This window comes from Dietzia psychralcaliphila (assembly GCF_003096095.1).
Classification (GTDB): domain Bacteria; phylum Actinomycetota; class Actinomycetes; order Mycobacteriales; family Mycobacteriaceae; genus Dietzia; species Dietzia psychralcaliphila.
Map to the genome: position 1 here is coordinate 3551598 of NZ_CP015453.1, position 225317 is coordinate 3776914.

The 225317-nt window shown below is 70.2% G+C and carries 215 protein-coding genes and 1 pseudogene (2 of these 216 cut by a window edge); 104 read left to right on the forward strand and 112 right to left on the reverse strand.

Annotation, left to right across the window (positions count from 1 at the left end):
- Window positions 1–616, forward strand: the 3' portion of a protein-coding gene (locus A6048_RS16440) for a pirin family protein (RefSeq protein WP_107746906.1). The gene continues 212 nt to the left of window position 1, outside the view; only the last 616 of its 828 coding nucleotides appear in the window; its start codon lies off the left edge, out of view; it ends in the stop codon at window positions 614–616.
- Window positions 617–753: 137 nt separating this feature from the next.
- Here the strand turns inward: A6048_RS16440 and A6048_RS16445 are convergent, their stop codons facing one another.
- The 4 genes from A6048_RS16445 to A6048_RS16460 form a co-directional block, all read right to left on the reverse strand.
- On the reverse strand, window positions 754–2469 hold the full coding sequence (locus tag A6048_RS16445) for a BCCT family transporter (protein WP_107746907.1): 1716 nt from the start codon (window positions 2467–2469) through the stop codon (window positions 754–756).
- Between the two features lie 59 nt (window positions 2470–2528).
- A complete protein-coding gene (locus A6048_RS16450; protein ID WP_107746908.1) occupies window positions 2529–3101 on the reverse strand; it encodes a CAP domain-containing protein in 573 nt (190 codons plus the stop codon).
- An 86-nt stretch (window positions 3102–3187) separates the two neighbouring features.
- Window positions 3188–4135, reverse strand: coding sequence for a diacylglycerol kinase (locus A6048_RS16455; protein ID WP_107746909.1), 948 nt, complete (start codon window positions 4133–4135; stop codon window positions 3188–3190).
- On the reverse strand, window positions 4132–5802 hold the full coding sequence (locus A6048_RS16460) for an FAD-binding oxidoreductase (RefSeq protein ID WP_107747242.1): 1671 nt from the start codon (window positions 5800–5802) through the stop codon (window positions 4132–4134). The genes A6048_RS16455 and A6048_RS16460 overlap by 4 nt, the downstream gene beginning before the upstream one ends.
- Window positions 5803–5953: 151 nt before the next feature.
- Between A6048_RS16460 and A6048_RS16465 the strand changes: the two genes are divergently transcribed.
- Window positions 5954–6610, forward strand: a complete 657-nt coding sequence (locus A6048_RS16465; RefSeq protein WP_107746910.1) for a TetR/AcrR family transcriptional regulator — start codon at window positions 5954–5956, stop codon at window positions 6608–6610.
- Window positions 6607–8313: a glycerol-3-phosphate dehydrogenase/oxidase gene (locus tag A6048_RS16470; protein ID WP_107746911.1), complete on the forward strand. Its 1707-nt coding sequence runs from the start codon at window positions 6607–6609 to the stop codon at window positions 8311–8313. The genes A6048_RS16465 and A6048_RS16470 overlap by 4 nt, the downstream gene beginning before the upstream one ends.
- A gap of 52 nt (window positions 8314–8365) precedes the next feature.
- On the opposite strand, the gene A6048_RS16475 is transcribed toward A6048_RS16470, so the two are convergent.
- Window positions 8366–9142: an acetoacetate decarboxylase family protein gene (locus tag A6048_RS16475; protein WP_107746912.1), complete on the reverse strand. Its 777-nt coding sequence runs from the start codon at window positions 9140–9142 to the stop codon at window positions 8366–8368.
- A 146-nt stretch (window positions 9143–9288) separates the two neighbouring features.
- Between A6048_RS16475 and A6048_RS16480 the strand changes: the two genes are divergently transcribed.
- Complete coding sequence (locus A6048_RS16480; RefSeq protein WP_108835180.1) at window positions 9289–9474, forward strand: hypothetical protein; 186 nt, start codon at window positions 9289–9291, stop codon at window positions 9472–9474.
- A gap of 64 nt (window positions 9475–9538) precedes the next feature.
- Here A6048_RS16480 and aspA read toward each other — a convergent pair whose 3' ends face one another.
- Entirely contained in the window at window positions 9539–10999 is a 1461-nt protein-coding gene (gene aspA, locus A6048_RS16485) for an aspartate ammonia-lyase (protein ID WP_107746914.1), read from the reverse strand.
- Between the two features lie 117 nt (window positions 11000–11116).
- On the opposite strand from aspA, the gene A6048_RS16490 reads away from it, so the two are divergent.
- Genes A6048_RS16490 through A6048_RS16500 form a run of 3 tightly spaced genes read left to right on the forward strand, consistent with a single transcriptional unit; the run spans window position 11117 to window position 13084 of the window.
- Window positions 11117–11905 carry a phosphatase PAP2 family protein gene (locus A6048_RS16490; protein ID WP_107746915.1) on the forward strand — a complete coding sequence of 263 codons (789 nt, stop codon included), beginning with the start codon at window positions 11117–11119 and terminating at the stop codon, window positions 11903–11905.
- Complete coding sequence (locus A6048_RS16495; RefSeq protein WP_107746916.1) at window positions 11902–12420, forward strand: O-acetyl-ADP-ribose deacetylase; 519 nt, start codon at window positions 11902–11904, stop codon at window positions 12418–12420. Before A6048_RS16490 ends, A6048_RS16495 begins: the two co-directional genes overlap by 4 nt.
- Before the next feature lie 37 nt (window positions 12421–12457).
- The gene (locus A6048_RS16500; RefSeq protein WP_244911023.1) at window positions 12458–13084 is read left to right on the forward strand and encodes a hypothetical protein; all 627 of its coding nucleotides are present in this window, start codon (window positions 12458–12460) and stop codon (window positions 13082–13084) included.
- A gap of 10 nt (window positions 13085–13094) precedes the next feature.
- Here the strand turns inward: A6048_RS16500 and htpG are convergent, their stop codons facing one another.
- Window positions 13095–15098, reverse strand: a complete 2004-nt coding sequence (gene htpG / locus A6048_RS16505) for a molecular chaperone HtpG (RefSeq protein ID WP_107746917.1) — start codon at window positions 15096–15098, stop codon at window positions 13095–13097.
- Window positions 15099–15230: 132 nt separating this feature from the next.
- Here htpG and A6048_RS16510 point away from each other — a divergent pair, with 132 nt between their 5' ends.
- The 3 genes from A6048_RS16510 to A6048_RS16520 all read left to right on the forward strand — a co-directional run bounded on the left by A6048_RS16510 (window position 15231) and on the right by A6048_RS16520 (window position 17203).
- Window positions 15231–15797, forward strand: coding sequence for a maleylpyruvate isomerase N-terminal domain-containing protein (locus tag A6048_RS16510; protein WP_107746918.1), 567 nt, complete (start codon window positions 15231–15233; stop codon window positions 15795–15797).
- 140 nt (window positions 15798–15937) lie between these two features.
- Window positions 15938–16366 (forward strand): VOC family protein, encoded by a 429-nt coding sequence (locus A6048_RS16515; protein ID WP_107746919.1) that lies wholly within the window; start codon window positions 15938–15940, stop codon window positions 16364–16366.
- Window positions 16367–16426: 60 nt separating this feature from the next.
- Window positions 16427–17203: an SDR family NAD(P)-dependent oxidoreductase gene (locus A6048_RS16520; RefSeq protein WP_107746920.1), complete on the forward strand. Its 777-nt coding sequence runs from the start codon at window positions 16427–16429 to the stop codon at window positions 17201–17203.
- Window positions 17204–17349: 146 nt separating this feature from the next.
- Here the strand turns inward: A6048_RS16520 and A6048_RS16525 are convergent, their stop codons facing one another.
- The 4 genes from A6048_RS16525 to A6048_RS16540 all read right to left on the reverse strand — a co-directional run bounded on the left by A6048_RS16525 (window position 17350) and on the right by A6048_RS16540 (window position 20602).
- Window positions 17350–18180, reverse strand: coding sequence for an amino acid ABC transporter permease (locus A6048_RS16525; RefSeq protein ID WP_107746921.1), 831 nt, complete (start codon window positions 18178–18180; stop codon window positions 17350–17352).
- Window positions 18177–18839, reverse strand: a complete 663-nt coding sequence (locus tag A6048_RS16530; protein WP_107746922.1) for an amino acid ABC transporter permease — start codon at window positions 18837–18839, stop codon at window positions 18177–18179. Before A6048_RS16530 ends, A6048_RS16525 begins: the two co-directional genes overlap by 4 nt.
- Before the next feature lie 110 nt (window positions 18840–18949).
- Entirely contained in the window at window positions 18950–19765 is an 816-nt protein-coding gene (locus A6048_RS16535; protein WP_107746923.1) for a glutamate ABC transporter substrate-binding protein, read from the reverse strand.
- A gap of 102 nt (window positions 19766–19867) precedes the next feature.
- Window positions 19868–20602, reverse strand: coding sequence for an amino acid ABC transporter ATP-binding protein (locus tag A6048_RS16540; RefSeq protein ID WP_107746924.1), 735 nt, complete (start codon window positions 20600–20602; stop codon window positions 19868–19870).
- Between the two features lie 95 nt (window positions 20603–20697).
- On the opposite strand from A6048_RS16540, the gene A6048_RS16545 reads away from it, so the two are divergent.
- Window positions 20698–21936, forward strand: a complete 1239-nt coding sequence (locus A6048_RS16545; protein WP_107746925.1) for a fatty acid desaturase family protein — start codon at window positions 20698–20700, stop codon at window positions 21934–21936.
- Window positions 21937–21938: 2 nt separating this feature from the next.
- On the forward strand, window positions 21939–22421 hold the full coding sequence (locus A6048_RS16550; protein ID WP_107746926.1) for a hypothetical protein: 483 nt from the start codon (window positions 21939–21941) through the stop codon (window positions 22419–22421).
- Between the two features lie 33 nt (window positions 22422–22454).
- Here the strand turns inward: A6048_RS16550 and A6048_RS16555 are convergent, their stop codons facing one another.
- The 3 genes from A6048_RS16555 to A6048_RS16565 form a co-directional block, all read right to left on the reverse strand.
- Entirely contained in the window at window positions 22455–22733 is a 279-nt protein-coding gene (locus tag A6048_RS16555) for a WhiB family transcriptional regulator (protein WP_107746927.1), read from the reverse strand.
- 213 nt (window positions 22734–22946) lie between these two features.
- A complete protein-coding gene (locus A6048_RS16560; protein WP_107746928.1) occupies window positions 22947–23939 on the reverse strand; it encodes a glycosyltransferase in 993 nt (330 codons plus the stop codon).
- A gap of 48 nt (window positions 23940–23987) precedes the next feature.
- Complete coding sequence (locus A6048_RS16565) at window positions 23988–24548, reverse strand: type 1 glutamine amidotransferase domain-containing protein (RefSeq protein WP_107746929.1); 561 nt, start codon at window positions 24546–24548, stop codon at window positions 23988–23990.
- Between the two features lie 97 nt (window positions 24549–24645).
- Between A6048_RS16565 and A6048_RS16570 the strand changes: the two genes are divergently transcribed.
- On the forward strand, window positions 24646–25374 hold the full coding sequence (locus tag A6048_RS16570) for an LmeA family phospholipid-binding protein (RefSeq protein WP_107746930.1): 729 nt from the start codon (window positions 24646–24648) through the stop codon (window positions 25372–25374).
- A 10-nt stretch (window positions 25375–25384) separates the two neighbouring features.
- Here the strand turns inward: A6048_RS16570 and A6048_RS16575 are convergent, their stop codons facing one another.
- On the reverse strand, window positions 25385–27028 hold the full coding sequence (locus tag A6048_RS16575; protein ID WP_107746931.1) for an adenylate/guanylate cyclase domain-containing protein: 1644 nt from the start codon (window positions 27026–27028) through the stop codon (window positions 25385–25387).
- Between the two features lie 231 nt (window positions 27029–27259).
- Between A6048_RS16575 and A6048_RS16580 the strand changes: the two genes are divergently transcribed.
- Window positions 27260–28816, forward strand: coding sequence for a DEAD/DEAH box helicase (locus tag A6048_RS16580; RefSeq protein ID WP_107746932.1), 1557 nt, complete (start codon window positions 27260–27262; stop codon window positions 28814–28816).
- A gap of 33 nt (window positions 28817–28849) precedes the next feature.
- Here A6048_RS16580 and A6048_RS16585 read toward each other — a convergent pair whose 3' ends face one another.
- The 3 genes from A6048_RS16585 to A6048_RS16595 all read right to left on the reverse strand — a co-directional run bounded on the left by A6048_RS16585 (window position 28850) and on the right by A6048_RS16595 (window position 31993).
- Window positions 28850–29668, reverse strand: coding sequence for a thioesterase family protein (locus tag A6048_RS16585; RefSeq protein WP_107746933.1), 819 nt, complete (start codon window positions 29666–29668; stop codon window positions 28850–28852).
- Window positions 29669–29690: 22 nt separating this feature from the next.
- The gene (locus A6048_RS16590; protein WP_107746934.1) at window positions 29691–30899 is read right to left on the reverse strand and encodes a fatty acid desaturase family protein; all 1209 of its coding nucleotides are present in this window, start codon (window positions 30897–30899) and stop codon (window positions 29691–29693) included.
- Window positions 30900–30991: 92 nt separating this feature from the next.
- On the reverse strand, window positions 30992–31993 hold the full coding sequence (locus A6048_RS16595) for an LLM class flavin-dependent oxidoreductase (RefSeq protein WP_107746935.1): 1002 nt from the start codon (window positions 31991–31993) through the stop codon (window positions 30992–30994).
- A 70-nt stretch (window positions 31994–32063) separates the two neighbouring features.
- Here A6048_RS16595 and thiM point away from each other — a divergent pair, with 70 nt between their 5' ends.
- Both thiM and A6048_RS16605 read left to right on the forward strand, forming a co-directional pair.
- Window positions 32064–32924: a hydroxyethylthiazole kinase gene (gene thiM, locus A6048_RS16600; protein ID WP_107746936.1), complete on the forward strand. Its 861-nt coding sequence runs from the start codon at window positions 32064–32066 to the stop codon at window positions 32922–32924.
- Window positions 32921–33667 carry a thiamine phosphate synthase gene (locus tag A6048_RS16605; protein ID WP_107746937.1) on the forward strand — a complete coding sequence of 249 codons (747 nt, stop codon included), beginning with the start codon at window positions 32921–32923 and terminating at the stop codon, window positions 33665–33667. Before thiM ends, A6048_RS16605 begins: the two co-directional genes overlap by 4 nt.
- A 26-nt stretch (window positions 33668–33693) precedes the next feature.
- Here the strand turns inward: A6048_RS16605 and A6048_RS16610 are convergent, their stop codons facing one another.
- Window positions 33694–34269: a hypothetical protein gene (locus A6048_RS16610; RefSeq protein WP_146166342.1), complete on the reverse strand. Its 576-nt coding sequence runs from the start codon at window positions 34267–34269 to the stop codon at window positions 33694–33696.
- 30 nt (window positions 34270–34299) lie between these two features.
- Here A6048_RS16610 and A6048_RS16615 point away from each other — a divergent pair, with 30 nt between their 5' ends.
- Entirely contained in the window at window positions 34300–34650 is a 351-nt protein-coding gene (locus A6048_RS16615; RefSeq protein WP_107746939.1) for a VOC family protein, read from the forward strand.
- Between the two features lie 74 nt (window positions 34651–34724).
- On the opposite strand, the gene A6048_RS16620 is transcribed toward A6048_RS16615, so the two are convergent.
- Both A6048_RS16620 and A6048_RS16625 read right to left on the reverse strand, forming a co-directional pair.
- Entirely contained in the window at window positions 34725–35654 is a 930-nt protein-coding gene (locus A6048_RS16620; RefSeq protein ID WP_244911024.1) for a sigma-70 family RNA polymerase sigma factor, read from the reverse strand.
- Between the two features lie 11 nt (window positions 35655–35665).
- Window positions 35666–36166 carry a carboxymuconolactone decarboxylase family protein gene (locus A6048_RS16625; RefSeq protein ID WP_235027471.1) on the reverse strand — a complete coding sequence of 167 codons (501 nt, stop codon included), beginning with the start codon at window positions 36164–36166 and terminating at the stop codon, window positions 35666–35668.
- A 108-nt stretch (window positions 36167–36274) separates the two neighbouring features.
- Between A6048_RS16625 and A6048_RS16630 the strand changes: the two genes are divergently transcribed.
- Entirely contained in the window at window positions 36275–36868 is a 594-nt protein-coding gene (locus tag A6048_RS16630; RefSeq protein ID WP_107746941.1) for a DUF1707 SHOCT-like domain-containing protein, read from the forward strand.
- Window positions 36869–36941: 73 nt separating this feature from the next.
- Here A6048_RS16630 and A6048_RS16635 read toward each other — a convergent pair whose 3' ends face one another.
- Complete coding sequence (locus tag A6048_RS16635; protein ID WP_107746942.1) at window positions 36942–38327, reverse strand: MFS transporter; 1386 nt, start codon at window positions 38325–38327, stop codon at window positions 36942–36944.
- Window positions 38328–38661: 334 nt separating this feature from the next.
- Here A6048_RS16635 and A6048_RS16640 point away from each other — a divergent pair, with 334 nt between their 5' ends.
- The gene (locus tag A6048_RS16640) at window positions 38662–40476 is read left to right on the forward strand and encodes an N-acyl-D-amino-acid deacylase family protein (protein ID WP_235027472.1); all 1815 of its coding nucleotides are present in this window, start codon (window positions 38662–38664) and stop codon (window positions 40474–40476) included.
- Between the two features lie 17 nt (window positions 40477–40493).
- Window positions 40494–41309, forward strand: a complete 816-nt coding sequence (locus A6048_RS16645) for a patatin-like phospholipase family protein (RefSeq protein ID WP_244911025.1) — start codon at window positions 40494–40496, stop codon at window positions 41307–41309.
- Window positions 41310–41340: 31 nt separating this feature from the next.
- Here A6048_RS16645 and A6048_RS16650 read toward each other — a convergent pair whose 3' ends face one another.
- Complete coding sequence (locus A6048_RS16650; protein WP_107746944.1) at window positions 41341–42819, reverse strand: MBL fold metallo-hydrolase; 1479 nt, start codon at window positions 42817–42819, stop codon at window positions 41341–41343.
- Between the two features lie 194 nt (window positions 42820–43013).
- Between A6048_RS16650 and A6048_RS16660 the strand changes: the two genes are divergently transcribed.
- Together A6048_RS16660 and A6048_RS16665 are read left to right on the forward strand one after the other, a co-directional pair.
- Window positions 43014–43421, forward strand: a complete 408-nt coding sequence (locus A6048_RS16660; RefSeq protein ID WP_107747245.1) for a PPOX class F420-dependent oxidoreductase — start codon at window positions 43014–43016, stop codon at window positions 43419–43421.
- Between the two features lie 151 nt (window positions 43422–43572).
- Window positions 43573–44148 carry a peroxidase-related enzyme gene (locus tag A6048_RS16665; protein ID WP_107746945.1) on the forward strand — a complete coding sequence of 192 codons (576 nt, stop codon included), beginning with the start codon at window positions 43573–43575 and terminating at the stop codon, window positions 44146–44148.
- A gap of 20 nt (window positions 44149–44168) precedes the next feature.
- On the opposite strand, the gene A6048_RS16670 is transcribed toward A6048_RS16665, so the two are convergent.
- From A6048_RS16670 to A6048_RS16685, 4 genes are all read right to left on the reverse strand, one after another.
- Window positions 44169–44909: a glucose 1-dehydrogenase gene (locus A6048_RS16670; protein ID WP_107746946.1), complete on the reverse strand. Its 741-nt coding sequence runs from the start codon at window positions 44907–44909 to the stop codon at window positions 44169–44171.
- 51 nt (window positions 44910–44960) lie between these two features.
- Window positions 44961–46037, reverse strand: a complete 1077-nt coding sequence (locus A6048_RS16675) for an NAD(P)H-dependent amine dehydrogenase family protein (protein WP_107746947.1) — start codon at window positions 46035–46037, stop codon at window positions 44961–44963.
- A 186-nt stretch (window positions 46038–46223) separates the two neighbouring features.
- The gene (locus A6048_RS16680) at window positions 46224–46949 is read right to left on the reverse strand and encodes a superoxide dismutase family protein (RefSeq protein ID WP_107746948.1); all 726 of its coding nucleotides are present in this window, start codon (window positions 46947–46949) and stop codon (window positions 46224–46226) included.
- A 167-nt stretch (window positions 46950–47116) separates the two neighbouring features.
- A complete protein-coding gene (locus tag A6048_RS16685) occupies window positions 47117–48073 on the reverse strand; it encodes a GlxA family transcriptional regulator (RefSeq protein WP_107746949.1) in 957 nt (318 codons plus the stop codon).
- Window positions 48074–48199: 126 nt separating this feature from the next.
- Between A6048_RS16685 and A6048_RS16690 the strand changes: the two genes are divergently transcribed.
- Window positions 48200–48829: an isochorismatase family protein gene (locus A6048_RS16690; protein WP_107746950.1), complete on the forward strand. Its 630-nt coding sequence runs from the start codon at window positions 48200–48202 to the stop codon at window positions 48827–48829.
- A 151-nt stretch (window positions 48830–48980) separates the two neighbouring features.
- Here the strand turns inward: A6048_RS16690 and A6048_RS16695 are convergent, their stop codons facing one another.
- The 4 genes from A6048_RS16695 to A6048_RS16710 all read right to left on the reverse strand — a co-directional run bounded on the left by A6048_RS16695 (window position 48981) and on the right by A6048_RS16710 (window position 52759).
- Window positions 48981–51443 carry a heavy metal translocating P-type ATPase gene (locus A6048_RS16695; protein ID WP_107746951.1) on the reverse strand — a complete coding sequence of 821 codons (2463 nt, stop codon included), beginning with the start codon at window positions 51441–51443 and terminating at the stop codon, window positions 48981–48983.
- Entirely contained in the window at window positions 51440–51670 is a 231-nt protein-coding gene (locus A6048_RS16700; protein ID WP_107746952.1) for a heavy-metal-associated domain-containing protein, read from the reverse strand. The genes A6048_RS16695 and A6048_RS16700 overlap by 4 nt, the downstream gene beginning before the upstream one ends.
- 82 nt (window positions 51671–51752) lie before the next feature.
- On the reverse strand, window positions 51753–52040 hold the full coding sequence (locus A6048_RS16705; protein WP_107746953.1) for a metal-sensitive transcriptional regulator: 288 nt from the start codon (window positions 52038–52040) through the stop codon (window positions 51753–51755).
- A gap of 95 nt (window positions 52041–52135) precedes the next feature.
- The gene (locus tag A6048_RS16710; RefSeq protein ID WP_107746954.1) at window positions 52136–52759 is read right to left on the reverse strand and encodes a helix-turn-helix transcriptional regulator; all 624 of its coding nucleotides are present in this window, start codon (window positions 52757–52759) and stop codon (window positions 52136–52138) included.
- Window positions 52760–52908: 149 nt separating this feature from the next.
- Here A6048_RS16710 and A6048_RS16715 point away from each other — a divergent pair, with 149 nt between their 5' ends.
- A complete protein-coding gene (locus A6048_RS16715) occupies window positions 52909–53184 on the forward strand; it encodes a WhiB family transcriptional regulator (RefSeq protein ID WP_107746955.1) in 276 nt (91 codons plus the stop codon).
- A gap of 16 nt (window positions 53185–53200) precedes the next feature.
- Here A6048_RS16715 and A6048_RS16720 read toward each other — a convergent pair whose 3' ends face one another.
- On the reverse strand, window positions 53201–53902 hold the full coding sequence (locus tag A6048_RS16720) for an O-methyltransferase (protein ID WP_107746956.1): 702 nt from the start codon (window positions 53900–53902) through the stop codon (window positions 53201–53203).
- Window positions 53903–54025: 123 nt separating this feature from the next.
- On the opposite strand from A6048_RS16720, the gene A6048_RS16725 reads away from it, so the two are divergent.
- From A6048_RS16725 to A6048_RS16740, 4 genes are all read left to right on the forward strand, one after another.
- Entirely contained in the window at window positions 54026–55351 is a 1326-nt protein-coding gene (locus A6048_RS16725) for a lipase family protein (protein WP_107746957.1), read from the forward strand.
- A 73-nt stretch (window positions 55352–55424) separates the two neighbouring features.
- Window positions 55425–55859 (forward strand): MarR family winged helix-turn-helix transcriptional regulator, encoded by a 435-nt coding sequence (locus A6048_RS16730; protein WP_235027550.1) that lies wholly within the window; start codon window positions 55425–55427, stop codon window positions 55857–55859.
- Window positions 55856–57277, forward strand: coding sequence for an MFS transporter (locus tag A6048_RS16735; protein ID WP_107746958.1), 1422 nt, complete (start codon window positions 55856–55858; stop codon window positions 57275–57277). Before A6048_RS16730 ends, A6048_RS16735 begins: the two co-directional genes overlap by 4 nt.
- A gap of 20 nt (window positions 57278–57297) precedes the next feature.
- Window positions 57298–57990 (forward strand): lysoplasmalogenase family protein, encoded by a 693-nt coding sequence (locus A6048_RS16740; RefSeq protein ID WP_159110345.1) that lies wholly within the window; start codon window positions 57298–57300, stop codon window positions 57988–57990.
- Between the two features lie 93 nt (window positions 57991–58083).
- Here the strand turns inward: A6048_RS16740 and A6048_RS16745 are convergent, their stop codons facing one another.
- Window positions 58084–59469 (reverse strand): alpha/beta hydrolase domain-containing protein, encoded by a 1386-nt coding sequence (locus tag A6048_RS16745; protein ID WP_235027549.1) that lies wholly within the window; start codon window positions 59467–59469, stop codon window positions 58084–58086.
- 59 nt (window positions 59470–59528) lie between these two features.
- Between A6048_RS16745 and A6048_RS16750 the strand changes: the two genes are divergently transcribed.
- Window positions 59529–60416 carry an alpha/beta fold hydrolase gene (locus tag A6048_RS16750; protein WP_200837387.1) on the forward strand — a complete coding sequence of 296 codons (888 nt, stop codon included), beginning with the start codon at window positions 59529–59531 and terminating at the stop codon, window positions 60414–60416.
- Window positions 60417–60860: 444 nt separating this feature from the next.
- A complete protein-coding gene (locus A6048_RS18340; RefSeq protein WP_146166343.1) occupies window positions 60861–61064 on the forward strand; it encodes a hypothetical protein in 204 nt (67 codons plus the stop codon).
- A gap of 180 nt (window positions 61065–61244) precedes the next feature.
- Here the strand turns inward: A6048_RS18340 and A6048_RS16760 are convergent, their stop codons facing one another.
- Window positions 61245–61622, reverse strand: a complete 378-nt coding sequence (locus tag A6048_RS16760; protein ID WP_235027548.1) for an LppP/LprE family lipoprotein — start codon at window positions 61620–61622, stop codon at window positions 61245–61247.
- A gap of 279 nt (window positions 61623–61901) precedes the next feature.
- Here A6048_RS16760 and A6048_RS16765 point away from each other — a divergent pair, with 279 nt between their 5' ends.
- The 3 genes from A6048_RS16765 to A6048_RS16775 all read left to right on the forward strand — a co-directional run bounded on the left by A6048_RS16765 (window position 61902) and on the right by A6048_RS16775 (window position 65935).
- Entirely contained in the window at window positions 61902–62726 is an 825-nt protein-coding gene (locus A6048_RS16765; RefSeq protein ID WP_107746962.1) for an acyl-CoA thioesterase, read from the forward strand.
- A 45-nt stretch (window positions 62727–62771) separates the two neighbouring features.
- Entirely contained in the window at window positions 62772–64403 is a 1632-nt protein-coding gene (locus A6048_RS16770) for an acyl-CoA dehydrogenase family protein (protein WP_107746963.1), read from the forward strand.
- Between the two features lie 161 nt (window positions 64404–64564).
- Window positions 64565–65935: a cytochrome P450 gene (locus A6048_RS16775; RefSeq protein ID WP_107746964.1), complete on the forward strand. Its 1371-nt coding sequence runs from the start codon at window positions 64565–64567 to the stop codon at window positions 65933–65935.
- A gap of 185 nt (window positions 65936–66120) precedes the next feature.
- Here the strand turns inward: A6048_RS16775 and A6048_RS16780 are convergent, their stop codons facing one another.
- A complete protein-coding gene (locus tag A6048_RS16780; protein ID WP_107746965.1) occupies window positions 66121–67755 on the reverse strand; it encodes a long-chain fatty acid--CoA ligase in 1635 nt (544 codons plus the stop codon).
- A 51-nt stretch (window positions 67756–67806) separates the two neighbouring features.
- Entirely contained in the window at window positions 67807–68223 is a 417-nt protein-coding gene (locus A6048_RS16785) for a carboxymuconolactone decarboxylase family protein (protein ID WP_107746966.1), read from the reverse strand.
- Window positions 68224–68520: 297 nt separating this feature from the next.
- Here A6048_RS16785 and A6048_RS16790 point away from each other — a divergent pair, with 297 nt between their 5' ends.
- The 4 genes from A6048_RS16790 to A6048_RS16805 are packed head-to-tail and all read left to right on the forward strand — an operon-like array spanning window position 68521 to window position 72155.
- The gene (locus A6048_RS16790) at window positions 68521–69462 is read left to right on the forward strand and encodes an ABC transporter substrate-binding protein (protein ID WP_235027546.1); all 942 of its coding nucleotides are present in this window, start codon (window positions 68521–68523) and stop codon (window positions 69460–69462) included.
- Window positions 69459–70487 carry a FecCD family ABC transporter permease gene (locus A6048_RS16795; protein WP_107746967.1) on the forward strand — a complete coding sequence of 343 codons (1029 nt, stop codon included), beginning with the start codon at window positions 69459–69461 and terminating at the stop codon, window positions 70485–70487. The genes A6048_RS16790 and A6048_RS16795 overlap by 4 nt, the downstream gene beginning before the upstream one ends.
- Window positions 70484–71290: an ABC transporter ATP-binding protein gene (locus A6048_RS16800; RefSeq protein ID WP_107746968.1), complete on the forward strand. Its 807-nt coding sequence runs from the start codon at window positions 70484–70486 to the stop codon at window positions 71288–71290. Before A6048_RS16795 ends, A6048_RS16800 begins: the two co-directional genes overlap by 4 nt.
- Window positions 71291–71309: 19 nt before the next feature.
- Window positions 71310–72155 (forward strand): MBL fold metallo-hydrolase, encoded by an 846-nt coding sequence (locus tag A6048_RS16805; protein WP_107746969.1) that lies wholly within the window; start codon window positions 71310–71312, stop codon window positions 72153–72155.
- Here A6048_RS16805 and A6048_RS16810 read toward each other — a convergent pair.
- Window positions 72152–72787: a TetR/AcrR family transcriptional regulator gene (locus tag A6048_RS16810; RefSeq protein WP_107746970.1), complete on the reverse strand. Its 636-nt coding sequence runs from the start codon at window positions 72785–72787 to the stop codon at window positions 72152–72154. The two genes, A6048_RS16805 and A6048_RS16810, sit on opposite strands and share 4 nt — an antisense overlap.
- Complete coding sequence (locus tag A6048_RS16815; protein ID WP_107746971.1) at window positions 72780–75344, reverse strand: MMPL family transporter; 2565 nt, start codon at window positions 75342–75344, stop codon at window positions 72780–72782. Before A6048_RS16815 ends, A6048_RS16810 begins: the two co-directional genes overlap by 8 nt.
- Before the next feature lie 234 nt (window positions 75345–75578).
- On the opposite strand from A6048_RS16815, the gene A6048_RS16820 reads away from it, so the two are divergent.
- The 11 genes from A6048_RS16820 to A6048_RS16870 all read left to right on the forward strand — a co-directional run bounded on the left by A6048_RS16820 (window position 75579) and on the right by A6048_RS16870 (window position 87027).
- Window positions 75579–76973: a rhodanese-like domain-containing protein gene (locus A6048_RS16820; protein ID WP_107746972.1), complete on the forward strand. Its 1395-nt coding sequence runs from the start codon at window positions 75579–75581 to the stop codon at window positions 76971–76973.
- Window positions 76974–77127: 154 nt separating this feature from the next.
- The gene (locus A6048_RS16825) at window positions 77128–77724 is read left to right on the forward strand and encodes a rhodanese-like domain-containing protein (protein ID WP_107746973.1); all 597 of its coding nucleotides are present in this window, start codon (window positions 77128–77130) and stop codon (window positions 77722–77724) included.
- Window positions 77725–77772: 48 nt separating this feature from the next.
- The gene (locus A6048_RS16830) at window positions 77773–78654 is read left to right on the forward strand and encodes a sulfite exporter TauE/SafE family protein (protein WP_107746974.1); all 882 of its coding nucleotides are present in this window, start codon (window positions 77773–77775) and stop codon (window positions 78652–78654) included.
- A gap of 225 nt (window positions 78655–78879) precedes the next feature.
- Window positions 78880–79425 (forward strand): DUF421 domain-containing protein, encoded by a 546-nt coding sequence (locus A6048_RS16835; protein ID WP_107746975.1) that lies wholly within the window; start codon window positions 78880–78882, stop codon window positions 79423–79425.
- 78 nt (window positions 79426–79503) lie between these two features.
- Window positions 79504–80391, forward strand: coding sequence for a hypothetical protein (locus A6048_RS16840; protein ID WP_107746976.1), 888 nt, complete (start codon window positions 79504–79506; stop codon window positions 80389–80391).
- Complete coding sequence (locus A6048_RS16845) at window positions 80384–82159, forward strand: GMC family oxidoreductase N-terminal domain-containing protein (protein WP_107746977.1); 1776 nt, start codon at window positions 80384–80386, stop codon at window positions 82157–82159. The genes A6048_RS16840 and A6048_RS16845 overlap by 8 nt, the downstream gene beginning before the upstream one ends.
- A 158-nt stretch (window positions 82160–82317) precedes the next feature.
- Window positions 82318–83304 (forward strand): linear amide C-N hydrolase, encoded by a 987-nt coding sequence (locus A6048_RS16850; RefSeq protein ID WP_107746978.1) that lies wholly within the window; start codon window positions 82318–82320, stop codon window positions 83302–83304.
- A gap of 138 nt (window positions 83305–83442) precedes the next feature.
- Window positions 83443–84174 (forward strand): siderophore-interacting protein, encoded by a 732-nt coding sequence (locus A6048_RS16855; protein WP_235027551.1) that lies wholly within the window; start codon window positions 83443–83445, stop codon window positions 84172–84174.
- 104 nt (window positions 84175–84278) lie between these two features.
- Window positions 84279–85262, forward strand: a complete 984-nt coding sequence (locus tag A6048_RS16860) for an ABC transporter substrate-binding protein (RefSeq protein ID WP_107746980.1) — start codon at window positions 84279–84281, stop codon at window positions 85260–85262.
- On the forward strand, window positions 85259–86233 hold the full coding sequence (locus A6048_RS16865; RefSeq protein ID WP_107746981.1) for an ABC transporter permease: 975 nt from the start codon (window positions 85259–85261) through the stop codon (window positions 86231–86233). Before A6048_RS16860 ends, A6048_RS16865 begins: the two co-directional genes overlap by 4 nt.
- Window positions 86234–86235: 2 nt before the next feature.
- Window positions 86236–87027 carry an ABC transporter ATP-binding protein gene (locus A6048_RS16870; protein ID WP_107746982.1) on the forward strand — a complete coding sequence of 264 codons (792 nt, stop codon included), beginning with the start codon at window positions 86236–86238 and terminating at the stop codon, window positions 87025–87027.
- Between the two features lie 106 nt (window positions 87028–87133).
- On the opposite strand, the gene A6048_RS16875 is transcribed toward A6048_RS16870, so the two are convergent.
- From A6048_RS16875 to A6048_RS16900, 6 genes are all read right to left on the reverse strand, one after another.
- Window positions 87134–88018, reverse strand: a complete 885-nt coding sequence (locus A6048_RS16875) for a glycosyltransferase family 2 protein (protein ID WP_107746983.1) — start codon at window positions 88016–88018, stop codon at window positions 87134–87136.
- The gene (locus A6048_RS16880) at window positions 88015–89076 is read right to left on the reverse strand and encodes a glycosyltransferase (protein ID WP_107746984.1); all 1062 of its coding nucleotides are present in this window, start codon (window positions 89074–89076) and stop codon (window positions 88015–88017) included. Before A6048_RS16880 ends, A6048_RS16875 begins: the two co-directional genes overlap by 4 nt.
- Window positions 89073–90173, reverse strand: a complete 1101-nt coding sequence (locus tag A6048_RS16885) for a glycosyltransferase (protein ID WP_107746985.1) — start codon at window positions 90171–90173, stop codon at window positions 89073–89075. Before A6048_RS16885 ends, A6048_RS16880 begins: the two co-directional genes overlap by 4 nt.
- Window positions 90174–90393: 220 nt before the next feature.
- Window positions 90394–91716, reverse strand: a complete 1323-nt coding sequence (locus A6048_RS16890) for a glycosyltransferase (RefSeq protein ID WP_244911026.1) — start codon at window positions 91714–91716, stop codon at window positions 90394–90396.
- A gap of 25 nt (window positions 91717–91741) precedes the next feature.
- A complete protein-coding gene (locus tag A6048_RS16895; RefSeq protein ID WP_107746986.1) occupies window positions 91742–92761 on the reverse strand; it encodes a glycosyltransferase family protein in 1020 nt (339 codons plus the stop codon).
- Complete coding sequence (locus tag A6048_RS16900) at window positions 92758–93624, reverse strand: WcbI family polysaccharide biosynthesis putative acetyltransferase (RefSeq protein ID WP_107746987.1); 867 nt, start codon at window positions 93622–93624, stop codon at window positions 92758–92760. The genes A6048_RS16895 and A6048_RS16900 overlap by 4 nt, the downstream gene beginning before the upstream one ends.
- Window positions 93625–93757: 133 nt before the next feature.
- Between A6048_RS16900 and A6048_RS16905 the strand changes: the two genes are divergently transcribed.
- Entirely contained in the window at window positions 93758–94945 is a 1188-nt protein-coding gene (locus A6048_RS16905; protein ID WP_235027415.1) for a glycosyltransferase, read from the forward strand.
- Between the two features lie 200 nt (window positions 94946–95145).
- Here the strand turns inward: A6048_RS16905 and A6048_RS16910 are convergent, their stop codons facing one another.
- A complete protein-coding gene (locus tag A6048_RS16910) occupies window positions 95146–95820 on the reverse strand; it encodes a DNA alkylation repair protein (RefSeq protein ID WP_107746988.1) in 675 nt (224 codons plus the stop codon).
- A gap of 51 nt (window positions 95821–95871) precedes the next feature.
- Between A6048_RS16910 and A6048_RS16915 the strand changes: the two genes are divergently transcribed.
- The 4 genes from A6048_RS16915 to A6048_RS16930 are packed head-to-tail and all read left to right on the forward strand — an operon-like array spanning window position 95872 to window position 99006.
- Complete coding sequence (locus tag A6048_RS16915; RefSeq protein WP_107746989.1) at window positions 95872–96306, forward strand: pyrimidine dimer DNA glycosylase/endonuclease V; 435 nt, start codon at window positions 95872–95874, stop codon at window positions 96304–96306.
- Window positions 96307–96309: 3 nt separating this feature from the next.
- A complete protein-coding gene (locus tag A6048_RS16920) occupies window positions 96310–97602 on the forward strand; it encodes an alpha/beta hydrolase (RefSeq protein ID WP_107746990.1) in 1293 nt (430 codons plus the stop codon).
- Window positions 97586–98035: a nitroreductase family deazaflavin-dependent oxidoreductase gene (locus A6048_RS16925; RefSeq protein WP_107746991.1), complete on the forward strand. Its 450-nt coding sequence runs from the start codon at window positions 97586–97588 to the stop codon at window positions 98033–98035. The genes A6048_RS16920 and A6048_RS16925 overlap by 17 nt, the downstream gene beginning before the upstream one ends.
- A gap of 44 nt (window positions 98036–98079) precedes the next feature.
- On the forward strand, window positions 98080–99006 hold the full coding sequence (locus A6048_RS16930; RefSeq protein WP_107746992.1) for a patatin-like phospholipase family protein: 927 nt from the start codon (window positions 98080–98082) through the stop codon (window positions 99004–99006).
- 69 nt (window positions 99007–99075) lie between these two features.
- On the opposite strand, the gene A6048_RS16935 is transcribed toward A6048_RS16930, so the two are convergent.
- Window positions 99076–100332 (reverse strand): glutaminase, encoded by a 1257-nt coding sequence (locus tag A6048_RS16935; protein ID WP_107746993.1) that lies wholly within the window; start codon window positions 100330–100332, stop codon window positions 99076–99078.
- Window positions 100333–100507: 175 nt separating this feature from the next.
- Between A6048_RS16935 and A6048_RS16940 the strand changes: the two genes are divergently transcribed.
- Complete coding sequence (locus A6048_RS16940; protein WP_162845676.1) at window positions 100508–101110, forward strand: fasciclin domain-containing protein; 603 nt, start codon at window positions 100508–100510, stop codon at window positions 101108–101110.
- Window positions 101111–101281: 171 nt separating this feature from the next.
- On the opposite strand, the gene A6048_RS16945 is transcribed toward A6048_RS16940, so the two are convergent.
- Together A6048_RS16945 and A6048_RS16950 are read right to left on the reverse strand one after the other, a co-directional pair.
- Window positions 101282–102742 (reverse strand): FAD-dependent oxidoreductase, encoded by a 1461-nt coding sequence (locus A6048_RS16945; RefSeq protein WP_107746994.1) that lies wholly within the window; start codon window positions 102740–102742, stop codon window positions 101282–101284.
- Window positions 102743–102839: 97 nt separating this feature from the next.
- Window positions 102840–104333, reverse strand: a complete 1494-nt coding sequence (locus A6048_RS16950) for an aminotransferase-like domain-containing protein (RefSeq protein WP_107746995.1) — start codon at window positions 104331–104333, stop codon at window positions 102840–102842.
- A gap of 95 nt (window positions 104334–104428) precedes the next feature.
- On the opposite strand from A6048_RS16950, the gene A6048_RS16955 reads away from it, so the two are divergent.
- Complete coding sequence (locus A6048_RS16955) at window positions 104429–105700, forward strand: pyridoxal phosphate-dependent aminotransferase (protein ID WP_107747253.1); 1272 nt, start codon at window positions 104429–104431, stop codon at window positions 105698–105700.
- A gap of 64 nt (window positions 105701–105764) precedes the next feature.
- Here the strand turns inward: A6048_RS16955 and A6048_RS16960 are convergent, their stop codons facing one another.
- From A6048_RS16960 to A6048_RS16975, 4 genes are all read right to left on the reverse strand, one after another.
- The gene (locus tag A6048_RS16960; RefSeq protein WP_107746996.1) at window positions 105765–106931 is read right to left on the reverse strand and encodes an alpha/beta hydrolase; all 1167 of its coding nucleotides are present in this window, start codon (window positions 106929–106931) and stop codon (window positions 105765–105767) included.
- An 89-nt stretch (window positions 106932–107020) separates the two neighbouring features.
- Window positions 107021–107518 carry a glutathione peroxidase gene (locus tag A6048_RS16965; protein ID WP_107746997.1) on the reverse strand — a complete coding sequence of 166 codons (498 nt, stop codon included), beginning with the start codon at window positions 107516–107518 and terminating at the stop codon, window positions 107021–107023.
- A 91-nt stretch (window positions 107519–107609) separates the two neighbouring features.
- Window positions 107610–109010 carry an MFS transporter gene (locus A6048_RS16970; protein ID WP_107746998.1) on the reverse strand — a complete coding sequence of 467 codons (1401 nt, stop codon included), beginning with the start codon at window positions 109008–109010 and terminating at the stop codon, window positions 107610–107612.
- Window positions 109011–109239: 229 nt separating this feature from the next.
- The gene (locus tag A6048_RS16975) at window positions 109240–109581 is read right to left on the reverse strand and encodes a transglycosylase family protein (RefSeq protein WP_200837360.1); all 342 of its coding nucleotides are present in this window, start codon (window positions 109579–109581) and stop codon (window positions 109240–109242) included.
- A 308-nt stretch (window positions 109582–109889) separates the two neighbouring features.
- Between A6048_RS16975 and A6048_RS16980 the strand changes: the two genes are divergently transcribed.
- Window positions 109890–110768: an alpha/beta fold hydrolase gene (locus A6048_RS16980; protein WP_107746999.1), complete on the forward strand. Its 879-nt coding sequence runs from the start codon at window positions 109890–109892 to the stop codon at window positions 110766–110768.
- A 6-nt stretch (window positions 110769–110774) separates the two neighbouring features.
- Here the strand turns inward: A6048_RS16980 and A6048_RS16985 are convergent, their stop codons facing one another.
- Entirely contained in the window at window positions 110775–111239 is a 465-nt protein-coding gene (locus A6048_RS16985; protein ID WP_017837266.1) for an SRPBCC domain-containing protein, read from the reverse strand.
- A gap of 96 nt (window positions 111240–111335) precedes the next feature.
- On the opposite strand from A6048_RS16985, the gene A6048_RS16990 reads away from it, so the two are divergent.
- Window positions 111336–112202, forward strand: a complete 867-nt coding sequence (locus tag A6048_RS16990) for a TspO/MBR family protein (RefSeq protein ID WP_107747000.1) — start codon at window positions 111336–111338, stop codon at window positions 112200–112202.
- Here the strand turns inward: A6048_RS16990 and A6048_RS16995 are convergent.
- Both A6048_RS16995 and A6048_RS17000 read right to left on the reverse strand, forming a co-directional pair.
- Window positions 112172–112981, reverse strand: a complete 810-nt coding sequence (locus A6048_RS16995; protein ID WP_146166345.1) for a hypothetical protein — start codon at window positions 112979–112981, stop codon at window positions 112172–112174. The genes A6048_RS16990 and A6048_RS16995 overlap by 31 nt on opposite strands.
- A 156-nt stretch (window positions 112982–113137) precedes the next feature.
- Window positions 113138–113701 carry a TetR/AcrR family transcriptional regulator gene (locus A6048_RS17000; RefSeq protein ID WP_107747002.1) on the reverse strand — a complete coding sequence of 188 codons (564 nt, stop codon included), beginning with the start codon at window positions 113699–113701 and terminating at the stop codon, window positions 113138–113140.
- Window positions 113702–113785: 84 nt separating this feature from the next.
- On the opposite strand from A6048_RS17000, the gene A6048_RS17005 reads away from it, so the two are divergent.
- On the forward strand, window positions 113786–114760 hold the full coding sequence (locus A6048_RS17005) for a DMT family transporter (protein WP_159110276.1): 975 nt from the start codon (window positions 113786–113788) through the stop codon (window positions 114758–114760).
- A 42-nt stretch (window positions 114761–114802) separates the two neighbouring features.
- Here the strand turns inward: A6048_RS17005 and A6048_RS17010 are convergent, their stop codons facing one another.
- Together A6048_RS17010 and A6048_RS17015 are read right to left on the reverse strand one after the other, a co-directional pair.
- Window positions 114803–116320, reverse strand: a complete 1518-nt coding sequence (locus A6048_RS17010) for a protein adenylyltransferase SelO (protein WP_107747004.1) — start codon at window positions 116318–116320, stop codon at window positions 114803–114805.
- A 4-nt stretch (window positions 116321–116324) separates the two neighbouring features.
- Window positions 116325–117089 carry a potassium channel family protein gene (locus tag A6048_RS17015; RefSeq protein ID WP_372450549.1) on the reverse strand — a complete coding sequence of 255 codons (765 nt, stop codon included), beginning with the start codon at window positions 117087–117089 and terminating at the stop codon, window positions 116325–116327.
- A gap of 196 nt (window positions 117090–117285) precedes the next feature.
- On the opposite strand from A6048_RS17015, the gene A6048_RS17020 reads away from it, so the two are divergent.
- The 5 genes from A6048_RS17020 (at window position 117286) to A6048_RS17040 (ending at window position 120840) form a co-directional block, all read left to right on the forward strand.
- A complete protein-coding gene (locus A6048_RS17020; protein WP_107747005.1) occupies window positions 117286–118761 on the forward strand; it encodes a sodium/glutamate symporter in 1476 nt (491 codons plus the stop codon).
- A 101-nt stretch (window positions 118762–118862) separates the two neighbouring features.
- Window positions 118863–119369, forward strand: a complete 507-nt coding sequence (locus tag A6048_RS17025) for a DUF2243 domain-containing protein (protein WP_107747006.1) — start codon at window positions 118863–118865, stop codon at window positions 119367–119369.
- A 5-nt stretch (window positions 119370–119374) separates the two neighbouring features.
- Window positions 119375–120259 carry a cytochrome c oxidase assembly protein gene (locus A6048_RS17030; RefSeq protein ID WP_244911027.1) on the forward strand — a complete coding sequence of 295 codons (885 nt, stop codon included), beginning with the start codon at window positions 119375–119377 and terminating at the stop codon, window positions 120257–120259.
- A 78-nt stretch (window positions 120260–120337) separates the two neighbouring features.
- The gene (locus tag A6048_RS17035) at window positions 120338–120553 is read left to right on the forward strand and encodes a hypothetical protein (protein WP_107747007.1); all 216 of its coding nucleotides are present in this window, start codon (window positions 120338–120340) and stop codon (window positions 120551–120553) included.
- Window positions 120550–120840 (forward strand): hypothetical protein, encoded by a 291-nt coding sequence (locus A6048_RS17040; RefSeq protein WP_107747008.1) that lies wholly within the window; start codon window positions 120550–120552, stop codon window positions 120838–120840. Before A6048_RS17035 ends, A6048_RS17040 begins: the two co-directional genes overlap by 4 nt.
- On the opposite strand, the gene A6048_RS18345 is transcribed toward A6048_RS17040, so the two are convergent.
- Both A6048_RS18345 and A6048_RS17050 read right to left on the reverse strand, forming a co-directional pair.
- A complete protein-coding gene (locus A6048_RS18345) occupies window positions 120787–121032 on the reverse strand; it encodes a hypothetical protein (protein WP_146166346.1) in 246 nt (81 codons plus the stop codon). The genes A6048_RS17040 and A6048_RS18345 overlap by 54 nt on opposite strands.
- 495 nt (window positions 121033–121527) lie before the next feature.
- Complete coding sequence (locus A6048_RS17050; RefSeq protein ID WP_159110277.1) at window positions 121528–124020, reverse strand: helix-turn-helix transcriptional regulator; 2493 nt, start codon at window positions 124018–124020, stop codon at window positions 121528–121530.
- Window positions 124021–124379: 359 nt separating this feature from the next.
- Here A6048_RS17050 and A6048_RS17055 point away from each other — a divergent pair, with 359 nt between their 5' ends.
- Entirely contained in the window at window positions 124380–126623 is a 2244-nt protein-coding gene (locus A6048_RS17055) for a bifunctional lysylphosphatidylglycerol flippase/synthetase MprF (RefSeq protein WP_107747011.1), read from the forward strand.
- Between the two features lie 40 nt (window positions 126624–126663).
- On the opposite strand, the gene A6048_RS17060 is transcribed toward A6048_RS17055, so the two are convergent.
- A complete protein-coding gene (locus tag A6048_RS17060; RefSeq protein WP_107747012.1) occupies window positions 126664–128442 on the reverse strand; it encodes a phosphoenolpyruvate--protein phosphotransferase in 1779 nt (592 codons plus the stop codon).
- A 142-nt stretch (window positions 128443–128584) separates the two neighbouring features.
- Between A6048_RS17060 and A6048_RS17065 the strand changes: the two genes are divergently transcribed.
- The 9 genes from A6048_RS17065 (at window position 128585) to A6048_RS17105 (ending at window position 138173) form a co-directional block, all read left to right on the forward strand.
- On the forward strand, window positions 128585–129364 hold the full coding sequence (locus A6048_RS17065; protein ID WP_107747013.1) for a DeoR/GlpR family DNA-binding transcription regulator: 780 nt from the start codon (window positions 128585–128587) through the stop codon (window positions 129362–129364).
- The gene (locus tag A6048_RS17070) at window positions 129361–130320 is read left to right on the forward strand and encodes a 1-phosphofructokinase family hexose kinase (protein WP_107747014.1); all 960 of its coding nucleotides are present in this window, start codon (window positions 129361–129363) and stop codon (window positions 130318–130320) included. The genes A6048_RS17065 and A6048_RS17070 overlap by 4 nt, the downstream gene beginning before the upstream one ends.
- Window positions 130321–130436: 116 nt before the next feature.
- Window positions 130437–132575, forward strand: a complete 2139-nt coding sequence (locus tag A6048_RS17075; protein WP_107747015.1) for a PTS fructose transporter subunit IIABC — start codon at window positions 130437–130439, stop codon at window positions 132573–132575.
- Between the two features lie 55 nt (window positions 132576–132630).
- Window positions 132631–132888, forward strand: coding sequence for an HPr family phosphocarrier protein (locus A6048_RS17080; RefSeq protein WP_107747016.1), 258 nt, complete (start codon window positions 132631–132633; stop codon window positions 132886–132888).
- Window positions 132885–133787 carry an NAD(P)H-binding protein gene (locus A6048_RS17085; protein ID WP_107747017.1) on the forward strand — a complete coding sequence of 301 codons (903 nt, stop codon included), beginning with the start codon at window positions 132885–132887 and terminating at the stop codon, window positions 133785–133787. Before A6048_RS17080 ends, A6048_RS17085 begins: the two co-directional genes overlap by 4 nt.
- A gap of 91 nt (window positions 133788–133878) precedes the next feature.
- Complete coding sequence (locus tag A6048_RS17090) at window positions 133879–134544, forward strand: TetR/AcrR family transcriptional regulator (RefSeq protein WP_235027652.1); 666 nt, start codon at window positions 133879–133881, stop codon at window positions 134542–134544.
- Between the two features lie 161 nt (window positions 134545–134705).
- Window positions 134706–135740 (forward strand): AurF N-oxygenase family protein, encoded by a 1035-nt coding sequence (locus A6048_RS17095; protein WP_107747019.1) that lies wholly within the window; start codon window positions 134706–134708, stop codon window positions 135738–135740.
- The gene (locus tag A6048_RS17100) at window positions 135740–137257 is read left to right on the forward strand and encodes an FAD-dependent oxidoreductase (RefSeq protein WP_107747020.1); all 1518 of its coding nucleotides are present in this window, start codon (window positions 135740–135742) and stop codon (window positions 137255–137257) included. The genes A6048_RS17095 and A6048_RS17100 overlap by 1 nt, the downstream gene beginning before the upstream one ends.
- 262 nt (window positions 137258–137519) lie before the next feature.
- Window positions 137520–138173 carry a class I SAM-dependent methyltransferase gene (locus tag A6048_RS17105; protein WP_107747021.1) on the forward strand — a complete coding sequence of 218 codons (654 nt, stop codon included), beginning with the start codon at window positions 137520–137522 and terminating at the stop codon, window positions 138171–138173.
- A gap of 19 nt (window positions 138174–138192) precedes the next feature.
- Here the strand turns inward: A6048_RS17105 and eutC are convergent, their stop codons facing one another.
- From eutC to A6048_RS17125, 4 genes are all read right to left on the reverse strand, one after another.
- Window positions 138193–138957 carry an ethanolamine ammonia-lyase subunit EutC gene (gene eutC, locus A6048_RS17110; RefSeq protein WP_107747022.1) on the reverse strand — a complete coding sequence of 255 codons (765 nt, stop codon included), beginning with the start codon at window positions 138955–138957 and terminating at the stop codon, window positions 138193–138195.
- Window positions 138954–140366 (reverse strand): ethanolamine ammonia-lyase subunit EutB, encoded by a 1413-nt coding sequence (locus A6048_RS17115; RefSeq protein WP_107747023.1) that lies wholly within the window; start codon window positions 140364–140366, stop codon window positions 138954–138956. Before A6048_RS17115 ends, eutC begins: the two co-directional genes overlap by 4 nt.
- The gene (gene eat, locus A6048_RS17120) at window positions 140363–141802 is read right to left on the reverse strand and encodes an ethanolamine permease (protein WP_107747024.1); all 1440 of its coding nucleotides are present in this window, start codon (window positions 141800–141802) and stop codon (window positions 140363–140365) included. Before eat ends, A6048_RS17115 begins: the two co-directional genes overlap by 4 nt.
- Before the next feature lie 174 nt (window positions 141803–141976).
- The gene (locus A6048_RS17125) at window positions 141977–142504 is read right to left on the reverse strand and encodes a bifunctional adenosylcobinamide kinase/adenosylcobinamide-phosphate guanylyltransferase (protein ID WP_107747025.1); all 528 of its coding nucleotides are present in this window, start codon (window positions 142502–142504) and stop codon (window positions 141977–141979) included.
- 149 nt (window positions 142505–142653) lie between these two features.
- Between A6048_RS17125 and A6048_RS17130 the strand changes: the two genes are divergently transcribed.
- Window positions 142654–143856 (forward strand): oxidoreductase, encoded by a 1203-nt coding sequence (locus A6048_RS17130; protein WP_107747026.1) that lies wholly within the window; start codon window positions 142654–142656, stop codon window positions 143854–143856.
- A gap of 118 nt (window positions 143857–143974) precedes the next feature.
- Here the strand turns inward: A6048_RS17130 and A6048_RS17135 are convergent, their stop codons facing one another.
- Window positions 143975–144652 (reverse strand): TetR/AcrR family transcriptional regulator, encoded by a 678-nt coding sequence (locus A6048_RS17135; RefSeq protein ID WP_107747027.1) that lies wholly within the window; start codon window positions 144650–144652, stop codon window positions 143975–143977.
- Window positions 144653–144730: 78 nt separating this feature from the next.
- On the opposite strand from A6048_RS17135, the gene A6048_RS17140 reads away from it, so the two are divergent.
- From A6048_RS17140 to A6048_RS17165, 6 genes are all read left to right on the forward strand, one after another.
- Complete coding sequence (locus A6048_RS17140) at window positions 144731–145339, forward strand: GNAT family N-acetyltransferase (protein ID WP_107747028.1); 609 nt, start codon at window positions 144731–144733, stop codon at window positions 145337–145339.
- Window positions 145332–145892: a GNAT family N-acetyltransferase gene (locus A6048_RS17145; RefSeq protein ID WP_107747029.1), complete on the forward strand. Its 561-nt coding sequence runs from the start codon at window positions 145332–145334 to the stop codon at window positions 145890–145892. Before A6048_RS17140 ends, A6048_RS17145 begins: the two co-directional genes overlap by 8 nt.
- Before the next feature lie 97 nt (window positions 145893–145989).
- On the forward strand, window positions 145990–146652 hold the full coding sequence (locus A6048_RS17150) for a hypothetical protein (protein WP_108835181.1): 663 nt from the start codon (window positions 145990–145992) through the stop codon (window positions 146650–146652).
- 138 nt (window positions 146653–146790) lie between these two features.
- Window positions 146791–148392 carry a PepSY-associated TM helix domain-containing protein gene (locus A6048_RS17155; RefSeq protein WP_211310053.1) on the forward strand — a complete coding sequence of 534 codons (1602 nt, stop codon included), beginning with the start codon at window positions 146791–146793 and terminating at the stop codon, window positions 148390–148392.
- 35 nt (window positions 148393–148427) lie between these two features.
- Window positions 148428–149804 (forward strand): TrkH family potassium uptake protein, encoded by a 1377-nt coding sequence (locus tag A6048_RS17160; RefSeq protein WP_107747031.1) that lies wholly within the window; start codon window positions 148428–148430, stop codon window positions 149802–149804.
- Complete coding sequence (locus A6048_RS17165) at window positions 149797–150477, forward strand: potassium channel family protein (RefSeq protein WP_200837336.1); 681 nt, start codon at window positions 149797–149799, stop codon at window positions 150475–150477. The genes A6048_RS17160 and A6048_RS17165 overlap by 8 nt, the downstream gene beginning before the upstream one ends.
- On the opposite strand, the gene A6048_RS17170 is transcribed toward A6048_RS17165, so the two are convergent.
- Entirely contained in the window at window positions 150413–151861 is a 1449-nt protein-coding gene (locus A6048_RS17170) for an APC family permease (protein ID WP_107747033.1), read from the reverse strand. The two genes, A6048_RS17165 and A6048_RS17170, sit on opposite strands and share 65 nt — an antisense overlap.
- 187 nt (window positions 151862–152048) lie before the next feature.
- Here A6048_RS17170 and A6048_RS17175 point away from each other — a divergent pair, with 187 nt between their 5' ends.
- The 3 genes from A6048_RS17175 (at window position 152049) to A6048_RS17185 (ending at window position 154479) form a co-directional block, all read left to right on the forward strand.
- Entirely contained in the window at window positions 152049–152546 is a 498-nt protein-coding gene (locus tag A6048_RS17175) for a beta-class carbonic anhydrase (RefSeq protein ID WP_107747034.1), read from the forward strand.
- 172 nt (window positions 152547–152718) lie between these two features.
- The gene (locus A6048_RS17180) at window positions 152719–153531 is read left to right on the forward strand and encodes an adenylate/guanylate cyclase domain-containing protein (protein WP_107747035.1); all 813 of its coding nucleotides are present in this window, start codon (window positions 152719–152721) and stop codon (window positions 153529–153531) included.
- A gap of 159 nt (window positions 153532–153690) precedes the next feature.
- Entirely contained in the window at window positions 153691–154479 is a 789-nt protein-coding gene (locus A6048_RS17185) for an SDR family NAD(P)-dependent oxidoreductase (protein ID WP_107747036.1), read from the forward strand.
- On the opposite strand, the gene A6048_RS17190 is transcribed toward A6048_RS17185, so the two are convergent.
- Window positions 154445–155083: a TetR-like C-terminal domain-containing protein gene (locus tag A6048_RS17190; protein WP_107747037.1), complete on the reverse strand. Its 639-nt coding sequence runs from the start codon at window positions 155081–155083 to the stop codon at window positions 154445–154447. The two genes, A6048_RS17185 and A6048_RS17190, sit on opposite strands and share 35 nt — an antisense overlap.
- A 51-nt stretch (window positions 155084–155134) precedes the next feature.
- On the opposite strand from A6048_RS17190, the gene A6048_RS17195 reads away from it, so the two are divergent.
- From A6048_RS17195 to A6048_RS17215, 5 genes are all read left to right on the forward strand, one after another.
- A complete protein-coding gene (locus A6048_RS17195) occupies window positions 155135–156250 on the forward strand; it encodes an Rv3169 family protein (protein WP_107747038.1) in 1116 nt (371 codons plus the stop codon).
- Between the two features lie 88 nt (window positions 156251–156338).
- Entirely contained in the window at window positions 156339–157337 is a 999-nt protein-coding gene (locus A6048_RS17200; RefSeq protein WP_107747039.1) for a TIGR03617 family F420-dependent LLM class oxidoreductase, read from the forward strand.
- Complete coding sequence (locus A6048_RS17205; RefSeq protein ID WP_107747040.1) at window positions 157334–159883, forward strand: PEP/pyruvate-binding domain-containing protein; 2550 nt, start codon at window positions 157334–157336, stop codon at window positions 159881–159883. The genes A6048_RS17200 and A6048_RS17205 overlap by 4 nt, the downstream gene beginning before the upstream one ends.
- A 321-nt stretch (window positions 159884–160204) precedes the next feature.
- Window positions 160205–161047, forward strand: coding sequence for a mycofactocin-coupled SDR family oxidoreductase (locus tag A6048_RS17210; RefSeq protein ID WP_107747041.1), 843 nt, complete (start codon window positions 160205–160207; stop codon window positions 161045–161047).
- Between the two features lie 404 nt (window positions 161048–161451).
- The gene (locus A6048_RS17215; protein WP_107747042.1) at window positions 161452–162033 is read left to right on the forward strand and encodes an HdeD family acid-resistance protein; all 582 of its coding nucleotides are present in this window, start codon (window positions 161452–161454) and stop codon (window positions 162031–162033) included.
- Window positions 162034–162102: 69 nt separating this feature from the next.
- Here the strand turns inward: A6048_RS17215 and A6048_RS17220 are convergent, their stop codons facing one another.
- From A6048_RS17220 to A6048_RS17230, 3 genes are all read right to left on the reverse strand, one after another.
- Window positions 162103–162513, reverse strand: coding sequence for a hypothetical protein (locus tag A6048_RS17220; RefSeq protein WP_107747043.1), 411 nt, complete (start codon window positions 162511–162513; stop codon window positions 162103–162105).
- Between the two features lie 25 nt (window positions 162514–162538).
- Entirely contained in the window at window positions 162539–163906 is a 1368-nt protein-coding gene (locus tag A6048_RS17225) for an MFS transporter (protein ID WP_107747258.1), read from the reverse strand.
- Between the two features lie 127 nt (window positions 163907–164033).
- Complete coding sequence (locus tag A6048_RS17230) at window positions 164034–164594, reverse strand: CPBP family intramembrane glutamic endopeptidase (RefSeq protein ID WP_107747044.1); 561 nt, start codon at window positions 164592–164594, stop codon at window positions 164034–164036.
- A gap of 151 nt (window positions 164595–164745) precedes the next feature.
- Here A6048_RS17230 and A6048_RS18885 point away from each other — a divergent pair, with 151 nt between their 5' ends.
- Both A6048_RS18885 and A6048_RS18890 read left to right on the forward strand, forming a co-directional pair.
- A complete protein-coding gene (locus A6048_RS18885) occupies window positions 164746–165825 on the forward strand; it encodes a glycoside hydrolase family 3 N-terminal domain-containing protein (RefSeq protein ID WP_425320801.1) in 1080 nt (359 codons plus the stop codon).
- The gene (locus A6048_RS18890; RefSeq protein ID WP_425320802.1) at window positions 165765–167066 is read left to right on the forward strand and encodes a glycoside hydrolase family 3 C-terminal domain-containing protein; all 1302 of its coding nucleotides are present in this window, start codon (window positions 165765–165767) and stop codon (window positions 167064–167066) included. Before A6048_RS18885 ends, A6048_RS18890 begins: the two co-directional genes overlap by 61 nt.
- Before the next feature lies 1 nt (window position 167067).
- Here A6048_RS18890 and A6048_RS17240 read toward each other — a convergent pair whose 3' ends face one another.
- From A6048_RS17240 to A6048_RS17270, 7 genes are all read right to left on the reverse strand, one after another.
- The gene (locus A6048_RS17240; protein WP_107747045.1) at window positions 167068–167649 is read right to left on the reverse strand and encodes a dihydrofolate reductase family protein; all 582 of its coding nucleotides are present in this window, start codon (window positions 167647–167649) and stop codon (window positions 167068–167070) included.
- A gap of 108 nt (window positions 167650–167757) precedes the next feature.
- Window positions 167758–168330 (reverse strand): GNAT family N-acetyltransferase, encoded by a 573-nt coding sequence (locus A6048_RS17245; RefSeq protein WP_107747259.1) that lies wholly within the window; start codon window positions 168328–168330, stop codon window positions 167758–167760.
- Between the two features lie 165 nt (window positions 168331–168495).
- Window positions 168496–169272 (reverse strand): 23S ribosomal RNA methyltransferase Erm, encoded by a 777-nt coding sequence (erm, locus tag A6048_RS17250; RefSeq protein WP_107747046.1) that lies wholly within the window; start codon window positions 169270–169272, stop codon window positions 168496–168498.
- 184 nt (window positions 169273–169456) lie between these two features.
- The gene (locus tag A6048_RS17255) at window positions 169457–170014 is read right to left on the reverse strand and encodes a TetR/AcrR family transcriptional regulator (protein ID WP_159110354.1); all 558 of its coding nucleotides are present in this window, start codon (window positions 170012–170014) and stop codon (window positions 169457–169459) included.
- Between the two features lie 20 nt (window positions 170015–170034).
- A complete protein-coding gene (locus A6048_RS17260) occupies window positions 170035–171387 on the reverse strand; it encodes a lipase family protein (RefSeq protein WP_107747048.1) in 1353 nt (450 codons plus the stop codon).
- Complete coding sequence (locus A6048_RS17265; RefSeq protein ID WP_107747049.1) at window positions 171388–172998, reverse strand: GMC oxidoreductase; 1611 nt, start codon at window positions 172996–172998, stop codon at window positions 171388–171390.
- 147 nt (window positions 172999–173145) lie between these two features.
- Complete coding sequence (locus A6048_RS17270; protein ID WP_107747050.1) at window positions 173146–173703, reverse strand: TetR/AcrR family transcriptional regulator; 558 nt, start codon at window positions 173701–173703, stop codon at window positions 173146–173148.
- Window positions 173704–173857: 154 nt separating this feature from the next.
- Between A6048_RS17270 and A6048_RS17275 the strand changes: the two genes are divergently transcribed.
- Window positions 173858–174793: a hypothetical protein gene (locus A6048_RS17275; protein ID WP_244911028.1), complete on the forward strand. Its 936-nt coding sequence runs from the start codon at window positions 173858–173860 to the stop codon at window positions 174791–174793.
- Between the two features lie 88 nt (window positions 174794–174881).
- Here the strand turns inward: A6048_RS17275 and A6048_RS17280 are convergent, their stop codons facing one another.
- Window positions 174882–175796: a dihydrodipicolinate synthase family protein gene (locus A6048_RS17280; RefSeq protein ID WP_107747052.1), complete on the reverse strand. Its 915-nt coding sequence runs from the start codon at window positions 175794–175796 to the stop codon at window positions 174882–174884.
- A gap of 139 nt (window positions 175797–175935) precedes the next feature.
- Here A6048_RS17280 and A6048_RS17285 point away from each other — a divergent pair, with 139 nt between their 5' ends.
- Window positions 175936–177474: an MFS transporter gene (locus A6048_RS17285; protein ID WP_216695787.1), complete on the forward strand. Its 1539-nt coding sequence runs from the start codon at window positions 175936–175938 to the stop codon at window positions 177472–177474.
- Window positions 177475–177510: 36 nt separating this feature from the next.
- The gene (locus A6048_RS17290) at window positions 177511–178038 is read left to right on the forward strand and encodes a TetR/AcrR family transcriptional regulator (RefSeq protein ID WP_107747053.1); all 528 of its coding nucleotides are present in this window, start codon (window positions 177511–177513) and stop codon (window positions 178036–178038) included.
- On the opposite strand, the gene A6048_RS17295 is transcribed toward A6048_RS17290, so the two are convergent.
- Entirely contained in the window at window positions 178035–178427 is a 393-nt protein-coding gene (locus A6048_RS17295) for a winged helix-turn-helix transcriptional regulator (RefSeq protein WP_107747054.1), read from the reverse strand. The genes A6048_RS17290 and A6048_RS17295 overlap by 4 nt on opposite strands.
- A 124-nt stretch (window positions 178428–178551) precedes the next feature.
- On the opposite strand from A6048_RS17295, the gene A6048_RS17300 reads away from it, so the two are divergent.
- On the forward strand, window positions 178552–179406 hold the full coding sequence (locus A6048_RS17300; protein ID WP_107747055.1) for an NAD(P)H-binding protein: 855 nt from the start codon (window positions 178552–178554) through the stop codon (window positions 179404–179406).
- Window positions 179407–179489: 83 nt separating this feature from the next.
- Here the strand turns inward: A6048_RS17300 and A6048_RS17305 are convergent, their stop codons facing one another.
- Window positions 179490–179954, reverse strand: coding sequence for a DUF1801 domain-containing protein (locus tag A6048_RS17305; protein WP_107747056.1), 465 nt, complete (start codon window positions 179952–179954; stop codon window positions 179490–179492).
- Between the two features lie 185 nt (window positions 179955–180139).
- Here A6048_RS17305 and A6048_RS17310 point away from each other — a divergent pair, with 185 nt between their 5' ends.
- Window positions 180140–180574 carry a DUF6653 family protein gene (locus tag A6048_RS17310; protein ID WP_107747057.1) on the forward strand — a complete coding sequence of 145 codons (435 nt, stop codon included), beginning with the start codon at window positions 180140–180142 and terminating at the stop codon, window positions 180572–180574.
- Between the two features lie 19 nt (window positions 180575–180593).
- Here the strand turns inward: A6048_RS17310 and A6048_RS17315 are convergent, their stop codons facing one another.
- The 4 genes from A6048_RS17315 to A6048_RS17330 all read right to left on the reverse strand — a co-directional run bounded on the left by A6048_RS17315 (window position 180594) and on the right by A6048_RS17330 (window position 182923).
- On the reverse strand, window positions 180594–180842 hold the full coding sequence (locus A6048_RS17315; protein ID WP_412523693.1) for a hypothetical protein: 249 nt from the start codon (window positions 180840–180842) through the stop codon (window positions 180594–180596).
- Between the two features lie 311 nt (window positions 180843–181153).
- Window positions 181154–181711, reverse strand: coding sequence for a CAP domain-containing protein (locus A6048_RS17320; RefSeq protein ID WP_235027609.1), 558 nt, complete (start codon window positions 181709–181711; stop codon window positions 181154–181156).
- A gap of 485 nt (window positions 181712–182196) precedes the next feature.
- Window positions 182197–182517 carry a hypothetical protein gene (locus tag A6048_RS17325; RefSeq protein ID WP_107747060.1) on the reverse strand — a complete coding sequence of 107 codons (321 nt, stop codon included), beginning with the start codon at window positions 182515–182517 and terminating at the stop codon, window positions 182197–182199.
- 109 nt (window positions 182518–182626) lie between these two features.
- Window positions 182627–182923, reverse strand: coding sequence for a hypothetical protein (locus A6048_RS17330; protein WP_107747061.1), 297 nt, complete (start codon window positions 182921–182923; stop codon window positions 182627–182629).
- 67 nt (window positions 182924–182990) lie between these two features.
- Here A6048_RS17330 and A6048_RS17335 point away from each other — a divergent pair, with 67 nt between their 5' ends.
- Window positions 182991–183296, forward strand: coding sequence for a hypothetical protein (locus tag A6048_RS17335; protein WP_107747062.1), 306 nt, complete (start codon window positions 182991–182993; stop codon window positions 183294–183296).
- 438 nt (window positions 183297–183734) lie between these two features.
- On the opposite strand, the gene A6048_RS17340 is transcribed toward A6048_RS17335, so the two are convergent.
- From A6048_RS17340 to A6048_RS17365, 6 genes are all read right to left on the reverse strand, one after another.
- Window positions 183735–184487 (reverse strand): DUF4839 domain-containing protein, encoded by a 753-nt coding sequence (locus A6048_RS17340; RefSeq protein ID WP_107747063.1) that lies wholly within the window; start codon window positions 184485–184487, stop codon window positions 183735–183737.
- Window positions 184488–184823: 336 nt separating this feature from the next.
- Window positions 184824–186647 carry a replicative DNA helicase gene (gene dnaB / locus A6048_RS17345; RefSeq protein WP_107747064.1) on the reverse strand — a complete coding sequence of 608 codons (1824 nt, stop codon included), beginning with the start codon at window positions 186645–186647 and terminating at the stop codon, window positions 184824–184826.
- Window positions 186648–187122: 475 nt separating this feature from the next.
- Window positions 187123–187575: a 50S ribosomal protein L9 gene (rplI, locus tag A6048_RS17350; RefSeq protein ID WP_107747065.1), complete on the reverse strand. Its 453-nt coding sequence runs from the start codon at window positions 187573–187575 to the stop codon at window positions 187123–187125.
- Between the two features lie 116 nt (window positions 187576–187691).
- Window positions 187692–188264 (reverse strand): single-stranded DNA-binding protein, encoded by a 573-nt coding sequence (locus A6048_RS17355; RefSeq protein WP_107747066.1) that lies wholly within the window; start codon window positions 188262–188264, stop codon window positions 187692–187694.
- 89 nt (window positions 188265–188353) lie between these two features.
- Window positions 188354–188641 carry a 30S ribosomal protein S6 gene (rpsF, locus tag A6048_RS17360; RefSeq protein ID WP_107747067.1) on the reverse strand — a complete coding sequence of 96 codons (288 nt, stop codon included), beginning with the start codon at window positions 188639–188641 and terminating at the stop codon, window positions 188354–188356.
- 142 nt (window positions 188642–188783) lie between these two features.
- Window positions 188784–189089, reverse strand: coding sequence for a LuxR C-terminal-related transcriptional regulator (locus A6048_RS17365; RefSeq protein ID WP_235027607.1), 306 nt, complete (start codon window positions 189087–189089; stop codon window positions 188784–188786).
- Between the two features lie 167 nt (window positions 189090–189256).
- Between A6048_RS17365 and A6048_RS18895 the strand changes: the two are divergent.
- Window positions 189257–191590: pseudogene (locus A6048_RS18895) on the forward strand (NACHT and WD repeat domain-containing protein); the annotation flags it as partial.
- Window positions 191591–193219: 1629 nt separating this feature from the next.
- On the opposite strand, the gene A6048_RS17375 reads toward A6048_RS18895, so the two are convergent.
- The 4 genes from A6048_RS17375 to A6048_RS17390 form a co-directional block, all read right to left on the reverse strand.
- Window positions 193220–193411 carry a hypothetical protein gene (locus A6048_RS17375; RefSeq protein WP_107747069.1) on the reverse strand — a complete coding sequence of 64 codons (192 nt, stop codon included), beginning with the start codon at window positions 193409–193411 and terminating at the stop codon, window positions 193220–193222.
- The gene (locus A6048_RS17380; protein ID WP_244911029.1) at window positions 193408–194979 is read right to left on the reverse strand and encodes a glycosyltransferase family 87 protein; all 1572 of its coding nucleotides are present in this window, start codon (window positions 194977–194979) and stop codon (window positions 193408–193410) included. Before A6048_RS17380 ends, A6048_RS17375 begins: the two co-directional genes overlap by 4 nt.
- Before the next feature lie 28 nt (window positions 194980–195007).
- Window positions 195008–197308, reverse strand: a complete 2301-nt coding sequence (locus tag A6048_RS17385) for a transglycosylase domain-containing protein (RefSeq protein ID WP_107747071.1) — start codon at window positions 197306–197308, stop codon at window positions 195008–195010.
- 154 nt (window positions 197309–197462) lie between these two features.
- Window positions 197463–197861, reverse strand: coding sequence for a DUF5318 family protein (locus A6048_RS17390; RefSeq protein WP_107747072.1), 399 nt, complete (start codon window positions 197859–197861; stop codon window positions 197463–197465).
- 298 nt (window positions 197862–198159) lie between these two features.
- Between A6048_RS17390 and A6048_RS17395 the strand changes: the two genes are divergently transcribed.
- The 5 genes from A6048_RS17395 to A6048_RS17415 all read left to right on the forward strand — a co-directional run bounded on the left by A6048_RS17395 (window position 198160) and on the right by A6048_RS17415 (window position 201323).
- Window positions 198160–198711 carry a PadR family transcriptional regulator gene (locus tag A6048_RS17395; protein ID WP_107747073.1) on the forward strand — a complete coding sequence of 184 codons (552 nt, stop codon included), beginning with the start codon at window positions 198160–198162 and terminating at the stop codon, window positions 198709–198711.
- Window positions 198708–199796: an inositol-3-phosphate synthase gene (locus A6048_RS17400; RefSeq protein ID WP_107747074.1), complete on the forward strand. Its 1089-nt coding sequence runs from the start codon at window positions 198708–198710 to the stop codon at window positions 199794–199796. Before A6048_RS17395 ends, A6048_RS17400 begins: the two co-directional genes overlap by 4 nt.
- A gap of 25 nt (window positions 199797–199821) precedes the next feature.
- On the forward strand, window positions 199822–200382 hold the full coding sequence (locus tag A6048_RS17405; protein WP_107747075.1) for a hypothetical protein: 561 nt from the start codon (window positions 199822–199824) through the stop codon (window positions 200380–200382).
- Between the two features lie 73 nt (window positions 200383–200455).
- Window positions 200456–201124: a HemK2/MTQ2 family protein methyltransferase gene (locus A6048_RS17410; protein WP_107747076.1), complete on the forward strand. Its 669-nt coding sequence runs from the start codon at window positions 200456–200458 to the stop codon at window positions 201122–201124.
- Complete coding sequence (locus tag A6048_RS17415) at window positions 201108–201323, forward strand: CDGSH iron-sulfur domain-containing protein (RefSeq protein ID WP_235027409.1); 216 nt, start codon at window positions 201108–201110, stop codon at window positions 201321–201323. Before A6048_RS17410 ends, A6048_RS17415 begins: the two co-directional genes overlap by 17 nt.
- A gap of 58 nt (window positions 201324–201381) precedes the next feature.
- Here the strand turns inward: A6048_RS17415 and A6048_RS17420 are convergent, their stop codons facing one another.
- From A6048_RS17420 to A6048_RS17450, 7 genes are all read right to left on the reverse strand, one after another.
- Window positions 201382–202461 carry an iron-containing redox enzyme family protein gene (locus tag A6048_RS17420; RefSeq protein WP_235027410.1) on the reverse strand — a complete coding sequence of 360 codons (1080 nt, stop codon included), beginning with the start codon at window positions 202459–202461 and terminating at the stop codon, window positions 201382–201384.
- Between the two features lie 110 nt (window positions 202462–202571).
- Window positions 202572–203762 (reverse strand): M20 family metallopeptidase, encoded by a 1191-nt coding sequence (locus A6048_RS17425; protein WP_107747077.1) that lies wholly within the window; start codon window positions 203760–203762, stop codon window positions 202572–202574.
- Window positions 203740–205617, reverse strand: a complete 1878-nt coding sequence (locus A6048_RS17430; protein ID WP_107747078.1) for an alpha/beta hydrolase family protein — start codon at window positions 205615–205617, stop codon at window positions 203740–203742. Before A6048_RS17430 ends, A6048_RS17425 begins: the two co-directional genes overlap by 23 nt.
- The gene (locus tag A6048_RS17435; protein WP_107747079.1) at window positions 205610–208276 is read right to left on the reverse strand and encodes a glutamate-cysteine ligase family protein; all 2667 of its coding nucleotides are present in this window, start codon (window positions 208274–208276) and stop codon (window positions 205610–205612) included. The genes A6048_RS17430 and A6048_RS17435 overlap by 8 nt, the downstream gene beginning before the upstream one ends.
- A 57-nt stretch (window positions 208277–208333) precedes the next feature.
- Entirely contained in the window at window positions 208334–210919 is a 2586-nt protein-coding gene (locus tag A6048_RS17440; protein WP_235027318.1) for a carboxylate--amine ligase/circularly permuted type 2 ATP-grasp protein, read from the reverse strand.
- A 76-nt stretch (window positions 210920–210995) separates the two neighbouring features.
- Window positions 210996–211796, reverse strand: coding sequence for a crotonase/enoyl-CoA hydratase family protein (locus A6048_RS17445; protein ID WP_107747081.1), 801 nt, complete (start codon window positions 211794–211796; stop codon window positions 210996–210998).
- Between the two features lie 99 nt (window positions 211797–211895).
- Complete coding sequence (locus A6048_RS17450; protein ID WP_107747082.1) at window positions 211896–213326, reverse strand: oxygenase MpaB family protein; 1431 nt, start codon at window positions 213324–213326, stop codon at window positions 211896–211898.
- Between the two features lie 77 nt (window positions 213327–213403).
- Here A6048_RS17450 and A6048_RS17455 point away from each other — a divergent pair, with 77 nt between their 5' ends.
- Window positions 213404–214048, forward strand: coding sequence for a TetR/AcrR family transcriptional regulator (locus tag A6048_RS17455; protein WP_107747083.1), 645 nt, complete (start codon window positions 213404–213406; stop codon window positions 214046–214048).
- Between the two features lie 261 nt (window positions 214049–214309).
- Window positions 214310–215077 carry a GntR family transcriptional regulator gene (locus A6048_RS17460; protein WP_162845679.1) on the forward strand — a complete coding sequence of 256 codons (768 nt, stop codon included), beginning with the start codon at window positions 214310–214312 and terminating at the stop codon, window positions 215075–215077.
- Here A6048_RS17460 and A6048_RS17465 read toward each other — a convergent pair.
- From A6048_RS17465 to fadD5, 11 genes are all read right to left on the reverse strand, one after another.
- Window positions 215013–215867, reverse strand: coding sequence for an oxygenase MpaB family protein (locus A6048_RS17465; RefSeq protein WP_235027319.1), 855 nt, complete (start codon window positions 215865–215867; stop codon window positions 215013–215015). The two genes, A6048_RS17460 and A6048_RS17465, sit on opposite strands and share 65 nt — an antisense overlap.
- Before the next feature lie 90 nt (window positions 215868–215957).
- On the reverse strand, window positions 215958–216575 hold the full coding sequence (locus A6048_RS17470; protein WP_235027320.1) for a hypothetical protein: 618 nt from the start codon (window positions 216573–216575) through the stop codon (window positions 215958–215960).
- On the reverse strand, window positions 216565–217779 hold the full coding sequence (locus A6048_RS17475; protein WP_107747085.1) for an MlaD family protein: 1215 nt from the start codon (window positions 217777–217779) through the stop codon (window positions 216565–216567). The genes A6048_RS17470 and A6048_RS17475 overlap by 11 nt, the downstream gene beginning before the upstream one ends.
- Window positions 217776–218906, reverse strand: a complete 1131-nt coding sequence (locus tag A6048_RS17480) for an MCE family protein (protein ID WP_108835183.1) — start codon at window positions 218904–218906, stop codon at window positions 217776–217778. Before A6048_RS17480 ends, A6048_RS17475 begins: the two co-directional genes overlap by 4 nt.
- Before the next feature lie 20 nt (window positions 218907–218926).
- Window positions 218927–220036, reverse strand: a complete 1110-nt coding sequence (locus A6048_RS17485) for an MCE family protein (RefSeq protein WP_107747087.1) — start codon at window positions 220034–220036, stop codon at window positions 218927–218929.
- Window positions 220027–221070 (reverse strand): MCE family protein, encoded by a 1044-nt coding sequence (locus A6048_RS17490; RefSeq protein ID WP_146166347.1) that lies wholly within the window; start codon window positions 221068–221070, stop codon window positions 220027–220029. Before A6048_RS17490 ends, A6048_RS17485 begins: the two co-directional genes overlap by 10 nt.
- Complete coding sequence (locus A6048_RS17495; RefSeq protein ID WP_107747089.1) at window positions 221067–222113, reverse strand: MCE family protein; 1047 nt, start codon at window positions 222111–222113, stop codon at window positions 221067–221069. Before A6048_RS17495 ends, A6048_RS17490 begins: the two co-directional genes overlap by 4 nt.
- Window positions 222110–223393, reverse strand: a complete 1284-nt coding sequence (locus tag A6048_RS17500; RefSeq protein WP_107747090.1) for an MlaD family protein — start codon at window positions 223391–223393, stop codon at window positions 222110–222112. The genes A6048_RS17495 and A6048_RS17500 overlap by 4 nt, the downstream gene beginning before the upstream one ends.
- Window positions 223394–223401: 8 nt before the next feature.
- On the reverse strand, window positions 223402–224193 hold the full coding sequence (locus A6048_RS17505; RefSeq protein ID WP_107747266.1) for an MlaE family ABC transporter permease: 792 nt from the start codon (window positions 224191–224193) through the stop codon (window positions 223402–223404).
- Between the two features lie 91 nt (window positions 224194–224284).
- Window positions 224285–225094 carry an MlaE family ABC transporter permease gene (locus tag A6048_RS17510; protein ID WP_107747091.1) on the reverse strand — a complete coding sequence of 270 codons (810 nt, stop codon included), beginning with the start codon at window positions 225092–225094 and terminating at the stop codon, window positions 224285–224287.
- Between the two features lie 41 nt (window positions 225095–225135).
- A protein-coding gene (fadD5, locus tag A6048_RS17515) for a fatty-acid--CoA ligase FadD5 (protein ID WP_107747092.1) crosses the window boundary here: on the reverse strand, window positions 225136–225317 show its final stretch. 1414 nt of this gene lie beyond the right edge of the window; the window shows 182 of its 1596 coding nt (coding positions 1415–1596); its start codon lies beyond the right edge, outside the window; its stop codon occupies window positions 225136–225138.

Below are 225317 nucleotides of genomic sequence, written 5' to 3' on the forward strand. Positions count from 1 at the left end.
CGACACCCATGGTCACCGGGACATGGAGATCGTCACCTGGGTGCTGTCCGGCTCGCTCGTCCACCAGGATTCCGAGGGCCACAACGGGATCATCTACCCCGGTCTCGCCCAGCGGATGAGCGCGGGGTCCGGGATCCTGCACTCCGAGCGCAACGACGACTGGCGCGACGGGTCGATCCTGCGCCCCGTCGGCGGGGCCGAACCGGTGCACCTGGTGCAGATGTGGGTCGTCCCCGACTCCACTGGCGGGGATCCGGGATACGAACAGTCCGAGATCGACCCCGGTGAGCTGGAGAACCACCTCGCCGTCGTCGCGAGTGGCCTACCCTCCCACGCCGACCGGGCCGCGATCCGGATTCGCAACCGCTCCTCCGCACTGCTCGCGGCGCGAGTGCAGCCCGGTCGAACCGTCCAACTCCCCGACGCGCCGTACCTCCACCTCTATGTGCCCGTGGGTTCGGTCGATCTCGAGGGCGAGGGCGTACTGGCCACCGGTGACGCCGCGCGGCTCACCGCCACGGGTGGGCGCCGGGTCACCGCCGGCGTGGACGGCGCCGAGATCCTCGTGTGGGAGATGCACGCGGGGATGACGATGCTCGAGGTGAGAGGGCACTGACTGCGAGAGGACGCTGACTGCGAGAGGGCACTGATGGCAGACGGGCGCTGAAGGCAGACGGGCGCTGACGGCGACAGGGCCCTGTCGGCGGGAACGCCCCGGCCGACGTCAGTCGACCGTGGCGTTCCCGGTCGACGTCAGTCGGAATCGGAGGTCCGGAGCGGATTCGGCGCTCCGTCGTCCTCCTCCTCTGACGGGATGCGGTGCAGCGGGCCGATCGGCTCGGGCGAGGGTGTGGTCTCGTTCTTCTCGAACTCCTCGGGCGAATAGGCACGATCCCACTGCCTGGTCACCGTGGGCGGGCGTTCGCCGAGGTCGGCGGAGATGCCCTTGACGAGGCTGTACATCATCACGAAGCCCATGACGAAGAACGGCAGCCCGATGACGGTGATGACCTCCTGCAGGGCGGTGAGCCCACCCGTGCCGGTCCCTGCGAGCAGCGTCGCCGCGACGGCACCCATGAGGACGCCCCAGATGATGCGCTGGTGGATGGGCGAGGGGGAGACGGTGTCGTCCTCGCCCGAGGCCATCATGTCCACGACCATCGCGGCCGAGTCGACCGAGGTGGTGAAGAAGATGACGACGATCAGCACCGCGATCCCGGAGACGAGGGTCGCGAGCGGGTAGTTGGACAGGAACGCGAACAGCGCGCCCGGGATGTCGCCGTCGTCGACCACCGCTTCCACGAGCCCGCCGGGGCCGTTGAGCTCGATGTCGAAGGACGCCATGCCGAAGACGCCGAACCAAATGATGGAGAAGGCCACCGGGAGGACGAGTACACCGAAGACGAACTGGCGGATCGTCCGGCCGCGACTGATGCGGGCGATGAAGATCCCGACGAACGGCGACCACGTGATGGTCCATGCCCAGTAGAAGACGGTCCATGTGTTCTGCCACGTCGCGAGGTCGTCGCTCGCGGGGAAGACGTTGTTCCAGAACGCCAGCTCCGGCAGTGTCGAGGCATAGACCCCGAAGGTCTCCACAGTCCCCTTGAGCAGGAACAGGGTGGGGCCGGTGACGACGATGAAGACGAGCAGCGCGATGGCCAGGGTGATGTTGATCGTGGACAGTCGCTTGATGCCCTTGTCCAGGCCGGCCGCCACCGAGATGCAGGCGATGGTGGTGACCACCACGATGACGGCCACCTGAACCAGCGGCGACACCGCGATCCCGAAGAGCTCGTTGAGTCCGGCGTTGATCTGGAGCGTGCCGAGACCGACGGAGGTGGCCACACCGAAGATCGTTCCCACCAGAGCGACGATGTCGATGGTCTTGCCGATGGGTCCGTAGACGCGGTTGCCCAGGACCGGTGCGAAGATCGAACTCACACGCGGGGGCATCTTGCGCTTGTAGATGAAGTAGGCGAAGGCCAGGGCCGGCAGCGCGAAGATGGTCCAGGTGTGCAGACCGAAGTGGTACAGGGTGAAGGCCATGGCCTCCTGCGCGGCCTCCGTGCTCCCGGCTTCCACCCCTCCGCGCGGAGGGGTGGCGAAGTGCGAGATCGGCTCGGCCACACCCCAGAACATGAGGATGGTGCCGATCCCCGCCGCGAAAAGCATGCCGAACCAGGCCGCGGTGGAGTGTTCGGGCTCCTCACCGTCGGCGCCGAGCCGGACGTGACCGAACCGGCTCATCGCGATCCACAGCAGGAAGAGCAGGAAGATCGACACCCCGGAGATGTAGAACCACCCGAGGTTGGTCATGATCCACCCCGAGGCCGCGCCGAAGAGGCTGCCGACCTGGTCTCCGGCGACAAAGGTGATGATGACGAACGCCAGCACGATGCCGACTGTCGCCAGGAACACCCCCGGGTCCGTTCTGAGCTTGAGTGCGCGCGTGATCCGTTCGGACATGGTCTCCCTCGTCTGTTCGGCAGTACTGCGGGCCGGGACTGTCCCCGGGGGGCGGAGTTTCAGTACGCGAAGTTGTGTACCACGAACACCTTGCCACCCGCGGAGAAGGCGATCCCCATACCCGCCGAACGGTACCCGGGGTCGATCAGGTTGTCGTTGTGGCCGGGCGAGTTCTTCCACAGGTCAACCAGGCACACCGGCCCGCAGTGAGTACCGGCGGCAACGATGTTCTCCCCGTGGCCGCGGTTCAGCAGGGCCTGGTTGTGGTAGACGGCGTCCTGGGCGGCGAGCCGGTCGGCCCACAACTGAGCCTCGCGGTCCAGAGTCTGGTTGGGGGCCAGCGCGCCGAGCCCCCTGGACACCCGGTAGGAGTCGATCTCCCGGACGATGCCCTCGCGCAGCCCGCCTGAGACGTCCTGGTAGATCATCCCGGTCGATCCGACCGCGGCCCACACCTCGGCGGGCACCGCGGCACGGGCCTGGGAGACCAGTCCGTCCACCACGTGCTGCGGGATGAGCGGCGGCAGAGCCTGGGCGGAGGCCGTCGCGGCTCCGCCACCGATCAGAGTGGCGGAGGTGACGGCGATGGTCGCGAGTGACGCGGTGAGCCTGGAGCGCATGGAGGTGATCATGCCGTCCCGGCGAGCCTGAAGCGAACCGATTGGCGGATGAGGTATTCGCAGTGCGTGACGCCCGTGACCTGCGTATATCAGTGTTACTAATGGTGCCCGAGTGACCTCGGCACGAGGAACAGTCCCGCCCCCGGCAACACCTCGACGTTCACCGGGAGCGGCGCCACGGCGTCGCCGTCCGCGAAGGCCTCCACGTCCTGCGCCTCGATCCGGACCGCCCTGCACCGACGCGTGGTCACCCCTCGGAGCCCCACGTGCGTACCGGAGTAGATCCTGCGGAAATGCCACGCCAGACGAAGTCTGGAGATCCTGCCGACGTAGCAGACGTCGAATAACCCGTCGGACCGGTCGGCGTCGGGGGCGATCATCATGTCGCCGCCATAACTCCGGGTGATGGCGAACGCGCTGAGCAGGACCTCTGCCTCCACCGTCTCCTCCCCAGCCTCGCCGGGGTCGAAGGTCATGCGGAACCGACGGGGCCGGTATGTCGGGAACTCGATGATCGAGGCCAGGACATAGCGCAGTGGCCCGCCGAGGATCGTCATCTCGTTGACGCGCCGGTTGACCGCCGAATCGAGCCCTGCGCACAGGACGGAGGCGAAGACGTGCGGGGCGCCGCCGTCCGGGGTGGCCCGGCCCAGGTCCACCTGCTCGACGCGGCCGCCGGCGACGACGTCCGCGGCCGCCTCGGGGCTGTCCAGCGGGACGCCGTACTCGCGGGCCAGATCGTTTCCCGTGCCCGCCGGGATGATGCCGATCGGGACGCCCGTGAACGCCTGCGCCTGCACGGCCAACGAGACCATCCCGTCCCCGCCGCACACGGCGAGCGCGTCCACACCGCCGGCGATCGCCTGCCGGGCCAGGTCGAGGGACTCCTCCGCACTGGAACCCCTCAGGGAGTCGACCTCCAGCCCGTGGGACCTCAGCCTCTCCGCAGCCCTGTGGGCGACACGGTCACCACGCCCACCGCCGGCGACCGGGTTGGTGAGCAGGGCGACCGTGCGGATCCGACGATCGGACAGCCGCGCGGTCACGGGATCAACGTCCCCGGGTTGCACACGCCCTTCGGGTCCACGGCCTGTTTGACCGCGCGCAGCATCCGCACGCCCACCTCGCCGATCTCGGCCTCGAGGTAGGGCCTGTGGTCCACCCCGACCGCGTGATGGTGGGTGATGGTCCCCCCGGTGGCCACGATCGCCTCGGTCGCCGCCCGCTTGGCGTCGGTCCACTGCGCGACGGGGTCCTCGCCCCGCTGACCCGCCACCACCGTGAAGTAGAGCGACGCGCCGGTGGGATAGACGTGACTGATATGGCACATGACCAGTGCGGGCGTGCCACTGGCCTCGAGCGAGGTGGTCAGCGCCCCGGCGACGGCGTCCCGCAGCGCGGTCAGGTTCGACCAGTCGGTCGCGGTCTCCAGGGTCTCGACGAGCGCGCCGTTGTCGAGCAACGAGTCACGCAGGACGGGCGCGCCGAAGCGGCCGTGTTCCCACGCCTCGGCCGGGCCGGCACCCAGCGAGATGCCGCCGTGGGCCAGGAGCACCGCGCGGGTCTCGGCGTGTCGCGACCCGGCGTGCTCGGGCGTGCCCTCGAACAGCGTCAGGCACAGGCAGCCGCCGGCCTCACCGCCCGCACTGTCTCCACTGCCGCCACTGCCGCCGTCGCCGCCCGCACCCTCTGCGCCCACACCCTCCGCACCCACGCCCTCGGCCCGCTCCCCGATCGCCTCGGTGGCGGTGGCCAGGTTGACGGCCGTCTCCGCCTCATCCGACAACCGGATGACCGTGGGGCCCGCCCCCTGCTGCTCGACCGCGCGGAGTGCAGCGGCCCCGGTGGCGAAGTCGGGGAAGCGGAACGCCTCGTGTCGGACCGTCTCGGGCACCGGATGAATCCGCAGCCGCACCCGGGTGCACACCCCGAAGGCGCCCTCGGAACCCATCAGCCACTGCCGCAGGTCCGGTCCGGCGGCCGACGCGGGGGCCCGGCCGGCCTCGATCACGCCGACCGGGGTCACCACGGTCAACCCGCGGACCATCTCGTCAAAGCGCCCGTACCCGGCGGAGGCCTGTCCGGACGAACGGGTCATCGCGTAACCGCCCACGGTCGCGTACGGGAAGGACTGCGGGAAGTGCCCCAGCGAGAACCCGTGCTCGGCCAGCAGTTCCTCTGCCCGGGGGCCGGACAAGCCCGCCCCGAGGACCGCCTCGCCCGATTCGGGATCGATCGATTCGAGAGCGTCGAAGTGCACGAGGTCCACCGAGATCACGGCCCGGTGGCCGCCGGCGTCAGGAGTGAGGCCACCCACCACGGACGTGCCGCCACCGAACGGGACCATCGCGACCCCCTCGCGTCCGCACCAGTCCAGCAGGGCCGCCACTTCGTCGTCGTCCCGTGGTGCGACCACCGCGTCAGGGCAGTCCACCTGGGGCCTCAGCCGCCAGGACAGCAGATCGGGCGTCGACTTCCCCCTGGCGCGGAGCAGGCGCTGGGCGTCTGCGGTGGAGACGTTGCCCTCCCCCACGACGGCTGCGAGGGCCGACAGATCGGGACCGGTCAGGCGGGACGGGGAGGCCGTCACGGCGCCGGGATCGAAGTGCAGGCCGCTCTCGGCGGTCACCCCGAGCACGTCGCGCAGCAGGCCGCGGATGCCCTCACCCAGGTCCCTCGCCTCGGCCTCGGTGCCCCACCGGGACAGGGCCATGGGAGGCATCGGAAGGTTGTCAGCGGAGTTCATGTCGCTCATACTGGAACAGTAAACAGCAATCTGTTCCGTTTTCGACGATCTCCGCCCCGACGGGCACCGAACCCGCGAGAGATCGCCACAGGGCGCCGCGCGCCAGTCAGGAGCTCCGGTGACCTCGTCCGCCCCGGCACTGTCGACCGACCGCACCGCGGGCACCCGCGACCGCGCGCTCAAGGCCGCCCACACCTCGATACTCGAGATCGGGGCCACCCGCACCACGATGGTCGAGGTCGCCCGCCGATCCGGGGTAGGACGGACCACTCTCTACCGCCACTGGCCGGACATCACGGCGCTCTTCGCCGACCTGCTCACCCGCGAGCTCACCGCAGTCGTCGAGCGGGTCGACCCGGCGCTCCCCGACTCGGCTCTCCGCAACTCGGCGCTCCACGCCTCAGCGCTCCCCGACTCGGCGCCCGGCGACGCGGACGAGCTCGTGGAGCTGCTGTGCACCTTCGCGGACGAGGTGCGCGCCGATCCGCTGCTGGACGCGTTCCGGCGGCACGAGTCCGACATGCTCTCCGAGTACGTCTTCCACCGTCTCGGCACCTCACAGCGCCGGCTCATCGACGTCCTCCGCGGACTGCTCGCGCAGGCGATCGCGACCGATCCCAGGCTGGCGGGGCGCGACGCCGACCGGACCGCGACCATGCTCTTCCTCGCCGTCCAGGGGCTGGTCCTGTCCGCTCCGCTCGCCGACCCGCCGCTCGACCCGGCCACCTGGCGGACCGAACTGCACCTACTCATCAAGGGGTACCTCGGCCTATGACCGGTCACACCGCGCATGGCACCACTGCGCCCGCCACCACCGCGTTCGACAACAGCGCGTCCGCCAACAGTGCGTCCGCCAACAGCGTGTCCGTCCCCACCACCGCACTGTCCGCCGCCCGCCGGGCCGGCGAGCTCGCCGAACTGCGGGACCGCGACACCCCCGTAGATCTGGTCGTGATCGGCGGGGGCATCACCGGCGCCGGGATCGCGCTCGACGCCGCCTCCCGCGGGCTCGAGACCGTGCTTCTCGAGGCCCACGACCTGGCGTTCGGCACCAGCCGGTGGTCCTCCAAGCTCGCCCACGGCGGCCTGCGCTATCTGGCCACCGGCAACATCGGCATCGCGCGCCGCTCGGCCGTCGAGCGCGGGATCATGCTCGAACGCACCGCCCCCCATCTCGTGCGCCCGCTCGCCCAGGTCGTTCCGGTGTTCCGTGACACCCCCCCGCTGGGCGCGGTGCTCCCGGGGCTGGGGTTCCTCGCCGGCACCGTGCTGTCCCGCCTCGCCGGCACGCGGGCCGACAGGCTGCCCGGCGCGCGGATCCTGAGCGCGGGGAAGGTCGCACGGTACGTGCCCGGGGTCCGACGCCGCGGCCTGGAGTTCGGGCACCTCAACTGGGACTGCCAGCTGATCGACGACGCCCGCCTGGTCACCGCCGTGGCGCGGACAGCGGCCGGGCACGGCGCCCGCGTGATCACCCGGGCGCGCGTCCTGGAGGCCACCGGGACCCGGGTCACCGTCCGAGATGAATTCGGCGGAGGTGGCGGGGAGAGTAGTGACGACGACGAGTTCACGATCTCCGCGCGGGCCGTCGTGAGCGCCACCGGCGTCTGGGCCGGCCAGACCACACCCGGGGTGCGCGTGCGCCCCTCACGCGGCACGCACCTGGTCGTCAGGGCGGCCGCGTTGGGCGATCCCGTGGGCGCCCTCACCGTGCCCGTCCCGGGCGAGACCAACCGGTTCTGCTTTGCCCTCCCCGCCGAGTTCGGTCGGCTGCACGTGGGCCTGACCGACGTGGACGCCCCCGGACCGGTCCCGGACGTGCCTGAGGCCACCGAGGACGAGATCGACTTCCTGCTCGACGTGGTCAACCGGGCACTCGAGACCGGGCTGACCCGCGAGGACGTCCTGGGAACCTTTGCCGGCCTGCGCCCGCTGGTCGACTCCGGGGACGGCAACACCGCCGACCTCTCACGCGAGCACGCGGTGCTCACCTCGGACAACGGCCTCATCACCATCACCGGCGGCAAGCTCACCGAGTACCGGCTCATGGCCGAGCAGGCGGTCGACCTCGTCGTGGGGCGGACAGGGGTCGCCGCCGGGCCGTGTCGCACCGCCGATCTGCCGCTGATCGGCGCCCCGGGACATCCCGAGGTCGCTCGACCCACTCCTGTTTCGGGTGGTGGTCGGTTGCCGGCGTCACTGGTGGCGCGCTACGGACAGGAGGCCGCGGCCGTGGTGTCCGAGAGTCTGCTGGACCGGCCACTGGAGAAGGTGGCGGACGGACTCGACGTGACCCGCGCCGAGTTCTCCTACGCCGTCACCCACGAGGGCGCACTGACCGTCGGCGACATACTGGACCGCCGCAGCCGGATCGGGTTGGTGCACACCGACCGCGCGGCCGCCGAGCCCACCGCCCGGGAGGCACTCGCCGCATCCCCCGGATCCGCCACTCCCCCACCGGATCCGCTACCGCTGTAGGAGTAGCGGATCACGCGAGAGGACAGCGGATCCCCCGGGGGGACCACGGGGCTCAGGCGAGGGGCCGGGGCGCCTGGAACTCGGCCTCGAAACGCTCGAAGGAGAACGTGGCCAGCGCGCGAGCCCGGTCGAGGCCGAGTTCACGCACGGCGTCGGCGATGCGGGCGATATGGGGATCGCCCTCGTCGGCCCCGGAGGCGATCGCCACGCGCGCGCCCCCCAGTGGCCGGAACCGACCGCCCGCGACCTTGGCGCCGGCGCGGACCAGGACCGGCTTTCCGTCGAGGACCTGGATGCAATTCATCCCCAGGGAGTGGCGACCGGGGAGCGGCACTCCCAGGCGGGTGTCGAGCTTCAGGTCGATTCCACCGGCCCCCGAGGACCCGACGGCTCCCAGGCGGGCGTCGTCGAGAGCTCCACCGGCCGTCCCGACCATGTCGCCCTTCCACTTGGGAAAGCCCCAGAGTTCGTTGCCCGCCGCGAGGGTGAAATCCTGGTCCACCGGCAACTCGTGGATGTGCTGCTGCACCCCGGCTCCCGGGACCTTGACCTGGAATGCCAGCCCGACCTCGTGGTATCCACCCAGGACGTTGCCCGGGACGTCGTGGTACCGCACGTGGATCATCGTCACCGGTGTGCGGCCGCCCGGGAGCGACACCGGCTCGGCCCCTGCGGAATCGAGGATCGCGGACTGGGGGCCGGCGGCGATGAGCCGCCGGGCGACGGCCGTCCGCGACAGGAACGCGGCGCCCGAGATCGAGGCGGAGACGACGGGGACCGGGAACGTGATCTGGCGGCCTGCGACAACACGGGTGGTGGGAGAACTCATGCCCCGACGTTAGTCGCTGCAGTAACAGGTTTCATCACCTTTCGGGGCTAACGTCCCGGGTTTGTGCGGGGATAGACCAGGTAGAGACGGGCACTCGGTCCGCCCACGCGGCACCGACCGCGACGATGTCCACCCGGAGGCACACCATGGTGAAGGCATTCGCTGACTTCCTCGCACAGTTCGACTTCACCGTAGGCTCGTCCGCTGCGATCAACGGATTCATCTCCGGCTCCAACGCCGCGCTCGAGCAGTCCTTCGGATTCGACAGCTCGATCGGCCGACTCGCGGTGAGCAGCATCGGCTGGGTCGGCCCGGGCGAGCCCGTCACCTGATCCGGGTCCCCCGGCACCGGAGAACCCCCGGTCATCCTCTCGGGTGGTCGGGGTCCCTCGTGCGTCAGGTGGGTTCCGACAGATCCTCGGTCGGCAGGCCCGCCACCTGCGCACCCGACTTGCCCTTGTACCGCGGCCGCAGCAGGTTGGCCGGGGACAGGATGTCGTCGACCTCCTCCGCCGAGAGCAGGCCCATCTCCAGCACCACCTCGCGCACGCCACGACCCGAGCGCGCGCACTCACGACCCACCAGGTCACCGTTGTGGTGCCCGATGACCGGGTTGAGGTAGGTGACGATGCCGATCGAGTCCATGACGTTGCGGCGCGCCACCTCCACATTGGCGGTGATGCCCCGGACACACTTCTCGGTGAGGGTCTCGATCGCGGACGTGAGCAACGAGATCGACTCGAACATCGCCTGGGCGATCACGGGCTCCATCACGTTGAGCTGCAGCTGGCCCGCCTCCGCCGCCATCGTCACCGTGACGTCGTTGCCGATCACCTTGAAGCAGACCTGGTTGACCACCTCGGGGATCACCGGGTTCACCTTGGCCGGCATGATCGACGACCCCGCCTGGAGCTCCGGGAGGTTGATCTCGTTGAATCCCGCGCGCGGGCCGGAGGAGAGCAGACGCAGGTCGTTGCAGATCTTGGACACCTTGGACGCCGTCCGCTTGAGAGCGGCGTGGACGTTGACGTAGTCACCGGTGTCGCTGGTCGCCTCGATGAGGTTCATGGCCCCGGTGACCGGCAGACCGGTCACCGCACGCAGGTGGTCGACCACCGCGCGGCGGTAGTCGGGCGGCGTGTTGACCCCGGTGCCGATGGCCGTGGCGCCGAGATTCACGTCGAGCAGCATCCGGGCCGCCGCGCCGAGCACGTGGAGCTCCTCGTCGAGGGTCACCGCGAATCCACCGAACTCCTGGCCCATGGACATGGGGACGGCGTCCTGCAACTGCGTCCGGCCCATCTTGAGGACCTCGCGGAACTCCTCCGACTTGTCGTAGCAGGCCTCCCGCAACGCGACGATCGCCGGCTCGAGCCGCTCGAGCGAGTGCCACAGGGCGATCCGGAAACCGGTCGGGTAGGCGTCGTTGGTGGACTGCGAACGGTTGACGTCGTCGTTCGGACTGATGACGTCGTAGGCGCCCTTGGGGTGGCCGGTCCGCTCCAGCGCGAGGTTGGCCACCACCTCGTTGGTGTTCATGTTGACCGAGGTGCCGGCCCCGCCCTGGTAGACGCACGAGGGGAACTGGTCCATGCAGCGGCCGTCCCGCAGGATCTCGTCGCACGCGCCGACGATGGCCTCCGCCACGTCCGGGTCCAGGACTCCCATCTCGAGGTTCGCCAGCGCGGCGGCCTTCTTGACCATGACCATCCCGCGGACGAAGTCCGGGATGTCGCTGATGGTCTTCGAATCGATGGGGAAGTTCTCGACGGCCCGCACGGTGTGGATCCCGAAGTAGGCGTCAGCCGGGACCTCTTTCTCACCGAGCAGGTCTCTTTCCACACGGGTGTTGGTCATTCGTCCTCCGCTGGTCGGGTCGGCACGATCCACAGTAGACACGGCTCACGGTAACCGCGTGGGGTCACGGTTCGCGGGGATCCCCCGCGGCCGCGACACCTTGCCTAGGGTGTGGGCATGTCGCGCACGACGGCCTCCCGCCGCACCCGGGCCCTGACCACGGCGAAGGACCTTCTGCGACCACTGTCCCCCTCGGACGGTGTCCTGGGCAGCATCGTCGACAGGGGCCAGGTGCCCCTGCCACGCGGGACGTGGGCCGTCTTCGGGGTGGCGTTCGCGGGATTCGCGCTGCCGGTGATCGGGTTCGTCGAACTGGCCGAGCGGATCAGCTCCGGCGCCAAACTGCCCTTCGACCGGCCCGTCATGCTGTGGTTGCGTCGGCGGCACACCCCGCGCAACACGCGGATCGTCCGGGTGGTCACGGAACTCGGCGGGGTCACCGCCGTCCCGGTGTTCGCCCTCACCGCCGCCGGCTACCTCGCCTACGTGCGGGGGAGTCGACGACCGGCCGCGTTGCTCACCGTGTCCCTGGTCGGGTCCACCCTCATCAACTCGGTCCTCAAGCTCATGTACCGGCGGGCCCGACCCACCTTCTTCACCCACATCGTGGAGGAGAAGAGCTACTCGTTCCCCAGTGGACACGCCATGGCCAGTGCCGCGCTCGCGGGCTGCGCCTGCGTGCTCGCCTGGCCCACCGGCTGGCGGTACCCCGTGATCGCCGGGTCCGCCGCATATGTCCCCGCGGTCGGTGTGACCCGCATGTATCTCGGGGTGCATTTCCCCAGCGACGTCCTGGCCGGCTGGTGCGTGAGTCTGGCATGGGTGGGCGAGGTGGCCACGATCATGTGGCTCGTCGACCGTCTCGACGACCTACCTCCGTTGACCTCGCTCTCGGCGTCGCGATGAGCACGCCCGCCCGAGTCGAACTGCGCCACGGGGACATCACCCGACTGTCGGTGGATGCGGTGGTCAACGCCGCCAACAGTTCCCTGCTGGGAGGTGGCGGCGTGGACGGGGCGATCCACCGCGCGGGCGGGCCCGCCATCCTGCGGGAGTGCCGCGAACTGCGGGCCACCAGGTTCCCGGACGGGCTCCCCACCGGCCACGCGGTCGCGACCGGGGCCGGCGAACTGCCCGCCAGATGGGTGATCCACACCGTCGGCCCGGTGTACGGACGGACGCCCGACGGACCGCAGCGGCTGACCGACTGTTACAGCACCTGCCTCGCCGTGGCCGACGACCTCGGGGCCCGGACCGTGGCGTTCCCGCTCATCTCCGCCGGGGCCTACGGATGGCCGCGCGAGGACGCCGTCCGCACCGCGCTGGACACCCTGCACGGGGTGTCCACCGACGTGCGGACGGCGATCCTGGTGCTGTTCGACGCCGCCACCCTGCGACTGGCCGAGTCTCTTGTCGGCTGACGCGACCGCAGCGGCTGTCTCGCCGGCGGCCCCGGAGGTGATCCTGACCGAGGTCTTCGCCCCGTGGGCGGTTCTCACCGTCGCGTCGCTCCACCTCGGGCACCGGGTGGGCTCGCCTGCCTGGGGCGTGGCGACCGCCGCGGGCCTCGGGCTGGTGCCCCAGTCGGCGATCGCCTGGCGGGTGCGACGCAAAGCACTGTCCGATCACCACGTGACCCGGCGGGAGGACCGCCCGCTCGTGATCGCCGGCATCGCCGGGTCGGTGGCGACGCTGATGGTGGCGCAGCGCCGCCGGGGCGCGCCTGCAGAGCTGCGACGGATGACGAGAGCCGCGCTGGTGGCGTTGGGGGTCGCCGGGGCAGCCACCTGTCGTATCAAGGTCTCGTTCCACACCGCCGTGTTGGCAGGTGTCATCTCGGTGCTGGCCCGGGAGATCTCACCCGGTTACTGGCGACTCCTGGTCCTGGTACCGCCGGTGGCGTGGGCGCGGGTGCGGATCAGTCACCACACCCCGGTGGAGACGGCGCTGGGCGGAGCGATCGGGGTGGTCTGCGGCTACTGGGGCGGGGGGCACGTGGGCAGGCCCCCCCGAGACCCCGCCGGGGCCCTGAGCCCGACCTCCCCGCGGGAACCGTGGTGGGGGTTCCCGCGGGGCGTCGGCTAGACGACCTACGTCAGATCCGGTCGACCAGCAGCTTGGCGAAGGCGGCGGGGTCGGTGAGCGTGCCCCCCTCGGCGAGGACGGCCGCTCCCGAGAGCAACCGCGCGGTGTCGGCGAGTCCCGGTGCCGACGGGTCCTCGGCGTACTGCGTGCGCAGCCGCTCGACGAGTGGGTGCGAAGGGTTGAGTTCCAGGATCCGCTTGCTGACGGGCATCTCCATCCCCGAGGCCCGGTACATGGCCTCGAGCTGCGGGGTCATGTCGAACTCGTCACCCACCATGCAGGCCGCGGACTCGGTGAGCCGCTGCGACAGGCGCACCTGCTTGACCTCGTCGGACAGCTCCTCGCCCAACCACTCGAGCAGGCCGGTGAACTCGGCGGAATCCGCCTCGTCCTTCTTCTCGGCGGTGTCGGAGCCGATGCCGGACAGGTCCACGTCGCCCTTGGCCACCGACCGCAGGCGCCTACCGTCGACCTCGCCCACCGCGTCCACCCAGACCTCGTCGACCGGGTCGGTGAGCACCAGCACCTCGACACCTCGCGCTCGGAACGCCTCCAGGTGCGGGGAGTTCTCCACTGCTGCGCGGCTCGTGCCGGTCAGGTAGTAGATCTCCTCCTGCCCGTCGGCCATGCGGGAGATGTACTCGGCGATGGTGGTGCCCACCTCGTCGTCGTCGCCACCGGAGGCCTCTTCGGAAGCTGCGCGAGTGGACGCGAAGGTGCTGACGGCGAGGAGCTGATCGCGGGCGTCGACGTCGGAGATCAAGCCCTCCTTGAGGACCGCACCGAAGTTGGTCCAGAAGGCACGGAACTCCTGCGGCCGGTCGTTGCGGATCTGCTCGATGGTCTGCAGCACCCGCTTGACCAGGCGCTTGCGGATCGCACGGATCTGACGGTCCTGCTGCAGGATCTCGCGCGAGACGTTGAGCGAGAGGTCCTGGGCGTCGACGATGCCCTTGACGAAGCGCAGGAACGGCGGGACCAGCTCCTCGCAGTCGTCCATGATGAACACCCGACGGACGTAGAGCTGCACGCCGCGTTTGCTGTCCTGCGAGAAGAGGTCGAACGGCACCTGCGTGGGCAGGAACAGCAGCGCCTGGTATTCGAACGTGCCCTCGGCCTTGAGGGTGATGGTCTCCAGCGGCTCGTCCCAGGCGTGTGAGACGTGGCGGTAGAACTCCGCGTACTCCTCGTCCGTCACCTCGGAACGGGGCCGCGTCCACAGCGCCTTCTGGGAGTTGAGCGTGACGGTTTCGGTGAGGGTGCTCCCGGCGGAGGAGTCGTCTCCCTCGTCGCTGTCCCCCGTCGGCTCCGGAGCCGGGCGCTCGACCTCCGTGCGGATGGGCCAGGCGATGAAGTCCGAATAGGTACGCACCACCCGGCGCAAGGTGGACTCCGCGGCATAGTCGGGCAACGCCGCGTCCCCACCTGCGGGCTTGAGCTGCAGGATCACCGACGTGCCCTGCGGGGCGTCGGGGACCTCCTCGATCGTGTACGTGCCCTCGCCACCCGAGATCCAGCGCGTGCCCGCGGCCTCGCCGGCCTTGCGGGTGACCAGGGTGACCGTGTCGGCGACCATGAAGGTGGAGTAGAAACCGATACCGAACTGGCCGATGAGGTCCGCGGTGACCTGCTCGCTGGCCTCCCCCGACTCCTGCGCCGCACGGGCGGCCGCGAGGGCCTCCCGCATCTGACCGGTACCCGACTTGGCGAGCGTTCCGATGAGGTCCACGACCTCGTCACGGGACATCCCGATGCCGTTGTCGCGGATCGTCAGCGTGCGGGCCTGCTCGTCGGGGATCAACTCGATGTGCAGGTCCGAGGTGTCGACCCCCAGCGTGGAGTCCTGGAGTGCGGCCAACCGCAGCTTGTCCAGTGCGTCGGAGGAGTTGGAGATGACCTCTCGGAGGAAGGTGTCCGGGTTGGAGTAGATCGAGTGGATCATCAGATCCAGCAGCTGCCGGGTCTCGGCCTGGAACTCCCGGGTCTCGGCTGCACCGGAGGTCTGCGGGCTCATGGTGGCGGCGGTTCCTTTCTGGTGGACTGGCGGACGCGACCCGTGCGGGCGCGCCCGGTGCTGTGCGCGACGTGCTGTTCACGACGACACGATCAACCTACTGTGGGGCCCGGACATTCCTGAGGAGCCCCCGTGACTACGAATCCACTGCCCGACACCCACCTGGCCGTCCTCGACGCCGCCACCGCACTGTTCGGCCGCGCACTCGCCGGCGGGCTCGACGGCGACTGTGAAGCGTGCCCCGGCTGGACCCGCCGCGACTGCGCCAACCACGTCCTCGGTGGCGGGTTGCGGTACGCGGCCTACTTCCCGCGGCTGCCCGAGTCGGAGATCGCCTGGACCCGCACCACGGACCATGCCGGCGAGAAGCCGGTACCCGCGCTCTACCGCACATCCGCGGGTCTGCGGAAGGAACTGGCCGGGGCCCCCGACGCCGACGCGCCGGTCCCCCACCGCCTGGCCGAGATCCCCGTGCGGGACCTGCTCGCCCTGCGGGTCGTCGAACTGCTCGTCCACGCGCACGACCTCGACCCGTCGACCTGGGACTCACCCGAGGCGGAAGAACTGGCCGGGTGGTGCCTGGACCACGCCCGTGAGGTGCTGGAGCTGATGAGGTCCTTCGACGTCCTCGCAGAGGCCCGCGCGGTCCCTATCGGTGCGGACCCCCGCGCGCGACTCCTCGCGCTGTCCGGGCGGTAACCGCCGCCCGGGCCGCGACCCGTCGGCGGCCGGAACGTCGGAGGGGATTTTCTCGTGACTCCGGTCAGTGCGCGGACTAGCGTCGACCATGCGGAGGACGCCACGGCACGGGCCGGGGCACGCACGCGAGAGGATCCGCGATGACCATGCAGTCCAGCCCCTACATCTCCTTCCCCGGCAACGCGTCCGAGGCGTTCCCGTACTACCGCGACCTCTTCGGTGGTCGACTCGACCTGATGACCTACGACGCCATGCCGTCAATGGAGGGGTTCCCGTTCACCCCGCCGCCCGGGTCGGTCGCCCACGCGACGCTGGAGGCCCCGGGCATCACCCTGACCGGCGGCGACAACATGGGCGAGGACCTGCCCCAGCTCGCCAGTGAGGTCTACTCGTTCCTGCTCGCCTTCGACTCCACCGAGGACGCACACACCTTCATCGCGAAGGTCGCCGACGGCGGCGGCGAGATCGCGATGCCGTTCGAACCGGCTCCCTGGGGGGATCACTACGGTCAGGTCAGGGACCGGTTCGGCATCCGCTGGGACGTGATGGTCGACGGCTCGACCGGGTGATTTCGTGCTGACCTACCCGTGACCACCGTATCGATCACGTCCGCTTGTTACGGTTCAGCCATGGATATCTCCGGAGCAAGTGCAATCGTCACGGGCGGAGCGTCGGGCATCGGCGCGGCCGTCGTCCGTCAACTCGCCGCGCAGGGTGCGAAGGTGGTCGTCGCCGACCTCAACGCCGAGAAGGGCGAGGCCCTCGCGAACGAGGTGGGGGGCGTCTTCGTCGCCGTCGACGTGACCAAGACCGACCAGAACATCAAGGCCATCGAGGCCGCCCTCGAGCTCGGCCCGCTGCGCTACCTGGTCAACTCGGCCGGCATCGGCTGGGCCCAGCGCACGATCGGTCGTGACGGCGAGTTCTCGTCGGCCTTCGACATCGACTCGTTCCGCAAGGTCATCGACATCAACCTCATCGGCTCGTTCGACATGCTGCGACTGGCCGCCACGGCCATGTCCCGTGGCGAGGCCGACGACGACGGCCAGAAGGGCGCGATCGTCAACATGGCCTCCGTCGCCGCGTTCGACGGGCAGATCGGCCAGGCCGCGTACTCCGCGTCCAAGGGCGGCATCGTGGGCCTGACCCTGCCCGTGGCCCGTGATCTCTCGGCCGCAGGCATCCGCCTCAACACCGTGGCCCCCGGTCTCATCGACACCCCGATCTACGGCGAGGGCCCCGACTCGGAGGCGTTCAAGGCCAAGCTGGGCGAGAGCGTCCTGTTCCCCAAGCGTCTCGGCTCGGGCGACGAGCTGGCGTCGATGGTCATGGAGCTGCTCACCAACCCGTACATGAACGCGCAGACCGTGCGCGTCGACGGTGGTATCCGGATGCCACCGAAGTGACCCGGAGCTGTGGAGACCCGCCCCCGGGTCGCCACAGCAGAGAGGGGCCCCGCCGGATCGGATCCGGCGGGGCCCCTCTCGTCGCACTGGGTCTGGTCGTGTCTGGTCTGGACGTGCCAGGCCTGGTCGCGTCAGGCCTGGTCGTGTCAGGCCTTCGCGCGCTTCTTCTTCAATCGCCCCTCGAGGTAGACGGCGAGCTTGGTGAGCGTGTAGTTGATGATCACGAAGAGGATGCCGGCCACGATGTACGCGGGAACGGTGTTGGCGTAGGCGGAGCCCAGGGTCTTGGACCAGTTGAGCAGCTCCAGGTAGGTGATGCCGTAGCCGAGGGCCGAGTCCTTGAGGACGACGACGAGCTGGCCGACGAGCGCCGGGAGCATGGCCGTGAGGGCCTGGGGGAGCTGGATCGAGCGCAGCACCTGTCCCGGGGTGAGCCCCACCGCGAGTCCCGCCTCGGTCTGCCCCGAGGGCAATCCGTGGACTCCCGAACGGACGAGTTCCGCGATGACCGCACCGTTGTAGAGGGTGAGCGCGGTGACCACCGCGGCCAGCGGCGCGTGCTGGTTGGGGACGATGTTCGAGGTGGCGAAGTACCCGAAGTAGGCGAACACCATCATCAGCAGAACCGGGACCGAGCGGAAGAACTCCACGATCACACTGCAGAACCACCGCAGCGGGGCGAACGGCGAGAGCCGACCCATGCCGAAGAGCAGCCCGAAGATCACCGCGAGGACGATCGAGATCGCCGCCGCCGTGAATGTCCCCTTGAGGCCGGGGATCAGGTAGGAGGTCCACACCTCCGGATCGGTGACGAACGGTTCCCACATGAACGCCTGCAGCTGGCCGGCGGCCTCGAACTGGACGTAGACCACGTAGGCGATACCGACGGCGATCAGGGCACCGATCACCGTGAAGATCTTGTGGCGGAGTCGGGCCTTGGGGCCCGGGGCGTCGAACAGGACGGCCTGGGTGCTCATCGCTTCACCGACAGCTTCCGTGAGAGGGACGTGGTCCAGAGTCCGATCGGGAGGGTGAGGATCACGAACACCATGGCAAAGAAGAAGAACGTCGGCAGGCTCGCGCCCTCGTTCTCCGTGATCACCTGGAGCAGGCCCGCCGAGTCGCCCACGCCGATGACCGCGGCGACCGTCGAGTTCTTGATGAGCGCGATGATGACCGACCCCATGGGGGCGATGGAACCGCGGAACGCCTGCGGGAGGATCACCTCACGTAGTGACTGACCGAAGCCGAGGCCGATGGACCGGGCCGCCTCGGCCTGTCCCACCGGCACCGTGTTGACGCCGGAGCGCAGGGCCTCGCAGACGTACGCGGCGTGGTAGACGGCGAGCATGATCGCGGCCCACCAGAAGGCGTTGCGGGCGAAGTCGTCCGAGACGGACAACTGGAGGATGAAGGACAGGCCCAGGATGCTGAACACCATCAGCAGGGTCAACGGCAGGTTCCGGAAGATGTTGACGTAGGAGGTGCCGAGTCCGCGGAGGACCGCCACCGGGGAGACCCTGAGGATCGCGATGATCGTCCCCAGCACCATGGCACCGATGATCCCGAGTAGCGAGAGCTGGATGGTGACCCACACCGCCCCCAGGACGTCATAGTCGGCGAAGATATCGCCCATGGTCGACCTTTCGTGATGTGGTGTCGGGGGCCTCCGCGCCACCGTTGACCGGTGGCGCGGAGGCCGTCGTGGATCAGATCAGTGGTTGCTCAGATCAGTGGTAGATCAGCTCAGGCGCAGGCGGCCGGGTTGGGCGGGTTGCCCTCGCCCGGCGTGAAGCCGGCCGCCCCGAGGTTCTCCTCCACGGCGGTGTCCCAGCTGCCGTCGGAGATCATCTCGCGGATGGCCTCGTTGATCTGCTCACACTTCTCGGTGTCGCCCTTCTGGATCCCGATGCCGTACAGCTCCTCGCTGAACGGCGAACCGACGACCTTGAGCTGCCCCTGATACTGGTCCTGCGCGGCGTAACCCGCGAGGATCGTGTCATCCGTGGTGAGCGCGTCGACCGCATTGGACACCAGCGCCGAGACACACTCGGAGTAGGTGCCGAACTCCTGGAGGTTGACCCCCGGGACCTCTTCCTGGACGTTCTGGGCGGAGGTCGACCCGGAGACCGAGCAGAGGCGCTTGCCCTCCAGGGACTCGGGCCCGGTGATGCTGTCGTCGTCCGCGCGGACCAGCAGGTCCTGGCCGGCGATGAAGTACGGTCCGGCGAAGTCGACCTTCTCCTTGCGGGCGTCCGTGATCGAGTAGGTGGCCACGATCATGTCCACCTGCCCCGTCTCGAGGAGGGTCTCGCGCTGGGCACTGGGTGCCTGGACCCACTCGATGTCCTCGGCGGGGGTGCCGAGCTGCTCGGCCACGTACGTGGCCACGTCGACGTCGAGTCCGTTGTAGTCGTTGCCCTCCTTGAGGCCGAGGCCGGGCTGGTCGAACTTGATGCCGATCCGGAGCTGGTTCTCGCCACCCTCATCGCTTCCGCACGCGGCCAGGCCGAGAGCCAGGGTGACGGCCGCTACGGCCGATCCGATCCGTCGGATGTTCATGTGTTCTCCTCGTGGGATGGGTGGGTAGAGCTCTGTTTGTGGGTCGAACTCTGTTGTTGGGTTGAGCTCTGCTGGCGGCTGACGCTGGTGGTGGAGTCCGACTCAGTTGGTCAGGATCTTGGAGAGGAAGTCCTTCGCGCGCCCGCTCTGCGGATTGGTGAAGAATTCCTCAGGGGTGGCCTGTTCGACCAGTTCCCCGTCTGCCATGAAGATGACGCGGTCGGCGGCCTTCCGCGCGAAACCCATCTCGTGCGTCACCACGACCATCGTCATTCCGGACTTGGCCAGCCCGGTCATCACGTCGAGGACCTCGTTGATCATCTCCGGGTCCAGGGCCGAGGTGGGCTCGTCGAAGAGCATCACCTTGGGATCCATCGCCAGGGACCGGGCGATGGCCACGCGCTGCTGTTGGCCACCAGAGAGCTGGGCCGGGTATTTGGACGCCTGGTGCTCCACACCGACCCGCTCGAGCAGCTCCATCGCCCGCTTCTCCGCCACCGACTTGGACTGCTTGCGCACCTTGATGGGCCCGAGCGTCACATTCTCGAGAATGGTCTTGTGTGCGAACAGGTTGAACGACTGGAACACCATGCCGACGTCAGCGCGGAGTCTGGCGAGTTCCTTGCCCTCCTCGGGGAGCTCCTTGCCGTCGATGGTGATCGAGCCGGATTCGAAGGTCTCGAGCCTGTTGATCGCGCGGCACAGCGTCGACTTGCCCGAGCCCGAGGGGCCGATCACGACGATGACCTCACCCTCCTCGATGGACATGGTGATGTCTTTGAGCGCCTGGAAGTCACCGAAGTGCTTGTTCACGCCTGAGATCTCGACGAGTGCCATGGAGGGATCATAGGCGCCTGAGGATTGATTGAAGATCGACTCGCCGATCTGGGTTTCCGGTCGACAAGTCGGCCAACCCTCCGTACCGTCTGCCTATGGCGATATCAGACGTGAAGGAATACGCCCATCTCTCCGCCGAGGATGTCGAGGCCATCGGTGAAGAACTGGACGCGATCCGCCAGGAGGTCGTGGATTCACTCGGCGAGGCGGACCGCAAGTACGTGCAGGACACCATCAGGCTCCAGCGCGGCCTCGTCGCCGGCGCCCGCGTCGTTCTCCTCTTCTCCGGATACCGCCCGGCCTGGCTGGTGGGCACCGCGATGCTGGGCGCGGGCAAGATCATCGAGAACATGGAGCTCGGACACAACGTCATGCACGGGCAGTGGGACTGGATGAACGATCCGGTGATCCACTCCACCACGTGGGAATGGGACATCGTGGGCACCTCCGAGCACTGGAAGGCCACCCATAATCACCATCACCACACGTACACCAACATCATCGGAATGGACGATGACGTCGGGTACGGCGTGGTCCGCGTGACGAGGGACCAGCCCTGGAACCCGGCGTACTCGTTGAACATCGTCTGGAACACGATTCTGGCATTCGCGTTCCAGTGGGGCGTGGGTGTCCAGCACCTGGAGATCGCTCCGGGCACCATCAACTCGTCCGGCCGCGCGGAGCAGAAGCGCCGCATCGGCCAGTTCCTGCGCAAGGCCCGCCGCCAGGTGGGTAAGGATTACGTGTGGTTCCCGCTGCTGTCGGGCCCCAACTGGAAGTCGACGATGTCGGCAAACGCCACCGCCAACGTCATCCGGAACTTGTGGTCCAACGCCGTGATCTTCTGCGGGCACTTCCCGGACGGGGCGGACAAGTTCACGCTGGAGGACCTCTCCGAGGAGACCCAGGCGCAGTGGTACCTGCGGCAGATGCTCGGCTCAGCCAACTTCACCGGCAGCCAGCTCACCCACTTCATGTCCGGCAACCTGTCGTACCAGATCGAGCACCACCTCTTCCCCACCGTCCCGTCCAACCGGTACGGCGAGATCTCCGAGAAGGTGCAGGACGTGTGCCGACGCTGGGATCTGCCGTACACGACGGGCCCGCTGTACAAGCAGTACTGGCAGTCGTGGCGCACGATCGCCAAGCTCTCCCTGCCGAACCGCTTCCTCAAGGCCACCGCGGACGACGCCCCGGAAACCAGGTCGGAGCGCATGTTCGAGGGTGAGCCGCGGACCTACAACGACCACGAGGGGCCGCGCTCGGGCCTGGTCACCGCCCTGAAGCATCGGACCGACCCGAACCAGCTCCGGCGACTGACCCGCACGGTCTGACCGTGGCGGGCGATCGGTCGGACGTCGGAGCTGCCAGCGGAGGCCCCACCCCGAGCGTCGACGAGGCCCACCGGCGCCCACCCGGGGTGACCGATGCCGAGGTTGAGGCCACCGGCACCGCGACCGAGGCGCTCGAGTACGTGGAACGTGCCCGCGGGTACCTCTACGACCTCCACCAGCTGATCGGGCGGGCGGACCTCCTCTACAAGAAGGCCGCGGACCAGTTGGATGCGGTCGGACGCAGCGAACTCGCCGAGCTCATCCGGAGTGAGATGGTCGGGGTGAACGTCCTCCACGGACGGTGGACGTTCCAGATGGTCGAAGAATTCGACGACGGCTACTGGACCACCGCCCGCGAGGTCAGCAGGGCGGTCAGGAACGAGGTCACCGGCGGGCACCGACACGTCCAGGAGGCCGAGCTCAAGGAGCAGAACCGGACCTCGGGTCACCCGGTGCACGAGGCGACCCCACGGGAAAACAACTAGATCGTCCGTGGGGTCACTGGGTGTGAGCCGGCATCAACCGGTCCGGTGTCGGCCCGCCATGGCGTGTCGTTCGGACTCGGTCGTTCCACCCCAGACGCCGTAGAGCTCTTTGGACTCCATGGCGAACTGCCTACAGGCGGTGAAGACGGGGCATACCGCACACACGGTCTTCGCCTCCTCCTCCTTGCGGCGACGCTCCCCCTTGGATTCGTCCTCTGCGCTGTAGAAGAGGTCCTCCCGACCGATGCACGCGGCCCTGTCCCGCCACGACCAGAAATCCGACGTGGGCTCAAGGTTCCTGTATCGGGGCATGGCATCTCCTTCCCGCCAACCTGAAGTGCCCTGCCATGAGCCCTGGATGTTCAGAAAGCGGTTCCCCTCATCCTGTCAGGCGACAGGGAGAGGTCAAACGAACGACGGGGCACAAAGGCAAGCCTAATTTTCTGAAAAGGCCTCCGCCGCTTCCCTAGTCAGCCAATTTCCCTCGATGTTAAATTTCGACAATGCGCTCGGAATGCCGAGTAGTCAGCTGTTGCGACCGGTCGCGGCTGCCATCCGTATCACCTCGGCCGCACGAGATGCCGCGCCGTCGACACCCCACCAGGATCTGATTCCGGCCGGCTCCCCGTCGCGGCACCTGTCGATCTGTGACCTGACCGCTCGCGCGACGGCCGTCGGGCCGTTTCCGTATCGCATCACTGAGGCCCCCGGGACCCCGTCGAGAGCCCCGGCCGTGGCGTCCTGCTCCCCGTACGCGCGACGGCCCGGCACCACCACCAGTGGCACATCGGCGCACGCGGCATCGGCCACGGACGCCTGACCTGCCCCGGTCACCACTACATCCGCAGAGCACAACTCCGGCCAGGGGTCCTCGTGCCAGGATCCGTCCGGCCCACCGATCTCGAGCCACTCGGCCACTCCGAGTTCGCGCGCCGTGGTCCGCACCGCCCGCCAGAACCTGTGGTCCCCACCCGAGCCGGAGCCGTTCAGGTGAACCACTCTTGGTCGACGTCGTCGATCCCGGGGTTCGCGATCCCGGCGCTCGAACCGGGACACACCACCGATCTCCGCTACCGAACTCTCGGTCCGCCGCAGGGTGGCCTGGTGCACGCCAGGGGGCCAGGCACCGATCAGGCGCTCCGCCGCACGGACCCTCAGCAGGTGGGGCTCGTCCACCCTCACCCCGGGCGGAAGGGTGCTGACCATCGGAATGCCGGTCATCCGCGCGGCCAATGACATTGCGGGCGAGGAATCCACCCAGAAGGCGCGGGGTCGCGCACGGTCCATCCACGCGACCGCCACGCGACGGGCGCCGAGGGTGATCTCATCCGGGAACTCCTGGTCCCCAGTCTCGGCGGGGAGATGGATGACCTGGGTTCCCGGCGGCAGGAGTGCGTCATCGAACCGTCCCGCGATGAGCATCGTGACCTCGAAGCCCCGCTCCCGCAGGGCTTCCATCACCGGGAGCACGCGGTGGAGATGACTCCGCCCACGGTTGTGGACGTAGATGCCGATCATCTCTGCGCTCCCCTCCGCCGCTGTTCCCGACCAGACCCCGTCCGTGCCCTAGTCCGCTCCGCGGATGGCCCCCAGGAGTGCGTCGCAGAACGCGGGGAGGTCGTCGGGGTTACGGCTGGTGAACACGCCGTCCGAGCTGACCAGTTCCTCGTCCACCCACTCGGCGCCGGCGTTGACCAGATCCGTCCGCAGGCTCGGGTAGGAGGTGACGCGGCGCCCGCGGACGACGTCGGCCTCGATAAGGACCCACGGCGCGTGGCAGATGGCCAGAACCGGCTTACCCGCCTCGACCATCTCGCGAACCATGGTCACGGCGTACTGGTCCTGTCGGAGTGCATCCGGGTTGGCGACGCCGCCCGGCAGGACCAGGACGTCGATATCGGCTGCGGTCACGTCGGCGGTGGTGCGGTCGACCGCCTGGGTGCCCGCCGGGGTGAGATGGTCGACCAGATCGACCTCGCCGTCGGAGGTACTGACCAGGAGCGCGGTGTGACCCGCCTCGGTCACCGCCCCCCAGGGTTCGGTGAGCTCGACCCGCTCGATGCCCTCGCCGGCCACGAGGAATACGACGGTGCTGGTGTCGGTGGTGTCGTCCTGAGTCTCGGTCATGACCTGATCGTGGGCCCGGACCCCCCAGGCCCGCAACCGGACCAACGGTGACCCCCGCCCGGTGGCCCCGTGACGCGTGGTCCGGCACGATACGTGGATGCGACGACGAGACCCGATCGACCGACGAGGGCGGCGCGACCGCCGGCGAGGCGGATGTGGCTGTTCCCTGCTCGTGCTGCTGCTCCTGTTGGTGGGGCTGGTGGTGGCCGCGGAGTTCGGCGCCCGGTGGTATCTGTCGGACCGCGCGGAGCGCGAGGCGTCGGCCCGACTCGGCGCGCCGGTGTCGGTGGGATTCGGGCCGACCCCGATCCTGTGGGACCTGGCCACCACGCAGGCCGTGGACTCGGTCCGGATGACCTCCCCCGGTGACGCCACCGTGCCCCGTATCGACGTGACCGGATACTCGGTCCGGTTGGTCGACGGTGCGATCCTGGCCGGGACGGCGGACGGGACCGCCACGCTCAGCGGCGAGCAGCTCGCCGCGGCCGCGGCCGAGGGCAATCCCGCCGGCGGGTCTCCGGTGGCCGGACTGACGGAGGTCCGTTCCGTGCGTCCCGACGCACAGGCGGGGCTGCTGCGCGCGGACATCGGCGGTATCGCGGAGATCGGCGTGGCCCCGGGGGTCTCCGGCGGCCAGCTCACCCTGACTCCGGAACAGACCGAGCTGGTCGGCTTCCCTCTGCCGGACGGCTTGTTCTCCGGCATCACCGGCACCGTCGACTCAACCCTCGCCGCACTTCCCGAGGGTGTGTCGATCCAGGGCGCCCGCGTGGTGCCCGACGGCTTCGAGGTCGCGCTAGTCGGGACGGACGTCACGCTGCGGTAGCGCTCACCAACTAGTCCGCAGGACGCTGGTCGGTTCCGTAGACCGCGGGACCCCGGTCTGTTCCGTAGTCCGCGGGTCCCCGGTCGGTTCCGGCGGCGGCCGGGACGCACAGTTCCGTGGGTTCGGACCTGCCCCTCACCACCTCGGATCCGACCCGGTCCCACCGGGCGGCCTCTGCTCCACCCGCCGACGACACCGCGGTACCGGAGGCCAGCACGAGACCGGTCTGGTTCTTGGCCAGTTCGCACAACCGTGATGCCTCGTTGACCGCGTCGCCGATGACCGTGTACTCGAGACGGTCGTCGGCGCCGACGTACCCGGCGACGACGCCCCCGTAGGACACCCCGATCCCCGCCCGGCATCCCGGCACCCGGTCCGGCAGCCGCTCGCCGAGGACACGGGCGCAGGCCAGCGCCGCGGAGGCGGGATCGTCCATCGACCGGGGCGCGCCGAACACCACGAGAGCCGCGTCGCCGAGAAAGCTGTCCACGACGCCGTCGTACTCCTCGACCGTCTCCACGACCACACGGAAGAACTGGTTCAGGACGTCGACCACCTCCGCCGCCTCGGACCGGACCGCCATCTCGGTGGACCCGATGATGTCCACAAAGACGACGCCGACGTGGGAGGCGCTGCCGCCCAGCTCGGGGTCCCGCTCCTCGGCCGCTTCCGCCACGTCGCGGCCCACGTGCCGGCCGAACAGATCGCGGAGCCGTTCGCGTTCCTGCAGCCCGGCCGCCATGCGGTTGAACCCGCGTTGGAGTTCACCCAGCTCGGTGCCGTCATAGACCACTACGCGTCGTGCCAGTTCCCCGTTGGTGATGTCTTCCATCGCCCAACGGAGACTGCGCAGCGGCCCGAGGACCGAACCCGTCGCCAGGGAGATGAGGAGGAATCCGGCGAGGAGAGAGGTGGCGCCGAGCACGATCACGATGACGGCGAGCCGTTCCAAAGACAGTGCCCGGCCCGCCAACGTATAGATCGCCACGATGATCAGACCCGCGATCGGGACCCCGCTGCCGACCACCCACGCCACCCGCAGGCGCGTCATCGCTCCCAGGAATCGGGTGCGCGGTGCGGTACCACTGGCCAGGGCGACCGCGGCCACGGGGCGCAGACAGAAGTCGGCGAAGAGGAACGCCACACCGCAGACGACCATGCCGGAGAAGACGATCGTGAACCCGACCGAGGGGATCGCCTCCGGGTCGATCACCCCGAAGGCGGGCGTGACCACGGCCGCGCCCAGCAGCCACAGGAAAGCCTGGATCAGCGTCATGCGGCCGGGCAACCGGAGGGTCCGCACCCGCTCCCGGTCCGTGGGTTCGCGGCCGTCGAGGAACCAGCGCACGCGGCGATAGACCGCACTACGCACCCAGACCGTGCCCACGATCGTCGCCAGCGAGACATAACCCGGGACGACGATGGCGGTGGGGACGAGGAACTCGGTGGAGGGCAGAGTGGGCCCCGGCAGGACGAAGAGGATCAGTACCGCGGCAACGCCCACCCCGACGAGGTTGGAGCCCAGCAGCGTCAGGACGAGCAGGACCTGGACGCGAAGGGATCTCAGACGGGCCGACTCCGTCCCCCGCCCGAGCAGCACCGAACCCAGTTCCGGGCGTCGCAGCAGTGACAGGTCGAGTCGCACGATCAACATCGTGCCATCCGTGAGCCCAGGAGTGACTACCTCGTCACACTAATCCCGGGGAACTGGGAGTGAGGCCCTCCGGGGCGTAGGGTGGACGAGTCGGCCCGCACCACTCTTGCCTCGGGCCGAATCGGATGTCGACCTCCCGTGGTCGCGCACCGGGCGCGTCGCCTCCGAGCGACGCGGGATCCCAGGAGCGCGCCGGGCAAGACGCCCCATCTATGTACGGAGATTCCTCCCTTGTCACGTTCTTTCGCCGATCTCGGCGTTCCTTCATCCCTGCTCGACGTCCTCACGGGCGTCGACATCGTCACCCCCACGCCGATCCAGTCGGCCACGCTGCCCGACGCGATGTCCGGGCGCGACGTCCTGGGCCGGGGCCGCACCGGCTCCGGCAAGACCTACGCCTTCTGCCTCCCGCTGGTCACCCGTCTCGCCGCCTCGGCACCCGCCGGCGGTCGGCGTAAGCGCAACTCACCGCGCGGGCTGATCCTCGCCCCCACCCGCGAGCTCGCCCGTCAGATCGACGAGACGCTCGCGCCGCTGGCCAAGGCCATGGGCCTCAAGACGACCGTGATCTTCGGCGGGGTCTCGCAGGGCCGCCAGGTCAGCGCGCTCGATCAGGGCGTCGACATCGTGGTGGCCTGCCCGGGCCGGCTCGAGGACCTCATGGGCCAGAAGCACTGCCGTATGGATTCGATCGAGGTCAGCGTCCTCGACGAGGCCGATCACATGGCCGATCTGGGCTTCCTTCCGGGAGTCACCCGGATCCTGGCGGCCACGCCCCAGGGCGCCCAGCGACTGCTGTTCTCCGCGACCCTCGACCAGGGTGTGGACAAGCTGGTGAGGAAGTTCCTCGACAATCCGGTCGTGCACGAGGTCGACGACGGCTCCGCCACCCCCGGCGCGACCGCGCACCACGTCTTCCACGTCGACCCGGACGACCGCGTCCGCGCACTGGCGGACCTGGCCGGAGTGAACGAGCGGACCGTCATGTTCACCCGCACCAAGCACGGCGCCAAGCGGCTGGCCAAGCAGCTCTCCGGTCGAGGCGTGACGAGCGTGGACCTGCACGGCAACCTGTCTCAGAACGCGCGCGTCCGCAACCTCGACGCGTTCTCCTCGGGCCAGGCGAGCGTGCTCGTGGCCACCGACATCGCGGCACGCGGCATCCACGTCGATGACGTCGGGCTCGTCGTCCACGCCGATCCGCCGGCCGAGCACAAGGCCTACGTGCACCGCTCGGGTCGCACCGCACGCGCGGGTGCAGTCGGCACCGTCGTCACCGTGGCCACCTCAGACCAGGTCCGCGAGGTGCGCTCGCTGCTGCGGTCGGCCGGCGTGACCGCGGGCGAGATCGTGCTCCCCGTGGGCGCGAACGCCGCCACCGCGCTGGCCGACGCCCCCGAGCCGCCCGCACACGTGCCCGGGGACGACGCTCCCGCGGGCCGTCAGAGTCAGGGTCAGAGCCGCCAGAGCCAGAACCGGCAGCGTCAGGGCCGGTCTCAGGGCGGGCAGGGCCAGAACCGTCAGGGCCAGGGCCGCGACGGCGGCGAGCGCGGAGGCCGCGCGCAGGAGTCGTCCGGCTCGGACGGCACCCGTCGTCGTCCCCGTCGGCCCCAGAGTGCCGGCGCCCAGGGATCCGGTCACGGTTCCAGCCGTCAGGGTTCCGGCGCCCAGGGCTCGGCTCGTCAGGGTTCGGGTGGCCAGCGCTCCGCTGCCACCCACACGATCGCCCAGAGTGCAGGCCATTCGCGTGGCGGCGAGCGCCGCAAGGCCAGCCGCGCCGCCGGCTGAGTCTCCAGCCTCCGACCGATCAGCCGCCAGCTGTCACCCGAACACGGTGATGGTCTGGCGGCTGATCGCCGTCAGCGCCCCGTCCGGTCCCCACAGCATGGCGTGGGTGTGCGCGTAGCCGTCGCGGGAGGCATCGGTGGTCGCCTCGTACGCGAAGACCGCCTCCGGTGGGATCGTGTCCGGACCGATCTCCGCCACCAGCTCCAGCGTCCAGGTCAGGCTGCTGGCGGGCGCGAACCCGGAGAGCATCTGGATGGTCGCCGGGGGCCACGCGTCCGCGAGCACCAGCAGATGCTCCTCGTGGAACTCCTCGGGGGTCTCCCGCAGCTGCGCCCAGCCGGAGAGGTCGCCGGTCTCGGCGCCACTGAACGGTAGTGCGCCGCCGACCTGTCGCAACGCGAGGAATCGGTAGAACTCCGGGGTCATCTTCTCGATGTAGGGGAACGGCTCGATCGTCCCGGGCTCCGGCAACTCCGGCATGGGATGTCTGGGGGGCACGACGATGGTGGACTCGCGGTGCTTCCCGAACGCCGCCAGGGCGGTGGCGACGAGAGCGCCGTCCTGGCGCAGCGTGGCCTGGCACTGCGTCACGTTCTTCCCGACCCGCAGGATCTCGGCATGGACCTCGACCGCGCCCGTCGTGGCGGGGCCGATGAACGAGACGGTGAACGACCTCAACGGATGTGGAGACCCGGACCCGTCTCCGGCCGCGTCCCTCAGCCGACCCTTGATCGACGCCAACAGCAGCGCCCCGGTCAACCCGCCGTAGATCGCGCGGCCCTGCGTCCAGCCGTCCGTGACCTCGACGGTCCCACCGCGCGCGGCGGCCTCCAGCATGCTCTTCAGCGACATGCCGGACAGTCTGCCAAAGCGCTCAGTGGACCAGTTGGGCGCGCCCCTTCTGCCGGAACGCGGCCAGCGCGGTCGCCAGACCGGGCATCTGCGGCATCCGGTCGAACATCTTCTCGCTGCGCGTCTCCGCGGCGTCGTCGGCGGTCCGGTGCAGGTACTTGTCGGGCAGCGAGAGACGCGCGATGGTGCGCCACGACTGCAGGTACTGCTTCCACAGCGGTCCGCTCACATACGGCAGGTCGTACCGCTCGCACAGGTCACGGACCCGCAGGGAGATCTCCGAGTACCGGTTGGACGGCAGGTCGGGGAACATGTGGTGCTCGATCTGGAACGACAGATTGCCCGACATGAGGTTCATGACCGGGCCGCCGTCGAGGTTGGCGCTGCCCAGCATCTGACGCAGGTACCACTCGGCCTGGGTCTCGGTCTTGACATCCTTGGGGGTGAACTTCTCCGCCCCGTCCGGGAAGTGACCGCAGAAGATCACCGCGTTGGTCCAGATGTTGCGGATGATGTTGGCGGTGACGGTGGCGGTGAGCGCCTGCCGACCCGCCGGTCCGGCGAGGACGGGGAAGAGGATGTAGTCCTTGAGGACCTGCTTGCCCGCCTTCCGAAGGAACGCCTTGGCGGTACGCCGGTCGGCGGGCGTGGCACCGGAGCCCGGGAACGCGTCCTGGAACCGCACGTCCTGCAGGCCGATCCCCCATTCGAACCCCAGCATCAGCACGGTGTTGACCAGGAGGTTGGCGGAGTACTTGGGCTCCCACGGCACGTCACGCGTGACCCGCAGGACGCCGAACCCCACGTCGTCGTCAAGCCCGACGATGTTCGTGAACTTGTGGTGCAGGTAGTTGTGGGTGTGCTTCCAGTCCGCGGAACTGCCGACGAGGTCCCACTCCCAGGTGGTGGAGTGGATCTCCGGATCGTTCATCCAGTCCCACTGCCCGTGCAGGACGTTGTGCCCGATCTCCATGTTCTCGAGGATCTTGGCAACGGCCAGCGCACCCGTGCCGAGCGCCCAGGCCGTACGGTTCCGCGCACCGATGTACAGGACCGCCCGGGCACCGAGTTCGATCCCACGCTGCAGGCGGATCACGCTGTGGATGTACCGGTAGTCCCGCTCCCCGCGCGAGGCGATGACGTCGGCCCTGATCGCGTCGAGTTCCCGCCCCAGCTCTTCGATCTGCTCGGGACAGAGATGGGCGTACTCACCTACATCAGATATGGCCATGGATCAACTCTAGGCCGGTCCGGTGGATCTTAACCACCTGTGGGAGCTCTTGACGGCGAATTCGTGACCAAGCGCACCACGATGGGTCGACTTCACTGACTCCACGCGCGGCGCAGCACGTCCAGCGTGCCGTGGACCCGCTCGCGGGTCGACCCCACGGGGGCGATCATGAGCTCGTCCGCGCCCGCACGCGAAGCGAAATCCTGCAGGTAGTCGCGAACTGCGGGCCCGTCCCCGACGGCGGTGCAGCTGATCATGTGCAGGATCTGACGGCCGCCGGCCGACTCCATGATCATGTCCAGCTCCTCGTCCGAGAAGTGCCGCCCGCGCCCGGCCATCAGCTTCACGCGTTGGCGCCGGTAGTGCTGGAGCTCGCGGGCGGCGCGGCCGGTGTCGTCGTCGGCCACCACGTTCACGGCGGCGATCATGTACGGCTCGGCCAGCTGCTCACTGGGCTCGAAGCGGTCGCGGTACACCGCCGAGGCCTGCTCGAGCGCGTCGGGCGCGAAGTGCGAGGCGAACGCGTACGGCAGCCCGAACTTGGCGGCGAGCTGGGCGCCGAACAACGAGGACCCGAGGATGTAGAGGGGGACCCTGGTGCCCCGGCCCGGGGTCGCGGTGATCCCGCGGGTCCGCGCGAGATCGGAGGGGGAGTCCCCGAGGAACGCCTGCAGCTCGCGGACGTCGTCGGGGAAATGCTCGGCGGCCGACGGCTCGCGGCGCAGTGCGCGGATGGTCTGCGGGTCGGTGCCGGGGGCGCGGCCGAGCCCCAGGTCGATGCGGCCCGGGTGCAGCTCTGCCAATGTGCCGAACTGCTCGGCGATCACGATCGGCGAGTGGTTGGGCAGCATGACGCCCCCGGACCCCAGCCGGATCCGCTCGGTCTGCGAGGCGATGTGCGCCATGAGCACCGCCGGTGCCGACGAGGCGATGGAGCCCATGTTGTGGTGCTCCGAGTACCAGACCCGTTCGTACCCCAGCTCCTCTGCCTTCTGCGCCAGCGCCACCGAGTCCTGCAACGCGTCCCCGACGGACTGGCCAGGACGGACGGAGGCGAAGTCGATCACGGACAGGGGCATCGGGGAGGGGGTCATGACGGGTCCAACCCCGGCCTCGCGGGACCTATTCCGCCGCGGGGAACGACGGGGGCGGCACACTGGGGGGATGTCCGCTCCCGGCCCCGGTGCCAGCTCAGGTTCCAGTTCTGTCGACGTCGCCCACCTCGTCTCGGTGATGCGCGGGGCCGAGCCGCTGGTGCACTGCCTGACCAACTCGGTGGTCCGGCAGATCACCGCCGACGTCCTGCTCGCCGCCGGCGCCGCGCCCGCGATGGTCGACCACCCCGACGAGGCCGGGGACTTCGCCGCCGTCGCCTCGGGTGTGCTGATCAACGTCGGCAACCCGACGACCGAGCAGATCGAGGGGATGCACGCCGCCATCGCCTCCGCCCGCGACCACGGCACGCCGTGGGTGCTGGACCCGGTCGCGGTGGGTGGTCTGGCACTGCGCACCGGTCTGGCGACCGGCTGGCTCGACCACGGGCCCGCGGCGATCCGGGCCAACGCCTCCGAGATCGTCGCGCTCGCCGGGGCGGGAGCGGGTGGGCGGGGCGTGGACTCGACCCACGACGTGGCCGTGGCGTTGGCTCCGGCGTTGTCGCTCGCCGAGCGCACCGGGGGGATCGTGGCGGTGACGGGACCGCAGGACATCGTCGTCACCAACTCCGGCGGGTCGACGATCGCCACCTGGGTCACCTCCGGACACCCGCTGTTGCAGAAGGTGATCGGCACCGGCTGCGCGCTCGGTGCGGTGACGGCCGCCTATCTCGGTGCGGCCCGCACCGCCGGACTCCCCGACCACGACGCGGTGGTGGCCGCCCACGCCCACGTCGGCGCGGCGGGCACGGCCGCCGGGCGGGTCGCCGCGGGTCCCGGCCTGTTCGCGGTGGCGTGGCTCGACGCGTTGTACACGCTCACGCCCGAGGAGATCGCGGACACGGTCACCCTCCTCGACGCCTCGCCGTGACCCACCCGGCCCGCGCGCGCCGCGCATCCGCTCCGGTCGGGCACGGCGGTCCGGGGGACTCCGTCGACTGGCGGCTGTACCTGGTCACCGATCCCCACCTCGGTGGCGGGCGGGACGCGGTGCCCGGGATCGTCTACGAGTCCGTACTCGGCGGGGTGGGTGTGGTCCAGTTCCGGGACAAGGAGTGCGGAGGTGAGTGCGACGACGACGAGTTCGCCTCACGCGCCGCCGCCGTCGCCGACGCCGCCCGACGGGCCGGAGCACAGGTGGGCCGCGACGTGCCGGTGTTCGTCAACGACCGGCTGGACGTGGCGCGGGAGCTGGGGCTGCACCTTCACGTGGGGCAGCGGGACGTGCCGTTCGCGCGGGCCCGCGCCGAGCTCCCGGGGTATCTGATGCTCGGGCTGTCGATCGAGTCCGACGAACAACTCCGGGTCGCGGTGGCAGGTCCCGGGCCCGCGCCGGACGTGATCGGGGTGAGCCCGGTCTGGGCCACCGCCACCAAGACCGACACCGCGGTGGCGCTCGGCCCGGAGGGAGCCGACCGCATCGCCCGCGCGGCCCACCGACGGGGCGTCGCGGCGGTGGGAATCGGTGGGATCACCTCGGCGAACGTCGGCCTGCTCGCCGGCACCGCACTGGACGGCGTGTGCGTGGTGTCGGCTGTGATGACCGCGACCGATCCACGTGCGGCCGCCGCCGACCTGCTCTCCCGTTGGGACCGGGCCCGGGCTCACGGCTGAACCGACCCAAGAACCTGCGGGCCCCGTCAGTTCTCCCAGGGGTGGCAGACGCCGAACCCGCCGTAGCCGGTGCCGATCGTCGGATGGGTGGACAGGGTCAGCTCGTCCTGGTGATCGTTGATCAGGTAGACGTAGCGGATCTCGGATTGCGTGTGTTCCTCGTCGGTGGGCTTGGGCCGGAACCCGTGCGGCTCGACGGCGTTCAGGACCTCGCCCAGGGCCCGGTCCCAACCGGCGGGGTCCAGGGCATCGGGATGACGCATCTCGCGGGCGTAGAACTTTCCGATCCCGGTGTCCAGGGCACCGGCGGCATCGCTCCGGCTGGGACAGGCCACCTCCTGGGCCGGCCGCGACTCCCTCCAGCCGCCCGCGCCGATTCTGTCCTCGAGGACCCGCCGGATCTCCGCCTGCCCCGCCTCGAGTGCGGCGCGGGAACCCGCGACGTCGATCGTGGTGTCGAGCGGAACGTTCGCCGCGCCGATCGGGCCGGTGCTGGTGGGAGGGGCCGGCGCCGGGTCCGGCGTGGCGCCTCCCGTGCAGCCCGTCGCGGCCACGATCAACGGGAGGGCCAGAATCGGGTAGGCAGACCGAAACCGCGTCACCACACCAATGGTGCCCGTACCGTCGGCCGCATGCAGAACAGCACCCCGGACCAGATCACGATGGTCGAATTCCCCAGCACGTCGATGCCGGCGACCGCCGACTTCCTCGCGACCGTGTGCGGCTGGACGCCCACCGTGTACGGGACGTCGTACACCGACCTCACCGGCGGCGGGATCGAGGTGGGGGTCCAGGGCGACGACGACGAACAGTCCCCGGCTCCGCTGATGGTGATCCGGGTGGCCGACCTGGCCGAGGCCCGCGGGCGGGTCGAGGCCGCGGGCGGCGTGGTGACCCTTGAGCCGTTCTCCTTCCCCGGCGGCCGACGGTTCCACTTCCGCGAACCGGGTGGCAACGAGATGTCCATGTGGGTGCCCGAGTAGTCGGTGCCCGAGTAGTCACTGCCCGAGGTGTGACAGCTCAGACTGTTGCGTGCTGCCTTCTCACCAGGTCGGCTTCACAATGTCGGCTCGAACCCCTCCGGCAGCGCGAGCCTCGTGAGTTTGGCCGGGTTCGAGTGGAAGTAGACCCGCGTGACGTGGTGGTCGACCACGGCCAACTGGGCCACCCGCACGACCCCGCGGGAGACCACCGCCAGCGCGAACTCCCCGTTGACCTCGACCGGCGCGATCATGCCGCCGGACAGCTCCGTCGCCTTGACCAGGAAGTACGCGCACTTGCGGGCCCCCACGATGTCCCGCCTGGCGGCGTTGACCTTCCCGTCACTGTCCGAGACCACCCGGGCGTCCGCGGTGAGGACGTCGATCGTCTGCTGGAGGTCACCGGCCAGGACTGCCTCGACCAACCTCGAGATCACCGCCTCCGACGCGCGCTCCGGCGGACGTAGGTCGGTGTCCAACCGATGCCGGGCCCGGCTGACCCACTGGCGGACCGTGGGCACGGCCGCGTCCAGTGCCTCGGCGATCTCGGCGTAGGGCAGGGCGTAGGCCTCGCGCAGGACAAAGGCCGCGCGCTCGTCGGGGCCCAGCTGCTCGTAGGCCAACAGGACGGCGATCCGCAGGTCGTCGCGCTGTTCGACCATTTCCGAGGGCAGCAGGGCGGTGTCGACGGGTTCGGGGAGCCACGCCCCGACGTAGGCCTCCCGCTTGCGTCGCCGCAGCCGGTCCAGGCACAACCGCGTGGTGACGGTGGTGAGCCAGGCCTCGGGGTTGTCGGGCGCCGTGCCCGGTTCGAGCGCGACCAGACGGGCCAGGGCCTCGTCGGCGGCGTCCTCGGCGTCGGCCCACGTCCCGGTGATGCGGTACCCCACCCCGAGGAGTCGCCCCCGGACCCGGTCGATCGCGGACCGGTCGAGCCCGGCGACCACCCCGGGCGCTGTCACCCCGGGCGCTGTCACCTCGGCCGCTGTCACCCCGGGCGCTGTCACCTCGGCCGCTGTCACCTCGGGCGCACGGGATCGATGTCCTCCGGGCGGACGCCCCGCAGCGATCCCGGGTCCTTCCGGGTGGCGACGGCGATCCGGTTCCATGCGTTGATGGTGACGACCTCCATCAGCAGCTGTCCAGTGCCCGCCTCGCCCCGGTGACGGACCACGTCGTCCCAGAGCTCGTCGGAGACCGACTCCTCGCCGTGGATGTGCGTGATCGCGTCCGCGAATCTCAGGACCGCGAGGTCGCCCGCGGGCAGCTCCCCGGCGTGCGCGGGCCAGTCCTCAGCGGCGAGGATGCGGGTGTCGTCCCAGCCGCCCCGCCGGGCGTCGCGTCGGTGCATCGCGGTGCAGAAGCGGCAGTTGTTCACCGCAGAGACGCGGAGGCGGATGAGGTGGCTGTCGGAGCGGGAGACCCGGGCCCGGGTGTAGGCCTCGAGCGCCAGCATGGGGGCCATCGCCCCCGCGCTGACCTGTGTGCGCTGTCCGTGATCGTTCCGGTGTGTACTCATACCCCTTCGACGCACCAGCGCCCCCGGATGTGACACGCCCCCGGATATGACAGCGGATGGGTGCAGTCACCTATGGCGATCTGAGGAGTCCCCTCCTAGCCTGGACGCATGACCGATCCCGACGATCTGCTGCTCTCTGACACCGAGCGCCTGCACGCGCTCACCGCCCTCGGCGATCACTACGCGGCTGGCCGCCTCGACGACCCGGAGTTCCACTCCCGCTCGGGCGACGTGGCCGCCGCGCGCACACTGGGTCAGCTACGCGGGTCGTTCAGCGATCTGCCGGGGGGCATGCCGCTGACCAGCGTTGACGGCATGATCGTCCAGTCGGCCACGGCGGGCGGTGGCGAGCTGGTGCGATCCTCGTCGTCGTCACCCGCGGTGTCGGATCCGGATCGCGAACTCCAGGATCTGCGCAAGCGCGGCAGGACGGTGGAGACGCTCGACGGGCTGGTCCTGGGAGCGACACTCGTGGCCTTCCTCATCCTCCAGTTCGTGGTGGGCTGGGACTTCGCGTGGATCGTGTGGCCCTCATTGGTGCTGACCCTGGGGGTGCCGCGCGCGATCATGCAGTTCTCCGACTCGGACGAGGAGCTCTACGAGGAGCTCAAGGAGTCCGACGACGAGGCCCGCAAGGAGCGCCTCCGTGCGGCCACCGAGCGGATCCGCGAGCTCGGAGACGGGCGCGAGACGCGGGACTGAACCACCCGGCCCCGCGTCACCCCCCGGCGTGCTGCCGCATCGACGACGGGGGGCCGGGGGCCGGGGGACGAGGTCAGGTCTCCTCGAGCGCGACGCCCTTGCGCTCCGGGAGCGTGAAGGCGGCCAGGGCGGCCACGACGAAGGCCGCCGCGAACACACCGAAGACCATCGCGGTGCCGCCCGCGCCCAGCATCACCGGGACGAGCAGCGGCGCGATGATCGAGGCGATCCGCCCGAACGCCGCCGCCGCACCGGTGCCGGACCCGCGGGTCGTGGTGGGATACAACTCGGGGCCGATCGCGTACAGCGCGCCCCACGCTCCGAGGTTGAAGAACGACAGTGCCATGCCCGCGGCGATGATCGTCGCCGGCGTGTCCGCGAGGCCGAACAGGCCCGCGGCCACAGCCGAACCGGACAGGAACACCGCGAGGGTTACCCGGCGGCCCCACACCTCGATGAGCCACGCCGCCACCGCGTACCCCGGCAACTGGGCGAGCGTGATGATGAGCGTGTAGCCGAAGGACCTCACCAGGTCGAAACCCTGGGAGACCAACAGGCTGGGCAGCCAGATGAACGCACCATAATAAGAGAAGTTGATGCCGAACCACACGATCCACAGGGCTCCGGTCCGCCTGCGCAGGCGCGGGGACCAGATCGACTCGCGGGTCGCCTCCTCGAAGGCTGCGGCCCGGGACGGCGCCGTGCCTGAGGTGGTCGCGGCGGTGGTCCCTGCGGTGGTCGCGGCGGACTCTGCCCTGGACCCTGGGGCAGCCTCGGCGGGCGGTTCGACGCCCGCCGAGGCCTCGAACTCGCGGACGATGCGCTCGGCCTCGTCCACCCGACCCCTGGACTCCAGGAACCGCACCGACTCGGGCAGGCCGAACCGGATCACCAGCGCATAGGCGGCCGGGACCAGGCCCACCGCCAGCGCCCAGCGCCACCCGTCGTCGCCGGTCGGGACCACGAAGTACCCGATGAGCGCCGCCATGATCCAGCCGACGGCCCAGAACCCCTCGAGGATCACCACTACCCTGCCGCGGATCCGGCGGGGCGCGAACTCGCTGACCAGCGTCGATGCCACGGGCAACTCCGCGCCCAGGCCGAGGCCCACGATGAAGCGCAGGACGATGAGCATCAGGATGCCGGTCGACAACGCCGCCGCTCCCGTGGCCAGCCCGTAGACCAGCAGCGTGGCGGCAAAGACCTGGCGGCGGCCGATCTTGTCCGCGAGCAGCCCGCCCAGTGCGGCGCCGATGGCCATGCCCACGAAGCCGATCGAGCCGATCCAGGACAACTCGGTGGGGGTCAGCGCCCAGTGCACGGCCAGCGCAGCCATGACGAACGAGATGAGGCCGACGTCCATGGCGTCCAGTGCCCAGCCGATCCCGGATCCGAGCAACAGCTTGCGGTGCTTGCGGGTGAACGGCAGGCCGTCGAGGCGCTCCGTGCGTGAGGTCATGCGCGATAACGCTACTCCCGGCCCGCGGGTGTCTCGCGCGCCCGGGGACCGGCCGACAGGGCGACGCCGGGCCCTCCCGTCGGGGTCCAACGACGCCCTCCGGCCGGGGTCCCACGGCGCCCCACGGCGCCCTCCGGCGAGTGGTCGCGCACGGCACCTGAGCGGGAACGGCACCTCGGAGAACGTGAGCGGATGTGACCACGCGAGGGATCGGTCGCACCGGGGGACGGCGGCCGTGGGGCTCAGGAGAATTCGTCACGAGGTCTGGACTTGGACCAGTGTCCGGGTAGCCTGGTGAAGTATGTGTTTTGCATCACAAACTGGGGAGTGCCTCGTGGACACCACTGATCACGCCAGCCCGGGCGGCGCCGACTTCGACATCGTGATCCGCGGCGGGACCGTCTACGACGGCACCGGTGCGCCGGGCGTCCGGTCCGACCTCGGAATCCGGGCCGGCGTCATCACGGCGGTGAGCCCCACCCCGCTCCCGGTCTCTCCCGGCACACGCGTCATCGAGGCCGACGGCAGATGGGTGACGCCCGGTTTCGTCGACACCCACACCCACTACGACGTGGAACTCCTCGTCTCACCCGGGCTGGGCGAGTCAGTCCGCCACGGCGTCACCACCGTGCTCGTGGGCAACTGCTCCCTGTCCGGGGTGTACGCGGACGCGGTCGACGTGGCCGACCTGTTCAGCCGCGTGGAGGCCCTGCCCCGGGACGCCGTCCTGGAGGCACTCGAGCGGACGAAGTCCTGGTCCGACCCGGCGGCGTGGCGTCGCGCGGTCGAGGCGCTGCCGTTGGGTCCCAACGTGGCGAGCTTCCTCGGCCACTCCGATGTCCGCGCCTCGGTGATGGGGCTCGGCCGGGCGACCGACCCGGAGCACTCCCCCAGCCGTGACGAGTTGCGTGAGATCGACCGGCGCGTGGAGCAGGCGCTCGACGAGGGCTTCCTGGGCGTGTCCACCATGACCAACCCCTGGGACAAGATGGACGGCGACCGCTACCGCTCGCGGACCCTGCCCTCCACGCACGCCTCGTGGAAGGAGTTCCGGCGCATCAGCCGGGCCCTTCGCCGCCGCGACCGGGTCCTCCAAGGCGTGCCCAACCTCAACACCAAGGTCGATGTGGCCTTCTACGTGGCCACCAGCACCGGGCTACTCCGCAAGCCGCTGCGGGTGACGCTCCTGGCCGCGGCTGACACTCTGGCCGAACCGTGGGTCAACCGGATCTTCCGGCCGCTGGCCTGGATCGCCAACACCCTGGGCAGGGGCAGGTTCGTGTGGCAGCACCTGCCCACCACGTTCAAGGTGTGGGCCGACGGGATCGACCTGGTGGTCTTTGAGGAGTTCGGCTCCGGACGCGAGGCCCTGCACCTGGTCGACGAGATGGCCCGCACGGACCTGCTCGGGAAGGAGAGCTACCGCCGCTGGTTCCGCGAGGACTTCGAGAAGCGGTTCAGCCCGCGGGTCTGGCACCGCGACTTCGACGACGCGCTCATCGTGGCCTGTCCCGACGAGGCGCTGGTGGGCAAGACCATCGGCGACGTGGCCCGGGCCCGCACGCTGCACCCGGCCGACGCCTACCTCGACCTGGTGGTGGAATACGGTACCGACCTGCGGTGGACCACCACCATCGCCAACGCGCGCGAGAAGGTCGCCAACCGGCTCGCGCGGACACCGGGCATCACCATCGGCTTCTCCGACGCGGGGGCGCACCTGCGCAACATGGCCTTCTACAACTTCGGCGTCCGCCTGCTCGAGCGCGTGTACGAGGCGGATCGCCGCGGCGCACCGTTCCTGTCGGTCGAGGACGCCGTATACAAGCTCACCGGCGAACTCGCCGACTTCTACCGGCTCGACGCCGGCCGGATCGAACCCGGGCGGCGGGCCGATGTGGTGGTGATCGACCCGGCCGGCCTGAACGGAGAATCGCTGGGCTACCACGAGGAGGCGATGCCGGAGCTCGGCGGCATCCACCGCATGGTCAACCGCAACGACCGGGCGGTGGCCGCCACGGTCATCGGCGGCCACGTGGTGTGGGAGGACGGGCAGTTCGCGGAGGGCTTCGGCAGCGAGATCGCCGCGGGACGGTTCCTGCCCTCCGGCGAGAGCGTGGGTCCGCGCACGAGTTCGAAGGTCGCACTCTGAGGAGCCGGACCGCCATCGTGTTGGCCTGCGGCGGCACGATCGGTGGAGCGTGGACGATCGCGGCCCTGTCCGCCCTGGACATGCAGCGCGGCCGCGCGCAGGACCCGCGGCTCCGCAGCCACCTGGCGTCCACCCCTCCGGGAGTCCCTCCGCTCCCGCGCCTGCCGCTGTTGAACCCCGGGTTGCTGCGGTCGCGGTCGGGGCTCGCCGCCGTGACCGGCATCGCCCCCACCGGCCGTGCCGACGCCGACTGGCTGCAGCGTCTCGCCGACGGCTTCAGCAGCGGAGGCCGGCTCCCGCACCGGGACGTGAGAATGGTGGCCTACGACGTCCGCTCGGGAAAGAGGGTCGCGTTGGGCGCCCCGGGATCCCCCACCGTGAGCGTCGGCGAGGCCCTGCGCGCATCCTGGGCGATCCCCGGTTGGATGCCGCCGGTCCCGGTCGGCGACCGCCTCTTCGTCGACGGGGGTGCGGCGTCGACCGCGTCGGTGGACCTCCTCACGTCCCGCGACGCGGACCTGGTCTACGTGATCGCCCCGATGGCCTCGGCGCCGGGCGTCCGCGCACCCGGGCCCGGCGGCGTGCTGGAACACCGCCTGCTCCGGCGCCCGATGTCGACGGGTCTCGACGCCGAGATCGCCTCCGCCCGCGCACGCGGGACCACCGTCATCCCCATCCGTCCCACGGCACGGGACCTCGCGGGCCTCGGCGCCAACTTCATGCGCCGCTCCCGCCGGGCCGCCGCGTTCGAGGCCGCCATGACGACCGCCCCCGGAACCGTGCGCGCCGCACTGTCCGGGGACACCCTGTCCGGGAACGGAACCGGCGCGTAGTAGGAGCAGAGTCCCCCGCCGGGTCCTCGCCTCACTCCGTCGGCAGACCGGCGGCCTCCCAGGCCTGGAAGCTGCCCTCGAGCTCGACCACGGTGTACCCGGCACTGCGCATCGCGCTGGCCACCACCGAACTGCGGGCTCCCGACTGGCAGTAGGTCACGATGGTCCCGGAGTCCGGCAGCCGGTCGCGCTCCCACATCACCTGACCGCCGTGCACCTGCGTGGCGTCCGGGACGTGGCCCTCGTCGAACTCCGTGGCGGCACGGACGTCCAGCACCATGGCGGGCTCACGGTCGTCGAGTCCCCGCGGTTCGACCGTCTCCGGGACGAATGCCGGCAGGCCGTCGCGTGAGGTGATGTACCCGGCCGTGGTGTCGATTCCGACCCGCGCGACGTGTCGCCGCAGCTCCTCGGCCGTCTCGCGGTTCTCGGTGAGCATGACCAGTCCGCGAGTGTCCTGCTCGGGGTCGATCGCCCAGCCCGCGTACGTCCCCGCCTGGCCGGCGGGGAGGTTGATGGCGCCCGAGACCGTGCCCTCGTGGACCTCGTCGGCGGAACGGGGGTCGACGACGACGAGCTCGCCCGCCTCGATACCGGAGACCACCTTCTCCGCCGGCAGTTCGGGCAGCTCCGCGAGCGGATATCCGAGGACGGGGGGACCGTCCCGGTTCTCGCGCTTCATCCGCCCGAAGTAGGCCGGCGCGTCGGGCTGGCCGTCGAGTAGCTCGGAGACGAAGCCCTCCTCGTCGTCGTTCTGCACGTACTTCGGCCACCACGCGAACTTCCGCTCGTATCCCACCGAGCTCGAGGGCAGGGCGCCCAGGGACTTGCCGCAGGCCGAGCCGGCGCCGTGGGCCGGGAACACCTGGACGTGGTCGGGCAGGGTGAGGAAGTGGTCGCGCAGGCTGGCGAAGAGCTGCGCCGCGCTCTCGTGGCGGGTGTCCTTGCTGGTGGAACCCCCGTTGGTGGAGCCCGCACCGTGACCGTCACCGGAACCCCCGCCGGTCGAATCCCCGCCGGTCGAATCCCCGCCGTCCGCGACCTCATCGAGCAGGTCGGGTCGACCAAGGTCGCCGCAGAAGACGAAGTCGCCGGTGAGCGCGTAGCCGGGTTCGTCGGCGAACGCGCCGTCGGTGATGAGGAACATCAGGTGCTCGGGTGTGTGGCCCGGCGTGTGCACGGCCTTGATGGCGATGTTGCCCAGCTCGATGACGTCGCCGTCATTGAGCAGTTCGGCGTCGAAGCCGTAGCTCCAGTCCTCGCCGCCCTCGCCCGAGAGGTAGGTGGTCGCGCCGGTGGCGGCGGCCAGCTCGCGGGTGCCGGACAGGTAGTCGGCGTGGATGTGCGTCTCGGCGACCTTGACGATCGTCATGTTGTGCTGCTCAGCCATCTCGAAGTACGGCTCGAGGTCACGACGGGGGTCCACGACGATCGCCTCCCCGCTGCTCTGGCAACCGATGAAGTAGCTGGCCTGGGCGAGGTCGGTGTCATAGATGCGTTCGAGGAGCATGGAGTGTCTCCGTTTCCGTAGGAAGCAGGTACACAACGCACCGTAAAACCCTCGGGGGTATAGCGCCACCGCTCGACGCGGATGGCACGCACACTGGACTGGCGTACCCCGCCCCCGACGAGAGGACCCCCGCCGTGTCCGATTCCCCCGTGTCCGATTCCCCCGTGTCCGATTCCCCTGTGAACGATTCCCCCGTGAACGACTCCCCGTTGACCGACGACCTGCGCCGCCTACTCGCCGCACCGAACCCGTGCGTCATGGCGACGCTGCGCAAGGACGGCTCGCCGGTGACCGTGCCCACCTGGTATCGGTTGGTCGACGACCGAATCCACCTCAACCTGGACGCCGGCCGCGTCCGGCTGCAGCACCTGCGGCGAGACCCGCGGGTGGCACTGTCCGTGCTGGACGCCGACGACTGGTACTCGCACGTGAGCATCCAGGGTCGGATCACCGAGATCACCGAGGATCCCGACCTGTCCGGCATCGACGCGCTGTCCCGGCACTACACAGACCAGCCCTACCCGGTCCGCGACCGTCCCCGTGTCGACGCCTGGCTGGAGATCGAGCGCGTACACACGTGGGGGTCCGCGGCGCGATCCTGATCCGGTGGCGGGCGCCGCGGCATAGCCTCTGGGCAGAACGTCAGCCCCTCAGCCTTTTAGCCCCTCAGCCTTTTAGTCCTTCGGCCTTTCAGTCCTTCAGTCCTTCAGACCGGCGCCCCACCCGGGCGCCCCACGCCCCCCGGAGCCGCACATGTCCGACCGTTACCCCCTCGCCGAACTCGCCGATCTGCCCGACGACCTGCGGGAGCGCATCCTCGCGGAGCAGGAGAAGGCCGGGTTCGTCCCCGAGGTGTTCCTGATGTTCGGACGCCGACCCGCGGAGTGGCGGGCGTTCTTCGCCTACCACGACGCGGTGATGGACCGCGAGGGCTCGAACATGTCCAAGGCGGACAAGGAGATGATCATCGTGACCATCTCCGCGCAGAACAACTGCCAGTTCTGCGTGGTGGCTCACGGGGCGATCCTTCGGATCGTCAAGAAGGACCCGTACCTCTCCGACCAGTTGGCCGTGAGCCATCACAAAGCCGAACTGACCCCCCGGGAGCGCGCGATCTGCGACTTCGCCACCAAGGTCAACCTGCGGTCCGACGAGCTCGTCGACGCCGACTTCGCCGCGCTGCACGCGCACGGCCTGGACGACGAGGACGCGTGGGACATCGCGACGATCACCGGCCTGTTCGGGCTGAGCAACCGGGTGGCCAACGCCACCGACATGCGGCCGAACCCGGAGTTCTACACGATGGGTCGGCTGCCGCGGTCGACGTAGGCCGCCGCGGTCGCGTAGCTCTACAGCTGCTTGTGCGGGATCCCGTTGATGGTGCCGCCGTCCACCACGAACTCGGTGGCGGTGGCGTAGGAGGACTCGTCCGAGGCCAGGAACAGGACGAAGTTGGCCACGTCCTCGACCGTGCCGAGGCGGCCCAGGGGGATGGGGATCATGTCGTCCGGGATGCCCTCGGTGATGGGGGTGCGGACGAGCCCCGGGTGCAGTGAGTTACAGCGGATTCCGTGCGGGGCGAGTTCGAGCGCGACCGACTTGGTGAGCCCGCGGACCGCCCACTTCGCGGCCACGTACCCGTGCGCCCACGGGGTGCCGCGCATGCCCTCGATCGAGGACACGTTGATGATCGAGCCGCGGCCGGCGGCGATCATCGTCTCGGTGACCGCCTGGCACCCGTAGAAGGTCCCCGTGAGGTTCACGTCGAGGATCTGCTGCCACTTGTCGTGCCGGAACTTGTGCAGCTCGGCACCATTGGCGATCCCGGCGTTGTTGACCAGGACGTCGACCCCGCCCCAGTCGGCGACCGTCTCCTCGACGACGGCCTTCCACTGCTCGGGAGCGGACACATCGAGGTGACGGTAGCGCGCGTTCGCCCCCAGTTCTGCCGCCACGGCCTCGCCCTGCTCGTCGAGCACGTCGGTGAGCACGACCCTGGCGCCCTCCTCTACGAGCCGGCGCGCATCACCCTCACCCATCCCCCGCGCGGCGCCCGTGATGATGGCGACCTTGCCCTCGACCCGACCCATGACGACTCCCTCTACTCGTGAACAGTTGTGGTGATGACGCCGATCGCTGCGTCAGCGCGCGCCGACGAGGCCCGGAGCTCCGGTGAGCGGCATCTGCAATGTGGTGGTCAGTCCCGGTGCGGCGGCCACGACGGCGGGAACGGCGTTGACGACCCGGCCGACCCCGGCCAGGATCGCCGAGTAGTTGTGGTCACCGTCCGCGCTCTGCGCGGCCAGGTCGAGGACGTACGACGGCTCGCCGATCACCTCGACGCGGTAGGAGTGACCTTCCTGGACCGCGTACGGCCAGTCCGGACGCAGGTCGTCCCGGGTGCGGGTGACGTGTTCGACCACGATGACGGGCTCGCCCGCCACCATCCCGGTGATCTGGAAACGGAACCCCGCCTGGGTGCCCTCGGCGATGGTGCAGGCCGCGACCTCGTAGGTCTCCGGCGCGGGTTCGCGCTCGACATGTTCGGTGATCTCGTCCACCTCCACGCCCAACCCGGCCGCGAGCAGGTGGATCGACGCGCCCCACCCTGCGGTCAACACACCGGGCAGGAACAGCAGCGGGGTCTGGTCGAGAGGGGTGCCGAACCCCATCACGTCGACCATCGACTCGGTGGAATCGTAGGTGGCGTAGTCGGAGAACTCGGTGCAGCGGACCTGACGCACCTCGCGGCAGGTCCCGGTGATCACGAGCGGCAGGAGGTCGTTGGTGAAACCCGGGTCCACGCCGGTCACGAAGAGGGTGGCCCCGCCCTCCAGTGCCGCGGCCTCGAGCTTGGCGCGGGCACTGTCGGGGATCCCGGCGACGGGGTTGATGAGCGGGGTGGGCGCGGTGCCGGCCACATTGATCCCGGCGGAGAGGTACTCGCGGATGTCACGCGCGGCCTCCACCGGCCGGTTGTCGCTCATCGCGCAGTAGACCACGCAGTCAGGCCTCGCGGCGATGATGTCGGCCGAGCTCGTGGTGGCGGTGACGCCGGTCGTCACCTCGAGACCGGCGAGTTCACCTGCGTCCCTCCCCGCCTTCGCCGCGGAGTGCACCCAGACGCCCACGAGTTCGAAACGCGGGTCCTCGATGAGCTGGCGCAGGGCGATCGCCCCGGCGTTGCCCGTGGCGATCTGTGCGACCCGGATGGCCATGTGTCCCCTCCCGACCTGAGGCGTCACGTGGTGATGCGCGCCCGTTCGCGGCGGACGCTACCAGAGCGTGCCGCCTGGCCGGGGCCTTACCGGACACTTGACCGGACAGCTGTCCGGTCAAGTGTCGCGGCGAGGCGTCGCGGTCGGTTGTGGGGTCGGTTGTCGGGCTCGATTGTCGGGGTCGGGTCAGCCGAGGACGACACCGCAGGCGCTGCGGCTGCCTCCGTCACCCGCCATCAGCGTGTCCTCGTCGGGCCCCTCCGGCGCGTAGCGCTCCGGGATGTTGGCCAGGTTGTCCGAGTTCTCGTGGATCATCACGGCCGAGCCGTCGTCGTCCAGGAGCAGCTCGCGGTCCAGCCGGTCGGTGAGCGTGGTGATGCGTGCGGTCCCGTCGCCGGCGACGTAGAGCGGCGGCAGGTCCCCCGCGTGCTCGGGGTGGCCGGCCCCGCCGTCGGGACCGGCAAGGTGCCCACCAGCCGAGAGGAACGCCCCTCGCTCCTCGGGGTCGTTGGGGTTGGCGCTGTCCGGCTCGCACAGGCCGGTGGTGTGGATGTGCAGGCCGTGGAAGCCGGGCTGCAGTCCGGTCGCCTCGACGGTCACCAGGGTGCCGCCGTCGGCCTCGACGAACTCCACCGTGCCGAGCTGTCCGCCCTCCGGGTCGGTGAGTTCGGCCGTGGCGAAGGACTGGCCGCCCTGCTCGTCACCCTCGGTTCCGGTGGCGGCAGTCGTGGCGGTGTCCTCCTGGGGAGTGGTGTTTCCCTCGGCGGCGGGCGAATCCTCGCCGGTCCCGCACGAGGCGGCCAGCAGGGCGGCGGCGGTCAGAGCGACGAACGTGGTGCTCCTGCGCGCGCGGCCGCGAATGGGCGTGGCCCGTGTGGTGGCGGGCTGTGTGCGAGCGGTCTGTGCGGTCATCCGGGGACCTCCTTGTCGGCCTTGTTCTCGTCGACCTAGTTCTTGTCGGCCTTGTTCTCGTCGGCCTTGTCCTTGTCGACCTTGTCGGCGTCGTGGCCGTCACCGTACCCAGGCTCATGGGAGGCGCAACCGCGTGTTCTTCCACGGTTCCGCGCGGCGGCGGGCTCCTAGCTCGGCCCGGAGTCCCCGAACCGGCCCCGATACGAGGTGGGGGTCGTGGAGAACGTCCGGACGAAGTTCTGCCGGAAGGTCACCACACTGCCGAACCCGCACTCCTGTGCGATCGTGCCGACCGGGCGCGAGGTCTTCTCGAGGAGCACCCGAGCGTGATCCAGCCGACGGGACAGTACCCATCGCGCTGGACTGGTGCCCGTGACCTTGTGGAACGACCGGACGAAGTTCCGTCGGCTCATGCAGGCCCTCGCCGCCAGGTCATCCACGGAGAGCCGCTGATCCAGGTTCGACAGGGCCCATTCGATGGCCTCCCCCACCCGGTCGTCACCGCTGCGCTGCGGGATCGGTTGCTGGATGTACTGCGCCTGGTCGCCCTCTCTGTGCGGTGCCACCACGATGTGACGCGCGAGCGTCGCGGCCTCGGCCGAACCCAGGTGTCTCCGGACCAGATGCAGGCACGCATCCAACGAGGAGGCCGTCCCGGCCGAGGTGAGCACGTCACCGTGATCGATGTAGAGATCCGCAGACCGGACCTCCACGCCGGGCGCCCGGCGGCCGAGCTCCTCGGCCCCCTCCCAATGGGTGACGGCGGAACGGCCGTCGAGAACGCCACTGGCCACCACCGGGAACGCGCCGAGGCACAGACCCGCGACGGCGGCGCCGCGACGGTGCGCGCCGTGGATCACGTCGAGCAACTCGGGGACCGGGTCCCGTAGGTCGACGGGCCACGACGGGAACACGAGCAGATCAGCCTCTGCCGCGACGTCGGGACCGCAGAGGTCTTCCAGGAGAAGGCCTTCCGCGGTACGGACCCCCAGCCCGTGGGCGCTCCAGGTGTTCACCGTCCACCCGTTCGCGAGACCCAGACGCGTGACCTCTCCGAACACGAGCAGGGGCGCCGCCAGATGGAACATCGTGATCCCGTCGAAGACGTGGACGGCGATCTTCATATCCGGCCCGGATCCATCGAAAGCATGCGCATATGCCACTCACGGTACGCCGCCCCCGCGGCCGACACTGGAGTCCGGCGTCGGCACCCGCCCGCGCCACCCGCCACGTCCCCTCGGAGGTTCACGATGACCGACTCCCGCCGCGCCCTCGTCCTGGTCGACATCCAGAACGAGTACTTCACCGGCCCACTCGAGATCCAGTTCCCGCCCCGCGACGCCTCGCTCGCCCGGATCCTTCGCGCAGTCGAGATCGCCGACCAGGCCGACATCCCTGTCGCAGTGGTCCAGCACGAACTCCCCGAGGGCGCGCCCGTGTTCGCCGGCGGCAGCACGGGCTGGGAGCTCCATCCGGACCTGCACGCCGCCCTGCCCGCCGATCCGGCCCGGTTCAGCAAGACCTTCGCCAGCATCTTCGACGGCACCGGCATGACCGACTGGCTCCGTGAGAACTCGATCGACACCCTCACGCTCGTCGGGTACATGACCAACAACTGCATCATCGGCAGCGCGGTGGGTGCCGAGCCGCTCGGCTTCGCCGTCGAGGTTCTCTCCGACGCCACCGGCGCGATACACATCTCCAACGAGGCGGGCTCGGTCTCCGCCGAGCAGGTCCACACCACTCTCATGGCGGTCCTCAACTCCAACCTCGCGGCTGTGGCCACCACCGACGCGTGGGCCGAGGCCGTGGGCGCCGGGACCGCGCTTCCGGGCAGCGACCTGGGAAGCTCCGCCATGCAGGGTCGCAGCGAGTACTGATCGTCCGACCACGGACCACCCCGCTTCCCCGAAATCCGCTACTCCCCTGCACAATCCGCTAGCCGATTTTGGTAGCGAACCGCACAGGGGAGTAGCGGATTTCGGGGGTTGGAGCTCGGGGGTTGGAGCTCGGGCGGTGGAGACCGGCGGGTCAGGCCGCGGCGCGGAACCGCCGCAACCGCAGACTGTTGAGCACCACGAACACCGAGGAGAACGCCATCGCCGCACCCGCGATCATCGGGTTGAGCAGGCCGGCCGCGGCCAGCGGGAGCGCGGCGATGTTGTAGGCGAACGCCCAGAACAGGTTGCCCTTGATGGTGCCCAGCGTCCGGCGGGACAGCCGGATGGCGTCGGCCGCCGCGCGCAGGTCACCGCGGACCAGCGTGAGGTCGGAGGCCTCGATCGCCGCGTCGGTGCCCGTGCCGATCGCCAGGCCCAGGTCGGCGGTGGCCAGCGCTGCCGCGTCGTTGACGCCGTCGCCGACCATGGCCACGACCCGACCCTCGGACTGCAGCCGGCGGATCACCTCGACCTTGTCGGCGGGCAGCACTTCAGCGATGACCGTCTCGGAGATCACGGTGTCCGGGCCGGGTTCGATCCCCACCTGCGCGGCCACCGACGCGGCCACCCTGGCGTTGTCGCCGGTCAGCAGGACAGGGGTCAGACCCAGGCCTCGGAAACGACGGATCGCCTCGGCGGAGGTGTCCTTGATCTGGTCCGCCACCACCAGGACACCGCGGGCCCGGCCGCCCCAGCCGACGGCCACCGCGGTCTGGCCGCGCTCGGAGGCCTCGTCGATCGCCCGCTCGAGCTCGGCCGGCAGCGGCATGTCGCGCTCGGCGAGCAGGGCCGGACGGCCCACCACGACCACCTCGTCGTCGTCACGGTTGTCGTCGTCACGGTTGCCGTCGGTGCGCTCGGCACCGACCCGTCCCGACACCCCCAGCCCCTCGGTGTTGCGGAAGCCACGCACGTCAGGCAGATCACCGACCCGCTCGCGGGCGCCGGCGGCGATCGCCCGGGCGATGGGGTGTTCGGAGGCGTCCTCGACCGCTCCGGCCAGGCGCAGCAGTCGCGCCTCGTCCTCGCCGTCGGCGGCCGTGACTGAGACGAGCGCGTGCGCACCGGTGGTGACGGTGCCCGTCTTGTCCAACACGATCGTGTCCACGCGACGGGTGGACTCCAGCACCTCCGGCCCCTTGATGAGGATGCCCATCTGCGCGCCCCGGCCCGTACCCACCATCAGCGCCATGGGCGTGGCGAGGCCCAGTGCGCACGGGCAGGCGATGATCAGCACCGCGACCGCGGCCGTGAACGCCATGGAGGTGCCGGAGCCGGTGATCATCCAGTACGCGAACGTCGCCACCGCCAGCACCAGCACCACGGGCACGAAGATGCCGGAGATGCGGTCGGCCAGACGCTGGGCTGCGGCCTTACCGGATTGCGCGTCCTCGACCATCTGCGCCATCTGCGCGAGTTGGGTGTCCGAGCCGACACGGGTGGCGCGCACGACCAGCCGGCCACTGGTGTTGACGGTCCCGCCCACCACGGAGTCGCCGGCGGACACCTCGGCCGGCACGGATTCGCCGGTGACCATGGCGGTGTCCACGGCCGAGGCGCCGTCGACGATCTGACCGTCGGTGGCGATCTTCTCGCCGGGCCGCACGACGAACTCGTCGTCGACCTGCAGGTCCTCCACGGGGATCCGGGTCTCGACACCGCCGCGCAGCACCGCGACGTCTTTGGCGCCGATCTCGAGCAGCGCTCGCAGCGCCGCGCCCGCCGACCGCTTGGACCGGGCCTCAAAGTAGCGGCCCAGCAGCACGAAGGTGGTGACCCCCGCCGCGGCCTCGAGGTAGATGTCGCCGGCGCCGTCACTGGGTGAGAGCGAGAACTCGAATCCGTGCGTCATCCCGGGCATGCCGGCGTGACCGAAGAACAGGGCGTACAGCGACCAGAGGAAGGCGGCGGACGTGCCGATCGACACGAGGGTGTCCATGGTGAACGCGCCGTGCCGGAGGTTGATCGCCGCCGCGCGGTGGAAGGGCCAGCCACCCCACACCACGACCGGAGCGGCGAGGGTGAGTGAGAGCCACTGCCAGTTGGTGAACTGCAGTGCCGGGATCATGGCCATCGCGATCACCGGCACAGACAGAACGGCGGAGATGATCACTCGCTGGCGCAGGCTCTCGACCCGGTCGGGGGCCGCGCTGTCATCGGTGGTGCTGTCATCGGTGGTGCTGTGGCCGGTGGCGCTGTGGTCACCGGCACTGTTGTGCGTGGCGTCGGCCGCGTTGCCGGTCGTCCCGGCGGGCGTCCCGGCCGCGCCAGGCGCGGGCGTGCTCGGCCGTTTGGGTCGAGGACGTGGCAGCCGCGCCGAGTAGCCGGCCTGCGCGACGGTGTCCAGCAGCAGCTGCGATTCCACGCCCGGGGCGTACTCCACGCGCGCCTTCTCTGTGGCGTAGTTGACCTCGGCAGTGACGCCGTCCAGCTTGTTGAGCTTGCGCTCGATGCGGTTGGCGCACGAGGCGCAGGTCATGCCCTCGATCTGGAGGTCGACGAAGGTGGTCGCCGGCTGGCTGGCGATATCGATGTCGGTGTTGGTGTCGGTCATGGCGTGGTCACCTCATCCGCGGCGTCGAGTGTGTACCCGGCCTCGTCCACGGCCGCGCGGACGAGCGCGGGGTCGACGGGGTCGGGGGCGACGACGACGAGGCGGCCCGACTCCAGGTCGACCTCGACCGCCTGGACGCCGGGGATCTCGGAGACCTCCTCCTTGACGGAGGCGACGCAGTGGCCGCAGGTCATTCCGGAGACGGTGAAGGTCGCGGTGGCGGACATGGAGTTCTCCTCGTGCAGTTGATCGTGGGGTTTCCGCGAGCGCGACCCGCGGCGGGTTCGGGTACAGCCGGTTCGCCGGCAGTCAGGACTTGACCAGGCGTGCGATGGCGGCGTTGGCCTCCTTGAGCTTGGCCTCACCCTCGGGACCGCCGTTCTCGATGGCGCCGGCCACGCAGTGGCCGAGGTGCTCCTCGAGCAGGTTGAGCGAGAGCGACTGAAGAGCCCGGGTCATGGCGGAGACCTGGGTGAGGATGTCGATGCAGTACTTGTCCTCCTCGACCATCCGCTGCAGGCCCCGGGCCTGCCCCTCGATGCGGCGCAGCCGCTTGAGGTGGTCTTCCTTGTGCGGGGTGTATCCGTGCTCAACCATGATCGATACGGTACCCCCCTAGGGTATCTAATTCAAGGCAGAGTTCATCCGGGCATCGCCACTTCCCACCGCCGCGCCGATCGGAGCGGCAGCTCTCACGGCTGCCGGTCTGGCTTCAATCCGTTCTCGATCCCCCAGGCCACGGCCTGGGCACGCGTGTTCACGCCCATTTTCCGGTAGGCCGCGCGAATGTAGGTCTTGACGGTGTTCGCCGACAGATAGCACCTCTCGGCGATGTCCTGATTGGACATACCCTGCACGATCAGCCCGACCATCTCGGCCTCGCGTGCGGACAAACCCGCCTCTTTGGCGGGCCAGTCGTTGGCTCCCGTGGCGGACAGCCCCGGCCCCACCAACGTCACGACGCGCCCCGCCGCGATCTCCTCTATCCCCCGGACCAGATCCGGAGCGGACAGAGACTTGGAGAGGAAGCCGTTCGCCCCCAACGCCAGACTGTCCTCGACGGCATCGTGGCCCGCGGCGAACGAGTAGACGGCCACCGCGCCGATCGACGGATCCTCACGCAACGCGGCCAGTCGAGCGTGCTTGCCCACCGGCGCGGCGAACGTGTCGTACAGGGCCACGTCCACCGCCGCCGCACCCTTGTGGACAGCGTGCTTCTCCACGACCTCTATCCGGTCGGCGTACTCCGAGAGAATGGCGTTCACCCCGGCTACGACGACGAGGTAGTCGTTGACCACTGTCACTCTGACCGGCATGGCCAGACCATAGCAATAGTCGCTGGACCACCTGGATCCGGCTTTACACCCCTGAGGGTGTAGTTGGGCCGCTTTCATACAGCGGATGATGAGTTGCTGTTGCGCCAACCATCTACGCATCGCCGCCGAACCGAAAGTGGGAACATCATTTGAACGAGACCGCTTCGACTGCAGTACACGATCGATGGGCCTGGGCCGACCGCGGCAACTGCGTGGGCCACCAGGACTTGTTCTACAACGACGACCACGACCTCAAGGGTGAGCGGCGAAAGAACGAGGAGCTCGCCAAACAGCTCTGCCAGACGTGTCCGGTGCTCGAACGGTGTCGCCGCTACGCCGTCGAGGAGAGAGAGCTCTACGGAGTCTGGGGCGGAATGACCGAGCTGGAACGGCACAAGATGGCGGGCCGACTCCGCACCGGCTGACTCGCGTCGCCCAATCTCACCGGACGCGGGCCAGAGCGAAGCCGTCCCAGCCCTTGGCCCCCACGGTTTGCAGGGCGGTCGCATCCAACCGCGGGTGGCCTCCGAGCAGCTGAAGCACCTCGCGGCTGCCGAGCACCCCGGGATCGTCGGAGTCCGAGTCCGCGACCCCGCCCCGGCGGACGACGTTGTCCACCACGATCACGCTGCCCGGACGCGTGAGCTGCAATGCGAGCTCCACGTAGCGCGGATTGCTCGGCTTGTCGGCGTCGATGAACACCAGATCGAACGGCTCGGCGCCGGAGTCGATGAGCCCTTGCGCCGACTCCGCGGCCGGCCCCATGAGCACCGTGACGCGGTCGGGCACCCCGGCCCGCTCGAGGTTCGCGCGCGCCACCTCGGCGTGACGCGGGTCGATCTCGAAGGTGACCACCTCGCCGTCGTCACCAAGGGCGCGGGCGAAGCTCGTCGCGCTATACCCGCCGAGGGTGCCGAACTCCAGGACGCGCCGCGCGCCGACCATCCGGCACAGCAGCGCCAGGAACCGCGCCTGGGCGGCGGAGACCTCGATCCCGGGCAGGTCCGCCGCCGCGGTGGCCTCACGGACCTCCCGAAGAACCTCGTCCTCGAGGCCCAGCGCCTCGTCGAAGAACGCGTCGACCTCCGCCCAACGGGAGTCGCGGTCAGGGGAGTCGGCCCGGCCGGGCAGGTGATCTGTCATGTCCACGACGTTAGCGCCGCATGGGTGCGTGAACCACGTAGGAGGGCTGCGGCTTAGACTCCGTTCATTAGTGATTCACGACACATTCAGTCCGGGGGGACCGTGTTACTTCGTCGAACCGCGATGCGCGCTGCCGCACTCGCCACCGCTCTGGCAACCACCATCGGCGGAGGGGCGATGCTCGCTCCTGTCGCCGCCGCGCAGGGGTCGTCCAACGACCCGGCTCCGGCGTTCTACCAGCCGCCGGCCGAGCTGCCCGCTGGCGCGGGCGCGCTCATCAAGACAGAGCCCTTCCCGCTCGCCGGTGCGATCCCTCCGATCCCGGGGGCGGACTTCGTGTCGAACGGGGCCGGTCCGATCTCGACCGACGCCCAGCGGATCATGTACACCTCCGTCGGCTCGAGGAACCAGCAGGTCGCCGTGACCGGGACCTATCTCCAGCCCCGTGCTCCCTGGACGGGCCCGGGGGCGCGGCCGCTCGCGGTGCTCGCGCCGGGCACCCAGGGTCAGGCCGACCACTGCGCGCCATCCAAGACCTTCCAGAACCTGGCCACCGTCCGCACGGACCCGCCCGGCGTGGGCTTCGGCTACGAGATCATCCAGGCCTACGCGCTGCTCGCCCGCGGTTACGCGGTCGCGATGACCGACTACGAGGGACTGGGCACGCCCGGCATCCACCCGTACGTCCACCGCGAGTCCTCCGCCCGAGCCGTGTTGGACATCGCCCGCGCCGCGCCGAAGATCCCGGGCGCGGATGTCGGTCCTTCACCGCGCACCGTGTTCACGGGTTACTCGCAGGGCGGTGGCGCGGTGGCCGCGGCGGCGGAGTTGCACCCGCAGTACGCGGCCGAGGTGAACCTGGTCGGCACCGCCGCCGGTTCGCCGCCGGCCGACCTGCTGGCCACACTCGAGAAGGCGGACGGGTCGGCGATCGCCGGCGTGATCGGGTACTCCCTCAACAGCCTCGTCGACGCCTATCCGGAGATGAACCAGATCCTCGACGCCTACCTCAACGACCACGGCCGGGCGATGCTCGCCGCCACCTCCGACCAGTGCATCGGCGAGACCGCCATTCAGTTCTTCCAGCAGCGCACCACCAACTTCACGCTGTCCGGCAAGTCCGCCGGCGAGATCGCCAGGCAGGATCCGGCGATCATGGACTACCTGGAGCGCCAGCGCATCGGTCGACTGGCACCCTCCACGCCGGTGCGGATCCTGTCCCCCGTGAACGACGACGTGGTGCCCGGTCACCAGTCGCAGCGGCTCGGCCGCGACTGGTGCGCGCAGGGTGCGGCCGTCGACATGGTGATCGACCACACCCCGCCGGTGGCCACCGGTCTGGTCATCAACCACGCGGTGCCGATGCTCTCCGGACTCGGCGGGACGGTGCAGTACCTGGCCGACCGGATCGACGGCCTCCCGGCGCCAGTCAACTGCGGGACGTACTGAGCCGCCCGACCCCTGCGCGTCGAGAAGAGCATCCCGCAGTTAACTTGCGCAACTACCTTGTAGAATCGTTCAGGTGAGCGACCCGACCGACCCGAGTGTGCTGGCCACCGACCTGCGCGAGGCCCTGCGCCCGCTGTGGCGGCGGTTCCACGCACACCGGACGCTGTCCATGGGAAAGACCGGGATCCTGTTCCGCCTCGACCACCACGGCGCACTGACCGCAACCGACCTCGCCGCTCTCGAACGCATCAGCCATCAGGCGGTGGCGGGCGCGGTCCGCGAACTCGAGGAGATGGGCCTGGTCTCCCGCAGCCCCGACCCCGCTGACGGCCGGCGGGTCCTGATCACGCTCACCGACTCCGGCCGCACACGCCTGATCAGCGAGCGCTCGGCCGGCCAGGAGTGGCTGGTCCACGCGATCACCGGTGGTCTCAGCGAGTCCGAGCGCGCCACCCTGGCCGCAGCCGTACCCCTGCTGAACAGGCTGGACGCAGAGGGCCCGGGGTGACCACGACCGACCGCGCACCCGCCCCCCGCTGGTTCCTCCAGGCCCTGGTCTACGCGGGGCTCACCAGCGCGATCGTCAGCTCGCTGGGGATGCTGCTGGTGCCGTCGGTGGCAGGCGAGTTCGGCATCACCGTCAGCGCCGCCCAGTGGATGCTCACCGTCAACCTGCTGGTGGGCGCGGTGGCCACGCCCATCATGGGGCGCCTCGCGGACGGCCCCCACACCAGGCGGTTGCTCCTGGCGTCGCTGGCGGTGATCTTCGCGGGGTCGGTCATCGCCACCGTGGCCACGGACTTCACCGTGTTCCTGATCGGCCGGGCACTGCAGGGCCTGCTCTACGGGACCGTCCCGATCACCATCGCCCTGGCCCGCCGGCACCTGAGCTACTCCGAGTCCCAACCGGCGATCTCCACCCTGTCCGTCACGGTCTCCGTGGGCATGGGGCTGGGCTACCCGCTCACCGGTCTGCTCGCCGCGGGGTTCGGTCACCGGTCCGCGTTCGCCTTCGCCGCGCTCTTCGTGGCCACCGCGGCAGCCGGGGTATGGCGGTTCGTGCCCCCCGGGCCCGACCCCCTCGCCCCGCGTACACCCCTCGACCTGCGCGGGGCGGTTCTGCTGGGCACCGGCCTGGCCACGCTGCTGCTGTGGATCTCCGAGGCCCAGGGCTGGGGTTGGGTCTCGCCGCGCGCCCTCGTGACGCTCGCGGTGGCTCTGGTGGCCCTCACCGCGTGGGGTGTGCACAGCGTGCGGACCCGGTACCCGCTGATCAACCTGCGGGTGGTGCGACGGCCCGAGGTGCTGCTGGCCAACGCCACCGCGATCGGGCTGGGCACCGCCCTGTACATCGGCCTGTCGATCGCGAGCCTGGTCGCCCAGGCCCCCACCGACACCGGCTTCGGGCTCGCCGTTCCCCTGATGTGGGCGGGCTTCATGATGGCCCCGCTCTCCCTCGGCAGCTTCCTGGCCAACCGCGCGGTCCGCGCGCTCTCCCGCCGGGTGGACATGGCGGTCTTCCTGCCCGTCGGCGCGGCCGTGATGACTGTTGCTTCGGTGCTGCTGTGGCTGGCGCACAGCGACTTCCTCACGCTCGCCGCCGGCATGTTCCTGTTCGGTGCGGGGATCGGCTCCGGTTACGCCGCGATGCCCGCGCTCATCGCCCGCAGTGTGGCCGTGGACCAGCTCGGCAGTGCCGTGAGCTTCAACCAGGTCCTGCGCACCGTAGGCGGCGCGGTGGGTGCGGCACTGTCCGCGGCCGTGCTCGCCGCGCACCCGTCCGACTCGACCTACTCCACCGACGAGGGCATCACCATGGCATTCGGCGTGGGCGTGCTGTGCTGCGCCGCGGTGATGGTGGCTTTGACCTGGCACGCCGTCATGGGACGACGACGAGGCCGCCCACCCCGGGACGCCCGGCGATGACAGGCGATAGCGTTCTCCGCATGCGCGCCCTGAGCCTGGCCCCCGTCGCCGTGGTGACCCTCGTGCACCTGATCGCGCTGGTCACCGGCGCCGACACGGTGGCAGCGTGGTCGCAGGTCCTGCTCATGCCCGCGCTGGCGGTGGTGCTGCTGGCCCTCCCGCCGGGCGACCGCGGTCCCGCCTGGCCCTGGGCACTGGGCGCACTGGCCGCCAGCTGGGTGGGGGACTCGCTACCGAAGGTCGTTCCCCACGACGCACAGTTCCTGGCGATGATCGGCGGGTTCGCTGCGGCCCAGGTGCTGTGGATCGTCGCCTTCACCCGCGTGGACCGGGGCCGATCGCCGTTCGCGTGGACCCTGCTGCTCATCGTGGTGGCGGTCGCGCTGCTCGCGGTGACGGTCCCGGCGGCCGGGATGCTCGCCCCGGCCGTGGTGGTCTACGGACTGCTCCTGCTCGCCGTCGCGTGGCTCGCGTCCAGCCACGGCTGGGTCGGCGCCCTCGGTGGCGCCATGTTCGTCCTGTCCGACGGCCTCATCGCCCTGGGCGCCTTCCGGCCCGAGCTCGTGGACTGGTCGAACCGCGACCTGGCGGTCATGGCCACCTACGTCGCCGCTCAGGCGCTGTTCGTGGCGGTCGTACTGCTCACGCGCTCCCCCGACCGCACCTTCGGTCGCGCACCCCGCCGCGGCACCCGCGCCCCCGCCAACCCGTGACGCACCCGCTCCCGCCCGAGGACCTCGACGCCGAGCAGGTTCGCCCGAGATCATCGAGGACAAGCGGACGCGGTGAATGCCGGCGGGGACACATCACCAGGTGATGCGCTCCGGGCGGGCGTCGGCCAGGATCTCCTCGCGGTCCTCGGGCAGGAGGAACCCCTCGGCGATCAATCGATCTGTGGCCTCGCGATAGGCCACCAGGTACTGCTCGCGCCCCGGATGCTCTCCCCCTGACTGACCCTCACCCGGCCACCGGTCCCGCAGCACCTGCTCGGGCAGCTCCACGGTCCGCCCGAGGAGCATGCAGAGGGGTTGCGCCTCGGGATGGGGCACACCGGTGAGGTGTTCGACCGGGGCCTCCACGACCGGGGTCCGTACGCCTCCCCGGCCGTTGCCCATGTCGTCGGCGATCACCCCGTCGTCGTCGTCGATTTCCACCGGCAGGGCGGCCGGCGGGCGCGCACCCCCGGCGACCCAGGACACCAGGTGCCTCAGGGCGGCGCGGAGGACGAAGACCTGCTGTCCGCTGTTGACCGGGCCGTGGCAGTCGACGAATTGTGCGAACTCCCCCAGTTGGTAGAGGTCCGCGTGCGCCTGGCCGGCGATCTCCCAGGTCACCACGTACTCCGAATCGGGCTGTCGGGCGGGCAGGGAGGCGATCCTGCCGATCAGGTCACCCTCCGCCTGCACCACTACTACCGGCGCGCCCACGTCCTCACGGAGTGCCGCCGGCCCTCGACCGAGCGCCGCGACGATGTCGCTCCCGCGGCCGCGGTCGTCGAACGGCAGGTATCCGGCTCCACGGCTGTGGAGGAGGAACGCGTCGAACACCCCGACCCGCGGGTGGACGCCGTTGACGTAGGAGGTCAGCGCGAACGCCGACTGCGACTCGCCCACCGCGATCACTGTCCGCGCGCGGAGGTCCGCCAGGGGCCCGGCGCCCTCCGTATCTCGCACGTACCGGCCCACCTGCGTGACGATGTCGTAGGCGTACGCGTCGCCGGGGTGGTGCAGCTCGCCATAGCGCTCGGGCCGCTGGGCTCGGAGTCCCTGGGTCTGCCCGCCGAGGCCCACCGCCGCGTCTCCGCCCTCGACCGCGACGAACTGCGCCGACACCCCGACCCAGGCGTGACCCGCCCGCAGGATCTCGTCGGCGAGATAGGTGTAATCCGGTGCGGCGTCCTGGCCCCCACTGACATTGAGCCACTCCACCAGCACCACGCCGCTGAATGAGTCCGGCTCCGGCCGTCGCACCAACACGCGGGTCGCGAACGGCGCGGAATCGGCCTCGGTGAGCTCGAAGCGACCGTCGCCCGGGGTCGCCACCGGGTCATAGGAGACGGCCTCGCCGGACACGGCCCACTCCGACTCGCTGAACCCGGCGGCCGCCAGGTCGGGGGCCGCGCGGCCGGACATCGGCGGGAAGGGCTTGCCCTGGGTCAGCTCTACAAATGTCGCGCGTGGGGACTGGTGCATGGCCCGATTGTGCCTGTTAGCGTCGCTCTGGCGACCCCCTTTCGGCCCAAGGAGACCCGGTGCTCGACGCGATCGACCTCTTTCCCGGCTTTCGCTCCCGGGCGATCGAGACCGCCGGCGCCCGGATCCGGGTGCGGGTCGGCGGATCGGGACCGCTGGTAGTGCTGCTGCACGGGTACCCGCAGACCGGAGCGATGTGGCACCGGTTTGCGGCGAAGCTGGCCACCCGGTACACCGTTGCCGTTCCTGACCTGCGCGGATACGGGGAATCGGAGTGCTTCGACGACGATTTCTCCTTCCGCGCCATGGCCGCCGACGTCGCCGGACTGATCGAGAGAGTCGCTGTTGAGGGCGACGACGACAAGGCGATCGTCATCGGCCACGACCGGGGCGCCCGCACCGCGCATCGGCTGGTGCTCGACCGGCCCGGGCTGGTCGACCGCGTGGCCCTGCTCGACATCCTGCCCACCACCGAGGTGTGGCGACTGATGTCACCGGAGATGACCCGCGCGTACTACCACTGGGGTTTCCTGGCCCGGCCCGAGATCGCCGAGCCCATGATCGCCGGCGACCCGGTGCGTTTCCTCCACTCGGCGCTCGCCGGCCTCTACTCACCGCTGGAGGCGTTTCACCCGGAGGCCCTGGCCGAGTACGAGCAGGCCATCCGTCGACCCGGCGTCATCCACGCCATCTGCGGCGACTACCAGGCGGGCGCGACCGTGGACATCGAGCACGACGAGGCGGATCGGGACCTCCGGCCGGACCTGCCCGCGCTCATACTGTGGGGATCCCGGGGGAAGGTGGGCGCGGAGGTGGACCCGCTCGAGGTCTGGCGCGGCCGGCTCCCCCGGGCCGAGGGTCACGCGATCGATGCCGGGCACTACCTCGTGGAGGAGGCGCCCGATCAGACGTGGGCGGCGCTCGAGGAGTTCATGGACCGCGGTTGAGTCCCCTGGTCTCCTGGTCGGGGTCGTCCTCGGGTCCACACGGCGGCCGCTGAACCCCCCGTCGACGCCGAGGTGCCGGCCGGAACCCCCGTCGGCGTCTGCGAGGTTCCGGGCACAGAGGTCGGTGCCGACGACGGCGCTCGGGTTGTCGACGTCCGGGCAGTTGTCGGCAGGGTCGTCACAGGCAGGGTCGTCTCAGGCAGGGTTGCCGTCAGCCGGGTCGACGTCGACCGGGTCGGCGTCAGCTGCCGTGGACCCGATGGTTCTGCAGACCAGTCCGAGGTGCGACAGGTGACCAGATACTCGCGCGCCATCCACGCGGGCGCGCCCATCGCTATCGCCTCGTCCGGGCAGGTCATGGTGTAGGTCGAGACTCCGTCGGCGGGCCGCCATCGACCGTTCCGGAACACCGCCCAGAACGGGTCCCCCGAGATCTCGCCGGCCATGACCGCCCAGCCCCCACCGCAGTCGAGGACGCGCGCTCCGCTGCCCGGGTACCCCAGGTCGGTATTGATCACCCCGGCGTCACACACCGCCGCTGGTCCCACGATGGCCGGGGGTTCCGGCGCAGCGGTGGTCGCGGTCGGCGGGGTCCCGGTCAAGGCCGCGGTGGTGTTCTGGCTGGTCGGGGTCGCCACCGCGGCCTGAGGGGGGGTCGTCGTGTGCTCGCATCAGAACGACAGTGGTGGCGACGACGAGGGCCCCGACCGCCACAGCCCCCGCGAGGGCGGGGTAGACCCACGATCGACCGGCTCCCCCACCGCTGTCCGGACCGCTCGGCCCGTCCCGCGCGTTCGTCCCGCTCACGTCGTCACCCCCCCGCCCGCGCTAGAGGGTTATCCCCGGAGGCAGCGGTCCGATCGGGGTGGCGTCGCCCGCGCCAGCGAAGGGATTCCACACGTAGATGGTGGAGGCGTACCCCGCCGCCGCGTTCGGTTGACCCGCCGCCGGCTCCTGCTGGATTCGCAGTTCCACGTGGAAATTGCTGTGTTGCCCCAGCAGGACTCGCGGCGTGGCCCCGGGCTGCGTCGCGACCTCTACCCCGCGGTGGAATAGCACCATTCTGGTCGGCGAGGACCCCGTCCCGCCCGCGGTCTCGAGGAACAAGTATCCGAGCTCACCGCAGAGGTTCCCGCTCTGCCCGACCGTCCACCCGACCCCGGGGAAGGGCCCTGGGGTCTGTGCGGCGATCCGCTGAACGTCCACGGCACAACCGGCTGGCGGCGACATGAGGGAGTCGGTGTTGACCGCCGACGCAACGGGCGAGACAGCTACGAGTACCCCGGCGGTCAGGGTTGTAGCGGTGAGTGTTCTGACGGTTCCGGACATCGTGATCGCCCTCTCCTGACGAATTCCCAACATCCCAATGGTGACATGGCTCACACAAGGTGGCCACCGGGAGTTACGGCTGCCCCTCGCCGCCCCCTGGGTACGGTGGGACCACTCGGCGACGCACCCCTCACGTCGCCCGATCAGGAGAGTGCCGTGACCGGTCAGAGCAGCCCCGCACACCCACTGGATCAGGCCGTCGCCCTCGAGCTCGCCGGCGAGAACCTGGTCCGCGGCCGCACCGTGGACGCGTGGGCGAACATGGTCGGCCCGTTCGGCGGGACGACCGCGGCGACGATGTTGCAGGCGATCCTGCAACACCCGGAGCGACACGGTGACCCGCTGGCGCTGACGCTGAACTACGCGGGCCCGGTGGCCGAGGGGGAGTTCGAGATCGAGGTGCGACCGACCCGCACCAACCGCTCCAATCAACACTGGTGGCTCGAGATGCGTCAGGGCGATCAGGTGGTCACCACCGCCACCGCGATCACCGCGCTGCGCCGCGAGACGTGGTCCGAGACCGAGGCCGGTCCGCCCGAGGTCCCGGCGCCGGAGGACCTGTCCCCTGCCGCGGCGGACCGCGGGGTCAGGTGGGTGGACAACTACGACATGCGGTTCGTGACGGGGGCGTGGCAGTCGGTCGAGGACGGGGAGACGAGCCAGGATTCGACGACGACGATGTGGATCCGCGACACCCCGCCCCGCACCCTCGACCACGTCGCACTCACGGCGATGTGCGATTCGTTCTTCCCGAGGTCGTTCCTCCGGCTCGGCAGGCCGGTCCCCGCGGGCACGGTCACGTTGACGATCCACTACCTGGCCACCGCGGACGAGATCGCCGCTCAGGGGACCGACTTCATCCTGGGCAGCGTCCACGCCCACCGGTTCCACGGTAATTATCACGATGAGTCCGCTCGCCTGTGGGGCCGGGACGGAACGCTCCTCGCCACGAGCCACCAGTTGATGTACTTCAAGTCCTGACGCACTCGACCCCGTAGAGGGAACCCCCACAGAGAGAATCCGGACATGTCGACGACGCGCAACCACACCACCCATGAGGTCCTCAACCAGGCGCCGCCGCGTGTGGACGTGGACGAGTACGCCCTCAATCCCGCGCTCCGGGAGGCCGTGGGCGTCTTCGCTCCCGGAGCGGCGACCGACCGATTCCACGAGATCGGCCGGCACGTGGGCACAGAGCGGTACCAACACGACGCGGAGTTGGCCAACACCCTGACCCCGGTGCACCACGCGCACGATCGGTGGGGCAACCGGGTGGACGAGATCGAGTTCCACCCCTCCTATCACCGGATCATGGAGTACTCGGTCTCCCACGGACTGCACACCTCGGCCTGGGCCGATCCGGGCCCCGGCGCAAACGTGGAGCGGGCGGCCGGCTTCATGCTGGTCTCGCAGATCGAGGCGGGTCACGGTTGCCCCCTGTCCATGACGCACGCCGTCGTGCCCTCCCTGCGGCTCAGTCCCGAACTGGCCACGGAGTGGGAGCCGGCACTGATGTCCACCGCCTACGATCCCCAGCTGCGGGACCCCGCCACCAAGTCGGGCGTGCTGTTCGGCATGGCCATGACCGAGAAGCAGGGAGGCTCGGACGTCCGGGCCAACACCACCACGGCCACCCCGGTCGGCGACGGCCTGCACATGCTGCGCGGACACAAGTGGTTCTGCTCGGCCCCGCAGTCGGACGCCTTCCTGGTGCTGGCGCAGGCGCCCGAGGGTCTGAGCTGCTACCTCGTCCCACGCGTCCTACCGGGCGGCGAGCGCAACCCCTTCCTGGTCCAGCGCCTCAAGGACAAGCTCGGCAACAAGTCCAACGCCTCGTCCGAGGTGGAGTTCGACGGCACCCTGGGCTGGATGGTCGGCGAGCCCGGCCGCGGGGTGCGCACGATCATCGAGATGGTCGGCCGCACCCGCCTGGACTGCGTGCTGGGCGCGACGGCGGGAATGCGCCAGGGCGTGGCCGAGGCCGCGTGGCACGCCCGTCACAGGGCCGCGTTCGGCGCGACCTTGGTGGACCAACCGGCCATGGCCGCCGTCCTCGCGGACCTGCAGCTCGAGGCGGAGGCCGCCACCTGGACCGCCACCCGACTCGCCGCCGCGTACGACGACGAGTCGACCGCGTACCGCCGGCTGGCGACCGCGGTCGCCAAGTACTGGACCTGCAAGCGCGGGCCCAACCACGCCTACGAGTCGCTGGAGTGCCTGGGCGGCAACGGGTACACCGAGGCGTTCCCCCTGGCCCGCCGCTACCGCGAGCAGCCGGTGCTGGCGGTATGGGAGGGATCGGGCAACGTCATCGCGCTCGACGTCCTGCGCGCGATGGCTCGCGAACCGGAGTCGGTGGCCGCGTTCGACGCGGAACTCTCCGCCCAGTTGGGCACCCACGAACTGTTCGACCGGCACGTCGAGCGGGTCCGCGGACTGATCGGGCGCGCGGCGTCCGACCCCGCCGCGGCACCCGCGATCGCACGGCGACTCGTCGAGGCCATGGCCCTCGCCCAGCAGGGCGCTGTCCTGCTCGCGCACGCCCCGGCGGCGGTCGCCGAGGCGTTCTGTCTGGCCAGGCTCGGCGACGACCGCTCAGCCGAGTACGGCGCACTCCCCGACGGCGTGGACATCGCCGCGCTCGTCGCCCGGGCCTGATCCCGGCGGTCGGCGATCGACGCTCGTAGTCCGCGGCCTGATCCCGACACCCGGTTCCCGACTCCCAATTCCCGGAGAAACGACACCGTCAGTTTCGCTATTCGGCTGACAATCCTGTGAGGGGAGTCACAGACTGGAGGGACCCGACAAAGAGGTTCAGAATGTCAATCGATGGTGATCCGCGCGACCCGGTCTACCGACCGGGCCCGGCCCCCCTCCGCTCCCACCTGCCGATCCTGGGCGGGACCCTCGAGTACGTCGACAACCCACTGGCGACCATGACCCGTCGATACCGCGACCACGGACCGGTCTCCGAGCTGAGCTTCCTCGGCGCCACCTGGACCGCCCTGCTCGGCCCCGACGCGTGCCAGATCGCCCTCCAGAACGCCGACAAGGCGTTCGCCAACGGCCCCGGCTGGGGATACCTCGTGGGGCCGTTTTTCGATCGCGGCCTGATGCTCCTGGACTTCGCCGAACACCACCACTACCGGCACCTCATGCAGGAGGCGTTCACCCGCCCCCGGCTCGAGGGGTACGCCCGCACCCTGGCTCCGCTGGTCGAGAGCGGGATCTCGGGCTGGACCCCGGATAGTGCGTTCGAGATCTATCCCGCACTCAAGTCGCACACGCTCGACTTGGCCACAGAGGTGTTCATGGGCGGGGCCGAGTACGCCCGTCCCGGGGAGATCGAGCGGGTCAACACCGCGTTCGTGGACTGCGTGCAGGCCGCCAACGGGTACATCCGCTCCACGGCACCGCTGCCGTTCACCAAGTGGGGTCGCGCCACCCGCGGTCGGCGGTTGTTGGAGGAGTTCCTCCGCCGCCATCTGCCCGCCCGCCGCGCGAACCCCGGCGAGGACCTGTTCTCCGCCCTGTGTCAGGTGGCCGACGCCTCCGGCGGGATCGACGACGACGACATCATCAACCAGATGATCTTCCTGCTGATGGCCGCGCACGACACCACCACGAGCACCGTGACCTCGATGGTCTACGAGCTCGGCCGCGATCGTGAATGGCAGGAGCGGTGCCGGCGGCAGTGTCTGGAGCTGGGCCCCTCGCCGACCCTCGCCGAGTTGGAGGGGCTCACCGATCTGGACCTGGTGATGAAGGAAGCGCTGCGGCTGCATCCTCCGGTACCGGTGCTGGCCCGCAGGGCGGTCAAGGACACCGAGGTGCTGGGGGTCAAGATCCCGGCAGGTCGGCTCGTCTCGGTGATGCTGCTGATGTCGCACCACATGCCCGAGTACTGGACCGACCCGGAGCTCTTCGACCCCGAGCGGTTCACCGAGGGCAGACGCGAGGACAAGTCGCACCGCTACGCGTGGGAGCCGTTCGGCGGCGGGGTCCACAAGTGCCTCGGCATGATCTTCGCGAACCTGGAGTCCAAGCTCGTCCTCAGCGCGCTGCTCCGCCACTTCGAGTGGTCGGTGCCGCTCGACTACACCCCGCCCATGAAGAACGACTCGCTGCCGTTCCCCGGGGACGGACTCCCGGTGGAGCTCCGACCCCTCAGCCCGGTCCGCGCCGGCTGAGCCGACCCCCGCACCGCGCCCGATCCCCGCGCCGCGCCTGATGCCCGCACCGCGCCCGATTCCCGCACCGCGCCCGACCCGCGCGCGACCGACCCCGATCCAACGAGAAGAGCGTCCCGCACACCTGCCTCTCGGGCGATGTGCGCGGAACGCTCTTGACGATGGCGGGGCGGCCCGCCCGGGGGCTACTTCTCCAGGGCGTTGACCACGGTGAGCTCGCCGTCGGAGTGCGAGACGCGGATGCGCTTCTTGTCGAGCTTGCCGACGCTGGTCTTGGGGATCTCGTCGACGAACGCGAACTTCTCGGGCACCTGCCACTTGGCCATCCTGGTCTCGAGGTGCGCCCGCAGCTCCTCGACGTCAGGGTCGTTCACGCCCTCCTTGACCACGATGGTGGCCAGCGGGCGCTCGTCCCACTTGGGGTCGGGGATGCCGATCACGGCCGCCTCGGCCACGGCCGGGTGCTCGAGGAGGTAGTTCTCGACCTCCACGGAGGAGATCCACTCGCCGCCGGACTTGATGATGTCCTTGGCACGGTCGGTGAGCTGCAGGAACGCCTCGGGGCGGACGTAGCCGACATCGCCGGTGCGCAGCCAGCCGTCGTCGAACTGGTCCGAGTTGTCGACCTTGTAGTAGCTGCCCGTGATCCAGGGGCCACGCACCTGGAGCTCACCCACGGACTCGCCGTCCCAGGGCATTTCCTGGCCGGCGTCGTCGACGATCCGGGCCTTGACCCCGGCGATGAACCGGCCCTGCGTGGTGCGCAGGTCGAACTGCTTCTCCTCCGGCAGGTCCGCCTTCGGCCGCGACAGCGTGCCGATAGGCGAGGTCTCCGTCATGCCCCACGCGTGGATGATGTTGATCCCGTAGTTGTCCCGGAACTTTCGGATGAGTGCGGGCGGGCAGGAGCTGCCGCCCACGACAACGGCACGGAAGCTCGACATGTCGATGGGGTGATCGACGCTGTACGCGTCCACGGCCTGCCAGATCGTGGGAACGGCGGCGGCCAGGGTCGGCCGCTCGGAGGCGATCATCGCGGCCAGTGGCTCGGGCTGCAGGAAGCGATCCGGCATGAGCAGGGACGCGCCCACCAGGAACGACGCGTACGGCAGGCCCCACGACATGGCGTGGAACATCGGAACGATCGCCAGCACGTTGTCGTCGAGCGAGATGTCCATGCCGTCCGACATGCACACCTGCATCGAGTGCAGGTAGATCGACCGGTGCGAGTAGACGACACCCTTCGGGTCACCGGTGGTGCCCGAGGTGTAGCACATGGCCGCGCCCGCGTTCTCGTCCACCTCGGGCCAGTCGAACTCCGTCGGCTGGCCGGCGAGGAGCTCCTCGTAGTCGTGGACCTGCACACCCTCGGGGGCCTCGAGACCGGCGGCGCCGCCACCGGTGACGATCACGTGCTCGACCGTCGAGAACCGGGGCAGGAGCGGCTGGAAGAGCGGGATCAGGCTCGGATCGACGATCACGACCTTGTCCTCGGCGTGGTTGGCCACGAACTCGAGCTGGTCCGGGAACAGCCGGATGTTCAGGGGGTGGAGCACCGCGCCCATCGAGGGGATCGCCAGGTACGCCTCCATGTGCTCGGAGTTGTTCCACTGGAACGTCGCGACGCGCTGGTCGTCGTCGATCCCCAGGGTCCGCAGCGCGTGGGCGAGCTGCGCGGCACGCTTGCCGAGCTCCCCGAACGAGATCTTGCGTGGGCCCTGATCGGTCCAGGTGGTGACGACGGCGTCGGAGTGGACGGTCGCGCCGAACTGCAGGATCGTGCTGATGTTCAGCTGTTCCGGCTGCATGGTGCTGCGCATGCGAGGGGCTCCTCACTCAGGGGGTGTCGGGGGTCACTTCTGGACGCGACCCTACCCTTCGTCCAGGGCGTCGAAGATCTCCTGGACCGTCTTCATGGCCGAGAGGGCGGCGGGAGCTCCGCAGTACCCCGAGGCATGGATGACCGCCTCGGTGATCTCCTCGCGGGTGAGGCCGTTGGTCAGGCCGCCGCGCACGTGCCCGGCCAGCTCGGCGTTCGCCCGCAACGCCACCAGCATGCCGATGTTCAGCAGACTCCGGTCCCTCCGGCCGAGCCCCGGGCGGTTCCAGATGTTGCCCCACACGTTCTCGGTGACCACGTATTGGATGGCCTCGGAGGCCGTGCCCTCGGCCCGACCCATCGCGCGGTCCACGAAGGCGTCGCTCATCACCTCACGCCTGGTCGCAAAACCCTGCGACCGCAGATCCCCGGCCGAAGGCCCTTCGCCCGAACTGTTCGTCGTCGTCATCTCGTGGTCCTTCCCGTCGTGCCCGTCTCCGGGCGGTCACGGCCCATCCTGCCGTCGGCCCTGGGGTCGGCTACTCTCGGATGGTCCGGCCCCCGCGCCGGACACCCGTGGTACCCGGCGGAAGTCGGTGTGAATCCGACGCTGCCGGAGCAACTGTGATCCCGCCTCGAGCGGGCGAGCCAGGTCGGCCGGTACCGCGGCGCCGTACGAACTGACCTCGGACGAAGGACGGTTGCGTGCCGCGGCGTCCGCGTCGCAGCCGTGCTGCTCTCGTCCTGGCGACCCCAGGAGGATGTCATGCACCGTCCACGAGTCCGCACGATGCCCGGATCCCGTTCCCTGCTCGTCGCCGGCCTCGCCGCCGTCGCCCTCGTCGCCTCGGCGTGTTCCGGAACCTCCGACCAGGGAGCCGACCGGGCCGACGGCACCGATGTCGCCGCCTCCGGCGAGCCGCGGGCGATCATCTCGCTCAGCCCCACCACCACCGAGATGCTGTACGCCGTGGGCGCCGGCGACCGGGTGATCGCGGTGGACGAGCGCTCGGACTTCCCGGAAGACGCCCCGGTCACCGACCTGTCGGGCTACACCCCGAACCTCGAGGCGATCCTGGGCTACCAACCGGACCTGGTCGTGGCCACGGACGACACCGGCGACATCGTGTCCGGTCTCGAGCGGTCCGGGGTCGAGGTCCTGCTGCTCCCCGCCGCCCAGACCCTGGACGACACGTACACGCAGCTCGAACAGGTCGGCGCGGCCACCGGGACGATCGGCGAGGCCGCCGAACTCGTCTCGCGGATGCGGGCCGAGATCGACGAGATCGTGGCATCGGTCCCGGAGCGCGAGACCCCGCTGACCTACTTCCACGAGCTCGACGACACCTTCTACACCGTCACCGACGACACCTACATCGGCGAGGTGTACTCGCTGCTCGGGATGACCTCCATCGCGACCGGTGACGACACCTACCCGCAGCTGTCCGAGGAGCTGATCCTCGAGGCGGACCCGGACCTGGTGATGCTCGCCGACGGCCAGTGCTGCGGAATCACGCCGGAGGTCGTGGCCGAGCGCCCCGGGTGGGGCGAGCTCAGTGCGGTCAGGCAGGACCGCGTCTTCGTGGTCGATGAGGACCTGGCCAGCCGGTGGGGCCCGCGCGTGGTGGACTTCATGCGCGAGGTGGCCGGGATCGTCTCGACACTGCCGGTGAACGACCCACAGCCCGAGAGGGAACCTGCCTCGTGATCCGTGCGTCGCCCCGCCACGCCCTGGTGTTGGGCGGAGCGACACTGCTGTTCCTCGTGGCGCTGCTGGCGGGCACGCTGGTCGGACCGGCCGGGCTCACCCCGGGCGGGGTCCTGCTCGAGCTGGTCGGCCGGCTGCCCTTCGTGCACGTCGAGTCGGGGTTCTCGCCGCGCCAGCAGGTGATCCTGTGGGAGATCCGGATCCCGCGGGTCGTGCTCGGCGGGATAGTCGGCGCGATGCTGGCGCTCGCCGGTGCGACCTACCAGGGCGTGTTCCGCAACCCGCTCGCCGACCCCTACCTCCTGGGGGTGTCCAGTGGCGCCGGGCTGGGCGCGACGCTGGCGATCGTCGTGGGCGGGGTCATGGGTTCGGCACTGGTGCCCCCCGCGGCCTTCGTCGGCGGCATGATCGCGGTGATGGCCACCTACGCTCTCGGCCGCAGCGTCGGCGGCGGGCGGACGGAGGTCGTGATCATCCTCGCCGGTGTCGCCGTCGCCGCGTTCGCCAGCGCCATCCAGACCTTCTTCATGCAGCGCAACGACGAGACCCTGAGGCAGGTGTACTCGTGGATGCTCGGCCGACTCACGACCAGCGGTTGGTCCGAGGTGCGGACCGTGCTGCCGTACGTCATCGTCTCGGTCGCGGTGATCGCGCTGTTCCGGCGCACCCTGGACGTGATGGCCGTGGGCGACGTCGAGGCCTCCACCCTCGGCATCGCCCCGGCCCGGGTGCGACTGGTGTTGATCAGCGTCGCCACGCTGGGCACCGCCGCGGTCGTGTCCGTGAGCGGCCTGATCGGGTTCGTCGGCATCGTGATCCCCCACGCCGTGCGGATGGTGATCGGCCCGGGCCACCGACTACTCCTACCGCTGTCGCTGCTGGTGGGGGCGAGTTTCCTGATCCTCGCCGACATCGTTGCCCGCACCGCGATGAGCCCCGCCGAGCTGCCGATCGGAGTGGTGACCGCCGCGATCGGCGCCCCGTTCTTCCTGTTCGTCCTGCGGCGGAGCAGGGGACTCATATGACCACCGCTCCGACGACGCCCACGGCCCTGTCCTGCCGCGGGCTCCACGTGGCCCGCGACGCCGTCCCCGTTCTCCACGGGATCGACCTGGACGTGCCGACCGGGGCGTGGATCTCCCTCGTCGGACCGAACGGTTCGGGCAAGACCACCCTGCTCTACGCGCTGGCCGGGCTCGTCCCGTCCCGCGGGGAGGTGGAGGTCATGGGGCTGGCACCCCGCCGGGCCGGGCGCCGGAAGGTGGCCCGGACCGTGGCGTTGATGCCGCAGCGCCCGGTGGTCCCGGAGGGCGTGAGCGCGCGGGAGCTGATCAGCCTGGGCCGCACCCCCCACATCCCCAGGTTCGGCACCGAGTCGCCCCACGACCACCAGGTCGTCGAGAGCGTGATCGACCGCCTCGCACTGCACGACCTGGCTCCGCGCATCGCCACCACGCTGTCCGGGGGCGAGCTCCAGCGGGTGGTCCTGGGCCGGGCACTGGCACAGGAACCCCGCGTGTTGTTGCTGGACGAACCGACGAGCGCTCTCGACATCGGGCACCAGCAGCAGGTTCTCGACCTGGTCGACTCGATGCGTCGCGAGAGCGGGATCACCGTCGTGGCCGCCATGCACGACCTCACCTCCGCCGCGCACTACGGCGAGCGACTGGTCCTCCTGGACGGCGGTCGTATCGTCGCCGACGGCGCCCCCGAGGAGGTGCTGACCGTGGAACGGGTGGCCGAGGTGTACGACGCCCGCGTCGAGGTCCTCGACCGCCGCGACGGCCGCGCCGTCCTGCCACTGCGCGAGCCCGGAGCGTCGGCCTGATGCCGGGAGCGAATGCCTGATGGAGATCGTGCTGCTGGGCACCGGCGCCGCCGACGGGTGGCCCAACCCGTTCTGCCGCTGCGGCTCCTGCCTCGACGCTTTGCGGCGCGGGGAGGTGCGCGGCCAGACCGCCGCACTGGTCGACGACGAGCTGCTGATCGACTGCGGGCCCGAGGTTCCGGGTGCCGCGCTACGTCATGGCCGGACGCTCGCGGGGGTCAGACATCTGCTCATCACCCACGCCCACTCCGACCACCTCGGCCCCCAGGCCCTGCTCTCCCGCTCCTGGGTCGAGGGGACCGACGAGCTCGAGGTGGTTGGCCCTCCCGGCGCGCTCGAGGTGTGCAGGCCCTGGGTCGGCCCCGGGGACCCGGTGCGATTCGTGCCGGTCGCGGCCGGGGACCGGATCGCCGTCGGCGGCTATGACGTGCGTGTCCTGCCCGCCCGACACCGGGTGTTCGACGACGGCGACGCGGTGCTCTACGACGTGACCGGCCCCGACGGCGTGCGGGTTCTCTGGGCGACCGACACCGGCCCGTGGCCCGCCGGATGGTTCGCGGCCGTGCGGGAGGCCGGATTCGACGCGGTGTTCCTCGAGGAGACCCTGGGCGACCGCGAGGACATCTCCGACGCCCATCTCGGACTGGGGAGATTCGGTCGCGTGATCCGGTCGCTGCGGTCCGTCGGGGCCGTCGACGACCACACCGACGTCGTGGCCGTGCACCTCGGCCACCACAACCCGCCACTCGACCGGCTGCTCCCGCGGCTGCGCGAGCACGGGGCCCGGCCGGGAGCGGACGGCGAGGTGGTCAGCTGCGGCGCCTCCGGCCCGACCCGCATCGCACCCCCGACGCGGCAGCCCTAGTCGGAACCGCCCCTGTCCGAACCGCCCCGGAACTCCCGCCCGGTCCCGCGTTCGAGGAGGTCGAAGGCCTCGTCGAGGAAGGCCGTCGGGTCGTGGTCCGCGTCCTGGCCCGGCGCCCCCGCGGGCGGTTGGTGTCTGAGCACCGACGCCCCTGCCGCCAACCCCAGGTCCATGATCACGCGGACCCGGAACGCACTCAGGTGGGGCGCCCGACGGCAGACCGCCTCGTACAGCGGATCGAGGATGCTCTCAGCACAGGGCCGCTCCTCGGTGTTCATCAGCAGCACGACCTGCTCACCGACCACGAGGAGGTTCTCCGCCGCGACGATGTCGTCCTGAGAGCGGCCGTAGGACTCCCGGAAGATCGAGCGCAGGACGTCGAGCGGCGACATCCCCGCCGGCGCCTGGTCGACCCGACGGACCCATTCGGCGACCTGCTCGCGGAGGAAGTGCACGAACGCGTCCTCGCGGTGGGCGAAGTAGTTGTGGAACGTGCGGGTGGAGACCCCGGCCCGGTCCGCGATGGCCGAGACCGTCGCCCCCTCCGCACCCTCGGCGACCAGCAGTTCGACCGCGGCCACCGAGAGGCGCGTGCGGGTGTCGGCCTTCTTCCGCTCCCGGAGATTAGTCATCGGTCCGGGTCCCGGTACCACCGCCGTCTGAGTCGCCCCGCAGCTCGTGCCTGCCTGCTCCCGGGGACTGGTCGGCGACGGTGTCGGTCGAGTGCCGGCCGCCGACGAGTGCTGCGTCGCGGTCGGTGCCGGCAGCGGCGGCGGCGTTGCCGTCGTCTTCTGAGCCGTCGTCTTCTGTGCCGGAACCGTCTGTGCCGGAACCGTCTGTGCCGGAGCCCGGCCCACGCTGCGCGGACCCCTCGGAGGTCTCGAGGGCTGATCCCTCGACGTCGACGGTGGGCAGGATCCGGTCCAGCCAGCGCGGCAGGCCCCAGGCCCGCTCACCGAGGAGGAACATCACCGCCGGGATGATCGTCATGCGCACGACGAAGGCGTCGAAGAGCACGGCGACCGCCAACGCGAAGCCCATCACCTTGATGAACTGCTCGTCGATCGTCATGAAGGCGGCGAAGACGCTGATCATGATCAACGCGGCGGCGGTCACCACCCGGGCTCCGTGCTTGAAGCCGTTGGCGACCGCATTGTGTGCGGTCTTGCCGTGCACCCAGCCCTCGCGCATCCTCGTCACGAGGAAGACCTGGTAGTCCATGGCGAGTCCGAACACGATACCGATGAGCATGATCGGCAGGAAGCTGATGATCGGCTGCGGGTCGGAGATGATCCCACCCCATCCCTCCTGCCAGATCGCGACGGTGAGCCCGAAGGTCGCCGCCACCGACAGGCCGAAGCCCAGCGCGGCGATCAACGGCACCCAGATCGACCGGAATACCAGCATCAGCAGGACGAACGCGAGGGCGAGCACGATGCCGACGTACGGCAGCAGGACCTCGGTGAGCCGCTCGGAGATGTCCTCGTAGATCGGCGTGACACCGGTGACGGAGTAGGTCCCCCCGGTCTGCTGCTCGAAGCCCGCCGCGCCGGACCTGATCTCCTCCAGGACATCCGAGGCCCGCTCGTCCGTGGCCCCGTACTCGGGCGTGACGAGCACCTGTGCCGCATCGCCCGCCTCGTTGGTCTCGATGATCTGTGCGTTCTCGACCCCGTCGAGGGCCTGGATGTCCGCGACGGCGGTGGACCACGCCGCCGGACGCTCCTCCTCGGGAACCGCGAGGGTGTCGACGAGCGCGATCATCGGGGCGTTGCGGCCGGGGCCGAACGCCTCGTCCGTGATGTCGTACGCGATGCGGTTCGGGGTGTCCGGGGCCATCGTGCCGTCGGACGGCATGGCCAGCCGCAGCTGCACCGCCGGCAGCGCCAACAGCAGGAGCAACAGGACACCCGCGGTCGCGAAGATCACCGGGCGTGCGCGGATGCGGCGCACCCACTGCAGGCCCATCGTCGGCTTCTCGTCCTCCGGGTCCGGAGCCTTGACACCCCGGACGCGCGCGGCGAAGACCTTGGTGCCGACGGCACCGAGGATGGCCGGGAGCAACGTGATCGCGACGAGTACGGCGATCGCGACCGTGGCCGCCGCGGACAGCGCCATCGCGGTGAGGAACGGGATATTGATGATCGACAACGCGGCGAGCGCGATGAACACCGTCAGGCCTGCGAAGACGACGGCCGAGCCGGCCTTGCCGACCGCGAGTCCGGCGAGGTGCGCCCGTTGACGGAAATCGATCTCCTTCAACTTGTCGGCCAGCTCCGCCGGCTCGAGATCGTTGCCGCCGATGTGTTTGACCAGCTCGGTCCGGAAGCGGGAGACGATGAACAGCGCGTAGTCGATGCCCACGGCGAGACCGATCATCGACGCCAGGGTCGGCGTCATGGTGTTGATCGTGTCCGTGAACGAGGTGGCGGCGAAGATGCCGCCGATGCCGATCCCGACCCCGATGACGCCGGTGAGCAGCGGCATGCCCGCGGCGATCAGCGAACCGAAGGTGATGATGAGGATCACGGCGGCGACCGCGATGCCGATGAGTTCGCCGATGGCGCTGATCTCGGTCATCTGGAAGGCGTTGCCGGAGTACGCGATCGTGAGTTCGCCGTCGTGGTCGGCGACGACGTCCGCGAAGGCCTCACGGTCCTCGGCCTGGACATCCGTGGTGGTCTCGGCGGCGAACTGGATCTGGACCGTGCCGGTCGTCTCATCCGCGCTCAGCGGGCTCAGGGCCGCGATGTCCGCCTCGATCTGCTCGGGCGGCATTCCCTGCTCGGCCTTGGCCGCGGTGAGCTGCTCCGTCATGCCCTCGGCCGCGACCACCGGGTTGACCAAGGTGTCGGTCGCCGTGAGGAAGTCCAGCTCCCGCACCTCGGCGAGGAAGGAATCGACGTCCTCAGTCACCGCCGGGTCGGTGAGGGTGCTGCCCTCCGGAGCCCGGATGACGACGGTCCCCGTCGGGGCGTCGAGCTGGTTCCCGGCCCCGGCGAATCTCTCCTGCATCTCCTCCTGGGTCTCGATCGACTCCAGACCCGGGATCGAGAAGGTGGTGCTGGTCTGCTGGGACAACGTGGCCGCAGCGGTGCCGACGCCGACGATCAGCAGCATCCAGGCTGCGATGAACCGCCATCTGAACAGATAGGCGGACCGCCCGATGCGGTAGAGGAATGACGCCATGCGCTGGCTCCTGGTGCGTAGGTGCGGTTAGCGAACCCCCGAAGTTTTGCACGACAACTGCACCATTGCACAGCCAGTGCAACTAGATGTGGCGCACGCCACCCCCTCCGCGACCCACCGAGCGGAGAACCGTCCCGTCCAGATACCCCCCACAGTGTCTTGCGCATACCCCCCGGGGTATGTACTGTCGTGTCAGACCCACCGCAGGGAACCCCGATCGACAAGGAGAGCCCCATGCTTCTCGAACGCATCTACGACGAGGACCTGGCCCAGGCCGGTTACTTCATCGGCTGCCAGGCCAAGGGCGAGGCCGTCGTGGTCGACGCCCGTCGCGACATCCGCCAGTACCTCGACCTGGCCGCGCAGCACGGGATGACCATCACCGCCGTGACCGAGACCCATATCCACGCCGACTACCTCTCGGGCACCCGCGAGCTGGCCGAGGCCACGGGCGCGCGGGCCTACGTCTCCGGCGAGGGCGGCGACGACTGGCAGTACGGCTTCGAGGCCGAGCGGCTGCACCACGGTGACCGGCTCACGCTGGGCAACATCACCGTCGAGGCGGTGCACACGCCGGGCCACACCCCGGAGCACCTGTCCTTCCTGATCACCGACGGCGCCTTCGCCGATACCCCCGGGTACATGCTGACCGGCGACTTCGTCTTCTCCGGAGACCTCGGCCGACCGGACCTGCTCGACGAGGCGGCCGGCGGGATCGACACCCGTTTCGAAGGCGCCAAGGACATCTTCCGCAGCCTGAAGAAGTCCTTCCTCACACTGCCGGACCACGTCCAGGTCTTCCCCGGCCACGGCTCGGGTAGCGCCTGCGGCAAGGCCCTGGGCGCGCTGCCGTCGACCAGCGTCGGCTACGAACGCCGCTACGCCTGGTGGGGCGCATACCTCGAGCGGGACGACGAACAGGGCTTCGTCTCCGAGCTGCTCGAGGGCCAGCCCGACGCACACGCCTACTTCGGACGCATGAAGCGGCAGAACCGGGACGGCCCGGCCGTGCTCGGCCCGCTGGCCCCGCTACGCGAGTACGACACGGCCGAGCTCGCCGACGCGCTCGAGTCAGGTCAGGTCGTCGTCGTCGACACCCGCGACCAGGACCAGGTCCACGCCGGCACGGTGCCCGGGGCGCTCAACGTCCCCGGCATCGACAAGGCCGCCTCGTTCGGCGCCTGGGTCTACGACCCCGAGCGCGAGGACACGCCCCTGGTGGTCCTGGCCGAGGACACCGAGATGGCCGAGACGCTGCGCGATCACCTGTTGCGGGTCGGCATCGACACGGTCACCGGCTACACGACCACCTTCGAGGGTCTGCCCATGACGACTCCCGAGATGATCCGGCCCGACGAGCTCGGCTCCTTCGACGCCGCGATGGTCCTGGACGTGCGCAACAAGACCGAGCACGCCGACGGTCACGTCCCGGGATCCGAGCAGCTCAGTGGCGGCCGGGTGCTGTGGAACCTCGACCGGCTCCCGGCCGACGGGCCGATCGTGACGTACTGCCAGAGCGGCGTCCGCAACTCGGTCGCGGCCAGTGCGCTGCGCCGCGCCGGCTACCGCGTGGTCGAGCTCGAGGGCAGCTACGCCGCCTGGTCCGAGCGACACCTCGCGACCGTCTGACCAGGGCCGCCGACGCCAGACCCCCCCAACCACCGACCCACCAACGCCTGACCCACCAACGCCGGGGGCCGGATCACCCGTCCGGCCCCCGGTTCGGCGGCGACCCGCCGTCACAAGTCCCCCTGTCATCAACAAGGAAGTCCTCCCCACACCCATGCTCTCCACCCTCACCACCGCGCCCACCATCTCCCCCGCCGACCTGCGCGAGGCGATGGACGGCGACGTCCCACCCACCGTCATCGACGTGCGGTCACCGGTCGAGTACTCCTCGGTCCACATCCGCGGCTCCTACAACGTCCCCCTCCCGCTCCTGGCTGAGCACGGTGAGGAGTTCGCCTCCCGCCTACCGGGTCAGGTCGTCCTCATCTGCCAGTCGGGGAACCGGGCACGCCAGGCCAACGAGCGCCTCGAAGCCGTCGGGATCCACCCCGACTCGGTCACGGTGCTCGACGGTGGCATCGCCGCGTTCGAGTCGGCAGGCGGCGAGGTCGTCCGCGGACGCGGCCCCTGGGCCATGGACCGCCAGGTCCGCATGGCCGCGGGGTCGCTGGTCCTGGCGGGCGTCACCGCCACGAAGGTGGTCTCACCCAAGTTCGTCTACCTCGCCGGCGCGATCGGCGCCGGGTTGACCTACTCGGCCGCGAGCAATTCCTGCGCCATGGCGGCGGCGCTGTCCAGGATGCCGTGGAACCGCTCGGCCTCCGAACCGGAACTCGGCACCGTCCTGGACTCGCTCCCCGACCGCTCCTGACCCACCCCATTCCCCACACCGGCTCCCCCGCCGGAGAGAGGCACCCTCATGGAGATCACCATGATCATCGTCGTGGCACTGGCCGTCCTGGTCGGGCTGTCCCTGGGCCTGCTCGGCGGGGGCGGTTCCATCCTGGTCGTCCCGCTGCTGACCTACGTCGGCGGTCTCGACCCCAAGGAGGCGATCGCGACCTCCCTGTTCGTGGTCGGTGCCACCTCGCTGGCCAGCCTCGTGGGGCACGCCCGAAAGGGCAGGGTCCGGTGGCGGACGGGGTTGATCTTCGGTGCGGCCGGGATGGTCGGCGCGTTCCTCGGCGGCCTGGCCGGCGGCCGCATCCCCGGCACCTTCCTGATGATCGCCTTCGCCGTGATGATGATCGCCACCGCGGGCGCGATGATCCGGGGACGCAAGGACCGCGACGGCGAGAGCCAGACACATCAGCACCCGTTGTGGCGGATCCTGCTGGACGGGCTCGTGGTGGGCGCCGCGACAGGATTGGTGGGTGCCGGCGGCGGATTCCTCGTGGTCCCGGCCCTCGTGCTCCTGGCCGGCCTACCGATGGCCGCCGCGGTCGGCACCTCGCTGCTCGTGATCTCCATGAAGTCGTTCGCCGGGCTGGGTGGTTACCTGACCTCGGTCAGCCTGGACTGGCCGCTCGTCGCCGCGGTCACCGCGGCCGCGATCCTCGGTTCGCTGGTGGGCGTCCGGCTCACCTCCGTGGTGCCGGAAAAGGCGCTGCGGAAGGGTTTCGGATACTTCGTCCTGCTCATGGGCGCCTTCGTCCTGTCCCAGGAACTGCCCTTCCCGGCCGCACCGATCATCCTGGGCACGGTCGCGGTCCTGGCCACAGCCGCGGCGATCTGCATGCTCGGGTTCAAGGAGCGCTGCCCGCTCCGGCCGACCACACCGGTCGCCGTCAGCATGGCCTGACACCGGTCCGGTGTGACACCGGCCGGTCCTCCGCCTCGACCGCGCGGCTCCGGCCGTGCGGTCGAGGCCGTTGTCGTCTAAGGCGCCGTCGTCTAAGGCGTTGGCGTCGAGGCGTTGCCGTCGAAGGCGTTGTTGTCGAAGGCGTTGCCGTCGAAGCCGTTGCAGTCGAGGGTGCTCGGCCGGGGCCGGTTGCCCTCTCACCGAGGTGCGCGCACGATGCGCGGCATGGACTCCACATTGATCTGGGACGGCTGGGAGCCGGTCGTCCACTCCGCTGTCATGGTCGTCTGCGGCTTCATCGCCCTCGTATTGATCCTCCGCGTATCCGGCCCACGGACGATGGCCAAGATGACCCCTCTGGACTTCATCGTCGCCGTGACCATCGGGTCAGCCTTCGGCCGTACGCTCACCGCCACCTCCGTCCCCCTGGCCCAGACGGTGCTCGTGCTGGCCCTCCTGGTGGGGATCCAGTGGGTCTTCGCGGCCGCTCGCGCCAAGTCGAGGCGGGTGCGGGCACTGCTCGACAACCCCCCGGTTCTCCTCTACTACCAGGGGCGGATCCAGGACCGGGCCCTGCGGAGCCACCGCCTCCTCGAGGAGGATGTCCACACCGCCGCCCGGCAATCCGGGAAGGGATCCCTCGAACAGGTGGCCGCGGTGATCCTCCAACAGGACGGCAGTCTGGGGGTGATCGGCCGCGACGACCTCGGCGACGCCTCGAGCCTGCTGCCGTACACCGGACGGGCCGACATACACCACAACGAAGGATAAGAAAAGCCTCTCGTTGCGGTAGCATGATCAAAATCACACAGTTTCGGTTGCTTTCCTCCCCTAAGGAAAGGCCTGACCGTGGACCACTTCAACCGGAGGGCGTTCCTCGCACGGGCGTCGCTATTCGGAACTTTCGTCGGCGCGGGCGTCGCCCTGCCGGGAACCCTGGGTAACTCGCTGGGACCGGTGGGTCGCGCGAACGCGCAAACCGGCAGCGCCGTCCTCGACGCGGTCGAGGCGTTCTCCCTCGACACGATGCGGGGCCTGTGCGTGATGGTCATGCCCGGCCCGGACGAGTGGTCACGGCAACAGGGCACCCCACGTACCGACCCCGGTCCCATCGAGGGCGGTGGCGGCGAGTTCATGAAGGACCTCTTCGACAACTACCTGGGCATGGGCGACCAACTCGCCCGCCCGCTCGCCCTGGGGATAGCCCAGGCACTCTCCGACATGGGGATCCAGACGGCGCCCTTCCTGGGACTGAGCGAGCCCGACGGCCGCCGGATCGACCAGGTGCTCGGTTACGTCTACAGCGATCGGGTGCTCCCGCTCTCCCTCCCCGTGGCGCTCCTGCTCAACACGGGCGCGTTGCTCGCCGCCCCACAATCGATCGTCGGACCGCTGGGCTCCCCGTTCTCACGACTCTCCCTGACCGACAAACTCCGCGTCCTCGAGGGGATCGAGGGGCCGGTACCGCAGCTCGTCTCGATCATCGACGGAGCGTTGCCGGTCCCGCTGCGCGGGTCCGCATCGGGATTCCTCCGCTTCGCCGGCGGCATCCTCCTCGAGGGGACCGCCTTCGGCGTGTATTCGGAGCAGAACAACTACAACCCCGCGACCAGGACGGTCGACCCACGTCCGGTCCCCTGGGACCTCACCGGGTACCGACCGAACGGCCTGGTCGACGGTCACGACGAGTTCATCGGCTACTACCAGAATCGAACGGAGGTGCCGGCGGATGCGTGACGTCATCGTCATCGGCGCAGGAGGCGGCGGCCCGGTGGTCGCCGCGGAACTGGCGGGACGCGGGCTGGACGTCCTCGTACTGGAGGGCGGCCCCCGCCAGGCCGATCCGGAGAACCAGTGGTCCCACGCGGAGAACGACGCCAACAACCCGAACAACGGTTTCCTCCGCTTCGGCCCCGAGGACCGCTCAAAGCCGGCGTGGTTCCGCGAATGGACCACCAACCTGTTCACCTGGCAGCTGTCCGGGGTGGGCGGCACCACCCAGCACTACTACGGCAACAGCCCGCGCCCCATGCCCGGCGTCTTCCGCGGCTACGCCGGGGCCGACGCGGCCGAATACGACACCGGCCACCTCTTCCCGTTCACCTACGACGAGTTCGTGCCCTACCTCGAATGGGTCGAGGCCACACTCCCCGTCGAGACCGCCGCGATGGGGACCAAGGAGGCGCTGACCTTCCGGGGTTGCGAGAGCTACGGTCTACCCCTCCAGACTTCCAGGAACATCACTCGGAACGCCTTTCGGCCTCAGCAGAACGCGATCCTCCAACCCGGAGGCACCGCCGGCACGACCGACCGTTCCGACCTGCTCGCCTACCCGCAGGCCACCGGATGCACCTTCTGCGGCCACTGCTTCCAGGGGTGCTACCTGCCCAGGCAGGCGCCGCGGAACCAGTTCGCCAAACGCTCGACCGACAACAGCTACGTCCCGCTCGGCCTGTCCGCCGACGCGATCCGCCCCGGTGGTCGGGCCTTCGAGTTGATCGCGGACAGCTTCGTGCAGTCGATCCGCCACGAGCAGGAGGGCGCACACACGGTGGCCCGGGGGGTGACGTGGCGCAACAACACCACCGGGGAGATCTTCTCCGAGGACGCACGGGTCGTCGTCCTCGCCGGCGGCGCCACCGAGAGCCCGCGACTGTGGTTCAACAGCGGCCTCCCCAATCCCAACGACTGGGTCGGCCGTGGGCACACCGACCACTTCTTCGACTGGGTGGTGGGCAGCTTCGACGAGTACACGGGCAACTCCAAGGGCGCGAACTCCTCAGCACGAATGGACTTCCCCGGTCGCGGCGGAATCGAGAACGTCGGGCTGGGCCCGGCGATCCAGGCATTCGCACTCTCCCTCTCCGACTCGGGCGCCCGTGGCTTCTACAACAACGGCCGCGGATTCACCGGCCCCTGGGACGGACCGGCAGGCCGCCTGGTGGGCAACGAGCTCAAGGACCTGATGATGGGCGGGATCGACAACCTGCTCAACTTCCTGGTCATCACCGACGACCACGTGGAACCGGGCAACCGCATCACCCCGTCGCTCTTTCCCGCCGATGAGAACGGGGCACCGGCAAAGATCGACGTGTCCCTCCGACACCGCACGCGCCGCACTCTCGAAAACCGGGAGTTCATGGTCCACCGCGCGGCCGAGATCATGCGCGCCGCCGGAGCCAAGAAGGTCTACCGACTCGACTGGGCTCCGCTACTGCTGCACGTGCACTCCTCGATGCGGATGGGCGAGTCCGACCAGAACTCGGTGCTCGACGCCAACGCGGAGGCCCGGTGGGTCAAGCGGTTGTTCATCGCCGACAACTCGGCGCTGGCCAACTCGCTCGGCGGACCCAACCCCACCCTGGCGACCCAGGCGCTCGCGACCCGCACGGCGGAGAGGATCTTCCAGATGTACTTCGGCGGGGACTCCTGGGTGGACAAGGAGGCCCCGGTGGTGAGTACTGACGCCAGGATCTCGGCCCGGATGAACGCGATGGGACTCTAGTCGCCCGTTCGCGTCGTAATCCGTGTTCGCCACCCATCCCGTCCACCCGTTCCGTGTGCGCGACCCATCCCGTCCACCCGTTCCGTGTTCGCGACCCGCTCCGGGCCCGAAGTGCTACTTTTTCTTCATCTTCGGTCAACGGCGCGGGAAGGCAACCTATGTGCACGAGAACGCTCTGGTCTCCGGGCGAGGACCTCGTCCTGGCCGGCCGCGCCATGGACTACGGGGTCGATGTGCGGACCAACCTGTGGGCGTTTCCCCGGGGGATCGACCGCGACAACGGGGTCGATGACACGCTGCGCTGGACCTCGACGTACGGCAGCGTCGTGGCCGCCGCCTATGACGTGGCGAGCACGGACGGGATCAACGAGGCGGGCCTGGCCGGGCATCTGCTGTGGCTCGCGGAGTCCGAGTACGGCGAGCGCGATCCGGACCGTCCGGCGTTGAGCGCCTCCGCGTGGGTGCAGTACATGCTGGACAACTTCGCGACCGTCGCCGAGGCCGTGGACTGGATGCGCCAGTCCCGGGTCCAGATCCGGACCTCGGGAGATCCGGTCACCGGCCAGACCGTGACCGTCCACCTGGCGCTCGACGACCGCAGCGGCGACTCGGCGATCATCGAATACATCGACGGCGAACCCCACATCTGGCATGACCGGGCCTACACGGTGATGACCAATTCGCCGCCGTTCGCCGAGCAACTCGAGCGGCTCCGCGAGATCGAGGGCTTCGGCGGTGACCGCCCGCTTCCCGGCGGTACGGACGCCGACGAGCGGTTCGCCCGCGCGGCCTTCTACCTGGACCGACTCCCGGCTCCCGCAGATCGGACGGGGGCCGTCGCGGAGTTGCTGAGCGTGATGCGCAACGCGTCGCAACCGTTCCGCATGCCGGATCCGGACCAGCCGAACGCCTCCACCACCCTGTGGCGGACCATCACCGACCACGTCGACGGTGTGTACGTCTTCGAGAACACCGGGCGACCCAACATCGTGTGGGTCCGGCTCGGGCACCTCGACTTCTCCGAGGGCGCGCCGGTCCGCAAGCTCGACCTCGTGGCCGACACCGGCCTCGAGGGGGGACTGGTCGGGGAGGTCACCGCGCACTTCGAGGTGTCGGCCCCCATGGAGTTCCTCCGCGCGTCCTGACCCCGGCATCGCGCCGCTCGCGGCCCGGACTGGCAGGATAGGGTTACCTAACTAAAGGAGACCCTCGTGGCACGCGAACGCAAGAACCCCACCCCGACCACCCTCACCGTGCTCCGGTCCGAGACCGTGAGCGCCCACATGGTGCGGGTCGTCCTCGGAGGCACGGGATTCGACACCTTCGCCCCCCGTTCCGAGACCGACAGCTACGTCAAGCTCGAGATCCCCTCCGAGGACGGCCCCGTGGTGCGCACCTACACCGTGCGCCGGGTCGACCCGGCGGCGCGGGAGATCTGGATCGACTTCGTCGTCCACGGCGACCAGGGCGTCGCCGGACCCTGGGCTCAGACCGTCACCCCGGGGACCGATGTCGCCGTCCGCGGACCGGGCGGGGGTTACCGGCCCGACCCCGAGGCCGACTTCCACCTCCTCGCCGGGGACGAGACCGCGGTCCCCGCGATCTCCGCCGCCCTGGAGTCCCTGCCGTCGGACTCCGTGGGGGCGGTGTTCCTGGAGGTGTGGGACGACGACGACGAGGTGGCTCTCACCGCTCCGGCGGGTGTGCAGATCACCTGGCTGCACCGCGGCGCCTCCTCGGCCGATGTCGGCCACGGCGTGATCGACGGCGACGCCCCGCTCGTCACCGCGGTGCGGGAGATGCCGTGGCCGGACGGTGACGTCCAGGTGTTCGTGCACGGTGAGGCGGAGACCGTGATGAAGCACCTCCGCCCCTTCCTGCGCTCCGAGCGCGGTGTCCCCGCCGGTCGGGCCTCGATCTCCGGATACTGGCGGCGGGGCCGCACCGAGGAGGGTTTCCGCACCTGGAAACGCGAGCTGGCGGAATCGGAGCCGGATCAGCAACCTGTCAGGTGAGTCCCGGGTTACGCGGTCGGGGTGACCCGGTACCCTCATGTGCCAGCACTGTTAACGCATCCGGCCCCTCACGCTCACCCGTGACCGTAGACAAGGCATGGCACATGGCATTCTCACGCGCGACGCTCTTCACCGGACTGGTGGCCACCTCGGCGCTCGTCCTCGCAGGCTGCACCGGCGGTTCCGACGATGACGCCGCCGACGGCGGCGCCGAGTCCTACTCGATCGGCATCAATCAGCTCGTCCAGCACCCCGCGCTCGACGCGGCCACCGCGGGCTTCAAGGAGGCCTTCTCCGACGCCGGCGTCGAGGTGGAGTTCAACGAGCAGAACGCCAACGGCGAGCAGGCCACCGCCCTGACCATCGCCCAGCAGTTCGCCGCGGACGATCTGGACCTCACCCTGGCGGTGGCGACCCCGGCCGCCCAGGCGATGGCCCAGAACATCATCAACATCCCGCTGCTGTTCACCGCGGTCACGGACCCGGTCTCGGCCGAGCTCGTCGACTCGATGGAGGCGCCGGGCGCCAACGTCACCGGCACCTCGGACGCCGCGCCGATCGACGAGCAGCTCGAACTGCTCAAGGAGATCGTCCCCGGCGCCGAGCGCGTCGGCATCGTCTACGCCTCCGGTGAGGTCAACTCGCAGGTCCAGGTGGACCAGGCCGAGGAGGCCGCCGGCCCGCTCGACCTGGAGATCGTCACCCAGACCGTCACCACGGTCAACGAGATCCAGCAGGCCGTCGAGGCGCTCGGCGACGTCGACGCGATCTACGTCCCGACCGACAACATGGTCGTCTCCGGTATCGCCTCTCTCGTCCAGGTCGCCGAGACCAAGCAGATCCCCGTGATCGCCGCGGAGGAGGGCACCGTCGAGGGCGGCGCCGTCGCCACGCTGGGTATCGACTACACCGAGCTGGGTCGCCAGACCGGCGAGATGGCGCTGCGCATCCTGCGCGACGGCGAGGACCCGGCCACCATGCCGGTCGAGACCGCGACCGAGTTCACCTACGTGGTCAACGAGGCCGCCGCCGAGCGTCAGGGCGTCACCATCCCCGAGGACGTCCTCGCCGAGGCCGAGCGCAAGTGATCGGGGCCGTCGAGTTAGGCCTCATCTACGGGGTCATGGCACTCGGGGTCTTTCTGACCTTCCGGGTGCTCAACTTCCCGGACCTGACTGTCGACGGCAGCTTCACCACCGGCGCCGCCACCGCGGCGATGGCAATACTCGCCGGCTGGAACCCGGTGCTCGCGACCCTCGCGGGTTTCGTCACCGGGTTCCTCGCCGGAGTGGTCACCGGCCTGTTGCACACCAAGGGCAAGATCGACGGCCTCCTCGCGGGCATCCTCACCATGATCGCGCTGTGGTCGGTCAACCTGCGCATCATGGACGGCGCCAACGTGCCGCTCCTCCGCCAGACCACGGCCTTCACCCCCATGCGCGAGGCCGGGATCCTGGGCACGGAGGCGAGCGTCGCCATTCTGGCCGCGGCCGTGGCGCTGCTCGGCCTCGTCGTCGTCTGGTTCCTCACCACCAACCTCGGCCTGTCCATCCGTGCGACGGGGGACAACGGCCCGATGATCTCCTCGTTCGGCGTCTCCACCGACTTCACCAAGACCCTCACCCTGGCCCTGTCCAACGGGCTGGTGGGGATGTGCGGCGCACTGGTGGCCCAGTACCAGGGCTTCGCGGACATCTCCATGGGCGTCGGGCTCATCCTGGTGGGCCTGGCCTCGGTGATCCTGGGTCAGGCGATCCTCGGCCAGCGCAGGCTCTTCTTCGCCGTGTTCGCCGTGATCGTGGGCGCGGTGCTCTACCGCCTCATCATCTTCGCGGCCCTGGAGGTGGGTCTGAACCCCAACGACATGAAGGCCATCACGGCCATTCTCGTCGTGATCGCGCTACTCGTGCCCAGGTGGAGAACCATAGGCGGGCGGTTCGGCCGCACACCCACCACCCCGGTCGCCGCCAACGAGCGTGCGCTGGCGGGCACCGGGACCGCCGTCGACACCGACCCCGAATCGGCCGACGCCGCCGCGACCGGCTCCAAGGAGACGTGACGATGCTGACCGTCAACGATGTGTCCAAGACCTTCTTCCCGGGCACCGTCAACGAGCGCAGGGCACTCCACCAGCTCAGCCTCACGTTGGCCGAGGGCGACTTCGTCACCGTGATCGGCTCCAACGGCGCCGGGAAGTCAACTCTGCTCAACGCCGTGTCCGGGCGCCTGATCGCCGATGGCGGCAGTATCGAGATCGACGGGAAGAACGTCACCCGGCTACCCGACCACCGGCGCGCGAAGTACGTCGGCCGCGTCTTCCAGGACCCCCTGGCCGGGACCGCGCCCAACCTCACCATCGAGGAGAACCTGTCGCTCGCGTTCCTGCGAGGGCGGCGGCGGGGGCTGGGGCCGGGCCTCGGGAAGAAGCGTCGGGTGCAGTTCGTCGAGCAGCTCTCCATGCTCGAGCTGGGACTCGAGGACCGGCTCACCGCCAAGGTCGGGCTGCTCTCGGGCGGTCAGCGACAGGCGCTCTCACTGCTCATGGCCGGGTTCACCCAACCGCGGATCATGTTGCTCGACGAGCACACCGCGGCGCTCGACCCGCAGCGCGCCGAGCTGGTCACCACGCTCACCCAGCGGATCGTCGACACCGGCGGGCTCACCACGCTCATGGTCACGCACAACATGGAGCAGGCGATCCGGCTGGGCAATCGGCTGATCATGATGCACGAGGGGCAGATCGTCTACGAGGCGGACGCCGCGACAAAGTCCTCACTCACCGTGCAGGATCTGCTGCGCGAGTTCACCAAGATCAAGGGCGCCACCCTCTCGGACCAGGCGTTCCTGGGCTGAGGTCGCACCTACCCGCCCGGCGCTCGCCCCGCCCCGCCGCCCATCGAGAAGAGCTCCGTACACCCGCGTCTCGGGCGATGCGTGCGGAACGCTCTTCTCATCGGGTTCAGCCCTCGTTTCCGGGGCGGCCGTCCTCAGCGTTCCGGCGTGCGGGGACGGCCTCCCACCCGTCGCCGAGGCGCCGGACCAGCCCCATCCGCTCGAACTGGTCGAACCAGCCCGGAGCAGGCCACTCCCCCCAGCGCTCGGCGTAGTGTGCGCCGTTGCGCAGCAGGTCCTCCAGGTGTTCCACCGGCGGATCGGACACCGGATGCCACCGGTGATAGGCGTGGGCGCCCGCCACCAGCACCACCGGGACCCTCCGGTACAGCAGTCGGCGACCGAAGTCGGTGTCCTCCGCGCCGTATCCCGTGTACTGCTCGTCGAACGCGCCAAAGTCCGTGCGGAGGCGCTTCCAGAGGTCGGCGCGCAGGGCGAAGGACAGCGACCAGAACATCCCGAACTCGTCGGCCTCGAGTCGCCGGAGGCCCTGCTCGGGGAATGGCCGCGCCGCGTGCGGGTCGGTGAGGGCAGCCAGTTCGGCGGGGTCCGGTGCGCCGGCGCCTTCCGGCAGGTAGGTGACCGGGCCCATCCCCACCGAGTCGGGCGGCAGCTCCGCGTACCGTGAGCCCAGCTCCGGGCCGGGTATGCAGTCCACGTCCAGGAAGATGACCAGGTCGGCGCCGGCCTCCACCGCCCGGTCCCCTCCCGTGTTCCGGCAGCGGGCCACCGGCAGGTCCCGTCCCGCCGGCACCTCCAGTGGGTCCGCACCGTCCGCGGCGAGTTCGGCCGCCAGTTGCGCACTACCGGGCCGTTCGGGCAGCACCACCACGTGGTGGGCGCCCGGCAGGTGCGCGGTCAATGCCCGGCGCTGTGACCGCAGGTGCCCGGCCCGCGCCGGGGTGCACACGGTCACCACGGCAACCGACGACGGTGAGGGATCGAATGTCATCGTGCACGGACTCCCGGGTCCGACGACACCGTCTCCAGCACCGCCGCCAACCGCTCGGCCGCGCCGTCGATCTCCCATGCCTCCCGCAGGCCCGAGCCCGCACCCGGCGTCGACCGCGACCGTTCGAGAGTCCGACGTACCGCGCTGATGCGGTCCTCGACGGAGGAGTCACGACCGACGACGGCTCCGTGGCCGAGACCCTCGAGCTTCGCGGCGGTGTCGTCCTGCTCGGCGAAGGGCCGCTCCTCGGGCACCGCGACCACGTGGGCGTCGGCGGCGGCGAGGTCGGCCACCGAGCTCTGACCGGCCGCGCTGATCACCACGTCGGCCCGGCACAGCTCGGCCCACGGGTCGGAGATCCAGCGACCACCGGGCCCGCCGAGTTCCACCCACTCCACCTCGCCGAGTTCCTCGCGGACGGCGTCCCACCGATGGTCACGGCCTTCTCCCCCGCTGCCCCGCAGGTGCAGTACGCGAGGTCGACCGTGGCCTCTGTCCGCCGGAACCGGGTGGCGGCCGGCGAACCTCGAGACCCCGCCCACCGGGATCAGCGGATCGGCGGCCCCGGCCGGCACGGGCGCCCCCGCCGAGCGAGGCCAGCCGGCGACCAGCGCCGAGCACACGGCATGTGCCAGTGCGTGCGGGGCGTCGTCGCGTCGGCCGGGGAGCACGGTGGAGACCACGGGCGTGCCGGTCAGGCGGGCGGCCAGAGTGACCTCGACCGAGATGTCGGTCCACATCACGGTCGGCCGGTGGGTGTCGATCCATCCGGTCAGCATCGCCGTCCGCTGCCGCAGGCCCGGTTGGCCCAGCGGCGCCCAGTGCAGGCGACCACCGGCGGTCGGTTCGAGGACGTGGTCGATGGTCCCGGCCACGGCTCCAGGTCCGTCGTGGTCCAGGGGCAGCGGCAGGATCCGGATGCGAGCGGGATCCGGGTTCACGCCGTCCCCGACGTCTGCGGAGGTCAGGATGGTGACCTCATCGTCCATGGCGGCGGCCACGGCGAACGCACGCTGGAGGTGTCCGTTCCCGTGATGGTGCGCGTACACCCCGATCACGGGGCGGCTCCGACCGGAAGCCCTCTCAACTGCGCTTCGACACGGTCGATCCGCCGCTCGTGGGAGAAGGCGGCGGCGGCGGCGCGCGCTGTGGCCACCCGGTCGAGGGTCAGAGCCGCGGGGATGGCCGCGGACAGGGCGGAGGCCGGATCTCGGCCCGGGTCGACCAGCACCACGCCGGGCTGCCCGCTGAGGATCTCGCGGATCCCGCCGCGGGCGAGCGCGACCACCGGGGTTCCGCAGGCCAGCGCCTCGACGGCGGTCAGCCCGAAGGGCTCCTCCCAGCACGGGGTCACCAGGGCCACCGAGGCTCCCGCGACGAGCGGGACCAGCGCGTCGCGCCCGAGTGCACCGTGATAGCGGACCGCGCTCGCCGCGTCACGCAGGCGAGGGGCGAGCACTCTACGCATGTAGTGTTCATCGCCGATCCGGCCGGCAAGGTCGAGCGTCATCCCGGCACTCAGGGCGGCGTCGACCGCCAGGTGCGGCGCCTTCTCCGGCACTATGCGCCCGCACCACACCGCGCGCGGCGGGGCCGCTGCCGTGGCGCGTGGCCGCCAGATCCGCGTGTCCACTCCGTTGGGGACCACCTCCGCACCCTGGGGCACCCGCCACGAGCTGAGCACCGAGCGACTGACGGCCTGGACCTGTCCCGTCGCCTCGCCGAGCAGGTCGAAGGCGTCCTGCATCGGGCCGAGCCGCGGGCAGTGCAAGGTGGTGATCATGCGGGCGTGCAGGTCCGCGGCGCGGATCAGGGGGACGTGGCTCAGGCTGTGGTTGAGGACCACGTCGAACCCGGAACCGACCAGGTGGTCCATCAACCGGTCGAACTCGCCGGCGTCGGCCTCGTAGCCGCCCGGCGGGTAGAAGCTGTCCCCGAAACCGGACACGCCGGTCATCGAGGTGAACTGGAACCTCGGGTCGTGGCCCTCGCTGCCGGCGGCGGCGAACAGCGTCACGCTGTGCCCACGCTTGCGCAGGGCCTGCACCTCCTTGGCCACCACCACCTCGAGGCCACCGGCGTACGGCTCCCGGATGGGGAACCGCGAAGGTCCGATCACCGCGATGTTCAACGGGTCGTCGTTCTGGGCGTCCACGGGCCCCCTCTCGCCTCGGTCGCGCCGGCCGATCCGGCTGTCCCTGCTGCTCTGGGCATTCCCGATCGCAGTCGGTTTTCCCTGATCTCCGATGGTGACCCCCCGGGGGGCCTGCCGCCACCGGAGGGGCAGCGGCGGGGTGGGCGGCCCCGGGGCCCCGCCGGTCAGGCACAGGTCAGGCGCAGGTCAGGCGCCGGTCAGGCACAGGTCGGCAGCGGGGTCACCAGCCGCCGAGGATCCGCTCGAGCCGCACCCCCGCGCCGTCTGCTCCGAAGGTCGTGACCCCCACCTCCGCCGCCGGGATCGCGGCCGGCGCGCCGGGGCGGTCACCCCAGAGCTGCTCCCGGGCCAGGGCTCGCGAGGTGCGGATCGTCGCGAGGACGCGCCCCTCGTCGTCGTCGACGGTGACGCTTCCCACGGGTGGGCACAGGGCGCGCAACCGTTCCGGGTCGAGCGCCCCGAGCGCGCAGGGACGGAGGATGTCGACCAGGACCTCGGGACGACGACGAGGACCCGCCCCCCGCGTCCCCGCTTCCCACCACGGGCCGCGCCCGGCGAGTCGGACCCGGGGGTCGGCAGCGAAGAGTTCGGCGATCTCGGCGGCGTCGGGGCTGGCGGGGTCGGCGCTCACCGCCACGTCGGCCCAGCGCAGGAGCGAGGCGCACGTCGCCGCGTCGGCCCCGCTCCCCGCGTGCCCGGAATGGAGGTGAACCGCGATGAGCGGGACCTCGAAGATTCCGCCGGCCGGCCGGGTGAGCGGGGAGACGATGAGCGGGGCCAGGCGGGCGGACTCGGCGTTCTTCTGGGCCAGGTGGTCGGGGTCGTCCTCCGCGCGCCCGCCCCAGTCCGGGCCGTCGTGCCAGGCCACGGCGTCGGGGACGTGGCGCAGTCGGCCGCCGACCTGCTCGCAGCGCCAGGCCAGGTCCCAGTCCTCGCCGCCGTAGCCGACGATGTCGGGATCGAACCCCCCGGACAGGTCGTAGAGGCGTCGGTGGAGCCCGAACACCGCCGAGAGCACCCCTCGCCACAGCCCCGCGCGCCACCCGCCCTCGTCACGGGTGAGGTCCTCGGTCTCGGCGTAGAACGAGGCGGGCCACGCCGGGTCGGGGAGGACCTCGGCAGGATCGAGGTCGGCGCGGTCGGGGTCGGCGAGGTCGGCGAACCGCCCGTACCGGCGCCGGCCCACCACCAGCAGGTCCGGGTTCCCATCGAGCGCCGCGAGCAGGGTGGCCACGTAGCCGGGCCCGGGGACGGTGTCGCCGTCGAGGAACAGAATGAGTTCGCCGTCCCCGGCCCCGGCCCCCAGGTGACGGGCGGCGGAGGCCCGGAAGCCGAGGTCGGCTTGCCTGACCACGGTGACCTCCGGCGGGACGGTCGGCGGGGTGGGCGAGCCGTCGTCGGCCACGATCACCCGCGGTGGCTGGGCGAGGCCGGTCTGGCGGCGCAGAGCGGACAGGATCCGGTCGAGCATCCGCTGGTCCCGGTAGTACGGGATCACCACGTCAACGCTCATCGTGTCCGCGCTCGCCTGGCCCACGCTCACCGGTCCACCTCCACAGATCGAGCGGTCACGCCGACCACCGCTCCCACACCCGCAGGTACGAGCGGCCCAGCTCCGCGAGACCGGGTTCGGGCGGTTCGACGCGGGTCGGGGATGGGTCGTCGAGCAGTCGCCGCAGTTCACCCGGGAGGTCGGTGGCGTCGGTGAGCAGCAGGGATCCCGGGCGCCTGTGCTCCATCTCGCGGGTGTAGTCCGAGGCGCTGACGAGAGGACGGCGGCCGGCGGCGGCCCAGGTGTTGATCGAGCCCGACGCCGACACGTTGCGGAACAAGGCGACGGGCACGGTCACTTCACCGAGGACGCGGGCGAGCTCGTCGTCGTCGATACGCCCGGTCACCTCTGCGCGACCACCCGCCGCCCTGACGGTCTCCATCGCGGTCCGCACGTAGTCCTCGTGGCCTTCGGCCGGCACTCCGAGGAGACGCAGGGTGATCGCACGGTCACCGGCGGTGGCGAGCTCGGCGACCGCGGCCGCCACGAGGTCGACCGCCTTGCCGGGGTGCAGGAAGCCGAAGACCCCCACAGACCGCTCGTCAGGTCGGAGCTCGACCGTCAGCGACCCGGGGCGGCCGAGGTCGGGAACGGGCAGGGGGATGACGGCGTCGACGGCGATCCCCGCGGCGGCGCAGAGGTGGCGCTCGTGCTCGGAACTCACCACGACCAGGCCAGCGGCCGCCGCGATCCGCCGGTAGGCCAGCGTCCGACGCAGGCACCGCTCGGTGCCCTCGGCCGGCTGCGGCACGTCGTGCAGCGTCACGCCGATCGGTCGATCCCGGGCCAGCGACTCGAGGGCCTCGGCGGCCTCGTCCGGTGTCGCCCCGAACAGCGAGTCTGTGACGTGCAGGTGCACGGCGCTGCCGGGCCCAACGTTCGGGGCGTCGGCCAGGGCGTCGGCCAGTTGCGCGATGTCCGCCACCTCGAGCAGCGGGGTCCCGGCGGCGTGAGCGCAGTCGGCGGCGAATCGGGTCACCCCGTGCGCCGGCGGGCCGAGGGCGATCGTCAGCGGCAGGGTCGACGATGCTGTCACCGGAGCCCCAGCATCTCGATGCGGTCGGCGTGGCGCCGAAGGCCCTCCTCGACCACCCCCGGCGTGGACGCGTACCAGGCCAGATGGGCGTTCACGACCTCGCCGGCGGGGACGGCGACGCCGTCGACACGCCAGTCGCGCGGACCGGTCTCCGGAAGACCGAGGGCGCGCTCGACGGCCCGGTCCACGGGCGCCCTCGTGGCGCCGAGAGGTTCGCGATCACCTATCCGGGGCGGGGGGTCGATCAGGCCCGGGGGCAGTGCTGCGAGGACGCGGTCGAAGACTTCGGCCAGGGTGTGGCGGTCCGGATGATTGATGGTGTGCCACCGCGGAATGCCCTCGAGCAGGTCCGAGGCGGTCAGGGTGCCGTGGGCGTTCTCGCGGGCCCGGAGCGCGTCGACGGACTCCCGAGCCGACGCGTGCGCCTGATCGGAATCGGGCGCGGCCTCGAGCACGTCCCGATCCCCGGTCGCGGCGGCCACGATCGCCCGTAGGTCGTGATACGGGGCGATCGGCGGGACGAGAGAGCGGTCGCGAGGGGGTCGGATCAGCACCTGGTACGGGTGCAGCCCGGCGTATCGCAACACCGGAACCAGGACCACCGTCGCCGAGGCCGGCAACTGCGCTGCGAGCTGACGGTGGCCCAGCGGCAGGTCGCGGTAGTCGTCCCGGACGGGCTGGACGATCAGCACATCGGTACGGGCGAGGTCGGCGTGCAGCCCGGGGATGTCGCCAGGGGCCATCTCGTAGACCGGCCGGACGTCAGTCACCGCAACCCCGTCGGCGGAGCGCAGCAGGTCACGGTAGACGTCGGCCTGGCAGTTGCCGATCACCATGACGGACGGCTGGACGGGGGTGCTCACCGCGCCGAGCGTATGCAGGCCCCCAGGTGGCGGCAACCGGCCCGCGTGTGGGTGCCTCGTTAGGGCGGTGTGGGTGCCCGCAGTACGGGCGTCAGGAGTACGGATGGCAGGAGTACGGATGGCAGGAGTGCGGATGGCAGTGCTCGAGTGGCAGGGTGACGGGGTGAACCCCAGCGACTCCTCGACCCCGGTCCCGCTCCGGGTCCGGGTCCGGTCGATCCCCGCCGGCCACGACTACGTGCGCCACGCCGTCGGGTCCGCGGCGGGGGTCCTGGTGCTCGACGACCCCCTGCTCGATCCCGCCGACCCGGGTCGGTGGTGGCCGCACCCGGCGCTCGAAGCAGCGGAGCGCCCCGAGGTGCTCGACGGCGCCGACCTCGTGCACGTGCACTTCGGCTACGAGCACCGCTCCCCGGGGCAGGTCGCGGGGTTCGTCTCCGCCGTCCGGGGCCGCGGCCTGCCCCTGGTGGTGACCGTGCACGATCTCCGGAATCCACACGAGGCGGACCCGGCCGCGCACCTGGAGCGGACGGGACACCTGGTACGCGGAGCAGATGCGGTGATCACGCTGACCGAGGGCGCGGCGGACGAGATCCGGCGACGATGGGGGGCGAACGCGCAGGTCATCCCCCATCCACGACTCATGCCTGCCGGGACCACCGAGCCGTACCGACTCCGCCGACTCGACCGAACCCGGCTCAGGCAGCCCGGTCACCCCAGCCGACTCCAGGGCTCCGGACCGGTCGGGCGTCCCGCCGGGGGGCGGATCGTGGGCGTCGTCATGGGCTCGTTGCGGGCCGGGATCGCCGCCGAGGGCCTGCTCCCGCACCTGGCCGATGCGCTTCCCGACGGGGTCGCTCTGGTGGTGATGGTGCGCGCGACCGCCCTCACCGCCGCTCGCGCCCCCGACCACGCCCGGCACGAGGCGGCTCTCGCACTGGACCGCCTCGCCGAGCGCCCGGACATCGAGATCCGCCCGCACGACCTGCTGACCGACGACGAGTTGTGCCGGTCCCTCGCCGGGTTCGACGCCCTGGTCCTGCCCCACCGCCACGGAACGCACTCCGGGTGGCTGGAGCTGTGCCGCGACCTGGGCCTGCCGCCGGTCATCCCGGATGTCGGATATCTGGTCGAGCAGTGGGGCTCCGACACGGGCCGCTACGACCCCGAGGATCCTCGGGTAGACGAACTGCGCCGGGCGTTGGCCGCCGCCCTCTCCGCACCTCCCGTCCCCGCACGCGCCGCAGATGCCGAAGACGAGGCGGTCGCCGCGGCCCACACCGCGCTCTACCGGGGCACGGTCCAGACGGCCTGCTCGTGAGCCCACTCCCCGCACTCGGCGCACTCGCCGAAAGGTCACACCTGATCACGTTTTCCCAGGTGACCTGACTCGGATCGCCACATTCGTGACCACTCGGCGGGGGGCAGACGAGCGGGGGCGAGCGGGCGCCCGGGCGCGCGGGCCGGGGCGAGCGGGCGCGCGGGCGCGGGCCGGGGCGGGGTGGGCGCAGGGGCGCGACGTCAGCCCTCCTTGCGGCGCACCATCTCGTTGATCCACTCGGGCGCGTACGGCGAGGTGCAGCCCGCGGGCGTCGGATAGTCGCGCAGCACCCCGAGCCGCTCACCGATCTCGAGGGCGCGCCCGCGCAGCTCCGGATTCTGGATCCCGATCTGCGCCAGGCAGGTGTTCATCTCCCACTGCAGCCGCTCGTGCGCCCCGGCCATCTCGGCTTCGATCACGCTCAGCAGCCCCGGAAGGTCAAGCCCCTCGGGCTTCTTGACCACCCTGTCGGCGGTGAGCGACCAGCCGGCGGCGGCGACCACCGGATCGGGATCGCCCAGCCACTCCCGCCGCAGTTGCTCAGCGTGCGGGCCCTTCATCACCACATAGCCGACCAGCCAGTCGTGCACCTTGCGGGTACGGGCCTCCCGCAGCATCTCGTCCAGCTCCGCCGCGGAGAACTCCTTGGGCCGGCAGATCAGCAGCGCGAGCAGGCGCGCCGCCGAGTCGCCCGTGGCCCACAACTCCACCGCGAAGGGCTGGTTCTTCTTGATCCGCTTGGCCACCGCGCGCAGCTTGGTCAGGTTGACCGCGTGATCGTCCCCGTGCCGCTCGTTGACCGCTCTGATCGCGGGGTCCTCGAGTGCTGAGAGCTCGGCCATCACGTCCGCGAGCGCCGGCGTTGTCGTCGTCATATCGGTCTCCTCGTCCGCCCCGCCCCGCGCCCGCCGCCCTATACTCGCCGGATGCGCCTGTGGAGCATCCATCCCGACCAGCTCGACCGCGCCGCGCTGGTCGCCGGGTGGCGCGAGGGGTTGCTGGCTCAGAAGGTACTCCGCGGACTCACCAAGGGCTATCTCCATCACCCGCAGCTGGAGCGATTCCGCACGATGCGCGATCCTGTCGCCGGGATCGCCACCTGGCTCCACGGGCTGGCCGACGCCGCCGATGCGCGCGGCTACCGCTTCGACCGCACGCGGATCGCGCTGCCCGCGGGCGGCGGTCGTCTCGATCTGACCGACGGGCAGCTCGCCCTGGAGTGGCGGCACCTGCGGGACAAGCTGGGGGTGCGCGACCCGGCCTGGCTCGGCGGACTCACGACACCGCGGTCCCACCCGATGTTCGATCTCGTCCCGGGGCCGGTTGCGGCCTGGGAACGCTCACCGCACCCGGAGGCCTGACCCGTGCTGCCGTTACTCCTCGTCCCGCCCGCCCTGTCGACGGTTCTGGCGCTGACCCCGGTCCGCACACCGTTCCCCGCCGCGGCCGCGGGCTGGGTGATCGGCCTCCCGGCGCTGGAGTTGCCGCTGCACGTGGGTGCGGGCGTGGTCGCGGTGACGGCGGGTGCGCTGACCCGCCGCCCGGTCACCGGCACCGGACTCGCGGGAGCGGGGCTGGCGGCGCTGACCTGCGCCGGCCTTGCCGTGGTGCAGGCCCGGCAGCTCGCCGCGACCCGCGCCCTGGACCGCGCGTTCGATGAATCCGCGCGGGCGGACGCCGGGACCACCGAACACGCTGGGTCTGCCGACCACACAGGGCCGACACCAGTCGGCCGGGCCGAGCCGGTAGACACCGAGAACACGACGACGACGAGGTCCGCCGCCCGCCACCGGACGCCGTGGTCCAGAGTGCTCCTCCAGCCGTGGCCCCTCCGGCCGCGCGCCGTGGAGGCCCGCACCCGCCTCTCCTACGGGCCCGATACCCGCGCCACCCGCTTCGACCTCTACACCGGTAAAGGAACCGATCGCGTGCGGGGCGTGCTGATCCACATCCACGGTGGGCACTTCCGTGCGGGCGGGCCGAGTCGGGAGTCGCGGGCGATGCTTTTCGAGCACGCGCTCCGGGGCTGGGCCGCGATCAGCACCACCTATCACCTGTCACCCACGCCGGAGGCGGGCTTCCCGCAGCATCTGGTGGACATCAAACGGCTGATCCACTGGATCCGGACGGAGGGACCGCTGCACGGCATCCCGGCGGACGCCCCGATCGTGGTGGCGGGCAGTTCGGCCGGCGCCCACATCGCCATGATGACCGCGTTGACCGCCGGCGATCCGCAGTTCCAACCCGGTTTCGAGGACCTCGACACCACGCTCGCCGGCGCGATCGGGCTCTACGGCTACTACGGCCGCCTGGGCGCGGACACCAAGGAGGTCTCCGACCCGGTCCGCCACCCCGCGGAGGGAGCCCCTCCGATCGCGGTCATCCACGGCACCGCCGACATGTACACCCCGGTCAAGGGCTCCCGCAGGCTGGTTCGGCACCTGCGGGGTGGGTCGTCGAACCCTGTGGTCTACGCCGAGCTCCCCGGCGCGCAACACGGGTTCGACGCGGTGCAGTCGGCCCGCTACCTCGCGGTGGTCGCGGCGATCGCGAGGTTCACCGAGCCGCTGGCCGAGTCGGGCGTATCGTCGCCTCGGTGCCGGCCTACCGAGCAGGATCACACCGAGGAGAGGGGCAACCATGCCGTTGAGTGGTGAATACGAACCCAGCCCCAGCACGTGGGTGCGGGAGCATGTCGAGCGGTATGAGGCGAGCGACGGGGCTTCGGGCTCGGAGCTGTCGGGCAGGCCCGTGGTGATCGTGACCACGGTGGGCAGGAAGTCGGGGAAGCTGCGCAAGACCCCCCTGATGCGAGTCGAGCACGAGGGCTCCTACGCCGCCGTGGCCTCGCTGGGCGGCGCGCCCACCCATCCGGTCTGGTACTGGAACATCAAGGCCGACCCACATGTGGAGTTGCGGGACAGGGACCGGGTCGGCGACTTCACCGCCCGCGAGCTGACCGGCCCGGAACGCGACCTGTGGTGGGATCGGGCCGTGGCGGTGTATCCCGACTACCGCGATTACCAGGAGAACACCGAGAGGACCATCCCCGTGTTCGTCTTGGAGCCGCGGGACCGGACGCTCGCCTAACCGGACAGCCAAGCCCGGTTCCCTGCCACCTCAGGAGGCCTAGAATGCGCCGAACCGCTCTCGTCCTCGGATGCGGCGGAACGATCGGTAGCGCCTGGATGATCGCGGCCCTGCACGCCCTCGCCGAGCAGACCGGCTTCGACGCCCGCGACGCGCACGTCCTGCTGGGCACCTCGGCCGGTGCCGAGTTGGTGACCATGTTGAGCGGCGCCGGAATCGACGAGCTGGTGGACATGCAGCGCGGACGGGCGCAGGACCCCCGACTCCGGGAGCACATCGCGTCCACCCCGCCCGGTAGGCCCCCGATGCCCCGGCTGCCCCTGCTCAATCCCGGACTCCTGCGCACGCGCTCCGGCCTGGCCGCCCTCACCGGTATCGCTCCCACCGGGCGCGGCGACATGGAGTGGTTGCAGCGGCTGGCCGAGGGCTTCGAGGTCGGTGCCTGGCTTCCCCACCCTGACGCCCGGATGGTCGCCTACGACGTCCTGGCCGGTGAACGGGTCGTCTTCGGTGCACCGGGCTCACCCATCGCGACCGTCGGTGAGGCGCTGCGGGCGTCCTGGTCGACACCCGGGTGGATGCCGCCGGTCCCCATCGGAGACCGGATCTTCGTCGACGGGGGCATGGGTTCGACCGCATCGGTGGACCTGCTCACCCCGGAGGACGCGGATCTGGTGTACGTCCTGGCCCCGTTGGCCTCGGCGTCCGGCGTCCGCGTGCCCGGCCCCGGCGGCCGGATCGAATACCGGCTGATCCGACGCCCGATGTCCGCCGGGCTGGCCACCGAGATCGCGGCAGTCCGGGCGCGCGGGACCACCGTCGTCCCGATCCTGCCCACGGCCCGCGACCTCGCGGGTCTGGGCGCCCACTTCATGAGCTCGTCCCACCGGGAGGCGGCGTTCGAGCACTCCATGACGACGGCTCCTGAGACGGTCCGTGCCGCGCTGAGCGAAGCCGGGGTCGGCGCGTGACACCGGCCCGGCGGAGCGCCACCGGGCCGCGCGCCATGTGACCGGACGGGAACCGTCACCGGCCGAGACTCACCGGGCCGCGCGTCGGGTGACCGGCCGGGACCCGTCACCGAAGTCCGGGTCGGGTAGGCGGCGGCCGGGATCCGCCAACCCCACCAGGTGCCCGTCCAGCGACAACCGCCGCATGGACTCGAGCAGCATCCGGCGCGCGCTCGAGTTGACCGAGGACACCCGGCTCAGGTCGAGGGTCACCTCCCCCTCACCCGGCGGGATCTCGGCCAACCGACGCAACACCTGCTCGGCGCTCGCGAAGGTCATCGGCCCCTGGAGGCGGAAGGTACGCCTGCCGGTGATCTCGTCGAACCGCACCGAGCGGACCGCCTCCACCTCGGTCACCGTGGTGTTCATCAGGTGCAGTTCCAGATCCCGCGAGAGTCGCTCGAAGGTCCGCACGCCCTCGACGCTGTGGCCGTGCTCGTCGAGACGTGGCGAGAAGACGCCCAGCCCCACCTGGCCGGGCAGGGCACCGAAGATCCCGCCGGACACCCCGCTCTTCGCGGGGATACCGACGGTGGACATCCAGTCGCCGGCCGCGTCGTACATCCCACACGTGGCCATGATCGCGAGCACCTGCCGGGCCACCGCCGCCGAGACGACGCGCTCACGGGTGACGGGGTTGACCCCGCCGGTCGCCAGGGTCACGGCCATCACCGCGAGGTCGCGGACGGTCACCCGGTAGGCGCACTGTCGGGTGTATCCCCGCACGATCTCGTCGGGGTCGTCCTCGATGATCCCGCCGGCCCGGACGAGGTTGGCCATCGCCCTGTTCCGGAACGCCGTGCGGAGTTCCGAGTTCATGACGACGGTGTCCACCTCCAGGCGCCGACCGGCGAACGACGACAAGCCGGTGGCCAGCGCCTCGTCGCGCTCCTCCTCGCTCGCGCCGACCGGCCCGACGAGGGTGTGCGTGGTGATGGCTCCGATGTTGATCATCGGGTTCCGGGGCCGGCCGCTGTCCCTCTCCAGGGAGATCTGGTTGAACGCGTCTCCGGACGGTTCCACCGCCACCTTCTCCAGGACCGCCTCGATCCCGCGGTCTCGCAGTGCCAGCGCGTAGGCGAACGGTTTACTCATCGACTGGATGGTGAACTCGGCATCGGCGTCGCCGGCGGTGTAGACGACACCGTCCATGGTGCAGGCGGCCACGGCGAACCGATCCGGGTCCACTGCGGCGAGCTCGGGGATGTAGTCGGCGAGCCGGCCGTCCGCGCCCGTCGAACAGAGGTCGCGGATCTCGAGTAGATAGTCAGGCACCGGGGTCTTCACGACCTCAGGGTGTCATGGAGCTCCGTGGCCGCGCGCCTCGACGAGATGCCCGAGAACGATCGGGGCGGTGTCACCGAGGTTAACGGGAGTACAACGATCGTGTCTCACCGGTTTCCCCGGACCCGGGCGCACCCACACACTGAGGTCAACCTCGACCCTCGACGAAAGGTTGCTCATGAAGCGGACGATCGCAGTAACGGGAGCCATCGGCCTCGCAGTGTTCATGGGGGCGTGCGGCACGGATGATTCCGCCGACGACGCCACCACGGCTGAAGAGACCACGATGACCACGGAGATGACCACCGAAGAGATGACCGAGGAGGAGATGACGGAAGAGCCGGCCGCCACCGGCGACATCGTCGACACCGCGGTCGCTGCGGGCAACTTCACCACCCTCACCCAGGCGATCGAGGCAGCGGGACTGGTCGAGACCCTCAAGGGTCCCGGACCCTTCACGGTGTTCGCGCCGACCGATGAGGCCTTCGAGGCACTGCCGGACGGCCAGCTCGACGAGCTCCTCGCCGACCCCACGGGTGACCTGGCCCAGATCCTGCAGTTCCATGTGATCGAGGGTGAGGTCATGGCCGAGGACGTCATGGGGATGGACGGCGAGATGGTCGAGACCCTCCAGGGCGCCGAGTTCACCGTCGAGGTGGAGGGCGAGGCCGTCACCCTGGTGGACGGTGCCGGTAACCGGATCACCGTCATCCAGACCGACGTGCCGGCGACCAACGGCGTCATCCACGCGATCGACGGGGTCATGATGCCCCCCGCCTGATCCGCACGACAGCGGCACCGCACCACAACGGCACCGCCCCGGTTCGACCCGTGACGGGTCAGGCCGGGGCGTGCTCCGTTCTCGGGCGACCTCCATCGGCTCATCCGCACCGCGGGCGACCGCCCGGCGTCCCCTCCGAGCCCTGGACGATCGTCCGGGTGACGGGCCCGGTCAGTTCTCGTCGTAGCGCTTGAGGTCCCGGGTCGCCGGACCCTCGATCAGCTCGCCGCACGCCGAGAATCGCGAACCGTGCCACGGGCAGTCCCACGACCGCTCGGCCTCGTTCCAACTCAGCGCGGCACCCATGTGCGGGCACAGGAGCCCGACCCTGCAGGTCTGGCCGTCGTCCCCGGTCGCCTCGCCGATCGGCCGGACGGTGGGCCGGGGTGGACGCGCGGCCGCCTGCACGGCGGTGGCCGCGAGCTGCACCGGGAGGTCCGCGTACAGCGAGACCGACGTGCGCAGCATGCCGGTGACCGACGGCGTGCCAAAGGAAACCCGCGGGTCCCGGCCGCTGAGCCGATCCACCATGATGCCCGCCGCCGCCGGCGCGCCCGTGAGACCCCACTTGCTGTACCCGCCGGCGAAGTGCACCCGACCCTTACCCCACGGCATGGGGCCGGACTTGGGCAGCAGCGTGACCGGGTGGAAGTCCTGCGCGGACCAGCCGTGGGTGAACTCGGCACCGGGAAAGTGCTTCGCGGCGTACTCGCGCAGCGAGTCGATCTTGGATTCGGTGCCCGCGGCCGTACCGGTGCGGTGGCCGTTGCCGCCCACGAGCAGCACTTCGCGGTCACCTACGGGCACGGTCCGCAGCGAACGGACCGGGCTCTCGACGGAGCCGTACATCCCCTCCTCCAGACCACCGGGGTAGTCGAACGCGCAGAGATAGGACCGCTCGGCCTCCATCGACGCCACTGTCGGGCCGCGGTCCAGGGCCGGGGACGCGGTGGCCAGGACCACGTCCCGCGCCGTGCAGGTACCGCCGTCGCTGCGCACCTCGACGTGGGCGTCCCCGTCGCGACCGCGCACGTCCAGGCCCGTCACACGGGAGTGCTCGACGATCCGAACACCGAGCGCCGACGTCGCACGGGCCAGTGCCGCCAGCGCCTCGACGGGATCGAGTTGCATCTGGTCGGGCAGCTCCACGGCGGCCCGTGCAGGGAACGGGACATCGATCCGGTCGTACCACCGGGCGGGGAAGCCGAGGGCGTCGAGCGTGCGCTTCTCCGAACGCAGGGTCTTGGTCCCCTTGAGACCGCGGGAGAAGGTCACCGCCCGGCGTCGCTGCACGTCCACCCCGTGGGAGCCGCAGAACTCCGCCCACCAGTCCAGGCCGTACTGATTGGCCTCCGCGTATGCGCGGGCGGTCTCGAGCCCGTGGTGCGATCGGATGGTCGACAGCCGGGTGCCCTGCAGCACGGACACCTTGGCCGTGGTGGCCCCGCTGGCCCCCGCGCCTACGGTGTGGGCCTCCAGTACCACCACCGAACTGCCCCGTGCGGCCGCGATCAGGGCGGTGATCAGACCGGTGAAACCCGCCCCCACCACCACTATGTCCACGTGCTCACCCTCGGGGAATTCCGCCACCGGGGGATCGATCGTCGTGCGTCGCCAGAATGATGTGCCCATCGTGCGTCTCCTCTGAGCTCGGTACGAACCTCGCGCGGCCACTGTAAGGCCGCGCACCCCGGCTCGCACCCGCTGCGGATTGCCATCTCGGTGCGGGTCACGACGGTGTGGCCGGAGCCTGACCCCCTGAGGACACGGCGGGTCCGGCGCTGTCGATCACGCCGCGCAGTTCAGCAGCGAACTCGCCCGCGTCGCGCGCGACGAGCCGCGAGTAGCTCAGCACCAGCCCCGGAACCGCATACCGTGCGGACTGCCCGCTCAGCGCCCGCGTGCGCCAGCCCGCCCGGTCGAGCTCGCGCACCACCTCGTCGTCGTCGTATCCGGGCAGCAACACACACAGGTGCAACCCGGCCTCTACACCCGTCACACTGAGGCGGGGGCATTCCCGCGTGAGCGCGGCCACCAGGTGGTGACGCCGGTCGCTGTACACCCGCGCCGCCCTCGCCAGGTGCCGGTCCATCGCGCCGGAGCCGATGAACGCGCCCAGCGCCTCCGCGGGCAGCGTCGACGGGCCGCGCCGGTGCACGACGAGCCAACGATCGACCTCCCGACGCAACGCGGCCGGCGCCAGGCACCACGCCACGCGCAGGTCGGGGGCCACCGACTTGGACGACGTCCCCACGTACGCCACGTGACCGTCCGCGGCGGGCAGGGTGGCCAGCGCCGGCAGCGGGGCGACGCCGTAGCGGAACTCTCCGTCGTAGTCGTCCTCGATCACCAGCGACCCCGTCCGCTGCGCCCACTCGACCAGCGCCACCCGCCGGTCCACGCTCATACGATGCCCCAGCGGGAACTGGTGTGCGGGGGTGGTGAAGACGATCGCGCGGGCCGAGCCCAGCCGCGCCGCGTCCAGACCGCCGGGCTCCGCGGGATGGAACCGCACCTCGAGGTCGTGCTCACGGGCCATGAGCAGCGCGCCCCGGTACCCGGGGTCCTCCATGTGGAACGGCACCCGGCCATGTGCGGCGACGAACGCCGAACACAGGGCGGCGATCGCCGAGCGCGAGCTGTCGAACAGCAGCGGGTCCGCGGCGGCGATGCCCCGGTGACGGCGAAGGTGGTCGGCCAGCTCGGCACGCAGCGTGGGGCTCGGTTCCTCCCACGGGTTGAGCCCCGCCAGCCCCTGCGCCGCGGCCGCCCGCACCGCGGAGCGCCAGGCCCGCTGGTCCACCAGCGCGACGTCCGGGATACCGGGACGGAGATCGCGCGCCGACCTACCCCGACGGGGTTCGGGAACCGGCGGCGACCATGTCGTGGCGGACCGAGACGACGACGAGCGCGACGACGACGAGGTGTCGCCCCCTCCGCGCGTCCGCGCCCCGGCCCGTGCCGCCAGACCCGCCCCGGCGGCGACCCGGGTGCCCGAGCCCTGGGTGGAGTCGGCGAAGCCGGCCGCCGAGAGTTCGTCGAACGCCCGGACCACGGTGCCGCGGGAGAGACCGGTCTGCTCGGCGAGCGCGCGCGTGGAGGGCAATCTGTCGCCGTCGGCCAGCGAACCGTCCGCGACCAGGTCGATGATGGCGTCCACCAGATCCGCGGTACCCGTCACCTGCCCCAGGACCAGGGATCCGGGACGGGCGGTGCGGGCCATGGGCCCAGCCTAGGCGAGTCGGACCGAAAGTGGTCTCGAGGATTTGAGAAAAGTGGACCTTCTCACCGGTCCACTTCCACGGTGGGATGGTCCACATGCAGATCTACCGCCAATCCCGACGCCTCCGCGACGTGCGCTACGACGTCCGCGGTCCCATCCTCACCGAGGCCATGCGGCTGGAGTCCGGGGGCCACGACATCCTGCGACTCAACCTGGGGAACATGCACCCGTTCGGGCTCGAGGCGCGGCCCGAGATCGTCGAGGCCGTGGCCCGCGAACTCGGCAGCGGCCAGGCCTACTCGGACTCGCGGGGGATCCTGCCGGCCCGGGCGGCCGTGGCCGAGCACTACCGGCGCTGCGGCGTGCCCGGGATCCGCGCCGAGGACGTGTTCCTGGGCAACGGCGTGAGCGAACTCATCACGCTCGTCCTGCAAGCGCTGGTCGATCCCGGCGACGAGATCTTGGTCCCGGCGCCGGACTACCCCACCTGGACCGGCGCGGTGAACCTCACCGGCGGCGTGCCCGTGCACTACCTGGCCGACGAGTCCGACGGGTGGAACCCGTCGCTGGCGGACATCGAGTCCAAGGTCACCCCGCGCACGACCGCGCTCGTGTTGATCAACCCCAACAACCCGACCGGCGCCGTCTACAGCGCGGAGACCGTCCGGGGGATGGCCGACATCGCCCGCCGGCACGGGCTCGTCCTGCTCAGCGATGAGATCTACGAGAAGCTGATCTTCGGCGATGCCCGCCACCACCACGCGGCGCTGGCCGCCGGTGACGACGTGCTGTGCCTGACCTTCGGCGGCCTGTCCAAGGCGTATCGGGTGTGCGGATACCGGGCCGGCTGGGTCGCCGCGACCGGGCCTCTCGATAGGGCGCAGGACCTCCTCGAGGGGCTCACCCTGCTCGCCAACATGCGGGTGTGCCCCAACGTCCCGGGCCAGTACGCGATCCCTGTCGCATTGACCGAGGACTCACCGTGGGGCGCCGACGTGATCGACCCCGACGGCCGGATCGAGCGGCAGCTGGCGCTGGCGACCGAGCGCCTGAACGCCATCCCGGGCGTGAGCTGCGTGGCGCCCCGCGGCGCGCTCTACTGCTTCCCCCGGCTGGACACCGAGATGTTCGGAATCCACAGCGACGAGGAACTGGTGCTGGACCTGCTGCGGTCCGAGCACGTCCTGGTCACCCACGGCACCGGCTTCAACTGGCCCGAACCCGACCATTTCCGGATCGTGTGCCTACCCGACGCCGCGGTGCTCGAGAACGCGATCGGCAGGATCGCCGGGTACCTCGAGCGGCGCGCCGGGCTCCAGCTGGAATCCGGAGCTCCGACGCGAGGTCCGCTTTCCGCGATCGGGTAGCGGTTCCCGACCGGAACGGCTGGGCTCGCGACGCTGGGCGCCGGTCCAGGACACCGACGATGGCTCAGTAGAGGCCGGGCTTGATGTGGTCCCAGCCGTTCTCGAAGTTCTTGAGGAAGTTCGGCCAGTTGTGGAACCCGGTCTCGGCGTAGTCGACGCGATGCTCGACGCCGGCGCGGTCGAGTGCCTTCTCGAACGCCTTGGAGCCCTCGAGAACACCCATCTCGAGCAGCTGACCCAGGACCATGTTCATGAAGTCCACACCGCCGCCGTAGTTGGCGAAGTCGGCGGGGCCGGCGACGTTGCTGCCGGCCGAGAAGAACACGCGGGTGCCCTTGAGGTCCTCGGCGTGCGAGATCGTGTCGTTCTGCTCCCACCGCTCGCCGCGGTGCGGACCCCACATGTTCTCGACGTTGCCGCCGCGGGTCTCCAGCGTGCCGCGGACGGTCTGGTAGCCCAACGCGTCCATGGTCGAGTAGTAGCCACTGAAGGACATGACTCCCTGGTAGGTCTCCGGGTAGGTTGCCGCCAGGTGCATGGCCGCCTGGCCGCCCATCGAGATGCCGCCGATCGCGTTCTTGCCGTTGGTATCCAGCCGCTCCTCGACGATCCCGGGCAACTCCTGGGCTAGGAACGTCTCCCACTTGTTGTAGCCCAGGACGGGGTCGGCATCCTCCCAGTCCGTGTAGTACGAGGCGTACGCGCCGGTCGGAACGACCACGTGGACGTTCTCGTTGCGCAGACGGTTGTCGATGCGAGCCTGATGGTTCCAGCCGGAGTTGTACTCGGGGGCATCGACGCCGTCGAGCATGTACAGGACCGGCGCCGGCCCGTCGGACACGCGCGAGGGCACGACCTCCAGGATGACCTCGCGTTTCATGGCCGCCGAGGTGACCTTCCAGTACTCGTAGTCGCCGGACGTCCGCTCGACCTCGATGAACTCCGACTCCGTGATGTTCGGGTCTACCGGTCGGGGTTCGTTCCTCAGCGGCTGGGACGAGCCCTCCCCGTCGAGCGGCACATCGGCGGACCCGACGGAGCCGAGCGACCCGGCCGCCGAGCCGAGCGGCACCGATCCCACGGCCTCCATGATGGCTTCGAGATCCTCGAGCCCGAGCGTGGAGGGGTCGATACTGGCGGTCTGCGCTCCGGCCGGGGCGACCGATCCGAGGGTCAGGGCCAAAGCGAGCGCGCCGGCGGTGGCGGCGAATCGGGGAAGTCGGACGGGCATGCGGCTCCAATGTTCTCAGTGGTGACTTGAGAACCTTAGCCGCAACAACCGATCTTCTTCCACTCACCGCACGGGCACACTGCCCGGCCTCACGCTCCCCGCAGGGCCTCCTCCACGGCCTTCCGCAGGTCCTCCGGCTTCTTGTTGGGGCCGAATCGACCCACCACGGTGCCGTCACGCCCGATGAGGAATTTGGTGAAGTTCCAGGAGATCCGCCCACCCAGCAGACCCGATTCCTGCGCCTTGAGCCAGCGGTACAGCGGGTGAGTGCCCGATCCGTTGACCTCGATCTTGGAGAACAACGGGAATTCCACACCGAAGTTGCGCTCGCAGAACGACCCGATCTCCTCGTCCGAGCCCGGCTCCTGGTGCGCGAACTGATCACACGGGAAGCCCAGCACCACGAAGCCCTGGTCGCGGTACTCCTCGTACAACTTCTGCAGGCCCTTGTACTGCGGGGTGAATCCACACTTGCTGGCGGTATTGACCACCAGGACGACCTGACCGGCGTAGTCGGCGAGGTCCTTCTCGGTCCCGTCGACCAGGCCTGCCCGGAAGTCGGTGAGAGTGACATTGTCAGCGGGCACGGCGCTTCTCCTCGTCGTCGTCATGACCGGCGGGGGACACCCGCCGACCGTCCCGAGAATTCCACACCCGGGGCCGGATGTGCACCTGGTGTCACCGCGCCGCGGACGCCTCGGGCATCCGCAGCCCCGAGACCGCACCGATCAACCCGAGCACCGCGAGGAACACCAGCGCCCACTCGACCCCCGCCAGTGCGACGACCGAGCTGATGCCACCCACCACCAACAGGATGACCCCCATGGCCGAGTTGGAGACCGCGACGTAGGTCGTCCTCAGGTCGCCCTCGGCCACATCCACGACGTAGGTCTTGCGGCCCACGCGGACCCCGGAGTGCAAGAGGGTGAGCAGGAAGTACCCGCCCACGAAGAACACGGTGCCCACGGCGGACGAACCGTCGAAACCGGGCATCGAGACCGCCACCACGAATCCCAGTGCCACGATCGAGGCGGCAGCGGCCGCCCAGGCCATGAGCCGGCGACTCGATCGGTCGGCGAGCCGGCCGAAGATCCGCCCCCCGATGAGCGAGGCGACCCCGGAGGCGAGGATGAAGCCGCCGAGCCCGGCCAGTGCGCCGGTGCCCGCCGCGACGGACATCGACACGATGAACGGCGGGCTCAGCGATGACACGAGGATCAGACCCCGCACGGTGACGAACCTGCGGAACGTCTGGTCCTCGCGGAACAACCGGGCCGCCTCGGCGAACCAGGAACCGTCTCGTTCGCGATCGGCATCATCGGGGGCCTCGGGGGCGGCGGCAGCTCGGGTGCCGGAGCCTGTCCCGGTGCCGGCGTCATCCTCTCCACCCCTGGCGTACGCCTCCCCCGCCGGCTCGGTCACCCGCGAGTAGACCAGCGCCGAGAGCACCCACAGCACCGCTCCCCCGGCCAGCAGCAGGGAGAGGTCGCCGGGCCCCAGATCGTCGCCGCCGAACGCGCGGATCGCCAGCCCCAGGGTCACGGCCACGATCCCGGCCGCGGAGGTGGCGAGCCCGATGATCTGCCCGCGCTCGCCGGAGGGGATGGTGCGACCCTGGACATCCTTGGACGCGATCGAGCAGAGGCATCGCCCCAGGGAGAACACCACCAGCGCGCCCAGGATCCCCACCCCCGCGGCCGTGCCGTGGCCGAGCGCCGCGATCCCGGCCATCACCGCGACCGAGGCCGCCTGCACGACGGCGCCCGTGACGAAGACCCACTTGCGGTAGGTGACCCGCAGGACGAGCGGGGTGAGCAACACCTGCGGCAGCATCGAGCCGGATTCACGGATGGGCACCAGCAGACCGACGAACGCCGCCGGCACCCCGAGGGCGTGGAACAGCCACGGCAGCACCGTGGACGCGTTGACCGTCTGGTCGCCCGAGGACTGGAGGGTGTTGGCCGCCACCAACCGCAGGCCGTTGCGGGGGATGTCGCGCTCCACCCGCTCCGGGAGGTCGCCCCCGTGGGAGTGCTCGCGGGTCACGAGAGCGGAGTAGACGGTGTCGGCGGCGGTCACGGTCTGAAGAGCCTAATCGCCCCGGACTGCCACGGTCGGGGCGCCCGAGGATGGGTGCTTCCGCATCGTCCGGGACGGACGCTCCCGCATCGTCACGCTTGGGTGCCCCCCCCCGCATCGCCAAGAGCGTTCCGCACACATCGCCCGAGAGACGGGTGTGCGGAACGCTCTTATCGATGGCGCCGTTGGCGCCGCTGGCGACTCCAGGCCCGGAACCGGCCGCCGTCGCTCAGGCCAGCGGGCCACCGCAGTTGGGCCAGGCGCCCGGCCCCTGTCCGGCGAGCACGCGCTCGCCGATGTCGATCTGCTGCTCGCGGGTGGCCTGGTCGGCGGTCGGGGCGTACTCGCCGCCGCCGAAGCCGGTCCACGTCCGGGCTGCGAACTGCAGGCCGCCGAAGTATCCGTTGCCGGTGTTGATGTGCCAGTCGCCGCCGGACTCACACTGGGCCACCTGGTCCCAGGCGCTCGCGGGCGCGGCGGTGGCGGCGGGGGCCGCCAGCGAGGCACCACCCGCGGCGATACCGCCTGCGAGCATCGCGCCGGTCAGGGTTCGGACGAGCTTCTTCTGCATCTCTCGCGACCTCCTGGGGTCTCGTGTCGTGCATCGGTTGTCGACCATCGGTTGTCGCGCATTGGTTGTCGACCATCGACGGGGACGGCGGCCGACCCTACGAGCGGGGTACGGGGGCGGCGCAACCCCCACGCGACGGAACCGCGGGTTCCGGGCCGAGGCGGGGATGCGGGATGCGTCACGCCGACGGACGTCGTCGCTGTTCACCCCGACGGTTCGGCACGGCGTCGCGGCTGCCCGATCCCCCGGTGAGATGGGTCACCTCGTCGTCGTCCCTCTCTGCTCTCCCAACCCATAGGCTCGGCGGCATGTCCGAACACATGGTCCGCGTCGAGGGGCGGCGCATCGCCGTGTACGAGTGCGGGGACCCCGCCGGTGAGCCGGTGATCCATTTCCATGGGACCCCGGGGTCGCGACTGGAGATGGACTTCGGGTCCGACCTCGCCGAACGGGCGGGCGTGCGGGTGATCGGCGTGGATCGCCCCGGCTACGGCCAGTCCGACCCCGGGCCGATCAGCCTGGGCGGGGTCGCGCGGGACGTGCTGGCAGTCGCCGACGATCTCGGCGTGGAGCGGTTCGCCGTCTCGGCCTGGTCGGGTGGAGGGGCGTTCGCGCTGGCCACTGCCGCCGCAGCGCCCGATCGCGTCACGCGGGTGGGGGTCGCTGGCGGGTTGTCCCCGTTCGATCGGATGCCGGGTGCGCGCGAGGCGCTGACCCCGGGCGATCTCGAGGCACTCTCCCACCTACCGGGCGACCCCGCCCGCGCGGCCGAGCTGTTCCGATCCGGCAACTCCGGGGTCCTCGACGCGATGCTGTCGGTCAGGGACGACGCGACAGCGCCGTGGGTCGACTGGATGTGGGCGGCCAGCGACGCGGCGGTGATCGCCGACCCCGCGGCCCGGCGGGCCCTGTTCGTGAACTTCCACGAGGCGCTGCGGCAGGGCACCGGGGCGATCGCGTGGGACAACGTCGCCTTTGTCGGCCCGTGGGGATTCCGGGTCGAGGACGTCCGCACGCCCGTGCACCTCTGGTACGGCGACCACGACGAGATGGCCCCACCCGCCAACGGGCGATGGCTCGCCGAGCACCTGGGCGAGGCCGACCTGACGGTCTACGCGGGGGAGGGTCACCTGCTGCCGCTGGCCCACTGGGGCGAGATGCTGCGGGCGCTGACCACCACAGGGTGAACGGCCTCAGCCGGCCACCGCGGCGGCGAGGTTGGACAGCGAGTCCTCGAGCTGCTGCTCGGACACCAGCGGGAAGGACACCTTCTTGAGGATCTCCTTGTCGGTGACCTTGCCCCAGTCGTAGGTCAGGCGCACCAGCGTCGACTCGGGTCCACGGCTCTCGAGCTCCCAGACCCACTCCCAGCCGGGGGGCTCGGTGCCGGCGGGCGCGGTCTGCCACGCCAGGATCTTGTCCTTGCCGTACCCGGTGACGTGGTTCTCGGTGCGGTACTCGCCACCCATGTGCTCGCCCTCCATGTCCATGGAGAACACATCGCCGACCTGTTGGATCCGGTCGGACTTGTAATCCCCGCGGACGAAGCCCGAACCGTCCAACCTGGCGTGGTTCTCCGGGTTGGTGAGGATGTCGAAGATCTCGGCCGCCGAGTGGTCGATGACGCGCTCGACGGTGACGCTCGTAGATGTGGTCATGTCCTCCACCTTGCACGCCCAGGCGGCGTCGTGCATCCGGTCGACGCGGCCCGGGCCGGGTCGCCACCCCGGTGAACTGCGGCTACGGTCGTCAACATGAGCCAGCCGACACCGCATCAGACAGAGGCGTCCCCGACCGGGACCCACCCGACCCGGGGCACGGGGTGGGCCATGCCCGTGATCACACTCCTGGGGGTGGCAGCCGCCATCGTGGCCGCGTTCGTCGGCAGCGGCGCCCTCGGTGGCACCCCGGTGGCCGAGGCCGCGGGCGGGGCGCTGTCGGCGGACGCCACGCCGGTGGCTCCGGCGGGGTCCGCCTTCAGCATCTGGAGCGTCATTTACCTCGGCCTGATCGTCTACGCACTCTGGCAGCTGACCCCCACCGCGCGCCGGTCGGCCCGCCAGCGGGCGCTGCGACCGTGGGCGCTGGCCTCGGTCCTGCTCAACGCCGCCTGGATCTGGACCGTGCAGCTCGACCAGATCGCGTTGTCGGTCCTGGTGATCGCGATCCTGCTCGCCGTGCTGATCCGCATCATGTACATCCTCGGCGCACCTCGCACCGGCGGTGCGGTGGAGCTGGTGGTCACCGACGGAACGTTCGGCCTCTACCTGGGCTGGGTGTCCGTGGCGACACTGGCCAACACGTTCGCGTGGCTCGCGGCGGAGGGCGTCGATCCGGTGACCGAGATCCCGCTCGGGCTCGTCGGCATCGTCGCCGCCGCGGGCATCGGGGTTGCCACGGCACTGCTCAGCCGCGGCCGGGTGGCCCCCGCCCTGGCGACCGCGTGGGGGCTGGCATGGGTCGCCGTGGGTCGCACCGAGGGCCGGTTCGAGGCCGCCGAACTGGTGTGGACGGCGGCCGGGGCCTCAGCCCTCGTCCTGTCGGTGGCCGTGCTCAACTGGCTCCGGGCCCGCCGGACGACGCTCCCCCGTCAGGACGCGAGTCTCCCCGGCGCGTCCTGAACCGGGTGCTGCCGGGCGCGGACCTCGGTGACGATCCGGTCGCCGAGGAGGTCCAGCGGCGATCTGCCGCCAGGTCCCGGGTCGGTGTACTGGGCGACGTATCCCCGGTCGCCGTACCTGACCAGCGCCGCGCGGGCCTCGTCCAGCCGGCGACCGAACACCATCGGCCACTCGGCCGGGTGCTGGAGCACCTGCAGACGCATGGCCAACTGGGTGCGGGACTCCGGGAAGTCGTCGAGGAATCCGCGGTACACCTGATCCGGGGTCAGCGGGGAGTCACGGACCGCTGTGCGCAGGAGGCTGTCCCTCTCGATTCCGCTCAGGGGGTCCCCGGGGACCGAGACCCAGAACGTCCGCTCCGGAACGGGGCCCACGCGTCTGCCCGCCACGCCCTGGCCGCCCGGGTCGTCGGTGCCCGGCAGCCACCGGTCGCGCGGTCGCAACGGGTCCGCGAGCAACCCCACCGCGAGCACCCTGTCCAGTTGCTCGGGGTAGGCGTCCAGCCAGTCGTGGATCACGCGGCACCCGCAACAACACCCGAGTACGACGATCCCGTCCGACGGGTGGAGTCCCACGAGCCTGGCCAGGTCCGCCACGCCGGCGGCGGAGGCGGCGTCCCACGTCCTGGGGCGGTGGAGCCGGGTCCGCTCCGGCTCCGGCCACTGCACCCGGACCGAGGCGCGGGCGCCGAGGCGGGACACGAGATCGTCGACGAAGTCGTCCATGACCCCGGAGGAGTGGCGATACCCTCCGTCGCCGTCGGCGATGAGAACCCTCATGATGGCCACCCCCCTCGCACACGACGACCCGGGACGGTTGACCCGAGGTGACGCGTGCCTGTCCCCCGAATGTAGGACGCGCAAAGTAGCCATGTCAATAAGTTTTCGTTGATAACTCCAGAGGTCGGACCGACTGCTCCGCCAGCACTGTCCACATCACCCCGCGGCGCCGACCATGACCACGCGAGCCGCGTCATCGGCGACCCGGAACGCGTCCGCCTCCCCGAGGACCGTCGCCGCGACCTGCGCACCCTCGTAGAGCTGGTGGATCGCCGTTGCGGTGACCCGGTCGCCACCCGCGAGCTCCACGAAGAGCTCCCGCATCCACCGCTTCTCGTCCCGGACGGCCTCCGCGGCGCCGGTCGGCCCCTCCCCCCCGACCTCCGCCCACGCGTTGACGAAGGCGCATCCCCGACGATGGGTCCGCGTCCACTGTTCGGCTCGCCGGAAGAACTCGGCGACGGTCCACTCGGTCGCGTCGAGATGGTCGAGGAGAAACTGCTGCCACCGGCTGCCGCGCCGGCGCAGATAGGCCTCGATGAGCCCGTCCTTGGACCCGAAGCGCTGGTAGAGGGTGCGTTTGGTGGTCCGCGCCTCCTCGGCGATCAGGTCGACGCCCACCGCCGTGATCCCCCGCGTGTAGAAGAGGTCGTCGGCGGCCGTGAGGATGCGCTCCCCCACCTCGGTCGTCGGGATGATCGGCCACGGTTCGACGCCCACGGACGCCTCCCTCCTCCAGCAGCAGCAACCAGCAACCAGCACGTGCACTGACAGTATACCGATCGGTATGCTTTGCTCGCTTCCGTGACCAAAACATCGGTGGCCGTGGGATTCGTACTGCTGTGGAGTTGCGGCTTCGTGGGCGCGGCGTGGGGCACCACGGCGGCGGATCCCGCGGGCCTGCTGGCGTGGCGGTACGTCATCACCGCCGGGGTGTTGCTCTCGGTGGCCCCGTTCCTCCGTGCGCGGGTGAGCCGCCGCGACCTCGGGCAGCAGTGCACGTTGGGGCTGACCGCACATGTCCTGTTCCTCGGCGGCGTCTTCGCCGCCGCGGCCTCCGGGGTCGACGCGGGCACCACCGCGCTGGTGTGTTCGGCCCAGCCTCTGCTCGTGGCCGCCGCCGGTGCCGCCTTCTGGGGTGACCGGTTGACGGCGCGGCAGTGGACCGGTGTCGCGTTGGGGCTCGGCGCGGTTGCCCTCTGCGTGGGCGGCGTCGGCGATCTCGGCCCCGCGATCATCCTCCCGGTGATCAGCCTGCTCGGCCTGTCGTGTTCGGCGCTGCTCGAACGTCGCTGGGCACCACGGGTGCACGTGGTGACCGCCCTGACGGTTCAGGTGAGCGCTGCGGCGGTGGTCTTCGTGACAGTGGCGGTGCTCACCTCGGGACTGGCGGTCGACCCGACGGCCCGGTTGGTGGGTTCGCTCGCGTGGCTGGTCATCCCGGCCGGGCTCGGGGGCTACGGGGCCTACCTGCTCGCACTGCGCACACTCGGCGCCACCCGCGCGAGCATGCTGCTCTACCTCACCCCGCCGGTGTCGGCGATCTGGGCGTGGGCGATGCTCGGCGATCGGATCGGAGCGCCTCAACTCGTCGCGATGGGGCTGGGGATCGTAGCGGTCCTACTCACGGCGAACTCCGGGCAGAACGGTCGCACGACCGCCCGCCCCCCGGGGGGTGAGCTGGCCCGATGCACGGTCACTCCGGGATCCGCTGCGGGACGGGTCCATTCGGCCAGCGCACCTCTCGGCGGCGGAACGCCCCGGGCGCCCGGCGTCTGAACCCGCGTCGGAACCGGAACCGGGGCGGGGGCCGGTGTCACATCAGGTGCCGCAGAAGGTGACGTGCGGTGAGGAGCCGGGCGGGGCCGGGCTCGCGAACCGCTCCCGCCCGGGCAGCTCGGTGTAGGGGTCGGTGACGACGACGAGGAGTTCCTCGAACGGTTCGAGATCACCAGCCGTGGCCGCGTCCAGTGCCTCCTCCACCAGGCGGTTCCGCGGGATGTAGGCGGGATTGACCCCGGCCATCACCGCGGCCGACGGATCCAGCGCACGCCAGCTCGCCAGCCACCCGTCCGCCAGCTCACCCACCAGCTCGCGCACAGGCCGGGTGTCGCCCGCCGCGGCCGGGATGAGCGCCCGGAAGAACGACGTGTAGTCGACCCGGGTGGCGGAGAGCAGTCGCGAGAGTTCTTCCAGCAACGGTTCGACCACCTCGTCGCCCGGCCCCGCCGATTCGCCCGACCTCGCCAGCTCGCCCGGCCCCGCCGATTCGCCCGACCCCGCCGGTCGGCCCAGCGCAGCGGGAAGTCCCAGCTTTGTGCGCATCCCCGCGGTCCAGGCCTCCTGGTATCGGGCGGGGAACGTACCCAGGGCCGCTGTCAGTGTCTCGACGGCCGCGTTCTCGTCGTCGTCGATCAACGGGACCAGGGTCTCGGCGAACCTCGCCAGGTTCCACTGCACGATGGGCGGCTGGTTCCCGTAGGCATACCGACCCTGCGTGTCGATCGAACTGAACACCGTCGCGGGGTCGAAGCCCTCCATGAACGCGCACGGCCCGTAGTCGATGGTCTCGCCGGAGATCGTGGTGTTGTCCGTGTTCATCACGCCGTGGATGAACCCCACCAGCATCCACTGCGCCACGAGGGAGGCCTGGGCGTCGAGCACCGCGGTGAACAGCGCGAGGTACGGGTTCTCCGCGTCGACCGCCTGCGGGTGGTGGCGAGCGATGGCGTGGTCGGCGAGCCTGCGCACCAGCTCCACGTCCCCGGTGGAGCGGGCGAACTGGAAGGTGCCCACCCGCAGGTGGCTGGACGCGACCCGGGCGAGCACGGCGCCCGGGAGCGGTTGTTCGCGGTTCACGGTGACCCCGGTTCCCACCACGGCAAGCGCCCGTGTGGTGGGCACTCCCAGTGCGTACATGGCCTCGCTGATCAGATACTCGCGGAGCATCGGGCCGACGGCGGCCAACCCGTCCCCACCGCGGGCGAACGGCGTCCGGCCGGAGCCCTTGAGGTGAAGGTCGCGACCGTCGGGGAGCTCGCCCATCAACAGGGCCCGCCCGTCTCCCAGCCGCGGGGAGTAGCCACCGAACTGGTGCCCCGCGTACGCCTGCGCGACCGGGGTGGCGCCGGAGGGGACGTGGGTACCGGTCAGCAGTCGGAGGCCCTCGTCTCCCCGTAGGTAGTCCGGGTCCAGGCCCAGCTCGTCGGCCAGCGGCTCGTTCAGGGCGAGCAGACGCGGTTCCGGGACGTCGGCCGCCTTCCACGGCACGCCGAGATCGGGGAAATCGTGGGCGAAGCCATCGGTGAGCCGTACGCCGAACCGCTCTGGTGAGGTCATGCCGTCAACGGTACGTCTCCGTGGCCGGGCTGCCCGGCCCCTGATTTCGGTGTTCCGCGCCGAGGCCCAGACGGCCGAGGTCCTCGCGCAACGCCGCGATGTCCGCCGTCAGCCGGCTGACCTGAGCCTGTGTGGCGGTCTGGTTGGCCTCGTCCTGCTCGCTGACCCGGTCCACGATCCACGAGGCGAGGGTGGCCGTGACGACACCCAGCAGAGCGATCCCGGCGAGCATCAGACCCGTCGCGATCACCCGGCCCACCGGGGTCACCGGCGCGATGTCTCCGTATCCCACCGTCGTGACCGTCACCACCGCCCACCACAGCGCCTCCCCGTAGGTCTCGATGGACCCACCGGGCGCCCCGCGCTCGGCGTCCAGCATCGCCAGGGAGGACACGACCAGCAGGACCGACGTGGACCCCGCGGCATACGCGATCACCTGGCCGCGCACGGCAGTCCCCGCCGAGCGGTGCATGACGCTCAGCATCATCACGAGCCGGAGCAGACGCAGTGGCCGGAGCATGGGAAGGGCGATCACCGCCAGCTCGTACCAGTGCGTGAACAGCCACCGGCCCCTCGGCTTGGCCAGCGCCAGTCGGACCCCGAAGTCCACGGCGAAGAGTAGCCAGGTCCCCCAGATCACGACCTCGGTGGCCACGGCCGCCGCGCCGACCGGACGCACGAGGACCGTCGCCGCGTAGGCCACGAGAAAGGCCAGCGCGGCCGCCATCAGAGGCCACTCGGTCAGGTCCGCCCACCGTTTTTCCGTCACTGCTCGATGATGTCCGACTCCACCCGCGTAGGTGTGCAACGTGACGGCATGGTTACCGATCAGCCGATCACGTTCTTTTCAGCGAGAACACGGCGTACATTCCAGGCAACCGAGGACTCGCCCCGTCGATCGGCAGGTGTAGAGAGACGAGCCGACGTCCACGCCATGCGACATCTACTGGAGCCGAGGTAGCGCCATGTCAGCTAATACGGTGGGGTTCGCGCTACTCATACTGGGACTGGCGCTGCTGATCGGAAAGATCATCCGCGTCAGGGTGGGCATCGTCCAGTCGCTGTTCCTCCCCAGCTCGATAGTCGCGGGGGCACTACTGCTGCTGCTGGGCCCCGAGGTACTGGGCAGGATCGCGGGCCCCTGGGGCGAGAACGGCGTGTTCACCGAACCGATCGTGGAGGTGTGGTCCACCCTCCCCGGGCTCCTCATCAGCGTCATCTTCGCCACGATGTTCCTCGGGCAGGAACTACCCACCCCCAAGCGGGCCATCAAGCTCGTCGGACCGCAACTGTCGCTCGGTGTGTCACTCGCCTCGGGCCAGTACGTGGTGGGCCTGCTTCTCGCCGCGCTGATCCTCGTCCCGATACTCGCCGCGTCCCCGATGACAGGCGCCCTGATCGAGATCGGCTTCGAGGGTGGCCACGGCACCGCGGCGGGCATGCGACCGGTCTTCGAGGAACTCGGGTTCACCGAGGGTGCCGACCTCGCGGTCGGGCTGGCGACGGTGGGCATCGTGGGCGGGGTGATCATCGGTATCGCGCTGATCAACTGGGCGGTCCGTACCGGGAAGACGGAGATCGTCACCGGGAGCGCCAAGATGTCGATCGAGGAGCAGAAGGGCCTGTTCCGCGAGGACGAGTACTACTCGGCTGGGAAGATGACCTCCCGTCCGGCATCCGTGGAGCCGCTATCCCTGCACGTCGCGCTGGTGGCGGTGGCGATCCTCATCGGACTGGGGATCCTCGAGGGCCTGCGCTGGATCGAGCAGGCCACCTACGCGTCGGTCATGCTCGACGAGAAAACGCCGCTGGAGATCTTCGCCTTTGTCCCCCTCTTCCCCCTCGCCCTGCTGGGCGGTGTGATCCTGCAGGTGATAGCGACCAAGGCCGGGGTGGCCCACGTGATCGATCCCCAGATCATGCTGCGGATCCAGGGGTGGGCGCTCGACTTCCTCATCGTCGCCGCGATCGGGACCCTGTCGCTCCAGGCGATCGGGGAGAACATCGGAGCCTTCGCGATCCTCGCGGTCGCCGGCATCGTGTTCAACGTCGGCTTGTTCCTCTTCCTGGCTCCCAGGATCATCGGGCGCTACTGGTTCGAGCGCGGGATCGGCGACTTCGGGCAGTCCATGGGCGTCACCGCCACGGGCCTCATCCTCATGCGAGTGGTCGACCCGGAGGCGAAGAGCCCGGCGTTCGAGGCCTTCGGATACAAGCAACTCGTGTTTGAGCCGTTCTTCGGCGGCGGGCTCATCACTGCCATGGCGGTGCCCATCATCTTCCTCACCGGTGTGTGGCCCCTGTTCTTCGTGATGCTCGCGGTCTTCCTCGTGGCCGTCCTCTCCGGGTTGTTCTACTTCCGTCCCAGGGAGATGCGGGACCGGGCCGAGTGGGAGAAAGAGAAAGGGAAGTCCGGCGCGGGCCAACCCGCGCGTGAGTGAGCCCTCCCGGCCGCCCAGCCACCTGTTTCGAGCGGTGGTCGGTGCTCGCCGGTGGCCCTAGGCTCGACTGCACCCCGACCCCCTCACCAGGAGAGTTCACGGTGCCACCACCCACCTCCGAGGCCCACGCCGCCGATCCCACCGTGAATCGGCGCCTGGTCCTGTCGGGGTTCCTCTTCGGCTGCGGCATAGCCGGATCCGTGATCGATCTCTTCGTCTTCCACCTGCTCCTGCAGTGGCACCACTTCTACGACCTGTCCACCACCAACATCGCTCTCCTGACGGACGGGCTGTTCCACGGCGCGACCTGGCTCATCACGGTGTGGGGACTGTTCATGCTGGGGGATGTGCGGCACCGGGTGGTCGTTCCGTGGTGGCGGTGGTCCGGCGCGGTGCTCGCCGGCGTCGGGTTCTTCCAACTGTTCGACGGCCTCGTGTTCCACAAGCTCCTCCGGATCCACCAGATCCGATACGGCGTCGACCTGGTCGTCTACGACCTGGCATGGCTCGGCTCGGCTGCTCTCCTGCTGCTGGTGGGTGCGCTGATCCTGTGGCGAACCTCGGGCGTCCACTTGCGGGCCCCCGCATCCGGGCAGCCCCGGGACTGAGTCTGGTGCCTCACGATCATGCGCAATCCGGGCCCCATGACTGGTCGGTACCCGAAGCGCTCGGAGTGCTACTGCTCGCAGTGGCGCTCACCGCCTACCTGGTCGGCGTCCGACGACATAGCACCAGGGGCTCGTGGCCCCGGTACCGCACCACGCTGTGGATCGCGGGACTGATCTGCCTCGGCGCGGCGTGGATCGGCCCCCTGGCCTCGGCGGCCCACTCGGGATTCACCGCCCACATGGGCGTCCACCTGCTCCTGGGGATGCTCGGCCCGCTGCTCCTGGTACTCGCGGCCCCCGTGACCCTCGCACTTCGGACGCTCCCTCCACGCAACGCGCGGGCCGTTTCGCGCGTTCTCCGGTCCCCTCCGGTGCGGGTGCTCACCCATCCCGTCGTCGCCGCCGTGCTCAACGCCGGGGGCCTGTGGGTGCTCTACACCACCGATCTCTTCGCGCTCATGCACGCGGCACCGACCGTCCACGTCCTCGTCCACGCGCACGTGTTCCTCGCCGGCCTGGTGTTCACCGCCGCGATGATCGGGCCGGACCCCAATCCCCACCGTGCGAGCTTCCGGACCCGCGCGGTGGTGCTCGTGCTGTTCATCGCCGCCCACTCGATCCTCGGTAGGTGGCTGTACGGCCATCCCCCGATCGGCGTCGATCCAGAGGATGCGAGGGCCGGGGCCCAGCTGATGTTCTACGGCGGCGAGGTGATCGACCTCGCCCTCCTGGTGCTGCTCTTCACGGGGTGGTACCCCGGATCACGAGCGCGAAGCCGATTCCTCCCCCGCAATCCCTCCCGCCCCTCCCGCAATCCCTCCCGCCCCTCCCGCGACACCCTCGCTGACCGGGCCAGCGATCCCCGGGGCCGCGAACTGTCGCCCCCGTGAGCACAACCAGGGCAACCCCTCCTCAGGCGGTACTAGAATTAAGGAAACTACATATCCGGATCGATCTCAGGAGGACTCATGAAGAAGAAGTCGTGGAACGAACTGACCGACACCCAGAAGACCGTGCTCCTGACCCTGATGTCCGTGCAGGTGTCGCTCGCGGTCTCGGCGTGGACCGATCTGGCATTCCGGCCCGCCGAGCAGGTGCGCGGCACCAAGGGCCGGTGGGCCGCCATCATCGCGGTCAACTTCATCGGGCCCGCCCTGTACTTCTGGCGGGGACGGCAGAAATGAGCTCCCGGGGACGGGCCGGGGTCGTCGCCGGTGTCCTCCTCGTCGTCGTCTTGACCCTCGGCGCGTGCGCCGCGGGCCCCAATGTCGACGTCTCCCCGGAGGGCCTCGGCTTCTGGTGGGGATTGTGGCACGGGCTCATCCTCCCCGTGACCTTCATCATCTCCCTGTTCACCGACACCGTGACCATCTACGAGGTGGGCAACAACGGCAACTGGTACAACTTCGGCTTCGTTCTAGGAATCGCGTTGTTCTCCGGCCCCGTGATGGCCGGATCCCGCCGTCGTTGACGCCCCACCGCCTCGGGCGGACCGGGCCGGATGCACCACGTCCTCCGACCCGGCATCTATGCCCGTGCCGCGGTCGCGGTGGGTGTCGTCGCCGGGCGACGAGTCGTCCTCGCGGTCGCGCATGATCCTGGCCAGTCGCTCCTCGTCCAGACCCGACCATTCGACGTAGTCCGCCCACGCGCTCTCGTTCACGACGCCGAGAGTCCGAACAACAGGACGGACGACCTGCCGATCGGATCCACCACGACGGAGCCCGTGGCGCCCTTCTCGTCGACGTTGACGTTCGGCGGAATGCTTGAACACTGTCTCTCCCACAATTTCCTGTCATACACGGGGCCCCGGGTCCACTTCCCGGTCGGCGGCGAGTACGTCGTCGCCTCGCCTCCGGGTGGTCCGGCCGGTGGTCACGACTGCGACCACGATTGGCGTGAACACTAATTCACATTTGGCGAGTCATCGCCGTCGCAGCGGGCTTTTCACCCGGGTGAAAAAGGGGGTGAAACCGCAGCTGAGAGCGTCCGATCGGGAGCTCTTCCGCCCGGATCCTTCGCGGAGTCAAATCTGAACTAGCAACCTGGACACTCCGCAGTTCGGCACCCGACCGGGGGACAATGCGGTGGAGGTGACCCCGCTCGCCGGTTCCGGCGGCCACGGTTCGACTGGAACAGCGCCCGACGGCGGGCGTACTCAGAGCAGGCCGAGCCTCCGTGCCTCATCGACCGCGGTGCTCCGGGACCGGACACCCAGCTTGCGGTACACCGCCCGCAGTTGTGTCTTGACCGTGTTCACGCTGACGAAGTGCCGGTCGGCGATGGCGGTGACGGACTCCCCTGTCTCGAGGCTCCGGAGTATGGCGTGCTCGCGTCCTGTGAGCGCGGTAGCCGCGTGTGGCGAGGAGGGTGCACCGGTGCCGGTTTCGCGGGCGCTCACCGGGAGCTCCGGGCCAAGGTTCGCCAATCTGGCCATGGTCCCGCGCGGAAGCGTGGTGAAGGGACGGACCAATCCGGTGAGCGCGGACTTGGTGACCGCGCGCTCCAGATGCTGCACGGCCTCCTCCCGCGCGGAGATTCCCATGGATGCGGCGGCGCCGACCAGGGACAACTCCACGGAGTCCCGCTGAGTGCATCGCAGATCCCCGTAATAGTGCCGGACGATATCCAGCGCCCCCTCGTGATCGCCCTCGTACAACCTGGTGCGGGCCCGAACCGTCGCGGTGAGTGGATGGGAGGAGTTTCCGACCAGCTCGGCGGACTCGTCCGACCGGCCCAGCGCGAGGTGGAGGTCGGCGCGTACCGCGTCGAGCAGTGGCCCCACCACCGCACCGTGGTCACACATCCCCGGATATCTCCTCATATGGTGTTCGACGTATCGGAGCCCGTCCGCGGCGGTGCCGGTGGACAGGGCGATCTGGCCGTACACATAGAGAGCGAAGCCCCATAGCTCTTCCCGATCCGCCGGGGCTCCCAGGTCGGTGATCAGGCCGATCGCCGAATCGATGTCCAGACGGTCGAGTCGGGCCAGGGCGGCCCCGATCATCCCGGCAGGCCGGACCACGAGCTCCGAGTCGGGCGGCAACTGCGGGTGCCGCCGTTCCTCATCCCACCAGGAGTCGGCGTCGGCCGGGTACCCCAGGAGCGCGTTCGCCAAGGTCAGCTTGCCGGCCGCATCCCGCTCGACAAAGCTGCCGGCCCCGAGCCGATGGGCTCGACGGAGCATCTGGGTGGCGTCGTCGATTCGACCGACCAGAATCAGGCTCAGGCCCAGGTGGAGGAACACGAACGCGGGGCCATCCCGTTCGGCCTGGGTCGACGATTCGAGGTCCGGGACCCGGAGCCGGCTCAGCGGGCCGCACTCCGCTGCGGCAGCCTCGAATTGGCCGTCCATGCGTAGTGAGAGCATCCGCATCAGCCGTTCGGCGTCATCCGGTTCGTCGGACGACGCCGCGATCGCCGGCGCCGGCGCCGGGCTGTCCTTCGGAGCGGAGAACTGGCTGTGCATCCTGCGCAGCGTGTCGAACAGTGGCTCGCTCTCGAGGACGTCGGCGGGTATGCGCCGGAGGTCTCCGTCCATCTGCAGGAAGTTGGTCGTGTAGAGGGTCCTCCAGTGGTCCCGCAGTATCTCGAGAACCCGGCCCCAGTGCTCGGCGTCGATCGCGTGGACGAACGCGGTGTGGGGCCGCCCGCACTGGAGCCAGTGGTTCGACAGCGCGAGCCGGGCGTCGCGCAGAACGTCCGGACTCTCGGTCGCCGCCATGCGGAGGATCGACCCCCTGACCGGGTCCGGATAAGTCCAGGTGGGCTCGGGTGCCTCGGGAATCCGGACTGTGAGACCGTGCCGTTCGAACGCAGCGAGACGGTCGACGACAGTGGGCTCTCCCTCGACTCCCCCGTCGATCACGACCGCGGCTGCCGAGGAGGTCAGTGGTGTAGCCGCCGCGGTCCGGAAGATGTCCCCGCGGTAGCTGACCAGCTCCGGATCACCGGCCAGAACCCCCACGATGACGCGGTCTATCTCGTTGCGGATCCGGTGGGTCGGGTCCCCGCGCGCCGACGAGGGTGCAGCGAGGGCGGCCACGCCGACACCCACGAGACCGGCGACCCGGCCGGTCTCGGCGGCGATCACACTCAGAGGGGCCCGATTCAGCGCGTTGACGCCCGCGAACTCAGCCACGGCGGCAAGTTCGGGATCCGTGAGGAGGAGGTCCACCGGGGTCACGATCACGCTGTCCGCGGGCACTGCGGCAGAACCGCGCCACTGCATCGCGGTGCGAGTGGTGACGAGAACACGGATCCCGGCGGGGGGCGCCTGCCGGAGCAGATCGCGGACAAAGGTCTCCGGGTCCCCCGCGAGGTGGAGGTCGTCGAGAACCAGGGTGAGGGGACCGGTCCACGCTCGGACCAGGCGCCTCACCTCGCGGTACGTTTCACCGGGCGGGTCGGCGGGCTCGCGCGGCGACTCGACCTCCGGGGCCGTGCGGTCACCGGGGCCCTGCGTCGATCGCAGCGTGCTCACGACCGACTGCCAGTAGCGGTCGCCGGTGAGGTCGGGGGCGGGGTCGATGATTCCGACCGCGGATCCGCCGGGCGGGGAGTTGGCGGAGAGCCACTGCTCCAGCAGTGTGGTCTTGCCGGAGAACCGGGGACCACGGACCACCACAACGCGTTCGGGCCCCGAGAGCATGTCCACCAGTCGTGCACGCGGGGGAACCCCCGGGGCCGGGTGCCCCTGGGGAGGCCCGGCAGGACCGGGGCCGGGGCCACGAACGGCCATAGTCGGAACGGCCTCCTCACTTTCGTTCTCGCAACCGTCAGCACACGCCGATTGCTCAAACCCTTTCCTGTGCCGCGGGGTTCGTCAAGACATTCGGGAGGCTCCGAGGGCACACACCACCTGCAGGTGGTCGGCGTGGGGGCTCCGGCTGGGAACCTGAGAATTTCCTTCCTGTCCGGCTGAACCGAGCGCATACTTGACCCGTTCGCCACCGGCGTCGCCTCTCCGGCTCCGGCGGTTCCATCACGCGCGCCGCCCACGGGAGCACCATGAGCACCGATCAGATCGCCGAGACGACCGACGACCCCGGGGAGCCGTCCCCCCTCGCCACCGCCGCCGGTGCGGTCGCGCGCGCCGCGCGCCGCCTCCCGGTCACCGCCATCGTGCTGACCACACTGCTCGTGACCGGGGTGGTGTTCGAGACCCTGTGGCGAGCCGCGCACTCGGCCCCGTGGTTCGAGGGAGTGGCCTACGGCGTCCCCGCGCTCGAGGGAGGCCGTTGGTGGACCGTGTTCGCAGGTCCGTGGTTCGGGATGACCCCTCTCCAACACGTGTCACTCCTCGTGCTGGTCGCAGCCGGGATCGGGGTGGGTGAGTGGCGTCTGGGCTCCGCACGAACCGCCCTGGTCGCGATCGGTGGCCAACTCATCGGCGTGCTCGGGGCGTTCGGCGTACTCGTCCCCGGCGACGCGGTCGGCTGGGAGTGGGCCACCGAACTGTCGGTGGTGCTCGACGTGGGGTGCTCGACCGCGGTGATCGCCGTCCTCGCCGCCACCACCGCCACGCTGGTGTCGCCGTGGCGGCTGCGCGCCCGGGCCGCCCTCTACGGCTACGTGATCGTCTCGTTCCTGTTCCTCGGGCGCCTGGCCGACCTCACGCACCTCATCGCCTTCGCGGTGTTCCTGGCCGTCGGCGAGAGGTTCTTCTCCCTCACCGAACGGGGGCTGCGACCCCGCACGCGGCGCGAGACCAGGCTGGTCGTCTCGGCCGGGATGTGGTTCCTCGCCGCCGTGCACATCGTGGTCTACTTCGTCCCCGCGGAAGGCCCCCTCGGCCCGACCGAGGCCGACGACGTGAGTCTGGCCGGCATGCTCCTGTCCGTCCTCATCGCCGCGGTGACCGCCGAACTGCTCCGTCGCGGCTACCGGGCGGCGTGGCTCGTCGCCCTCGTGTACGCACTCCTCACCGCGGTGGTCACCCTCGTCGTCACGGTGCTGGTCGTCACCGCGGATTTCGAGAGCCTCGGCGCCGTCACCGCGGGCACCGGCCTGTTGTGGATGGGTGAGGCCGTCCTGCTGGTGGCCGGTCGAAACGCGTTCGGGGTCCGGATCCGGCGGCGTGTCACCGGATCCCCGGTCCACTCCGACGACGTGGTCGACCGCGTGCGCGCACTGATCCGCCGCCACGGTGGCAGCACCATGTCGTGGATGATCACGTGGCAACCGATGAACTACTTCTTCGGGCCCGGCGGGAAGCCCGGCGGCGACGCCGGTGGAGAGACCAGCGGCGACGCCAGTGGAGAGCTCGGCGAGGACGCAGGCGACGCCGGCGCGGATGGTTCGGCCGACGGCGTGGTGGGCTACCGCCTGCACTTCGGGACCGTCATCGCATTGGCAGACCCGGTGGCCGCGCCCGCCGATCGCAGCCGGCTGCTGACCGAGTTCGTGGAGTTCGCCGAGTCACAGGCCGCCGTACCGTGCCTGTTCTCGGTGTCGGCCGAGACCGCCGAGACGATGAGGTCGCACGGCTGGCGGACGCTCCAGATCGCCGAGGACACGATCATGGACCTGCCCGACCTGGCCTTCGCCGGCAAAAAGTGGCAGAAGATCCGCAGCGCGATGAACAAGGCCGAGAAGAGCGGCACCAGCTTCGTCTCGGGACTGCTGCGCGAGCAACCGGCCGGGATGCTGGGGCAGGTGCGCCAGATCTCCGAGCAGTGGGTCGGGGACAGGGAGCTTCCCGAGATGGGCTTCACCCTGGGCACGGTCGAGGAGGCGCTCGACGACGACGTGCGCATCGCCCTGGCCGTCGACTCCGAGGGGGTCGTCCAGGCCGCGCTCTCCTGGCTGCCCGTCTACCGTGGCGGGCCCACCGGCGGTGTGCGCGGTTGGACCCTGGACGTGATGCGTAAGCGCAACGGGCCCGGTGCCAACAACATGGTCGAGTTCCTCATCGCCCGCTCCGCGCTCGAGTTCAAGGACGAGGGCGCCGACTTCGTCTCGTTGTCCGGGGCCCCGTTGGCGAGGAGTGGCGACGACGACGAGGTGGCCGTCCTCGACCGCGGTCTGGATCTGCTCGGTCAGGCACTCGAGCCCTACTACGGGTTCCGGTCGCTCCACCACTTCAAGAGCAAGTTCAACCCGCGGATCGAGCCCGTGTACCTGTGCTTCCGCGACGAGGCCGACCTGCCGCGGATCGGGGTGGCGATCGGCCGGGCGTACCTGCCGGGTGCGACGACCCGCCAGCTGGCGGCGCTGGCCAGGTCGGGCACGTCGGAGACCGTCGACGCGTAGAGCCCGCGCATCAGCCGCCGTGGCTGCTCGGTCAGGCGGCTCAGGCGCTGCCGGCCATGACGGCGGCGCGGGCCTCGCGCGCGGTGTCGCAGTCCAGTGCCAGCGCCGCCAGCTGGCGGCACCGCTCGAGAGTCACCTCACCCAGGGCCGCGCCGACGAACGGCAGCGCCGCGGTGGCCACCGAGAGCGAGCTGACGCCCAGCCCCAGCAGGACGCAGGCCAGATGCGGGTCGGCGGCGGCCTCACCGCACACACCGACCGGTACCGTCCGCCCGCCGGGTGCCCGGCCCGCGGCCTCGGCCACGGACCGGATCAGCCGGAGCACCGCGGGCTGCCACGGATCGGTGAGCGCGGCCAGATCGGAGGACATCCGGTCTGCGGCCATCACGTACTGGGTGAGGTCGTTGGTGCCGATCGACAGGAAGTCCACGTGGGGCAGGAAGCGGTCCACCGCCACGGCCACCGAGGGCACCTCCACCATGATGCCGGGGGTCAGGCCGCGCTCCCGGCACCGGCCGCCGAAGTCGCGCGCCTCGTCGACGGTGGAGATCATGGGTGCCATCACCCACGGTGAGGAGTGCGCACCGCCCACCCGGCGGCCGGCCTCGGCCAGGGCGTCGAGCTGCCGGTCGAGCAGCCCGCGGTCGATCAGGTCCACCCTGATGCCGCGCACGCCGAGCGCGGGGTTGTCCTCCTCCGCCATCCCGGCGAAGGCCAGCGGCTTGTCCGAACCGGCGTCCAGGGTCCGGGTGACAACCTTGGCGTCCGGGAACGAGGCGAGCACCCGCGCGTAGAGCTCCGCCTGCTCGTCGACGGACGGCTCGGTGGGGCGGTCGAGGAACGCCAGCTCGGTGCGGAACAACCCGATCCCACCGGCCGGCCCGGTCGCTGCGACCTCGGCACCCGCGGCGTCCTGCACGTTGGCCAACAGGCTCACCGCGTGGCCGTCGGCCAGCACGGCGGGACCGGTCCACCCGGCGGCCAGGTCGCGCAACCGTCGGTCCGCGGCAGCGGCCTCGAGCGCGGACTCCTCGTCGGGATCGACGGTGACCGTCCCCGCACCGGCGTCGACGAGCACCCGCGCCCCGTCGGCGACCGAGGTGAGACCCGCCGCCGCCACGACGCAGGGGATCCCCAACTGTCGGGCGATGATCGCGGTGTGGGAGGTGGGGCCTCCGCGCTCGATCACGATCCCCAGCACCATGGCCGGGTCGAGGCCGGCAGTGTCGGCGGGAGCGAGGTCGTCGGCCAACAGCACGCCCGGCTCGTCGAACTCGGGGATCCCGGGCTCGGGCAGCCCACGAAGCTCGGCCACCACGCGGGCGCAGATGTCGCGGAGGTCGGTGATGCGCTCGGCCTGTCGGCCGCCGACCCTGGTGAACATCACCACGAACGTCTCTGTTGCCGCGATCGTGGCCGCCTCGACGCCCAGGCCCTTCTTGAGCTCCTTGACCACGGCCTTGGCCCAGCCGCGGTCACGCGCGAGCACCGCGTTGGCGGCCAACACCTCGGCGCTCACCCCGGTGGCCAACGACGCCCGCTGGTCGAGCCGCCCCGCCACGGTCGTGGCGGCGGCGACGAAGCGCTCCCGGTCCCGCTCGAGCTGCTCCTCGTCCGGCGGCGTGCCCTCCGGAGCCCCGTCGGTCGTGCCCCCTGTCGAGAGTTCAGCCGAGGCCTCGGCGTCCGGGACGCCGGTGGGGTCGACCCCACCGGCGACGGCCTGCTCGGCTCGCCCCACCCACCGCGCGACCCCGTAGGCGAGACCGGCCACCACGCCGGTTCCTCGGATGGTCGGCCCGGTCTGCGATTCCTGCGACATGGGAGCTCCTTAGCGGAATCGGGCTCGTCGGCCCGGTAGTGCAGTGTGAATTGTGACGAGAATAACTAATTTCGCTTGACTTTCCAACCGTATCGGGCAGAATCCAACATATTCGGTCATTCGGAGAAAGGTCAGGCCCCCGATGTACGGCAGCGAACGGCGACGACACATCACGGAGGTTCTGGCCGCGACCGGCCGCGTCACCGTGGCCGATCTCGCCTCCGGTCTGGACGTCAGCGCCGAGACCATCCGCCGCGACCTGTCCCTGCTCGAGACCGAGGGGGTCCTCGAGCGCACGCACGGCGGGGCCGTCCCCGCCGTCCCGGGTGGACGCGTCGAACGGACGCTGGCCTCCCGCCGCGCCGAGAACGTGACCGCCAAGTCCGCGATCGCCCGGGCCGCGCTCTGCCTGCTCCCGGCGCCGGGCGGCAGCGTGCTGCTGGACGCGGGATCCACGACCGCCTGCCTGGCCGAAGCGCTGGTGGAACCACTCGCCGAGGGGCACGGGCTGTCCCTGATCACCAACTCGGTCCCCGTCGCGGACGCCCTCCACCGCTCCGGCGCCACCCGGCTCCACCTCCTCGGCGGCGCCGTCCGGGGACTCACCGGCGCCTGCGTCGGCGCACCGGTACTACGTGCACTGGACACGATCCGGGTGGACGTCGCCTTCCTCGGCACCAACGGACTGAACGTCGAGCGTGGTCTGACCACCCAGGACCCCGACGAGGCCGCCGTCAAGAGCGCCATGTGCCGCGCGGCCCGCCGGGTGGCCGTGCTGGCCGACTCCAGCAAGTTCGGCCACGAGTTCCTGGTCTCCTTCGCGGGACTGGACCGGGTCGACGTCCTGGTCACCGACTCCCCACCCACCGGCGCACTCGCCGCCGCCCTCCGAGACAGGGGAATCGAGGTCGTCCTGCCATGATCGTCACTCTCACCATGAACCCGTCCGTGGACCGGTCGGCGGTGCTGACCGCGCCGCTGGCGCTCGGCGGGGTCAACCGCATCGCCGAGTCCCACGACTCCCCCGGCGGCAAGGGCGTCAACGTGGCCCGGGTCCTGGCCGCGGGCGGGATCGAGGCGAGGGCGGTGTTCCCGTCCCCGCGCCACGATCCGTTCGTCACCATGTGCGCCGAATCGGGCGTGCCCGCCACCGTGGTCCCCGCCGACGGCCCGGTCCGGGTGAACCTCACCCTGGCCGACCCCGACGGCACCACCACCAAGATCAACGCCCCGGGTCCCGTCGCCACCGCCGAGATGCTCGACCGGGTCCGCGCGGACGTGGCCGGACTCGCGGGGGAGGCCACCTGGGTGGTGCTGAGCGGCTCGCTGCCGCGGGGCGTGCCCGTCGACTTCTACGCGGACCTGGTCGCCGAACTGCGCGCGACGGGGGCCCGCCTCGCCGTGGACACCTCCGACGCACCGCTGGCCGCACTCGCCGCCCGGTTCCCCTCCGCCGCGCCGGACCTGGTCAAACCCAACGGCGAGGAGCTCGGCCAGCTCGCCGGGGTCGACGGCGTGGAGTTGGAACGCCGCGCCGCGGACGGGGACCTGGCGCCCGTGGTGGAGACCGCCCGCACGTTGCGCGCCACGGGCGTGGGGACGGTGCTGGTCACCCTGGGCGGCGCCGGAGCCGTCCTGGTCGACGACGACGAGGCGTGGTTCGCAGCCACCCCACCCGTCCGCGTGCGATCCACCGTCGGGGCCGGCGACTCCGCACTCGCCGGATACCTGCTGGCCGACGCCCGGGGAGCCCCGCCCGCGGAGCGACTCGCGTGGGCCGTCTCCCACGGCAGCGTGGCCGCCTCTCTCGCCGGCACCGGACTCCCGCTCGGACTCGATCCGGACACGTTCCGGGCCACCGTCCGCCGACTCGACTGATCCCGACCACCGCATTCCGAACCACTAAACCCGAACCACTGATCCCGAACCACCTGGCACGACCCGCTAGTTCAGACCCTTGAGTTCAGACCCTTGAGAAAACACGGAGGAAGGCCATGAGCCAACCGATCATCGAGACCGCCACGGTGCGGCTCGACGCCGATCTCGGCAGCACCAAGGACGAGGTGATCCGGTCCCTGGCCGGGGCGCTCGTCGATGCGGGCCGCGCCGACGACCTCGACGCGCTGGTGACCGACCTGATGGCCCGCGAGGGCAAGGCGGCCACCGGTATGAAGGGCGGGATCGCCATCCCGCACTGCAAGTCCGAGGCAATCTCCGAGCCCAGCCTCGGGTTCGCCCGGCTCGACCCGCCGGTGGACTTCGGCGCCAAGGACGGTCCCGCGGACCTGGTGCTGATGATCGGGGCCCCGGCCGGCGGTGGCAAGGAGCACCTGAAGATCCTGGCCACCCTCGCCCGCAACCTGGTGCGCTCGGAGTTCGTGGACGCGCTCCGTGCGGCCGCGACCCCCGAGGACGCCGTCGCGGTGATCCAGGGAGTACTCACCCCGGCGGCGGACGCCTCGTCGTCGTCGTCGACCCCGAGCTCCGCGTCCGCCGCGTCCACCGGCACCACCGCCACCGCCACGTCCGCCCGCGCCACCACCACGGCGAGCGGCTCCGACACGGGCGGCGGACAGCCCCTCCGCCTGGTCGCGGTGACCGCGTGCCCGACCGGCATCGCCCACACCTACATGGCCGCCGACTCCCTGGACCAGGAGGCCGCCAGGCGGGGAGTGGAACTGCAGGTCGAGACGCAGGGCTCGGCCGGGGCCACCCCGCTGGACCCCGCCGTGATCGCGGCCGCCGACGCGGTCATCTTCGCCACCGACGTCGGCGTGCGCGACCGCGGCCGGTTCGCGGGCAAGCCCGTCGTGGAGTACGGCGTCAAGAAGGCCATCGACTCCCCCGCGCGGGTGCTCGACGAGGCGCTGGCCGCTGCCGGCGACCCGGACGCCAAGCGCGTCTCCGCGGCGTCCGGCTCGGGCGGCGACTCCTCCACCGGTGGATCCGGCTCGGACGAGCACTGGGCCCGCGGGCTGCAGCGCGCGGTGATGACCGGCGTGTCGTACATGATCCCGTTCGTCGCCGCCGGCGGCCTGCTGCTGGCGCTGGGATTCCTGTTCGCCGGATACGACGTGGCGTTCGTCTGGGAGGAGGTGGCCACCGGGTTCACGTTGACCGATCTGCCCGGTCAGGTCTGGTACCTCGACGGCGAGATCGTGTCCGCCGGGACCGCCGGAGCCGAGATGCTCACCCACGCCGGCCTGCGGTTGTACATCGGCGCCGTGCTGTTCGCGATCGGCCAGGCCGCGATGGGATTCATGATCGCGGTCCTGTCCGGCTACATCGCCTACGGACTTGCCGACCGCCCGGGCATCGCGCCGGGTTTCGTGGGCGGCGCCCTCTCCGCCACCCTCGGCGCCGGCTTCATCGGTGCGCTCGTCACCGGCATCCTCGCCGGCTACCTGGTGCGGTGGATGACCACCTGGAAGACCCCGCGCTGGCTGTCCGGCCTCATGCCGGTGGTGCTGATCCCGCTGCTCGGATCGCTCGCGATCGGCCTGCTCATGTTCCTGCTGCTCGGTCGCCCGCTGGCCTCGCTGACCTCCGCCATGGAGTCGTGGCTGGGCGGGATGAGCGGCTCCTCGGTGATCCTGCTGGGCATCATCCTGGGCCTGATGATGTGCTTCGACCTCGGCGGACCGGTCAACAAGGCCGCGTACACCTTCGCGACCGCCGGACTGGTCGCCGACAACCCGGCCTCGCTCCGCATCATGGCGGCCGTGATGGCCGCCGGCATGGTGCCGCCGCTGGCCATGGGCCTGGCGACGGTCGTCCGCAAGCGGCTGTTCAGTGAGGTCGAGCAGGAGAACGGCCGGGCCGCGTTCCTGCTGGGCGCCAGCTTCATCACCGAGGGCGCGATCCCGTTCGCCGCCGCCGACCCCGTCCGCGTGATCCCGTCCATGATGGCCGGTGGCGCGGTCACCGGAGCGCTCATCATGGCATTCTCGGTGGAGTCGTACGCGCCGCACGGCGGCCTGTTCGTGGTGTTCGCCATCAACCCGGTGTGGGGCTACCTCGTAGCCATCCTCGCGGGGATGCTGGTCTCGACCACCGCGGTGATCCTGGCCAAGAGCGCCCGCCGCGACCCCGCTCCCGTCACGGCACCGGCGCCCGCCGCCGTCGCCGCCTGACCCCCGCACACCGCCCAACCCCCACACACCGCACCGACACCGCCCAGGAGACACCATGCCCAACACGACAGTCATCGTCGGATCCGCCGAGGGTCTGCACGCACGCCCGGCGGGGATCATCGCCGAGGCCGCCGAGAAGTACGACACGGACATCGAGATCGCGTTCGACGGCGAGGAGGCCGACGCCGCGTCGGCCATGCTCATCATGGCGCTCGGCGCCGAGAAGGGGGCCGAGGTCACGGTGAGCGGGGACGACGCCGCCGCGGTGGCCGAGATCGCCGCCCTCATCGAACAGGACCTCGACGCGGGATGACCGTCCTCGTCGTGGGATCGGGTGGGTATCTGGGATCGCGTCTCGTACCCGCGCTGCTGGCCCGGGGGCACCGCGTCCGGGCCGGCGTCACCGATCCCCGGCGAGCGCGGGCGCACGGGTGGGGCGACCGCGTGGAGACGGTCCGCTGCGACGTCCTCGACCCCGGATGTCTGCCGGACGCACTGACCGGGGTGGACTCGGTCGTCTACCTGGTCCACCGGATGGGGTCCGGGCCCGGCTTCCGGGCCGAGGACGCGGCGGGCGCGGCCGCGATGCGCAAGGCCATGTCCACGGCCGGTGTCCGTCGGTGCGTGTACGTCTCCGGGCTCGCCCCTTCCGGAGGCCCCCGCCACCCGCTCTCCCGCCACATGACCTCCCGGCTCGAGGTCGAGCAGCTGCTCTCGGACGGGCCCACGCCGGTGTTCACCCTGCGGGCCGGCATCGTCCTCGGCTCCGGTTCGGTGGGCTTCGAGATGATGCGCACCCTGTGTGAACGGTTGCCGGTCCAACCGGTCCCCCGATGGATGCGCAGGAGCCGCGTCGAGCCGGTCGCCGAACGTGACGTCCTCGAGGCCCTGTGTCACGCCCTCGAGGTGGCTCCCTGCACCGGGCACGGCGACCTCGGGTGCGGGGAGGCCCTCACCTACCCCGCGCTGCTCCGCCGGTTCTCCCGGGTCGCCGGACTCCCGACACTCCGCGTCCCGGTGTTCGGCGTGCCATGTGATCTGGTCGCGGCGGGACTGTCTCCCCTCATGGACGTGGACGCCGGCACCGTCGCCGGGCTGATCGAGAGTCTCCGCCACGACATGGTGACCGCCGGCCCGGCGCCGGACCTGCTGCCCCCGGGGTGGGAGATGACCGGGATCGACGACGCGATCCGCCGCGCGCTCGGCGACTGACGGCATGATCCGGGCCCGACGTCGCGGGTCATGCCACACCGGGTCATTCCACACCGCGGCGCGAGCGCGCCCGGTGGGGGACAATCGACCGATGCCCCCGAATCTCCCGTTCACCGCCGCGACCTTCATCCGCGCCGCCCTGGACCGCCACGGGCCGAGCGGCACCACGGACGATATCGGCGAGAAGCTCCTCGACGCGGCCCTGCGGCAGTTCGAGCTCTTCGGCGTGACCCGGTCGACGATGGGGGACATCACGCAACGTTCGGGCCTGTCCCGGATGACCCTCTACCGCCGGTTCGCCAACAAACAGGAGCTCATCAACGCCGTCCTGCTCCGCGAGTCCGGTCGCATCCTGGCCGGGCTGAAGCAGGAGATCGACCGGTACGACGACGTGGAATCCAAGCTGACCGAGGGTTTCCTCTACACGGTCGAGACCCTGCGCGCGCACGGCCTGCTCAACCGGCTCCTGGAGAGCGAACCCGAGGTCGCCGTCCCGTATCTCACCGTCCAGGCCGAACCCCTGGTCAGCAGCAGTGCCGAGTTCCTCGCCTCGGAGATGGCCACGAGTCTCGACGACTCCCGGTCGCACGAGGAACTCCTGGTGGCCGCCGAGGTGGCCGTCCGTCTGGTGATCTCGTTCGTCCTCACCCCCTCGACGACCATCGACCTGGACGACCCCGACGTGGCCCGCGAATTCGCCCGGAGACACCTCGGCCCACAGCTCCGCGGTGGGCGGGGACATTCCGAGGGGGCCTAGGACCCGACGGGGCTCGGGCTCCGACAGGCAGGAGCGGTTGACGCCCGGGCGTTGACACGGGGGGCCGCGCTGCCTAGCCTCAGTTACAAAGAGACCTCAAATGTCACTCTGTACTCCGAGGCTCTCTCCGACCCACCTCGTCGGAAACGAAAGGGATCGCCATGACCGCACCCACGCCCACCACCGCCCCCTCACCCTCGGCCCCGACTGCGGCCCCAACCCCGAGCAGCTCCCGCGCGGAGTACGACGCCGCCCTGCTCCGCCTGTCCGAGGCGTCGGTCAGGCGCCACTTCGACGCGTTCGTCGACGTCCCCTGGGACCACCCCGACTTCCGCGTGGACCGCAGCGACGAGCGCTGGGTCCTGCCCGCGGACGTCGACCCGCTGGGCGCCCACCCCTGGTACCAGGCATTGCCCGTCGAGACACAGATCGAGATCGGGCTGTGGCGCCAGGCCAACATCATGAAGGTCGGCCTGCAGTTCGAGAACATCCTGATCCGCGGGATCATGCAGTACATCGCGAACCTGGACAACGGGTCGGCCGAGTTCCGGTACCTCACCCACGAGGCGACCGAGGAGTGCCACCACACCCAGATGTTCCAGCAGGGCGTCAACATCATCGGTGCCGACGTACCCGGTCTGCCGCGCTGGATGCGCCGGGTCTCGCCGATCATCCCGTGGTTCGCATCCCTCACCCCGGTGGGCTTCTTCATCGGCGTTCTCGCGGGCGAGGAGCCGATCGACCACACCCAGAAGCAGATCCTGCGCGGCGCGGACGAACTGCCGCCCGTATTGAGCCGCATCATGGAGATCCACGTGGCGGAAGAGGCGCGGCACATCTCCTTCGCGCACACCTACGTCGCCCGCCACGCGCCCCGGATGAGCCGCGGTCAGATCTTCGCGGTCTCCCTGGCGTTCCCCGTGATCATGCGGGTGCTGTGCGATGCCATCCTCAAGCCGACCAAGGAGTTCCGCGAGGAGTTCGACGTTCCCCGCGAGGTCATCGACGAGCTGTACTGGGACAGCCCGCGGTCCCGCGAGTTCCTGTCCGACCTCTTCTCCGACGTGCGCATGCTCGCCGAGCAGTCCGGCCTGATGAACCCGCTGGCACGGCGGGTCTGGCGGGCGTTGAAGATCGACGGTCGGGCATCCCGCTACCGCAGCGAGCCGCCCGTCACGTACGCCACCGCCGTCTGATGCCCCACGTCGTCACCCAGGCGTGCTGCGCCGACGCCTCGTGCGTTCACGCGTGCCCCGTCAACTGCATCCACCCGACCCCGGACGAGCCAGACTTCGCCACCGCCGAGATGCTGTACATCGACCCGGACGTCTGCGTGGACTGCGGAGCGTGCGTGGGCGCCTGCCCGGTCGGGGCGATCGTCCCGGATGACCGCCTCGCCCCGGGCGAGCAGGTCTTCCTGGACCTCAATGCCGTGTTGAGCACGCCGTCACGCCCGTACCCGCCCCAGGCGCCGGTCCCCCCGATCCGCCGTCTGGAGCGGGGCCGCGGCCCCGCCGGGGCACCACTGCGGGTGGCGATCGTCGGAGCCGGACCCGCCGCTCTGTACACCGCGGACGAGCTGCTCAGGCAACCGGGCGTCGAGGTGACCGTCTTCGATCGCCTGCCCGTCCCCCACGGTCTCGCCCGGCACGGTGTGGCCCCCGATCACCCGCGGACCCGGTCGGTCACCGACCTGTTCGCGCTCATCGAGGCCCAGGCCGGGTTCACCTACCGGCTGGGGGTGGAGATCGGCCGGGATGTCACCGTGGACGAGCTCTCCGCTCACCACGACGCCGTGGTCTACGCGACCGGAGCCAGTACCGATCGTCCCCTCGAGATCCCGGGCACCGGGCTCGCCGGGAGCATGTCCGCGACGGAGGTGGTGTCCTGGTACAACGGCCACCCCGACCATGTCGACGCCCGGGTACCGCTGGACCACGAGCGGGCCGTCATCGTGGGCAACGGCAACGTGGCACTGGATGTCGCCAGGATCCTCGCCACCCCTGCGGAGTCCCTCGCCGGGACCGACATCTCCCCCGTCGCCCTCGAGGCCCTGCGGGACAGTCGCGTCCGCGAGATCGTCGTGCTGGGCCGACGGGGGTCCGCGCAGGCCGCGTTCACCCTGCCCGAACTGGTCGGGCTGGCCTCGCGTGACGACATCGACCTGCGCGTCGACGCCCCGGACGGGATCGATCCGGCGGCGGAGGCCGATCCCCAGAGATCCCTCATGCTCGACTGCCTCGCGGAGGTGGCCGCCCGCGCGCCACGGACGGGAAGGCCGCGGATCATCCTGCGTTTCCAGACCGCACCCGTGGAGGTCGTCGGTTCCGAGCGCGTCGAGGGACTGCGGATCGCGGGTACGGAGTTGACGAGCCTGGACGGCGACGTGCGGGCGGTTCCCCGCCCGGGGACCGAGGAAGTTCTGCCGGCAGGACTGGTCCTGCGTTCGGTCGGCTACCGCGGAGTGCCCGTACCGGGCGTGCCGTTCGACCCCGTCACCGGGACGATCCCCCACCGCGACAGCCGAGTCCTCGACCGCCCCGGCGGGTCCGAGGTCCCCGGCGCCTACGTGGTCGGGTGGATCAAGCGCGGACCGCGGGGGTTCATCGGTTCCAACAAGACCTGCGCCCGCGAGACGGTCGACGCGCTGCTCGCCGACGCCAACGCCGCACGCCTGCCCTCACCCCGTTCAGCGAGGGTGCTCGCGACATAGTCGAGGCACCGGCGTGCCGGTGGCGACACCCTGGGGAGGGCGGGTCCCCTCGGCCAGGAACAGCGGAGCGAGCCGGCCCCGAGCAGAGAGCCCGTGGCTCCCGGCCGGAGCGCGCGGAGGCCGAGGTCGTCGTCGTCCACGGTGTCGTCGGCGCTCCCCGGTCCCCATGGAGCACCACCGCTGGGCCACCGCTGCACCACCGGAGCGCCACCGCTGAACCACCTCCGCGGGTTAGCGTCGCATCGCGACGACAGGAGGGCCCATGCCCACAGGATCCGCCGACCACCGGGACCGGGGCGCCAGCATTGGCATCTACAACCGGGGCACGCTGCGCGTCTACGACGTCGGTGTGCTCGGGGTGACCAACACCCTGATCTGGCGCTGCCCGACGCGGACGTTGGTGGACCACTATCGGAGTCACGCCGGACCGGCCCATCTCGACATCGGGCCGGGTACGGGCTACTTCCTCGAACGCATCGACTCCCCGTGGATCACCATGGTGGATCTCAACCACGCCTCGCTCGCCGCCGCCGAGGCCCGCATCGGGTCCGGGAAGCAGGTGGAGCGGATCCAGCAGTCGTTCTTCGCGCCACTCGGGGACGAGCGGCAGTTCGACTCGATCGGGCTCAACTTCCTGCTGCACTGCATCCCGGGGCACGCCAAGTGGGATCGCCTTGCCGAGCTGCGCCGGCACCTGCGCCCCGGGGGCACGGTGTTCGGCTCCACCGTCCTACCCAGTCCTGCCACCGCGAATCCCGCCGCGCGGCTGCTCAACCGCACGTACAACCGCGTGGGTGTCTTCGGCAACGCCGAGGACACCATGGCGGATCTGGACGCCGCCCTCGCCGGCATGGCCGGCGTGCGAACCCGTCAGGTCGGCCAGGTCGCGCTGTTCTCGGCACGGCGACCCGAGTAGCCCCCTCCGGGCCCGGGCGCTACTCGATCGTCAGCGCGTCCGAGGCGTCCACCTCGACCGCCCGCGAGGTGTCCTTCAACGCCACCCCGGACGCGCCGAGCGCTCGGGCACCCGCGATGAGCCGGGCGACGACGTGGGCGGACCGGGCGTAGCCCAGCCCGTCCGGCGGGTGGATGTTGGAGATGCAGTTGCGGCCGGCGTCGGAGGTGCCCGGAGCGGGCAGGTGGGTCAGGTAGATCCCCAGACTGTCGGCGACCGACAGTCCCGGACGCTCGCCGATGATCACCACGACCGTGCGCACTCCCATCGCCTGCGCGAGATGATCGCCCAGCGCCACCCGCGCCTCGGTCGCGATCACCGGTGGAGCGATCGAGTACAGCTCGGACAGCTCGGTCACCAACGCGTCGAGGAGCCCGGCGCCGTGGTCCATCAGTGCCCGGGGCGAGAGCCCGGCGGCCAGAACGAGGCCCACATCGAACTCCCCCGTGGTGATCGGGGACAGGTCGTGCGGCACTCTGCCCAGGTCCGGCCGCCGCAGGTATTCCGCTCGCGAGGAAGCCTGCGAGGTGACCACGGCGGGCGCGCCGATGCCGACCTCCCCCACCTGCGCGGCGAGAGCGTCGACGTCCAGCGGCATGTGCACCGCATCGCGTGCGGCGGCGTGGGCCGACCGGAACTCCAGAACGCGGCGGGTGGGCAGCGAGTCGCCGGTGCGGCCCAGCCCGATGCGCGCCTGGGTGCTGCGGCGCAGCTCGTCCCAGAAGGACGGCTCGATCCCGCTCATCGCGTCCCCGTCAGTGCGCGGAGCGGCGATCCGGTCGCGTCGACGTCCAGGATCCGGCCGTGCGCGTCGACCATCCCCAGTCGGTCGAGCCAGGCCGCGAACTCGGGAGCCGGGGTCAGTCCCAACACCTGCCTGACGTACAGCACGTCGTGGAAACTCAGGCTCTGGTAGCCCAGCATCACGTCGTCGGCGCCGGGGACCGCGATGACGAACGCGGCGCCCGCCGCCCCGAGGAGCGTGAGCAGGGTGTCCATGTCGTCCTGGTCGGCCTCGGCGTGGTTGGTGTAGCAGACGTCCACACCCATCGGCAGCCCGAGGAGCTTGGCGCAGAAGTGGTCCTCGAGCCCGGCGCGGATGATCTGCTTACCGTCGAAGAGGTACTCGGGTCCGATGAACCCGACGACGGTGTTGACCAGGAGCGGCTCAAGGTCCCGGCACACCGCGTACGCCCTGGCCTCGAGGGTCTGCTGGTCGACGGGCCGGCCGCCCGTCCCCAGGTGTGCGCCCGCGCTCAACGCGGAACCCTGGCCGGTCTCCAGGTACATCACGTTGTCGCCCACGGTGCCGCGGTGCAGCGAGCGGCCCGCCTCGTTGGCCTCGCGGAGCAGCTTCAGGGTCACACCGAAACCGGAGTTGGCCCCCTCGGTACCGGCGACCGACTGGAACACCAGGTCAACCGGTGCCCCCTTCTCGATCAGTTCCATCGTCGTGGTGACGTGCGAGAGGACGCAGGACTGCGTGGGGATCTCGAAACGCTGCCGGATCTCGTCGAGCAGGTACAGCAGGTCCGACGTGGCGTGCGGGGAGTCCGTCGCCGGGTTGACGCCGATCACCGCATCGCCGGAGCCCAGGAGCAGACCGTCGAGGGTGGCCGCGGCGATGCCCCGCGGATCGTCGGTCGGGTGATTGGGCTGCAGGCGCGTGGCGAGCGTGCCCGGCAACCCCACGGTGGTGCGGAACGCGGAGGTCACCCGGACCGCGCGGGCCACGGAGATCAGGTCCTGGTTGCGCATCAGCTTGCTCACCGCCGCCACCATCTCGGGGGTCAGACCCGCGGCGACGGCCTCCAACGTCGCGGCCGCCCCGGGCGAGGCAGCGACCTCGAGCAGCCAGTCGCGCAGGCCACCCACGGTGAGGTGGGCCAGCGGGGCGAAGGCGGCGCGATCGTGCGAGTCGACGATGAGGCGGGAGACCTCGTCGGTCTCGTACGGCACCAGCAGGTCCTCGAGGAAGGTCTCGAGCTGGACGTCGGCGAGCGCCCACTGCGCGGCGGCCCGTTCGGCATCGGACGACGCCGCGCACCCGGCCAGTTCGTCCCCCGATCGTTGGGGCGACGCCTTGGCCATCAGTTCGACGAGGCCGTCGAACTGATAGGTCGTTCCCGAGACCTGCTGGGTGTACGTCCTCATTCGAGCTCTGCTTCCGCTCTGGCCAGGGCGGCGAACTCCTCGTCCGGGGAGTTGGCGACGAGGTGGTGCCGACTGTAGATACCGAAGTACAGCATGAACGCACCGAACACCACCAGGCACCAGAGCGCGGCCGTGCTGTTGACGAGGAAGGTGGCCACCACGGCCAGTGCGGCGATGACGAGCGCGAAACCGGTGGTCACGACACCACCCGGGGTGCGGTACGGGCGCTCCATGTCCGGCTCTCTGCGGCGCAGCACGATGTGGCTGACCATCATCAGGACGTAGCTGAGCGCCGCGCCGAACACCGCCATGTTGAGCAGCATGTCGCCCTGTCCGGTGAGCGAGAGCAGGAACCCGATGACACCCGGGACGATGAGGGCGAGGGTCGGCGCCTTGCGCGAGTTGGTGACGGACAGCGTCGTGGGCAGGTAGCCGGCGCGGGAGAGCGCGAACAGCTGACGGGAGTAGGCGTACATGATCGAGAAGAAGCTGGCGACGAGTCCGGCGAGCCCGATGTAGTTGACGACCTTCGCGGCCGTCCCGTCTCCGAGCGCCTCGACCAGCGGGTTGCCCGAGGACTGGATGGCATCTGCTCCGCCGGCCCCGGTGGCCAGAACCAGGACGGCGGTCGCGGTGACGAGCAGGACGCCCATCGCCGCGATGATGCCGCGGGGGACGTTCCTGGACGGGTCCTTCGCCTCCTCGGCGGCCAGCGGCACACCCTCGATGGCGAGGAAGAACCAGATCGCGAACGGAACGGCGGCCCAGATCCCGATGACGCCGAACGGCAGGAAGCTCGAGGCACCGGCGGCGTCGGTCGGAGCGATGTTGGTGAGGTTGGACGCCTCGAACTGACCCGCCGCGGCCACCGCGAAGATGATGAGTCCGACGAGCGCGATCGCGGTGATGACGAACATGACCTTGAGCGCCTCACCTGCACCGGACAGGTGGATGCCGATGAAGATCGCGTACACGGCGAGGTAGATCCACCAGCCGTCGGTGATGCCGAACAGGTTCAGGGATTCCACGTACGCGCCGATGAACGTCGCGATGGCCGCGGGCGCGATGGCGTACTCGATGAGGATGGCCGTCCCGGTGGCGAACCCACCCCACGGTCCCAACGCCCGCCGCGCGAAGGTGTAACCGCCGCCCGCGGCCGGGAGCGCCGAGGACATCTCGGCCATGCCCAGCACCATGGCCAGATACATGGCGGCGATGATCACGGCCGCGATGAGCAGGCCACCGAACCCGCCCTGTTCCAGACCGAAGTTCCACCCGGAGTAGTCGCCGGAGATCACGTAGCTCACGCCGAGACCCGCGAGCAGCACCCACCCCGCGGTGCCCTTCTTCAACTGGCGCCTGGCCAGGTAGTCGCTGCCCTCGACGTGCGACTGGGTGCCGTCGTGATGGCTGCTGATCGATTCTGTGGCGGACATGCGCGGCCTCTCTCGAAGCAAGATCGACGGATGTCGCGCGGGGTGCGCGGACCGGATCAACGTAGGTCCGCGGTGTAAGCACGGGGTCGACGCACTGTGACGGCCTGGTTACGGCGGTTCCGGGCTGCTACCGGCTGTGCCACCGAGACTCTCCGACGTCCGGGGCGGGGCGGGTCACAGTCGCAGCACCCGACCACACACGACGAGGTGCACCTCGTCGCACGCCTCGGCGACACCTTGATTGGCCGAGCCCAGGAGGTCGCGGAACACCCCGCCGGAGCGATGGGGCGGCACGACCCCGTAGCCGACCTCGTTGGTCACCAGCACCACGTCGTCGTCGTGTTCCCACAGTGCCTCACGGATCGCGGCGACGTGCTGGTCCACCAGCCTGTGTGCGGCGTCCATCGGCGCATCCCACAGCTCCGCGCGGTCCAGGACGGCGGTGACCCAGGTACCGAGGCAGTCGACGAGCACCGGCCCGGAGGCGTCCCCGAGCGCCGACGCGAGGTCCACGGTCTCGACCGTGTCCCACCGCGTGGGCCGGTGGGCGCGGTGGTGCGCGACCCGGATCTCCCAGTCGGGGTCACTGCCGTCCGCCACCGGTCCGGGTGCGACAAAGGTGACGCGGTCGCGACCCGCCAGCAGGCCGGCGGCGTGTCTCGACTTGCCGGAACGTACGCCCCCGGTGACCAGGACTCTCATCACCCCAGCGTAGGACCCGGTGGAGTCGGTTGGGCGGAACGCTTTCCACTACGGGTCGGACTTCTCTACTATTGACAGTTGTCAAGTGATAGCGGCACGGGCGTGGGCCTGGCGGGCCGCCGTCACCGGAGAAGAAGAGGTCGCAAGAGATGACGCCATCGGTCACCACCACTCGTGAGGCGCTGTTCCGCCCTCTCGAGGTCAGGTCCATGCAGCTGGCCAACCGCCTGGTCATGTCGCCTATGACGCGCATGGGCTGCCCGGACGCCCTGCCCGACGAGGTGAACCGCGACTACTACGCGTCCCGTGCCGCCGGCGGTACCGGGTTGATCGTCACGGAGGGGATCGGTGTCGACCATCCGACCTCGGTGGACCACGCCTGGATCCCCCGCCTCGACGGTCCCGAGTCCGTGGCCGCCTGGCGGCAGGTCACCGACGCGGTCCACTCGGCCGGGGGCCGCATCCTCGCGCAGTTGTGGCACGTCGGCCCGCTCTGGGGCGCCAACGCCCGCTTCGACCGGGCCAATCGGGACCGGCTCATGGGGATGCACCCGATGCGACCGTCGGGCCTGTGGGGCACCCCGGGCGTCACCACGTACTCCGAGCGGAGCATCGCCCGTTGGGCACCGGAGGTCGCGCCGATGACCGAAGGCGAGATCGCCGAGGTGATCGACGCGTTCTCCCGTTCCGCCCGATTGGCGATGGAGGCCGGGTTCGACGGCGTGACCCTCCACGGCGGACACGGGTACCTCCTCGACTCGTTCGTCTGGGCCGACACCAACCGGCGCACCGACGCCTGGGGCGGCGACCTGGCAGCGCGCAGCCGGTTCCCCGCCGCGGTGGTCGCGGGGGTCCGCGCGGCGATCGGAGCCGACGCCCCGCTCTTCTACCGCTTCTCGCAGCACACGCAGCAGGACTACACGGCCAGGAAGGCCACCACGCCTGACGAGCTGGGCGTGTACCTGGGCGCACTCGCCGAGGCGGGGGTGGACCTGTTCGACGCCTCAACGAGGCGCTTCGACGACCCGGCCTTTCCCGACCTGGAGGGCGACGACGGCGAGTTGTCGCTGGCCGGTTGGGCCCGCAGACTTACCGGGCTGCCGACGGGCGCAGTGGGCGGGGTGGGGATCGGGGCCTCGCTCCGCGAACAGAAGTCCGGGAAGCCGGCCCACACCGCGGACAACATCGATGCCGTGGTGGACTGCCTGGAGGCCGGACAGTTCGATCTCATCTCGGTGGGGCGGCTCCACCTGGCGGATCCGGCGATCGCCACCGTCCTGCGCACCGGCGCCCCGTTGCCGGAGTTCGTCCGCGAGGTCCACGAGATGCCGCTGCGCAGCCCCGAAGGCTGACCCGACCCGCGAATCGGGGCGCGCCCCGGGTCGGGAGTTCGGGGCGGGAACTCGGGCGCGAGTCGACTCGGGAGTAGGGGCGGGAGCAGGGTCTGGAGCAGGGTCCGCGGTGGCACGGTCATGGCCGATCGCGCGGACCGCCTTGCCCTCGATCGGCGGCCAGCCGCTCGATCCCGTCATGCATCAGATCCAGGGCGGTCCCGAAGACGACCGCGGGGTCGATCCCGCGATAGTCGTCCAGGAGTGCGGTGGTCAGCGGATAGTCCTCGGCGGCCAGGGCCTCGATCTCCCCCGCGGTGGCGTCGTCCACGGGAGCGACCATCCCCAGGGCCTCCGCGGTGGCCAGGCCGAGGACAGTTCCGTACCAGCCCACGGTCACTGACACGACCTGCGACAGGGGGACCCCGGCGCTCAGCATCGCGGCGTGCACCGCCTCGGTCGTGGTGTAGTCGGCCGAGCCGGTGTGCGTGAATCTCTGGAGCAACGGAAAGGTCTGGGGATACGTCCCGGCCAGAGTGCGGTACTGCTCGGCCACGTGCCGAAGGGCCGGCCGCCAGGGCGAGCCGGGCGGGGCGGGTCGCACCTGACCGTCGAGCCACGACGCCATGGCCCGGGTCAGGCCCTGCTTGGACCCGAAGTGGTAGGCCACCGACATCGCGTCGCACCCTGCCGCGCGACCGACACCGCGCATGCTGAAGGCGTCAGGACCGCCCTCCTCGAGAACGCCGATCGCGGCCTCGACGATCGAGGCGGGGGACAACCCCCTCGGTCCACGTCCGACCTGGCGCTTCGCCATCAGTCCCCCAATTTCGGGCCGACGGGCCCTGCAGACATTTTCTACATTGTAGAATAGCGCCGAGTCGAGGAGGCAGACATGGTGGAGGTCAGGCCGGCGGTGGCATCCGATGCACCGGCCATCGGGCAGATGCTGGGGGAGGCGTTCGGTGACGATCCGGCGTGGGCGCTGTTCTTCCCCGACGGGGCCTCCAGGCCGACACACCTGGCCGCCCACTACCGCCACTACGTACGTCGACACCCGGACCGGGTCGACGTGGCCGTGGAGGACGGGCAGACGTTGGGGGCGCTGCTGTGGGAACCTCCCCACCGCGACGCGGGACGGTGGGCGCGGTGGGGCGAGAAGGCCGCCGCGGTTCTCCGCCTGCTGATCTCACCCACCGCGAGGCGCGGGAGAGCCCACACCCGCGCGGTCGAGGCACACCGGCCGTCGGAGCCACACTGGTATTTCCACGACATCGCCACCGGACCGCGGGCTCGCGGGAAAGGGATCGGGTCGGCCCTCCTGCGCCACCGCCTGGACATCATCGATCGAGGTGCGTCGGAGCCGGTGTTCCTCGAGGCGACCACCCCGGGGAGCCGCCGACTGTACGAGCGGTTCGGCTTCCTCCCCGTGGGCACCGTGCCCACGGGGCCCGGACAGGAGTCCACGGCGATGATCCGTCCGGCGGGTGCCGGCCGTGAGTGACCCCCGCCTGGCCTCCGCCGACGATCTCGCCCCCGCCGCAGAGACCCTGGCCCAGGCGTTCGCGCACTACCCCTGGACGCGTCACGTCATCCCCGTGGAGGGGTACGACGAGCGCCTGCTCGCTCTGCAACACCTTTACCTGGCGCACGCTCACCAGAACGGGATCGTCGCCGTCACCAGGGATCGCGACGGGGTGATCGCGCTCCTACCCCCGGACGCGCCGGAGCCCGACGACGCAGCCGTCGAGCAGATCGTGGCCCTCCACGGTGACCGGATAGACAGGCTGTCGCACGGGGCGGCGCCGCACGACGGCTGGACCCTGGAAACCCTCGGAGTGCGTCCCGCCGCGCAGGGCCGACGCCTCGGGAGCGCCCTCCTCGGCTTCGCTCTCGACGAGGCGGGACGACGAGGCGCCCGCACGGTGCGACTGGAGACCTCGGACGAGCGGAACGTGCGACTGTACGAGCGACACGGCTTCCACGTGTCCGGACGCCGCGACCACCCGGAAGGGCCACCCGTCTGGCTTATGGAGCTCGATACCCGCACCACCTGACCGCACACCCACCGCTGCCGGGGGCGCCGACGGCCTGTCGAGGGGCTCACGACGGGGCGGCGGAGCGGTGACGACGCGGTGACGTAGTTTCTACGTCGTGACCAGGTACTGCGACCCGATGGCGCAGTGGCGCGCGGTGGCGGTGGTGCTCGCGTCCGTGCTCACCGCCACGGTCGCGCACACGGCTGCCGGGGGCGGGGTGCCCGGTCCGGGCGGATGGGCCGTCGTGTTCCTGTGCCTGATCCCGGTCGCTGCGCTCGCCCGCGGCCGGACGGGTCGGGGGGCACCGGGACTGGCGGTGGCGGGGCTCCTGGGCCAGGCGGTCGGTCACGTCGCCTTGTCCGTCGTCACGCTCGGCCCCATCACCGGGCAACCCGGACTCTCAGTCCACCACTCACCCTCGTCCGGCCACCCCACGGTGGCCACCGCCGGACACGGGCTCGGCCATGGTCACGGTGCCCCACCCCTGCCCCCGGGCACGGGATGGGGGGTCACCTCCGACGCCCTGGCCCATCCGGCGCACATGGAACCGGCGATGGTGGTCGCCCACCTCGTCGGGGCGGCACTGACCGCCATGCTGGTGGCCGCTGCCGCCGAGGGGTTGCGCCGGGTGGCTGCGCGACTGATCCTGCTGGTCCGGGCCCTGTTCATGCCGAGGACCCCGTTTCCGGGTACTCCCACGGCCGCCCGCGTCACCGCCCCGGCCACGGTGCGACTGCTGACCCAGCGGTCGCTACGCGGACCCCCACTTCCGGCCTGATCCACCACACCCGCTCCCCCGGGCCATCGCCCGGCGCCAGGTGGGTGTGCGAGTCCTTCTCTCATTTCGAACGGCCCCCCGGCGGTCGCGCACGAGCGCACCGGCGGCGCCGGGCCGTGGATCAGGAGTGCCCTAACCATGACCACCACGACCAGACATTCCCGCGACGAGGACGAGGACGGCGGTGTCGCGACGGCGACTCCGACGCCCCTCACCTCAGACTCCCCAGCCGACACCCGCACGGCCGACATCACTACAGCCGGCATCCACACGGCCGGCGCCAACACAGCTGACGCCGACACCTCCGACATCCGCGGCCCCGTGAGGCAACTCTTCCTCCGGCTGCACTTCTACGTCGGACTGCTCGTCGGCCCGTTCCTGCTCGTCGCTGCGGTGTCGGGCTTCTTCTACGCGCTGGCACCGACGATCGAGAAGGTGGTCTACACCGACCAGCTGACCGCCGCCTCGGCCGCGCAGAACGTCCCGCTGCCCCAACAGATCGCCACCGCCCGCAACGCGCATCCCGATCTTCCGGTGTCGAGGATCGTGCCCGGGAGCGACGGCGCCACCACACGGGTGCTCTTCGGGGACGGGTCACTACCGTCGGAATCGCACTCCCGGGTGGTCTTCGTGGACCCCTCCGACGGCGCGATCCGCGGCGACACCGTCCAGTACGGTTCCGGTCAGGCCCTTCCCCTGCGCACCTGGCTGTCCGGGGTCCACCGCAGTCTGCACCTCGGCGAGGCGGGCCGCCTGTACTCCGAGTTGGCCGCCAGCTGGCTCGCTCCCCTGGCCCTGGCCGGGCTGTACCTGTGGTGGGGCCGCACCCGCCGGGCCCGCACCTCGGTGCTGAAGTCGACGCCCGGGCTCACGGGCCGGGCGCGCCAACGCTCCCGCCATGCAGTCCTGGGGACCTGGGCACTATTGGGCATGCTCGTCCTGTCGGCGACCGGTCTGACCTGGTCGGCCCATGCCGGACAACGGGTCTCCGACCTCCGTACCGCCATGGGCTGGACCACGCCCACCCTGTCAGCTCACACCCCCGAGCCGACCCGACCCGGCTCGCCCCCCGACCCGGCCGCGGAGGGACACGAGGGGCACGGCTCTCACACCGCCGACCACGGCACCGGCACGAGCGCGGGCACGGGTGCGGGCGTGGGCGTGGGAGCTGACACGGACGCCGCCTGGACCCCGGACGGTGCCCGGGTCGCCCTGGCCGGCGCGGGTGCCGCCGGACTGACGGAGCCGGTTCAGCTCACGCCACCCGCCGGGGACGGCGGCCCCTGGCGGGTCCAGGAGGTCCGGCGCTCCTGGACCCCCGGCCCCGACGCCGTCAGCATCGACGCCGCAACGGGGGCGGTCGTGCAGTCGATACCGTTCTCCAGCTACCCCGCTGCCGCCAGACTCACCGACTGGGGGATCCGGTTCCACATGGGGTTCCTGTTCGGTCTGGCCAACCAGCTCCTGCTGGCGGCCGTGGCCGCGGCGATCGTCGTCGTCACCATCCGGGGATACGCCATGTGGTGGATGAGGCGACCCACCCGCACCCGAGGCCTGGCCCGGCCCCCCGTACGTGGTGCCGTGCTCGAACTGCTGCGCCGCCGCCCGGTGGGAACCCTGGTCGGGGTGACCGTCGTCGCGGCGATCGGGTGGGCCGTCCCGCTCCTGGGGATCTCGTTGGCCGCCTTCCTCGTCCTGGACGCGTTCCTGGGCCTCATCGCGCGACGCGCACGCGGCTGACAACGGGGCAGACCGCTGGGGTTACCCTCACTCCCATGGTGTCCAGGAGCGCGGGCGTCCTCTCGTCGGGCGCGCAGGCGATCCGTGCGTTTTCCTACAGCTCACCGGCCCGGTCCGCTCTCGTGGCCTTCGGCTCCGCGATCGCCCTGTTCACCGCACTGCTGATGATGCCGTGGGCCACGTCCTCCGGCGCCTCACCGCAGCTGCACGACGCGGTCTTCACGGCCACGTCGGCGGTGTCGGTCACGGGCCTGACGTCGGTCGACACCGCCGCCCACTGGTCGACGGCAGGGCAGGTGGTCATCCTGGCGGCCATCCAGGTCGGCGGCCTGGGCATCGTGACCATCTCGTCTCTGCTGGCGCTCTCGGTCACCCGACAGTTCGGGGTGCGCACCCGTCTGCTGGCCCAGACGGGCACGTCGGCGGGCGGGCTGGGTGAGGTCAGGTCGCTGATCAAGACCATCGTCATCTCGTCCGCCGTGGTCGAGCTGGTCATCGCCCTGATCCTCGCTCCGCGCCTGATCGCCCAGCAGGGGTCGGTGGGGGACGGGATCTGGCACGCCGTCTTCTACGCCGTGTCCGCGTTCAACAACGCCGGATTCGTCCTCCACCCCGACGGCCTGGCGGCGGTGGCCCACGACCCTGTGGTCTTCTGGGCTCTGATCTGCGCCGTGTTCCTGGGCAGTCTCGGCTTCCCCGTCCTGCTGGTCCTGTGGAAACACCAGTGGCACCTGGGCCGGTGGAATCTCCACACCCGCCTGACCGTCGAGTTCAGCGTGCTGCTGATGCTGGCCGGAGCTCTCGGGTTCGCGGTGTTGGAGTGGAGCAACGTCGCGACCCTCGGTGGGGAGAGTGTCGCGGACAAGCTCCAGAACTCCCTGTTCGCCTCGGTGATGATGCGGTCCGGGGGCTTCGCCATCATCGAGCCCTCCGACACCAGGTCGTCGACCATGTTCATCACCGACGCGCTGATGTTCGTCGGCGGCGGTTCGGTGTCGACCGCCGGCGGGGTCAAGGTGACCACCCTCGCCGTTATCTTCCTCGCCTTCCTCGCCGAGGCACGAGGACAGGAGGACACCACCGCACACGGGCGTGCACTCCCCACGTCCTCGGTCCGGATCGCCGTCTCCGTCGCCGGAATGGGACTGACGCTCGTGTCGGCCTCCACGCTCGCGTTGATGATCCTCACCGGCGAGGACCTCGAACGCACCCTCTTCGAGTCCATCTCCGCGTTCGCCACCTGCGGTTTGAGTACCGGCCTCAGCGCCGAACTGGAGCCGTCTGGGGTGTACCTTTTGTCCGGAATGATGTTCGCGGGACGTGTCGGCATCATCACCTTCGCCACCGCGCTCACGATGCGAGCCCAGCGCACCAGATTCCGCCTACCCACAGAGAGGCCGATCATTGGCTGACCGTAACCGCCGCCAGTCCCCGGTGCTCATCGTCGGACTGGGTCGTTTCGGCGTCTCCCTGGCCACCCAGCTGGTCTCGCAGGGTCGCGAGGTGCTCGCGGTGGAACGGGATCACGCGCTCGTGCAGAAGTACGCCGACTCCCTGACACACGTGGTGGAGGCGGATGCCTCCGATATCGAGGCACTCCAGCAACTCGGCGCTCAGGACTTCTCCACCGCCGTCGTGGGCGTAGGCACCTCGATCGAATCGTCCGTCCTGGTGGCCGTAAACCTGGTCGACCTGGGCGTGGAGCACGTGTGGGCCAAGGCGATCAACAAGGCCCACGGCAAGATCCTCACCCGGATCGGGTGTCACCACGTCGTGTTCCCCGAGCACGACGCCGGTGTCCGAGTGGCGCACCTGGTCGCCAACCAGATGATGGACTTCATCAAGTTCGACGACAACTTTGCGATCGCCAGGATGCTTCCCCCGAGGGACGTGATCGGTCGCACCATCGACCAGTGCCGCCCCCGCAGTCGTCACAAGGTCAACATCGTGGGGATCAAGCCGCCGGGCCAACCGTTCCACTACGCGGAGCCGGAGACCTCCATCGGTCCGGAGGACGTCATCATCGTCTCCGGTCACGTCCGGGACCTCGAGCGTTTCGCCGACCACTCCGACCGGAAGCGATAGCTCCGGCGACCCGCTGCACCAGCCACAGTCCGCCGCCCACGAGCAGCAGCACCCCCGCCAGCCGGTAGTCCGCATCCGCCCGCCCGGACAGCGGCGAGACGAGGAAGCCGCAGGTCAGCAGTCCCAGAACCGGAACCACGGTCGGGGCCCGGAAGTGCGCGTGCTCCACCGGCTGCCGGCGCAGGACCAGAACCGCGAGGTTGGTGATCGTGAACACCGCCAGCAGCAGCAGCGAGGTGGTTCCGCCGAGGGCGGTGAGGTCGGCCAAGGCGACGAGCCCGGCCGCGAGCACGGTGGTGAACAAGATGGCCACCCACGGAGTACGCCTCCCGGGTAGGACGCGGCCGAGCGCCCGCGGAACCACCTGCTCGTGGGCCATCCCGTACACCAGCCGGGACGCCATGAGCATGTTGATGAGGGCCGAATTGGCCACGGCGGCCATGGTGATGAACGCGAAGATCCAGATCGGGAACGCGGGCGCGCCCGTCGCCACCACCGTGAGCAGCGGGGTCTCCCCCTCACCGAGCTCCTCCGGGCTCACCAGGGCCACCGCCGAGATCGCGACGAGGATGTAGATCAGGCCCGTCAGCGCCAGACCCGCGAACATGACCTTCGGGAAGATCCGCACCGGGTCCTTGGTCTCCTCCGCCATGTTGACCGAATCTTCGAATCCGACCATGGCGAAGAAGGCCAGGGCGGTGGCGGCTGTGACCGACCGGACCGGACTCTCACCTGAGGCGGTGTCGAACTCCGTGACGCGGGAGAGGTCTCCCTGGCCGTGTCCGATCGCCCACGCCCCGATCCCGATGACGATCAGGAGACCCGTGAGCTCGATGGCCGTGAGCACCACGTTGAGGCGGACCGATTCGGAGACGCCGCGGAGGTTGACGACCGCGACCGCGGTGATGAACGCCAGGGCGATCCCGATCAGTGGCCAGGTCCGCGACATCAGGTCGAGCCCGACCGCCTCGTTGAGGTTCCCGGCAAAGGCGAGAGCGGCCGAGGACGCCGAGGTCAGACCTGAGGCCATGACGGCGAACGCCACGAGGAAGGTCAGGATCTGCACCCGGAACGCGCGGTGCGCGTACACGGCGGCGCCGCCGGCCTTCGGGTACTTGGTGACCAACTCCAGGTAGCTCGTGGCGGTGAGGACCGCGACGGCGAACGCGATGAGGAACGCCAGCCACGCCGCACCCCCGACCTCCTCGGCGACTTTGCCCGTGAGGGCGTAGATCCCGGTACCGAGGATGTCCCCGACGATGAACAGCAGGAGCAGCCCCGGCCCGATCACACGCTTGAGTGCCGGCGGCCGAAGAGCGCGCGCCGGCGGGGCAAGGCCGGGGTCTCCCGCGTCCCGGCCCGGGGTGGACGGGGTGGTCGTCATGGGTACCTCCCGCACGTCCGAGGGTCGTCGCCGACCCGGTCAGCATCCCACCGAACAGGCGCAGCGGGAGCAACTCCGGGAATGGTCGGAGCCCACCGTGCCGACGAACCGTCGTCGGCGAACCGGGCCGCCGGATTCACAGCCAGGAAGGCTGGTTACGGCGCGGATCCGGGACTAGATTGCGGCCATGACAGTCACCGACGAGTTCCTCGAGGCCGCCCGGGCCTATCAGTCCGACTTCGACAAGGGCGACCTGCCCATGCCGCCCGGCCGCAAGATCGCCGTGGTGGCGTGCATGGACGCCCGCCTCAACCCGTACGGACTTCTGGGGCTGTCCGAGGGTGATGCGCACGTGATCCGCAACGCCGGAGGAGTGGTCACCGACGACGTCCTACGCTCCCTCACGATCAGCCAAAGGCTCCTGGGCACCGAGGAGATCGTGCTGATCCACCACACCGACTGCGGAATGCTCACGTTCCGGGACGACGACTTCAAGGATCAGATCCAGGCCGACACGGGTCTGCGTCCACGGTGGTCCCCGGAGGCGTTCGGCGAGGTGGAGGCTGATGTCCGCCAGTCGCTCGCGCGAGTCGAGGCGGACCCGTTCCTCCTGCACGGCACCGCCGTCCGCGGCTTCATCTACGATGTGGCCACCGGGGAGCTGCGTGAGGTCACCCGGGGGTAGCCTGCTGCCGGAAGGGAAAGACACCGAATAGCTATAACCTGCCCCGGATCCGGATCCTCGGTGGCCCCCCTGCGAGCAGACCTACTCCCCCACCGTCGCCCGATTCACGATCCGGCGCGTGGAGCTGCCGGTGGTGCGCTGATTCCCGGGGCTGTCCGGCTACCCTCTGAGCATGTCGAACCCTCGGTGGGAGCGGGCGCGCGCGTCCGCCGCCCGAATCGCAGCGGGCGCCCGCGATGTCAACAGGCACCCCTCCGCGGTGGAGGCGCTGCGCCGCGCCCGGCGGGCCCTCCCCGGCGATTCGGGGTTCGGCGATCCGCTCTCCGCCGCCGGCCGGGACAGCGCGGGGACGATCGCTCGGGTGGCCGGCCGACTGTTCGACGAGCAGCCCACCGCCTCGCGCGAACTGTCCCTGGGCGGGTTGCAGGTATGGCACGCCCTGACGCAACGGTCAGGCCGAGGCGGCAGCGGGACCGAGGTGACCATCGTGTTTACCGACCTGGTCGGCTTCTCCAACTGGGCCATGCGGGTCGGTGACGAGGATGCACTACGGCTGCTGAGGGAGGTCGCCTCGGCCACCGAGCCCGAGGTGCGCGCTCACCGCGGCCACGTGGTCAAGCGCCTCGGCGACGGGCTCATGGCCGTCTTCCCGTCGCCCCAGCTCGCCTTTGATGCGGTCGTGGCCTGCTCCGCCGGGCTCGACCGGGTGGAGGTCGCCGGCATGCGGCCCCGGATCCGTGCCGGCATCCACACCGGGACCCCGCGCATGATCGGCGGCGACTACCTCGGCGTGGACGTCAACATCGCCGCCAGGCTGGCGGAGAAGGCGGGCACGGACGAGATCCTCGTCAGCGAGACGACCCTCCCCGGGCTTGATGCCTCCAGGGTGTCGACGCGCCGCAAGAGGAGCTTCCGGCTCACCAAGGCCAAGGGGATCCCCGACGAGGTCGCCGTCTACACCGCGGTCCCCCGCCAGGGTTGGTGACCGTCTCGCCACGGCACCCTCCACCGTCCGGCCACCGAGCGCACCACCGGACCGGGGCTCAACACGAAGGAAGGGTGGGCTGCCAGGCCCCTTCCGCCCGGAAGTCTAGTAGAACTTGTGTCAGAAACCTGACGTAAGAAACTGACTTAGAGGTGGCACATGGGAACTCTGGACGGGCGCGTAGCCGTGGTGACGGGGGCCGGGATGGGCATCGGTCGCGGGATCGCCGGAGCACTCGCCCGCGAGGGCGCGTCGGTGGTGGTGGCCGAGATCAACGAGGCCGCCGGCATGGACACCGCGCAGTGGCTGCGGGACGAGTGGGGCGCGCAGGCCGAGTTCGTGCGCACCGATGTCACCGTCAAGGAGCAGGTCCTGGGCATGGTGGACACCGCCACCGACCGCTTCGGTCGCCTGGACATCCTGGTCAACAACGCCTGGCGGGGGTCGGGCTTCGCCCGCCTGGAGAACATGACCGACGAGAAGCTGCGGGCGGGCTTCGACATGGCCGTGATGGCCGCGTTCTGGGCCATGCAGGCGGCGCTCCCGGTGTTGGAGAAGCGTGGCACCGGGCGCGTGATCAACCTGTGTTCACTCAACGGTGTCAACGCCCACATGTACTCGGTGCAGTACAACGCGGCCAAGGAGGCGTTGCGGACCCTGACCCGGACCGCCGCCCGCGAGTGGGCGCCTCGGCAGGTGTGCTGCAACGTCATCTGTCCCGGTGCGCAGAGCGAGGCGTACCGGCGGGTGGCCGAGGCCAACCCGGAGATGGCGGAAGGGCTGGCGGCGGCCAACCCGATGGGCCGGGTGGGTGACCCGCTGGAGGACATCGGCCCGGTGGCCGCGTTCCTCGCCGGCGACGCCAGCCGATACCTGACCGGTAACACGTTGTTCGTCGACGGCGGCTCGCACATCAACGGCGTGCAGTGGGCGCCTCAGGTGGAGTAGACCAGCGGCCGGTGATCATCTCGGTCATCTCGTCCACCCACGCCTCGTCGAGGGCGGCGTCCCTGCGGACCAGGATGCGGAAGATCGCGGTCCCGGCGACCACCTCGGCCAGCATGGGCAGCTGGTCGCCGCCGCGGCGCCCCTGCCCGAACCGGGTCTCGAACGCGGTCAGGTTCCCGGCCAACCGGGCGATCATCTGGTCGTGGACCTCGGGGTCGGCGACCGTGTCGGCGATCAGGCCCGGCAGCGCCACCCGCACCTCGGGCCTGTCGAACATGTCCCGGATCGTCTCGACCAGCACTCTGATGTCACTGCGGAGGTCGCCGGAGCCGTCCGGCACGCCGATCGCCTGCGCGTCCAGGACGGCCTCGTGGACGAGCTGCGCCTTACCCGACCACCGCCGGTAGATGGCGGCGGTGGTGGTCCCGGCGCGCGCGGCGATCGCCGAGAGGGACAGCGCCGGATAGCCGGTCTCGAGGATCAACTCCCGGGTGGCGGTGATCACCGCGGCGTCGATCCGCCCGTCGCGCGGACGCCCGACACCAGACCTCCCCCCGGCGGACTTCGCCGATCTCCCGCCAACCTCGTGGCCATCTGCTGTCATGAACCCACCATAGTTCCAATGCAATGCGCATCGTATTACAGGGAGAGCTCCGTGACACTCAGCCCACTCGACGAGTACCCGATCCATCAGACGCACGCGCCGGTGACCTGGCCGGCGACGTCCGACCGGAACTTCTACGACCGGTCGTACTTCAACGTGCTCGACCGCGAGGGCCGCTTCATGGCGCTGACCGGGATCGGCTACTACCCGCGCCTGGGCGTCAAGGACGCCTACTTCGTGGTCCGCCGGGGTGACACGCAGACCGCGGTGCACCTCAGCGACGCGATCGACGACGACCGCCTCAACCCCAACGTCGGCGGCTACCGCCTCGAGGTGATCGAGCCACTGCAGGAGCTCCGCCTGACGCTGGAGCCGACCGAGGGCATCTCCGCCGACCTCACCTGGCGTGGGTCGTTCCCCTCCGCCATGGAGGAGCCGCACTCGATGCTCACCGACCGGCGGGTCACGCTCCAGGCGAGCCGCTTCGCGCAGGTCGGATCCTGGGAGGGGTGGATCGAGGTCGACGACGAGCGGATGGAGGTCACGCACTCCTCGTCGGTCGCCAGCCGGGACCGCTCATGGGGCATCCGCCCGGTCGGTGAGGCCGAGCCGGCCGGGCGGCCCGACACCGCGTTCCGGGGGATGTGGTGGCTCTACCTGCCGCTGGCCTTCGACGACTACCAGCTGTTCCTGATCATGCAGGAGGACCCTGACGGCTACCGCACCCTCTACGACTGCACACGTCGCTGGCGGGACGGCCGCGTCGAGCAGCTCGACGGGGTGCGCGTGACCGTGGACTATCGCGCGGGCACGAGGATCCCCCGGGGCGTCCACGTGGACTTCATGAACCGCAAGGGCGACACGATCCACCTGGACGTGGAGTCCAAGCTGTTCGCACCCATCGCCTTCGGTTCCGGATACGGCGGCGACTCCTCGTGGGCGCACGGCAGCTGGAAGGGCGAGGGGTTCACCGAGCGCGTGAGCTTCGACCTCACCGACCCCGACGTGATGGCCGGGGCGGCGTTCAGTCTCATCGACCACGTCGGCCGCGCCGTGTGCACGGAGGCCGACGGCACCACCCGCGAGGGCGCGGGACTGTTCGAGCACGGCGTGATCGGACCGCACCACCCGTCGGGCTTCACCGACTGGACCGACGGCGCGCGGTGACCGCCCCGGCGAACGCCCCCAGGCATCCGGCGAGCTCCTTCACGCACCCAGTGAGCACCCTCAGGCATCCGGCGAGAGGCATCAGCAGATGAAGATCATGACGGCGCTGTTCGGTCCCACCGACGTGGTCCACCGCGCGGAGGCGCTCAGGGAGGCCGGCGCGTCCGGCGTGTTCACCTTCGAGGGACCTCACGATGTGTTCACCCCCCTGGTGCTGGCCTCGCAGGTCACCGGGCTGGACGTGATGTCCAACGTCGCGATCGGGTTCCCCCGCAACCCCATCCAGCTGGCCCACCAGGCCAACGACCTGCAGTTGCTCAGCGAGGGTCGGTTCGTCCTGGGGTTGGGCACGCAGGTGCGGGCGCAGATCGAGAAGCGCTACGGGGCCGAGTTCGATCGCCCCGTCGAGCGGATGAAGGAGCTGGTGGGGGCGCTGCGGGCCATCTTCGCCACCTGGGAGACCGGTGAGCGCCTGGACTTCCGCGGCGAGTACTACCGGCACACCCTCATGACCCCCACCTTCGTCCCCGGGCCCAACCCGTACGGTCCGCCGCCCATCTACCTCGGGGCGCTCGGACCGCGGCTGACCCGGGCCACCGCGGAGGTGGCCGACGGCCTGCTGGTGATGCCGTTCGGGTCGAAGAAGTTCCTGCACGAGAAGACGATGCCGGCCGTTCGGGCCGGGCTGGCCGCCGCCGGGCGCGGCGAGGACGACTTCGAGGTGGTTCCCGAGGTGATCGTGTCCGTGGCCACCGGGGCCGATGACGACCACTTGTCGACGCGTCGCCTGCTGGCGTTCTACGGCTCCACGCCGGCGTACAAGCCCGTGCTCGACGCCCACGGGTGGGGCGACCTCCAGCCGGAGCTGAACACCATGTCCAAGCAGGGCCGCTGGCAGGAGATGACGTCGTTGATCAGCGACGACATCCTGCACACCATCGCCGCGTGTGGCACCCCGGCGGAGGTGGCCGCGCACATCCGCGACCGCGTCGACGGGGTGTCGGACCGTCTCTGTCTCTATCAGACGGGCCCCATCGCCACCGAGGCGCTGGCCGAGATCGTCGACGCGCTGGGTGGCGACCGATGACGCCGCGGGGCGCCGGTGCACACGGGGCCACTCCCCACAGTGCCAATCCCCACGTTGTCGAGTTCGACGAGGTCGCCGACGACCGCTACGGCGGGAAGGCCGCGGGCCTGGCCGAACTCCGGCGCCTCGGCCTGGACGTCCCCCCGGGGTTCGTCATCGCGGACGCGTCCGAGGACCTCGTCGTCGTGGACCTCTCCCGGTGGTTCGACCGCATGGCCGCCGCGGGCGCCACACCGGTGGCCGTGAGGTCCTCGGCGGCCGGGGAGGACGGCGAGGACCACTCGTTCGCCGGCCAGTACGACACCGTGCTGGGCGTGGACTCCCCCGACGCCTTCGCCGACGCCGTGCGCACGTGCGCGGCGTCGGTGAACTCCGGCCGCGCGTCGTCATACCGCGCGGAGCCGGCGGCCACCGCGACGGCCGGCACCGGGTCCGACACCACGGCCGCGAACACGGCCACGGACACCGCCCCGCCGCCCATGCACCTGGTGGTGCAGCAGATGGTGGACGCGCGCGCCGCCGGCGTGGTGTTCACCGCGGACCCGACCACCGGCCGGCGTGACCTCATGGTGATCGACGCCGTCGCCGGTCTGGGTGAGGCGCTCGTCGACGGATCGGCGTCCCCGGACCACCTCGTCCTGGATTCCGTCGGCGAGGTGGCCGTCCGGGAGTACGACGACGACGAGGGCGTCCTGTCCCCGGAGGACATCGCCGCCATCCGGTCGGGCGCCCTGCGCGCGGAGCAGCACTGGGGCCGGCCGATGGACCTCGAGTGGGCGATCGACCGGGCCGGCACGCTCTGGTGGCTGCAGGCACGGCCCATCACCACCCTGCCCGCCGACCTGGGCGAGATGGACTCCACCCTCGCGGGCCCGGACCACGTCTACACGCGCTGCAACATCGGCGAGATGATGCCGGGGGCGTTCTGTCCCCTCACGGCGTCGGTCTCGGGGTTCGCGATCGACTACGCCATGCAGAAGATCCAGGTGGTGGCTCGCGCCCAGCCGAGCTACGAGCAGCCGTGGCTGCAGGTGGGCTACTTCTCCGGGCACATGTTCCTCAACCTCACCGAGGGGACGGCGCTGAGCTCGGGGATCGTGGGCAACTCCCTGGAGCAGTTCTCCACCTCGATCTGCGGGCGGGTGGTCGAGGAGCTGGTGCCCAAGCCGCCCAAGCCGTTCCTGCGCAGGCTCAGCAACACCATCCGGCTCTCCTCCCACGCGCTGTCGGCGGGCCCGGCGATCCGGCGGCTGGAGGGGCAGATCGCCGGCTGGCGGGTCCCTACCAGCGAGGACCCGCGGCTGGTGATGGAGCAGTTGGAGGCCGGGGTCGAGCAGTACTGCGACGTCACGCTGACCCATGTGCGGTCGTCCTCCCGCGCCGCGGTCGCCGCCAACATCCTCGAGAGTGTCCTGATGAAGCAGGCGGTCAAGGCCGGCCGCGGCGAGGACTCCGGCCGCACCGACGCGGCGAGGCTCATGGCCGGCGCCTCCGATGTGGAGAGCGCGATCATGCTGGAGCAGCTGGACGCGGTGGTCCGCGCCATCGCGGCCGACCCCCCGGCCGCCGAGGAGTTCCTCGCCGCGGATCCAGGCGTCGCGGTCACCACCCTGCGGGCCTCGGACCGTGCCGCGGGCGAGCAACTGCGCGCGTTCCTGGCTCGTCATGGTCACCGCGGCTACCGCGAGCTGTGCATGCGCGATCCCTCCTGGGCCGAGGATCCGGAGGGGCTCGGGGCCATGATGCAGGTGATGGTGCGATCGGCGCAGGCGGCGGGTGATGGCGTGCGGGCGGCGGGTGACCGCGGACCGGGCCCGGCGCACCCGGGCGCGGGTTCGAATGCTGACGCCGATGCGGGCGTGGACGAGCCCAGCTCCCCCGCCATCCGCCTGCTCGCCCGATTCGCGCAGGAGGGGGCCCGCGGGCGCGAGGAGACCAAGGCCAAGATGGCGCTGATGGCGCACGCGCTCAAGCGGGGTTATCGCCACCTCGGTGAGGTGCTGGCCGCAGCCGGGCGACTGCCCGATGCGGACCTGGTGTTCTTCTTCGACCGTGCGGAACTTGCCCGGATCGTCGGGACGGGCGAGATCGGCGATCTTATCCAGAGCGCGCAGAAGCGCCGGGAGGCGCTGGCGTTCCAGGACGTGCTGGAGTTCCCCGACGTCTCGGCCGGCCGGCCGGTCCCCCTGATCGCCCGGCCCCCGCGCGAGGCGGCGGGTGGCGAGATCATCGGCCGGCCGGCGAGCCGCGGGTCGGTGGAGGGCGTGGTGCGCGTGGCGCGGTCCATCGTCGACGCCCGCGAGGTGCAGCCGGGAGAGATCCTGGTCGCGCCCGTCACGGACGTGGGTTGGACCCCCTACTTCACGGTGATCTCGGCACTCGTCACCGACATCGGCAGTTCGGTCTCCCACGGGGCCGTGGTCGCGCGGGAGTACGGCCTGCCCTGCGTGGTCAACACCATCGTCGCCACCCAGACGCTCAGAACCGGCGACCGGGTCCGCGTGGACGGGGACCGGGGGGTGGTGACGCGGCTCGACCAGGACTGACCCCTGCTCCGTGTCTCGCCGCCACCTGTGCGAGTCCTGCGCGTGCCGAGGCTGTTCGACCGCGCACTTGGCCAGAACGACTGTGCGCCCTAGGAGGTCATGCCACACTGCAGAAGAGCGACGAGCGCCGTAGATCGGGACTCCCGTGAGCTCCGATTCGGCGCCCGACAGCCTCGGCCGCATCCCCTCCCCCTCCCCCGACGCGGTTTCCCTCCCCGCTCATCGGTTCGAGGCCCTCGCCACCGTGGTGATCGCCGCTGCGACCAGACGTGCCGGCCCTCACCGATACCCCACGACTTCTCAAACGAGAGGACCCAGATCATGGCAGGAAAACTGGACGGCAAGGTCGCCTTCATCACCGGAGCGGCGCGAGGACAGGGGCGCAGCCACGCGGTGCGGCTCGCCGAGGACGGCGCGGACATCATCGCCGTCGACATCTGCGCACCGATCGCCTCACTCGAGGGGTTCTATGACCTGCCGACGCAGGAGGACCTTGACGAGACCGTGCGCCTGGTCGAGGCGCAGGGGCGCCGTATCGTCGCCCGCGTCGCGGACGTCCGGGACCTGCCGGCACTCACCGACGCGGTATCGGCCGGGGTCGCTGAACTGGGGAGCGTCGACATCATCGTGGCCAACGCCGGCATCTTCACCTTCGGGCAGGAGACCCACAAGATCGAGCAACAGTCCTGGAACGACATCCAGGACATCAACCTCACCGGCGTCTGGCACACCTACGCGGCGGCAGCCGAGCACCTCCTCGCCGCCGGCCCGGGCGGCTCGGTCATCATCATCTCCTCGCTAGCCGGCTTCAAGGGCCTGGCGAACGTGGCCGCGTACACCGCTGCCAAGCACGGCATCGTCGGACTGATGAAGGTCCTGGCCAACGAGCTCGGCCCGCACGGCATCAGAGTCAACACGATCCACCCCAACTCCATCGACACCCCGATGGTCAAGAACTCCAAGACGTACGGGCTCTTCCGACCGGACCTGGACGACCCGCAGGCGGAGGATGCCGAAGACGCCTTTGCCGGCCTCAACCCCATGGGCAAGGCCTGGATCGAGTCGATCCACGTGTCCAACGCCGTCGCCTGGTTGGCCTCGGACGAGGCCTACTACGTCTCGGGCGGGGAGATCCCGGTCGACGGAGGCGCGTCGGTCCACTGACCGCTTGAGTCGGACGTACTGCAGTCCGCGCATCCTGCAATGTCCCCGGGGGACGTTCCGGCGCCCTTCGCGCCGGACGTGGTGTATCCGGGATCTACCCGGAGTACCGATCCGGTCGCCCGCGCGTCCGAGCGTAGATCGCGCTCACCCTGAGGCCCAGGTCGGATAACTCGGGGGGACATGAGCGTCGGATCGCGTGCAGTTCTAGTCGTCCGTAGAGACCAAGGGCGATCTCGGCCGAGGGGCCTCCGCCCTGGTGGCCTTCTCCACGAGTTCCACCAGACCGTGGGCGCTACGGGGGAGCTGCTCGACAGAACATGCCCCGCGGGCGGAACGATCGGACTAAATTTATTTCCACTGATCGCGTCCGCGATCGTTCGCCTCTCCCGATCGAGGTTCGCAGAATGTCCACCTCCACCGCCGCCCATTCCACCTCCGCCCACTCCACCGTCGCCCAGGTCTCCAAGGCCTTGCGTCTCGCGTTGATCATCGGTGGCCTCCTCGCCATCGGCTTCGGCATCGCCGTTCTGGTCTGGCCCGCCAAGACCGCCGTCGCGATCACCGGCGTGCTCGCCTTCTACGCCATCATCGCGGGCGTCGTCTACGCCTCCATAGGCTTCCTCGCCAAGAGCCATGGGACGGGTAGTCGGGTCGGCCACGTCCTCCTGGGTCTGCTGTACGTGATCGCCGGCGCCTACGCCTTCGCCTCGCTCGAGCAGTCCGCGGCATTCCTCGCCGTCTTCATCACCGTGATGATCGGCGTCATGTGGATCATCGAGGGGTTCACCGCCCTGTTCACCCTCGGCGAGTCGGGCGCGAAGGGCGTGACGATCGTGTTCGCGATCATCTCGGTCCTCGCGGGCGTCTCCCTGCTGAGCACCCCGGTGTGGGGCGCCGGCTTCCTGTGGTGGCTCCTCGGCATCTCGCTGATCGTGCTGGGGGCGCTGAACGTCTTCCGTGCGATGTCCGCGCGGAACTCACGCTGAGCGGACGCACCGACGCACTCCCGGGGTCGGCGATCGCGGACGCGCGCGCCGACCTCGTCGTCGTCGATCTCACCCGATTTTCTCCGACGCCCCTCGTGGGGTGGTCGGCGAGGTCGGGGTTGCCGGGGTGCACCAGATCACGGCGGCCCCGGTGACGAGGTAGACCACCTGCAGGACGTGGACGCCGCGAATCGAGGCGATCTCCGCGACGATCCACACCACCATGATCCATCCGGACAGGATGCTGGCCGCCTGCCATCCCGCGCTCCGCTTGAGCATCACCGTCGCCGCGAACAACGCGCTACCTCCCACGAGCGCGAGCAGGATCACGCCGGGAAGAAAGAGACTGCTGAAGTCGGTGTGCTCGATCCACGAGGGTTCCTCGGGGATCACACCGGTCATGAGCGCGATGCCCCCGCCGGCTGCCGTGATCCCGTTGAAGAGCAACAACCCGAGAAGGACTTTGCCGACTGCGTTCATACGTCGCATCCTATGGACCCGCGGGTCACGAATACAGAGACTTCTTGCTGGTCTCCGGGGCCAGGACGAGCGAGATGATGGTCAGCACGGACAGCCCCACCAGGTAGTACCCGACGTAGGCCACTGAGTAGTTCTGCACCAGCCACACCGCGACGAACGGCGTCAGTGCGGCGCCGAGGATGGCCGAGAAGTTGTACGCGACTCCCGAGCCGGTGTACCGGGTGTTGGTGGGGAACAACTCCGGGAGCACGGCCGACATGGGTCCGAAGGTCAGGCCCATGAGGATCATGCCGACGCACAAGAAGAGCAGCATGCGGGTCACGTCGAGGTCCTCGCCGGTACCGATCGCCTCGGGGTCCAGCCACCAACCAAAGCTGAGCCCGAAGGCGATGATGGCGAGGGTGACGCCGATGAGCATGCGACGCCGCCCGAGCGCGTCGGCGAGGAGCCCGGCCACCGGCACGAACACCGCGAACAGGATGATCGCGACCACCTGCAGGGTCAGGAACGACCGGTAGCCGTACCCCAGCCCGCCGGTGCCCTCGCCGCCGATCGCGAAGGACAGGATCCACGTGGTCATCAGGTAGAACAGGCCGTAGGTGGCCAGCATGATGAACGTGCCGAGGATGATCTCTCGCCAGTTCTTGCTGAACACCTCCGACACCGGTGTCTTGACGCGCTGATCGTCCGCGATGGCCCGGGCGAACACCGGGGTCTCCTCGATCCGGAGACGGACGTAGAGGCCGACGGCCACCATCACGATCGAGAGCAGGAACGGCAGGCGCCAGCCCCACACCAGGAACGGATCGGACAGGTCGCGGGCCGTGGAGTCGTACGAGAACCAGGTGGTCAGCAGCAGGAAGAGTCCGTTGGCCAGGATGAACCCGAACGGCGCGCCCAGCTGCGGCCACATCGCGGCAAAGGCCCGCTTGCCCGGCTGCGCGGTCTCCGAGGCAAGGAGCGCCGCACCCGACCACTCACCGCCCAGCCCGATTCCCTGGAAGAAGCGCAGGATGGTGAGCATCGCCGGGGCCCACAGCCCGATCTGGTGGATGGTCGGCAGCAGTCCGATGAGGAAGGTCGCGATTCCCATAGTGAGCAGCGCTCCCACGAGCGTGACCTTGCGGCCCAACCGGTCCCCGTAGTGGCCGAAGATCACCGAGCCGAGCGGGCGGGCGACGAACGCGGTCCCGAAGGTCGCCATGGAGGCGAGCAGAGCGGCGCCCGAGTCGCCCCCGTGGAAGAAGAGCAGCGGGAAGACCGACACCGCGGCCGTGGCGAAGATGTAGAAGTCGTAGAACTCGATGGTCGTGCCGATGAGCGAGGCAAAGATGATTCGTCGCCGGGGAACCGTCTCGGTCGGTTCGGTCCAGTCGGCGGGTTCCGCGGCCACGTCGGCCGGTCCGCGGTCGCCGCTCACGGGGTCGGATGATGCGTTCACCGGGGCATCGTACAAAAGCCGGGCATGCCATTACCCCCGTCGCTCGGTGACACGGGCGTCCCCTCACAACCCTGCCGTCTCAGACGGGGAGGAGACCCGCGGCGACTACTCCCGCGGCGAGGTTCGCCAGCGCGTGGACCGCCGCCCCCGGAACGAGGGTTCCCGAGCTGTGCCGCAGCCAGCCGAGCAGCCACCCGGCGGCGAACTGCACCGGGATGAGGGGCCACAGCCTCACATCGACCGCCAGCAGGGCCAGGTGCGGGACGAGGAACACCACGGACTGCAGCAGGTTGCCCCACCCGAAGCCGAGTCGCCGGATGAACACGCCGCCGAGCAGTCCCCGGAAGAAGACCTCCTCGCCGACGGCCCGGAGCACCACGGCGGCGGCGACACCCACGGAGGACATCGCCGCGACCGAGACCCCGGGTTGCTCGAGCACCTCGGCGGGGACCAGGGCCAGCGACAGCCACCCCGCCGCCAGCAGCGGGACGAACAGCACCAACGCCCATCCGTACGCCGCGAGAGAGCCCCGGGACACCCCCGCGAGTCGCATCGCCGCCCCGGCGGAGCGGTCACTGCGGCGGGACTGCACGACCACGTAGATGAGGGTCGGCGCACAGAACAGGACGAACTCGGTCATACCTCTCTGAGCTCTCGACGAGCGTGCGACGTCGATGCGCAGGCCCCGCGGCCCGGCCGACCCTCTACAACTGTGTGCCCGGCAGACATACCGGAATGCTAGCCCTCGCCCCGTGCTACAACTGGACAACGCACCAGGACGGGGTCACCGCATGAGATCAGGCACCGAGTCGTCAGCATCCGCGGCGCCGCCAGTCCCCGTCGGGGACCCCACCGGGGCCGATCAGGCGGTCGCCGACCTCGATCTCGGGCAGCAGGCCGCGCTCGGTAGCGGTGCGTCGTTCTGGCGCACCGAGGAGCACCCGGGGGTGCCCGCGCTGGTCCTCACCGACGGCCCGCACGGGGTGCGGTTCCAGTCCGGCGCATCGGACCATCTCGGTCTCAGTGCGAGCGACCCGGCCACCTGCTTCCCCCCGGCCGCGGGGCTGGCGCAGAGCTGGGACCCCGCCCTGGCCCGCCGGATCGGGTCCACGTTGGCCGCCGAGGCCGTGGCCGCCGGGGTGGGGGTCCTGCTGGGTCCGGGGATCAACATCAAGCGCGACCCGCGGGCCGGCCGCAACTTCGAGTACTTCAGCGAGGACCCGCACCTGACCGGTGTGATGGCCGGGCAGGTGGTCGCGGGCCTCCAGTCGGGCGGCGTCGGGGCGTCGCTCAAGCACTTCGCCGCCAACAACTCCGAGCACGACCGCATGCGGGCGAGCTCCGACGTCGACCCCCGTCCACTGCGCGAGATCTACCTGCGGGCGTTCGAGCGCGTGGTCCGGGACGCCCGGCCGTGGACGGTGATGACGGCCTACAACAAGCTCAACGGTGTCTACGCCACCGAGAACAGGTGGCTGCTCACCGAGCTGCTGCGGGACGAGTGGGGTTTCGACGGAGCGGTCATCAGCGACTGGGGCGCCGTGGTGGACCGGGTGGCCTCGGTGCGTGCCGGGCTCGACCTGCAGATGCCCGGACCCGCCGGACTCGACGACGCCGACGTGGTCCGGGCCGTCGAGGGGGCGAGCTCGACCGGGCCCACGCCCTGCGGGCCGCGACGGCCGTGGCGCGCCTGGCGGTGCGGGCCCGGAACGGGCCACAGGCGGTGCAGTCCGGCGCAGCGCATCGCGCGGCACCGGTTGATCACGACGCCCACCACGACCTCGCGCGGGAGGCGGCGGAGTCCTCGATCGTGCTGCTGGCCAACGACGGCGGCCTCCTTCCCCTCTCACCGGCCACCGGGGTCGCGGTGATCGGCGCCTTCGCCCGCGAACCGCGCTTCCAGGGAGGCGGCAGCTCGCACGTCACCCCCACGCGGGTCGATGTGCCACTGACGGAGATCAGGCGAATAGCCGGGGACGCCCGGGTCACCCATGCCACGGGCGTCGGGAATGGTGACGACGACGAGGACCTGCTCCTCGCCGAGGCGGTGGCCATCGCGTCCGAGGCCGAGGTGGCCGTCCTCATGCTCGGTCTGACCGACGACCAGGAGTCCGAGGGCGTCGACCGGCAGCACATCGATCTGCCGGGAAACCAGCTCCGGCTCCTCGAGGCGGTCGCCGCGGTGCAAGAGCGGATCGTGGTGATCCTGTCGGCCGGATCCGTGGTGGACCTGTCCCCGGTGGTTCCCCACGCGACGGCGATCGTGTCCGGGGCGCTGCTGGGACAGGGCGGAGGCCGGGCGCTCGCGCGGGTGCTCTACGGCCACGCCACCCCGTCCGGACGGCTGGCCGAGACCGTCCCGCTGCGGATCGAGGACGTCCCAAGCTGGGGCAACTTCCCCGCCGAGGACTCACACGTCCGGTACGGGGAGGGCATCTTCGTCGGCTACCGCGGGTACGACCACAGGCGGCGGGAGGTGCGGTTCCCCTTCGGACACGGCCTGTCCTACACGACCTTCGACTACCGATCCCTGACGGTCGTGGCCGGGCACAACGGGTGGACGGCACGGGTCGAGGTCCACAACACCGGGTCGTACCGGGGCCGCGAGGTCGTCCAGATCTACGCCTCGCTGCCGGCCTCGGTGCGCAGGCGGGCGCCACGGGAGCTCGTGGGATTCGGCCATATCGAGCTCGATCCCGGACAGAGCGGACAGCTCGAGGTGGTGATCGAACGCCGGGACCTGGCGTACTGGGACGAGCCCGCCGGGTGCTGGCTGGTGGAGGGTGGCGAGTACGTCTTCGCGGCCGCGGCCTCCAGCCGGGACCTCCGGATCGAGGCCTCCGTGCCGATCGACGGGGACCCGCGCCCGGTCCGGATCGACCTCGACTCCACGATCTCCGAGGCGATGGCGGACCCCGACGCCCGGTTGATCCTCGACGAGGTGTTCCGCCCGCTCGCGGCGAACGCCGGTGAGGCGAGCGGCGCCGTGGGAGCCTCGATCGAGCAGCTGGTGGGCTCGATCCCCGTGGGCCGGATGCTCTCCGGGTTCCTGGGGATGGACCGGGAGTCGGTGGCGGGTATCGCCGAGCAGCTCGCCCGGATCCACCGGTGAGCTAGCTGCTCCGCTCGGCATCTCGACGTCTGTAGTGCAGGAGGGCGGCCCCGTTGTCGAAGACACGGTGTTCCACCAGCTCCAGGTCGAGCTCGGCACCCGGAGGTAGCGCGCGCAGGCCGCCACCCACCACCCTCGGGACGATGAAGAACCTGAACTGGTCGACCATCCCGGCACTGATCGCCTCGCTCGCCGTGGTGGGTCCGAAGATCTCGACCTCACCCTCGGCGTCGTCGACGATCTGCTGAAGCCCGGCGATGTCGAGGCGCGGCAGAAGGCGGTCCCGGTCGGACACGAGGTCCGCCTCGGTCATCGTCGAGGACACCGCGGTGCGCGTCAGGTCCTGCCACAGTCGAGCGAACTCGTGCTCGTCCGGGCTCCAGGATCCGTCCTCGGGTTCGGACTGCCAGTAGGTCATCAACTGGTAGGTGTTCCGCCCGAGGACCTCGTGCGACACCGAGGTCATGCGTTCCACGTGAAACCTGAACAGGTCCCCGCCGGGCGCGGTCCAGTCGAAGTCGCCGTTCGCGTCGGCGGCATAGCCGTCCAGCGAGATGGTCGCGGTGTAGCCCAGCGTCCCCATGGTCGTCCTCCGCTGCTCGCGAGGTGGCGGTAGCGACAAGCCTAACGCCGCGCCGCCAGCAGTCGCGCCCTTTCCCCTGACCGCGCAGCTGGGTGGCGATTGTGGGCGTCAGTCGAGTTGACGACGCATGACGATCCGAGGGAAGCCCCCCGCCACCGACGTCGTGTCGGCGACCTTGACGAATCCCGCCTGCTCGAACAGGGAGCGGAACCCCACGAACGCCATCGTCAGGTTGACCTTCTCCGCACTGTTGTCCACGGGTACCGCCTCGACGGCGGGTGCGCCGTGGTCGCGCGCCAACCCGACCGCACCCTCGACCAGTTCCCGCGCCACTCCCTGACCCCGGTACCCGGGGCGGACCCGAATGCAGAAGATCGACCACACAGGTTGAGCGTCGACGGTCGGCACCACTCGTGATCGCGCGATCGGCAGGTCGCGGCGCGGAGCGACTCCCGCCCACCCCACGGGTTCCGGCCCGAGGTAGGCGAGCACGCCCGGTGCGGTGTCCCGCCCGCACAGGTCGCGGACGTACTCGCCGCGGGCGGGACCCGTCAGCGAGGTGTTGGTCTTGGAGTCCAGTCGGTGGCTGAGGCACCAGCACACCGAGGCGTCCGGGTTCTTCTTCGGCCCCAGGAGAACAGCCACGTCGTCGAACCGGTCAGCCGGCCGCACCTCGATCATCGCCACGCCACCACTGCAGTAGGTGTCATAGGGTCCATCCTTGCCTGAGGTGCCCGGTCGGCGGGCCGGAAGGAGCACACCGCCCCGCACAGCCCCGCACAGCCCCGCGCCGCGGTGACGGGCACCGAGTCGGGGGCTGGGGTCCGGAGCAGATCGGCACCCGCCTCACTTCTGACGCCCCAGTGCCGCGTACAACGCGACCCAGTCCTGCGCGGTGAGATCCCTGGGCAGGGCATCCGGCGCGACGCCCGCCCGGGCGATGACCCCGCGGACTGCAGATCTGCGCCGCGGGTGTACCACGGTGGCCAGGATCGCGGCGATGCCCCGGCCGCGTCCGGTGAAGACGTCGTGAACGAACCGGCGGTAAGCACTACGGTCCTGGTCCGCGAGAAGAGGACGAGGCCTCCGGTACAGGACGAGCAGTGCTCCGTCGACGGTCGGCTCCGGCCGGAAGGCCCGGCGGGGCACCCGGCGATGCAGGGTGAACTCGATCCACGGCCACCACTGCGCGGTCATCATGGTCGCGCCCCCGACGCCTGCTCGTCGACGCGCGACCTCCCACTGGACCAGCAGGACGGCCGTCGTCGTGGACGGGGAGTGGAGCAGTTTGCGCAGGATCGAGGTGGTGAGGTGGAACGGGAGGTTGCCCACCACCACATGGGGAGTAGTCGGCAACGGCCACTGCACGAAGTCCGCGTGGACCAGCTCAACGTCTGTAGCGAGCGAACCCTGGAGATGCTCGACTGTCCGGGAATCGATCTCCACCGCCGTCAGTGGGCGATCCAGGGACTGCAACGGGGTGGTCAGTGCACCCCTCCCGGGCCCGATCTCGATGATCGGCCCCGAGGTCTCGTCGACGATGTCGATGATCTCGTCGATGACCGTGGTGTCGGTGAGGAAGTTCTGGCCGTGCTCGTGCCGGCCGCCCCGATAGGTGGGCATGTGTAGACGCTCCGAATGAAGAGAGTGCGCCCGGGCATGCAGAAGCGCCGCCCGGCTGGACCGCGGAGCGGCGGAAGCGTCCTACAGGAGGGAATCCGCCGCTAGAAGCGACGGTCCCGAATCAATGAGGTGATGCACGCCATGACGAGGAGTGTAACGGACCCCTGGGGCATGTTCCCCGTCGTCACTCCCGGCGCGGCGGGTCCACAACCGGTGCCATCCAGCCTGAGATGAACGCGCGCAGCTCGGCGTCGGGACGGGAGGCAGGGTCATCAAGGCAGAGCACCGACCAGCCCACGTGCACGGCGATGTCGGCCAGGTTCTCGACCCGGCCCTCGAGTTCGGGGAAGCGGGCGACGGCGGGAGAGAGCAGTGCCACCGCGTAGTCGTGTGCGCGGCGAGCTGCTCCCGGATCGAAGATCGGGTTGGCCGTTCCGGAGAGCGTGAGTTCCCGGAGCAACGGATCGCCGAGGACGTGGTGACGCGCCTGGATCATCATCTCGACGAACAGTCCCAGTGGCGTTTCGGTCGACTCCATGAGTTCGGCGAACGCCCCGGTCAGCGAGGTGAGCCGGTCGGAAACCGCCTGCGACACCAGCTCCTCCCGCGTACCGAAGATCGAATGGACGGTCTGACGACTCACTCCCGCACGCCTGGCCACTCCGGCGACGTTCACGGCGGTGAAGCCCGACTCCCCGATCACGGCTCGGGTGGCCTCGAGGATGATCTCCCGGGATCGCACCCGACCATTATCTGCCAGCGTCACGCGACGCTGCAGCCGAACCTCCCCCCGCCGTCAAGAGTGGAGATCAGCCAGGGGGTCACCTCGTCGTGGATCATCGTGTCGTGGATGAGCGGGCCGAAGTGGTCCGGGAGCGTCCAGCCGGGCGCCAGGGCGGGCACTGGGGTGGAGCGGAACGTCACGTCGCCGCCGGCAGCGCACCAGTCGTCGGCGAGGGCGCGGGCCTGGCCGTAGGGAACGGTGTCGTCGTTCGGTGAGGACGTGATGAGTACCGGCGCGGTGGGGGTCAGCCGGCCGAGCTTCTGGTCGTCGAGCACCGCTTGCGCCGAGGGGTCGCCGGCGATCCACTGGTCAAGGCTGCGCCCGTCAACGGTGAGGTCGGAGGTCCGCAGAAAGGGACTCGAGAATATGACGTCTGCGATGCACTTGGTCTCCAGCGAGGCCAAGGTGGCGCGACCGTGATCGGAGAGGGCGGCGCCGACGAGTGTGCGCAGCTCAGGGTAGCGATCGACCATCCCGTTGACGGACCATCCGATCACTCCGCCGATCAGGGTTCCGTCGATCTGCCGTAGTACCTGTTGGAGGTCGGCCACCGGCGCCCCCGCCCAGGCGCCGCGCAGGTCGAGTTCGGGCGCGTAGGTGGGATGTAGTTCCGCGGCCGCGGCGGTGGCGCCGCCGCCCTGTGAATAGCCCGCCAGAAGTAGAGGCGAGCTGGCACCTGCGAGGGCGCGGGCGGCGCGAGCAGCATCGAGCACGGCACGACCGGTTTCGACCCGGTCGACGTAGCTGTGGATTCGGGGGGTGCCCAGGCCGATGTAGTCGGTCACCACCACGCGCGCTCCCATCGCGTGCCATTTCGCGGCCGAGACGAGTTCCTGGTTCGCGGAGAGGAACGGGTCGGGATCAACTCCCGCCCACAGCCCACTGGGCACGGCGAGCGAGATGGCGCAGTGGTTGCCCTGGCCGGTGGTGCCCGGGGCGATGACGACGGTCGGCCGTTCGCCTGGCCCTCGCCACGGCCCTGATTCCTCGATCACCATTGCAGTGACAACGGCGGGGGCGTCGTGGACATCGCGGGAGGTGAACATCATCCGCGTCGCCGCAGCGGGCCAGGCGCCGTCCGCCCCGGGAAGAGTGGCCGGGATGGTGACGGACTGGGTACGGACCACCGCGCCGGGCTGCGCCGGTAGGTCGGCCGGCGGCTCGTAGAACGGATCGGCGACCATGTCGGACGTGTGCGCGTGGGTGTCCGCGGAACCGAGCGGGTCGGCGTGCGCGACGGGCGAAATCCCGAGCCCGACGACGACGAGGGCAGCAGTGGCGGTGGCGAAGGCTCTGAGTCGACGCATGTCGGCCTTTCTCTGGGTTCGCATCTAGAAGAGGTGGCCGACGTCGTGCCTGACGATCCTGTCGAGTGCGCGTTCGGCGATGGCGGCGATGGTGAGCGACGGGTTGCAGGCGGCCGTAGTGCCGGGGATGAGGGCACCGTCGATCACGTACAGGCCCCGCTGGCCCATCACGCGTCCCTCCAGGTCGCAGACCTGGTTCATGGCGGCTCCGCCGAGGGGGTGCCAGGTGGAGTTGAGGATCTCATTGGTGTCGGTGAGGTGACCGGACTCTCCCACGATCGCCCGCGCGGTACGCGAGATGTGCTGGTGGACGATGTGACCGTCACCTCCGGCGGGCCACCGGATGACTCCGCGGTCCTGGGCGGGGTCGTACACGATCCGGCCCCGGTCGGCGCTCACGCCGTACCCCACCAACACAGTGCTGTGGATCGGCACCCCGACGGAGGGCAGCGAGGCCTGGATGACGGTGTGAGCCGAGGCCGGGTCCTGCCAGTTGAGGCTGCCGTAGACCACAGGACCTCCCTGCACTGCCGGGAACCCGGCAGCCGGATCGGTCCAGATGTAGATCCGATCGGCGTTGGTGCCCCACCCCTCGCCGATCGCGTCGGGCAGGTCGGTCACCGCACCGTCCGCCTCGGCCCGGCCGAGGAGGGTGGTGGTGTTGACGGACCCGGCGGCGAGGATCAGCGCCGGTGCACGCAGGGTGAGCGTCCTCAGGAGGTTTCCGCCGACGTCGAGTACGTTCACGTCGAGTTCCCAGGAGCCGTCCGGTGCGCGGCGCATCGCCCGGACATCGTGCAGCGGCCGCACGTCGACCAGTCCGGTCGCCTCCGCCTGAGCGAGGTAGGTGACATCGACCGAGTTCTTGCCCCCGTTGTTGACGCCCAGGGAGCTGTCACCGTTGGTGAACGACGGCCTCATCTCACCCCGCAGTTCGGCCAGGGCATAGTCCCAGTCGATCGGCATGGGGATCTTGCTGACCGGCAGGCCGGAGTCCCGGGCTCGCTGGGCGAAATGCCGTGAGGCCGCGTACTGGGGTGACTCGATGAGTTGGTCGGGTGCCTCGGCGAGCCGGAGCATCCGGGCAACGCGGGGGAAGTACTCCCGGTCCATCTCGGGCCAGTCGATCGCGCTGGGAAACCAGTCGGAGAAGAGCTCCTCGGTGGGCTGAAGCGACATGCCCTGATAGATCAGTGATCCGCCTCCCACCCCGGTGGGCAGGACCGCCGTCATGTTCTCACCCACCGAGGCTTCGAGGAGTCCGGTGTAGCGAGGCAGATCGACCGGGCGACCGAACACCTCCGCGGCGCCGCCGAACCAGAGCGCGCGCTCATCCGGGGAGGTCGCACTGGGGAAGGTGTCGGAGTTCGGACCGGCCGGCCAGCGCCGTCCACGTTCGAGTACCACGACGGGTACCCCTGCCTGGGCCAGTCGCAGGGCGGAGACGCCGCCGCCGAACCCGCTGCCCACCACCAGGACGCGGTGCTCCTCGACCTCGTGGGGAATCCGTCCGGTGGCGGACGCGACGTCCGTGGCGTCGTCGGCCCGGGCCGCCGCGGAGTGCACGGTCGCCGCCGCGGTGATGCCGGCCGCGGCCACCGAGCCGAGGAAGCCCCGGCGGGAGATCTGCTGCATTCGATCCTCGGTCCCTCTTCAGTAGTGACGGGCGCCACTCACCCCGGGTGAAACTAGACAGTTCTTTCAAACCTGTCAAGATTCGTCGACAGGAGCGATCCGCGCGACACCGGCCAGAATGCGTTGGGCCGAGCAGCGCGTCGCCCGTCAGGCGAGAGCGCGGGCCTGGGCGACGATCGCGGCCCGGCGGGACTCGCGAGTCGACGCCGGCGAGATGAGCCTGGCGAGGTGCGGAAGGCAACCGTCCGCCGTGGTGATGGCGACGAGACTCAGCAGGAGCTCGGCGGAATACTCCCGGTCACGGCCCGGCAGCGCCCTGGTGAGTTGCCCGACCATCGAGGCGCAGCCGGACGCACGGGCCTCAGCCGATACCGGGTCGTCGAGTTCCAGGCCCTCCCAGGCCAACAGGCGGGCGAGTTGCGGATCCTGCGCGGCGCGGTCGTGGAGGTCGCCGGCGAGACGGCCCAGCGCATCCGCCCCCTCCCCCACGATGACGATGCCGTTGAGCAGGCGCTCGACCTCGGCGGCGAGCACCGCGCCGAAGAGCCCGGCCTTGTCGCCGAAGTACTGGTAGATGCGCTCCTTGTTGACACCGGCCGCACGGGCGATCGCGTCGACGCGCGAGCCCGCCAGGCCCAGAGCGGCAAACTGCCCGGTCGCAGCCTCGAGGAGTTTGCGTCGCGTCGCTTCGGTGTCCCATGCCATGCCCAGATGGTAATCCAACTGTTCGGTTGCTTCTGCTATCGTCGATCTCCAACCAAACATTTGGAGTTCCTGTGCTCACCCTTCTCCCGATCTCTGCAGGCTTTCGCCACCTCGCTCGGCGCAACACGACCACGGCCCGCCGATGAGGGCGCTGGTGCTCGGCGCGCGAGGCGCGGTCGGATCGGCCGCCTCAGCCGCACTGCGCGGTCGGGGGCACGAGGTGATCGGTGCGGGACGGCGAGCGCCCGACGACGGCGTGAGCATCGATGCGACGACGGCGGCGGGACTGACACGACTCGCGGATGAGGCGCGGCGTGCGGACGTCGTGCTCGACGCGAGCGGCCTGGAGCTCGCCGTCGTGCAGGCCGCGGTCGGCTCCACACCACTCGTGGACGTCTCGGCCACCGCCGCACACCTTGAGCAGCTGGCGACAGGAGTGCCGGACGGCGGCGCCGCCCTGCTCGGGGCGGGGATTGCGCCGGGCCTGAGCACCGTGTTGATCCGGGCGCTGGACCCCGCACCCGGTGACGAGATTGACCTGGCCGTGGTGCTCGGGACGGGCGAGGCGCACGGCGCTGCGGCTGTGGACTGGACTGTGCGACTGGCGGGCGCCACGCTGTACGCGGCGCCGGAGCCTCATCCGATCGTGAATTTCCGTACGCGTCGACGGCTACAGCTGCCCGGGGCGACGCCGCGCACCCACCTGCGGGCGGACTTTCCCGATGATCTGCTGATCGGGCGCCCCTCGGGCGTCGACGTACGTAGTTGGCTCGCGATGGACAGCCGCGTGGCGACCGCCGCGCTCGGCCTCGTGGGCGCGCTGCCCGCGCTCGCCCCGCTGCTGCGCAGCGCGCCTCACCTCGGCGGCCACGCATGGAGCGTGAGTGCGATCCACCGCGGCTCCGGACGGGCGCTCGCCGCCACCGGCGTTGGGCAGTCCGACGCGACCGGTCGGCTCGCCGCCCTCGCGGCGGAACGCCTCGTCACACTCGGGTTGCGCGGCCCCGTGACGATGGCGGACGCGGTGGGCGCGGACGAGCTGGAGCTCGCGGGCGGGCTGCGGTTGCACTGGCAGGAGGCGTCACGCTGACGTCGTCGGAAACGATCCGACTCAACGCAGCGACGCGGGCGGGGAGTATGGCGATGCGACCACTCACCGTGGAGGCCACGAGTTCACATCACGGTGCGTGGGTCCGCCGGTCGACAGCTACAGTCGCGGCGATCCGTGGCAGCAGCGCCCGGAGCTCGGCCACCGCCGCCTCGGCCAGCGGACGAACGGGACGGCGCACGGCGACCGTGTCCGTCAGGCCGAGGAGAACTGCGAGGTGTGCGACCACCCGGTAGCTCCCGTACCGGGCACACAGCTCCCACAACGGCGCCAATTGCGTAGCGATCGCGTCGACTTCCGCGCGATCACCGCGCTGCGCCGCGAGAGTCAGGGCCACCGCAGGCTCAGGCAGCGTGCCGCCGATGACGGAATACCAGACGTCAGCGCCACCGAGCAGTGCGTCACCGGCGAAGGCGTCACCACTGACTCCCAGCGTCACGTCATCGGGCACTGCCTTCCGGAGGGCGCCCAGCCGATCGGTGAACGCCGGCACCGGAGCGCCGGGCAGCTTGATGGATCGCACCTGCGGCAGCGCGGCGATGCGCTCGTGCATCGAGTCGGTGAACGCGACGTGCGTCGTGCCCGGGTTGTCGTACACGCAGATCGGCACCGAGGACCGGGCGGCGACGTCCTCGAAGAACGCCACCACCTCCTCGTCGGTCAGGGGTTGATACGTCATCACCGACACCAGCAGGCCTGACGCGCCCGCCGACTGCGCGGCGTCGACGTTCCGGATCACGTCGGACAACGTGAGCGCGCCGACCCCGATGATCACCGGCACGTCGCCCGCGGCCGAGATGGCCGCCCGCGCCGCCTGCGCCCGTTCTGCCGTGGAGAGATAGGGGTAGGACCCGGTGGAACCGAGCGCCCCGATCGACTCGACGCCCGCCCCCACGAGCCGCTCCACGATGCGGGACAACCCGCCGGAGTCGACGCCGGCGTCGCTGAGTGGGGTGACAGGGAACGCGCTCAAGCCGGTGAACATGGCTCCACGATATTCCCGCGATGCTGGTGGGCCGGTGCCCTGCCCGCCGTCGTGACCCTGTTCGGGGTACATGGTGTCTGTGGTGGTCAACGGGCGGCGCGATTCCCAAACTATACCGACCGTACGGTACAGTTTGCCGGTGCACTCCACTACCACCCCGACGACACCGGGCACCGTTCTGTCCCCCTGGCAGCGGTGGACCGTTCTGGGCATCGTCTCCTCCGCCCTCCTGCTCATCGCCTTGGACAACACAATCCTGTACACGGCGTTGCCGACGCTGACCCGTGAACTGGGGGCCAGCAGCTCGCAGCAGCTCTGGATGATCAACGCGTACCCGCTGCTGATGACGGGGCTCCTGCTGGGCTCGGGGTCACTGGGGGACCGTTTCGGGCACAAGCGCGTCTTCCAGGTGGGACTCCTGATCTTCGGCGCAGCCTCGTTGACGGCGGCCTTCGCGCCCACCTCGGAGGTGCTGATCCTCGCTCGCGCCCTTCTCGGCGTCGGCGCCGCCACCATGATGCCCGCGACCCTCGCATTGATCCGCCTCAGCTTCTCTGCCGAGCGGGAGCGCAACGTCGCCATGGGCATCTGGGCCGCCACCGCCACCGTGGGCATGGCGCTGGGCCCCATCGTCTCCGGCGTGCTTCTGGAGCACTACTGGTGGGGATCGGTCTTTCTCATCAACGTTCCGATCGTGGTGCTCGCCAGCGCACTGATGCTCGTCGTGGGGCCGCCGAACATCACCAACCCTGCCCGACGCTGGGACGCCATCTCATCGGCGCAGGCCCTGGTCGGCATGGCCGCGGCAGTGCTGGCCATCAAGACCTGGGCGGAGGTGGACGCCAACCGGATCATGGCGGCAGCCGCCACGGTGGTCGCCGTGGTCACGCTCACCATCTTCGCCAGGCGACAGCAGCGACTGGTCACCTACACCGAGCCGCTGGTGGACTTCTCCATCTTCCGCAACCGCGGCTTCAGCGGGGGCGTGGTGGCCGCAGGGGTCAGCGTTTTTGCCATCGTGGGTCTGCAGCTGATCATCACCCAGCGCTACCAGCTGGTCGAGGGGTTCAGCCCCCTACAGAGTGGCCTGGTGGTCAGCGCCCTCGCGGTGGCCTCGCTCCCCTTCGCGCTCTTCGCCGGCGCCATGCTGCACCGCGTCGGACTGCTGGTCCTCATCGGCGGCGGGATCATCGCAGCAGCCATCGGCTCCGTCGTCACCGTCATTGCCGCCACTCAGGACTCACTGGTGCTGCTGGTGGTCGGCATGGTTGTGGTCGGCGCCGGACTCGGCGCGTCGATGTCCGCGGCTCCGGCCGCCATCATGGGCAACGTACCGCCGCGCCGTGCGGGCATGGCCGCATCCTTGGAGGAGGTGTCCTACGAGTTCGGCGGACTGGTCGGCGTCGCCACCATGGGGTCGCTCTTGACGCTGGTCTACTCGCGCGCCGTCCAGCTGCCGGAAGGCGCCCAGCAGTGGGCGGGGCAGGCGCCCGCAGCAGCGCTGACGTCCGGAGACCCGCAGGTGGTGGCCGCCGCCGCGGAGTCGTTTGATGCGGCGTTCCTGGCTGTACTGACGGCGGTGGCGGCCGTGATGGTGATCGGCGGCGTGGTGTCGACGGTGCTGCTGCGGCGCTACACGCCGGGCACGCAGTCACAGTTGTACCCGAACAACCACTGATCCGCCGCACTCCAGACACCGAGAGCAGGTCTCCACATGCGACAGTCCAAGCGCGACGACATCCTCGACGCGGCACAGCGGCTCATCCAGCGCGACGGCGTCACGGCCCTGACGTTCGAGTCCCTCGCTACCGAGTCCGGCCTCACCAAGGGTGGCCTGCTGTACCACTTCCCGTCGCGGGACGAGCTGCTGCGCGGACTGCACCAGCACGTGGCAGGCCGGTGGGAACAGTGCATGGAGTCCGAGGCCGGAGGGCCGGCCGGGGAGGTCGACGACGACGCACGGTTCGCGGCCTTTGTTCGCTCGTCCCAGTTCCCGGACCGCGCGGAGCTACTGCTGATGCTGGAAGCCTCGGAGAACCCGGTCACCAGTGCGGTCTGGGACGGCGTCTACTCCCGGTGGGTCCCGGACGCCCCCACAGTCGACGACGACGAGGTATTGACCTTCATCGCACGGCTCGCCGCGGACGGGTTGTGGCTGTACGAATCACTGAACTCGCAGAAGCTGGACCCGGCGGTGCGGGAGCGCGTGGTCCGGGAGATCGTGAACCTGGCTCCACGCTAGTCGGCGAGGCGAGTGGCGGCGGGCGCCGAACCGAGTGCTCTGTTCGAGACGAAGATCATCAGGTCGACGAGTCGCTCGGTGAGCTCGACGCCGTCCGGAGTGAGCGAGTACTCGACGTGGGGCGGCACGACCGGCCTGGCATCCCGGTGGACGTATCCGTCTGCCTCGAGGGTGCGGAGGGTCTGGGACAGCATCTTGTCCGTGATACCGGAGGCCCGGTGGCGCAGCTCGTTCCAGCGCAGCGGCTCGCCGTCGGAGAGCGCGGCCAGCAGCAACGGCGCCCACCTGCTGGTCACCCGGGTCAGCGCCTCACGGGTCGGGCAGTTCTCGGTATAGACGCCCTCGCCGAAGGCTGCGGCCAGCCGGAGTGACGTCGCACTAACTCTCATACCAGTACCTTACTTCAAGGTGGGTACACGCGATCGGAAACAGTTCGGCGCAACCCGTGGTTAGTAGTCCTGTCAGACAGTTGACGTCCATCGGTCGACAGACCCAGCACCCAGGAGATACATCGTGACCTACCTCGTGACCGGCGCCGCCGGACACCTCGGAGCCCTCGCCGTCGAGTCGTTGCTCAACCGGGGCGTCGCTCCCGGCGACATCGTCGCCACCGCCCGCGACACCGACCGACTGGGCGCCATCGCGGCACGTGGCGTGGTGACCCGCCGCCTCGACTACGACGACGTGCCGTCCGTGGACGCCGCGCTGGACGGTGTCGACCGACTGCTGCTGGTCTCGTCCAGCGAGATCGGCCGGCGGGCCGCTCAGCATCGCACCGTGATCGAGGCCGCGGCCCGTCACGGTGTCGAGTTGGTCGCCTACACCAGCGTCCTGCGTGCTGACTCCACCTCGTTGGGGCTCGCCCCTGAGCACCTGCAGACAGAGCAGGCGCTCGCACAGGTGGGGACCCCGCATGTCCTGCTGCGCAACGGCTGGTACCTCGAGAACTACACCGAACAGATCCCCACCCACGTGGCGCACGGTGTGCTCGGTGCGGCCGGATCGGGCCAGATCAGCGGCGCCACCCGCGCCGACTACGCCGAGGCCGCCGCGGCCGTCCTGCTCGCCGACGACAGCGCCGGCAAGACCTACGAGCTGGCGGGCGATACGGGCTTCACGATGGCCGAGTACGCCGCGACCCTGTCCGAGCTGGCCGGCCAGCTCGTGGCCTACACCGACCTGCCCCAGTCCGAGTACGCCGCAGCTCTGGTCGAAGTCGGTCTGCCGGCCCCCGTCGTCGAGACGCTCGCCGACATCGACCGCGCCGTGGCCGCTGGAGAGCTCTACGACGACTCTCGCTCCCTGAGTGCCCTCATCGGCCGACCCACGACGACACTCGCCGAGGCTGTCAGAGCCGCGCTGGCCTGACCCCTACCCTTCGCGGCCCGGGCCATCTGACCTCCAGCTGGTCCGGGCCCCGGTGACGAACGAGAAGTGGTGTCGCCGAGCGGCTACGCCGAGTTATCACCCGCTGCCCGGCGCACTATCTCGCCGAGTTGCTCCCACGCCTTCTCGCTCGGGTCGATCAGTGCGTACGCGGTCGGCCAGAGCCCGCTCTCGTCGTCGAGGGCGGCCTGCGCACTCACACCGAAAGTGGAATACCTTTCCTTATCCATCTGCCCGCTGCGGAAGAAGACCACCACCTTCCCGTCCCTGGCGTAGCCGGGTTGCCCGTAGTACAGCTTCGGTGACAGGTCCGGCGCGATGGTGGCGACCATCTGGTGCAGTCGCTCGGCCATCTGCCGGTCGCCGTCGGGCATCTCCTCGATCCTGGCCAGAAGTGCAGCCTCGTCCGCAGCGGCCTTCTCCGCGCCCTTCGCGCGCTTTGCCTCCGCCTTCAGCTCATCGGCGCGCTCCTTCATCGCAGCACGCTCCTGGGCGGAGAACTCCCCCGCCGCGCCGTTTCTCTTCGTCATCAGTTCCTCCCGGTGACCGATCGTCGACTGTCTCCGACGCTAACCGGGCCATCATCGCCAAGGGCGTCTACGGCGCGGTCACCCTGGGGACCGACGACCGGGCGTGCCGGGTGTCGCCGTCGCCCATCCCGATGAGAGTCGCAATTCAGTAGCCGTTCCGGCGACCGAGCTGCAAGTCTGGACTCGTGGCTTCCGAGGACGGCTTCTACGCTCGCATGTTCCGGCGGCACGCTCATCCGGTCAGTGCATGGTCGAGGCTCCTGAGCGCACCACTGCTGCTGGTCCCCCTGTGGACTCGCCTCTGGTGGCTATACGTGCCGATCGGCGCGTGGTTTGCACTCAACCCAGCGATGACGCCGCCGGCTCACAACATGAAGTCGTTCGCGACACGGGCAATCCTGGGCGAAGAGTCCTGGTCTCGGGACCCCAAGTCCGAACCGATGGTCCTGGCCCTGGCTGGCATGGCCAGTACATCGCTCGTGTGCGCCATGGTGGCCAGCTACAAGCACAGAAAGACCGGAGCGGTCGCCTGCACCGGGCTCTTCGAGATGCTCACGTTGTGGCAATGGAGACTGTGGGCGGACCGATTCACTCGCGACACGCGCCGGACTGACCACTGATCCCAGTCGCTGACGCGGCTCACCTCGGCACGTGCAGATTCGCTAGGGCGAGCACCTTGGCGAAACCTGCCAGGTACTCCCTGCTGCGCCGCGCTGCCTGCTGTTCCACGAGCTCGTCGGCAAGCACCTTCGGCACCGAAGATGAGTCGACGGCGAGGTGTTCGAGCGCCACAGCCGCGGCGACGGCCTGCCCTTCGTAGAAGGCCAGGTCGGGGAGGACCACCTCAAGGGCTCGAGACAGCTCGCCAGCGGCGCGCTCTTCGATCATCGTGGTCACGGACGCCCGATACTGCTCGAAACGGTCCTGCGCCTCTTCAAGGTCCCGTCGCAGGACAGAGGGGTCATACATCGGCGTGCTGCCCGGTGGCCTCACGGCCCGCGTCCGCGAAGGATAGGACCTCGTCCTGGCCACCGCAAGGGAACGACAAGCCGGCAAGATCGGCGCGAGGGCCGGTACCGGCAGTATCCACAAACGGGCCGGTCGCGTCGTCAACGACCATCTCCAGGTTCACAATGTCACTCTAAGCCCCCTCGAGTGACAATGCTCGGGCCACCATCTCACCGGACTCGGGACACCGGCTACCTCTCCGACACCGGAGTAGCAAAGTGCTGCACATAAAGATGAGCCTCTGGGAACCCCTGGTACGCAGCCGTCCGCACGCAGACGCCCACCCGGGTGAAGTCCGGGTTGACGATGTTCTCCCTGTGACCGGGACTCTGCATCCAGCTGTCGACCGGATCGGGTCCGCCCGTAGTTGAGTAGAAGAGATTTTCTGCAGCCGTGTAGTAGTCGACGCCAGCCTCACCGATAAAGACGAACGGATCGCCGCTGCCATCAGGTGCGTGGTGCCCCCAGTAGTCTCTCGCGATCATGTCGTCTGCTTTCGCGCAGGCACTGTCGCGGAGCTTCTCGCTGGCGTCCAGAGTCGCGATACCGTTCTCGCTCCGCTGCACATTCGTCTGCTCTTCCACCGGCGACGGATCTGCCGGGGGTTCGACTTCAGCCTGACTCCACGAGTCAACCGACGGGAGTTCCCGGTTCACCGCGGCGCCCCACTCTGCGCAGCCGCTCCCCAGCATCGAGGCCACCACAAGTAGCGAAGCGGCCGCAACCCTCGAGACTGTCCGATTGCTCATCCTGATCACCCAGTCTGAATGTACCGACGGTGGCCAATGCACGACGACCTCGTCGAGCGGATCCTCACTACAAATCCCCCAGAGGATCAGAGTAGGGACCGGAGCGTGAGCGTCGTCAGGGCCAGGAGAACGACGAGCCAGACGGCGGACCCGGCGAGATCCCGGCGCGATGCGTCGGGGTCGATCCATGGGACCTGTAGAGCTCGTATGAACGCCAGACCCGCCGCAGCAAGCTAGACCGCAGTGGCGGCGACCCAACCCCAGGATGAGCCACCCGGCGCCGATGCGGTTGTCGTCGTCGTAGTCACCGGCCTGTCAGCCGCGGATTGTCAGAAGCCGCGCAGCTGACCATCCGGGGCAACGGCATGAGTCGCGGACCGTTTGCGCTACGGGGGTCGTCGAGTCGCCGTCACCGTCTGAACTCGTTGTAGTCGTCACCGCTCGCCCAGCCACATATGTGGCTTCCACCTTGACGCGTGGCGACGTCATCGACCGCCGAGAGGTTGGACGTCGATGAAGTAGCCCATCATGGCCCCGACCCGGTCAGACGGGGAAGTACAGCTGAAGATCTCGTCGAGAAGATCGGCTATCGGCAGCGGCGAAGCAATCTCCTGGAACCCTGCGCGAACCGTGCCCAGCCTCAGAGTCGGCGTCTCATCGACACACCTGAGTATCGCCTCCGCCTCGAGCCTGGTAGCCGCTCTGTCGTTGATACCAAGCACACTCAGCGCCCCAGCAATGGACACCCAGTCCCGGGTGAACTCGAACTCCTGCCGGATGGCCTCGGCAATCGTCTCCTGGCGCATCAGCCCAGTATCCAGCAACGTCAGGGCCCGCGAGCGCTCCCCGTTCAGAGCACGGCCTCCGGCACAAACTTCCGCGATGTCCCGCGCTTACTCTCGTCAGCCATTCTCGTCAGTTGTAGGGGAAGCGGAAGGTGATCGCTTCGCCGGATGAGATGGCGGGCTGCGCACTCAGCCGTAAACTTAAACCCATTCTTAACGGAGGGTGGGGCATGAAGGCGATGATCAGTGCGGTAGCGGCGGCAGTGCTGGCTGCGGGTCTTGCGGCCTGCAGCTCGAACGGGGAGGAGCCGCCGGCGGAGAGCACCACTGGCACGACGGTCAGCAGCTCGACACCGTCGAGCTCGTCGTCGACAACCAGCAGCTCGACCTCCACCAGCCAGAGCAGCAGCGTGCCATCGAGCTCCACGGCTCAGGCGAATCCAACGACCCCGACGGCAGCTCCCGCCGCCGCTGACCCGGTTCGTCCGCCGTTCATGAGACCAGAGGACTTCGACCCCTACGGACCGCCGCGGTTCGTCCAGTGCTGGGAATCCAACGCCGCGGTCATGTCAGACGGATCCATCGTCACCGACACCGTGAACTGCGCCCCTCAGCCCCCTGCGGCAGCCCCGACGCCCCAGTATGTCGATCCGCCGCGGGCCGACGGATGCGTCGGCCCGGCCGCGACCTGCGGTTACTACGACGAGGATGGCAACCCGATCTGGTTCGACAAGGAAACGGGCCAAACCTCGCCCCGCTACCTCGACGAGAACGGCAACCCCACGATGGACCCGAACTAGAGCGCTCCCCCTCCTGAAATTGTGCCTGATGGGGGAGCGAGCAAGTGCGTGAGGGCGGCGCCTGCGGTTCAGCAGGCGCCGCCCTCAGCGGTTTGGGTGGGTCAGCGCGGGACGACGAGCCCGTTGTAGTCCTCGGGGTTGTCCACGGCGCGCTCTAGATCGCTGAGCAAGGCGAGTTGAGTGGTGCAGTCCGGGCGTTTCATTCCCTATTGTGCCGCTACGTTTGGTGAAGCATCAGGAAGTCGGGAGGAAGACTGTCCGCAAGCCATGCTCCACGTCACCAATCGCAGGCTGTTCAGCATCCACACGGTCCTGGTCGAACGGCCGCACCACAGAGGTCTCCTGGCCGAGTCAGACCGCGAGTTGAGATCGTGTGGGCGAGGCAAGAACTGCAGCGGTTCACTCAGCAGATAGCTGAATCCGAGTTCCGTGGTGCGCCTAGCGTGCCTCGGTCGCGACAGGCTCGAGCAGAAGCAGACATGACTGCTCCTCGTACGACTTGACTGTCGAAGTAAATCGGAATTTGTCATTGACCTCAATACCGTCGGGAATATTGGGCCCGGTCCAGTTGGGGTCACTAACCAGATTGATGTCCCGGTACTGGAAATTGGGGCCAACGGGATTGGACTCGTCAAAGTCTCCGCTCGACAGCAGCACAACGTAGCGGGTGTCGTAGCTCTCGTAGTTGGCGAGATCACCAATATGTCCGTCGAACTGAATCGTCTGGCCGGCGTAGGTCGCTGCGAAACCGGCGATGCTCGGCGAGCACGTGTCAGTTAGCTGCAGCAGGCCCGCGAGATCCGGGTTGGTCGCGGCGGTGAGAGGCCCAACGGCCACCGGGACGTCACTGGGGGTATCGGCTCTTATCGCTGGCGGCAGATCCACGGGCTCCGCCGGTTCCTCGATCACCGCGGCCGCCGATTCCGCCTCTGCTACGTCGTCATCGCCCTCCAGCGCAACGCCCACCGCAAGAATGCCAACCATCACCACTACGACTCCTGCACCGATGGCAATCTGCTTCCGCGGGAGGGGCGGTTTAGGTCGCCGGAACTTCAGGGTGGTCTTCATCCTGCCCTGATCCTGTTCTACGAGCTCCCAGCCCTCCGACTCTTTCTTAGCCACCGCCCGGCGTTCGGTGCCGCGCACTGCAGTCACCTCAACGAACTGATACTTGATGTCCTCGTTAGCCATTCTGTACCTGCATTCTCAGTAGCGGGACTTCCGCTCTCAGCGCGGCGGAAGCGAACCGGTGAAAAGCACGACCCTCAATGTCCAATTGACCATTTCTGCACCGCCTTGAATGAGCACAGCAACTCCGGGAGTTTACAACGAAGCTAGACAGCCTCACCGCAGTCAGCGACGGAGTCGCGGCGCTTTGAATCGCACTGGTTTGCTCTACTCGCCGTGCTCTGCCCGTCTACTCGCGGCCCCCGAAGGTCTCCTTCGATCGGGACGATGACAAATTGCTGCGAATCGTATGACACGCCAATGAGAAATTGACAGATTGTTTGAGAACCGACAAGGCACCTACAACCCGCGCGCCATATCGACGAACCGCGAGTAGTGCAGCTGGTGCGCCACGGTGATGGTGGAGGTCGGACCACCACGGTGTTTGCCCAGGATCAGATCGGCCTCGCCGGCGCGCGGGTCGTCGCGTTCGGTGGAGTCGGGGCGGTGGAGCAGCATGACGATGTCGGCGTCCTGCTCCAGCGAGCCGGACTCGCGGAGGTCGGAGACCTGGGGCCGCTTGTCGGTACGCTGCTCGGGGCCACGGTTCAGCTGCGAGATGGCGATCAGGGGTACGTCGAGTTCCTTGGCCAGCAGTTTGAGCTGGCGGGAGAACTCGGAGACCTCCTGCTGGCGGGACTCGACCTTCTTGCCGCTCGACATCAGCTGCAGGTAGTCCACCACGATCAGCCGGAGGTCGTGTTTCTGCTTGAGCCGGCGGGCCTTTGCCCGGATCTCCATCATGGTGAGGTTGGGCGAGTCGTCGATGAACAACGGGGCCTCGGAGATCTCGCCCATCCGCCGGGCCATGCGGGTCCAGTCCTCGTCGCTCATCTTTCCCGACTTCATGTCGGAGAGCTTGACCCGCGCCTCGGCGCTCATCAGACGCATGACGATCTCGGTCTTGCTCATCTCCAGGGAGAACAGCACTGAGGAGAGCCCGTTCTTGATCGAGCACGATCGCATGATGTCCAGGCCGATGGTGGAGTTGTGCGTGGGAATCCCGGTGGGACCGGCCAGGTACAGGTGATCATCGGCGGCGACCTCGATGCACCTGACCGGGACGCTCTGCGCGCCGCGGACGTCGATGATCAGGCGGTCGGGGCGCCCTGAACCGGCGTTCTCGGGCACCAGGATGCCGAAGTCGCTCACCAGCATCAGCGTCTCGAGCGACTTGGTGGTGACGGTCTGATGGGTGCCGCCCATCTCGATCCGCCACTCGTGCTCGGCGTCCGCCACGATCTCCGCGCCGTCGTTGAACCGCAGGGTGAAGCAGGGGCGGTCCTCCCACACCTCGGTCACGGCCACGACCTCGGTCGGCTGCCCGTCGGCGCCGAACACCCGGTCGCCGACGCCCACGTTCCCCATGGTGGTCACGCCGCCCGGGGTCGGGAGCACGGTGTCCAGCGCGAGTGCCTTACCGACACCGGGTCGGGCGGCGATGATGATCATCTGGCCGCCGTGGAGCCCGTTGGTCACGGCGTCGAGGTCGGCGAAGCCCGTGGGGACACCGTTGCTCAGCCCGCCGGCCGTGTGGATGGCGTCGATCTCGTCCATCGTGGGCTGCAGGAGCTCCTCGATGATCACGTAGTCCTCGGTGGTCCGGCGCTCGGTCACCTCGAAGATCTCGGCCTGCGCCCGGTCCACCACCTCGGCCACGTCGGCTCCCTCGGACCCCGAGTAGCCGAACTGCACGATCCGCGTCCCGGCGTCGACCAGACGCCGCAGGATCGCCTTCTCCGACACGATCTGTGCGTAGTACCCCGCGTTGGCCGCCGTGGGCACGGTCGAGATGAGGGTGTGGAGGTAGGTGGCCCCTCCGGCGCGCCGGAGATCGCCACGGCGGTCCAGCTCGGCGGCCACGGTGACGGCGTCCGCGGGCTCGCCGCGGGCGTACAGGTCCAGGATCACGTCGTAGACGGCCTGGTGCGACGGCTTGTAGAAGTCGCCCGGCTGGATCTCCTCCACCACGTCCGCGATCGCGTCCTTGCTGAGGAGCATTCCGCCGAGCACCGACTGCTCCGCGGTGAGGTCCTGCGGCGGCGTGCGACCGAACTCGGAGCGTCCACCCTCGTCCGGCGGAGGCGGCATCTCGTCGGATCCGTCAAATCCCCCCTGCGCCATGACCTCTCCTCTCCGCCTCACGCCTCTGGCGTGCGGCACTCCCGAGCCGACTCGCCTGCCCCGCGTGACCAGTTCACTGTAGGCCACCGGGGCGACACGCCCGGCAGCCACCCGTCAAGTTATCCACAGGTTTCTCCACAATCGTTGGTGGCCGACTGTGGACAACTGTGGATGAATTCCCGATTCGCTGGCCCGATGCCGGTCCGCCTGTGGACAACCGGTGGATTACCCGGTCGCAACTGAACAAAAGTGCTGGTCATGCGGCTCTTCGCTCGCATGTGCGACGGTGGAGAACGGCATGTATCACGCTCGGTTCAACGACGCAATAGGTAACGAAAGATGAACATTATTGATATCGGAACCGACACCGTTGTATTTTGCCGTCGGGGTTATCCACAGGCAGTACACAACCACGTCGCTCCCACGACGAGGGCCCCGGCCGTCGGAGACGACGACCGGGGCCCTACGTGGAAGATCAGGCGGGGACGACCTCGAACGCGACCTTGGCGGTCGTGTCATGCCCGAGCTCGACGACGACGCTCTGGGCGCCGGTCGACTTGATGTGCTCCTTGGGCATGTGGACGGCGCGCTTGTCGAGCGCCGGCCCCCCGGCGGACTTGATCGCGGAGGCGACATCGCCCGCGGTGACCGAGCCGAACAGCTTGCCGGTGTCGGAGGTCTTGACCGCGACCTTGACGTCGGCGAGCGACTCGAGCTTCTGCTTGAGCTCGTTGGCGTGGTCCGAGTCGCGCACCTCACGGGCCTCCTGGACCCGCTTGATCGACTCGATCTGGCGCTCGGCGCCCGGGGTGGCCACGATGGCCAGCCCGCGCGGGAGCAGGAAGTTACGACCGTATCCGCCCTTGACCTCGACGATGTCGCCCGGAGCTCCGAGCTTGTCGACGTCGGCGGTGAGGATCAGCTTCATGATCCGTCTACCTTTCTTTCCTCCGACGAGCCGACCGGGGCCGGACTCTCGCGAGGTCATGTCTCATGCTTATGGGGTGGGGCGCATCGTGCGCCCCGAGGGAAAAGACCCTGGGATCAGAACGGGGGCTCGTCGTCCATGCCGCCGAAGCCACCGGAACCGCCGGCCCGGGGAGCGCTGCCCCACGGATCGTCGTTCTGCTGGCCGCCGCCCTGGCCGCCACCGAAACCACCCTGCGGCTGGCCGCCGGACTGGAATCCGCCGCCCTGTTGGCCGCCGCCCTGCTGGCCACCACCCTGGAAACCGCCCCCGCCGCCCTCGCGGTTGGTGCGGGTGACCTTGGCCGTGGCGTACTTGAGCGACGGGCCGACCTCGTCGACCTCCACCTCGTACACCGTGCGCTTCTCGCCCTCACGGGTCTCGTACGACCGTTGGCGCAGGCGACCGTTCACGACGACGCGCATCCCCTTCTGCAGGGACTCCGCCACGTTCTCGGCAGCCTGACGCCACACGTTGCAGGTGAGGAACAGGCCTTCGCCGTCCTCCCACTGGTTGGTCTGGGAGTTGAAGCGGCGTGGCGTCGAGGCGATCCGGAAGTTCGCCACCGCGGCACCCGACGGCGTGAACCGCAACTCGGGGTCCGCGACGATGTTCCCGACCACGGTGATGGGGGTGTCGCCCTGTGCCATGCGCTTGTCCTCCGTGTTGATGCTCAGGTGGATGTGATCGGCGCTCGACCGACCACGCCCAGATTAGCGGGCGAGCCGGAGAGCCCGGGTCACTTGTCGGCGCGGAGCACCTTGGTGCGGAGCACGTTCTCGTTCAGACCGAGCTGACGATCCAGCTCCTTGACCGCGTCCGGCTCGGACTTGATCTGCACGACGGCGTAGATGCCCTCGGTCTGCTTGTTGATCTCGTAGGCAAAGCGGCGCTTTCCCCAGACATCGACCTTGTCGACCGAACCGCCCTCTTGCCGGATCACGTTGAGGAACGTGTCCAGCGACGGCGCCACGGTGCGCTCGTCGAGACTCGGATCGAGGATGACCATCACTTCGTATTGACGCATGGGACCTCATCACCTCCTGTGGACTACAGATTCGGCCACGGAATTTCCGTGGCAGGAGGGTCGTTGCGTCAGCAACCCGCTAAGGCTACCCCGCTTGAGCTCGGCGAACGAAATCCCGCCGGAGCCCGACCGCCGGACCGGACTAGAGGTCATCGAGCTCGATGTACCCGTCCTCGACCGCGCGCACCAGTAACCGCACCTTCGTCCTGGCCGGCCGCCCCACCGCGTCGTACTTCGAGCGCACGCGCTGGATGTAGGTGCTGACGGTGGAGTCCGCGAGGAAGAGGCGCTCCGTGACCTCCCGTTTACTGTCCGAGGCGAGCCAGGCGATGAGCACCTCGACCTCACGATCGCTGAGCTCGGGGCGGGGCTCAGCCTGTCGAGCGGGTTGGCCAGGGGACCGGCGAGTGGCTTCCCGGGTGGGCTTGAAAGGCAGTGTGGCAGTCACGAAGTCCTCCGTCAGGTGAGAGTGACCTCATAGTGCTGGCGACCAGCCACCAGGTCACCCGACGGCGAGATGTCCGTACAAGTCCGTACGAGAGTGTCGTACGTTCAGACGAATCCGCTGCGCACGCCGCATAAAACGGCCTCGGTCCGCCCGAGGCCGACCGTACGATGTTTACCGTGAACACTCACTCCGGACCCTCGCACCCGCCCGGCCCGCCTTCAGACCTCTCTCAGGTTCGTACCCGCGAGGAACTCGGCGCGGCCCTCACCACCCTCCGCGTGGCCGCCGGACTGTCGGTGCGGGATGTGGTCAGGCAGGTCCCGGCCCTCACCCTGGGTACCGCCTCCGGCTGGTTCTCCGGTCAGCACGTCCCCACGAGGTCGAGTGAGACCACCCTCGTCACCGTCCTCGACCTACTCGGTGCGGCCGACGACGCCGACGAGTGGCGGGCGGCCGTCGAACGGGTCCGCTCCCGCCCCGGACCCCGGCGTCTCGGACGCGGCGGGACCAACGGCGACCGCCCCGTCGATCGCTCCGGTGATCGCCCCGGTGATCGAGTTGGCTATCCCCCCGGTCATCTCACCGGCGAGCCGGGGCCCGGGCGGGGCCCCGGGGAGGGGGCGTCGACCGGAGCCGCCCCCGGACGCACGGTGGTCCCCGGGCGTTCCGCGGCTCCCCGGCCGGCCGGGTCCGACAGCCCCTATGTGGGTCTCCGTCCGTACATCGCCCTCGACGCGCCCCTCTTCCACGGTCGAGCCTCCGAGATCGACCTGGTCCTGCGCCGGGTCGCCGAGGGACGCACGCGGCCCCTGATCGTGGTGGGGGCCTCGGGGTCGGGGAAGTCCTCGCTCCTCGCCGCGGGTGTCGCGCCGCGATGGGCCGACGACGACTCGTCGGTGGCGATCGCGCGACCGGACGAGGTGGATGCCGAGCTGGCCGGGTCAGCCGACTACCTGATCGTCGACCAGCTCGAGGAACTCTGGGCCGCTGACGTCGGGGACGCCCGGCGGGCCGAGGTCCTGGACCTCCTGGCACGGCGGGCGGCAGGCGGCCTACCGACGGTCGCCGCCCTGCGCGCCGACTTCTTCCAACCCGCGCTCACCGAACCGGTCCTGCGGGAGGCCCTCGACGACCCCGTGGTGATAGGCCCGCCGAGCAGGGAGTCGCTGGCGGAGATCATCGTCCAACCGGCCCGGTCGCTCGGGTACACCGTCGAGCCCTCGCTCGTGACCCTGCTACTCGACACCGTGGCCCCGGCGGACGGCGCCGGCGACGAGCGGTCGCTGCTGCCCCTGCTGTCCCACGTCCTCCTGGTCTGCTGGGAACGGAGTCGGCGGCGGCGCATCACTGTTGACGACTACTACTCCACGGGCGGCACCGAAGGCGCGATCCGGGCCACCGCCGAAGCCGTCTACCAGCAGCTGAGCCCGGCCGGGCGCAGGGACTGCCGAGGACTCTTCCTCCGATTGGTCGACGTCCGATCCGCCCGGACGGTCCGTCGCCGCGCCCCGCTCGCCGAGCTCTCGGAGGAACTCCTCGCCGTCGCCGCGCCCTTCGCCGACGTGGGGCTCCTCACCGTCGACGGCGAGGCGGTCACCCCCACCCACGAGGTCGTCTTCTCCTCCTGGCCCCGACTGGTCGACTGGATCGACTCCGACCGGGAGGGGTTGCGCATCCTGGGCCGGGTGCGATCCGGAGCCGCCGACTGGGAGGACAGCGGACGCGACGACGGCGCCCTCCCGCCTGCCTCCGTGACCGCCGACCTCGTACTGTGGCGCGACCGGAGCGAAGGCTCCGGCGTGCACCTCGCGCCCTCCGAGCTGGACTTCCTGGAGGCCGCGGCCGCCCATCACGAGGCCGTGACGCGGCGGGACCGCAATCGGATCCGCACGCTCACCATGCTCGCCGGGTCGCTGGCGGTGGTCACCGTCCTGGCCCTCGTGGCCAGCGGATTCGCGCTCCGCGCCACCGCGACCGCCCAGGAGACCCGCGACTCCGCGCTGTCCCGCTCCGGGTCGGTGTCCTCGACCACCGCGTTCACCCGAGACCCCGCCCTCGGGCGTGCGCTCGCGTTGGCCGCGTACCGGATCCATCCCACCACCGAGGCGCGGTCGGCTCTGCTCAACACCAGCAGGGCCGACGTCCCGCTCCGCTACGAGGCCGCCCCCGGGAGCGGGCGGGTCGTGGCCCTCCCGGGCACCGCGGACTTCGCCACCGCCGGTTCCGACGGCACACTCAGGTTCTTCCGGGAGGGAGGCGGCCCGCCACTCGCCTCACTGGGCCTCACCTCGGGCGAGAGGCACGAGCTCTACGCCGTCGAACTGTCGCCGGACGGGGCGGTCCTCGCCGTCGCCGGTCAGGGCGGGGTACACCTCGTCGACGCCCGCGACACCTCGGCACCCGTCGCGCTCTCCACCCTGGAACCCGACACCACGGCGTTCCACTCCGTGGCCTTCTCCCCCGACGGGCGAACCCTCGCGGCCGGGTCACACGACGGCCGGGTCCTGCGCTGGCCGCTCGGGGATCGGGGCGGATTGCCCACCGTGACCGATCTCCGCGCCCGGACGGCCACACCCGACGCCGGCTCGGAGACCCCCAAGCCGGTGGAGGCGCTGGCGTGGCTGCCCGACTCCTCCACCCTGCTCGTGACGAACCGGACCTCGGGGATCAAGACGATCCTCGACGCGGCGGCCGAGGGGACCGGGCGGCGTGGCCCGGCCATCGACACCGGCCCGGTCGCGATCCCGCTCTCCCTGGCCGTGAACCGGGACGGCACCCGGATCGCCGCGGGCACCACCGACCGATCCGTCCAGCGCTGGGCGATCGGGGACGGCGACCTCGGCGGGGCCCGCCCCCTGCCCCCGCTCGACGGCTGGAACGCCTACGTCAACGACGTCTCCTACGATGACCGTGGTCGACTCGCGGCCGCGGGCTCCGACGAGAGGGTCCGCGTCTACGGCCCCGCCGGTGCGATGCTCACCGAGCTCCCGGCATCGCAGGTCGCCACCGGTGCCCGATTCATGGGAGCGCACCACCTGGTCACCTACTCCGTCGACGGCCTCGTCCGGCTCTGGCCGCTCGACCGCCTGGGAGCGGCCTCCGAGTCCAACTCGATCTTCCAGACCGCCTCCGCCGCGGACCGGACGACCGGGGTGCTCGGCGTGACCGCCGCCGAACTGCACCACACCGTCGTCGACACCACGGGGTCCGTGCCCGTGGAGACCGGTCGGGTCATACCCGATCCCGAGACCAGGTTCAGCGGATCGGTCGCCATGTCGCCTGACGGCCGGGTGGTCTACTCCGGACTCGCGGACGGTGGCGTCCAGGTGTTCACCGCGCCCTTCGGACCCGCGACCCGGTCGACCGCGAGCCTGGCCGTCACCTCCGGGGTCGTGGTGGCCACCCCGCTCAGTCCTGACGGTCGCACGCTGGCGGTCTGCAGCGACACCAGCCCGGAGCTCGGGCTGGTCGACGTGGGCGATCCGACGCGCCCGAGCATGCGCGTGACCGTCCCGCTCCCCGACCCGTGCGTGGTGGCCGAGTTCTCCGCGGACTCCCGGCAGCTCGTCGTGCCCACCCTCGGGCCGGAGACGGTGATCATCGACACCACCGACCCGGACCGGCCCTCGATCGCGCACCGGCTGACCACAGGAATCGGCGGCTCACCGTCGGCGGGGTACGCCCACGGCGCGCCGCTGCTCGTCACCTCCGGAGGCGACAAGACCGTGCGGCTGTGGGACGTGGCCGACGCGACGGACCCCCGGGAGCTGTCCTCGTTCATCGCCCCTCCCGGGGAGATCTACTGGGCGGCGTTCTCCGCGGACGACGCCCGGCTCGTGCTCACCTCGAGCACCGGGCAGGTCTCCGTCGTCGACATCTCCGACCCCACCTCGCCCGGGCCGTGGGCCGTCCTCGGCTCCACCACCGACCCCCTGCTCTACCAGGCGCGGACCGCCTCTCCCGCGGGAGATCTGTTGGCCGTCGGGGTGGAGGGGGCCATCTGGATGTGGCGGCTCGACGTGGACCGGATCATCGACGACGCGTGCGCCGGCGGGGTGCAGCTCACGAGCGAGGAATGGGCACGGCACTTCCCGGACACCCAGCCTTTCGATCTGTGCGGCTGAACCGCCTCAGCCGTGCCGCAGGCCGATCGTCAACGCCAGGACCACGGGCACCACGGTCAGGAAGAGGAACGCCGCCACGGTCCAGGAGATCCACACGGGTTGGCGCCAGCCCGCGCGGTGCCCGCCGGCGGCGGTGACCATGCAGACGAATCCGATGAGGATGCACACGAACATCCAGATCATCGCGCTGGTGCTCATCCGGTGGTGTCCTCCGTCTGACGGACCCCGCGGGCCTCGTCGTCGTGGTCGTCGTCGGCCGGGGGTCCGACCAGCGGTTCCCCGGGGTCCGCGAGCACCCCGGCCAGTGGATCGGGCCCCTCGGGTGTGCCCTGGTGGGCCATCCGGACCAGGTCCAGGTGCGGCCGGTAGATCTCGCGGATCACCACCACACAGATCGCCACCACCATCAGGTCTCGGACCAGGACCAGCGGGTGGAACAGCTCCGGCCCGATGCCCTTGTTGGCCACGCCGTGGAAGTACGACATGTGTGCCACCCACAGCAGGGCGTCGAACACCATCCACGGCACCAGAAGCTTCGCCCTCGGGACCGCGAGCACCGCCAGCGGGACCAGCCACAGCGAGTACTGCGGACTCCACACCTTGTTGGTGAGCAGGAAGACCGCCACGATGAGGAACGCCAGCTGCGCGATCCGTGGGGTCGTGGCGGCGGTGAGACCTATCACGAGCACGGCCACGCAGCCCAGGGCGAACAGGACCAGGGACACCGTGTTGAGGGTGGCCGGCGCCTCGCCCGCGGCGAGTCCGGCGTCGAAGCCCTCCCAGCCCGTGAGGGTCCCGATGACGGCGTAGATGCTCTCCGGGTTGGCGGGCCGGTCCGAGTTGAGTCGGAAAAACTCGCTCCACCCCTCCGGGAACGGGATCATGATCGGCAGGTTGACCGCCAGCCACGCCGCCACCGCGGCCCCGGCGGCCTTGCCCAGGTCCACGAAGCGCCTCCGGCGGATGGCCACCACCAGCAGCGCGCCGAAGAGGAACAGCGGGTAGAGCTTGGCGGCCACGCCGATCCCCAGGACGACCCCCGCCCAGACGGGTCTGCTGCGTGCCCACAGCAGCAGTGCGACGGACGCGAACGCGACCGCCATCAGGTCGTAGTTGGTGAACGCCTGGAAGATGATCAGCGGGCTGGCCGCCATGAGCAGCGTGTCCCACGGCCTGCGCCCCGCCGACAGGTAGGTGGCCCATACCGCGACCATCCACAGGAACGCCAGGATCACGCACCCGAGCACGAAGTACTTGACCACCTCGATGGGCCCGCCGGGGGCGATCGCGTGCCAGGCCTTGGCTGCCTGGGCGATGGCGTACTGGAACATCCCGGACACCACCGGGTACTCCATGTAGCGGGCGCCACCGTCGTCGCCGACCCACATGTACCGGTACGGGAGTTCCCCGGAGGCCAGGCCCTGCACCGCGTACAGCGGGAGCGGGTCGGCGTAGCAGGCCTTGTAGTACTGCTGGCCGGTCCAGTTGAGTCCCGGCGCGGAACCGTCGGTGGGGGAGGTGGTCACCAGACACGCGGCCTTGGAGAAGAACCCGAGGGCCAGGAACACGACCGTGACCATCATGATCACGCGAAGTGGTGTCCAGAACCGCTGACGACCTACGGCCGCGTGCGTCCCGACCGGCCCGCCCCACGCGTCCAGCACGGACCCGCCGGCCCCGTCCCCGGGGCGCACCCGGTCCCGCGGCCCGAGCGATCGGAGGTCCCTGTCGAGCGGCAGCGGGGAGAGGTGGCCGTTGCTCTGCACGACCACACCCTAGTGCACCGTAAACGGGTCAGGCCCCGCCGTCTCCCGGGTCGTCCGCCCCTCCGCCGGCGCCTCCGCCGTTTCCTCCGCCTGTGCCTCCGCCGTTCCCTCCGCCACCGGGAACCGGAGCCGGCTCGGGAGCGGGGGCCGGTGCGGGCGCGGGTGCCGGAGCACCGGCCCCCGGGATGACGATCTCGGGCAGACCCGGGACGTTGAGCGTGAGCGGACCCGGCGCCCCCGGCGCGGGAGCGGGCTCCGCGGGGGCGGGAGCGACGCTGGGCTGCGGAACGGCCTGCTGGGCGCTGCCCGTCCCACCGGTGTTCCCCGTCCCCGTCCCGGTGCCGGAGGACTCCCACTGGGATGCGCCGGCCTGTCCACCGATGTACCCGGGTGTCGGGAAGCTCTCCCAGTCGGTACCGGACAGCGCCCCGTCCATCGCCGACTTCCAGATGTCCGCCGGGACCGCGGACCCGTACATCGTCCCGCCCCACGCGTTGAGCAGCGGCTCGTTGTCGTCGGTTCCCACCCACACCGCCGTGGCGATGGACGGGGTGTAGCCCACGAACCAGGCGTCCTTGTTGTACCCGGTGTCGCCGAGCTGGGTGGTCCCGGACTTGGCGGCGGAGGGCCGGCCGCCCGCCAGTGCCTTGCCGTTGGAGTAGGCGGCGATCGGCTCCATCGCCGAGGTGAGGTTGTTGGCCACGTCGGCGTCCACCACCTCCTCGCCCTCGGGCGACGAGTTGTCCAGCAGGACCTCGCCGTCGGCCGTCTCGACCTTCTCGATGAAGTGGGTCGGCCGGTGGACACCCTCGGCGGCGAAGGTGGCCAGGCCCGTGGCCATGTCGCGGACCCGGATCGGGTACTGCCCCAGGATCAGGCCGTCGTAGGGGTCCTCGCCCGACTCGCTGAGCGTCTCCCACGGCAGGCCGGGGATCTCCTTGGCGACGCCGGCCCGGTGGGCCATGTCACGGACGTCGTTGGCCCCGTTCTCCAACATCCGCTGCAGGCGGATGAACGAGGTGTTGAGGGACATCTTGAGCGCCAGCGCGACCGAGCACGATCCGCAGGACTGGCCGTCGACGTTGGTGACGGTGACGTTTCCTGTGGTCACGGGCGCGGAGGAGATCTGGGTGCCCAGCCCTATCCCCTGCTCGAGGGCGGCGGCCACGCCGAAGATCTTGAACGTGGAGCCGGTCTGCAGCGGGGCGTTGGCGTAGTCCCAGCCCTCGGCGTCCTCGCCGCCGTAGTAGCCGATCACCCCGCCCGTGCGGGGGTTGATGGAGACCACCGCGGCCCGGTTCTCCGGCCGCTCCCCCTGCATGTTGCCCCGGGCGGCCTCGACCACCGCGTTCTGGGTGGTGGGGTCGATGGTGGTGGTGATCTTCAACCCGCGGGTGTTGAGCATCTGCTCGTCGATGTCGGCCATCGCCAGCTCCGCCAGCACCTGGCGACGGATCGCGCCGTTGGTGGGGTCGCCCACGTTCTGGTCCACCGCCTGGGGGTCCTCCACCACCTGGGGGAACACCGCCATCCCGCGCTGCTGGGCGTCGATGGCACCCATGTCCCGCATGCCGTCCATGACGTAGTTCCAGCGGCCCTCGGAGGCGGCGGCGTTGCTCAGCGGGTCCAGTGCGGACGGCGACTGGATGACCCCCGCGAGCAGCGCGCCCTCCTCCACGGTGAGGTTCTCCACCGGCTTGTTGAAGTAGGCGGTGGAGGCGGCGGCGATCCCGTAGGCGCCGCGGCCGAAGTAGATGGTGTTGAGGTAGGCCCCGAGGATCTGGTCCTTGGACCACTCGTTGGTCATCTTGGCCGCGATGATGATCTCTTTGGCCTTGCGCTCGTAGGTGGGAGCGTCGCCGACCATGGTGTTCTTGACGTACTGCTGCGTGATCGTCGAGCCGCCGCCGGCGCTGGACTCTCCGGTGACCTGCCCGATCACCGCGCGTCCGATGCCCGTGGGGTCGTAGCCCTCGTTGGTGTAGAAGCTGCGGTCCTCGGCGGCGATGACGGCGTTGCGCACGTGCACGGGGATCGCGTCGACCTCCACCAGGGTGCGGTTGCCCTCCGGTGGGACGATCCGCCCGATCATGGTCGAGCCGTCGTTGGTGTAGATCTCGGAGATCTGGTTGGTGGCCACGCTGCCGGGGCGGGGGATCTCGGTGCGGCTGTACGTCACCCCGACGATCGCCAGCGGGATCACCAGGACGACGACGACGAGGAGGATCAGAGTGGTCCAGACCGGGTGACGTCGGAACCAGCCGCGCCGGGGCGAGGAGTCGTCCCGATCCCCGTCAGATCTCCCACGCGTCCTGTCAGTTTGCGACATCTTCTACCCTCCTGCGAGCAGCTCCGACCGGTACGGGCGACCCCCGATGACGGTGCTTTGGGATCCATTGTGTACGAAATCGCGCTCCACTCGGAACTCACGCACCCGTCCGGGCACTCCCGGGACCCCTCCCAGCGGTGTGGACGGTCGCGATCTAGCGGCGCCGGCGCAGCTCCCGGGCCGCCCGACGCACGCGCCTGCCCTCCCCGGAGGCGAGACCCACTTCATGGGACTCCACCAGGTGGTTCCACGAGCAACTCCGGCACACCTCCACCACGTGGACGGTGAACGCGTCGTGGGTCAGCGCCAGCTGCTCGATCTCGTCGGCCCCCCGTGCGGAGCCCGAGGCCGAACCCAGGTCGTCACCGAACACCCAGGACACCTCGGTGAGGTTCTCCTTGCGGCACACGGGGCACACGGTCTCGGTCTCCACGCCGTGGAAACCTGCCGCACGCAGGAGGTAGACGTCCGCGTCGCACACCTCGCGCAGAGCCGACACGCCCTCGCGGAGGTCCGCCAGCACCCCTCGACGACGCAGGGCGAAGTCCACCACCCGTCGACGCCTGAGCGCGTCGCGGCCGGTGGGGTCCTCCGGCCCCGGCGGGGGGCCGGGTCGCGGGAAGCGGGAGTCGGCCTGGTCCACGTGGCCAGCCTACGACCCGGGCCCGGCACGGCGTGGGCGACCGGGGTGGGTGACCGGGTGGGTGACCGGGTGGACGACCGGGGCGAGGTGCGCGCCGACACGTCACGCCGATGCACCGTCCGGTATATCGGCTCGATACATCACACGGTGTACTCTCGGTGACCGTCGCGGAAACCCGCACGCATGAGACGTCGAGAGGAGGGGTGCAGTGCTCGAACTGGCGATCCTGGGTCTGCTCGATGAGCGGCCCATGCACGGCTACGAGCTGCGCAAGCGCCTGTCCGAGATGCTGGGCACCGTGCGGACCGTGTCCTTCGGTTCGCTGTACCCCACCCTGCGCCGCCTCCGGCAGCAAGGCGACATCGTCGAGGACGCCACGGCGGCCACCGCGACGCGTCCGCCCGCCACCGCACGACGCGGTCGCAAGACCTACCGCATCACCGACGGGGGCAAGGAGACGTTGGCGGCCCTGCTCGACGAGCCCGGGGCCGCCTCGTTCAACGACGACGGTTTCGGCGTACACCTGGCCTTCTTCGACCGCACCCCCGGGCCCGCCCGGGTGCGACTCCTCGAGGGCCGGCGGCGGGTCCTCGAGGAGCGTCGCGAGGGCCAACGGGACGCCGCCACGCGGACCGGCCCGACCGAACTGCGCTACGCCCGGCAGCTCACCCTGCTCGGCCTCGAGACCAGCGAGCGCGAGCTGCGCTGGATCAACGAACTCATCCAGACAGAGAACCCATCACAAGGAGAAACCCAATGACCGACCAGAAGGTGCGCGTCGCGATCGTCGGCGTCGGCAACTGCGCGTCGTCGCTCGTGCAGGGCGTCGAGTTCTACAAGGACGCCGCGATCGACCAGACCGTCCCCGGCCTCATGCACGTCAAGTTCGGCGACTACCACGTCCGGGATGTCGAGTTCGTCGCCGCCTTCGACGTCGACGGCAAGAAGGTCGGCATGGATCTGGCCGAGGCGATCAACGCCTCGGAGAACAACACCCTGAAGCTCTGCGACGTGCCGCCGACCGGCATCACCGTCCAGCGTGGCCCCACCCTCGACGGTCTGGGCAAGTACTACCGCCAGACCATCGAGGAGTCCTCCGCCGAGCCGGTGGACATGGTCCAGGCCCTGCGGGACGCCGAGGTCGACGTGCTGGTCAGCTACCTGCCGGTGGGATCCGAGGAGGCCGACAAGTTCTACGCGCAGTGCTGCATCGACTCGGGCGTCGCCTTTGTCAACGCCCTGCCCGTCTTCATCGCCTCCGACCCCGTGTGGGCCGAGAAGTTCCGGGCCGCCGGCGTCCCGATCGTCGGCGACGACATCAAGTCGCAGGTCGGTGCCACCATCACGCACCGCGTGATGGCCAAGCTGTTCGAGGACCGCGGCGTCGCGCTGGACCGCACGTACCAGCTCAACGTGGGCGGCAACATGGACTTCAAGAACATGCTCGAGCGCGAGCGCCTGGAGTCCAAGAAGGTCTCCAAGACCCAGGCCGTGACCTCCAACCTCGAGGGCTCCCTCAAGAACAAGATCCACGACCGCAACGTCCACATCGGCCCCTCCGACTACGTGGAGTGGCTCGACGACCGCAAGTGGGCGTACGTTCGCCTTGAGGGACGCGCGTTCGGCGACGCCCCGATCAACCTCGAGTACAAGCTCGAGGTGTGGGACTCGCCCAACTCGGCCGGCATCATCATCGACGCCGTCCGGGCGGCCAAGATCGCCAAGGACCGCGGCATCGGCGGACCGATCCTGCCGGCGTCGGCGTACCTCATGAAGTCGCCGCCGGAGCAGATGGCCGACGACAAGGCCCGCGCCGAGCTCGAGGCCTTCATCATCGGAGCCTGACCCTCCGCTGGAAGAACAGGAACGTATGACCCACACCGCGACGGACCGCCCGCCCTCACCCACGGAGCGTCGCCGTGTCCCGGCCGCCATCGCACTCGCGATGGCGGCCGGGGTCGCGCTCGCCGGGTGTTCGGGGGACGGGGAGACCGCACCCCCCACCTCGCCGACGACTCAGGCGACCACCTCGTCGTCGTCGTCGACACCCCCGTCCACCTCGCCGGCAACCGGGACCGCCGATCCCGTCTCGGCCCCCACGGCGTCCGCGGCCCCCGCCGCCCCGGCACCGCCGATGTCGACGCAGCTGCCCGCCAACGTCGTGAGCGCCGGCGGCCCCTGCCACCTGATCGGGGAGCTCGCCCAGGCCGACGACGGATCGCCCCTGTTCTGCCTGGAGGACCCGGGCGGGGCGGGGCCGCTGTGGCTGCCGCAGCCGGAGGGATCGGGCCCGGACGGCACCGGCCCGGCGCTGCTCGGGCGGCCCTGCATGCAGGAGGGCATCGCCGTGACCGCCCCGGAGGGCACGGTCCTGACCTGCAGACTGACCGGCGGCGGGGACGTGCCCGGCGGGCTGTTCTGGCAGCGTTAGGGTTCTAGCGGTTGCAGGCGGCCGGGTCCGTAGATTGACTGGCATCATCCGACACCCCTCAACCGGAGGCCCGATGACCCAGACACGGTTCGCGCACATCGAGGTCGACGACGGTGTCTACGCACCGCAGGCCGACTCGTGGCTGCTCTGCGAGGCGCTGGACAACGCCGATCTGGTCACCGGCAAGCGCGTCCTCGACATATGTACAGGCAGCGGGATCCTCGCGATAGAGACGGCGCTGAAGGGTGCGCGGGAGGTCCTCGCCTTTGACATCTCCCCCGCCGCCGTCGCCTGCGCGAGCCGCAACGCCGAGCGTGCCGGTGTCAGGGTTGACGCCAGGGTGGGGACCCTCGCCGACGCCCGCCGGGCCGGGCCGTTCGACGTGGTGGTGTCCAACCCGCCCTACGTACCCTCGGACAAGCCCCTGCGCGGGACCGGCCCGAACCGGGCCTGGGACGCCGGCGCCAACGGAAGGGTGGTCCTGGACGAGCTGTGTGAACTGGCCCCCGACCTCGTCGCCCCCGGCGGGACAATGCTCATCGTCCACTCCGAGTTCTCCGATCCGCCGCAGACCATCAGTCGGCTCGATCGGGTCGGGTTCGACGCCCGGCAGGTCGCCAGCCGGGTGGTGGAGTTCGGCCCCGTCATGCTCGCCTACGCCGAGAGGCTCGAAGCGGCGGGTCTGCTCGAACCCGGTCGACGGGTGGAGGAACTGGTGGTGGTCCGTGTCGACCGCAGGTGACCGCGAGGCGCGGGTCGTGCGGATCGTCCCCGGCGGCCCGATGCTCGTGGAGGGGCCGGTCGACCTGGTGACCCCGGACGGCGACAGGGTGTGTTCGGACCGCTTCATGGTGGCCGTGTGCACATGTCGGCGCAGCAAGAACTACCCGCTGTGCGACACCAGCCACCGGCGAAAGACCCGGGCCCCGGACTCCGATTGAGCCGACCCCCCCACGCCCACTCGGCTCAGCTCGGCTCGGCTCGGCTCGGCAACTCAGCTCAGCTCAGGAGCGAGGACTCCCCGCGGCCCCACGCGGCGAGCATCTCGCCCGCCGCCAGTTCGTCGAGGTAGTCCAGCGTGCGCATCCCGAAGACCACGTCGGCCGCCAGGTGCGGCTCCCGACTGACCAGATCCCCCACCACGTCGTGGCGCATCACCTGCTCGTGGACCGCGTCGGCCTCCACGTGCTCGGCGTAGAAGTGCACGCACTCCTCGGGGGCCCCCAACCGCCGCAGGCCCGCGACGAGCCGGGCCGATCCGGGGGACGAGGTGATCTCGATGGCGGCGAAGTGCCCGATCGCGGCGCCGCGGAGCGACCGGTGCAGCCCGAACAGCGACATCAGGTTGACCGTCGACAGCGTCGCCGCCGACACCCTGTCGAGGTATCCCAGGTAGGTGGGGTCCAGCCCGGCGGCCGCCATGAGGTCGGCCCACAGGTGCTGGTGCACCCGCTCGCCGCGCCCGCCGCCGAACTCGTCGAACTCGACGGCGACGAACGAGGCCTTGGCCTGTCCCTGCAGGCGCGGGATCGTGAACGCGTGGGGGTCGCCCTCCTTGAGGTGGTACAGCGACCGGTGGGCGAAGTACTCGCGCAGCTGGTCCCAGGAGCCCTCGTCCTTGAAGTACCAGGACGGGCCGGTGCCGGAGGTCGTCTCCACGGACAGGGCGTCCATCTCCGCCACAGGGTCGTCTCCGGGCTCGACGGCACCCCGGAGGTGGTTCAGGAACGGTGTCTCCAGCGCCCGGCGCAGTCGTAGGAGCTCGGGGTCCCATTCCAGATCGGCGTCGACCCCGGCGAAGCCCCGGTAGTGGAGCTCGTACAGCGTGTACAGCGCGAGCTGGAGATCGCGGCCCAGCGGATCGGTGTCCGCCGGCACATCGGTGAGCCCGTCGGTCCGACCCGTCGCCAACGCCGTGACGACAGCCTCCGAGAGCTCCCCGCACCCGACCGGCAGCGCCGGTCCGGGATCGGACTGCGGGTGCACGGACTGCGCGTGCTCGGACCGTGTGTGCTCGGACCGCGCGGATCCGGAGGATGCCGTTGCGGTCGGGGCGGTTTCGGTCGGGGCGGCTGTCATGCCCTTCTGTCTACCCTCGATCGCGGACGTCCTCCACCGGCTCGGCGGTCCACTCACCCCGCAGCTCAGTCACCCAGCGGTCCACTCACACCACGGCCCGGTCACCCCGGTCACCCGGCGGGTCGGTCCAACCGCGCGAAGGCGTCGAGGATCCGGGCGCCGTGGGGAAGAGCGGCCTCGTCCAGTACGAACCCGGGATGGTGCAGGTCGGTCTCCTCGGACTCGCCATCCCACACCCCCAACCGCAGGTAGACGCCGGGGATCTCCTCGGTGTACCAGGCGAAGTCCTCTCCGCCGCTGGACTGCACGGCGGGTCCCACACCGTCCGGACCGAGGACCTGTTCGACGGCCGCCGCGGCCAGGTCCGCGCAGGTGTCGTCGTTGACCACCGGCGGCACCCCCTGGACGTAGTCCACCTCGGCGCGGACGCCGTAGGTCCGGGCGATCGCCTCGACGGCCTCGCGGACGACCGGTTCCGCGACAGCCCACACGTCCCGGTCGGCGCTGCGCAGTGTCCCCCACAGCTGACCCGAGTCGGGGATGACGTTGGGTGCGGTCCCCCCTGCCTTGACCGACGCCCAGGTCAGGACCGTGCCCGACCGCGGGTCGATCGTCCGGTCCACCACGGCCGTCACGCCGGTGACGATCTGCGCAAGGGCGAAGACCGTGTCCTGGGTCTCGTGCGGCCGGGCGGTGTGCCCGCCGTCCGAGTGGACCGTGATGCCGATCTTGGCGTTGGACGAGGTGATTGCGCCACCAGTGACGCCCACCTCGCCGACGCGGCGGTGGGGATCGCAGTGCAGGGCGATGATGCGGTCCACGCCCTCCACCACGCCCTCCTCGACGCAGTCCTTGGCGCCGCCCGGCATGGTCTCTTCCGCCGGTTGGAAGATCAGGCGCACAGGGCGCGGCGGCGGGTCGGCGACCAGCATCTCGGCCGCTCCCAGGAGCATCGCGGTGTGTCCGTCGTGACCGCACGTGTGCGCGACACCGTCGACCTCCGAGGCGAAGGGCTCTCCCGAGTCCTCACTCATCGCCAGCGCGTCGATGTCCGCCCGCAGGGCCACGACGTCCGTCGCGGTGGCGCCGTCGGCGGCCGGGACGTCGCACCACAGGCCGGTGCCGATCCGGAACCGCGTCGGTTCGAGCCCCATCGACCGGAGTTCGCCGTCGATGTAGTCGGTGGTCTCGGTCTCCTCGTAGGACAACTCGGGGTGAGTGTGGATATGGCGCCGCCACCCGATCAGTCGTCCCTCGAACCCGTCCGAGTCGCCGGAATCACTCTTCTTGCGTCCGAACACCGAACACCTCCTGACAGAAGTCGACCACCCGGTCTCCGAGCAGCTGTCTGTTGGCCAATTTCACGAACTCGTGACCCTCGTCCTCGAAGAGCAACACGTCCACCGGTACGCCGCGGCGACGCAACGCCTCCACTGCCTGCTCCGTCTCGCTGAGCGGAACGTTGGTGTCGTGCGCTCCGTGGACGAAGAGCACGGGCACGTCCACGTGGTGGTACAGATGCAGCGGGGAGGCCTCCCTGAGCAGTTCACGCTCCTGCAGCGGGTTCCCGTACTTGGGATACGCGGCGGCGGCGATCCACGGTTCGGTGGTGCGGTAGAAACTCTGCAGGTCGCTCATCCCGCACGCCGCGATGCCACCTCGCCACCTCCCGGGATGCCGGACCAGGGTCGCGTTGACCAGGTAGCCGCCGTACGAGCGGCCCGAGACCACTGCCCTGTCGGGGTCGGCGATCCCCTCCTCGACCAGATGCAACAGCGCGTCCTCGACGTCGTCGATCCCCGCGAAGCGGCCGTAGCGGTCGTCGGCGTGGCTGTAGAAGCGCCCGGACCCCGTGGAGCCGCGCACATTGGGCGCGAAGTACGTCACGCCGATGTCGAGGTAGCGGCGGGCCAGGTCGTTGTACCCCGGCCGGGACTGCCCCTCGGGCCCGCCGTGGAGGTGCACGACCGTGGGCGTCGGCTCGTCGGCGGGGTCAGAACGGTACAACCAACCCGACAGTTCCAGACCGTCGCGGGCAGCGAACCGCACCAGGACGGGAGCCGGATCCGGCTGCCTGGGGGGCTCCCCCGTCCACCTCCGTCTCTGGATGTCGTACATGACGATGCGCGGCGGCTGATCGAGACTCTGCACGGTGAGTGCGAGCAACCGGCCGTCCGCCGTGAGCGTGGGTGCGGACGCGACCACCTCCGGCAGCGGGGGCCGGGCGATGGTCCGGGGTCGACTCTTCCGCAGGTCCAGCACCTCGATCTCGGACAGTCCGCCCCGTACGTTCCACAGCAGGACCGCCGTCGAGCGGTCCAGGCTCACCTCCACCCGGTCCAGATCGGCGTCCTCCCTGTAGGCCACCTTCCAGGACTCGGTGCTCTCCTCGTCCGCCTCCACCGCGAGCAGACCCATGCGTTCCGCGGAGTGGTCGCTGCGCACGAGCATCTTCATGGGCCGGTTCTCACTCCCGGCGTCGAGGATCACGCCGGCATCCGTGGTGGAACCGGTATCGACGGGCAGGAGCGGCCACCATCGGCCGTCCGGGACGATGCGGAGCAGCTCGCGGTGCCCCCGCGCGCCGACACGGAACAGGGCGGCCCCGTCGCGGGCGTGGATGAGTGCGCCGCCCATCCGTCGGTCGACCACGGTGCTCGTCCCGGTTTCCGGGTCCACCACCCTGCCCTCGGCCAACCCCTCGGAGTCGAACGCGGTCAGTGCCAACAGGTCGCCGTCCCAGCAGACGATCTGCTCGGTGGCGTCGTGGCGGGTGTCGATCGGGTAGACGTCGCTGTCCTCGGGGTCGGTCGTGACCAGCCAGATCCGTTCGCGCTCCCCGCCGTCGGGCGCGACCTCGCAGGCCAGCCACCTGCCGTTGGGGGAGTACGCCACACGGCGGACCGGGCCGTTGACAGGTAGGACCACGTCCCGCTCCGGACCGGCCCCGTTGAGGCCGCCGGGGCCGAGCGGCCGTTGCACCGCACGCGGATAGCCCGTGCGCTCGGTGACGACGCACGCCAGCATCGACCCGTCCGGGGACAGGCACGGCGAGGTGGTGTGACGGATCTCGTCCGGCCCTCCGGCGGCGTCGTCGGGTGGTCCGGCGACGTCGAGGGACCCGACCTCCTCGGTGATCTCGGTCGTGTCATGCACGGTGGATCCAGGTGTCCTTTCCCCCGCCCCCGCTCGAGGCGTTGACGACCATCGTGCCCGCCGGGGCCACGCGTGTCAGTGCGACGGGCGGAGCCGAGGCGAGGATCTCACCCGAATCACCGGGACGGAGCATGACGAACGCCCGCATGTCGACGTGCCTGCGTTGGAGTTCGCGCCCGTCGAACGTCGGCAGGGTGGACAACGACTGGACCTCCTGGGCCACGAAGCGCTCTCCGTGCCGCCGCAGCTCGTCCCTCCGCTCGTCCAGCTCGCGGGGCGAGCACTCGGGGCCCACGGTGATCCCGGACCCCCCGTAGCCGTCGATCGGTTTGACCACCAGCTCACCCAGGCGGTCGAGGACCTGCCTCCGCTCCTCCGGATCCGAACACAGGTAGGTGTCGACCTGCCCGATGAGTGGTTTCTTGCCCAGGTAGAAGTCGATGATCCGCGGCACCCGGGCGTAGATCGCCTTGTCGTCGGCGGCGCCGTTACCGGGCGCGTTGACCACGGCCACACCCCCCTCCGCCATCGCGCCGAGCAGTCCACGCCGCAGGACCGTGCCGTCCGCCCCCACGGAGGACAGCAGCATCTCCTCGTCCATACGGACGTAAAGCACATCCACCGGGGTGCGCTCCTCGCCGTCGACACGCCACAGTCGACTGTCCTCGATCGCCAGTTGGTCCGGGGTGACGAGCGGGCCGCCGATCGCCGCCGCGACCTGGCCCAGGTCGAAGGCCCCGAGTTCGTCCTCGGCGATCACCACCGCGATCGCCGGGTCGTCGACGCCCACCGGAGCGGCCGCACGGAGCGTCTGCGTCAGCATGTCCAGGCCGATCCGGGGATCGTGGATCTCGGAACGCGCGCCGAACTCGGGGAAGCCCTCGCTGATCCGGTCGCGGAGCGCGGCCGCTATCGCCAGGCCCCCCGCCATCCGGAGATTGTCCTCGAGCACGATCCACTCGCCCGGGGAGGTGGAGACCAGGTCGACCCCGCACACCGGCGCGTGTAGTGCGCCCTCCGGGACCGACCGGCCGGTGGGACGGAAACCCGGCGCCCGTTCGAGCGCCTCGGCGGGGACGACGCCGGCGCGGATGATCTCACCCGGACCGTAGATGTCCCGGAGGAACAACTCCATCGCCCGTGCGCGCTGCTCGATACCCGCCGAGATCCGGGCCCACTGGTCGGCCGGGATGATCCGGGGGACCGCGTCCAGCGGGAACACCTGTGGCTCGTCCCTGCCGTACACCTTGAGGGTCACACCCAGGTCGCGCAGACGGTCGTCCACCTCCGCCTTGCGCTCACACAGGGCGTCGGGCCCCAGGTCGGAGACGGCCTTGAGGACGTCCACGTACTCCGGACGGGGCTCGCCGTCCTCGGTGATCGCCTCGTCATGCACCTCCTCGGTGACGGCCTCACCCAGTGGCGAGTAGGCGGCGAGCATCGACCGCATCCCGCGGTCGTCCGCCACCGCGCGGGGCCTGATCCTGTCGACGGTCTCCGCCAGCAGGACCGCGATCACGTCCCCACGCCTTCCGCGCCGACGGTGGGCGGCGCGCTGGCGGGCCGCCGAGGTTCCGGCCCCGCGGATGCCGTCGAGGAGGTCGTTCACGAGCTCCAGCTCGCCGCCGGCGCGGAGCCGGTCGGCAAGACCCTCCACCAGGTCGGCGAGCAACTCGGGCGCGGGGCGCGGGCGCCCGGTGGACACGTCCACAAGGTCGCCCTCCATCCCGGAGCGGGCCGCCCGCCAGAACGCCGCGTCGAGGACGGCGGGCGAGGGGTCGTCCCACCGTCGAGTGGGGTCGTCGCGTTGGGCGAGGATCCGGTCCACCGTGGCGCGGAAGAGGGCGGCGACGACGACGAGGGTGTCCACTGTGCTGCACGAGTCACACGCCCGCAGTTCCACCCCGGCCCCGTCCCGGGTGGGGCGGATGTCGACGTCGATCGACTCCCGGCCCACCACCACCCCGGTGTCGAGTAGCTCGTCCTCCGCCGCCAGGACGCCGTCCGCGGTGTCGGTCGGGAAGGCGGTGAAGTGCGCGGGCGACCACCGCGTCTCGAACGTCCGCGTGGAGGCGTACCCGGAATCCCGGCCGTCGGCCCAGTAGGGCGAACTGGCGGCCATCGCCAGCAGGACGGGGACCACGGGGACCGCCCGGCGCGCGACGTACTGCGCCTCATCGGCGTCCGCGACCTCGACCACCACTCGGAACCGGGCCGCCGCACGGGTCTGGGATTCCCGACCCGGCGCGGGGTGGGGTTCCTCAGGGGTCGGGTCGAACTCGACTCCCGGGGAGGCCAGCGACCCGGCCGCGACCACGCCGGTGCGGATGCCACCCGCCGCCTCGGCCAACCGGGAGCGGCTCCGACGGACGGCCTCGCCTAGCTGGGCGAGGCCGGTGTGCGCGCCAACGTCGGACACCAGGAGCGCGCCGTGCCGGGCCGCGACCACGTGGCCGACAGCCGTCTCGCCAGCAGGGCCGCCAGCAGGGCCGAAAACCGTGTCGCCAGCAGGGCCGCCGGCGGTATCGCCGGCCGGGCCGCCGCCCTGCTCGTCGGCGGACGCGAGCACCTCGGGGGCACGTCGTACCGGTCGTCTGGTCCGCAGGTCGACGAGGTGGAGTTCCTCCTCGATCCTGATCCATCGCTGTCCGTCGGTCATCGCGCCCACGCTAGGGGAACCCGGCAGGGTCCGCACCCGCGGCGGGGACGACTCGGGTCAGCGCATGATCCACGTGTCCTTACCGCCGCCCCCGCGGGAGGAGTTGACGATCAGCGACCCGGCGGGGGCCACCCTGGTGAGGCCGGCCGGCACCGCGTGCGCCGTGGTCCGACCCCCCTCGCGCCGCAGGTGTGCGAACGCGCGTAGGTCGACGTGCCGGCGCTGCATGTGGGTGCCGTCGAAGGTCGGGAGCGTGGACAGCGCCACGACCTCCTGGGCGATGTAACCCTCGGGACGGGTGAGCAGCTCCTCCCGGCGTGCGGCCAGCTCGGCCTCGGAGCACTCGGGCCCGATGGTGATCCCCAGCCCGCCGTAGCCGTCGATCGGTTTGACCACCAGTTCCCCCAGCCTGTCCAGAACCAGGTCGCGCTGCGTCCGGTCCGCGCACAGGTACGTGGGCACCTGATCGAGGACCGGGGACTCCCCCAGGTAGAAGTCGATCATGGCGGGCACCGAGGCGTACACGGCCTTGTCGTCGGCCACCCCGTTTCCGAGGGCGTTGGCCACCGTCAGGCGTCCTCCGGCCAGGGCGTCGAGCAACCCGTCGCGCAGCGGAACACCGTCCAGTCCGGGCGAGCTGAGCAGCATGTCCTCGTCGATCCGCGCGTACACCACGTCCACCCTGAGCAATCCGTCACCGGTTCTCCGGTGCAGGATCCCGTCCCGGAAGACCACCTCGTCGGGAGTGACGAGCGGCAGGCCGGTCCGGTCGGCGATGAGTCGGTGTTCGAACCACGCCGAGTCCGCCGATCCGGAGGACATCACCACCACGTTCGGGGTGTCCCCCGCCGCCGGTGGCGCCGCCGCCTCCAGGGTCTCTCGGATCATGGGGAAAGCCTGATCGGGCGAGTGGAGATCGAACTCGTCCACCAGGTCGCCGAACAGCGACGCCGTCATCTCGCGGTGGGCGGTGGAGAAGGCGATCCCCGACGGCACCCGGACGTTGTCCTCGAGCACCAACCACCGACCGTCGTCGGCGCACACCAGATCGATACCGCAGATGTGGGCCCGGATCCGGTCGGCCCCCAGTACCCGCCCGGTGCTCCTGCGGAACCCCGGCGCGCGGTCGAGCGCCTCGGGGGTGAGGTGCCCGGCGGCGAGGAACTCCTGATCGCCGTAGACGTCGTCCAGGAACGCGTCGAGGGCGCGGGCGCGCTGTTCGATACCGGCGGCGAGCCTCTCCCAGACCTCCGACGTGATGATGCGTGGGACGAAGTCCATCGGGAACGCGTGGGGCCGTTCCTGGCCCGTGACGCGGAACGTGACCCCGGCGACCGAGGCCTCCTGCTCCGCTCTCACCTGCCGTGCCCGGAGCCTGACGGTGCCGATCTGCTGCAGGGCCGTCAGGACCGGGTCGTACGGCGCCCGCGGCCGACCGCCGGCCTCCACCGCCTCGTCCCAGCTCGGGTCCGTGTCCAGGCCCTCGATCGGTAGGTACACACCGAACAGTCGCGAGTGCGCGTCCGGCACGGGCGACCGGGGGCCGCTGGTGCCACTCGTCTCCACCACCAGCAGGTCCACGATGTCCTGGACGTGGCCCCGGCGTCGCAGCGTCTGCCGCTGACGGAACGCGCTGCTGCCGTTGTACAACGCGTCATCGACCAGCTCCCGCACGGTGTCCAGGTCCCCCGTGCCGGACAACTGCTCGGCCAGGGAATCGACGAGGTCCGTGATCACGTCGGCCGCGGGACGGGGCTCAAGGGTCACCGGGTCCACCAGCGCGCCCTCGAGACCGGATCGGGCGGCGCGCCACAACGCGGCCCGGAGCCTCGTCTCCACCGGCGCGGCGGGCTCCGCACCTCGTGCCAGTGCCGCGGCCTCCCGCTCCACCAGAGCGCGGAACAGGGTCGCCACCAGTGCCGTGGCGTCGGCGGACGGGCACGCGTCACACACCAGGATCTCCACCGATCGCCCGTCCGCGCCGGGTTGGATCCCGAAGCCCACCATCGAGGGGTCGGAGATCACGCCGCTGCTCACGAGGTCGTCGACGAGCGCGTGGTAGTCCTCCGCCGAACACACCCCCGCCACCGGCGCGGTGGTGGGCCACTGGGACGCGGCGACCGAACGGCAGCTGGCGTACCCGGAGTCCGATCCGTCGCGGAGGAACGGCGAGCTCGCGGTGAGCGCCAGGAAGACCGGCAGGTGCGGAGCGATACGACACGCCAGGGCGACGGCCTCGTCGGTGTCCACGGCATCCACACGGATGCGGGTGCCGCAGTAGATCTGGCCCCGGGCCAGGAACTCGTAGTCGGCCAGGAGTCGGCGCATCCGCGGGCTCTCGTCGACCAGCGCCGACCCCGGGGGCACGAGCGGGACCGCACCCGCGGCCGCCACGGTGAGGCCGCGGTCCTCACCCACCCGGCGCAGGCTCTCGCGCACATCACGGAGCGCCGAGCGCAAACCGGATGCTGTGTGAGCCGGACTGGTTCGCGCCCGGATCACACAGTTGCGTACCTCCTCGGCGACGACGTCCCCGGATCGGTGGGCCAGCAGCTCCGACGCCCGGGGCGTCAGTTCCCGACTCTCGGTGTCGAGGACCTGCAGGTCCTCCTCGATCACCGCGGACCTGAAATCGGCTTCCATGAAGGAAATGTAGTTCGGGCGGGCCGAGTGCACATCCGGTCGGGATGTGGGATCGGTCTCAACGGGCTCTCCGGTCTCAGCGGGCCCGCCAGACGGGCTCGCGCTTCTCCGCGAACGCCCGCGGGCCCTCCGCGGCATCCTCCGATGTCATGACGGTGATCATCTCCGTGTCGCTGACCTTCCAGCGGTCGTCCTCCGCCGCGCGGGCGCCGTCGCTGATCCCCAGCGCGACGCGTTTGCTGGCCTGCACGGCCACCGGCGCGTTGGCGGCGATCACACCGGCCAGCTCGAGCGCCGAATCGAGCAGGTCCGCGGCCGGGACGACCCGGTTGATCAGGTGCAGGTCCAGAGCGCGCTCGGCCGTGACCGGTTGGCCGGTGAGGATCATCTCCATGGCCACCCGGTGAGGGACCTGGGCCGGCAGTCGGAACGCACCGCCCGCGGCCGCGATGAGGCCACGCCTGACCTCGGGCAGCCCGAAGACCGCGTGGTCGGCGGCCACCACGAGGTCGCACGCGAGCGCGATCTCGCAGCCCCCGCCCAGCGCGGTGCCGTTGACCGCGGCGATCACCGGCACCGAGACGTAGTGCTGCATCATGCCGGCGAAACCCCACTGGCGGTTCTCCGCGGGGAAGATGTCCTCGCCCCTGGAGATCGCCTTGAGGTCCGCACCCGCGCAGAACGACTGCTCACCGGACCCGGTGAGCACCACCACCCGGATCTCCGGGTCCGTATCCGCCTCGTGCAGTGCCCTGCCCAGCAGGGTGCTCACCTCGCCGTTGACGGCGTTGCGGGCCTCGGGGCGGTCGATGGTGACGAGCAGGACGTGCTCGCGGCGCTCGGTGCGGACGGCGGGTCGGGTCTCGGAGGAGGTCATGCCCCCAGTCTTCCCCGCCCCATCCCCCTCCGCAGGGCGTCCGGCCGATCCGAAGCGAGGGACCCGACACCAGCGATCCCGATCCGACCAGGCGGGAGGTCAGTGAATCGGGCACCCGACCGGTGTCGACGGGGTGGCGTCGTGGTGGTCGTAGGGAGTGGTCAGGATTCCCTTGCGTCTGGCGGCAGCGCGGGAGGTCAGTACGTTGACGCGCCAGAATCGGTCACCCCTGCGGGCACGCCGACGGAGGCGGGTGTCCTCGAATGGCAGGGTGTCGGCAACTCTGTTCATCCAGACGTTGACCCTCGCGACCACGCCGATCAGCCGAACCCACCGAGTGAGCGAGATGTCGTGCACCGGCGTGGTTGCGATGAGAGCACGTACCGCGGGCTCACCGCCGAAGTAGGCCATCATGCCCAACAAGGGGCCCGCCATCACGCGCCCCTTCACGGTCAGCCGACCGCCCTCGTCGGACAGGTGGGTTGCAGCGGCCCCGGACATCTCTGCAGTGGCGTCGGTCGGGCCGCCGGTATAGGGCAGGTAGTGGTTGAGTACCTCGACGGCGTCGATCGCGGTGGCCGGAATGACATCCTCGCTGACGCCGAAGACAAAGGCGATGTGCGCCCAGTAGATCCACGCGTCGTCGAGATCCGATTGCGAGTACACACGGCCGTGTGCCTGATCGACGAGCATCGGCAGAAGGCCGAACGAGATCGCGCCCATCAGCATCGCGGTGCACGAGATCGGGCAGCCGTCGCGATCGACACTCTCCGGGTCCCACGATCGTCGGAGTCCTGCGCGGACCTGTGAATGCATCAGGCGGACTTTCACGGTGTCCTTGAAAACCGGCGAGTACCGGTCCATGGCGCTTGTGCGGGTGACGTTCCAGAACCAGGTGTAAGTCTCGAACATCCGCCTCTGGTAGTCGTTGATGAACCTGCGCGTCGTGCCCGTGGCAGTCGAGACGTCGTTGCCGACGAAGGTCGCCAGCGCGTCCATCACCGCCATGCCCGTCTTGCCGGCGAACGACGCACTAATCCACAGTTGGCGCCCACTCTCCCACCGCTCCGGATCGTGCCAGGCTGGTGGGTTGTCCAGGCTGGCGAAGAATCTCAGGAGTTCCGGCGGCGGATCGACTACCGCGTCGATTCCGTCGTCCAGGGCCCGTTCGAGCATCCGCCGGCCTTCGGACAGGCCGATCCGACGAAATGCCTGCACCACCTCGTCCATCAGTTCGTCGCCCTGCCATTGATGATCGGCCACCAGGTCGATCAACGGTGACGGCGACGCGAGCCGGTCTCGCGGGACCATCGGCTCGACGAAGCGGCTGCGCGATGCGTCCCACAACTCATGGCTCTGGGTCGATCGCTCCGGCCACGGCCTCAGTGGCATGCCGGATCGGTAGTAGTAGTAGTAGTCGAACGGATGAGGCGAGCCGACGGGGTCCTGAATCGGTGTCGGTGTGGTCGTGGAAATGGCGTCGTCCCCCTCGTTCGTCCCTTGTCCGGCCGCGAGTGTGACCGAGATCATGTCAAGGCTATTGCTGAAATCTGCTCACCTTCAACTCGGTTATTGACATCGGCCACGGCAACTGATGACCTGAGACAATGCCCAGTTCAGCGCGCTACAAACCCGTCCAAAAGCGCTCCCAAGCCACCATCGAGAAGATTCTGGATACAGCGGCTCGGCTTTTAATCAGCAACGGCTACATCGGCTTGACGACAAATCAGATCGCCTCCGAGGCTGGAATCGGAATCGGAACGGTCTACCGGTACTTCGCCGACAAGAACGAACTGCTCGTCGCCCTCCGAGACCGCACAAGCGCGGAGATGACCAGAGAACTCGCCGGAGTGGTGACGTCCTCGTTGTCATTCGAGCCGACGAGGGCAGTTCGTCAGCTCTTCGCGCTTCTCGTCGACGCAGTCGAACGCAATGCGGCCATCATCAATGCGCTCGCGAACGAGGTGCCGATGGGCCTCCAGGGCAACATCCTCCCCGAGGTCGAGGGTCAGTTGATGCGCCTCGGCCAGCACTTCCTGGCGCACCACCGCCCCGACCTGTCCGACACCGAAGTGTCCGAACTGTCGTACATCGGTGTCACGGTGGGGTTCGCTGCCGCTATGCGAATCGGGGTGCAACGCGAGCCTCACATGGACAGGCAGCGCCTGATCGACTGTGCGGGTGACGTATTGACCGCCTGGATCGATCCGCGTCGTCAGTCCGTCTCGGCGCCCCGGGCGCAGGATCAGTGACGAGGGCACGGCATCTCGACGCGGCAGGAGTGATGGCTTCCCTCCGCACGTGGTGCAGCCGGAACGGTGGTGCGGGCTGAATGGAGGTGCAGACGGAATGGACTGGACACTCAGCGCGACCCGCCTGGACCGCCGGGTCGTGTGCGATGGGGGCGGCGCGCGCACCACTGGGGGTTTTTCACGCCCCATCCGATATATTTGATTTCAACTATCGGCCGGGTCTCCCGGTCGTCCGTGGTTCCGGAAAGAGAGGTGGCGGATATGACCGCGACACGACTCGCGCAGCGCCCCCAACTCTCCGAGGAGGTCGCGGACCATGTCCGGACGCGGATCATGAGCGGGGAGGTACGCCCCGGGGACTTCATCCGGCTGGACGAGACCGCCGCCGCGCTCGGCGTGAGCGTGACCCCGGTCCGGGAGGCGCTTCTCACGCTCCGCGGCGAGGGGCTGGTGGACCTCGTCCCCCGGCGCGGGTATCTGGTCTCACCGATGAGCCGCCAGGATGTCGAGGACATCTTCTGGCTACAGGCGGAGCTGTCCAGGCGGATCGTCGACCGTGCCATCACGCGATTCGACGCCGCCGCGTTGGAGACCCACGCCCAGCTGGTGGACGACTTCGAGGCGGCCAGCGCGGCCGGGGACTCGGACGGGGTGGTGCACGCCCAGTACAGCATCCACCGGTCCATCAACCGCGCGTCACAGTCGGACAAGCTGTCGAGGTTCCTGTTCACCGCCGCCCGATACATGCCGTATCGGCTCTACGCCGACGATCCCGCCTGGCGCGCCGCCGCACTCGTGGACAACCGACGCATGCTCGAGGCCCTGCGGGAGGGTGACGTGGCGACCGCCCACGCGGTGGTGGACGCCGAGTACAGCAACGGAGCGCGCCTGCTCGTGGCCCACCTCGAACGCGCCGGGGTGTGGGACGACGCCCGCGACGACAGCTCCCCCGACGCGGTCGAGGTCACATCAGCGGACGACCGCTCCGCAGGCGCCACCTCAGATCGAGCAGCAGCACCCGGTAGGTGAGCGTGCGCACCGGCCACGGCAACAGCCGGTTGGCCGCCGCCGTCACCTCGAGGAACCGCTCGAAACGGCGCTGGTCCCGTGGGTTCCACGGCAGCCCGAGCGCGTCACGGAACTCGCGGTGCAGGAATCCCGTCGTCACCCACTTGTTCAACTTTCCGAACAACACGGTGGTGGGCTGCGGCAGCATCCGCAGCTCGGCCAGTCCCACCAGGTGCTCCCGGACCGACTCGTCGAAACGGATGCGGGACATCCCCTCTCGCCAGTAGTCGTCGAACTCCGCCCGCGTGGCCGGCCACTGGTCGGGTCGCACCTGGAGCGTGGTGCCCAGCGACGGAGCGGAGAGGTAGAACGCCTCGCGGTCGGAGTCGGTCATCGGACCGTGCAGCCACTCGAAGGCGTCCTCGAACCCGACGTACAGGCACGCCGCCACCCACATCTGCAGTCCCGGGTCGAGGGCGCTGTACTTGACCGGGCTCTCCGGGGTGGAGTGCACGCGCCGATGGATTCGGGTGACCTCGTCGCGGTAGACGCGCTTGTCGTCGTCGCTCCCCAGGGTCGCCACCGCCAGGTACTGGAAGGTCGTGCGCGCCCGCTTGAGCGGGCGCTTGTAGACGTTCCCGGTGTCCACGCGGCTCTCACGCACACCCCAGCCGACCTCCGGCCAGGACAGCTGCATGATGACGTTGGCCACGCCGCCGGCGGCGCCGATGGAGTCGACGGCGTCGGTGACCCCCGGAGGGACCGCCCGGGCGACCGGCAATGCGGGATTGCGGTGGAGTTCGGTGATCACGGGTGGTTCTCCTTCTTGTCGTTCAACCTTGTCGTTCAACCTGGATGTGCTGACGGTTCCGATCGGGTGTTCCTGGCTGCCGGCCGGTGCTCAGGCGAGCTCGGCGGCGTCGAGCAGCCATCTGTCGCCGTCGCGGACGAGCGTCACCACCATCCGGCTCGCGTCGACCCGGCCGTCGGGGACGGTGACGTTGGTGACCTCCTGGTCCAGGAACACCAGGACCACGGCGCGCTCGATGTCGACGCTCTGCACTCCCGCGTGGGTGACGGTCCCGGCCGAGGTGCCCTGTCCGCTGGTGAGCAACTCGCGCAGTCCCTCGGACACCTCGCGATAGCGGTCGGCGAATTCCGGGGTGGCCTCGGCCACGACCGCCTCGATGTTGGCGTCCACGTCCGTGTGGTCGTAGGACGCGAGCTGCACGACCAGGCGGGTGGCGTCCTCGGTCGCGGTGCGTCGCAGCTCGTCCTCCCGGTGGTCCGACCACACGAGGTAGCCCAGCCAGGCGCACGCGGCGACCAGTGCCACCACGACCAGGGCGCCCACGATGCGAGCGGCGCTCCTCCGCCGGAGGGTCGTGCCGACCACCGGGCGGTCTTCTCCCGGGTCGCCCTTCGGAGGTCGGCCTCCCTGGGCATCGTCTTCCGGGGAGTCGTGTTCCCGGGCGTCTTGTTCCGGGGAGTCGTCTTCCGGGGGGGCCTCAGCCGCCATCGCGCAGTCCTTCCATCATCGTCGCCCAGTACGCGGCGATCTCCTTGCCGGTCGGCACGAGCAGGGGGTCGACGGCCATGTCCGGGCCGATCCGGGTGCCGGGTTCGGTCGCACCCGCCAGACCCTCGTCGTTCGGTCGGGGAGCCGCCCGCGATCCCCGCTGCTCGAGGTCCTCGCCCGGCGGGCAGTACAACCGCAGGTTCGGCTCGCGCGGGGAGTGGTCGAGCACGTCGCGGGGTTGGTACGGGTAGACGCACACCGGCCCCTGGGTGGCGACCAGTTGGAAGTCCGCGCGCCCGTTCCGCACCGTCCCCGCCAGGGCGCGCAGTCCCCGCTCGCCCTGGGTGAGACCGGCCTCCCAGGCGGGTCCCCGATCCCGGAACACGGGTGTGACGACGAGGGTGTTGGCGAGCAGACCGGCCGCGTCCTCCCGGTTGGCGTCGAGGAGCCGCTGCGCGCGGAGCATCGCCTCGGGCGAGCGGTCGAGGAGATACACGAGCGTGTCCTCCCGGCGGGCCAGCTGAGCGGTGACGTCACGGGCCACCGAGGCCGAGCCGCTGAGGGGATCCGGGCGGGCCGCCAGCGCGCGTACGGTCACCAGACCGTCACCGACGAGCCCGCGGAACGTGGGTGCCCGCTCGGCCAGCACCGCCGTGAGCAGCGCGGTGTCCTCGAGGATCGCGCCCAACCTCGGACCGTTGCCCTCGAGCGCGGTGGCCACGCTGTCCCCGAACGAGGCGAGTGACTCGGGGTCCAGCGCCCGCAGCGAGGTGTCGATGTCCGCGATGAGGTGCTCGATCGCCGCGGGTTGCTCGTCCTCGGGTACCAGCAGCTCACCACCCTCTCCGAGGTAGGGTCCGGTGCCACTCGTCGGCCGGACGTCGAGCCGGTTGTCTCCCAACGCCGTACTGGTCACCACCCGGGCGTGGGCACTGACGGGGATCCGGGTGCCGTCGATGATCCTCAACCCGAGCTGGACCCCGCCGGTCCCGTCGAGCACGGCGTCCTGGACCTCGCCCACGTCCACGCCGCGGTAGGTCACCCGCACCCCGGGTCCGACGCCCCGCGCGTCCTCGACGTGGGCCACCACCCGGAAGCCACTCGCCACGTCGGCGTCCTCCCCGATGTACCGGATGCCGTAACCGATGGCCACCACGGAGATGAACGCGAACAGCAGCGCCTGCGCGACGATGTGACGGTTCACGGCGCACCCCCCACGGGCGGCTGGGCGTCGGGGGGTCCGGTGGCGCCGAGCGGCAGCGGTCGGCCCGCGCGCGCCTCGCCGCCGGTGCCCATGGCGTCCAGCGACCCGGGGAGGTCGAGCGCACCGTCGAACATCATGTGGTCTCCGCGGATCGCGATGTCGAAGTTGGTGACGAAGCGCTGCAGGGCGTCCAGGGTGGGAGCCACCTCGTCCCCGAAGCCCTCCATGTCCTCGAGAAGGACGGTCAGCGTCCGCAGTGACGGGGTCAGGCGCCCGTCCGTGGCCGAGGTGAACTGTTCGACCTGCACGGTCAGGGCGGTGGTGGTGTCCATGAGCGCGCCGATCGTCTCCCGACTGGCCGCCGCCTCCGAGACGAGGTCGGCCGACACCTGCATGCCGCGGTCGATGAGCTCGCGGCGACCGGCGAGCGAGGCGTTGACCTGGTCCAGGGCCAGGACCGTCCGGTCGATGTCGTCACGGTTCGCCTCGTACAACTCCAGGGCGCGGTCCCCCCGTTCGCGGATCCGCCCGATCTCCTCACCACGCCCGTCCAGGGCCACGGTGAGCTCTTCCATCACCGAACCGAGCTGCGCGATCCCGCTCCCGTTGAGCAGCAGGCCCAGTGAGGCGAGGCTGGACTCGAGATCCGGGCCGACGCCGGTGTGCGCCCGCGGAACCGACCCCGTGTCCTCGAGCAGCGCACCGTTCGCGGGCTCCTCCGGCGGGGTGAGCGCGATGAACGGGCTGCCGAGCGCGGTCGGCAGGCGGATCTCGGCGAACACGCCTGCGGGGACGCCGGAGTCGCCCTCGAGTCGGACGCCGATCACGGCCTCGGTGCCGTCGGTGCCGACGTTGCGGACCCGGCCGACGAGCCGCCCGCCGTAGCGGACCTCCGCGCCGGGTGCGAGTCGGTCGGCGCGCTCGAACCGCATCTCCACGTCCGCCGAGCCCTCCCCGGTGTCCATCCCCAGGGGGACCGACTGGAGTGCGAGTTGCGGGGTGTTCACGGCCACCGTCGCCGCACCCCAGAGCAGCACCACCCCGAGGAGGGCGACGAGTCCGCGCACCAGGTGTGGACGGGTTCTGGTCTCACGCCTTCGTGTCTCGCGCATTCGTGTGTCGCGCATTCGCTTCTCTCGCACGGCCCTCACCCACCCCCCGCCACTCGTTCGAACGCCCCGAGGAGGCCGATCGGGTCACTCTGCTCGACCGGGAACATGAGCGGGTTGGTCAGGCCGGCGCCCGTACACAGCGGGAGCGGCTCGCGTTGGCAGAGTTCGCGGCCGCGGGCGAAGTGGGTGATGTTGGACGAGACGTTGAGACGGATGCGCGCCCGACCGTCGGGCCCGATCCCGCCCGCGAGGTTGTCCATCATCACCGGGTACAGGTCCAGGAACTCGGCGAAGTCCGCGCGGTGGCGGGCATACAGCGCCGTCACCTCGCGGGTCGCGGCGGTGGTCCCGGTGATGTCGTCCCCGCGCGCGGCGACGATCGCGTCGAGATCGTCGAGGATCACGCGCAGGTCCTCCGCCGGGGCCGCCACATCGATCTGGTCGTCCCGTAGCTGCCGGCCCAGGTCGTCGAGACCCTGGACGAGGTCGCGCATGGTCTGATCGCGCCCGCCCGCGGCGTCCATCAACACCGCGAGTTCGGTGACGATCGCGTCGAGATCCTCCGCCCGGTGCCCGCCCACCGCGGTGACAGTGGACAGGTTCCTGATGGCTCGGCTCAGCGTCTCCCCCCGGCCGTCGAGGGCCTCCGCCCCACGATCGAGCCCCTGCGCCACCTCGTCGGCTCCGGGCGAGAACGCGGAGCTCAGGGTGTCCAGGCTGGAGACGAACTCGTCGAAGTCCAGGGGTGCCCGCGTCCGCTCGGCCGGGATCACCCCGTCGTCCGGGAACGTCGGCCCGCCCACGTAGGCGGGCGCGAGCTCGACGAACCGGTCCGCGATGACGGCCGGGTTCATCACCACCGCGCCCACGTCGGCGGGCAACCGCGTGCCGGGGTCCAGTGAGAGCTGCACCCGTGCGACGTCCCCTGTCGGTTCGATCTTCTCGACGATCCCCACCTCGACCCCCACGATCCGGACCTGCGAACCGACGTACACGCCCTCGGCGGAGGTGAACTCGGCGGTGATCACCTGGCGACCGCCGTCTCCCCGGGCGCCGGAGAGCAGATAGGCCAGCGCCAGGACGGCGGCGAGGGCTACGGCGAGGATCGTGACGACCCTGACCCGGCTCACACGTCTCAGTTGCATCCGTCCATCACCCCCAGGGCGCAGAGCGCCGAATCCGGGATCGGGCCGGTCGGTGTGGCGACATCCGTCCACGGGCCGTTCCCGGTCGCGTCCGTGACCGCGCGGAGTCCGGGTGGCATCCGGGTGAGCACCTCGTCCATCGCGTCGATGTTCCGTTGGTAGGTCTCGCTGATCGAGCGCATGTTGCCCAGGAGCCGGTCCACGTCCTCGGCCTCCTCGTCGAGCAGCACCCGCACCCGGGTCGCGAGATCCTCCAGGGACGACACGAGCGAGCTGAGCGCCTCACGACGCTGGGTGAGCACGGTGACCAGCACGAGCGACTGGTCGGTGAGGGCTCGGATACTCGCCTCCTGCGAGACGAGGACCCCGGTCAGCTCGCGGGTCGTGGTGACAACACCGGACATCCGGGCGTCCTCGCGGGCGAGGAGACCCAGGGCCGCGGAGACGTCGTCGATCGCCTGTCCGGTGGCCCCGGCGTCCTGCGGCAGGATGCTGTCCAGGCTGTCGATCATCGCGCTCACAGCCCTCGTGTCGAGCCCTTCCGCCAGGTCCGTGACCGCTCCCCCGATGTCGTCGATCATGTAGGGCGAGGTGGTGCGTTCCACCCCGATCCGCTGCCGCGGGCCGAGGTCCCCGTCCCCTGCCGGGGTCACCTCGAGGAACCGGTTGCCGAGGATCGACTTGAGCCCGATCGAGGCGGTGCTCGCCTCGCCGAGGCCCTGGCCCCGGTCGAGCCGGAACCCCACCACCGCGAGCCCGTCCTCCAACGTCAGGGAGTCCACGCGGCCGCTGGGCACGCCGGCCACCAGGACCGCATCCCCCGTCCGGAGGCCCCCGGCGTTGGCGAACTCGGCCGCGTAGTGGTCGGTGCGCAGGACGTACCACAGGCGGGGCAGGGCCATGCTCGCCGCGAAGACCGCGATGACCAGCAGGATCGACGCGGCCCCCACGAAGACGGTGTTGCCCCGACGGGTGTGCCTGGGGTCGCGGACGAGGTCGACCAGACTCTCGCGCAGCACGGTGACCGGTCTCATCGGCACGCCCCCGAGTTCCGGTAGCCGAACAGGCTGGTCTCCCAGTCGTCCCACTTGACCGTGAAGTTGCACATGTAGAGGGCCAGGAAGCCACCCTTCTGTGCCTGGGCGTTGACCTCGCGGGCGAACAGCGGTGCCTTGCCCATGGCGGTGTCGAACGCCGGGGTGTTGGGGATCCACCCGTCGGTCGTGTGACGAGCGGCGTCCACGCTCGCGCGGAGATCCGGCTCGGTCTCGCGGAGCATCGAGGCCAGTGTCGCGGTGGCCGCGTCGCCGCGTTCGATGAGCAGCGCGAGGTCGTTCCCACCGCCGTCCGCGAGTGCCCCGGACACGGTGTCGAGTCCCCTGACCAGCCGCTGGAGGTCCTCCCCGCGGTCGGTGAGCGTGGTGTTGAGCGCCATGATGTTGTCCGCGAGTCGGCTGTACACGTCCTGTCTGCCGACGATGTCCCGGCTCACCAGCGCGAGGCGGGCGAGGAGGACGTCCATGGCACCCGGTTCGCCCTGGAACGCGGCGACCACTGTGTGCGAGAGCGTGTTGACCTCCTCCGGCCGTACCGCCTCGAACAGCGGCTTGAACCCGTTGACGAGCGCGGTGAGGTCCACGGGATCGGTGGTGGCCTCCAGCGGTATCCGCGCGCCCCCCGCCAGAGGATCGGCGCCGCCGACGGCCGGCCCACCGTCCTGCGGGGGATCGAGGGAGAGATAGCGGATGCCCAGCATGTCCCCGTAGCGGACCGACGCGCGGACACCATCGCTCACCGGGCTGGCACGCTCGACCTCGAAGTCGACCACGGCGATGACCTCGCCACCGGGCCCGACCTCCCGCCCGACGCCGAGCACCCGGCCCACGCGGACACCGGCGACCGTGACCTCGGAGCCCGGACCGAGCCCGCCGACGTCGGCGAACTCGGCGCTGTACGCGCGGGCGCCCCAGCCGATCGGCACCCGGAGGGTGTTGACCACCAGCACCGAGCACAGGACCCCGACCAGGCAGTAGACGAAGAGGCCCAGGGCCGGGCGCAGACCGCGACGACTCGTCATCGGATCGTCACCTCGGTGCCCCGCACGAGCGGACCGAGCATGGTCCAGGCGGCGGCGTCGGGCGAGGCCACGGGATCGGCCGGGGGCGGCACCGGCGACCCCGGTTCGGAGGCGGCGGCTGCCTGGAGCTCCCGGATCAGGTCCCGCTCCGAGACGGCCGCCACCGTGTGGCCCGGGCCCCGCCCGGCGCCGCGGTCGGGGACCGCGGCGCCCGAACAGGTCGACCCGGCCAGGTCGGGGTAGCGGGGGCAGTCCTCGGGCCCGTACGGCATCGGGTCCGAGAACGACGGGACCGCCGTGATGTTGAACCGCCCCGTGGAGAACGCCGCCTCCCCGGCCTCTCCCATGGGGCGCATGGCGTAGAGGGTGCGGATGACCCCGTGTGGGTTCCGGGCGGTCCGGTCGAGGACCACACCGGTGTCGTCGACCAGGCGGATCGCGCCCGTCACGGTCCGGTCCGCCATGAGCGAGCCCGACCCGGTGACCGCCAGGCCGGCGTCGAGGAGCCGGCCGAGCGAATCGGGGCGGTCCACCACGATCTGCGAGAGCCGCGTGGCCTCCTGCAGGGTCTCGAGGATCACGGGACCGGCCGAGGCCAGGTCCTCGGCGAGGTAGGCGATGGCGAAGGACGCACCAGCGGTCTCCTCCAGCGCGGGCGACAGGTCCTCACCGGCGCGGTCCACGTCCTCGATGACGCGCCCGAACATCCCACCCCGGCCGTCGAGGGCCCGATCGAGTGCGGTGAGCGTGACCTGCAGACGATCGGGTTCGATGGAGACCAGCAGGTCGCTCGCGCGGGTGAACACGTCGTAGAGGAGCACGGCCTCCTCGGAGCGGTCGGCGACCAGAACGTCACCGCTGTCCAGCCCCCCGGCGAATCGCGTGGTCCCCGGCCCGCCCGGGGTCACCAGGTCCAGGCGCACGTCGCCGAACAGTGTCCGCGGCACCGCGCGGACGACGACGTCGGAGGGGATGCGCTCCGCGTGCTCCGGGGCGATCAGCATCTCGATCCTGGTGCCCGGCTCGTCGTCGTCACCCGGGACGTCGCCTGAGACATCACCCCTGGACGACCGCACGTCACCCACCTTGACCCCGAGGTGATGGACGGGGGCGTGGACCGGGACCCGGCCCGCCTCCGAGGGCAGTACCGCCGTCACCGTGGCCCCCGTGTCGAGGGCGCCCGCGCCGCGGGCAATGAGGAACCCCGCCAGCACCACGGCCACAGCGCTCGCGACCACCCCGCGGACCGCCAGCGTCCGCTCGGGCGTCGGGCCCGCCACACGCCGCCTCACGTGATCCCCAGCGCCGGGACCTCGGGCACCAGGCCCCAGAGGGCGAAGGTGAGCACGATGTCGATGAACCCGATGAGCAGGATGCTGGTCCGCAGCGCACGGCCGGCGGCGCGCCCGACACCCTCGGGGCCGCCCGTCGCGTGGTACCCGTAGCTGCAGTGCACGAGCACGATCACCAGTGCGAACACCACTGCCTTGATCAGCGAGTAGAGGACGTCCTCCGGGCCCAGGGTGATGTGGAAGAAGTAGTCGTACGTGCCCGCCGAGCCGCCGTTGACGTGGACCACCACCATCCGCGTGGCGATGTACGTCGCCACCAGTCCCACGGCGTACAGCGGCACGATGCAGATCATCGTCGCGATCACCCGGGTCCCGGCCAGATACGGGATCGTGGGGACCGACATGGCGTCGAGGGCGTCGATCTCGTCCGAGATCCGCATCGATCCCAGCCGGGCGGTGAACCCCGTGCCCACCTTGGCGGCGAGCGCGATCGAGGCGACGACCGGCGCGAGCTCGCGGGTGTTGGCCATCGCCGAGAGCATCCCGGACAGGCTCGTCATGCCGATCAGGTCGAGCCCGCGGTAGGTCTCGACACCCACCATGATCGCCGCGACCGCCGACATGGCCAGGACGATCCCGATGGTGCCGCCGCCGGCGATCAACGAGTTGGAGCCGAAGCCCACGTCGACGACCTCTTTGACGACCTGCCTGCGGTACCGCACCAGCGCGGTGGGAAGAGTGAGCATCACCCGGCCCGCGAAGCTCACGTGGCGGCCGACCTCCGCCATCCCGGACGAGGCCCGTACCAGGACCGCGGCGCCCCGGGACGCCCTGACCTTCTGCACGGCACTGGTGTCGGTCACCCGGAGCGAGGTCACGTCAGTACTTCCCGACTGACGGCACGACGAGACCGTAGACCGCCGACATCACGGTGTTGATCACGAACACGGTGACGAAGGCCAGGACCACCGTCTCGTTGACCGCGTCCGCCACACCGCTCGACCCGCCGCTGGCGTGCAGTCCCTTGAACGTCGCGATCAGGGCGGAGACCACCGCGAACGCGACCGACTTGGCCATCGCCATCCACAGGTCGGACGGGCGGCCGTACGCGCTGAGCGTGGACAGGAACGCCCCGGCCGACTCGCCCTGGCCGTACACCTGATAGATCAGGCACGCGGTCACGCCCATCGCGGTGACCAGTGCGCACAACACCAGGGAGACGAGCACGGTGGCGATGACGCGGGGCACCACCAGTCGCTCGATCACGTCGAGACCCATGACCTCCATGGCCTCGACCTCCTCGCGGATGGTGCGGGAGCCCAGATCCGCGCAGATGGCCGAGCCACCCACCCCGGCCAGCATGAGCGCGCAGACCAACGCCGACGCCTGCCCCACCACGACAAAGGCCACCACGGCGCCCGCATAACCGGCCGCCCCCAAGCGGCCCGCCAGCTCCCCCACCGACACCGCGACGAGCACGCCGACCGGCAGCATCAGCAACAGCGCCGGCACCGAGCACACCCGGGCGACGAACAGCGCCTGGTCGCGGGTCTCGGCGAGTGAGAGCCGACCCGTGACGACCGTGCGCACGCAGCTGAGCAGCGTGAAGACCGAGTAGCCGACCAGCGATCCGACCTGACCCGCCAGATCGACTACCGGGCCTCGACCCGCGGGGAGTTGGAAGACCATGTCAGTGGTGTCCGGGTTCCGGTGTCGGTTCGGCTACCGGGTCAGACACCCGTGGAGCCGTGCTCCGAGCGGAGAGCACCCTTGACCACCTTGCCGCTGGCGTTGCGCGGCAACTCCTCCACGTGCACGAGGTGCTTGGGCAGCTTGAAGCCGGCCAGCTTGTCGCGCAGCCACCCGGTCAGCTCGTCGAGGGTGATGTCCGAGCCACCCTCCTCCTCGTGCT

What these genes read in the sequence shown, in the direction of transcription:
- A6048_RS17295 (WP_107747054.1), bottom strand. Translation starts at nt 178,427, where the DNA reads ATGAGAGTTAGTGCGACGTCACTCCGGCTGGCCGCAGCCTTCGGCGAG.
- A6048_RS17130 (WP_107747026.1), top strand. Translation starts at nt 142,654, where the DNA reads ATGACGCCATCGGTCACCACCACTCGTGAGGCGCTGTTCCGCCCTCTC.
- A6048_RS17505 (WP_107747266.1), bottom strand. Translation starts at nt 224,193, where the DNA reads ATGGCGGAGGTCGGCCGCCACGTGAGCTTCGCGGGCCGGGTGATGCTC.
- A6048_RS17105 (WP_107747021.1), top strand. Translation starts at nt 137,520, where the DNA reads ATGCCCACAGGATCCGCCGACCACCGGGACCGGGGCGCCAGCATTGGC.
- A6048_RS16490 (WP_107746915.1), top strand. Translation starts at nt 11,117, where the DNA reads ATGTCGCGCACGACGGCCTCCCGCCGCACCCGGGCCCTGACCACGGCG.
- A6048_RS16850 (WP_107746978.1), top strand. Translation starts at nt 82,318, where the DNA reads ATGTGCACGAGAACGCTCTGGTCTCCGGGCGAGGACCTCGTCCTGGCC.
- dnaB (WP_107747064.1), bottom strand. Translation starts at nt 186,647, where the DNA reads ATGGCGCAGGGGGGATTTGACGGATCCGACGAGATGCCGCCTCCGCCG.
- A6048_RS17160 (WP_107747031.1), top strand. Translation starts at nt 148,428, where the DNA reads ATGGTGTCCAGGAGCGCGGGCGTCCTCTCGTCGGGCGCGCAGGCGATC.
- A6048_RS17375 (WP_107747069.1), bottom strand. Translation starts at nt 193,411, where the DNA reads ATGAGCACCAGCGCGATGATCTGGATGTTCGTGTGCATCCTCATCGGA.
- A6048_RS16675 (WP_107746947.1), bottom strand. Translation starts at nt 46,037, where the DNA reads ATGGCCATCCGGGTCGCACAGATCGCCACGGGCAACGCCGGGGCGATC.
- A6048_RS17095 (WP_107747019.1), top strand. Translation starts at nt 134,706, where the DNA reads ATGACCGCACCCACGCCCACCACCGCCCCCTCACCCTCGGCCCCGACT.
- A6048_RS18885 (WP_425320801.1), top strand. Translation starts at nt 164,746, where the DNA reads ATGAGATCAGGCACCGAGTCGTCAGCATCCGCGGCGCCGCCAGTCCCC.
- A6048_RS17410 (WP_107747076.1), top strand. Translation starts at nt 200,456, where the DNA reads ATGACCCAGACACGGTTCGCGCACATCGAGGTCGACGACGGTGTCTAC.
- A6048_RS17180 (WP_107747035.1), top strand. Translation starts at nt 152,719, where the DNA reads ATGTCGAACCCTCGGTGGGAGCGGGCGCGCGCGTCCGCCGCCCGAATC.
- A6048_RS16975 (WP_200837360.1), bottom strand. Translation starts at nt 109,581, where the DNA reads ATGCAGAAGAAGCTCGTCCGAACCCTGACCGGCGCGATGCTCGCAGGC.
- A6048_RS17340 (WP_107747063.1), bottom strand. Translation starts at nt 184,487, where the DNA reads ATGGCTAACGAGGACATCAAGTATCAGTTCGTTGAGGTGACTGCAGTG.
- A6048_RS16720 (WP_107746956.1), bottom strand. Translation starts at nt 53,902, where the DNA reads ATGACAGATCACCTGCCCGGCCGGGCCGACTCCCCTGACCGCGACTCC.
- A6048_RS17210 (WP_107747041.1), top strand. Translation starts at nt 160,205, where the DNA reads ATGGCAGGAAAACTGGACGGCAAGGTCGCCTTCATCACCGGAGCGGCG.
- A6048_RS16740 (WP_159110345.1), top strand. Translation starts at nt 57,298, where the DNA reads ATGCGCGCCCTGAGCCTGGCCCCCGTCGCCGTGGTGACCCTCGTGCAC.
- A6048_RS17315 (WP_412523693.1), bottom strand. Translation starts at nt 180,842, where the DNA reads ATGATCGAAGAGCGCGCCGCTGGCGAGCTGTCTCGAGCCCTTGAGGTG.
- A6048_RS16560 (WP_107746928.1), bottom strand. Translation starts at nt 23,939, where the DNA reads ATGATCGGCATCTACGTCCACAACCGTGGGCGGAGTCATCTCCACCGC.
- A6048_RS16445 (WP_107746907.1), bottom strand. Translation starts at nt 2,469, where the DNA reads ATGTCCGAACGGATCACGCGCGCACTCAAGCTCAGAACGGACCCGGGG.
- A6048_RS17185 (WP_107747036.1), top strand. Translation starts at nt 153,691, where the DNA reads ATGGGAACTCTGGACGGGCGCGTAGCCGTGGTGACGGGGGCCGGGATG.
- A6048_RS16665 (WP_107746945.1), top strand. Translation starts at nt 43,573, where the DNA reads ATGTCCGACCGTTACCCCCTCGCCGAACTCGCCGATCTGCCCGACGAC.
- A6048_RS16725 (WP_107746957.1), top strand. Translation starts at nt 54,026, where the DNA reads ATGCGCGCTGCCGCACTCGCCACCGCTCTGGCAACCACCATCGGCGGA.
- A6048_RS17230 (WP_107747044.1), bottom strand. Translation starts at nt 164,594, where the DNA reads ATGACCGAGTTCGTCCTGTTCTGTGCGCCGACCCTCATCTACGTGGTC.
- A6048_RS16770 (WP_107746963.1), top strand. Translation starts at nt 62,772, where the DNA reads ATGTCGACGACGCGCAACCACACCACCCATGAGGTCCTCAACCAGGCG.
- A6048_RS16710 (WP_107746954.1), bottom strand. Translation starts at nt 52,759, where the DNA reads ATGCCGGTCAGAGTGACAGTGGTCAACGACTACCTCGTCGTCGTAGCC.
- eutC (WP_107747022.1), bottom strand. Translation starts at nt 138,957, where the DNA reads ATGAGCGGGATCGAGCCGTCCTTCTGGGACGAGCTGCGCCGCAGCACC.
- A6048_RS16875 (WP_107746983.1), bottom strand. Translation starts at nt 88,018, where the DNA reads ATGACATTCGATCCCTCACCGTCGTCGGTTGCCGTGGTGACCGTGTGC.
- A6048_RS16955 (WP_107747253.1), top strand. Translation starts at nt 104,429, where the DNA reads ATGCAGATCTACCGCCAATCCCGACGCCTCCGCGACGTGCGCTACGAC.
- A6048_RS17265 (WP_107747049.1), bottom strand. Translation starts at nt 172,998, where the DNA reads ATGCAGCAGATCTCCCGCCGGGGCTTCCTCGGCTCGGTGGCCGCGGCC.
- A6048_RS16480 (WP_108835180.1), top strand. Translation starts at nt 9,289, where the DNA reads ATGGTGAAGGCATTCGCTGACTTCCTCGCACAGTTCGACTTCACCGTA.
- A6048_RS17485 (WP_107747087.1), bottom strand. Translation starts at nt 220,036, where the DNA reads ATGCAACTGAGACGTGTGAGCCGGGTCAGGGTCGTCACGATCCTCGCC.
- A6048_RS16860 (WP_107746980.1), top strand. Translation starts at nt 84,279, where the DNA reads ATGGCATTCTCACGCGCGACGCTCTTCACCGGACTGGTGGCCACCTCG.
- A6048_RS17070 (WP_107747014.1), top strand. Translation starts at nt 129,361, where the DNA reads ATGATCGTCACTCTCACCATGAACCCGTCCGTGGACCGGTCGGCGGTG.
- A6048_RS17050 (WP_159110277.1), bottom strand. Translation starts at nt 124,020, where the DNA reads ATGCTCTCGGGGCCCGAACGCGTTGTGGTGGTCCGTGGTCCCCGGTTC.
- A6048_RS17115 (WP_107747023.1), bottom strand. Translation starts at nt 140,366, where the DNA reads ATGAGGACGTACACCCAGCAGGTCTCGGGAACGACCTATCAGTTCGAC.
- A6048_RS16910 (WP_107746988.1), bottom strand. Translation starts at nt 95,820, where the DNA reads ATGACGACGACAACGCCGGCGCTCGCGGACGTGATGGCCGAGCTCTCA.
- A6048_RS16590 (WP_107746934.1), bottom strand. Translation starts at nt 30,899, where the DNA reads ATGGCCATATCTGATGTAGGTGAGTACGCCCATCTCTGTCCCGAGCAG.
- A6048_RS17460 (WP_162845679.1), top strand. Translation starts at nt 214,310, where the DNA reads ATGACCGCGACACGACTCGCGCAGCGCCCCCAACTCTCCGAGGAGGTC.
- A6048_RS17100 (WP_107747020.1), top strand. Translation starts at nt 135,740, where the DNA reads ATGCCCCACGTCGTCACCCAGGCGTGCTGCGCCGACGCCTCGTGCGTT.
- A6048_RS16460 (WP_107747242.1), bottom strand. Translation starts at nt 5,802, where the DNA reads ATGGCCCTGTCCCGGTGGGGCACCGAGGCCGAGGCGAGGGACCTGGGT.
- A6048_RS17420 (WP_235027410.1), bottom strand. Translation starts at nt 202,461, where the DNA reads ATGACAGCCGCCCCGACCGAAACCGCCCCGACCGCAACGGCATCCTCC.
- A6048_RS16630 (WP_107746941.1), top strand. Translation starts at nt 36,275, where the DNA reads ATGACCGATCCCGACGATCTGCTGCTCTCTGACACCGAGCGCCTGCAC.
- A6048_RS16535 (WP_107746923.1), bottom strand. Translation starts at nt 19,765, where the DNA reads ATGAACATCCGACGGATCGGATCGGCCGTAGCGGCCGTCACCCTGGCT.
- A6048_RS17065 (WP_107747013.1), top strand. Translation starts at nt 128,585, where the DNA reads ATGTACGGCAGCGAACGGCGACGACACATCACGGAGGTTCTGGCCGCG.
- A6048_RS16745 (WP_235027549.1), bottom strand. Translation starts at nt 59,469, where the DNA reads ATGCACCAGTCCCCACGCGCGACATTTGTAGAGCTGACCCAGGGCAAG.
- A6048_RS16555 (WP_107746927.1), bottom strand. Translation starts at nt 22,733, where the DNA reads ATGCCCCGATACAGGAACCTTGAGCCCACGTCGGATTTCTGGTCGTGG.
- A6048_RS16635 (WP_107746942.1), bottom strand. Translation starts at nt 38,327, where the DNA reads ATGACCTCACGCACGGAGCGCCTCGACGGCCTGCCGTTCACCCGCAAG.
- A6048_RS16930 (WP_107746992.1), top strand. Translation starts at nt 98,080, where the DNA reads ATGCGCCGAACCGCTCTCGTCCTCGGATGCGGCGGAACGATCGGTAGC.
- A6048_RS17325 (WP_107747060.1), bottom strand. Translation starts at nt 182,517, where the DNA reads ATGCGCCAGGAGACGATTGCCGAGGCCATCCGGCAGGAGTTCGAGTTC.
- A6048_RS17305 (WP_107747056.1), bottom strand. Translation starts at nt 179,954, where the DNA reads ATGACGAAGAGAAACGGCGCGGCGGGGGAGTTCTCCGCCCAGGAGCGT.
- A6048_RS16985 (WP_017837266.1), bottom strand. Translation starts at nt 111,239, where the DNA reads ATGACCACATCTACGAGCGTCACCGTCGAGCGCGTCATCGACCACTCG.
- A6048_RS18340 (WP_146166343.1), top strand. Translation starts at nt 60,861, where the DNA reads ATGACCGCCCAGCCCCCACCGCAGTCGAGGACGCGCGCTCCGCTGCCC.
- A6048_RS17175 (WP_107747034.1), top strand. Translation starts at nt 152,049, where the DNA reads ATGACAGTCACCGACGAGTTCCTCGAGGCCGCCCGGGCCTATCAGTCC.
- A6048_RS16595 (WP_107746935.1), bottom strand. Translation starts at nt 31,993, where the DNA reads ATGACCCCCTCCCCGATGCCCCTGTCCGTGATCGACTTCGCCTCCGTC.
- A6048_RS16775 (WP_107746964.1), top strand. Translation starts at nt 64,565, where the DNA reads ATGTCAATCGATGGTGATCCGCGCGACCCGGTCTACCGACCGGGCCCG.
- A6048_RS16835 (WP_107746975.1), top strand. Translation starts at nt 78,880, where the DNA reads ATGGACTCCACATTGATCTGGGACGGCTGGGAGCCGGTCGTCCACTCC.
- A6048_RS17450 (WP_107747082.1), bottom strand. Translation starts at nt 213,326, where the DNA reads ATGATCTCGGTCACACTCGCGGCCGGACAAGGGACGAACGAGGGGGAC.
- A6048_RS17240 (WP_107747045.1), bottom strand. Translation starts at nt 167,649, where the DNA reads ATGGGGACGCTGGGCTACACCGCGACCATCTCGCTGGACGGCTATGCC.
- A6048_RS16800 (WP_107746968.1), top strand. Translation starts at nt 70,484, where the DNA reads ATGACCACCGCTCCGACGACGCCCACGGCCCTGTCCTGCCGCGGGCTC.
- A6048_RS16980 (WP_107746999.1), top strand. Translation starts at nt 109,890, where the DNA reads ATGTCCGAACACATGGTCCGCGTCGAGGGGCGGCGCATCGCCGTGTAC.
- A6048_RS17405 (WP_107747075.1), top strand. Translation starts at nt 199,822, where the DNA reads ATGACCCACACCGCGACGGACCGCCCGCCCTCACCCACGGAGCGTCGC.
- aspA (WP_107746914.1), bottom strand. Translation starts at nt 10,999, where the DNA reads ATGACCAACACCCGTGTGGAAAGAGACCTGCTCGGTGAGAAAGAGGTC.
- A6048_RS16695 (WP_107746951.1), bottom strand. Translation starts at nt 51,443, where the DNA reads ATGACCGACACCAACACCGACATCGATATCGCCAGCCAGCCGGCGACC.
- A6048_RS16625 (WP_235027471.1), bottom strand. Translation starts at nt 36,166, where the DNA reads ATGAGTACACACCGGAACGATCACGGACAGCGCACACAGGTCAGCGCG.
- A6048_RS17205 (WP_107747040.1), top strand. Translation starts at nt 157,334, where the DNA reads ATGACGCCGCGGGGCGCCGGTGCACACGGGGCCACTCCCCACAGTGCC.
- A6048_RS17480 (WP_108835183.1), bottom strand. Translation starts at nt 218,906, where the DNA reads ATGCGCGACACACGAATGCGCGAGACACGAAGGCGTGAGACCAGAACC.
- A6048_RS16565 (WP_107746929.1), bottom strand. Translation starts at nt 24,548, where the DNA reads ATGACCGAGACTCAGGACGACACCACCGACACCAGCACCGTCGTATTC.
- A6048_RS16515 (WP_107746919.1), top strand. Translation starts at nt 15,938, where the DNA reads ATGACCATGCAGTCCAGCCCCTACATCTCCTTCCCCGGCAACGCGTCC.
- A6048_RS17140 (WP_107747028.1), top strand. Translation starts at nt 144,731, where the DNA reads ATGGTGGAGGTCAGGCCGGCGGTGGCATCCGATGCACCGGCCATCGGG.
- A6048_RS16685 (WP_107746949.1), bottom strand. Translation starts at nt 48,073, where the DNA reads ATGAAGATCGCCGTCCACGTCTTCGACGGGATCACGATGTTCCATCTG.
- A6048_RS16990 (WP_107747000.1), top strand. Translation starts at nt 111,336, where the DNA reads ATGAGCCAGCCGACACCGCATCAGACAGAGGCGTCCCCGACCGGGACC.
- A6048_RS17010 (WP_107747004.1), bottom strand. Translation starts at nt 116,320, where the DNA reads ATGACCTCACCAGAGCGGTTCGGCGTACGGCTCACCGATGGCTTCGCC.
- A6048_RS17455 (WP_107747083.1), top strand. Translation starts at nt 213,404, where the DNA reads ATGCCCAGTTCAGCGCGCTACAAACCCGTCCAAAAGCGCTCCCAAGCC.
- A6048_RS17125 (WP_107747025.1), bottom strand. Translation starts at nt 142,504, where the DNA reads ATGAGAGTCCTGGTCACCGGGGGCGTACGTTCCGGCAAGTCGAGACAC.
- A6048_RS16825 (WP_107746973.1), top strand. Translation starts at nt 77,128, where the DNA reads ATGCTCTCCACCCTCACCACCGCGCCCACCATCTCCCCCGCCGACCTG.
- A6048_RS16520 (WP_107746920.1), top strand. Translation starts at nt 16,427, where the DNA reads ATGGATATCTCCGGAGCAAGTGCAATCGTCACGGGCGGAGCGTCGGGC.
- A6048_RS16670 (WP_107746946.1), bottom strand. Translation starts at nt 44,909, where the DNA reads ATGGGTCGGGTCGAGGGCAAGGTCGCCATCATCACGGGCGCCGCGCGG.
- A6048_RS16585 (WP_107746933.1), bottom strand. Translation starts at nt 29,668, where the DNA reads ATGTCGCTGAAGAGCATGCTGGAGGCCGCCGCGCGCGGTGGGACCGTC.
- A6048_RS17280 (WP_107747052.1), bottom strand. Translation starts at nt 175,796, where the DNA reads ATGTTCACCGGCTTGAGCGCGTTCCCTGTCACCCCACTCAGCGACGCC.
- A6048_RS17090 (WP_235027652.1), top strand. Translation starts at nt 133,879, where the DNA reads ATGCCCCCGAATCTCCCGTTCACCGCCGCGACCTTCATCCGCGCCGCC.
- A6048_RS16470 (WP_107746911.1), top strand. Translation starts at nt 6,607, where the DNA reads ATGACCGGTCACACCGCGCATGGCACCACTGCGCCCGCCACCACCGCG.
- A6048_RS16805 (WP_107746969.1), top strand. Translation starts at nt 71,310, where the DNA reads ATGGAGATCGTGCTGCTGGGCACCGGCGCCGCCGACGGGTGGCCCAAC.
- A6048_RS17510 (WP_107747091.1), bottom strand. Translation starts at nt 225,094, where the DNA reads ATGGTCTTCCAACTCCCCGCGGGTCGAGGCCCGGTAGTCGATCTGGCG.
- A6048_RS16815 (WP_107746971.1), bottom strand. Translation starts at nt 75,344, where the DNA reads ATGGCGTCATTCCTCTACCGCATCGGGCGGTCCGCCTATCTGTTCAGA.
- A6048_RS17155 (WP_211310053.1), top strand. Translation starts at nt 146,791, where the DNA reads ATGACCACCACGACCAGACATTCCCGCGACGAGGACGAGGACGGCGGT.
- A6048_RS16945 (WP_107746994.1), bottom strand. Translation starts at nt 102,742, where the DNA reads ATGGGCACATCATTCTGGCGACGCACGACGATCGATCCCCCGGTGGCG.
- erm (WP_107747046.1), bottom strand. Translation starts at nt 169,272, where the DNA reads ATGCCCACCTATCGGGGCGGCCGGCACGAGCACGGCCAGAACTTCCTC.
- A6048_RS17075 (WP_107747015.1), top strand. Translation starts at nt 130,437, where the DNA reads ATGAGCCAACCGATCATCGAGACCGCCACGGTGCGGCTCGACGCCGAT.
- A6048_RS17040 (WP_107747008.1), top strand. Translation starts at nt 120,550, where the DNA reads ATGAGCTCCCGGGGACGGGCCGGGGTCGTCGCCGGTGTCCTCCTCGTC.
- A6048_RS17445 (WP_107747081.1), bottom strand. Translation starts at nt 211,796, where the DNA reads ATGACCTCCTCCGAGACCCGACCCGCCGTCCGCACCGAGCGCCGCGAG.
- A6048_RS16845 (WP_107746977.1), top strand. Translation starts at nt 80,384, where the DNA reads ATGCGTGACGTCATCGTCATCGGCGCAGGAGGCGGCGGCCCGGTGGTC.
- A6048_RS17080 (WP_107747016.1), top strand. Translation starts at nt 132,631, where the DNA reads ATGCCCAACACGACAGTCATCGTCGGATCCGCCGAGGGTCTGCACGCA.
- eat (WP_107747024.1), bottom strand. Translation starts at nt 141,802, where the DNA reads ATGTCCGCCACAGAATCGATCAGCAGCCATCACGACGGCACCCAGTCG.
- A6048_RS16650 (WP_107746944.1), bottom strand. Translation starts at nt 42,819, where the DNA reads ATGCTCCTCGAACGCATCTATGACACCGACCTCGCCCAGGCCAGCTAC.
- thiM (WP_107746936.1), top strand. Translation starts at nt 32,064, where the DNA reads ATGTCCGCTCCCGGCCCCGGTGCCAGCTCAGGTTCCAGTTCTGTCGAC.
- A6048_RS17260 (WP_107747048.1), bottom strand. Translation starts at nt 171,387, where the DNA reads ATGCGAACCCAGAGAAAGGCCGACATGCGTCGACTCAGAGCCTTCGCC.
- A6048_RS16925 (WP_107746991.1), top strand. Translation starts at nt 97,586, where the DNA reads ATGCCGTTGAGTGGTGAATACGAACCCAGCCCCAGCACGTGGGTGCGG.
- A6048_RS17020 (WP_107747005.1), top strand. Translation starts at nt 117,286, where the DNA reads ATGTCAGCTAATACGGTGGGGTTCGCGCTACTCATACTGGGACTGGCG.
- A6048_RS16905 (WP_235027415.1), top strand. Translation starts at nt 93,758, where the DNA reads ATGGCAGTGCTCGAGTGGCAGGGTGACGGGGTGAACCCCAGCGACTCC.
- A6048_RS16540 (WP_107746924.1), bottom strand. Translation starts at nt 20,602, where the DNA reads ATGGCACTCGTCGAGATCTCAGGCGTGAACAAGCACTTCGGTGACTTC.
- A6048_RS16940 (WP_162845676.1), top strand. Translation starts at nt 100,508, where the DNA reads ATGAAGCGGACGATCGCAGTAACGGGAGCCATCGGCCTCGCAGTGTTC.
- A6048_RS16915 (WP_107746989.1), top strand. Translation starts at nt 95,872, where the DNA reads ATGCGCCTGTGGAGCATCCATCCCGACCAGCTCGACCGCGCCGCGCTG.
- A6048_RS16705 (WP_107746953.1), bottom strand. Translation starts at nt 52,040, where the DNA reads ATGGTTGAGCACGGATACACCCCGCACAAGGAAGACCACCTCAAGCGG.
- rplI (WP_107747065.1), bottom strand. Translation starts at nt 187,575, where the DNA reads ATGAAGCTGATCCTCACCGCCGACGTCGACAAGCTCGGAGCTCCGGGC.
- A6048_RS17470 (WP_235027320.1), bottom strand. Translation starts at nt 216,575, where the DNA reads ATGGCGGCTGAGGCCCCCCCGGAAGACGACTCCCCGGAACAAGACGCC.
- A6048_RS17085 (WP_107747017.1), top strand. Translation starts at nt 132,885, where the DNA reads ATGACCGTCCTCGTCGTGGGATCGGGTGGGTATCTGGGATCGCGTCTC.
- A6048_RS17355 (WP_107747066.1), bottom strand. Translation starts at nt 188,264, where the DNA reads ATGGCACAGGGCGACACCCCCATCACCGTGGTCGGGAACATCGTCGCG.
- A6048_RS16995 (WP_146166345.1), bottom strand. Translation starts at nt 112,981, where the DNA reads ATGAGGGTTCTCATCGCCGACGGCGACGGAGGGTATCGCCACTCCTCC.
- A6048_RS16960 (WP_107746996.1), bottom strand. Translation starts at nt 106,931, where the DNA reads ATGCCCGTCCGACTTCCCCGATTCGCCGCCACCGCCGGCGCGCTCGCT.
- A6048_RS16700 (WP_107746952.1), bottom strand. Translation starts at nt 51,670, where the DNA reads ATGTCCGCCACCGCGACCTTCACCGTCTCCGGAATGACCTGCGGCCAC.
- A6048_RS16950 (WP_107746995.1), bottom strand. Translation starts at nt 104,333, where the DNA reads ATGGCCCGCACCGCCCGTCCCGGATCCCTGGTCCTGGGGCAGGTGACG.
- A6048_RS17335 (WP_107747062.1), top strand. Translation starts at nt 182,991, where the DNA reads ATGAGACCAGAGGACTTCGACCCCTACGGACCGCCGCGGTTCGTCCAG.
- A6048_RS16810 (WP_107746970.1), bottom strand. Translation starts at nt 72,787, where the DNA reads ATGACTAATCTCCGGGAGCGGAAGAAGGCCGACACCCGCACGCGCCTC.
- A6048_RS16780 (WP_107746965.1), bottom strand. Translation starts at nt 67,755, where the DNA reads ATGCGCAGCACCATGCAGCCGGAACAGCTGAACATCAGCACGATCCTG.
- A6048_RS16530 (WP_107746922.1), bottom strand. Translation starts at nt 18,839, where the DNA reads ATGGGCGATATCTTCGCCGACTATGACGTCCTGGGGGCGGTGTGGGTC.
- A6048_RS17245 (WP_107747259.1), bottom strand. Translation starts at nt 168,330, where the DNA reads ATGATCGAGGTGCGGCCGGCTGACCGGTTCGACGACGTGGCTGTTCTC.
- A6048_RS17320 (WP_235027609.1), bottom strand. Translation starts at nt 181,711, where the DNA reads ATGAGCAATCGGACAGTCTCGAGGGTTGCGGCCGCTTCGCTACTTGTG.
- A6048_RS16855 (WP_235027551.1), top strand. Translation starts at nt 83,443, where the DNA reads ATGGTGCGGGTCGTCCTCGGAGGCACGGGATTCGACACCTTCGCCCCC.
- A6048_RS16615 (WP_107746939.1), top strand. Translation starts at nt 34,300, where the DNA reads ATGCAGAACAGCACCCCGGACCAGATCACGATGGTCGAATTCCCCAGC.
- htpG (WP_107746917.1), bottom strand. Translation starts at nt 15,098, where the DNA reads ATGAGCCCGCAGACCTCCGGTGCAGCCGAGACCCGGGAGTTCCAGGCC.
- A6048_RS17215 (WP_107747042.1), top strand. Translation starts at nt 161,452, where the DNA reads ATGTCCACCTCCACCGCCGCCCATTCCACCTCCGCCCACTCCACCGTC.
- A6048_RS16820 (WP_107746972.1), top strand. Translation starts at nt 75,579, where the DNA reads ATGCTTCTCGAACGCATCTACGACGAGGACCTGGCCCAGGCCGGTTAC.
- A6048_RS17490 (WP_146166347.1), bottom strand. Translation starts at nt 221,070, where the DNA reads ATGAGACCGGTCACCGTGCTGCGCGAGAGTCTGGTCGACCTCGTCCGC.
- A6048_RS17385 (WP_107747071.1), bottom strand. Translation starts at nt 197,308, where the DNA reads ATGTCGCAAACTGACAGGACGCGTGGGAGATCTGACGGGGATCGGGAC.
- A6048_RS16830 (WP_107746974.1), top strand. Translation starts at nt 77,773, where the DNA reads ATGGAGATCACCATGATCATCGTCGTGGCACTGGCCGTCCTGGTCGGG.
- A6048_RS16495 (WP_107746916.1), top strand. Translation starts at nt 11,902, where the DNA reads ATGAGCACGCCCGCCCGAGTCGAACTGCGCCACGGGGACATCACCCGA.
- A6048_RS17440 (WP_235027318.1), bottom strand. Translation starts at nt 210,919, where the DNA reads ATGGAAGCCGATTTCAGGTCCGCGGTGATCGAGGAGGACCTGCAGGTC.
- A6048_RS16545 (WP_107746925.1), top strand. Translation starts at nt 20,698, where the DNA reads ATGGCGATATCAGACGTGAAGGAATACGCCCATCTCTCCGCCGAGGAT.
- A6048_RS16475 (WP_107746912.1), bottom strand. Translation starts at nt 9,142, where the DNA reads ATGAGTTCTCCCACCACCCGTGTTGTCGCAGGCCGCCAGATCACGTTC.
- A6048_RS16680 (WP_107746948.1), bottom strand. Translation starts at nt 46,949, where the DNA reads ATGACCGCACAGACCGCTCGCACACAGCCCGCCACCACACGGGCCACG.
- A6048_RS17290 (WP_107747053.1), top strand. Translation starts at nt 177,511, where the DNA reads ATGCGACAGTCCAAGCGCGACGACATCCTCGACGCGGCACAGCGGCTC.
- A6048_RS17495 (WP_107747089.1), bottom strand. Translation starts at nt 222,113, where the DNA reads ATGACGAGTCGTCGCGGTCTGCGCCCGGCCCTGGGCCTCTTCGTCTAC.
- A6048_RS17190 (WP_107747037.1), bottom strand. Translation starts at nt 155,083, where the DNA reads ATGACAGCAGATGGCCACGAGGTTGGCGGGAGATCGGCGAAGTCCGCC.
- rpsF (WP_107747067.1), bottom strand. Translation starts at nt 188,641, where the DNA reads ATGCGTCAATACGAAGTGATGGTCATCCTCGATCCGAGTCTCGACGAG.
- A6048_RS17400 (WP_107747074.1), top strand. Translation starts at nt 198,708, where the DNA reads ATGACCGACCAGAAGGTGCGCGTCGCGATCGTCGGCGTCGGCAACTGC.
- A6048_RS16690 (WP_107746950.1), top strand. Translation starts at nt 48,200, where the DNA reads ATGACCGACTCCCGCCGCGCCCTCGTCCTGGTCGACATCCAGAACGAG.
- A6048_RS17270 (WP_107747050.1), bottom strand. Translation starts at nt 173,703, where the DNA reads ATGGCATGGGACACCGAAGCGACGCGACGCAAACTCCTCGAGGCTGCG.
- A6048_RS17435 (WP_107747079.1), bottom strand. Translation starts at nt 208,276, where the DNA reads ATGACCGACGGACAGCGATGGATCAGGATCGAGGAGGAACTCCACCTC.
- A6048_RS16575 (WP_107746931.1), bottom strand. Translation starts at nt 27,028, where the DNA reads ATGTTGATCGTGCGACTCGACCTGTCACTGCTGCGACGCCCGGAACTG.
- A6048_RS16570 (WP_107746930.1), top strand. Translation starts at nt 24,646, where the DNA reads ATGCGACGACGAGACCCGATCGACCGACGAGGGCGGCGCGACCGCCGG.
- A6048_RS17055 (WP_107747011.1), top strand. Translation starts at nt 124,380, where the DNA reads ATGAGCACCGATCAGATCGCCGAGACGACCGACGACCCCGGGGAGCCG.
- A6048_RS16870 (WP_107746982.1), top strand. Translation starts at nt 86,236, where the DNA reads ATGCTGACCGTCAACGATGTGTCCAAGACCTTCTTCCCGGGCACCGTC.
- A6048_RS16450 (WP_107746908.1), bottom strand. Translation starts at nt 3,101, where the DNA reads ATGATCACCTCCATGCGCTCCAGGCTCACCGCGTCACTCGCGACCATC.
- A6048_RS17060 (WP_107747012.1), bottom strand. Translation starts at nt 128,442, where the DNA reads ATGTCGCAGGAATCGCAGACCGGGCCGACCATCCGAGGAACCGGCGTG.
- A6048_RS17035 (WP_107747007.1), top strand. Translation starts at nt 120,338, where the DNA reads ATGAAGAAGAAGTCGTGGAACGAACTGACCGACACCCAGAAGACCGTG.
- A6048_RS17170 (WP_107747033.1), bottom strand. Translation starts at nt 151,861, where the DNA reads ATGACGACCACCCCGTCCACCCCGGGCCGGGACGCGGGAGACCCCGGC.
- A6048_RS16790 (WP_235027546.1), top strand. Translation starts at nt 68,521, where the DNA reads ATGCACCGTCCACGAGTCCGCACGATGCCCGGATCCCGTTCCCTGCTC.
- A6048_RS16525 (WP_107746921.1), bottom strand. Translation starts at nt 18,180, where the DNA reads ATGAGCACCCAGGCCGTCCTGTTCGACGCCCCGGGCCCCAAGGCCCGA.
- A6048_RS17200 (WP_107747039.1), top strand. Translation starts at nt 156,339, where the DNA reads ATGAAGATCATGACGGCGCTGTTCGGTCCCACCGACGTGGTCCACCGC.
- A6048_RS17220 (WP_107747043.1), bottom strand. Translation starts at nt 162,513, where the DNA reads ATGAACGCAGTCGGCAAAGTCCTTCTCGGGTTGTTGCTCTTCAACGGG.
- A6048_RS17135 (WP_107747027.1), bottom strand. Translation starts at nt 144,652, where the DNA reads ATGGCGAAGCGCCAGGTCGGACGTGGACCGAGGGGGTTGTCCCCCGCC.
- A6048_RS16785 (WP_107746966.1), bottom strand. Translation starts at nt 68,223, where the DNA reads ATGACGACGACGAACAGTTCGGGCGAAGGGCCTTCGGCCGGGGATCTG.